The organism is Hyphomonas johnsonii MHS-2 (assembly GCF_000685275.1).
Lineage (GTDB): Bacteria > Pseudomonadota > Alphaproteobacteria > Caulobacterales > Hyphomonadaceae > Hyphomonas > Hyphomonas johnsonii.
In genome coordinates this window covers 1-230,686 of record NZ_ARYK01000002.1, presented here as the reverse complement: position 1 = coordinate 230,686, position 230,686 = coordinate 1, and the positions used below count along the sequence as shown (strand labels likewise).

Annotated in this window: 194 protein-coding genes, 2 tRNA genes and 2 pseudogenes (1 of these 198 cut by a window edge); 110 read left to right on the top strand and 88 right to left on the bottom strand. The window is 61.5% G+C overall.

Annotated features, from left to right (window positions below; translation table 11 throughout):
- Nucleotides 1-398: the 5' end (the start) of a glucuronate isomerase gene (gene uxaC / locus HJO_RS06000; protein WP_035614940.1), read on the bottom strand. 1,042 nt of this gene lie to the left of the window's left edge; 398 of the gene's 1,440 nt are visible here — the first part of the coding sequence; its start codon is at nt 396-398; the stop codon falls past the left edge of the window.
- A gap of 267 nt (nt 399-665) precedes the next feature.
- Here uxaC and HJO_RS05995 point away from each other — a divergent pair, with 267 nt between their 5' ends.
- From HJO_RS05995 to HJO_RS05980, 4 genes are read left to right on the top strand one after another with little or no spacing between them, the layout of a single operon-like run.
- Nucleotides 666-1,670: a TRAP transporter substrate-binding protein gene (locus HJO_RS05995; protein WP_241764678.1), complete on the top strand. Its 1,005-nt coding sequence runs from the start codon at nt 666-668 to the stop codon at nt 1,668-1,670.
- Complete coding sequence (locus HJO_RS05990) at nt 1,663-2,145, top strand: TRAP transporter small permease (RefSeq protein ID WP_035614939.1); 483 nt, start codon at nt 1,663-1,665, stop codon at nt 2,143-2,145. The genes HJO_RS05995 and HJO_RS05990 overlap by 8 nt, the downstream gene beginning before the upstream one ends.
- On the top strand, nt 2,129-3,433 hold the full coding sequence (locus HJO_RS05985; RefSeq protein ID WP_241764677.1) for a TRAP transporter large permease: 1,305 nt from the start codon (nt 2,129-2,131) through the stop codon (nt 3,431-3,433). The genes HJO_RS05990 and HJO_RS05985 overlap by 17 nt, the downstream gene beginning before the upstream one ends.
- On the top strand, nt 3,430-4,908 hold the full coding sequence (locus tag HJO_RS05980) for a mannitol dehydrogenase family protein (RefSeq protein ID WP_051618330.1): 1,479 nt from the start codon (nt 3,430-3,432) through the stop codon (nt 4,906-4,908). Before HJO_RS05985 ends, HJO_RS05980 begins: the two co-directional genes overlap by 4 nt.
- A gap of 4 nt (nt 4,909-4,912) precedes the next feature.
- Here HJO_RS05980 and HJO_RS05975 read toward each other — a convergent pair whose 3' ends face one another.
- Genes HJO_RS05975 through HJO_RS05930 form a run of 10 tightly spaced genes read right to left on the bottom strand, consistent with a single transcriptional unit; the run spans nt 4,913 to nt 11,601 of the window.
- Nucleotides 4,913-5,689, bottom strand: a complete 777-nt coding sequence (locus HJO_RS05975; RefSeq protein ID WP_035614937.1) for a sulfite exporter TauE/SafE family protein — start codon at nt 5,687-5,689, stop codon at nt 4,913-4,915.
- Nucleotides 5,689-6,900 (bottom strand): molybdopterin molybdotransferase MoeA, encoded by a 1,212-nt coding sequence (locus HJO_RS05970; RefSeq protein ID WP_035614935.1) that lies wholly within the window; start codon nt 6,898-6,900, stop codon nt 5,689-5,691. The genes HJO_RS05975 and HJO_RS05970 overlap by 1 nt, the downstream gene beginning before the upstream one ends.
- Nucleotides 6,897-7,382: a cyclic pyranopterin monophosphate synthase MoaC gene (moaC, locus tag HJO_RS05965; RefSeq protein ID WP_035614933.1), complete on the bottom strand. Its 486-nt coding sequence runs from the start codon at nt 7,380-7,382 to the stop codon at nt 6,897-6,899. Before moaC ends, HJO_RS05970 begins: the two co-directional genes overlap by 4 nt.
- Before the next feature lie 5 nt (nt 7,383-7,387).
- Complete coding sequence (moaB, locus tag HJO_RS05960; protein WP_035614931.1) at nt 7,388-7,918, bottom strand: molybdenum cofactor biosynthesis protein B; 531 nt, start codon at nt 7,916-7,918, stop codon at nt 7,388-7,390.
- 3 nt (nt 7,919-7,921) lie between these two features.
- Entirely contained in the window at nt 7,922-8,380 is a 459-nt protein-coding gene (locus HJO_RS05955) for a molybdenum cofactor biosynthesis protein MoaE (protein ID WP_035614930.1), read from the bottom strand.
- A gap of 7 nt (nt 8,381-8,387) precedes the next feature.
- The gene (locus HJO_RS05950) at nt 8,388-8,636 is read right to left on the bottom strand and encodes a MoaD/ThiS family protein (RefSeq protein WP_035614928.1); all 249 of its coding nucleotides are present in this window, start codon (nt 8,634-8,636) and stop codon (nt 8,388-8,390) included.
- Between the two features lie 3 nt (nt 8,637-8,639).
- The gene (moaA, locus tag HJO_RS05945) at nt 8,640-9,671 is read right to left on the bottom strand and encodes a GTP 3',8-cyclase MoaA (RefSeq protein ID WP_035614926.1); all 1,032 of its coding nucleotides are present in this window, start codon (nt 9,669-9,671) and stop codon (nt 8,640-8,642) included.
- On the bottom strand, nt 9,664-10,263 hold the full coding sequence (locus HJO_RS05940) for a nucleotidyltransferase family protein (RefSeq protein WP_051618329.1): 600 nt from the start codon (nt 10,261-10,263) through the stop codon (nt 9,664-9,666). The genes moaA and HJO_RS05940 overlap by 8 nt, the downstream gene beginning before the upstream one ends.
- On the bottom strand, nt 10,256-11,212 hold the full coding sequence (locus HJO_RS05935) for an XdhC family protein (protein ID WP_035614924.1): 957 nt from the start codon (nt 11,210-11,212) through the stop codon (nt 10,256-10,258). The genes HJO_RS05940 and HJO_RS05935 overlap by 8 nt, the downstream gene beginning before the upstream one ends.
- 32 nt (nt 11,213-11,244) lie before the next feature.
- The gene (locus HJO_RS05930) at nt 11,245-11,601 is read right to left on the bottom strand and encodes a winged helix-turn-helix domain-containing protein (protein ID WP_035614922.1); all 357 of its coding nucleotides are present in this window, start codon (nt 11,599-11,601) and stop codon (nt 11,245-11,247) included.
- A gap of 245 nt (nt 11,602-11,846) precedes the next feature.
- On the opposite strand from HJO_RS05930, the gene HJO_RS05925 reads away from it, so the two are divergent.
- Nucleotides 11,847-12,248 (top strand): hypothetical protein, encoded by a 402-nt coding sequence (locus HJO_RS05925; RefSeq protein WP_035614919.1) that lies wholly within the window; start codon nt 11,847-11,849, stop codon nt 12,246-12,248.
- Between the two features lie 3 nt (nt 12,249-12,251).
- Here the strand turns inward: HJO_RS05925 and HJO_RS05920 are convergent, their stop codons facing one another.
- The 5 genes from HJO_RS05920 to HJO_RS05900 all read right to left on the bottom strand — a co-directional run bounded on the left by HJO_RS05920 (nt 12,252) and on the right by HJO_RS05900 (nt 20,203).
- On the bottom strand, nt 12,252-13,181 hold the full coding sequence (locus tag HJO_RS05920) for a hypothetical protein (protein WP_156945435.1): 930 nt from the start codon (nt 13,179-13,181) through the stop codon (nt 12,252-12,254).
- Nucleotides 13,178-15,640 carry a fimbria/pilus outer membrane usher protein gene (locus tag HJO_RS05915; RefSeq protein WP_035614914.1) on the bottom strand — a complete coding sequence of 821 codons (2,463 nt, stop codon included), beginning with the start codon at nt 15,638-15,640 and terminating at the stop codon, nt 13,178-13,180. The genes HJO_RS05920 and HJO_RS05915 overlap by 4 nt, the downstream gene beginning before the upstream one ends.
- Nucleotides 15,627-16,346: a fimbrial biogenesis chaperone gene (locus HJO_RS05910; protein WP_035614911.1), complete on the bottom strand. Its 720-nt coding sequence runs from the start codon at nt 16,344-16,346 to the stop codon at nt 15,627-15,629. Before HJO_RS05910 ends, HJO_RS05915 begins: the two co-directional genes overlap by 14 nt.
- Before the next feature lie 172 nt (nt 16,347-16,518).
- Nucleotides 16,519-17,109, bottom strand: a complete 591-nt coding sequence (locus HJO_RS17605; RefSeq protein ID WP_156945434.1) for a hypothetical protein — start codon at nt 17,107-17,109, stop codon at nt 16,519-16,521.
- Nucleotides 17,110-17,497: 388 nt separating this feature from the next.
- Nucleotides 17,498-20,203 carry a glycoside hydrolase family 3 C-terminal domain-containing protein gene (locus HJO_RS05900; protein WP_051618327.1) on the bottom strand — a complete coding sequence of 902 codons (2,706 nt, stop codon included), beginning with the start codon at nt 20,201-20,203 and terminating at the stop codon, nt 17,498-17,500.
- A 370-nt stretch (nt 20,204-20,573) separates the two neighbouring features.
- Here HJO_RS05900 and HJO_RS05895 point away from each other — a divergent pair, with 370 nt between their 5' ends.
- From HJO_RS05895 to HJO_RS05875, 5 genes are all read left to right on the top strand, one after another.
- Nucleotides 20,574-23,663, top strand: a complete 3,090-nt coding sequence (locus HJO_RS05895; protein WP_084141611.1) for a TonB-dependent receptor — start codon at nt 20,574-20,576, stop codon at nt 23,661-23,663.
- A 108-nt stretch (nt 23,664-23,771) separates the two neighbouring features.
- Nucleotides 23,772-24,503, top strand: a complete 732-nt coding sequence (locus HJO_RS05890) for a SapC family protein (protein ID WP_035614903.1) — start codon at nt 23,772-23,774, stop codon at nt 24,501-24,503.
- A 25-nt stretch (nt 24,504-24,528) separates the two neighbouring features.
- Nucleotides 24,529-25,560 carry a cupin-like domain-containing protein gene (locus tag HJO_RS05885; protein ID WP_035614901.1) on the top strand — a complete coding sequence of 344 codons (1,032 nt, stop codon included), beginning with the start codon at nt 24,529-24,531 and terminating at the stop codon, nt 25,558-25,560.
- Nucleotides 25,561-25,582: 22 nt separating this feature from the next.
- Complete coding sequence (locus tag HJO_RS05880; RefSeq protein WP_156945433.1) at nt 25,583-27,076, top strand: tryptophan halogenase family protein; 1,494 nt, start codon at nt 25,583-25,585, stop codon at nt 27,074-27,076.
- A 210-nt stretch (nt 27,077-27,286) separates the two neighbouring features.
- On the top strand, nt 27,287-27,526 hold the full coding sequence (locus tag HJO_RS05875; RefSeq protein ID WP_035614894.1) for a DUF2188 domain-containing protein: 240 nt from the start codon (nt 27,287-27,289) through the stop codon (nt 27,524-27,526).
- A gap of 82 nt (nt 27,527-27,608) precedes the next feature.
- Here HJO_RS05875 and HJO_RS05870 read toward each other — a convergent pair whose 3' ends face one another.
- The 4 genes from HJO_RS05870 to xylB all read right to left on the bottom strand — a co-directional run bounded on the left by HJO_RS05870 (nt 27,609) and on the right by xylB (nt 33,113).
- Nucleotides 27,609-29,543: a sialate O-acetylesterase gene (locus tag HJO_RS05870; protein WP_051618326.1), complete on the bottom strand. Its 1,935-nt coding sequence runs from the start codon at nt 29,541-29,543 to the stop codon at nt 27,609-27,611.
- A gap of 109 nt (nt 29,544-29,652) precedes the next feature.
- Nucleotides 29,653-30,303, bottom strand: coding sequence for a fructose-6-phosphate aldolase (gene fsa, locus HJO_RS05865; protein ID WP_035614892.1), 651 nt, complete (start codon nt 30,301-30,303; stop codon nt 29,653-29,655).
- A gap of 10 nt (nt 30,304-30,313) precedes the next feature.
- Nucleotides 30,314-31,657 (bottom strand): xylose isomerase, encoded by a 1,344-nt coding sequence (gene xylA, locus HJO_RS05860; protein WP_051618325.1) that lies wholly within the window; start codon nt 31,655-31,657, stop codon nt 30,314-30,316.
- Complete coding sequence (gene xylB / locus HJO_RS05855; protein ID WP_035614889.1) at nt 31,650-33,113, bottom strand: xylulokinase; 1,464 nt, start codon at nt 33,111-33,113, stop codon at nt 31,650-31,652. Before xylB ends, xylA begins: the two co-directional genes overlap by 8 nt.
- A gap of 320 nt (nt 33,114-33,433) precedes the next feature.
- Between xylB and HJO_RS05850 the strand changes: the two genes are divergently transcribed.
- Nucleotides 33,434-34,858 (top strand): sugar porter family MFS transporter, encoded by a 1,425-nt coding sequence (locus HJO_RS05850; RefSeq protein ID WP_035614886.1) that lies wholly within the window; start codon nt 33,434-33,436, stop codon nt 34,856-34,858.
- Between the two features lie 161 nt (nt 34,859-35,019).
- On the opposite strand, the gene HJO_RS05845 is transcribed toward HJO_RS05850, so the two are convergent.
- Both HJO_RS05845 and HJO_RS05840 read right to left on the bottom strand, forming a co-directional pair.
- Nucleotides 35,020-36,051 carry a LacI family DNA-binding transcriptional regulator gene (locus HJO_RS05845; RefSeq protein ID WP_051618324.1) on the bottom strand — a complete coding sequence of 344 codons (1,032 nt, stop codon included), beginning with the start codon at nt 36,049-36,051 and terminating at the stop codon, nt 35,020-35,022.
- Nucleotides 36,052-36,186: 135 nt separating this feature from the next.
- Nucleotides 36,187-37,332: an endo-1,4-beta-xylanase gene (locus HJO_RS05840; RefSeq protein ID WP_035614881.1), complete on the bottom strand. Its 1,146-nt coding sequence runs from the start codon at nt 37,330-37,332 to the stop codon at nt 36,187-36,189.
- Nucleotides 37,333-37,486: 154 nt separating this feature from the next.
- Here HJO_RS05840 and HJO_RS05835 point away from each other — a divergent pair, with 154 nt between their 5' ends.
- Nucleotides 37,487-39,244, top strand: a complete 1,758-nt coding sequence (locus tag HJO_RS05835) for a glycoside hydrolase family 43 protein (protein WP_051618322.1) — start codon at nt 37,487-37,489, stop codon at nt 39,242-39,244.
- Between the two features lie 273 nt (nt 39,245-39,517).
- A complete protein-coding gene (locus HJO_RS05830) occupies nt 39,518-40,546 on the top strand; it encodes a glycoside hydrolase family 5 protein (RefSeq protein WP_206741817.1) in 1,029 nt (342 codons plus the stop codon).
- Here HJO_RS05830 and HJO_RS05825 read toward each other — a convergent pair.
- Nucleotides 40,543-43,455: a glycosyl hydrolase 115 family protein gene (locus HJO_RS05825; RefSeq protein WP_162173783.1), complete on the bottom strand. Its 2,913-nt coding sequence runs from the start codon at nt 43,453-43,455 to the stop codon at nt 40,543-40,545. The two genes, HJO_RS05830 and HJO_RS05825, sit on opposite strands and share 4 nt — an antisense overlap.
- Nucleotides 43,456-43,623: 168 nt before the next feature.
- Here HJO_RS05825 and HJO_RS05820 point away from each other — a divergent pair, with 168 nt between their 5' ends.
- The 12 genes from HJO_RS05820 to HJO_RS05765 all read left to right on the top strand — a co-directional run bounded on the left by HJO_RS05820 (nt 43,624) and on the right by HJO_RS05765 (nt 59,301).
- On the top strand, nt 43,624-46,131 hold the full coding sequence (locus tag HJO_RS05820; protein WP_206741816.1) for a glycoside hydrolase family 3 protein: 2,508 nt from the start codon (nt 43,624-43,626) through the stop codon (nt 46,129-46,131).
- Complete coding sequence (locus tag HJO_RS05815) at nt 46,124-47,032, top strand: aldose 1-epimerase (RefSeq protein WP_051618319.1); 909 nt, start codon at nt 46,124-46,126, stop codon at nt 47,030-47,032. The genes HJO_RS05820 and HJO_RS05815 overlap by 8 nt, the downstream gene beginning before the upstream one ends.
- An 82-nt stretch (nt 47,033-47,114) precedes the next feature.
- A complete protein-coding gene (locus HJO_RS05810; protein ID WP_035614877.1) occupies nt 47,115-47,723 on the top strand; it encodes a hypothetical protein in 609 nt (202 codons plus the stop codon).
- Between the two features lie 249 nt (nt 47,724-47,972).
- Entirely contained in the window at nt 47,973-50,057 is a 2,085-nt protein-coding gene (locus tag HJO_RS05805) for a hypothetical protein (RefSeq protein ID WP_035614873.1), read from the top strand.
- A gap of 33 nt (nt 50,058-50,090) precedes the next feature.
- Complete coding sequence (locus tag HJO_RS05800) at nt 50,091-50,714, top strand: hypothetical protein (protein WP_035614871.1); 624 nt, start codon at nt 50,091-50,093, stop codon at nt 50,712-50,714.
- Between the two features lie 62 nt (nt 50,715-50,776).
- Complete coding sequence (locus HJO_RS05795) at nt 50,777-51,268, top strand: tellurite resistance TerB family protein (protein WP_035614869.1); 492 nt, start codon at nt 50,777-50,779, stop codon at nt 51,266-51,268.
- A 128-nt stretch (nt 51,269-51,396) separates the two neighbouring features.
- The gene (locus tag HJO_RS05790; protein WP_035614868.1) at nt 51,397-51,828 is read left to right on the top strand and encodes a hypothetical protein; all 432 of its coding nucleotides are present in this window, start codon (nt 51,397-51,399) and stop codon (nt 51,826-51,828) included.
- A 10-nt stretch (nt 51,829-51,838) separates the two neighbouring features.
- A complete protein-coding gene (locus HJO_RS05785) occupies nt 51,839-53,212 on the top strand; it encodes a hypothetical protein (protein WP_035614865.1) in 1,374 nt (457 codons plus the stop codon).
- Between the two features lie 28 nt (nt 53,213-53,240).
- Nucleotides 53,241-53,714: a Cys-tRNA(Pro) deacylase gene (ybaK, locus tag HJO_RS05780; RefSeq protein ID WP_035614862.1), complete on the top strand. Its 474-nt coding sequence runs from the start codon at nt 53,241-53,243 to the stop codon at nt 53,712-53,714.
- 190 nt (nt 53,715-53,904) lie between these two features.
- Nucleotides 53,905-55,080 carry a thiolase family protein gene (locus HJO_RS05775; RefSeq protein WP_035614860.1) on the top strand — a complete coding sequence of 392 codons (1,176 nt, stop codon included), beginning with the start codon at nt 53,905-53,907 and terminating at the stop codon, nt 55,078-55,080.
- 140 nt (nt 55,081-55,220) lie between these two features.
- Nucleotides 55,221-58,118 (top strand): M16 family metallopeptidase, encoded by a 2,898-nt coding sequence (locus HJO_RS05770; RefSeq protein WP_206741815.1) that lies wholly within the window; start codon nt 55,221-55,223, stop codon nt 58,116-58,118.
- Nucleotides 58,119-58,245: 127 nt separating this feature from the next.
- On the top strand, nt 58,246-59,301 hold the full coding sequence (locus HJO_RS05765) for a serine hydrolase domain-containing protein (protein WP_084141599.1): 1,056 nt from the start codon (nt 58,246-58,248) through the stop codon (nt 59,299-59,301).
- 55 nt (nt 59,302-59,356) lie between these two features.
- On the opposite strand, the gene ychF is transcribed toward HJO_RS05765, so the two are convergent.
- On the bottom strand, nt 59,357-60,454 hold the full coding sequence (gene ychF, locus HJO_RS05760; RefSeq protein WP_035614858.1) for a redox-regulated ATPase YchF: 1,098 nt from the start codon (nt 60,452-60,454) through the stop codon (nt 59,357-59,359).
- Between the two features lie 147 nt (nt 60,455-60,601).
- Here ychF and HJO_RS05755 point away from each other — a divergent pair, with 147 nt between their 5' ends.
- Nucleotides 60,602-61,513, top strand: a complete 912-nt coding sequence (locus tag HJO_RS05755; RefSeq protein ID WP_035614855.1) for a toll/interleukin-1 receptor domain-containing protein — start codon at nt 60,602-60,604, stop codon at nt 61,511-61,513.
- 83 nt (nt 61,514-61,596) lie between these two features.
- Here HJO_RS05755 and HJO_RS05750 read toward each other — a convergent pair whose 3' ends face one another.
- The 9 genes from HJO_RS05750 to HJO_RS05710 all read right to left on the bottom strand — a co-directional run bounded on the left by HJO_RS05750 (nt 61,597) and on the right by HJO_RS05710 (nt 69,978).
- On the bottom strand, nt 61,597-62,187 hold the full coding sequence (locus HJO_RS05750; protein ID WP_051618317.1) for a F0F1 ATP synthase subunit B family protein: 591 nt from the start codon (nt 62,185-62,187) through the stop codon (nt 61,597-61,599).
- A 4-nt stretch (nt 62,188-62,191) separates the two neighbouring features.
- Nucleotides 62,192-62,743 (bottom strand): F0F1 ATP synthase subunit B family protein, encoded by a 552-nt coding sequence (locus HJO_RS05745; protein WP_035614852.1) that lies wholly within the window; start codon nt 62,741-62,743, stop codon nt 62,192-62,194.
- Between the two features lie 79 nt (nt 62,744-62,822).
- Nucleotides 62,823-63,059, bottom strand: a complete 237-nt coding sequence (locus tag HJO_RS05740; RefSeq protein ID WP_034737903.1) for a F0F1 ATP synthase subunit C — start codon at nt 63,057-63,059, stop codon at nt 62,823-62,825.
- Nucleotides 63,060-63,172: 113 nt separating this feature from the next.
- Nucleotides 63,173-63,961, bottom strand: coding sequence for a F0F1 ATP synthase subunit A (locus tag HJO_RS05735; protein ID WP_035614851.1), 789 nt, complete (start codon nt 63,959-63,961; stop codon nt 63,173-63,175).
- A 5-nt stretch (nt 63,962-63,966) separates the two neighbouring features.
- Nucleotides 63,967-64,317 carry an AtpZ/AtpI family protein gene (locus HJO_RS05730; protein WP_035614849.1) on the bottom strand — a complete coding sequence of 117 codons (351 nt, stop codon included), beginning with the start codon at nt 64,315-64,317 and terminating at the stop codon, nt 63,967-63,969.
- A 150-nt stretch (nt 64,318-64,467) separates the two neighbouring features.
- The gene (gene smc, locus HJO_RS05725; protein ID WP_035614847.1) at nt 64,468-67,929 is read right to left on the bottom strand and encodes a chromosome segregation protein SMC; all 3,462 of its coding nucleotides are present in this window, start codon (nt 67,927-67,929) and stop codon (nt 64,468-64,470) included.
- Nucleotides 67,930-67,944: 15 nt separating this feature from the next.
- Nucleotides 67,945-68,604 (bottom strand): DsbA family protein, encoded by a 660-nt coding sequence (locus HJO_RS05720; RefSeq protein ID WP_162173782.1) that lies wholly within the window; start codon nt 68,602-68,604, stop codon nt 67,945-67,947.
- A 101-nt stretch (nt 68,605-68,705) separates the two neighbouring features.
- Nucleotides 68,706-69,374 (bottom strand): DsbA family protein, encoded by a 669-nt coding sequence (locus HJO_RS05715; RefSeq protein ID WP_051618315.1) that lies wholly within the window; start codon nt 69,372-69,374, stop codon nt 68,706-68,708.
- A gap of 43 nt (nt 69,375-69,417) precedes the next feature.
- Nucleotides 69,418-69,978, bottom strand: coding sequence for a DUF721 domain-containing protein (locus tag HJO_RS05710; RefSeq protein ID WP_051618314.1), 561 nt, complete (start codon nt 69,976-69,978; stop codon nt 69,418-69,420).
- 43 nt (nt 69,979-70,021) lie between these two features.
- Here HJO_RS05710 and HJO_RS05705 point away from each other — a divergent pair, with 43 nt between their 5' ends.
- Nucleotides 70,022-71,065 (top strand): A/G-specific adenine glycosylase, encoded by a 1,044-nt coding sequence (locus tag HJO_RS05705; protein ID WP_035614844.1) that lies wholly within the window; start codon nt 70,022-70,024, stop codon nt 71,063-71,065.
- On the opposite strand, the gene HJO_RS05700 is transcribed toward HJO_RS05705, so the two are convergent.
- From HJO_RS05700 to HJO_RS05685, 4 genes are all read right to left on the bottom strand, one after another.
- Nucleotides 71,062-72,144 (bottom strand): site-specific DNA-methyltransferase, encoded by a 1,083-nt coding sequence (locus tag HJO_RS05700; RefSeq protein ID WP_035614842.1) that lies wholly within the window; start codon nt 72,142-72,144, stop codon nt 71,062-71,064. The genes HJO_RS05705 and HJO_RS05700 overlap by 4 nt on opposite strands.
- Before the next feature lie 185 nt (nt 72,145-72,329).
- On the bottom strand, nt 72,330-73,463 hold the full coding sequence (locus HJO_RS05695) for a PA0069 family radical SAM protein (protein ID WP_051618363.1): 1,134 nt from the start codon (nt 73,461-73,463) through the stop codon (nt 72,330-72,332).
- 86 nt (nt 73,464-73,549) lie between these two features.
- Nucleotides 73,550-73,954 (bottom strand): BLUF domain-containing protein, encoded by a 405-nt coding sequence (locus tag HJO_RS17600; protein WP_051618313.1) that lies wholly within the window; start codon nt 73,952-73,954, stop codon nt 73,550-73,552.
- 70 nt (nt 73,955-74,024) lie between these two features.
- Complete coding sequence (locus tag HJO_RS05685) at nt 74,025-74,636, bottom strand: TIGR04282 family arsenosugar biosynthesis glycosyltransferase (RefSeq protein ID WP_035614841.1); 612 nt, start codon at nt 74,634-74,636, stop codon at nt 74,025-74,027.
- A 65-nt stretch (nt 74,637-74,701) separates the two neighbouring features.
- Here HJO_RS05685 and HJO_RS05680 point away from each other — a divergent pair, with 65 nt between their 5' ends.
- Complete coding sequence (locus HJO_RS05680; protein WP_156945432.1) at nt 74,702-75,238, top strand: hypothetical protein; 537 nt, start codon at nt 74,702-74,704, stop codon at nt 75,236-75,238.
- Here HJO_RS05680 and HJO_RS05675 read toward each other — a convergent pair.
- Nucleotides 75,235-75,918 carry a TIGR04283 family arsenosugar biosynthesis glycosyltransferase gene (locus tag HJO_RS05675; RefSeq protein WP_035614838.1) on the bottom strand — a complete coding sequence of 228 codons (684 nt, stop codon included), beginning with the start codon at nt 75,916-75,918 and terminating at the stop codon, nt 75,235-75,237. The genes HJO_RS05680 and HJO_RS05675 overlap by 4 nt on opposite strands.
- Nucleotides 75,919-76,008: 90 nt before the next feature.
- Here HJO_RS05675 and HJO_RS05670 point away from each other — a divergent pair, with 90 nt between their 5' ends.
- Nucleotides 76,009-76,485 carry a hemerythrin domain-containing protein gene (locus tag HJO_RS05670; RefSeq protein ID WP_035615322.1) on the top strand — a complete coding sequence of 159 codons (477 nt, stop codon included), beginning with the start codon at nt 76,009-76,011 and terminating at the stop codon, nt 76,483-76,485.
- Here HJO_RS05670 and HJO_RS05665 read toward each other — a convergent pair whose 3' ends face one another.
- Nucleotides 76,486-77,232: a uracil-DNA glycosylase gene (locus HJO_RS05665; RefSeq protein ID WP_156945454.1), complete on the bottom strand. Its 747-nt coding sequence runs from the start codon at nt 77,230-77,232 to the stop codon at nt 76,486-76,488.
- 149 nt (nt 77,233-77,381) lie between these two features.
- Between HJO_RS05665 and HJO_RS05660 the strand changes: the two genes are divergently transcribed.
- The 5 genes from HJO_RS05660 to HJO_RS05640 all read left to right on the top strand — a co-directional run bounded on the left by HJO_RS05660 (nt 77,382) and on the right by HJO_RS05640 (nt 87,601).
- On the top strand, nt 77,382-79,064 hold the full coding sequence (locus HJO_RS05660; RefSeq protein WP_035614834.1) for an electron transfer flavoprotein-ubiquinone oxidoreductase: 1,683 nt from the start codon (nt 77,382-77,384) through the stop codon (nt 79,062-79,064).
- A gap of 135 nt (nt 79,065-79,199) precedes the next feature.
- A complete protein-coding gene (locus HJO_RS05655) occupies nt 79,200-81,113 on the top strand; it encodes a tetratricopeptide repeat protein (protein WP_035614832.1) in 1,914 nt (637 codons plus the stop codon).
- A gap of 106 nt (nt 81,114-81,219) precedes the next feature.
- Nucleotides 81,220-83,844, top strand: coding sequence for a penicillin-binding protein 1A (locus HJO_RS05650; RefSeq protein WP_084141593.1), 2,625 nt, complete (start codon nt 81,220-81,222; stop codon nt 83,842-83,844).
- A gap of 85 nt (nt 83,845-83,929) precedes the next feature.
- Nucleotides 83,930-85,037, top strand: a protein-coding gene (gene prfB / locus HJO_RS05645) for a peptide chain release factor 2 (protein ID WP_156945430.1) whose coding sequence is annotated in 2 segments (ribosomal slippage) — nt 83,930-83,998 and nt 84,000-85,037 — 1,107 coding nt in all. Because the reading frame shifts where the segments join, the coding sequence is not laid out codon by codon here.
- A 212-nt stretch (nt 85,038-85,249) separates the two neighbouring features.
- Nucleotides 85,250-87,601 (top strand): TonB-dependent receptor, encoded by a 2,352-nt coding sequence (locus HJO_RS05640; protein ID WP_035614830.1) that lies wholly within the window; start codon nt 85,250-85,252, stop codon nt 87,599-87,601.
- Between the two features lie 55 nt (nt 87,602-87,656).
- Here the strand turns inward: HJO_RS05640 and HJO_RS05635 are convergent, their stop codons facing one another.
- The gene (locus HJO_RS05635; RefSeq protein WP_035614828.1) at nt 87,657-88,316 is read right to left on the bottom strand and encodes a TetR/AcrR family transcriptional regulator; all 660 of its coding nucleotides are present in this window, start codon (nt 88,314-88,316) and stop codon (nt 87,657-87,659) included.
- Nucleotides 88,317-88,595: 279 nt separating this feature from the next.
- Here HJO_RS05635 and HJO_RS05630 point away from each other — a divergent pair, with 279 nt between their 5' ends.
- A complete protein-coding gene (locus HJO_RS05630) occupies nt 88,596-89,879 on the top strand; it encodes a spinster family MFS transporter (protein ID WP_051618312.1) in 1,284 nt (427 codons plus the stop codon).
- Here the strand turns inward: HJO_RS05630 and HJO_RS05625 are convergent, their stop codons facing one another.
- From HJO_RS05625 to HJO_RS05615, 3 genes are all read right to left on the bottom strand, one after another.
- Entirely contained in the window at nt 89,880-91,223 is a 1,344-nt protein-coding gene (locus HJO_RS05625; RefSeq protein WP_035614825.1) for a VWA domain-containing protein, read from the bottom strand.
- A gap of 5 nt (nt 91,224-91,228) precedes the next feature.
- Complete coding sequence (locus tag HJO_RS05620) at nt 91,229-92,221, bottom strand: AAA family ATPase (protein ID WP_035614823.1); 993 nt, start codon at nt 92,219-92,221, stop codon at nt 91,229-91,231.
- Nucleotides 92,222-92,432: 211 nt separating this feature from the next.
- Nucleotides 92,433-93,041 (bottom strand): hypothetical protein, encoded by a 609-nt coding sequence (locus HJO_RS05615; RefSeq protein ID WP_035614821.1) that lies wholly within the window; start codon nt 93,039-93,041, stop codon nt 92,433-92,435.
- Nucleotides 93,042-93,210: 169 nt separating this feature from the next.
- On the opposite strand from HJO_RS05615, the gene HJO_RS05610 reads away from it, so the two are divergent.
- From HJO_RS05610 to HJO_RS05580, 7 genes are all read left to right on the top strand, one after another.
- The gene (locus HJO_RS05610; RefSeq protein WP_206741814.1) at nt 93,211-93,795 is read left to right on the top strand and encodes a phage tail protein; all 585 of its coding nucleotides are present in this window, start codon (nt 93,211-93,213) and stop codon (nt 93,793-93,795) included.
- A 103-nt stretch (nt 93,796-93,898) separates the two neighbouring features.
- Entirely contained in the window at nt 93,899-96,067 is a 2,169-nt protein-coding gene (locus HJO_RS05605) for a primosomal protein N' (protein WP_035614819.1), read from the top strand.
- Nucleotides 96,068-96,246: 179 nt separating this feature from the next.
- The gene (gene atpH / locus HJO_RS05600; protein WP_035614818.1) at nt 96,247-96,807 is read left to right on the top strand and encodes an ATP synthase F1 subunit delta; all 561 of its coding nucleotides are present in this window, start codon (nt 96,247-96,249) and stop codon (nt 96,805-96,807) included.
- An 8-nt stretch (nt 96,808-96,815) separates the two neighbouring features.
- Nucleotides 96,816-98,351 (top strand): F0F1 ATP synthase subunit alpha, encoded by a 1,536-nt coding sequence (gene atpA / locus HJO_RS05595; protein WP_035614816.1) that lies wholly within the window; start codon nt 96,816-96,818, stop codon nt 98,349-98,351.
- Nucleotides 98,352-98,395: 44 nt separating this feature from the next.
- A complete protein-coding gene (locus HJO_RS05590; RefSeq protein WP_035614814.1) occupies nt 98,396-99,274 on the top strand; it encodes a F0F1 ATP synthase subunit gamma in 879 nt (292 codons plus the stop codon).
- Between the two features lie 327 nt (nt 99,275-99,601).
- The gene (atpD, locus tag HJO_RS05585; RefSeq protein WP_035615306.1) at nt 99,602-101,029 is read left to right on the top strand and encodes a F0F1 ATP synthase subunit beta; all 1,428 of its coding nucleotides are present in this window, start codon (nt 99,602-99,604) and stop codon (nt 101,027-101,029) included.
- A 17-nt stretch (nt 101,030-101,046) separates the two neighbouring features.
- The gene (locus HJO_RS05580) at nt 101,047-101,454 is read left to right on the top strand and encodes a F0F1 ATP synthase subunit epsilon (RefSeq protein WP_035614812.1); all 408 of its coding nucleotides are present in this window, start codon (nt 101,047-101,049) and stop codon (nt 101,452-101,454) included.
- A gap of 15 nt (nt 101,455-101,469) precedes the next feature.
- Here the strand turns inward: HJO_RS05580 and HJO_RS05575 are convergent, their stop codons facing one another.
- Genes HJO_RS05575 through HJO_RS05565 form a run of 3 tightly spaced genes read right to left on the bottom strand, consistent with a single transcriptional unit; the run spans nt 101,470 to nt 103,849 of the window.
- Nucleotides 101,470-102,261 carry a thioesterase family protein gene (locus tag HJO_RS05575; RefSeq protein ID WP_035614809.1) on the bottom strand — a complete coding sequence of 264 codons (792 nt, stop codon included), beginning with the start codon at nt 102,259-102,261 and terminating at the stop codon, nt 101,470-101,472.
- Nucleotides 102,262-102,264: 3 nt separating this feature from the next.
- Nucleotides 102,265-102,585, bottom strand: a complete 321-nt coding sequence (locus HJO_RS05570) for a 2Fe-2S iron-sulfur cluster-binding protein (RefSeq protein ID WP_035614806.1) — start codon at nt 102,583-102,585, stop codon at nt 102,265-102,267.
- 16 nt (nt 102,586-102,601) lie between these two features.
- Nucleotides 102,602-103,849 (bottom strand): NAD(P)/FAD-dependent oxidoreductase, encoded by a 1,248-nt coding sequence (locus HJO_RS05565; protein ID WP_035614803.1) that lies wholly within the window; start codon nt 103,847-103,849, stop codon nt 102,602-102,604.
- 166 nt (nt 103,850-104,015) lie between these two features.
- Here HJO_RS05565 and tsaE point away from each other — a divergent pair, with 166 nt between their 5' ends.
- Genes tsaE through trxA form a run of 6 tightly spaced genes read left to right on the top strand, consistent with a single transcriptional unit; the run spans nt 104,016 to nt 113,220 of the window.
- Nucleotides 104,016-104,471: a tRNA (adenosine(37)-N6)-threonylcarbamoyltransferase complex ATPase subunit type 1 TsaE gene (gene tsaE / locus HJO_RS05560; RefSeq protein ID WP_035614800.1), complete on the top strand. Its 456-nt coding sequence runs from the start codon at nt 104,016-104,018 to the stop codon at nt 104,469-104,471.
- Nucleotides 104,455-105,549 (top strand): aminoglycoside phosphotransferase family protein, encoded by a 1,095-nt coding sequence (locus HJO_RS05555; RefSeq protein ID WP_035614797.1) that lies wholly within the window; start codon nt 104,455-104,457, stop codon nt 105,547-105,549. The genes tsaE and HJO_RS05555 overlap by 17 nt, the downstream gene beginning before the upstream one ends.
- Nucleotides 105,546-106,271, top strand: a complete 726-nt coding sequence (locus tag HJO_RS05550; RefSeq protein WP_035614794.1) for a nucleotidyltransferase family protein — start codon at nt 105,546-105,548, stop codon at nt 106,269-106,271. The genes HJO_RS05555 and HJO_RS05550 overlap by 4 nt, the downstream gene beginning before the upstream one ends.
- On the top strand, nt 106,261-109,320 hold the full coding sequence (addB, locus tag HJO_RS05545) for a double-strand break repair protein AddB (RefSeq protein WP_051618311.1): 3,060 nt from the start codon (nt 106,261-106,263) through the stop codon (nt 109,318-109,320). The genes HJO_RS05550 and addB overlap by 11 nt, the downstream gene beginning before the upstream one ends.
- Nucleotides 109,313-112,846 (top strand): double-strand break repair helicase AddA, encoded by a 3,534-nt coding sequence (gene addA, locus HJO_RS05540; protein WP_162173780.1) that lies wholly within the window; start codon nt 109,313-109,315, stop codon nt 112,844-112,846. The genes addB and addA overlap by 8 nt, the downstream gene beginning before the upstream one ends.
- A 53-nt stretch (nt 112,847-112,899) precedes the next feature.
- Nucleotides 112,900-113,220: a thioredoxin gene (gene trxA, locus HJO_RS05535; protein ID WP_035614791.1), complete on the top strand. Its 321-nt coding sequence runs from the start codon at nt 112,900-112,902 to the stop codon at nt 113,218-113,220.
- Here trxA and HJO_RS05530 read toward each other — a convergent pair.
- Nucleotides 113,217-114,176 (bottom strand): ABC transporter ATP-binding protein, encoded by a 960-nt coding sequence (locus HJO_RS05530; RefSeq protein WP_035614787.1) that lies wholly within the window; start codon nt 114,174-114,176, stop codon nt 113,217-113,219. The genes trxA and HJO_RS05530 overlap by 4 nt on opposite strands.
- 117 nt (nt 114,177-114,293) lie before the next feature.
- Between HJO_RS05530 and HJO_RS05525 the strand changes: the two genes are divergently transcribed.
- Genes HJO_RS05525 through HJO_RS05515 form a run of 3 tightly spaced genes read left to right on the top strand, consistent with a single transcriptional unit; the run spans nt 114,294 to nt 117,146 of the window.
- A complete protein-coding gene (locus HJO_RS05525; RefSeq protein ID WP_035614784.1) occupies nt 114,294-114,497 on the top strand; it encodes a zinc-finger domain-containing protein in 204 nt (67 codons plus the stop codon).
- A gap of 12 nt (nt 114,498-114,509) precedes the next feature.
- Entirely contained in the window at nt 114,510-115,715 is a 1,206-nt protein-coding gene (locus tag HJO_RS05520) for an FAD-dependent monooxygenase (RefSeq protein WP_035614781.1), read from the top strand.
- Between the two features lie 54 nt (nt 115,716-115,769).
- A complete protein-coding gene (locus HJO_RS05515; RefSeq protein ID WP_035614779.1) occupies nt 115,770-117,146 on the top strand; it encodes an L-serine ammonia-lyase in 1,377 nt (458 codons plus the stop codon).
- A gap of 3 nt (nt 117,147-117,149) precedes the next feature.
- Here the strand turns inward: HJO_RS05515 and mprF are convergent, their stop codons facing one another.
- From mprF to HJO_RS05490, 5 genes are all read right to left on the bottom strand, one after another.
- Complete coding sequence (gene mprF / locus HJO_RS05510; protein ID WP_051618309.1) at nt 117,150-119,753, bottom strand: bifunctional lysylphosphatidylglycerol flippase/synthetase MprF; 2,604 nt, start codon at nt 119,751-119,753, stop codon at nt 117,150-117,152.
- Nucleotides 119,746-120,315 (bottom strand): DUF1003 domain-containing protein, encoded by a 570-nt coding sequence (locus HJO_RS05505; RefSeq protein WP_035614776.1) that lies wholly within the window; start codon nt 120,313-120,315, stop codon nt 119,746-119,748. Before HJO_RS05505 ends, mprF begins: the two co-directional genes overlap by 8 nt.
- A gap of 31 nt (nt 120,316-120,346) precedes the next feature.
- Nucleotides 120,347-121,249 carry an alpha/beta fold hydrolase gene (locus HJO_RS17595; protein ID WP_051618308.1) on the bottom strand — a complete coding sequence of 301 codons (903 nt, stop codon included), beginning with the start codon at nt 121,247-121,249 and terminating at the stop codon, nt 120,347-120,349.
- A 154-nt stretch (nt 121,250-121,403) separates the two neighbouring features.
- Nucleotides 121,404-121,479: transfer RNA gene (locus HJO_RS05495), tRNA-Asn, on the bottom strand.
- Nucleotides 121,480-121,742: 263 nt separating this feature from the next.
- Nucleotides 121,743-121,816: transfer RNA gene (locus HJO_RS05490), tRNA-Cys, on the bottom strand.
- A gap of 146 nt (nt 121,817-121,962) precedes the next feature.
- On the opposite strand from HJO_RS05490, the gene HJO_RS05485 reads away from it, so the two are divergent.
- The 8 genes from HJO_RS05485 to HJO_RS05450 all read left to right on the top strand — a co-directional run bounded on the left by HJO_RS05485 (nt 121,963) and on the right by HJO_RS05450 (nt 132,596).
- Nucleotides 121,963-122,616, top strand: coding sequence for a protein-L-isoaspartate O-methyltransferase family protein (locus HJO_RS05485; RefSeq protein ID WP_035614774.1), 654 nt, complete (start codon nt 121,963-121,965; stop codon nt 122,614-122,616).
- 115 nt (nt 122,617-122,731) lie between these two features.
- A complete protein-coding gene (locus HJO_RS05480) occupies nt 122,732-124,039 on the top strand; it encodes a TolC family outer membrane protein (RefSeq protein WP_084141581.1) in 1,308 nt (435 codons plus the stop codon).
- Between the two features lie 86 nt (nt 124,040-124,125).
- Nucleotides 124,126-124,806 (top strand): DUF2497 domain-containing protein, encoded by a 681-nt coding sequence (locus HJO_RS05475; RefSeq protein WP_035614771.1) that lies wholly within the window; start codon nt 124,126-124,128, stop codon nt 124,804-124,806.
- 93 nt (nt 124,807-124,899) lie between these two features.
- The gene (locus HJO_RS05470) at nt 124,900-127,641 is read left to right on the top strand and encodes a valine--tRNA ligase (protein ID WP_035614768.1); all 2,742 of its coding nucleotides are present in this window, start codon (nt 124,900-124,902) and stop codon (nt 127,639-127,641) included.
- Between the two features lie 40 nt (nt 127,642-127,681).
- Nucleotides 127,682-128,701, top strand: a complete 1,020-nt coding sequence (locus HJO_RS18365) for an isoaspartyl peptidase/L-asparaginase family protein (protein ID WP_241764676.1) — start codon at nt 127,682-127,684, stop codon at nt 128,699-128,701.
- Entirely contained in the window at nt 128,702-129,637 is a 936-nt protein-coding gene (locus HJO_RS18360; RefSeq protein ID WP_035614765.1) for an aldo/keto reductase, read from the top strand.
- A 132-nt stretch (nt 129,638-129,769) separates the two neighbouring features.
- The gene (ilvD, locus tag HJO_RS05455) at nt 129,770-131,497 is read left to right on the top strand and encodes a dihydroxy-acid dehydratase (protein WP_035614762.1); all 1,728 of its coding nucleotides are present in this window, start codon (nt 129,770-129,772) and stop codon (nt 131,495-131,497) included.
- A gap of 64 nt (nt 131,498-131,561) precedes the next feature.
- The gene (locus tag HJO_RS05450) at nt 131,562-132,596 is read left to right on the top strand and encodes a DUF3137 domain-containing protein (RefSeq protein WP_051618306.1); all 1,035 of its coding nucleotides are present in this window, start codon (nt 131,562-131,564) and stop codon (nt 132,594-132,596) included.
- A gap of 13 nt (nt 132,597-132,609) precedes the next feature.
- Here HJO_RS05450 and HJO_RS05445 read toward each other — a convergent pair whose 3' ends face one another.
- A complete protein-coding gene (locus HJO_RS05445) occupies nt 132,610-132,813 on the bottom strand; it encodes a hypothetical protein (protein WP_035614761.1) in 204 nt (67 codons plus the stop codon).
- 220 nt (nt 132,814-133,033) lie between these two features.
- Here HJO_RS05445 and HJO_RS05440 point away from each other — a divergent pair, with 220 nt between their 5' ends.
- The gene (locus HJO_RS05440) at nt 133,034-133,411 is read left to right on the top strand and encodes a hypothetical protein (RefSeq protein ID WP_035614759.1); all 378 of its coding nucleotides are present in this window, start codon (nt 133,034-133,036) and stop codon (nt 133,409-133,411) included.
- 3 nt (nt 133,412-133,414) lie between these two features.
- Here the strand turns inward: HJO_RS05440 and HJO_RS05435 are convergent, their stop codons facing one another.
- Nucleotides 133,415-134,191 (bottom strand): exodeoxyribonuclease III, encoded by a 777-nt coding sequence (locus HJO_RS05435; RefSeq protein ID WP_035615286.1) that lies wholly within the window; start codon nt 134,189-134,191, stop codon nt 133,415-133,417.
- Between the two features lie 87 nt (nt 134,192-134,278).
- Here HJO_RS05435 and HJO_RS05430 point away from each other — a divergent pair, with 87 nt between their 5' ends.
- The 10 genes and pseudogenes from HJO_RS05430 (at nt 134,279) to secF (ending at nt 142,814) form a co-directional block, all read left to right on the top strand.
- Nucleotides 134,279-134,497 (top strand): twin-arginine translocase TatA/TatE family subunit, encoded by a 219-nt coding sequence (locus HJO_RS05430; protein WP_035615283.1) that lies wholly within the window; start codon nt 134,279-134,281, stop codon nt 134,495-134,497.
- Between the two features lie 22 nt (nt 134,498-134,519).
- Nucleotides 134,520-134,718: pseudogene (tatB, locus tag HJO_RS18895) on the top strand (Sec-independent protein translocase protein TatB); the annotation flags it as partial.
- A 172-nt stretch (nt 134,719-134,890) separates the two neighbouring features.
- Entirely contained in the window at nt 134,891-135,715 is an 825-nt protein-coding gene (gene tatC, locus HJO_RS05420) for a twin-arginine translocase subunit TatC (RefSeq protein WP_199285753.1), read from the top strand.
- Nucleotides 135,716-135,801: 86 nt separating this feature from the next.
- A complete protein-coding gene (locus tag HJO_RS05415) occupies nt 135,802-136,770 on the top strand; it encodes an NYN domain-containing protein (protein ID WP_035614757.1) in 969 nt (322 codons plus the stop codon).
- A gap of 111 nt (nt 136,771-136,881) precedes the next feature.
- A complete protein-coding gene (gene serS, locus HJO_RS05410) occupies nt 136,882-138,267 on the top strand; it encodes a serine--tRNA ligase (protein ID WP_035614755.1) in 1,386 nt (461 codons plus the stop codon).
- Nucleotides 138,264-139,025, top strand: a complete 762-nt coding sequence (surE, locus tag HJO_RS05405; RefSeq protein ID WP_035614753.1) for a 5'/3'-nucleotidase SurE — start codon at nt 138,264-138,266, stop codon at nt 139,023-139,025. The genes serS and surE overlap by 4 nt, the downstream gene beginning before the upstream one ends.
- Complete coding sequence (locus HJO_RS05400; protein WP_035614749.1) at nt 139,013-139,666, top strand: protein-L-isoaspartate O-methyltransferase family protein; 654 nt, start codon at nt 139,013-139,015, stop codon at nt 139,664-139,666. The genes surE and HJO_RS05400 overlap by 13 nt, the downstream gene beginning before the upstream one ends.
- 126 nt (nt 139,667-139,792) lie before the next feature.
- Nucleotides 139,793-140,164 (top strand): preprotein translocase subunit YajC, encoded by a 372-nt coding sequence (yajC, locus tag HJO_RS05395; RefSeq protein WP_084141574.1) that lies wholly within the window; start codon nt 139,793-139,795, stop codon nt 140,162-140,164.
- Nucleotides 140,165-140,194: 30 nt separating this feature from the next.
- Entirely contained in the window at nt 140,195-141,802 is a 1,608-nt protein-coding gene (gene secD, locus HJO_RS05390; RefSeq protein ID WP_035614747.1) for a protein translocase subunit SecD, read from the top strand.
- 19 nt (nt 141,803-141,821) lie between these two features.
- Nucleotides 141,822-142,814: a protein translocase subunit SecF gene (gene secF / locus HJO_RS05385; protein ID WP_035614745.1), complete on the top strand. Its 993-nt coding sequence runs from the start codon at nt 141,822-141,824 to the stop codon at nt 142,812-142,814.
- On the opposite strand, the gene HJO_RS05380 is transcribed toward secF, so the two are convergent.
- Nucleotides 142,804-143,367, bottom strand: coding sequence for an LOG family protein (locus HJO_RS05380; RefSeq protein WP_035615272.1), 564 nt, complete (start codon nt 143,365-143,367; stop codon nt 142,804-142,806). The two genes, secF and HJO_RS05380, sit on opposite strands and share 11 nt — an antisense overlap.
- A gap of 133 nt (nt 143,368-143,500) precedes the next feature.
- On the opposite strand from HJO_RS05380, the gene HJO_RS05375 reads away from it, so the two are divergent.
- Nucleotides 143,501-145,339, top strand: coding sequence for an ABCB family ABC transporter ATP-binding protein/permease (locus HJO_RS05375; RefSeq protein WP_241764675.1), 1,839 nt, complete (start codon nt 143,501-143,503; stop codon nt 145,337-145,339).
- Nucleotides 145,340-145,366: 27 nt separating this feature from the next.
- A complete protein-coding gene (locus HJO_RS05370; protein WP_035614739.1) occupies nt 145,367-146,239 on the top strand; it encodes a phosphatidylserine decarboxylase in 873 nt (290 codons plus the stop codon).
- Nucleotides 146,240-146,296: 57 nt separating this feature from the next.
- On the opposite strand, the gene HJO_RS05365 is transcribed toward HJO_RS05370, so the two are convergent.
- The gene (locus HJO_RS05365; RefSeq protein WP_051618304.1) at nt 146,297-147,340 is read right to left on the bottom strand and encodes an aspartyl/asparaginyl beta-hydroxylase domain-containing protein; all 1,044 of its coding nucleotides are present in this window, start codon (nt 147,338-147,340) and stop codon (nt 146,297-146,299) included.
- Nucleotides 147,341-147,482: 142 nt separating this feature from the next.
- Here HJO_RS05365 and HJO_RS05360 point away from each other — a divergent pair, with 142 nt between their 5' ends.
- Entirely contained in the window at nt 147,483-148,100 is a 618-nt protein-coding gene (locus HJO_RS05360) for a M15 family metallopeptidase (RefSeq protein WP_035614736.1), read from the top strand.
- A 70-nt stretch (nt 148,101-148,170) separates the two neighbouring features.
- On the top strand, nt 148,171-149,733 hold the full coding sequence (gene guaA, locus HJO_RS05355) for a glutamine-hydrolyzing GMP synthase (RefSeq protein ID WP_035614734.1): 1,563 nt from the start codon (nt 148,171-148,173) through the stop codon (nt 149,731-149,733).
- An 8-nt stretch (nt 149,734-149,741) separates the two neighbouring features.
- Here guaA and HJO_RS17590 read toward each other — a convergent pair whose 3' ends face one another.
- Nucleotides 149,742-150,074 (bottom strand): DUF4286 family protein, encoded by a 333-nt coding sequence (locus tag HJO_RS17590; protein WP_051618301.1) that lies wholly within the window; start codon nt 150,072-150,074, stop codon nt 149,742-149,744.
- Nucleotides 150,075-150,517: 443 nt separating this feature from the next.
- Here HJO_RS17590 and HJO_RS05345 point away from each other — a divergent pair, with 443 nt between their 5' ends.
- The 6 genes from HJO_RS05345 to HJO_RS05320 all read left to right on the top strand — a co-directional run bounded on the left by HJO_RS05345 (nt 150,518) and on the right by HJO_RS05320 (nt 159,596).
- On the top strand, nt 150,518-152,854 hold the full coding sequence (locus HJO_RS05345; protein WP_035614731.1) for a TonB-dependent receptor: 2,337 nt from the start codon (nt 150,518-150,520) through the stop codon (nt 152,852-152,854).
- Nucleotides 152,855-153,063: 209 nt separating this feature from the next.
- Nucleotides 153,064-154,476: an MFS transporter gene (locus HJO_RS05340; protein ID WP_035614728.1), complete on the top strand. Its 1,413-nt coding sequence runs from the start codon at nt 153,064-153,066 to the stop codon at nt 154,474-154,476.
- 158 nt (nt 154,477-154,634) lie between these two features.
- Nucleotides 154,635-155,933 carry an amidohydrolase family protein gene (locus HJO_RS05335; RefSeq protein ID WP_035614726.1) on the top strand — a complete coding sequence of 433 codons (1,299 nt, stop codon included), beginning with the start codon at nt 154,635-154,637 and terminating at the stop codon, nt 155,931-155,933.
- A 181-nt stretch (nt 155,934-156,114) separates the two neighbouring features.
- Nucleotides 156,115-157,692, top strand: a complete 1,578-nt coding sequence (locus HJO_RS05330; RefSeq protein WP_206741812.1) for an AMP-binding protein — start codon at nt 156,115-156,117, stop codon at nt 157,690-157,692.
- Nucleotides 157,692-158,786: a zinc-dependent alcohol dehydrogenase gene (locus HJO_RS05325; protein ID WP_035614723.1), complete on the top strand. Its 1,095-nt coding sequence runs from the start codon at nt 157,692-157,694 to the stop codon at nt 158,784-158,786. The genes HJO_RS05330 and HJO_RS05325 overlap by 1 nt, the downstream gene beginning before the upstream one ends.
- Before the next feature lie 9 nt (nt 158,787-158,795).
- Nucleotides 158,796-159,596 (top strand): SDR family oxidoreductase, encoded by an 801-nt coding sequence (locus HJO_RS05320; protein WP_035614720.1) that lies wholly within the window; start codon nt 158,796-158,798, stop codon nt 159,594-159,596.
- Nucleotides 159,597-159,611: 15 nt separating this feature from the next.
- On the opposite strand, the gene HJO_RS05315 is transcribed toward HJO_RS05320, so the two are convergent.
- On the bottom strand, nt 159,612-160,487 hold the full coding sequence (locus HJO_RS05315; protein ID WP_035614718.1) for an SDR family NAD(P)-dependent oxidoreductase: 876 nt from the start codon (nt 160,485-160,487) through the stop codon (nt 159,612-159,614).
- Nucleotides 160,488-160,720: 233 nt separating this feature from the next.
- On the opposite strand from HJO_RS05315, the gene HJO_RS05310 reads away from it, so the two are divergent.
- Both HJO_RS05310 and HJO_RS05305 read left to right on the top strand, forming a co-directional pair.
- Nucleotides 160,721-161,881 carry an acyl-CoA dehydrogenase family protein gene (locus HJO_RS05310; protein ID WP_035615261.1) on the top strand — a complete coding sequence of 387 codons (1,161 nt, stop codon included), beginning with the start codon at nt 160,721-160,723 and terminating at the stop codon, nt 161,879-161,881.
- 10 nt (nt 161,882-161,891) lie between these two features.
- Nucleotides 161,892-162,914, top strand: a complete 1,023-nt coding sequence (locus tag HJO_RS05305; protein ID WP_051618293.1) for an acyl-CoA dehydrogenase family protein — start codon at nt 161,892-161,894, stop codon at nt 162,912-162,914.
- Nucleotides 162,915-163,095: 181 nt separating this feature from the next.
- Here the strand turns inward: HJO_RS05305 and HJO_RS05300 are convergent, their stop codons facing one another.
- On the bottom strand, nt 163,096-163,938 hold the full coding sequence (locus HJO_RS05300) for an NAD(P)-dependent oxidoreductase (protein WP_035614717.1): 843 nt from the start codon (nt 163,936-163,938) through the stop codon (nt 163,096-163,098).
- Nucleotides 163,935-164,792 carry an SDR family NAD(P)-dependent oxidoreductase gene (locus HJO_RS05295; protein ID WP_162173779.1) on the bottom strand — a complete coding sequence of 286 codons (858 nt, stop codon included), beginning with the start codon at nt 164,790-164,792 and terminating at the stop codon, nt 163,935-163,937. Before HJO_RS05295 ends, HJO_RS05300 begins: the two co-directional genes overlap by 4 nt.
- Nucleotides 164,793-164,981: 189 nt before the next feature.
- Between HJO_RS05295 and HJO_RS17580 the strand changes: the two genes are divergently transcribed.
- Nucleotides 164,982-165,455, top strand: a complete 474-nt coding sequence (locus HJO_RS17580; RefSeq protein WP_162173778.1) for a nuclear transport factor 2 family protein — start codon at nt 164,982-164,984, stop codon at nt 165,453-165,455.
- The gene (locus tag HJO_RS05285; protein ID WP_156945428.1) at nt 165,452-166,345 is read left to right on the top strand and encodes an SDR family NAD(P)-dependent oxidoreductase; all 894 of its coding nucleotides are present in this window, start codon (nt 165,452-165,454) and stop codon (nt 166,343-166,345) included. Before HJO_RS17580 ends, HJO_RS05285 begins: the two co-directional genes overlap by 4 nt.
- An 18-nt stretch (nt 166,346-166,363) precedes the next feature.
- Here the strand turns inward: HJO_RS05285 and HJO_RS05280 are convergent, their stop codons facing one another.
- Nucleotides 166,364-167,494, bottom strand: coding sequence for a sulfotransferase family protein (locus tag HJO_RS05280; RefSeq protein WP_051618289.1), 1,131 nt, complete (start codon nt 167,492-167,494; stop codon nt 166,364-166,366).
- Nucleotides 167,495-167,531: 37 nt separating this feature from the next.
- Entirely contained in the window at nt 167,532-168,455 is a 924-nt protein-coding gene (locus tag HJO_RS05275) for an NAD-dependent epimerase/dehydratase family protein (RefSeq protein ID WP_035614712.1), read from the bottom strand.
- Nucleotides 168,456-168,779: 324 nt separating this feature from the next.
- On the opposite strand from HJO_RS05275, the gene HJO_RS05270 reads away from it, so the two are divergent.
- Nucleotides 168,780-170,087 carry a spinster family MFS transporter gene (locus HJO_RS05270; protein ID WP_035614711.1) on the top strand — a complete coding sequence of 436 codons (1,308 nt, stop codon included), beginning with the start codon at nt 168,780-168,782 and terminating at the stop codon, nt 170,085-170,087.
- Between the two features lie 31 nt (nt 170,088-170,118).
- On the opposite strand, the gene HJO_RS05265 is transcribed toward HJO_RS05270, so the two are convergent.
- Entirely contained in the window at nt 170,119-171,228 is a 1,110-nt protein-coding gene (locus HJO_RS05265) for an acyl-CoA dehydrogenase family protein (protein WP_035614709.1), read from the bottom strand.
- A gap of 188 nt (nt 171,229-171,416) precedes the next feature.
- On the opposite strand from HJO_RS05265, the gene HJO_RS05260 reads away from it, so the two are divergent.
- Both HJO_RS05260 and HJO_RS05255 read left to right on the top strand, forming a co-directional pair.
- The gene (locus tag HJO_RS05260) at nt 171,417-172,634 is read left to right on the top strand and encodes an acyl-CoA dehydrogenase family protein (protein WP_035614705.1); all 1,218 of its coding nucleotides are present in this window, start codon (nt 171,417-171,419) and stop codon (nt 172,632-172,634) included.
- On the top strand, nt 172,631-173,407 hold the full coding sequence (locus HJO_RS05255; protein WP_051618287.1) for an enoyl-CoA hydratase-related protein: 777 nt from the start codon (nt 172,631-172,633) through the stop codon (nt 173,405-173,407). Before HJO_RS05260 ends, HJO_RS05255 begins: the two co-directional genes overlap by 4 nt.
- Nucleotides 173,408-173,439: 32 nt before the next feature.
- Here the strand turns inward: HJO_RS05255 and HJO_RS05250 are convergent, their stop codons facing one another.
- Complete coding sequence (locus HJO_RS05250; RefSeq protein WP_035614703.1) at nt 173,440-174,237, bottom strand: enoyl-CoA hydratase/isomerase family protein; 798 nt, start codon at nt 174,235-174,237, stop codon at nt 173,440-173,442.
- Nucleotides 174,238-174,294: 57 nt separating this feature from the next.
- Between HJO_RS05250 and HJO_RS05245 the strand changes: the two genes are divergently transcribed.
- The gene (locus HJO_RS05245; protein ID WP_084141556.1) at nt 174,295-175,395 is read left to right on the top strand and encodes a LysR family transcriptional regulator; all 1,101 of its coding nucleotides are present in this window, start codon (nt 174,295-174,297) and stop codon (nt 175,393-175,395) included.
- Nucleotides 175,396-175,462: 67 nt separating this feature from the next.
- Here HJO_RS05245 and HJO_RS05240 read toward each other — a convergent pair whose 3' ends face one another.
- Nucleotides 175,463-176,317 (bottom strand): MaoC/PaaZ C-terminal domain-containing protein, encoded by an 855-nt coding sequence (locus HJO_RS05240; protein WP_035614700.1) that lies wholly within the window; start codon nt 176,315-176,317, stop codon nt 175,463-175,465.
- Between the two features lie 42 nt (nt 176,318-176,359).
- Complete coding sequence (locus tag HJO_RS05235) at nt 176,360-176,770, bottom strand: Zn-ribbon domain-containing OB-fold protein (RefSeq protein WP_035614699.1); 411 nt, start codon at nt 176,768-176,770, stop codon at nt 176,360-176,362.
- 71 nt (nt 176,771-176,841) lie between these two features.
- Between HJO_RS05235 and HJO_RS05230 the strand changes: the two genes are divergently transcribed.
- From HJO_RS05230 to HJO_RS05215, 4 genes are all read left to right on the top strand, one after another.
- Entirely contained in the window at nt 176,842-179,118 is a 2,277-nt protein-coding gene (locus tag HJO_RS05230) for a CoA transferase (RefSeq protein WP_051618285.1), read from the top strand.
- A gap of 33 nt (nt 179,119-179,151) precedes the next feature.
- Entirely contained in the window at nt 179,152-179,856 is a 705-nt protein-coding gene (locus HJO_RS17575) for a TetR/AcrR family transcriptional regulator (RefSeq protein ID WP_084141553.1), read from the top strand.
- Between the two features lie 79 nt (nt 179,857-179,935).
- Nucleotides 179,936-181,039 (top strand): thiolase family protein, encoded by a 1,104-nt coding sequence (locus HJO_RS05220; RefSeq protein ID WP_206741810.1) that lies wholly within the window; start codon nt 179,936-179,938, stop codon nt 181,037-181,039.
- 8 nt (nt 181,040-181,047) lie between these two features.
- Entirely contained in the window at nt 181,048-181,854 is an 807-nt protein-coding gene (locus HJO_RS05215) for an enoyl-CoA hydratase/isomerase family protein (RefSeq protein WP_035614695.1), read from the top strand.
- 97 nt (nt 181,855-181,951) lie between these two features.
- On the opposite strand, the gene HJO_RS05210 is transcribed toward HJO_RS05215, so the two are convergent.
- From HJO_RS05210 to HJO_RS17570, 3 genes are all read right to left on the bottom strand, one after another.
- Nucleotides 181,952-183,085, bottom strand: a complete 1,134-nt coding sequence (locus HJO_RS05210) for a thiolase family protein (protein WP_035614693.1) — start codon at nt 183,083-183,085, stop codon at nt 181,952-181,954.
- Nucleotides 183,086-183,096: 11 nt separating this feature from the next.
- The gene (locus tag HJO_RS05205) at nt 183,097-183,537 is read right to left on the bottom strand and encodes a Zn-ribbon domain-containing OB-fold protein (RefSeq protein WP_035614691.1); all 441 of its coding nucleotides are present in this window, start codon (nt 183,535-183,537) and stop codon (nt 183,097-183,099) included.
- A 64-nt stretch (nt 183,538-183,601) separates the two neighbouring features.
- Nucleotides 183,602-185,902, bottom strand: a complete 2,301-nt coding sequence (locus tag HJO_RS17570) for an acyl-CoA dehydrogenase family protein (protein ID WP_162173777.1) — start codon at nt 185,900-185,902, stop codon at nt 183,602-183,604.
- A gap of 221 nt (nt 185,903-186,123) precedes the next feature.
- On the opposite strand from HJO_RS17570, the gene HJO_RS05195 reads away from it, so the two are divergent.
- From HJO_RS05195 to HJO_RS05145, 11 genes are all read left to right on the top strand, one after another.
- Nucleotides 186,124-187,302, top strand: coding sequence for an acyl-CoA dehydrogenase family protein (locus HJO_RS05195; RefSeq protein WP_035614689.1), 1,179 nt, complete (start codon nt 186,124-186,126; stop codon nt 187,300-187,302).
- Nucleotides 187,299-188,330, top strand: coding sequence for an acyl-CoA dehydrogenase family protein (locus tag HJO_RS17565; protein ID WP_051618279.1), 1,032 nt, complete (start codon nt 187,299-187,301; stop codon nt 188,328-188,330). The genes HJO_RS05195 and HJO_RS17565 overlap by 4 nt, the downstream gene beginning before the upstream one ends.
- A 98-nt stretch (nt 188,331-188,428) precedes the next feature.
- Nucleotides 188,429-189,955, top strand: a complete 1,527-nt coding sequence (locus HJO_RS05185; RefSeq protein WP_051618277.1) for a class I adenylate-forming enzyme family protein — start codon at nt 188,429-188,431, stop codon at nt 189,953-189,955.
- A 21-nt stretch (nt 189,956-189,976) separates the two neighbouring features.
- Entirely contained in the window at nt 189,977-191,257 is a 1,281-nt protein-coding gene (locus HJO_RS05180) for a hotdog family protein (RefSeq protein ID WP_035614687.1), read from the top strand.
- Nucleotides 191,254-192,159 (top strand): SDR family NAD(P)-dependent oxidoreductase, encoded by a 906-nt coding sequence (locus tag HJO_RS05175; RefSeq protein ID WP_035614685.1) that lies wholly within the window; start codon nt 191,254-191,256, stop codon nt 192,157-192,159. The genes HJO_RS05180 and HJO_RS05175 overlap by 4 nt, the downstream gene beginning before the upstream one ends.
- Nucleotides 192,160-192,170: 11 nt before the next feature.
- A complete protein-coding gene (locus tag HJO_RS05170; RefSeq protein ID WP_156945425.1) occupies nt 192,171-192,968 on the top strand; it encodes an enoyl-CoA hydratase/isomerase family protein in 798 nt (265 codons plus the stop codon).
- A gap of 1 nt (nt 192,969) precedes the next feature.
- Nucleotides 192,970-193,827, top strand: coding sequence for an SDR family oxidoreductase (locus tag HJO_RS05165; protein WP_035614683.1), 858 nt, complete (start codon nt 192,970-192,972; stop codon nt 193,825-193,827).
- Between the two features lie 19 nt (nt 193,828-193,846).
- Entirely contained in the window at nt 193,847-194,179 is a 333-nt protein-coding gene (locus HJO_RS05160) for an SDR family oxidoreductase (RefSeq protein WP_162173776.1), read from the top strand.
- Between the two features lie 250 nt (nt 194,180-194,429).
- Complete coding sequence (locus tag HJO_RS05155; RefSeq protein WP_338390241.1) at nt 194,430-194,972, top strand: hypothetical protein; 543 nt, start codon at nt 194,430-194,432, stop codon at nt 194,970-194,972.
- A gap of 87 nt (nt 194,973-195,059) precedes the next feature.
- A complete protein-coding gene (locus HJO_RS05150; protein ID WP_084141548.1) occupies nt 195,060-196,712 on the top strand; it encodes a class I adenylate-forming enzyme family protein in 1,653 nt (550 codons plus the stop codon).
- On the top strand, nt 196,709-197,929 hold the full coding sequence (locus tag HJO_RS05145; RefSeq protein WP_051618270.1) for an MFS transporter: 1,221 nt from the start codon (nt 196,709-196,711) through the stop codon (nt 197,927-197,929). The genes HJO_RS05150 and HJO_RS05145 overlap by 4 nt, the downstream gene beginning before the upstream one ends.
- Before the next feature lie 23 nt (nt 197,930-197,952).
- Here the strand turns inward: HJO_RS05145 and HJO_RS05140 are convergent, their stop codons facing one another.
- The 5 genes from HJO_RS05140 to HJO_RS05120 form a co-directional block, all read right to left on the bottom strand.
- Entirely contained in the window at nt 197,953-199,263 is a 1,311-nt protein-coding gene (locus HJO_RS05140; protein WP_422120069.1) for an acyl-CoA dehydrogenase family protein, read from the bottom strand.
- 178 nt (nt 199,264-199,441) lie between these two features.
- The gene (locus HJO_RS05135; RefSeq protein ID WP_162173775.1) at nt 199,442-201,838 is read right to left on the bottom strand and encodes a TonB-dependent receptor; all 2,397 of its coding nucleotides are present in this window, start codon (nt 201,836-201,838) and stop codon (nt 199,442-199,444) included.
- Nucleotides 201,839-202,164: 326 nt separating this feature from the next.
- Nucleotides 202,165-203,697 carry an AMP-binding protein gene (locus HJO_RS05130; protein ID WP_051618268.1) on the bottom strand — a complete coding sequence of 511 codons (1,533 nt, stop codon included), beginning with the start codon at nt 203,695-203,697 and terminating at the stop codon, nt 202,165-202,167.
- A 60-nt stretch (nt 203,698-203,757) separates the two neighbouring features.
- The gene (locus tag HJO_RS05125; RefSeq protein ID WP_035614674.1) at nt 203,758-205,251 is read right to left on the bottom strand and encodes an aldehyde dehydrogenase family protein; all 1,494 of its coding nucleotides are present in this window, start codon (nt 205,249-205,251) and stop codon (nt 203,758-203,760) included.
- 228 nt (nt 205,252-205,479) lie between these two features.
- On the bottom strand, nt 205,480-206,397 hold the full coding sequence (locus HJO_RS05120; protein ID WP_035614673.1) for an NAD-dependent epimerase/dehydratase family protein: 918 nt from the start codon (nt 206,395-206,397) through the stop codon (nt 205,480-205,482).
- Nucleotides 206,398-206,619: 222 nt separating this feature from the next.
- On the opposite strand from HJO_RS05120, the gene HJO_RS05115 reads away from it, so the two are divergent.
- On the top strand, nt 206,620-208,014 hold the full coding sequence (locus HJO_RS05115) for a spinster family MFS transporter (protein WP_156945424.1): 1,395 nt from the start codon (nt 206,620-206,622) through the stop codon (nt 208,012-208,014).
- A gap of 161 nt (nt 208,015-208,175) precedes the next feature.
- Nucleotides 208,176-210,257: a PQQ-dependent dehydrogenase, methanol/ethanol family gene (locus HJO_RS05110; RefSeq protein WP_051618265.1), complete on the top strand. Its 2,082-nt coding sequence runs from the start codon at nt 208,176-208,178 to the stop codon at nt 210,255-210,257.
- Between the two features lie 47 nt (nt 210,258-210,304).
- On the opposite strand, the gene HJO_RS05105 is transcribed toward HJO_RS05110, so the two are convergent.
- Nucleotides 210,305-211,525: a cytochrome P450 gene (locus HJO_RS05105; RefSeq protein WP_035614669.1), complete on the bottom strand. Its 1,221-nt coding sequence runs from the start codon at nt 211,523-211,525 to the stop codon at nt 210,305-210,307.
- A 114-nt stretch (nt 211,526-211,639) separates the two neighbouring features.
- On the opposite strand from HJO_RS05105, the gene HJO_RS05100 reads away from it, so the two are divergent.
- Nucleotides 211,640-213,295, top strand: a complete 1,656-nt coding sequence (locus HJO_RS05100; RefSeq protein ID WP_206741809.1) for an aldehyde dehydrogenase family protein — start codon at nt 211,640-211,642, stop codon at nt 213,293-213,295.
- Between the two features lie 160 nt (nt 213,296-213,455).
- Here the strand turns inward: HJO_RS05100 and HJO_RS18890 are convergent.
- Nucleotides 213,456-213,578: pseudogene (locus HJO_RS18890) on the bottom strand (SDR family NAD(P)-dependent oxidoreductase); the annotation flags it as partial.
- 189 nt (nt 213,579-213,767) lie between these two features.
- Between HJO_RS18890 and HJO_RS05090 the strand changes: the two are divergent.
- Nucleotides 213,768-213,965 carry a ferredoxin gene (locus tag HJO_RS05090; protein WP_035614663.1) on the top strand — a complete coding sequence of 66 codons (198 nt, stop codon included), beginning with the start codon at nt 213,768-213,770 and terminating at the stop codon, nt 213,963-213,965.
- Nucleotides 213,966-214,023: 58 nt separating this feature from the next.
- Here the strand turns inward: HJO_RS05090 and HJO_RS05085 are convergent, their stop codons facing one another.
- The 3 genes from HJO_RS05085 to HJO_RS05075 form a co-directional block, all read right to left on the bottom strand.
- Nucleotides 214,024-214,773, bottom strand: coding sequence for an SDR family oxidoreductase (locus HJO_RS05085; protein WP_035614660.1), 750 nt, complete (start codon nt 214,771-214,773; stop codon nt 214,024-214,026).
- Nucleotides 214,774-214,926: 153 nt separating this feature from the next.
- Complete coding sequence (locus tag HJO_RS05080) at nt 214,927-216,111, bottom strand: thiolase family protein (RefSeq protein WP_035614657.1); 1,185 nt, start codon at nt 216,109-216,111, stop codon at nt 214,927-214,929.
- Nucleotides 216,108-216,539, bottom strand: a complete 432-nt coding sequence (locus HJO_RS05075) for a Zn-ribbon domain-containing OB-fold protein (RefSeq protein ID WP_035614655.1) — start codon at nt 216,537-216,539, stop codon at nt 216,108-216,110. Before HJO_RS05075 ends, HJO_RS05080 begins: the two co-directional genes overlap by 4 nt.
- Before the next feature lie 491 nt (nt 216,540-217,030).
- Here HJO_RS05075 and HJO_RS05070 point away from each other — a divergent pair, with 491 nt between their 5' ends.
- Nucleotides 217,031-217,828: a crotonase/enoyl-CoA hydratase family protein gene (locus HJO_RS05070; protein WP_035614653.1), complete on the top strand. Its 798-nt coding sequence runs from the start codon at nt 217,031-217,033 to the stop codon at nt 217,826-217,828.
- Here the strand turns inward: HJO_RS05070 and mmsB are convergent.
- The 9 genes from mmsB to HJO_RS05025 form a co-directional block, all read right to left on the bottom strand.
- Entirely contained in the window at nt 217,825-218,715 is an 891-nt protein-coding gene (gene mmsB, locus HJO_RS05065) for a 3-hydroxyisobutyrate dehydrogenase (RefSeq protein ID WP_035614647.1), read from the bottom strand. The genes HJO_RS05070 and mmsB overlap by 4 nt on opposite strands.
- 9 nt (nt 218,716-218,724) lie before the next feature.
- Nucleotides 218,725-219,501, bottom strand: coding sequence for an enoyl-CoA hydratase-related protein (locus tag HJO_RS05060; protein ID WP_035614644.1), 777 nt, complete (start codon nt 219,499-219,501; stop codon nt 218,725-218,727).
- A gap of 5 nt (nt 219,502-219,506) precedes the next feature.
- Nucleotides 219,507-221,006, bottom strand: a complete 1,500-nt coding sequence (locus HJO_RS05055; protein WP_035614642.1) for a CoA-acylating methylmalonate-semialdehyde dehydrogenase — start codon at nt 221,004-221,006, stop codon at nt 219,507-219,509.
- A gap of 75 nt (nt 221,007-221,081) precedes the next feature.
- A complete protein-coding gene (locus HJO_RS05050) occupies nt 221,082-222,281 on the bottom strand; it encodes a CaiB/BaiF CoA transferase family protein (RefSeq protein ID WP_035614641.1) in 1,200 nt (399 codons plus the stop codon).
- A gap of 85 nt (nt 222,282-222,366) precedes the next feature.
- Nucleotides 222,367-223,098 carry a proteasome-type protease gene (locus tag HJO_RS05045; RefSeq protein ID WP_035614640.1) on the bottom strand — a complete coding sequence of 244 codons (732 nt, stop codon included), beginning with the start codon at nt 223,096-223,098 and terminating at the stop codon, nt 222,367-222,369.
- Between the two features lie 37 nt (nt 223,099-223,135).
- Nucleotides 223,136-223,933, bottom strand: a complete 798-nt coding sequence (locus HJO_RS05040; RefSeq protein ID WP_035614638.1) for a transglutaminase family protein — start codon at nt 223,931-223,933, stop codon at nt 223,136-223,138.
- Nucleotides 223,934-223,936: 3 nt separating this feature from the next.
- Nucleotides 223,937-224,878, bottom strand: coding sequence for an alpha-E domain-containing protein (locus HJO_RS05035; protein WP_035614632.1), 942 nt, complete (start codon nt 224,876-224,878; stop codon nt 223,937-223,939).
- 4 nt (nt 224,879-224,882) lie between these two features.
- A complete protein-coding gene (locus HJO_RS05030; RefSeq protein ID WP_241764674.1) occupies nt 224,883-226,280 on the bottom strand; it encodes a circularly permuted type 2 ATP-grasp protein in 1,398 nt (465 codons plus the stop codon).
- A 235-nt stretch (nt 226,281-226,515) separates the two neighbouring features.
- On the bottom strand, nt 226,516-227,223 hold the full coding sequence (locus HJO_RS05025) for an arylesterase (RefSeq protein WP_206741808.1): 708 nt from the start codon (nt 227,221-227,223) through the stop codon (nt 226,516-226,518).
- A gap of 77 nt (nt 227,224-227,300) precedes the next feature.
- Between HJO_RS05025 and HJO_RS05020 the strand changes: the two genes are divergently transcribed.
- Together HJO_RS05020 and HJO_RS05015 are read left to right on the top strand one after the other, a co-directional pair.
- On the top strand, nt 227,301-227,966 hold the full coding sequence (locus HJO_RS05020; protein WP_035614628.1) for an ABC transporter ATP-binding protein: 666 nt from the start codon (nt 227,301-227,303) through the stop codon (nt 227,964-227,966).
- A complete protein-coding gene (locus HJO_RS05015) occupies nt 227,963-230,494 on the top strand; it encodes an ABC transporter permease (protein ID WP_035614626.1) in 2,532 nt (843 codons plus the stop codon). The genes HJO_RS05020 and HJO_RS05015 overlap by 4 nt, the downstream gene beginning before the upstream one ends.
- Nucleotides 230,495-230,686 lie beyond the last annotated feature (192 nt).

Sequence of the window (230,686 nt, the reverse complement as noted above, 5' to 3'; positions counted from 1 at the left end):
TCGAGTTGGTAGTCAAACCCGAAAACCTCAGAAAAGACGTGATCGAACCAGGCGCGCGTCGGTGTGCCGCGAAAGAGGTGGAAATGCTTGGCGAACAAGCGCCAGGCGGCCCGCGTGTCGGTCGATGTCGTACCGTCGCGCCGTGGCACGCACAAGTCCTCCAGTCGGACGCCCTGACTGTAAAGCATTCTCAATACATAGTGATCCGGGACCACGAGCAGCGAGGCGGCATCCGAAAACGGTGCATTGCTGGCGAACCATGCAGGGTCCGTGTGGCCGTGCGGACTGATGATCGGCAAGTCCGAGACAGTTGCATAAAGTTCGCGAGCGATGGTGCGCACCCTGTCCTCGGGCGGAAAGAACCTGTCCGGATCGAGGTTCAGGGGCCGCTTGGTCATGGGTGAGGTTCTCTGAAGGTATCGTCACGCGTTTGGCGGGAACAAAAGGTTTTCAATTGGCCGAATGTCATTTTGCGCTGCCCGTTTCCACCGTTCAAACTTCCTCTGTCCTGCGCCAGGCATCCAGCCATTTCCCGCGACGACGACCAGACGAAATTCGGATTCCGCTTGAAAGCCGGGACTTGGTCCGCCACTAATACTGTTAGCGCTATCTGCGTACTAAAGTCGGCGGGCAACGCCGCGTCAAGTCCGGAGGGAATTCACCCGATGAGCATTCCGATGACGCGCCGGACAGTTCTGGGCGCTGCAGCTGCGACAGCGCTGCCGTGTTTGGCGGCCTGTTCGGACGAGACGCGCCAGATGATTGCGACCGACGCCCAGCCGGCGGGTTACCCGACAGTGCAGGCCCTTCAGTTCTTTTCGGACACTTTGGCCGAACGCTCTGGCGGACGGATTCGGTTCCATGTCTATGCAGGCGCACAGCTCGGCAGCGAGAACGACACGATCGAACTCGCCCAGTTCGGCGGTGTCGATATTATCCGGGTCAACTCGACGCCAATGAATGTGATCGTCGCGGAGACGCTGGTGCCGGCATTGCCGTTCCTGTTTCGGGATATTGACCACATGCGCCGCGCCATGGACGGCGCACCTGGTCAGGCAATCCTGGATGCGCTGGCGCCGAAGGGGCTGATCGGTCTGTGCTTCTACGATTCAGGTGCGCGGTCCTTCTATACTGCCTCGCGGCTGATCCATCAGCCCAAGGACCTCGCCGGGTTGAAGATACGCGTACAATCATCCGATCTCCTGGTGTCCATGGTTGAAGCGTTGGGGGGTGACGCGACGCCAATGTCATATGGCGAAGTGTATCAAGGCATGATGCAGGGCGTGATTGATGGCGCCGAGAACAACTGGCCTTCCTATGAGAGCTCACGCCATTATGAAGTAGCGCCCTTCTACAGCGAGACGCGTCATGTAATGGCGCCCGAAATCCTCGCCATGTCGCGACGCGCATGGGAACGACTCACGGCACCGGATCAGGAACTCGTCCTGACGTGCGCCCGGGAATCGGTGCCCTTCATGCGGGATATCTGGGACGCGCGGGTCCGGACGGCCGAAGCTGCTGTCCTTGCCGCAGGCGTGACAGTGACTGACGATATCGACCATACGGCATTCGCCAGACGCGTGGAGCCTGTATGGGCGAAGTATCTCAAGTCTCCCGCCCTGAAGCGACTCGCCGAAGACGTGCAGGCGGTGGGTGCGACCGATGCCTGACACGCATTCCCCGCTCGACAGGGTCAACAAGTCCACCCTCGTGTTCGGCGGCGTCGGGCTTGTCCTGATGACGCTGATACTGTTCTGGCAAGTCTTCGCCCGGTATGTGTTGAATTCCAGCCCCGCCTGGACAGAACAGGTCGCGATGGTCCTGACGATCTGGTTTGTCTTTCTCGGTGCAGCGTCCGGCGTGCATGAAAGCTTCCATATTCGGATCGCCGAAGGGGTCGACAGCATGTCCCCCGCCTGGGAACGGCGGGTGCGCCTGCTTGCGAATGCCATAACGATTGCCTTTGGCTTCAGTCTCGTCGTCTGGGGCAGCGCACTGGTAATGCGCACCTGGGGTAATGCGGTTCCGGCGCTGCCGATAACCCGTGGAATGGTCTACCTGGTCATTCCAGTCAGCGGACTCCTCATGTCCGCTTTTGCGATTGGTCATGTGCGTCAAGCACCGCCCGATGAGTGCGAGGTCTGACAGCGTGGAACTGATCATCCTCTTGCTGCTGATCCTTGCGGCACTGCTATACTTCGGTGTCCCCGTCGCGATCGCCCTTGCTATGTCTGCCAGCGCAATCCTTGTTGTGCTCGACATTCCGATGATTGTCGCAGTGCAGCGCATGGCATCCGGACTCGATGTTTTCGTCTTGCTCGCCATCCCGTTGTTCATCTTTGCGGGCGACCTCATGAATCAATCCGGCATTGCGCGCCGGTTGTTGCGTCTGGCTGATGCCATCGTGGGCAAGGCGCCCGGCGGTTTGGGGCAGGTGACGATCCTGGCGTCGATGTTGTTCGGCGCCGTGTCCGGTTCTGCCGTCGCCAGCGCGTCTGCACTCGGTTCGACTCTGGGGCCTGAAATGAAGGAAAAGGGTTACGATGCCGACTTCGCGGTCAATGTGACAACGACAGCATCGATCACCGGATTGCTGATCCCGCCATCGCACAACATGATCATCTACGCGGCCGCCGCTGGCGCCGGCGTGTCGGTCGGCGACCTGTTCCTGGGCGGTATTCTTCCGGGCGTTGTAACCGGCGTCATCCTGATGGGCGTAGCCGCCGTGGTCGCGACGCGCCGGGGGTATCCGCCCGGCAGCTTTCCGGGCTGGCGCGCGCTCCTCGTTTCGGCGCTCGTCGCGGTCCCCGGCATTCTGACGGCTGTGATTGTCGTCGGTGGAATCCTGGCCGGCATATTCACGCCAACCGAGTCAGCCGCGATCGCCACGGTCTACACGTTCATCATAGCAATCATTGTCTACCGTTCGCTGTCCTGGACGGCATTCGTCACGGCCGTGACCAATGCCGTCAAGACCACGTCCATGGTCATGTTCGTGATCGCGGCCGCGGGATTATTCGGATGGGTTCTGGCGGTATTGCGCGCACCTGAACGGCTCGCGCTTCTGATGGATCCAGTACTCGGAAACTTCATCGCGACAATGCTGATCATCAACCTGATCTTGCTGGTCCTCGGAACCTTCATGGACATGGCTCCCCTGATCCTTATCTCGACGCCCATCTTCCTTCCGATCGCGATGGCTGCCGGCATGGACCCTGTCCAGTTCGGCGTGATGCTCATGCTCAATCTCGGCATCGGGTTGGTGACACCGCCCGTCGGCGCGGTCCTGTTCGTTGGGTGCGCGATCCAGAACATTCCCGTCGGGCGGGTCTTGCGGACGATCTGGCCTTTCTACCTCGCCCTCGTCGCGGCGTTGATGGTCATCACGTTCCTGCCCGGCGTCACGCTGTACCTGCCGAGCCTGTTCAAATGACCCGTCGCCTTGCCTCGGACAGTCTGGGCGTCATTCCGGATAACGTGGCCCGCCCGGAATATGACCGGGCACAGCACGGATCCGGCATTGTCCATCTTGGTGTCGGCGCGTTCCACAAGGCCCATCAGGCTGTCTACACTGACACCGCGATGGCGCTGTCGGGGGGCAATTGGCGTATCGACGGCGTCAGCCTGCGTTCGCCGGCCGCGCGGGACGCGCTCGTGCCGCAGGACGGTTTGTACACCGTGTGCCAGTTGCAGGACGGACAGCAGGATATGCGCATCGTCGGTGCGTTGCGGGATGTGCATGTCGCGCCGGAAAATCCGGAGCGGGTGATCGCACTGTTGGCGCGTCCGTCCATTCATATCGTCACAACGACGATCACCGAAAAAGGCTATTGCCTGACGCCGGGAACGGGCACGCTTGACCTGGCGCATCCGGACATCTCGGCCGACCTCTCCAATCCGGCGGTTCCGGTCAGCGCGATCGGCTATGTCGGTGCGGCGATCACGCGCCGCCATGCCGTTAATGCACCGGTCACGATCGTGTCCTGCGATAACCTGTCCGGGAATGGCCGGAAGTTTCAGGACGCTGTCCTGCAATACCTGGAACTCACGGCACCCACATCTGTGTCCTGGTGCCAGGCGAATGTCCGCTTTCCCTGCACCATGGTCGACCGCATTGTCCCGGGCGCGACGCTTGACCTGCGCCAGCGCGTGGCAGGGGCCCTCGGGGTCGATGACGAGGCCTGCGTTGCCGCTGAGCCGTTTTCCCAATGGGTCATCGAAGATATTGCCAGCGGACCGTTACCGGACTGGGCCGGCGCCGGAGCGGTGTTCAGCCGCGAAGTCGAACGCTATGAGCTGATGAAACTGCGACTGCTCAATGCCGCCCATTCCGCGATTGCCTATCTCGGTGTGATCGGCGGTGTCGCGCATGTGTCGGATGCGATGGCGAACCCGGGCTTTCGATCCATGATAAGGCATATGATGGTCGCTGAAATTGCGCCAATCCTTCGAAGCCCGAAGGGGTTCGATGTGCAGCGCTATATTGACGCCCTCATCGACCGGTTCTCGAATGCGGCCCTTCTTCATCGTACAGAGCAGATCGCCATGGATGGATCGCAAAAGCTGCCTCAGCGGATCTTGCCGACGTTGCGTGAACGGGCAAGTCAGGGACTCGAGTCACCGGCCCTCGCGCTCGCTGTTGCAGGCTGGATCCGGTTTGCCTCCGGGCTGACTCTGGAACACCGTCCCATCGACGTCCTCGATCCGTTACGGCCCGATCTGAGGCGCGCTTCATCGGTTTCCGGGAATCGTCGTGACCGCGTTGCGGAATTTTTCTCAATTGCGCCTATCTTCGGGGCGGACATTCATGCCTGGGCTGCCGTCATCGATGAGGTTGCCAGCGCGCTGCGACGTCTGGAGTGCGAGGGACTGGACGGCGCGATCACGGCGGTCATTGCCCGCAAATAGCGCCCTAGCCAATCAGGCCTGTCAGGCCGCCCCACCGGATCAGGAGCCGGACTGCAACATAGAGGATCAGCAAGGCCGTCAATTTCTTGACTACCGAAGGCTGCAGACGCTTCGATCCGAGCCACGAGCCAATCTGGCCGCCGACGAGTACGCTCAGGAGCAGCGGCCAGTAGGGCAAGGTGAGAGTCAGAACCTGCGCGTCCTGCAGCTTCATGGCTTGCCCGGCCAGGCCCGACAGCGAGTTGGCGAGGATGAAAAAGCTGCAAGCCGCCGCGATCTGACGAGGGTGTCCCCATTTCAGGAAATACAACACGGGTGCCAGGAATATGCCGCCACCGATCCCGACCATTCCTGACAGGAGGCCGATACTGCCGCCAACGCCGAGGCCGACAAGCGGGGCAGGTCGTTGCTGCACCGCATTTGTGCCGGTCTTGGGGGCACTTCGAAAGGCCAGGTGCAGGCCTGAGATCAGCAGCGTGCCGCCGAGTATGCCGGTGAATAATGATTCGGATACGGGAATCCGTCCACCGAGCCATGCTGCCGGGATTGATGCCACCAGGAAGGGCGCAAGACGCCTGAGCGCCAGGTGACCCGCGCGCCAGAACCGGATCACGCCCCCGGTGACCACGATGATGTTGCACGCAAGCGCGATGGACGGAAGAATACGGTAGTCCGTACCGTTCAGGATGAGCAGCGCATTGTACGTGGAGCCGCCACCGAATCCGACAGCGGCATAAAGCATTGCGGTAATGAAGAACAGGATCGCCAGGACGATCGGCATTATACCAGCCCCGGCACCAGTGGGCCGATCGGCAGGATATCGACGAGTTCGCCCGCAGCAACGGACGAGGCCTCAGCGGGCCTGCGGATCAGCGCATTGGAGAGCAGGAACGGGCGGATCAGCGAACTGTCCTGATTGGGCGCCGCTTTGACCTGAAGCATTCCATCCGGGCTGACCTGCACTGTCGCGCGCAGATAGGTCTCCCGCCGCCCGGGAGCAGGCAGGGGGCTCACGGTCCGGGCTTTGATCAGTGCGTGCTGTCCGGCTCCGGTCAACAGGGGTTTCAGGAACAGATGAGCGCATACGAATGCGGATGCCGGGTTGCCCGGCAGTCCGACGACCCGTTGTCCGTCGCGCGTTGAGAACCAGGTCGGTTTGCCGGGCTTGACGGCGATCTTTTCAAAGACGGGCGTGAACCCGGCACCCGCGAATGCTGGCCGCATCAGGTCATGGTCGCCGACAGATGCCCCGCCGATCGGCAGGAAAATGTCGATGTCGCTGGCTGCATCAATTCTTTCGCGGATCGCCATAAGCGTATCTTGGGCCACCCCGAGATCGACGGGCTCACCGCCCCATTGCCGTATCAGGGCACCGAGACCTGCAGGGTTGGAATTGACGATCTGCCCCGGCGCGAGTGCTGACCCTGGTGCGCGCAGTTCGTCGCCATTGGCAAGGATGCCGACGCGGGGCCGCCGGTAGATGTCGAGTTTGCCGTGGTTTCCTGCCGCTGCCACCGATAGCGCCGCGGCCGTGACAAACTCACCTTCGGCGAGCAGCTCGTCTCCCTCCGCAAAGTCGATCCCTGTCTTTCGCACGTGTTCCGTAGACGAATATGCGTCGCGGCAGACCAGGGCGTCATTGTCGCGGTCTGCGTCTTCCTGGATCACGACATGATCGGCGCCATCGGGAATGACAGAACCGGTAAAGATGCGGACCGCTTCGCCTTTTCCAACAGCACCCTTGAAAGGCCGTCCCGCGGGCGCGTCTCCTGTCACCCGCAAGCGCGCACCGACTGTCCGCACGTCTGCGAGCCGGACAGCATAACCGTCCATGGCAGATACAGAGGCAGGCGGGCGTGAGACGCGCGCCATCACCGGCGCGGCCAGCCGTGTCCCGAGTGCGTTGTCGAGCGCCACCGTCTCCGCCTGCAGGGAAAGTGCATTTTTTGCCAGCAAGGCCAGCGCCTCATCGACGCTGATCAGGCCGCTCATCGTGGCGCCTTCCGGTAGTCGCCCGACTTGCCACCAGTCTTCTCAATGAGTTCAACGCTGCTGATCACCATCGCCTTGTCCACGGCTTTCAGCATGTCATAGAGCGTGAGGCAGGCGACAGAGACGGCGGTCAGGGCTTCCATCTCGACACCGGTCTTGCCGGTCGTCTTCGCCGTGGCTGTCACGCGCAGCGCATTATCGGCCTCGCCGTCGCGCTCGATCGAAACGGTCACGCTGGTCAGCGGCAGCGGATGGCAGAGCGGGATGAGGTCGGAGGTGCGCTTGGCACCCATGATGCCGGCAAGTTCGGCAATGGCAATCGGATCACCTTTCTTGGTGTCGCGGCCAAGCGCGCGTTGCAGCGTGGCGGGGGCCATCTGCACGATACCGGTCGCCACGGCAGTTCGTTCGGTATCCGCCTTGGCGCCGACATCGACCATCCGCGCGCGGCCATCGGGACCGATATGAGTGAGGTCGTCCATCTCGCTTACGACTCCTGCAGCCGCGGCATGAGTTCAACCAGGTTGCAGGGCTTGTGGCGGCTGTCGAGCTGGTAGGAGATCACCTTGTCCCAGCCATCCTTGACTGCACCATTCGAGCCCGGAAGGCAGAAGATGAACGTGCCGTTCGCTAGACCGGCGACTGCGCGGGATTGCAGCGTCGACAGTCCCACGCTCTGGAAGCTCACCTGGTGGAAGATCACCGAGAAGCCGTCGATGGTCTTTTCGAACAGGGGCGTGACCGCCTCTGGCGTCACATCGCGGCCGGTCAGGCCCGTTCCGCCGCTCGATATGATCACATCCACCTGCGGGTCTGCGATCCATTCGGTGACGGCATCGCGGATCGCCCCGACATCGTCCCGCACGATCCGGCGGACGGCGACTGTGTGTCCGGCTGCCTCGATCCTTTTCACCAACACGGCGCCGGACGTGTCAGTCTCGATCGTGCGCGTATCGCTGACGATCAGAACGGCGATCCGGACCGGGATGAATTCGAGCGAGTCATTGATGCCATGCATTGTTCAGCTTCCTGTTTTCGACCAGCGGTCACGATCTGAATAGTCTTCGTTGCGCGGTTCGATCCAGTGGTCGCCCGACGCGGTTGTCTCCTTCTTCCAGAAAACCGCTTCGGTCTTCAGGTAGTCCATCAGGAAGTCGGCGGCCTCGAAAGCAGCACGTCTGTGCGCTGAGGCCGTCGCAACAAACACAATGGGTTCTGCCGGCGCCATGTCGCCGATGCGGTGAATCACCGACGTTGCGGTGAGGGGCCAGCGCGCCTCCGCTTCGGCGACGGCGGCAGCAATGCCGCGCTCGGTCAACGGGGAATAGGCCTGAAGGTGCAGCGTCATCACTTCTCCGAATTTGCCCGTGTCGCGCACCAGGCCCGTAAAGCTCACGATTGCGCCCGCTCCGGCCGCTCGCTTTTCAAAAGCGCGCAGGGCGTCAGTGGCATCAAAGGCGTGGTCCAGCAGGGAAACCATGGATGCCTCAGCCTCCCCCGACGGGCGGCAGGAACGCGATCTCGTCTGTATCGGATATCGCGCAGGGTTCTGATACGATGACATCATTGATCGCAAGGCGAACGGTTGGTTCGGTGAGGATGCCGCCCAACTGGCGTTCCGCATCCAGCCAGGTGCGCAGCGCCGCTGTATCGTTGACGCCCGGCGGTATTGCGAGTGTCTCCGTGCCGGTGCCCAGAGCATCCATGAGGCGGCCCAAATAGAACAGCGTCGCCATGGATCAGCCCCCCGTCATCGACATGTGCCGGGGCAGGGCAGGGGCTGTGCCGCGCCGCTTGATCTCGAAATCATGTTTCTCGGGTTTGGCCAACAGCGCCCGGTCGAGGGCCGCATCCAGCGCAGCGACGGGGTCGGGCATATCGCGCAGCGCCGCTCTTAGATCAACATGGTCGTCCTGGCCGAGACACATGTAGACACGGCCCGTGCAGGTTACCCGCACGCGATTGCACCCGGCACAGAAATTATTGGTCAGCGGCGTGATGAAACCCAGTCGACCGCCAGTTTCCTGCACGCGCGCATACCGCGATGGCCCGGCGTTTGGGCTGATATGGGGCTCGTCGACGAGCGACCAGCGGGCTTCCAGCCTGTCCCGGATCATTGGCAACGGAATGTACTGGTCGACGCGGTCTTCACCAGTTTCACCCAGTGGCATCACCTCGATCAGGGTCATGTCCATGCCGCGCCCGTGTGCCCATTCCACCATGCTGGGGATTTCGTCGGCGTTCTGGTGCTTCAGGGCCACCGTGTTGATCTTGACTTTCAGGCCGGCGTCCAGCGCAGCGTCGATTCCGGCGAGCACTTTCGCCAGCTGACCGCGCCGCGTGATTTCGGCGAACCGGTCCGGGGCCAGCGAATCGAGCGACACGTTGATTCTGCGAACGCCGGCCCGCACCAGTCCGTCGGCATGTCCCTCCAGAAGCGTCCCGTTCGTGGTCAGCGTCAATTCTTCCAGGCCGGCCCCCAGATGGCGGCCGAGGCGCGCCACCAGGTCAGCGAAATCCTTTCGGACAAGCGGTTCGCCACCAGTCAGTCGCAGTTTCGTTACGCCCCGGCGCACGAACGCCGTGGCGACCTGGTCCAGTTCATCGAATGAGAGGAGTTCGGCCTTCGGCAGGAAGGTCATCTTCTCGGACATGCAATACGAGCAGCGCAGGTCACAGCGGTCGGTCACCGACATGCGCAAGTATGTCACCTGTCGCCCGTAGCGGTCGACCAGGGGCAGGGTGTTCATCGTGGGCGTGCCGTCAGCCATTCAGGATATCCTCTGCGAAAGTCAGGTCTTCGACACGATCAATGTCAAGCAACACGCCGCGATCGGCGATGACCGTCCGCGTGGCGTGCAGGCGTTCGAACAGCTTCCGGGCACCCGAGTCCCCGGTGATCCGGCCCAGATCATCAAAGTGCTGGCGACGGAACGCGGCCGGCGGCAACAGGACACCGTCCGTCTCCGACATGACGGCCGTGGCGCCCGCATCAAGCCCCTGCATCAGAGCTGAGACGTGTGTACCAGTGACAAACGGCATGTCGCCAAGAAGGACCAGCACCGCGTCCGCGTCCGTATGGTCCCGGACATGGCGGATACCGATCGAAAGAGAGTTGCCCTGGCCCGCCTCCGGGGTCGGGTTTGGCACGACATGATACCCGAGCGCCTTAAGCACCCGCGTCCTGTCGTCCTGGTCTTCGCCGACGACGGCGAATCGGGCTCCCGCATGATGCGGCGGCACCGCCTGTGCCGCTCGCGCCAGAACGGATTGCCTGCCGAGTATTGCGAGCAGTTTGTCACCATCCCCGAACCGCTGGGACAGTCCGCTCGCCAGCAGCAGAATCGCGATCTGGTCAGGCATCGGCCAATGCCTCTTGATGATATGCGCCAATAATTTCGGCGAGCGTCGAGACGGCAAGCATCGAGGCATCGCGCATTGACGGGACCAGTCCGACCGGCCCGCTCACGCGGTCAATGTCGCGCTGTGTGACGCCGGCCTGCCTCAGCGCTTCACAGCGGCGTGCGTGGGCGTTCCGGCTGCCTACCGCGCCGATGTAGAAAGCAGGGCCGCCAAGAGCCTGCCGGACAAGCCTGGTTTCCCAATCGAGATCGTGGAACATCAATACGAATGCGGTTGCCGCATCGTCCCGATTGGCCGGAAGGGCAGCTGGCGAGGTCAGCTGCTGGATGGTAGCGATGCCTGTCGGTCGGGCGGCGGCAATATCCGCGTCGTCTATCAGCTGCAATGTCACGTCAAATCCGCTTGCCGCGCTCAGTCTGGCCAAGGCAAGGCAATCGGCACCGCGGCCTGCGATTCGCAAGGCGAGATTCGGACGATAGACCGTGCGAAATTGCAGGTCTGGCCGGCCTGTGCGCCCCGTTACCAGCTCTCCGGATTCCGACACACCAAGGTGGAGCATGTCGCGCCGCATCAGCACGCCCGCCAGGGTTTCAAGCGCGGTCCGTGGAACATTCGGAACGATCAGGATATCGAGTCCTCCGCCGCAGGGCAGCCGGATGTCAACAAACGGCGATCCCTCGCCGTAACGAAGGCGGCGCAGCTGGCCGTCCTGCAGGGCCTCGGTCGCATTGAGGGCCACGTCGGCGTCGATACACCCACCGGACAGGTAGCCGGCGGTCTGGCCGGCGGACGAGACGGCCATTATCGCCCCGGCAGCGCGCACGGCGCCGCCCTGGGTGCCGGTCAGAAAGACCAGCGCAATGGCCTCGCCCTGTTCGCTGAGGCGGAGGGCCGCTTCAACGACGTCGAGCGGATGCTCACATGTCAGCGCAGGTGCGAACGAAGTCATTTTGTCGTTCTAAAGCACAATTGATATCGGGGCTAGTCACCCTGGTTCGTCAGCAGGGCCCGGAATGTCTTGAACGACTCCTCGGTGGCGTCCTGCGCCTGCGCGCAAAGGGCACGGTAGGCAGTCAGGACGCGGTGACCGGTATCCGTCAGATGCGAGCCTCCGCGCTCGATCCCGCCATGCTGCTTGATCAGCAGGGGTGACGGGAACTGCGCATTCATCTGTTCGATGAGTTTCAGCGCACGGGGATAGGACATGCCGAGCAGCTGGGCAGCCGCGGAAATTGACCCCGTCTTGTCTATCGCCTCCAGAACGGACGCCTTGCCCGGGCCAAATCGCCCGCCCCCCGGAAAGTCGACCCGAATGCTGAGATTGATGTCACCGGGCATGCTGCGCTCACAGGCTGATGGGGTCGGCGGGATAGGCCGATCAGGAAAACGACCATCAGACAATTTCACTTGGCGGTCGCTGTCAAACTTTTCGACTGTATTGAGCGAACCTGCAGGTTCCGGATCCGGCACTACGGCTGACGAGGGCCCCAGGCCCTACCGCGACACAAACAACCTGTTTGGACCAACCAAATCTTAAGTGTTCGCCCTCATTATCAGGGCTCCGGACGTTTTGGAGGGCCAATATGCGGACCGCGCTGATCTTGCTTATGGCGGTCCTTGCCGCCCCCCACATGAACCCGGCCAGGGCTGCATCCCTCGCCCTGCAGGGGGTTGTCGCCCCGGTCTGCGAAGCGCGTACCGGATTCGGGCAGGGCAATATGGCGAACGGTCAGGCTTTTTCGGTCGATGTATTCTGCAATGATACGGTCGGGTCCGTCCTGGCTTTGCGCATTGATGCCGATGTCGATGCTGCGTACAGCGCAGTCTTGCCCGGCAGGATCGTGCCCCTGGTTTCCGGCGAGTTCACGGAACTTTCTCGCTATGCGTCGGCAGTCAAGACTAGTGAAATAATCGAGATTCGACAGGACGGCGGCGCGATGACGAGCGCCGTGAACGTCGTCTTCGAACTCCGCCCGATGGACTGAATCCTAGTCGGGAAGTACCGAGATCGTGATCAGGTCTTCGTACCGCCCTGCGCGGGCGGTGCCGACCTTGCCGATCCGGACCCTGAAATTCATGACCGAACCGGAGATCGCTGTCGGCCCCTTGCCTGCGATCCGTATGTCTCCGCCTGACAGGTGCAGCGCATGCCGGTCCAGGAATGCCGAATAGGCGATCCGTTGGTCCGCACCGAAGACGTCGTGCACGAGGTAGCCCGCATTGTGCGAATTGACGATCACATCAAAGCCGTCATTTGATTGAACCAGCAGATTGACGGACGCTTCGTCGCCTTCCTCCAGGTTGCCGAGATCGACGATCCTGTGCTGTGATCCGCCGCTCGTGATGGCGCCGCGCGCGAGTGGGCCATCATAGACCAGGATCGACGCCTGCGGGCGGACATTTGCGGCCAGCAGGGCAGTGGTTTCAGCGACCGATTCATTGGTCTCATCGTCGAAGAGACGGACAAGCACGGCCTCGGTATACACGCCGGACGGACGCAACTGGCGAGGTGGAATCGACAGGGAAAACGATCTCGATGCCCGCTGGTTTGGGCCGAGGAAGATGGGGATCGCATTCGCGGGCGCGGTATTGTTCGTTTCGATGTCGAGCACGCTCGTGCGGCTGTTCGACTGGCTGAGGCTGTAGGCCAGTTCGTTGCCGTCCAGTTCAAGGCCAGCTTGTCCGGTCGGGTGCTGGAATGACAGCCGCCCCCTGCAGGGACCGTCAGACTTGTTTGTCAGCTGTACGGAAAACCGGGTTTCGAAACGGGTGGAATCAAGGCCGTCATACCCATTCGACTCCCCTGAAAACCAGACCTGCGATGGCGCTGACAGGTCGACATCGCATTCGGCAATGGCCGTACCGGCCAGTAGTGCGCCCGCCGCCATCATGACGCTCAATCGTGTCAAAAGTCTCATTGCGGTTTCCCCTTCAGCGTTCCAACGTCCACATACCCTTCGACATCTTCCGGGATGACGATCTCCAACGCGATTCCCACTTCCGAGAATACCACATCATAGGTGTTTCCGGGCACCATCTTGAGGACACCAAAACGGCCGGCCCGGTTGGTGAAGATGGTCTGCGGCTCGAACCCCTTGTCGGTCTTTGACGTCGCCGTGCCGACGCCGTAGCTGAGCGGTGTTCCATCAGGCATTTCGACGAAGCCGATCGACGACGCGCGCCGGTTGCTGCCCACAGTCAGGTCGTAACCGCCGCGATGGGGCGGAAACACTTCGAACAGGCCTGCCCCGAGGTCGTATCCAGGTGGAATGCCGGGCACATCATAGGTCATTCGAGACAGGGAATAGGAACCAAGATCGCCGACCAATGCCGGCCCGAGGCTGCCGGACCGGGCGCGGTCACCGACGTCGCCGGTACCGGGGCTCACGATGACGGTCTTGCCCTTCAGGGATTCGTGTGGCCCGATGATCGCGAACGCGTCCCGTACCGGCCGACCGATCGCGACATCCGAACCGGCAAAGGCAATCGCGGTGGACACGCCGGCGCGCAGGCGGCCAACCTCGGACGCGCTTTCGCCACTGAAATTGTGCGTATAGCCGGCGTTCACGTCAAACCGGTTGGCAATGTAGTCCACCGACGTGGACAGCGTTTCAGGCTCGAGGTCTGACCGGCTGGCTACGACATTGGCACCCAGCGTCCCGATCCCGCCATATTGCGACCGGTAATCATACTCGGCAATCGTGCGGTTGTTGCGCGTGTCATGGGTGCCGCGGGCCCGGTTCCTCCGCCCGAGCGTTTTCGTCAGTGCCAGGCGCAGCGCCGCCTCGTCCTGCCCGCCAAAGCTCCTGCGATAGCTCGGTGTTGCCCTCAGCGTCAGGTCATCGGTCAGACGGTAGCCGATGCCGAGGGACGCATCGATGCTCTCGCCCTCGATTCCGTACACCGATGTGTAGGCCACGGTGGCCGAGATGGGCATTTTTCCGTCGAACAGGAAGCGATTGTAGCGCAGGCCCGCCCGCATTTTCCGATTGAACCGGTCCTGTTCGGAAATGGCGAAGTCTCGCGTGGCGTATTCGAAGAAGGCATCAACGGACTGGCCGGCCTTTTGCCAACTGTCCGGAAGGCGGGGCTGGACGCTGAAATTGACCGCCATGCCGGACGTGTTGTTCGCATAACTTGCGGCGATATCTGCCGAAATGTTCGCCACGGCGGTTGCGGTAATCACCTGGCCGCCCAGGTTCGAACTCGAATCCGTCACGCGGGTCGTGACGCCAAGAGTCATGGTATTGGAAATGCCACGCCGGTACGTGGCGGTCGCAACCGGCCTGTCATTGGCGTAGCGAATTCCGGAATCGGTGCGCTCCGCCTCGATCCCCAGATTGACCTCCCACTGGCTGACACCCTTTGCTAGCAGATCAGAGTCAAAGAAATTGGTGAAATCCAGGACCTGGACCTCACCGGTGTCGCTGCGCACTTCGATGCGCACATCGTTTGCGCCATCGACCAGCGGGAAATTGCTCAGATCATAATTGCCTGCAGCAAGGCGGCTCTGCTGCAGGAGGGCGCCGTTCACATAGATTTCGACATCCGACGCTTGCGAGATGGTGAAGGACTGGGATCCTGTCGGGCGGGTTAGAACGAATGGATTGAAGACGTCGACATTCTTGAACGCCGAAAAGCCGAGAATGTCCTCTGATTCATTGAATCCGAACGGGCTCGAAAAGACATCCCCGACCGACACGCGAATGCCGTGGTCTGCGAAGTCCCGGGTGAGGCGTGTGCCCTGCCGGGCGATGCGGTCGACATCAGACGAACCGAACTCGTAAAGTGCCGCGTTTTCCAGGACGAATCCCGCGATCGAGACGGAACTGTCCAGCGTACCAAAGGCACGTGTTTCCTCGCCGATGCGGTTGGCGTCATTCTCGATATTGAAATTGACATTGAGATAGCCGCTGGCTGCTTCAGGCTCCTGGCGGTAGCTGGACGGCTCAGGCGCGGTGCCAGGCTTGGAGATTTCCAGCGCGATCCTGTCGCGGTTCTCCACCGGCAGGTCGAGGACGAAGACAACGCGCTGGCTGTCGAAGCGCATCGCGAGGCCGAACTCGCTCACCGATTGGGACGTCAGTTCTGCGACGGGATCGAGGCGGGCTTCGAGCTTGGCGAGTTCTTCCTTCGAATACACGGCCCCGATGACCGAAAGCAGGGACTTCGAAGGCACCTTGTACTGGCCATCTGCCGCAACCTGCGCATCGAGGACGCCGATGGGTATATCGCCGTCGAGGACCGGAACGGTGAGCTGCGAATAGCGTGTGCCGAACTCGGCTTGGGCGACTGCAGTCCTGGCAGGCGCGAGTACAGCAAAGGTTGCTGCCGTTAGATAAAGTGTTTGCTTTAGCGTGAAACTAGAGCGCGCCACGATACACGAGGTCCGCTGTTAGATCGTCGGGGATCTCTCCTTCGTGCGGAATGAAGAAGACCCGCTCCTGACCCGGCAGCAAGAAGCCCGTACCGATGGTTTCGCGAACTTCTTCGCGGGACAGGTCGATGCCTGATCCGATACGGATGTCATGTTCCGACAACCGCGCGTATTTGGTGCCATTGTTTCGAACCGTGAGTTCAAAGCCCTGAACGCCGTCCTTGGCGACCGGGACAAGCGACACGGCCTGCAGGTCTGCACTCACTCCCCTCGGCGTCACATGGACCGATATGCCGAACTGGTAGCTGATGCGAACGCCGCTCTTGCCGGGATCGAGTTCGGCCGGAATCTGCGTGACGCGGACATAGAAGGATTCGGACATGCCTGAGACATTTGTGCCCAGCCACTGCAGGCGTAGCACCTGGGTTTCGCCAGCCGGCAGGATCAACTGGGGCGGAAAGATCACAAAGTCGTCGTCGGCCGGGACATCGACTTCTGCGCTATCGACCACGGTGCGCTGGACCACACTGATCTCGAGCGGGATATCCTTGTCGGTGACGTTCGTGATTTCAACGACAGAAGACGTATTCTGTGAATCGGGGCTGAGTTCGATGATCAGCGGATTGACCCGCAAACTGGCATGCGCTGCACAACCGAACACAAGGAACGTCGCAGTCAGAGCAAATGCTGCAATCAAGGTGCGCATTGGCGATTAACCCCACTCTACTTCACTCGCCCTTTCCCGGAAGGGCTTGGTGTCTCCAACAGTACACCCGGGGGTCTGCCAGCGAAAAGCGCTACGCCAATCGCGTGTCCGGTCCCAGGACGAAAAAGAGCGCGCATTGTTTCTGCGCGCTCTTCCTCAATGCGAAATCAGATCAGGTGTCTGCAGCAAACGTCAGTGTCACCGTCTCTGCGTAGTCACCAGCGATTGGAGGAGTCGTGCTCGGGACCACGTTGAAGTCGATTTGCGAGCGGCCAATGAATGCGGGGCTCGCATAGATCTTGTCGCCGGAAGCCGCGCTGCCACCGATAGATCCTTGACCGCCGGTACCGATCTGCTTGATGGTGACGTTGAAGCCGAGATTGTTCGTGAAGCCGGCAGGGGCCGGTTCAGTGTTCAACATGCCGCCATTGGTGAAAGACGTCGTCCACGTAAAGTTGTCGTTGCAGAACGTGTCGAATGCGATGCTGAAGAATGCCTGACTGGTCTGGCCGATCGTTGCAAGGCCCGGATCGTCCGTGTTGTTGATAAGGAAATCCCAGTCGAATGTCACTGTGTCGCCGGACACCGTGTACGTGCGGTTTGCCGCGCCACCATTCGCGCCTGCCACGCCGGTCCACGGAATAACGGTGCAAATCTGCTCGACATTGCCCGCGAGATTGATCGTCGCCTCGTCCGTCGACTCGGCTGATGCGAAAAGCGGCGCCATGAGGAGAGCCGCTGATACCAAGAGTACCTTTTTCATGTTCTGTCCCTTGCTGTTCAGCATTCGCTGAAACTCATCAAACTTCTGTTTTAGAGCACTTCCAAGTTGAAACCCACGTCGCGATCAATTGACACGACCGATGCCCTTAACGAGAAGTTAACCCCAATAATTGCGGTGAAGCAATAGGTAATTCGGGCTAAGGTTGTTCCCCCGACAGGTTCTGTGACATTTCGTCCACATCGCCTTCAGGGAGAGTATTGCTGCGGCTGTGCCGACTACTGCACGTTGGCGCACTCGGGCAAACCTAGCCGATGGTTTTTATGCGGACATAATAATTTTGGACACGCACATATTTGTTCGCGCCGGTCTGGGCGGGTCTGACGGAAGCGGTTCGCTTGGGAATCGCCTCTTCCGTGCCCCGATCCGGTCAGTCCGCGCTGAATGTCACCTTCGCCGAAGCTGCGCCATCCTCCGTGGCAAAGCCTGGCTGGCCGCCACCGAGCGACACCGTCGCGGTCATGCCCGCAGGTGCCACAAGCTCGCCTTGGTCATTGAAATAGCCGAGCCGCTCCGGCGAAAGGTCGAATGCCACGACGTTGCTTTCACCGGGCGCCAGATCGACCACGTCGAATGCCACCAGTTCAATCCGCGGTGTCGAAGGATTCGGCCGCTCGCCCAGCTGGATGTAGGCCTGCACGACTTCGCGGCCGGCCCGCTTGCCTGTATTGGTCACCTTCACGGAGACGGGCATCGGCTGGGTGCTGTCGTGAACGTCCGGGACCGCAATGTCCGAATAGGCGAACGAGGTGTAGCTCAGCCCGTAACCGAAGGGGTAGAGCGGCGTCCCTTCGTAATACTTGTACGTGCGATTGCGCATCGAATAGTCGTCAAAATCGGGCATGCCGTCGAGCGAGGCGTAAAACGTCACGGGCAGGCGGCCGGATGGGCTGAACTCGCCCCACAGTAGGTCCGCGATGGCCGTGCCCGCTTTTTCGCCCGGATAGAATGCCTGCACGATGGCCGGCAGGTTCTCCGCCTCCCAGTTGAGCGCCACGGCGCTGCCCGAGAAGTTCACCAGGACGACCGGCTTGCCGGTGGCGTCGAGCTTTTTCAGCAGGTCTTCCTGCACCTGTGGCAGTTTCAGGTTCGTGCGGTCGCCGCCGAGGAAGCCGCCAATCTTCACGCTCATCTCCTCGCCTTCGAGATCGGCATCGATGCCGCCGAAGAACAGCACGACATCGGCGTCCTTGGCGACATCCAGCGCCTTGCCAGCCCAGTCGCGGGATGTATTCACCCATGACAGTTTTGCGGTCGGTTCGATCGTGTTGACCGGCCAAGCCCGCACGGCGTTCAGCGTATATTCGACAGGGTAGGCCTTGCCTGCCTTCATCTCGATCGGGCCATCGGTGATCTTCTTGCCGTCAACCGTGGCCTCGGACATTCTCGGAACCCCAAAGCTGTAGGCGCCATCGGTTTCCGGAACGATGAAGCCTGTCCAGACAATCACAAATTCATCGGCGGTCTCGCCGTTGATCGGCGAGGTTTTCCAGTGGTGATCGATCTGTGCGTCGACCGTGACAGATACCGGATCGCCGTCACGCGAAGCATTGTCCCAGCTTGTCATCGTCAGGCCGGGCTGCAAGTCGCCATTCTCGTCAGCGTGCTTGAAAACGCTGGCCTCGACGGGCTTCTTGTTGCCGAATACGTTGCCTGCCAGCGCCGCGCCGGGCGCATAGACGACGTTTTCAGCGCCTGCCTTTGCGATCACGCCCTCAAGCGCCGTAACGGGTGCGGTCGGGTAGCCGAAATAGTTCGCCACAAGCGTCAGCTCATTGTCGGCGTTCGGGCCGATGACCGCGACCTTCGTGCCTTCGGCCAGCGGCAGGACGCCGTCATTCTTCAGCAGCACGAGCGAGTCGCGGGCCGCTTCGGCGGAGAGGGCGAGGTTCTGCTCGCTGGCCACCACACTGTAGGGGATGTCGGCGTAAGGCACGTCTTGGTCGAACTCGCCGAGGCGGAACCGGGCCGTGAACAGCCGCGTCACGGCTCTGTCGATAGTCGCCTCGTCGATCAGGCCCAGCGCGACGGCTTCGGGAAGGGCATCCATCTTGTTGCCTTCGCCGTCGCCGCAATTGATGTCGGTGCCCATCTTCACGGAGAGCGCCGCAGCCTCGGCCCGAGTGTCGACGTATTTGTGGGCATAGTCGTAGTAGAAATCACCGATCGCGCCGCAATCGGAAACGACGTAGCCGTCAAAGCCCAGTTCGCCCCGCAACAGGTCGACCATCAGCTCTTCGCTACCGCAGGCCGGCGCGCCACGGAACGCGTTATAGGCGCACATCACCGATGCCACCTCAGTATTGTCGAAGGCTGCCTTGAAGGCACCAAGATAGGTTTCGTGCAGGTCGGCCTCGGTCGGATTGTAATCATCCGAATGACGTGTCGGCTCAGGGCCGGAATGGACCGCGAAGTGCTTCACGGTCGCGATGGCCTTGAGATACTTGTCATCATCGCCCTGGATGCCGTTAACGAAATTCGTCGCCATACGGCCCGTGAGGAACGGATCCTCGCCATAGGTTTCCTGCCCGCGCCCCCAGCGCGGGTCGCGGAAGATGTTGATGTTCGGCGACCAGTAGGTGAGGTCTGTATACATCTCGTAGACACCCTGGCGGGCGAAATTGTTGTGCTTGGCACGGCCTTCGTCAGAGATTGCCGTCGAGACCCGCAGCATGAGGTCTTCGTCCCACGTTGCAGCCAGACCGATCGCCTGCGGGAAAACCGTTGCCTCGCCCGCCCGCGCGACGCCGTGCAATGCCTCGTTCCACCAGTTGTGCTTGCGGATTCCAAGGCGTTCAATCGAAGCGGCCTTGTCATACATCTGTGCCGCTTTTTCCTCGAGGGTCAGCCGGCCGACAAGGTCAGCGGCACGGTCGGCCGGGTTGAGTGATGGGTCCTGGAACGGGTAGGTGTAGACCGGGGCAGGGGGGATTTCGGTGGCAAGGTCGGCGGCCTGCGACGAATCAGCCGACGATGCGTTGGGAGCGCCGGAGCAGGCGGTTATTCCGGCCGCCAGGGCCGCGATGGCAACCGTTTCCCAATAGCGTCTGATGGATGTTCTGAATGTTGCGCTCATGCGTCCCTCCTGGAGTGGCTGGGAGCCATCACGAAAGGTGCAGCCCCACTTCATTGGCCTCTTTGTTGCACGCTAACATTGTTGCCGCCAAGCTCTTTTCGATTCCGTGTGTAGGATGCGGTCGCGCGCAACGCGGTGTGTCGGTTAGCGCTGCTAAATGGTGTCGAGTGTTGCCCAATAAACACACTCTGGCGCTATCACCAACATTTCGACCGCGAACGCTAACATTTTTGTGAGACGCCCATTGATAGCGCAAACATTTCGTGCTCGCATAGGTTTCGGGTAGTCAGGATGAGCAATGTTCCTGTCGCCAGAAGAGCCAACAAGTTCGGTGCATACGGATGACACCGACGATCAAGGGAGAGAGTCGATGACCTTATACAAGGATGAACTTGGTGTGCGCGGCAAGCGATCGCCAAAATGGGCTGCGCTGCTCTGTGGCGTATCAGCTGTGTCGCTTCTGAGCGCCATGACGGCGGTGGCGCAGGAGGGCGTCGACGATGAGGCTCGCCAGGAAGTCATTGTCGTTCAAGGCATTCGCGGATCGCTCGAGCGGGCCATGGATCTCAAGCGTGAATCAAATGGTGTCCTGGACGCGATTTCCGCCGAAGACATCGGCAAGTTCCCAGACACCAACCTCGCCGAATCGCTCCAGCGCATCACGGGTGTGTCGATCGACCGGTCGAACGGCGAAGGCTCGAAAATCACGGTTCGCGGCTTCGGGCCCGACTTCAACCTCGTCACGCTCAACGGTCGCACGCTTCCAACTGCCGACATCGGCGTGATCGGCGAACGTGGCAACTACGGCGCAGGTGGCGACCGCTCCTTCGACTTCTCGAACCTTGCCTCTGAAGGCGTCAGCAGCCTTGAAGTCTACAAGACCGGTCAGGCGATCCTGCCCTCGGGCGGTATCGGTGCAACCGTCAATATCCGCACCCGGCGTCCGCTGGACAATCCCGGCTTCCAGGCGTCTGCCGGCGTCAAGATCATGAATGACACGAGTGTTGAAGCCGGCGATGACTACACGCCAGAGCTGACAGGACTTGCCAGCTGGACCGACAATACCGAGCGCTTTGGCGTCGGCGTGTTCGGTTCTTACTCGAAGCGCGATTCCGGTGCACCGACTCAACAGGTAAACGACTGGCTCGTCTTCGACCCGGCGGTCGACGGCATCTTCGCAGACAGCGGCTATGTGCGCGGCGATGGCTCGACGCAGGTCACAAATGCTCCGGCGGACGACCAGCTCTGGGCGGTTCCGCAGGACAGCCGCTACGACTTCTCAGATCTCTCGCGCGAACGTCTGAATGGCCAGTTGGTGCTTCAGTTCCGTCCGATGGACAACCTGACCCTGACCGGCGACGTAACCTACGCCAGCAACGAGTCCGACGAGGACCGGTATGAACAGACCAACTGGTTCGCCACACCGTTTGACCAGGTCGTTTTCGACAATGACGGTCCGGTCGCGACGGCTGTTTTCCTTCAGGAGAACAATAACGGCACCAAGGACATCGGTTTTGAACAGACAAACCGGGCGACCAAGGACGAATTGACCTCGATTGGCTTCAACGCCGATTGGGAACTGAATGACCGTGCCAGGGTGATCCTTGACGCGCATACGTCCGAGGCCACGTCCGGCGGCAACAACCCGCTTGGCCACTCGGCAACTTTCGTCGCCATCGGCGCGCCGGTGAACCTCCAGCACTCGGTCGATTTCCGGAGCGGTTACCCGATCCAGAGCTTCACGACCGACGACAGTGCCAGCGGCAACAATAACGGCATGTTGGATGTCGGCGACCTTGCCACTCAGGTGGCGCGTTCAGCGGCCTCAAACATGAAGCACGAGGTCGATGAAATCGATCTGCGCTTCGTCTGGGAGTTCGACTCCAGCAGCCTGACCGTCGGCGGCAACTATCGAGACACCACGATGGAACGCAGCACACGGACAACCCAGCAGGACCTCGGCAGCTGGGGCTTCAGCAATCCGCGCGATGTTGAGCAGTTCGCCCCAGGCGTCATGGAGGCTTACTGCCTCAGCTGCTTGTTCGATGACATTCCGGTCGGTCAGGCAGATACCGCATTCCGCGGCAGTGCGACAGACCTCTTTACCGCGCTGACAGCCGCCTATGCCGGCAACAGCGACAACCTGTCAGAGACCCATGACATCGTTGGTGAAGAGATTACGTCCCTGTTCGCCCAGTTCGAAATGGAAAGCGAACTGCTCAATCGTCCGGCACGCGTCAGCGCCGGTATACGGTACGAAGACACGAAAGTGACGTCGGTTACCCAGCAGTCGATACCGTCTGGTGTTCTCTGGATCTCGGATAACGATTTCCTCGTTCAGCAATCGGGCGCCAAGGAAGATCTGTCCGGTGAAGGCAGCTATGATCACCTGCTGCCGAACATCGACTTCCAGATTGATGTCACGGACAATATCGTCGCCCGTGCGTCCTATTCCAAGACGATCGGCCGCGTCGCCTACAGCAGCCTGTTCGCGTCGACCACGGCCGCTGCGCCGAACAGGCCGACCGCCCTTGGCGGCCAGGTCACCGGCAGTTCGCAGAACCCGGCACTGCTGCCACTGGAATCGGACAACTTCGACGTGTCCCTCGAATGGTATTATGGAGACACGAGCTACGTCTCTGTCGGCTATTTCGACAAGCGCGTGAAGAACTTCGTCGGGAACGGTGTCGTCGATCGCAACCTGTTTGGCCTTCGTGACCCTGCCTCCGGCGTTGCCGGAACACGGTCTGGCGATGCGCTGGACGTGATCGATGCGCTCGGTGTCGACCGGTCTGAAGCAAACATGTTCACCATGGTTGCCCTGATCGACGCGAATAATGGCAACGTCGCTGCGGCCCAGGCCGAGTTCCAGGCGAACCTCGTCAATGGTGCCCTGCCGCAAACCTATGTGGACACCATCCTCGGTCTCTATGATGTGAGTGCGGATGCCAATGATCCGCTCCTCAGCTTCGCGGTATCGCAGCCGATCAATAACAAGGAAGGCAACATCGACGGTATCGAATTTGCCTGGCAGCACTTCTTCGGTGACACCGGACTTGGCTTTGCGGCCAACTACACGATGGTCAACGGGGATGTGGAACTCGACCCGGCTTCGCCGCCGAGCGAGAACCAGTTTGCCCTTGTCGGCCTGTCTGACTCCGCGAACATCACCGCGATCTACGAGAACTACGGCTTCTCGGCCCGTCTGGCCTATAACTGGCGTGACACGTTCCTGCAGCAGACAAACCAGACCGGCGACCGCAGCGGCATTTATGTCGAGGACTTCGGCCAGTTCGACCTGAACGTCAGCTACGACATCAACGAGAATGTCGCGGTCTCGTTCGAGGCGATCAACATCACCGGCGAAGACCAGCGCGTCTACCACCGTGTGCCGGAGCAGTTCTACTACTCCTACGAACTGTCCCCACGCTACCTGCTCGGCGCCCGCTACAAGTTCTAGCCGTCGACAGGCAAGGCTTGATAACGATAAACTGGAAAAGGCCGCTCATCGCAGCGGCCTTTTTCGACACGGCCGCCCCGCCGGAACGCCAGGACCGAAAGGCGCAGAATGACCAATACGGTACTCCTCAACAATATTGACCACCAGGACCTGAAAGTCCTCACCGGCCATGGCACAGACTATGGCGACCAGCTCAACCAGACGGTGGTGTTTCCGACGGAATACGCAGAAGTGCAGCGCGAATACCCCATCCTCTTCCGCAAGGATGATGCTGGCGCCTTCTATTCGGTTGCCCTGCTGGGGCTCGACAAGGGCGAAAACCTGTTCCTCGACGAAAGCGGCTGGCAGGGCCGGTACGTGCCGGCTATCCACCAGCGCGGCCCATTCATCATCGGTTTCCAGGACCAGGAAATCGACGGCGAAACCCGCCGCGAACCCGTCATCTATGTCGACCTCGACAATCCCCGCGTCAGCCGGACCCAGGGCCAGCCCCTGTTCCTGAAGCATGGCGGCAACACACCCTATCTCCAGCATGTCAGCCATGTGCTGCGCGTCATCAACAAGGGCGCCGAAATCGCCGCGCCGATGTTTGCGGCGTTCGAGCAGGCAGACCTGATCGAACCTGCCTCGCTGGACATCCGGCTCGATGAACACACCGTCTACACGGTGCCTGACGTCTATTCTATCAATGAAGACAAGCTTGCCGCGCTCGAGGGCCCTGCGCTGACCAGCCTGCACAGGGCCGGTTACCTGCGTGCCGCCTATCTCGTTCTTGCATCCCTGCCGAATGTCAGCAGGCTGATAGCGCTCAAGAACGCCAGACGCGCGACAGGCGCGTAGCTTTCGCAGGGAACGTCATCAGCTCATGGTCGAAGTGCAACGAAAGACACGAGTGATCGAAGGCCTCGCGCCCGATGCCATTCCCTATGGCGACCTGATGCGCGCAGAAGTGCCAACGATCCTGAAGGGCGTCGCAAGGGACTGGCCGCTCGTGCGGGAAGGTCGCGTCTCGCCGCAGGCAGCAATGGCCCATCTCGCATCCTTCTATCAGGGACGCCCGGTTGTCGGTTATACATGCGCGCCCGAGATACAGGGCCGCTACTTCTACAATGAAGACGGCACGGGCCTGAATTTCGAGCGGGGCAGGGTCCAGCTCACCGATTATCTTGACCGGATCCGCGAACATCTCGGCGATCCTGCTGCGCCTTCCTATTATATCGGCTCAACAGACGCAGACCTCTACCTGCCGGGCTTTCGTGCGCAGAACGACCTCGTGCTGAACGACGACATGTTCGCGCGCAACCCGCCGGTCGTCGGTGTCTGGATCGGCAACCGGACCACCGCCACCGCGCATTATGACATGTCGAACAATATCGCCTGCTGCCTTGTCGGACAGCGGCGGTTCACCCTGTTTCCGCCCGAGCAGGTGGCCAACCTCTATCCTGGTCCGCTCGAGCCGACACCCGGCGGGCAGGTCGTCAGCATGGTCAACTTCCGGGATCCGGACCTTGAGCGCCATCCGCGGTTCCGCGACGCGCTCGAGACTGCCGAAGTCGCGGACCTCGAACCCGGCGACGCGCTCTTCTATCCGGCGCTCTGGTGGCACCATGTCGAAGCGCTCAGCGATTTCAACACGATGATGAATTACTGGTGGAATACCTCGCCAGCCTATATCGACACGCCCCAGAATACACTGCTGCACGGCCTTCTCAGCCTGCGCGACCGGCCTGAACAGGAAAAGCGCGCCTGGAAGGCCCTGTTCGATTATTACGTCTTCGGCCCGGCAGGGCAGGCAGGCGCGCATCTGCCAGACCACATGCAGGGCGATCTTGCGCCCATGGACGAGCAGCGCGCCCGGCGCCTGCGCGCGAAACTGCTGCAGCGCCTCAATCGGTAACAAGATGGAAAAGGAGCCCGCCGTGAATGATCAGGTTGTGAAGAAGGTCGTTATTGCCGGCGGAGGCACGGCGGGCTGGATCGTCGCGGCGGCGCTTTCCCGCCAGCTCGGTCCCCTCATCGACATCACGCTTGTGGAGTCGGATGATATCGGCACCGTCGGCGTCGGCGAGTCGACGATCCCGACGCATCGCACCTTTCATCACCTGCTTGGCATTGACGAGCGTGAATTCATGCGCGCCACGCAGGCAACGTTCAAGCTCGGGATATCCTTCGAAGGCTGGGGCGAGATCGGCGATCACTATTTCCACTCCTTCGGCATGGTCGGGAAATCGACATGGATGGCTGACTTCCACCATATCTGGCTTCAGGCCCGCGAGATGGGGCTGGCTGGCGAACTTGGCGACTATTGCCTGGAACTGAAGGCTGCACAGGCCGGCAAATTCGCCACGTCGGAAAAATCTCAGATCAATTTCGCCTATCATCTCGATGCCGGCGTCTATGCCGGATTCCTCCGCAAATTGGCCGAAGCCTATGGCACGAAGCGTATCGAGGGCCTGATCGAAACGGTCGAGCAGGACGGCGAGACCGGCAACATCACGACGCTTGTCCTGCGGTCGGGCGAGCGGATTGACGGCGATCTGTTCATTGATTGCACGGGATTCCGCGCCATGCTCATCGGAAAGACGCTGAACACGGGCTTCGAGGACTGGACTCAGTGGCTGCCAACCGACCGCGCCCTTGCGGTGCAGACTGAATCAACCGGCCCCGCGTTGCCCTATACCCGTGCCATCGCGCATGATGCCGGCTGGCGCTGGCGCATTCCGCTGCAACACCGCGTCGGGAATGGGCTCGTCTATTGTGGGGAAAACCTGTCCGACGACGAGGCGCGTGCGCGCCTGTTGGCCGAACTGGACAGCGAGCCACTTACCGAGCCGCGCCTGATCCGCTACCGGACCGGGCGCCGCGACAACATCTGGGTCAAGAACTGCGTATCGATCGGGCTGTCGAGCGGGTTTGTCGAACCCCTGGAATCTACCTCGATCCACCTGATCCAGATCCACGCCATGCGCCTTGTCCAGATGTTCCCGTTCCATGGCATCAGCGAAGCGCTCTCGCGGCGCTACAACCATCTCGCGCGCATCGAACTTGAGCAGATCCGCGATTTCATCGTGCTGCACTACAAGTTGACGGAACGCACCGACAGCGTGTTCTGGCGTGACCGTGCGGCGATGCCCATTCCGGATTCGCTACGCAACCGGATCGAACTCTTCCGTGATACCGGCCTGATCCACCAGGAAAAATCAGAGCTCTTCCAGGTCGATTCATGGTTACAGGTGATGATGGGCCAACGGCTTCAGCCGCAGGGACGCCACCATCTCGGTCGCCTCATGTCGACCGAACAGATGCAGATCGCCCTGAACGGCCTGCGCGCCAATGTCGCAAGAGGCGTTGATCGCATGCCGCTGCACCAGGATTTCCTGAACAGCTACCTGGGCGAGCCTGTAGGGGCGTGAGGTGCCCGCCGCCGGCCATGTCAGGGCCTGCGGATTCCCAGACCGTTCACGCCGTGCGCTGATCTGCCTCCAGCGCTGCGCCCTTGTAGGCAATGGTGCACGGCCCAATATGCAACCCACGACGCATGCAAACACGTACCCGGCCCCGGGTGTCCGACGAGGATCCCTGGCGTGACGTATCAATACCAAATCGCAGGGAAGAGAAGCACCATGGAAAAGATCGTCTATCATGTCGTCCGTCATGGAGATGGCTGGGTCTACAAGCTCGGAGACACCCTGTCGGAAGAGTTCAGGACTCATGATGCAGCGCGTGCAGCAGCCCTGTCCGCGGCGCGCCGGCAGAACCTTCCCGGCAAGGATGCGCACATCACCTGGGAGGATGAAGCGGGCAAATGGCACACAGAATATGCCCATGGCGAAGACCGGCCCCAGACCGACGTGGACGGCTAGGCCTCTCTTCCCACCCAATCAGGCACTTTTGCCGGACACTGAAAGCAGGCTCCGGGCGGGTGTGCAGGCACTCGCAGACCCGCTAGTCGAGCGCCATGCGGAACGGGCTCACCGGAACATCGTCATTGGAAAAGAGGTTGCAGATCGGGGCGTCGCCCCAGCAATACCGGACATCGGCTGCTGGCACCCCGGCCGGTACGGTGACGGTGATCAGCGCGCCGTCCAGGCTGGCATCTGCCCACGCGCAATCGCCGGACTTGCTGCAGACCTGGAACGCGATCGGCCTGGCGGCCCCGATGACTTTCAACTGATCGTTCGGCATTTCGAGCAGGATGGCGTCGCCATTTCGCTGCGCCCGGACAGGCGCGATGCCGTCAGGAAAGCCCGTGTCCCGGCCGGTCAGAATGGCCAGCACCTTGGTCACACGCTCTGCCACGACCGCTTTGTTCGCCGGGTGGATATCGGTCCGCTCGCCGGCATCCATGGTGACGGCGAGGCCGGTTCTCGGATCATCCGCCGCGACCCGTCGTTGGGCTTCGCGCACGTCCGACCATCCCGATGGCCCGGGCTTGTCCGGCATCGCGCCATAGCCCGGCAACTGCACGATGACGACCGGAAGGTCCGCGCCAAAGTCCTTGCGCCAGCTGGCGATCAGCTGCTCGAGCAAGGGCTGGTATTGGGTGCCGCGATCCGCGTTGCTTTCCCCCTGGTACCAGAGGGCGGCATGAAGCGGATACCCGGCCAGCGGCGAAATCATGGCATTGTGGATCGTGGTATAGCCGCCGACTGTCTCCCAGGGTGGCTGCGGCCCTCCGGCCTTGTCCTCGCTGACAACCCGGTACGTCCAGTCTGATCCCAGCGGAATGGTCTCGGTCGACCCAAGGTGCAGGGCGACTGCATCATTGGGGCCGAGCATCCCGCCCATACCGTAAGTGTTGCGGACATTGACAATGATCGTGTTCTCGCCCCGCTTGAGGAAGCCAGCTGGCACGGCATAGGTTCTCGGATCCGTCCAGCTGGACGTCGAGCCCAGGAAGTGACCATTGATCCAGGTTGCATCTGTATCGTCAAACAGCCCCAGCGACAGGCTTGCGCCGTCCTGCGCCTGCTTCCGGGAGAGTGTGAATGTCTTCCCGAACCACACCCGGCCAAGGTGATCGGCCGTGGTAGGATCGCCATAGGCTTTCCAGTCGGTCATGATGTCCGGCGCCGTCTTCCAGCCCGGCCCGGTCGCCGGGCCGGCCCAGGTCTCGTCGCCGTCATAGGCGCCGCGCCACCAGGTCTGCCACTGCGCTCCATAGGCCCTCATCGCGGCCTTGGGGTCGCTTGCGTAGAGCGCGAGCTGGCTCAACTGGTCTGTGAAAGTGCCCAGGTCCTCAAGGTCGGCCGCCGAAAGCCATGCCTCGATCTGCGAGCCGCCCCAGGAGGAATCGATCAGCCCCACGGGAACACCGCTCGCCTCCTGAACCGCGAGCCCGGTGGCCAGGCAGACAGCCGAAAAGTCCCTGATGGGGTCGGCCTCGGCCTTTGTCCAAACCGCGCCTGTCGGCAGCTGGCGCTGCTCGCTGATGCTGGAGACGTGAGGGATCGTCAACAAACGAAGGGCTGGATTGATCGATTCTGAAATGATCCGGTCTGGGTTCAGTGCCCGATAGACCGGAAACTCCATGTTCGATTGGCCTGAACACAGGATGACATCACCAACAAGAATGTCGTGAAGGACCAGCCCACCATCTGAATCGCTGATCGCCAGGTCGTAGGGCCCTCCCGCCGGAAGCGGCGCAAGCCCGGCCTGCCAGGCGCCTGAGGCATCTGCTGTCGTGGAGATTTCGGTATCCCCGAACGTCACCGATACCGGCGACCCCGCAGTCGCCGTTCCCGCCAGCGGGATTTCAGATCCGCGCTGCAGGACGGCGAAATCCGTAACCGGCCCGTCCAGCTGCGGAATGGCAAGCGCAGACGGCATCAGGGTCATCACTGCAGCGAAAAGCACGGACAGTCGGATATCGAACTTCATCTCGGTAGTCTTCCGTTTTCAAAATGCGCCACCCGGCAAGTGGGCCGGGTGGCCAAGTTCGCTGCGGCCCAGGAGGTACGGGATATGCAGCTGGTACACCGGGGTTCTCCTAGATCGTGATGCCTGCTGATTTTGCGTCAGCCAGGAAGGTCTTGAGGCCGTTGTCTGTCAGGACATGATTGGCAAGCGCGCTGATGACCGGTGGCGGAGCTGTAATGACGTCGGCGCCGATGAGCGCGCAGTCCTTTACATGCAGCGGGCTGCGGATCGACGCCGCGAGGATCTTCGTTTCGAACTGGTAATTGTCATAGATCGTTCGGATGTTGCTTATCAGATCGACGCCGTCGATATGAATGTCATCAAGCCGGCCGATGAACGGCGAAATATAGGTCGCGCCCGCCTTGGCGGCGAGCAAGGCCTGGTTGGCTGAAAAGCAGAGCGTGACGTTGGTCGCAATGCCCTCGCCGGACAGGGTCTTGCAGACCTGCAGACCAGCCAGTGTCAGGGGCAGTTTGACGACCACATTCGGGGCAATCCCCGCCAGCGTCCGGCCTTGTTGCAGCATGCCTTCGGCATCGACCGAGATGACCTCGGCGCTCACCGGGCCATCAACCAGGGCGCAGATCTCGGCGATCAGCTCCTTGAAATCACGGCCCACTTTCTTGACCAGGCTTGGATTGGTCGTGACGCCGTCCACCAGGCCCAGCGCATTCAGCTCCGCAATGGCTTCGAGGTCAGCCGTATCAACAAAGAATTCCATCGCCTGCGTCCTATTTCAAGCTGCGGGCGACGAGGTTTTCGAGATATTCCTGGTGCCCTGAACTGTGCGTCCCGTTCAATCCGGCTGTCGCTGCCTGATCCGCGATCGAGGCCAGCGACGCCTGGTCTGACGTCATATTCTGGCCGAGGGGACCGTCCCATCCGGCATAGCGCTTCTGTTTCATCTCACTGATCTGGCCACGCTCGACCAGGTCGGCAGCCGCCAGGAGGGCGCGGGCGAGGGCATCCGCGCCGCCGATGTGACCGTAGAACAGGTCGACCGGTTCGCTGCTCTGGCGCCGGACCTTGGCGTCGAAATTGAAACCGCCTGTATCAAGCCCGCCAGACGGCAGCAATTCGAGCAGCGCCAGTGTGATATCCCGACTGTCGAGATTGAACTGGTCAGTGTCCCAGCCGTTCTGGTAGTTGCCGCTATTGATGTCGATCGACCCCATCATGCCGAGAGAGACGGCCGTGGCAACTTCATGCGCGAAGCTGTGTCCCGACAAGGTCGCGTGGTTCGGTTCGATATTGACGTGCACTTCACCCAGCAGGTCGAACCGCGAGAGGAAGCCGTAGATCGTCGCAGTGTCGAAATCATACTGGTGGTACATTGGTTCGTGCGGCTTCGGCTCGATCAGGATCTTCCCGGTGAACCCGATCTTGTGCTTGTGCTCGACCACCATGGACAGGAAGCGTCCGAAATTCTCAAGCTCGCGATTGAGGTCGGTATTGAGCAAAGTGTCATAGCCTTCGCGGCCTCCCCACAGCACATAGTTCGAACCGCCAAGACGGTGCGTCGCCTCGAGGCAATCCCGGATTTGCCGGATCGCGCAGGCGGCGACTTCCGGGTCGGGATTGGTCAGGCCGCCGGCGGCATAGCGCGGGTGGCTGAAAAGGTTTGCCGTGCCCCACAGCAGCTTGGTGCCGGTTTCTTCCTGGTAGGCGGCGAGATTGTCGCTGGAGCGCTTGAAGTTGTTCGACAGCGCATCGGGCGTGTCGGAGGCTTCCGTCACATCGACATCGTGGAAGCAATAATAGGGGAGGCCAAGCTTGCTGAAGAAATCGAAGGCGGCGGCCATTTTCAGGTCCGCAGCTGCGCGGTCATTGGCACCGCCGTGCCACGGGCGGTCGAACGTGCCTGCGCCGAAAATATCGAACCCGTCCCAGCAGAACGAATGCCAGTAGCAGACAGCCATGCGGAGATGGTCTTCCATCCGCTTTCCAAGGACGATCTGGTCCTTGTTGTAGTAGCGATACGCGAGCTGGTTCTCGGTATCCGGCCCTTCGAATTTGATCGGCGCGATATCTGAAAATATCGAACGTGTACTCAATGATGTATTAGTGTCAGCCATTCGAAGCTCCTGTGAATTCGGGTGAAAGCGCCTTGTAAAGGCGTGAAAATTTCTCGCGTTTGACGTCGAGAAGATCCATGTCGGCGTCGTGCGGTTCGATCACGTTCGTCGTCGCGGGGGCGGCGAATGCGTCTTCAAACGAACCGCCCGCCTGGGAGTAGCGGGCGAGCCGCGCAGCGCCGAGCGCCGGGCCGTTGGCGGCCCCGTCGCGATAGAACAATGGCCGCTTCAGAACAGCGGCCAGAATGCGTCCCCAATAGGCTGATTGTGACCCGCCGCCGATGACGGAGATCGACCGGATGTCGATACCGCCGGCGAGCAGCGCGTCCAGGCCATCGCCCATGCCGAACGCGACTCCCTCAAGGACGGCCTGCGCGATCTGCGCCGTGCCTGTGTCATGACTCAGACCGAACAGGACGCCGCTCGCATAAGGATTGTTATGCGGCGTTCGCTCACCTGACAGGTAGGGGAGGAAGACCTCCTGGCAGGCGAGCGTTCCGTCCCGTTCGGCCTTTTCGATTAGCTGTTCGGCATTCTTCGTGCCGGTTGCGCGGCAGGCCCAGTCCAGGCAGCTCGCTGCGCTGAGCATGACTGACATCAGGTGCCACCGGTCCGGCAGCGCATGACAGAATGCGTGTGCGGCAGAGCCGGGATTTGACCTGAAAGTATTGCCGGCAACAAAAATGACACCCGAGGTTCCGAGCGACAGGAGGGCATCGCCTTCATCAACCACGCCGGCACCGACAGCGCCCGCCGCATTGTCCCCACCGCCTGCGACAACAGGCACGCGGTCCATGCCCCATGCTTCGGCAGCTTCCTGGCGCAGGACGCCTGTCGGCTCCGTGCCTTCGTACAGGGTTGGCATCTGCTCTTCGGACAATCCGCACGCTTGCAGCAGGGGCGCGTGCCAACGCCGGTTTGCGACATCCATCCACAACGTCCCGGCAGAGTCGGACATGTCGGATGCAACATCGCCGGTCATGCGCAAGCGGACATAATCCTTTGGCAGCAGCACCTTGTGGATTTTTGCGAAGATGTCCGGTTCGTGGTGCCGCACCCATTCCAGTTTCGGTGCGGTAAAGCCGGGCATCACAAGATTGCCGCCCTTGCTGACGAATTCCGGCTCGCGTTCCTGCAGTTCGGCACTTTCGGCGACGCTGCGTCCGTCATTCCAGAGAATCGCCGGCCTGAGCGGCGAGAGCGCCTTGTCGAGCAGGGTTGCGCCGTGCATCTGCCCCGAGAGGCCGACGGCCTTGACCCGGTGGCGCTTGTTCACATCGAGACTGGCCACGGCCATGTTGGTCGCGGTCCACCAGTCTGCCGGCTTTTGCTCGGACCAAAGCGGCTTCGGTCGCGAAATTGGGATGTCGGCACTGCTCGTATCGACCACCGCGCCGGCGTCGTCGAGCAGGAGCGCCTTCACACTGGAAGTGCCGATATCGATTCCCAAAAACACTGATCAAATTCCCTTTGAGCGCCGTCGAGGCCGCGCGCAATTTAATTATTGCTTGTTGATACCGCTAACATCTGAGGTATATTCCGACAAGAGTGGAGCGCACGTTTTCTCCCCTGCACGGCTCAAAAAAATTGATCACGCTGGAGTTGTGAATGCGGTACGCGCTGTGAGACGGTCAGATGTTCCACCAAGGCGAAATCGCTTTGAGCTTTGAGTGGGGTAGGTTAGCGTTGCAATGATAGCCCTAACATTTTAGGGTTCGATCTGAAGCAGAGATGATCAGGCGGAGCTAAATCCACCGATCGAAAAGGGGAGGCGAAATGACCGATACCACATCTATGTCCGGCAAGTCCGAAGGGGACTTTGCATTCGTGATACTCATCAGTTGCGTGGCGACGATCGGAGGGTTTCTCTTCGGCTTCGACAGCGGCGTTATCAACGGAACCGTAGACGGCCTGAGGGTTGCCTTCCATTCCGAAGAAATCGGGACCGGGCTGAATGTTGCGTCCATGCTGCTTGGCTGTGCGGTCGGTGCGGCACTTGCGGGACGCCTGTCGGACCTGTTCGGACGGCGCACGATGATGATCGCTGCAGCGTGCTTCTTCATAGTCAGCGCCTGGGGTTCGGGCGTTGCCGGCAGTTCACCGGAATTCATCGTGTACCGTGTCATCGGTGGCCTGGCCGTTGGCGCCGCAAGCGTGATGTCGCCAGCCTATATTTCCGAGATTGCTCCGGCCAAGTATCGCGGCCGCCTTTCGTCGATCCAGCAGGTTGCCATCATCAGCGGCTTGTTCATCGCGTTCCTCAGCAATTATCTCATCGCCGGGGCCGCCGGATCGTCACTCAACGAGTGGCTTTTCGGATTCGAGGCCTGGCGCTGGATGTTCTGGATCGAACTTCTGCCGGCAACATTTTTTCTGGTCGCGCTGTTGTTCATTCCCGAGAGCCCGCGGTTTCTCGTGGTCAAGGGCAGCATGGCAAAAGCCGAGAGCGTGCTGGCGCGCATCAGTGGTAACCGGCGTGCGCAGGAAAAGGTTGGCGAGATCGAACATTCTCTTGCCGCCGATCATCACAAGCCGAAATTGTCGGACGTGCTTGCAAAGGGCACGGTTCTCCGGCCGATTGTCTGGATCGGCATCGGTTTGGCGACCTTTCAGCAACTCGTCGGCATCAACGTCGTGTTCTACTATGGCGCTGTGCTCTGGCAGGCCGTTGGCTTCTCTGAAGGGGACGCCCTGCTGATCAACGTGATTTCCGGCGCGGTATCCATCATCGCGGTGATCATCGCCCTTGCGCTGATCGACCGGATCGGACGCAAGCCGCTCCTGTTTGTCGGTTCGATCGGCATGGCAGTGACCCTGGCCATTCTGGTTTTCTGCTTCTCGCAGGCCCGGGTCGTGGACGAGCATGTGATCCTGCCGGGCAGTATCGGATTGATCGCACTGTTGGCCGCGAATGCCTATGTGGCCTTCTTCAATGGGTCGTGGGGCCCCGTCATGTGGGTGTCGCTGGGCGAAATGTTCCCCAACCAAATCAGGGGATCCGGGCTCGCTGTGGCAGGGTTCTTCCAGTGGATTGCGAACTTCCTGATCACATGGACGTTCCCGATGATGCTCGGCAGCGCCGCGATCGGGTTGGCGGGTGCCTATGGCATCTACGCCGTGTTTGCATTCATCTCGATATTCTTCGTTGTCTGGGCGGTTCGAGAGACGAAGGGCAAGGAACTGGAAGAAATGCTGAACTAGGACGCGTCCGATCGATGCGAAAAGCGGCAGGTGGTTTACCGCCTGCTGCTTTTTTATTCGAAAGATATCGTTGGATATGAAACGAACGATCCCGATGGCGCGTCGTTCTTGCCTCGCGGCCCGCGAGGAAATGACCTGAAACGGCCCGTGTGGCGGCGCGCTCAGCTGCGCTTCACGAGGCTTTCCCGTTCGATGATCTGGATCGTGTCGATGGTCACATGCGCCGGTTCGCCGTCCCACGCACTGCTCGTGATGTCGGAGATCATGTCGACAGCTGTTTGCGCCATTTCGGCGATGGGCTGCTTCACGGTGGTCAGGCGCGGCCAAATCGCCGCCGCGATCGCCGTATCGTCGAAACCGACGATCGACAGTTCGGACGGCACCTTTACGCCGCGTCGCTGGGCCCCGGCGATCACGCCAGCCGCCATGTCATCATTGCTCGCGAAGATGGCAGTTGGAGGCGTCTTGAGTTCCAGCACGTCGTTGGCGAGGTCCATCCCCGATTTGAAGGTGAAATCCCCGTCAAAGATCAGGCTCTTGTCCACTGGAATGTCATGCGCCTTGAGCGCATTTTCATAACCGATCTGGCGCTGGCGGGCGGATGGATGCTCGAGCGGGCCCCGGATGAACCCGATCCGGCTGTGGCCGTTCTCGATCAGCAATTCCGTCATCAGGAAGGCCGCGGCGACGTCGTCAAATGCGACGCTTGAATGGTTGGAACCGGGGTCGCGATAGCTCAGCGCGACGACCGGAATCCCCATGTCTTGCATCAGTTTCAGCAGGGTCCGGTTGTTGCTCAGGGGCGGCGCCAGGATCAGGCCATCCAGCCGGATGGAACTCAGCCGCCCGATGATGACCGAATTGTCGAGGTCGCCCTCGATATCCGACAAGTCTTCGATGACCAGGTGGTGCCCGAGATCACGGCACTGCTTCAATGCACTGACAAGGAGGGCGCTCAGGTAACTCGGGCTGGGGTTGTAGTAGGCGAGACCAATCAGTTTGGATTTTCCGCCGGCCAGGCCGCGTGCCATGAGGTTTGGACGATAATTGAGCGCTGCAATCGCAGCTTCCACACGCAATCGCGTGGATTCCTTGACCAGTTTCTGCTTGTTCAGGACCCGGGAAACGGTCATCTGCGAGACGCCGGCGGCTTCTGCTACTTCCTTGATCGTAATCGGTTGCCGCTTGTTCACTGATATCCCGTCCGCTCACTGGCAATTAATATAGGTTTCAGCGTCTAACTATCCAAAGACAGGGTTGGCAAGGGCGTTCACCCAGCAATTGAGGAACTTTGCCGCCGGTGACCGCAATGGGGGCACGATGCACTACTATGGCGCCATTGGTTGGCGATACGCCGCTGCGTTGAATGCGTCCGCAAGTGCCCGGCGCATGGATTTGGCCTTGTAATCACTGTCGTAGACGGTGGGGCGCTTCTCGACATCGTCGGTTCGCGGAAGGAAGGTCTGTAACCAGTTCTGGTCGTCCACCATGCCCCACACGAGGACTTCCTTGAGTTGCGGATAGGCCAGCATCAGATCGAAATAGTCGCGTGTATAGCTCGCGATCAGCGCATCACGATAAGCAATATCCGGTTTAAGACGGGTATCGTTCACGTCAAACTCCGTGATGTAGATGTCCAGGCCCATTCCGACCACTTCGTCGCAGAAAGCGACCCAGTCGCGCTGTCTGGCTCGCGTGAACTCATTCGGCATTTCATAATTGGAGTGGCTTTGCAGTCCGAGGCCATCAATCGGAACACCACGTGCCTTCAATCGCTCGAGAAATCTCAGCACGCCCGTGCGATGTGCGGCGCTCGTCGATTCCCAGCTCATGAAGTCATTATATGTTAGGGTTGCATCTGGAGCGTGCGCCTTTGCAACGTGGAACGCATGGTCGATCAGTTGCTCGCCCATTTTGGCGCTGAGCGATGTCTGGCGGAATTCACCGGTCTCATCATCGATCGCCTCGTTGACCACGTCCCAAGCGTAGATGGCCGGAGCGTACCGGTCCACGATGAGCGAGATTTTCTGTTCCACGAAATCGGCCGTTTCGGATGCGCTTGAAAACTCCAGTGCATTGACCCATTCCGGAGACCACATCTCCCTGTGCCACAGGAGCGTATGGCCGCGCATCGTCAGGCCGTTCTCGCCAGCGAAGGTAGCGAGCCGGTCTGCCGGCGCAAAATTGACCGTGTCCGGATCAGGAAAGATCGTGTACCATTTGTGCTCGTTCTCGGCGACCATCGTGCCACATTCAAACAGCATGATCTCACGATACTTCGCATCGTCCAGCTGGCCCGACGACATCGCGGATCCGAAGCGGAGGCCTTTTTCGCTGGCGAGCGTGCGCAGCGGAGGTCCGAGCGGCATGTCGCCGTCTGGGGTGGTCGCCGCGTTCACGCAACCGGCCAACCCGAGAGCGGCCGATCCACCTCCTGCAAGCGCAAGGCATTCCCGTCGCGAAAGCTGGTTCATGTTGCTCCTCCCTGTTTTCTAGCCGGGGCTTCTGGCGTTGACCCCGTGCCATGGATTCCGATATGGTAACGCTACCACCATCATGGATCGAGCGTCCATAGGCCTAACGATCGCTCCGGATAAAACTGACGCAATGCAAGCGAGGGAGTAGGCCATGACCCTGAATCGATCCATGGGCAGAATCGTGTTGGCGGTTGCCGCCATGAGCCTGATCGGGTGCGGCGGCCCTGCCGCGCATGACAGTGTTGCGCCAGACGGCCTTGAAACATCCGGACCATCGGTGGCGCAGTTCGACTGGTTCGACTATTCCGGCGACGATCCCGTATTCGCGAATCCGCCGGAGCCGCAGGAAGGATACCTCAACCCGATCCTGACGGGCTTCTATCCCGATCCCAGCATCACGCGGGCGGGCGATGACTTCTACCTTGTCACATCCACGTTTGCCTATTTCCCCGGGATTCCGGTCATGCATAGCCGCGACCTGGTGAACTGGACGCAGGTCGGCAACGTGATCGACCGGCCGGGCATGCTGGATTTTGACGGCCTCGGTTTATCACGCGGTGTATTCGCTCCGACGATCAGCTATCACGGCGGCACATTCTTCGTCGCGAACACGTGCGTCGATTGCGGTGGCAATTTCATCGTCACCGCCACTGACCCCGCTGGCCCCTGGTCTGACCCCGTCTGGCTGCCGGATATCGGCGGCATTGATCCGTCACTCTTCTTTGACGTGGATGGCAAGGTCTATGTCATGAACAATGATGTGCCCCCGGAGGGCTCGCTCTATGAAGGGCACCGGGCGATCTGGATCCGCGAAGTCGACCCGCAAACGTTCCAGTCGATCTCGGAGCCAGTGGTCCTGATCAATGGCGGTGTCCATCCGGAAGACAAGCCGATCTGGATCGAAGGCCCGCATATCTACCGCATCGGGGATTGGTACTATCTCAGCGCAGCGGAAGGCGGCACGGCTGTCGACCATTCGCAGGTGGTTCTGCGCGCGCAGTCGGTCACAGGGCCGTACACGGCATTTGACGGCAATCCGATCCTCACCCAGCGCCATCTTCCTGAAGACCGACCGGATCCGATCACGTCCGTCGGTCACGCTGATCTTGTGCAGGACGGGGCGGGGCGTTGGTGGGCGACATTCCTGGGCGTGCGACCCTATGAAGATGACTTCTACAATACGGGACGCGAAACCTTCCTGATGCCGGTAGACTGGGAGGACGGCTGGCCGATCATCACGCGCGGGGACGACAAGGTTCCCTATGTGATGACCGAGCGGCCCACCGCGCTTTCGGTCGCCACGCCGTCCACTCCGACATCCGGGAATTTTGCAATCCGCGAGGAATTTGACGGCGACACGCTGCCATCCAGCTGGATGACGCTTCGCGTGCCGGAAACCGAATGGTGGTCGCTGGCGGACAGGAAACTCCGTATCAAGGCGCGGCCGGTGCCCCTCGGCGCTGGTGCCCAGCCATCGCTGTGGGGCCGGCGCCAGCAGCACCAGAACGCTGTTGCGACGACATCCCTGACGTTCTCGGCAAAGGGCCCCGACGACGAGGCCGGATTGGCGGCACTGCAGAGCGATGACTATTTCTACGCCCTTGGCCTGACGCGGAACGAGGCCGGTGAATCGCTCATCCGTTTGCGCAAGCGCGCGGGGCCAACGTCACCTGTGGCTGGAGACATGATAGCATCCCGGGCTATCAGCTTGCGGGATGGCCAGCCGATCGAGCTTCGGATCACGGCGCGGGCCGATGCCTATGATTTCAGCTACAGGCTGGAAGGCGATGAGGCCTGGACGAAACTCGCCAGCGACGTCGACGGGAAGCTCCTCAGCACACGGGAAGCGGGCGGCTTCGTCGGCGCCATATTCGGCCTCTACGCCGAATCTGCGTCGGTCTCCGACTGATACCGAAGTTCAAACAGACGCAAGATCGTCGGCGGCGCAATTCTCGGCAATGAACCGGTCATGCATGTCGGGTCGCAGAGGCTCGCTGGTTATGGCCGGAAACCATTAGCGTCGTTGAACAGTTCGCTCCTCCATGCGATCATCAGCCTTCTCGATACACCGGCCTCACGCCAGAACCTCAAGGCCACTTTGGCGACCAGCCTTGCGCGGCAGGCGGGCTTGATTCCGCGAAAGCCCTGATAACCCGCGGCCAGATTGTCCGGAGCACCTGTAATGAAGAAAATCCTGCTTTCAATTGTTGTCGTCATGGCCCTGGCCGGGTGTTCCCGTCTGGGGGCTGGCAATGCGCCGACGCCCGTTGAGGCACACGGCGCCTTGTCCGTGCAGGGAAATCGCATTGTCGGCGAAACAGGCCAGCCCGTATCCTTGGCAGGCGTCAGCTTCTTCTGGAGTACGACTGGAGGCGGGCAGGAGAAATTCTATGCAAGCAAGACAGTCCGGCGGTTCGCAAAGGACTGGAACGCCAGCCTTGTCCGGGCGGCGATATCTGTTGATCCAGAGGGTGGCTATCTCTCTGATCCTGACGCGAATCTCGCACGCGCGGTCGCCGTCATCGACGGTGCGATTGACGAGGGAGTTTACGTCCTGGTGGACTGGCATTCCCACCGGGCAGAGGAGCATCCCGAAGCGGCCGTCGCATTTTTCCAGACCATCGCCCGGCGATATGGAGACCGCCCCAATCTCATCTACGAAATCTATAATGAGCCGCTCGACACTGCGGACTGGTCCGATGTCATCAAGCCCTATGCGCAGACAGTGATCGAAGCCATTCGCGAGATCGATCCGGACAACCTGATCGTGGTCGGAACGCAGAGCTGGTCACAGGATGTCGACAAGGCCGCGGCCGATCCGCTGGTCGGTGCCGGGAACGTTGCCTACGCGCTCCACTTCTATGCAGGCAGCCACAAGGCGGCGCTGCGCGAGAAGGCCCAGGCCGCGCTCGACGCAGGCATCGCCCTGTTCGTGACCGAGTGGGGCGGAGTCAATTATGACGGCGACGGCGCCGTTGATACGGCGTCGGTGCTCGAATGGATGGACTTCATCCGCGAGAACCAACTCTCGCACGCCAATTGGGCGGTCAGCGACAAGGAAGAAGGCGCTTCCCTGTTCAAGCCGGGCACACGTCCGACCGGGCCGTGGCGTGATCGTGATCTCACCGAGTCCGGCCGTCTTGTGCGCAACCTGTTGGCCACCTGGGATCAGGCACCCGGCGACGGGGCCGTGCCGACCCCGGCGCCCTAGCGGCGGGCCTGCGGGCTGGCGGGCGGGCCGAGATAGGCGTCCGGCACCGGTCCGCGCGCCAGCGTGACATGCTCGAACACGACGCCAGGGTCCACCATCCACAATGTCACGTGTTGCAGGCCCGCCTGCTCAATCACGTGTTCGGTACGCTGGACGTTTGCGTAGTCTGCGACTGTCAGGCGCCAGGCTTCCGGCGATGTGTCCCTGTTGATGTTGACGACCTGGGGCGGTGCGTCATTGACGGAGATTGCATATCGCAGGCCGCCCTTGCCGCGGAAGTCGAGGCTTGGCGCAAGTGTCACGTCGGCAGTGTAGGTGCCGGGCTCAGTGACGTAGATATTGTAGTCCAGGCGTGGCGAACCGTCGGCTCCGGGCGTCTGCGATGCCGCCGTAACGGGAAACGGCGTGATGCTGTCGCCTGTGCGCCCGAGATTGGGAATGATTTTCCATTGCACAGTATCGCCATTTCCAAACCGGTGGGCATCGGATGCATCGAAACTGACAATACCCCCGGTCTCGATGAACGGGTGCCCTTCAGCCGGCACTTCGAACGTGTGTACAGGGATTGTCACGGGAATACGGGTCTCGCCGCTGCTGACCCAGACACTGGCCGACGACGTTCCAGCAGGAACCCGTGCCCAGTCGATCGACACCGTGACCGGTATCTCGGTCTTCACGATCATCTCGGGCGCGGACAGGCGCACCCAGTCCGCGTCTGTCGATACCTCGAACGGGAACGGCGTCTGGCCACCATTGAACACGTCGAATGTCTGGACAGGGCGGCCGTAGGGATCGAAGACCGGCATGGTGAGAACAGCGTCGACCGTCATCGAAACGTCTTCCGTGCCCGGTACCGACACACCCGGCAGGGCGGGGGCCGGCACGTCGATGCGCACCACGTCCGGCATGTTGTTCTGTTCGGGCTGCTGCCAGTAGGAGTAGCCGATATGGGTCTGGGACATGAGGTGGTTCCATTTCCCGTCCGAAATGTCCTCATGGTATATCCGGGCCAGTTCCGCATCTTTTGCGAATAATTGCTCGACGCGATCGGCGAGCGCGTTCGTCGACGCGCGGTGCTGTTGCGCATGGAGGTGGTTTTTCGCTGCAGTGACATACAGCTCATTCAGGTTCGCGGCGGCATGGATCGGAAACCAGACGAGTTGCATGTAGGCGTCGTCCTGTGACGCCGGCAGCTCGGCCCGCAGCGCCGTGGCTCGCTCGGCGAGGGCGTTATAGTCCGCCACCACCCGGTCTGCCTCGCGATAGTTCAGCAGGCTGTACGTGCCCGGTTCCAGGAGTTCCGGTTTCCGGCGCGCATTGTATTTCGTGTAGGTGGTGAGGAGCGCGCCGATCTCGGCGGCATGCGCCGGACCGAACTGTTCCGCAGCCCACTCGGCCGGATAGGCCGCGAGGCGGTCGAGGGGAATGTCTGCGGGGTCCCACGCCAAGTCGAGGAAGAAGTCGATGGGAAATTCCATCGGCTTCAGGTCGCCGACATTCACGATCCAGATGTCCTTCGCGCCATAGGCGTCTGCCAGGTTCATCTGTTCCCACACCCGTTCGATCTGTGTGGTGTTGATCCATTTGTAGTTTCTCGGGTCGCCGACATAGTCGAAGTGATAGTACACGCCATACCCGCCATCGCGTTCGACGCCGGGCTCGGGCAGCCGGCGGATGTTGCCCCAGTTGTCGTCGGCGAACAGCAGCGTCACGTCATCCGGCACCTGCATGCCCTGGTCGTAATAGTCCTGCACCTCCTTGTAGAGCGCCCATATCTGGGGTGTCTCGGACGCAGGCTTGCCGGTAACGTCCTCGATAATCTCGCGCTGGTTCCTGACGATGCGCTCCAGCAGGCCGATGGCCGTGCCTTCCGTCATGGCCTCGTCGCCGTCTCCGCGCATGCCGATGGTGACGATCGCCTCGCGGTCACCGATGCGCTCCATGCCATAGCGCCAGAAGGCATCCAGCGTGTCCTTGTTGGTGGCGTAGTTCCAGTCGTCCGTGCCATAGCGCTCCCATTCCACGTGCGCCCGGCCGAGCGGTTCGTGATGCGATGTGCCGATGACGATCCCGTATTCATCGGCCAGCTCTGCGTTCAACGGGTCATCGTCATAGAAGGCCTTGCCCCACATGGCCGGCCACAGGTAATTCGCCTTCAGGCGCAGCAGCAGGTCATAGACATGCTCGTAGAAGCCGTGATTGAACCCGCCGAATTTTTCGTTGACCCAGCCATAGAGGGCCGGGTTCTCGTCATTCAGGAATATGCCGCGATACTTGACCTCCGGCTTCTCCACCCGGCGACCCGGCGCCACATATAGCGCGTCGATCGGCTCGATGGGCACATCGGCCCACCAGGCCCAGGGCGATACACCGGCCCGGTCGAGCAGGTCATAGACACCGTAAATGGTGCCCCGCTTGTCGGCGCCGGTGATGACCAGCGCGCGTTCAACCCCATCGAACGGCCGATCGATCACTTCCTGCGAGAACGCCTCCCATTCGCCGGCAACCCCGTCCGCGCTGATGCGCCCCTGGTCGCGCAGCTGCGATACCCAGCGCGATTTTCCCAGCTCCCCAACAATGATCAGGTTCGCTGTGTCCCCGGGAATCGCCGTGCGTATTTCCGGTCGCGCGCCTCCGCGCTTTTCAAGGTCCGCCTGCAGGTTCCTGACAGCGCGCAACACGCCGGTATCCTCGGCAGGATCGACAAGGATGGCGGTGGCCGCGCCATTGTCGAAGAGCGGGAACGCGCCATCGAACGGATGGGCGACAATGTCAGCGGCAGGCATGTGGACGACCGGACCGGTCTCCACAGGCGTCTGGGCGCAGGCTGGAACCGTGCACAACATCACCAGTGGCAGGAGACGGGCGGCCACGCCGACCAGAATAGCCCCTTTTTTAACGTCTTTCATGGCTGTTGCGCTCCCTTTGGTCCGTTTGCCGTTGAACAGACTCGTGTTTTCGTTTAGCCAAAATGTTAACGCCATCATTTTCTGGCGCAACCCTTATCTGAAGGGCCAGCGACCAGGACCGGCGAAGACAGGACAAAGTCAGAAAAACAAACCCGGGGAGGGAACAGAATGGCAAATCATGGACACAGAGGGGCACTGGCATGCGCCGTTGCACTCATCATGGCGGGCTGCAGCTCGGTCGCGCCTCCCGAAAGTGACGACACAGCAGACGCGCTCGCTCCGGCGCAGGAAACGGCGGCCGCTGCGGCGCCTGACACCGATGTGACGCTCTGGCCGCAGGTGTCGAGCGATCTGAACTCACCCGCCATCGAAGCCCGCATCGACGCGCTCATGGCGAAAATGACGCTCGAACAGAAGGTTGGCCAGGTGATCCAGGCCGACAACGGATCGATCACGCCAGAAGAGGTGAAACAATACCGCATCGGCTCGGTTCTCAGCGGCGGCAATTCCGGCCCGGACGGCAAGCCCTATGGCACCATTGATGAATGGGTCGCGGATGTCGACGCCTACTATGCTGCCTCGGTCGACCCCGAAGGCGTTGAAGTCGCCATCCCGATCATCTGGGGGATCGACGCGGTCCACGGGCACAATAACGTCATCGGCGGAACACTCTTCCCGCACAATATCGGCCTCGGTGCGATGCGTGATCCCGACCTGATGGGCGAAATCGCCCGCGTCACCGCCATCGAACTGCGCACCACAGGGCATGACTGGACCTTCGCGCCCACCGTAGCCGTGCCGCGTGATGACCGTTGGGGCCGCTCCTATGAAGGTTTCGGGGAAGACCCGGAAATCGTCGCGACCTATTCCGGGAAGATCGTCGAGGGCCTGCAAGGCACGTTCGGGTCGGACGAATTCCTCAATGACACGCACATCATTTCCACCGCCAAGCACTTCCTCGGCGATGGCGGCACGACCGGCGGCCAGGACCAGGGCGATACCCAGCTCTCCGAGGCTGATCTCGTGCGCCTGCATGCGGCTGGCTATCCGCCGGCGATCGAGGCCGGCGCCCTGTCGGTCATGGCATCCTTTTCGGAGTGGAACGGTACGAAGATTCATGGCGACCACTACCTCCTGACCGATGTCCTGAAGAACCGCATGGGGTTTGACGGCTTCATCGTCGGGGACTGGAATGCCCACGGCCAGATTGACGGCTGCACGAATGATGATTGCCCGGCCGCCCTGCTTGCCGGTCTCGACATGTACATGGCCCCCGACAGCTGGCGCGGACTCTACAAGAACACGCTCGCTGAAGTGAAATCCGGCGTGATCCCGCAGGAACGGCTCGATGATGCCGTCCGGCGCATCCTGCGTGCCAAGCTCTACTTCGGGATATTCGACCAGCCACGGCCATCCGAGCGCCCCCTTGCCGGAAGGGCCGACCTGCTCGGCACCCCGGAGCACCGGGCGGTCGCGCGCCAGGCTGTGCGGGAATCCCTCGTCCTGCTGAAGAACCAGGGTGGTGTTCTGCCAATCCGTCCTGACGCCAAAGTGCTCGTTGCCGGGGAAGGGGCAGACAATATCGCGAAACAGGCCGGCGGGTGGTCTCTCACCTGGCAAGGCGGCGTGACCGATGCCGCCGCCTTCCCGAATGCCCAATCCATTCTCGATGGAATCCGCGAGGCCGGCAGCAACGTCACCTACAGCCTCGATGGCAGCTACACGGACCGGCCCGATGTTGCGATCGTCGTCTTCGGGGAAGATCCTTATGCGGAATTCCGGGGCGATATCGTGAACGTGGCCTACGACCTTGATGGTACGAGAGAACTCGTGCTCCTGCAGAAATTGAAGGCGGAAGGCATTCCGGTTGTCAGCGTCTTCCTGTCGGGGCGACCGCTCTGGGTCAACCGCGAACTCAACGCCTCCGACGCCTTCGTGGCAGCCTGGCTTCCCGGCAGCGAAGGTGGCGGCGTTGCCGATCTCCTGATCGGTGATGCAGAGGGGGCGCCGCGCTTCGATTTCAGGGGCAGGCTATCCTTCTCCTGGCCAAGGCGCGCAGACCAGACGCCCCTCAATGTGGGGGACGCCGATTACGATCCATTGTTCACCTACGGCTATGGCCTCACCTATGCCGCGCCGGCTGCGGTCGGCGAACTCGATGAGTCGGTCGCGGAGGGGATTGCCACTGCGAATGCCAGCAGCACCTTCTTTGAAAACGGTGATTTCGCTGCCGGCTGGACGGCGATGATCTTTGGCGATGTCACACAGGCGCGTGTCGATCACATGGCGCAGGAAGATGCGCTTCTGTTCCGGTTTGCCGGGACGGGGCAGGGCGATGTCGCATTCAGCGATGGCACCCCGCGCAACTACCTGCGCGAATCCAATGGCGATATCGAACTGGCGATCACGATGAAGTCGGACGTGGACGGACGTGTCGAGATCGGCATGCGCTGCGACAGCGATGACTGTGCCAGCTTCCAGCCGCTGACGGCCACCCAGGCGGCGGCCAATGAGTGGACCGAGGTCAGAGTATCGCTCAGCTGCTTCAGCGATCTGGACCTGACCTCCGTCTTGTCGCCGTTCAGCCTGCGGGTAACGGGGGCTGGTTCGGTGGCCGTGTCTGATGTCCGTTTCCTCGAGGACGCGGATGCGCAGGAAACATGTCTCGGTGAGTAGGCGCGTTCCGGACGACGGGATCGGCCGGCGCGCCGATTCCGTCATCAGCATTTCGTCTCACGGCTATGAGGTGAGGGTTGATCCCGTCCACGGTGGCCGGATTGTGTCGGCAACTTATCTCGGCCTGGATGTCTTGCGCCCGCAGACAGGGGGATCCAATGCCAGTGCCCTGGAATCGGCCTGCTTTCCGCTTGTGCCGTTCTCGAACCGTATCCGGAACGGCACGTTCGAGTATGCGGGACAGCAATACCACCTGGCGGAAAACTGGGATGGCGATGCCCATGTGATCCATGGGGAAGGGTGGCAACGCCCATGGAACGTGACCGCCACTGATGCGGCTTATGCCGGCCTCGCGTTGCACGGGTCGGCCTGGTGGCCGTGGCGGTATGACTGCTACCAGGACATCGCTGTCGGAGAGCACGGCATCGGACTCTCCCTGCGGCTGAGGAATACGGACACGGTGCCGGTGCCGGCTGGGCTCGGCTTTCATCCGTATTTTCCGCGCACGCCACGCACGCGCCTCCAGTTCGATGCGCGAGCTGCCTGGCCGCCAATGGGCAGCGATGATGAAGGCGTATTGGCACTGGACCCGGCCAACGGCTTTGGCGCCATGCGGCCCGTGTCTGACGTGGTGCTGGACCACTGCTACGAAGGCTGGGATGGCACCGCACGGATCATCCAGCCCGATTCCGGCCTTGAGGTGACAGTGGCGGCGCTGACAGGCGCATCCCATTGTGTTGTCTACACCCCTGCCGATGCACCCTACTTCTGCTTCGAGCCGGTCTCGCATCGTACCGGTGCCTTCGAGGCAGCCAGCCCGGAAGATGCAGGCCTGAGGCAACTCGAACCCGGTGAAACTCTGGAACTCGCGATTGTCATCGCGGCGCAAGTGAGCAACTGATCCGTTATCACACGGTCCGGGCATACCTCACTCTCTCCCCACCCTCATCCGACCCCTATGCCGCCCATGCCATACTGCCTGCATGACCGGCAGCAGCGATTTCATCACGCATGGCCTTTCCGAAGCGCGCCTCGCGCTGACGAACATTATCGGCATGACCAATATCCACCTGAAGCCGCAGACGCTGACGCGCAGCCTGAAGCGGCGGGCCATGGCGCGCCTTGTCCAACTCGAGATCATCGTGCGACGGTTGCTGACCCTGATGGCGCTGGCCCTGCAACTGGCACCGGTGCACCCCCGCGCACGGGCCGTGTCCACGCCGCTGCCGGACGGCGTTGAACTCATCAGCTTCCCGGCGCCGCGGCGCTTCGCGCTTTCGGCGAGATTGCAGGCTGCGTTCGATCCGGATGCGTCCGTGCATTTTCCGTGCACTGTCCGTGCCTGTGGGCCTGTTCCTGCCGCGCCTTTCCTCGACCGGGTCTCGTCCCTCTACAGGGTGCTTGCAGCGCCCGAAGTGCATGCCAGGCGCCTCGCGCGCAGCCTTGAGCGCCAGAAAAGGCGCGGCGATCCCCGGCCCTGCGCACTGCCGATGGTCGGCACCTATCGCCTGCGGCCCGAGCTCGGCATTGTCGCCACTGCCTTGCCCGGCATGCTCGCCGCCGCCCTCGAAAGCTGGGACAATACCAGCTGAATCCCCCACTCAATCAGACAGTTTTGCCGGACACTGAAAGCGGGGTCCGGGCAGGTGTGCAGCGCTAGGTATCGCCGGGCGCGCCTGCGTTCCTTCCGCGTCATGTCCCGTGCGGACGGAAATTGGTGCAATTCTTCAAAGGTCTATAACCGACCCCGACTTTGCCATTGACCTTGTGGGCCACTCGGCCATTATGGTTAAAGCGACATTAACCAGTAGAGGGGGGCTCACATGGTCGGTTGCGGACAAATGTTGGGACGAATCAGGACGATCATAGCCATCACGGGACTGACGTCGGCGCTTGCGGCGCCCGCAGCCTTTGCCGATGCGCCCAAGAGTTGCATTGATCTCGGTGCGCCTGCAACGCAGATCAGTACGGCGTGCAAGGAAACTGCGGACAGTCGCAGCGTCCAGGTCTACAAGGCCGGAATCGCAGCGTACAATGCAGCACGAGCCTATCTCCGCCCCTCCGGTTCGACCGCTGATTATGCCGCCGCCGCGCAACTGATCGAGGCATCATTCCGGCAACTTCCCGATGCGGATCTTCTCAGCAACAACAAGGCGACGCTGGGGTTCAGCAAGAACCGGGACTGGAAGAGATGGCAGAAAGCGCCGCGCGTGGAATTCCGTTTTGACCGGGCGCTCGACAATGCAACGGCGCTGGAAGGCCTCGCCACCACCACGCCATTCCGCGCAACGCCCGTTTGCGCGACCAGCGATGCCTGCCTGAACAAGGCGATCGACCGCTTGGCCAATGCGGATATCGTCGCCCCCTTTGCTTCGGCGAATACGTCGGACGGCGGGCGCTACAACGAATTCTACTACCGGCGGGGAACGTTGTTCGCCAGCCGTGGCAACCCTGCCGACCTCGACAGCGCGCTCGACAATTTCCGCAAGGTTCTCGACAGCCAGCGCAGCGAACGCAAGGCGGATGCAGCCGCAGCACTGGAGCGCCTGGCGCTCAAGGCTGCTGACGAGAACCTCGCGCTTGGCGGCACGTCCCTCAACCAGGCGATCCGCTATTATGGCATTGCCCTGGCAGCCAAACCGTCCAGCTGGCGTGCAAACAAGGGCCTTGGCGACACTTACATGAAGCTTTGCCGCGATACGGCTTCCACGCCTGCCCAGCGCGTGCCGAACTGCCTGTCGGCAAGAAGTGCCTTCGATTCTGCCAAGACACAGGCATCCGGCGCGGATCTGTCCGGGGTCTATGTGGGGCTCGGTGAATCACTCGGAATCGCGTCGGCCGAACTGGCCAAGCTCAATCCCAACGATCCGAATGTCGTCCTGTACTCGCAAGCGTCGATTGATGCTTACGGGATGGCGGCAAGCGCGGGTGGCGGAAATGCCGAAGCGCAACTGGCGCTCGCCAAGGCACTGGAAGGATCGCAACCGGCACAGGCCAGCGACGCCTACCGGAACTATGTCGGGCAAAAGCTGGCCTATCCGGAGTGGATTGCCGCCGGATGGCAATTGCCCGTCGCATCGCAGTTCCAGCAGAAGCTGAACATGGTTTCCGCTGGCACCGACAGACGCAACATCGCTGAAGCGATCCTGGCCATCTACCGCCTGCAGAAGGGCTCGCTGAACCACAGCGTCAAACTCAGCCTGCTCGAAGCCGCACGTGCCGCGCAGCCATCAATGAACGATGCATCGATCGAAATCGGCAAGCTCTACCTCAAGCCGCCGGCGAATTACGGGGCCGCCTACAAGGCATTCCACGACGTGATCCTGGCGACTGGCGGAGACAACGGCCCGCCGTCCGCAGGCCAGGAAGCAACGCGCGCTGAAGCCTTCTATCAGCTCAGCCGGGTTGAGGCCGCGAAACTCTCGGTCACGACGGCCCAGACATCGGACAGTGGCGTGGATTATGCGCAGAAGGCGTTCTCGCTGAATGGTGGCGAAGTCCGCTACAAGAAGGCCGCCTGCCTTGCGTACATCACGACATTCAAGGTGACGCGGGACAAACCCGCAACCGCCAGCTGGTGTTCGGGAATCGGCGGGTCGGACGGCCAGCTCCTGCTCGGCATGTACTTCCTGCGGGTTGCGCAGACGGCTCCGATGTCCCAGCGCAACGGCTTGCGTGACGAGGCGCAGACTGCGTTCATCCAGGGCCTTCGCCTCGTGCCTCAGGCCGTGCCGCCAGCAAAGCCCGAGGTCTTCAAGAGCGAATGGCCTGGCGCCGACGATTCCATGCCGATGACGACGCTGCTGGAATACGGTCGCGGCAAATCTATCGCGTGCAATGGCGCATCGCTGAACCTTCCGCTGACACCGGAAGAGATCGGCGAGGCGGAGAAGCAGTTCAAATTCTTCCAGCTGGGGCCGTGCTAGCGGTAGGCATCTTTTTTTCAGGAGTTAACAAAAATGGAAATCGTCAAATCAGAAGGTCTCTCGCACGGCAGTATGCCGACAGTATTCGAGGAACGGACGCTCTTTTCCCCACCACAGCCACCCGTCATTGATGCGCAGTATTCACAAAAACGGGGTGGGTCCGTCCTGCCCGCGATCATCTTCCTTTTCATGCTCGTGCCGTGTGCAGGGCTTGGCTACATGGTCTACCAGAGTTCCGGCCAGGTCGAAGAGATGCGCCAGCAGATCGAAGGCATGAAGACCGATGACACTGCCGGCGAGATCGCTGGCCTGAACGCACAGATCGCCGCGCTCACGACCGAGCGCGACGCCCTCAAGGTTGAAGTCACGACCGTGACCGACAGCCAGTCCATGTTTGACAAGGATATCGGGCGTCTGGTGTCAGAAAGCGCGGCCCTCACAACCGAGATCAACGACCTGCTTGCGGGCCAGCGCAAGGGCGGCCCGGCGATTCCGGTCAGCCTTCGCACTATCCCCGACACGTGGGACGATCAGGCGATTGAAATTCTCCAGAAACATGTCGATGGCCTCAAGGCACACAAGGTGAAGGTGATTGGCAATCGCCCGCTCCCGCCCAAGCCGACAACAGGCACGATTTCGGGCACGCCACGGCCTTAGCAGAACAAGCAGGAAGGATCATTCGAGCAATGACCGAATCGCAACAATCAGGAAATACGAATATGAGCGATGTACAAATCATCTTCACTCCCACGACGACCGAGAAGGCCACGACACCGCTCGACCTGGATGAGATTGCCCGTGACTTCCAGTCGAACACTGACTGGAACATTCCCGAAGCCTACATGTGCCTGATCCTGTCGGCCGCATTCGCCGATGGCGAGCTCGCAGCCGAGGAAAAGCAGGAAATCGCGGCGCTGGTCATGCGGTCCCGTACCATGAAAAGGCTCGACCAGTCCGAACTGGCCAAGGTCAACGCGACCGTGAACGAGCGGCTTCACTCCCGTCCAAACGGGCTGGCAGAAGCCTGCAGCTCGATTCCCGTTGACATGCGGCTGTCCGTCTTCGCGCATTGCGTGGATATTGTTCTGGCTGATGGCGAACTGCGCCAGTCCGAAGCCGATTTCCTCAATCGCATCACGTCAATGCTTCGCCTGGATGCCGACAAGGCCAAGCAGGTGCTGACGGTTGTGATGCTGAAGAACCGGTACTGACGGAGGCGTCGAACAGAACAGGCCGAAACAGGGTAGCGATATTGTGCAGGAGGGGATTGCGGGCATTCCTGCCGCCTCCTGCGAACCGGTAAGGGCAATTGTGTTTCGATCCGATTGGGTGAAGGAAGATGAATTCGAACTCTGCCATCGACAATTCAGCTCAGGAGGACCTTCAGGTTCTCGCTACGATCCTGGAGAACGAGCGCAAGGGGCATTGCCACATCCGGTCGATCTGTTTCGGCATGTTCGTGTTCAGCTTCCTGCTGCTCGTTGGCGCAATGGGAGTGATCGGGTTCTCGTTCATTTCCAGCGTCAGCAGCGGCGGTGAAAAGGCATCGCCGATGATCCTTCAGGTTCTGGCGCCCCTCTCGGCGGCGATGATCGGCTTTTTTGCGAGCTGGTGCGCCGCCCACAATTGCATCAATTCGATAGACCGGTCGCTTTATGCAGCGCAGGCCCGGAAATACCAGTTGTTCGAAGGGTTCGTCCGCGAACTCCAATGCGCGAGCAAGAAAAAGCGCAGCCTTCTCCTGGACATGGTCGGTTCAGTACTAGCTTAGGAAAAGCACCATGTCGGATTCAGCCGAACGGCAACTGATCGAGCTCGTCTCGCGAGAACAGCGTGGTTTGCGGCGCATACTGGTCGTCGGGATCACGACGCTCGTGCTCGTCGTCGCGATGTCTGCGGCATTGGGTTACTATTATTATGTCGTCGCCGAGGACCTGTCGGTAAAATCCAGGACCCTGACCGAAGATTCAGTCCGGCTGGAGAAGGCCGCGTTCAAGATGCGCCGGGATATTGACCAGCAGAAGAACCGGGCTGCCGGGCAGGACCTCGATATCCGGCGGGCATACGAGGAAATCCGCCAGATCTACACAACGGCAGCGGGACGGGAGACGTCAGCGGAGGTTCTTCCGGTGGTTGTCGCCTATCTGCAACGCGGCCGCCATTCACTGGCAGATGAACACCTGATCGAAGCCAGGGCGAAGAAGGCCGGGACCGATCCGCAAGGCCAGCTCGTCAAAGGCACCGCCGGACTGCTCGCCTGGGACCGCAGCGGCAGCGCGATTCAGGACAAGTCCGTGGGCCTTCCGGCATCGCTGCAGGCAGCACAAGAGGCCTTCGTATCCGCGTCGGCTGACCCGGACTTGCGACAGTTGGCGCAGACCGGCCTTGCCTGGATCAGCTTCATCGACGCGGCGTCGACGCGCTCGAGCTACAGCGTGGAAGCCTGCCAGAAAGTCAGCGACCTGGTGGGCAAGATCGGCGACGATGCCGAACTGGGGCTCCAGCCGCTCTACTGGCGCGCCCAATGCAACCGCAAGATGGGCCGGACACGCGACGCATTGAATGACTATTCGCTGGCCCTGAACAAGGTCGATCCGGAAACCGACGATACGCCCGATCGCTCGGAGCAGACCCTGCAGATGAACGCCTTTCACGGCCTGGGAACTGTGCTGATCACGACCGCCGACTTGCCGGCGGATGCGGATGTGGACGCGGCGCGCGCGCTGGCCGAACGGGTGTGCGAAGTACGCGAGACCGGCGAGGGGTCCGCCCTGATGAAGCTGACTCGCGCCTGCCTTGATCAGGCGATTGCGTTGCGGGTCAAGCTGGGTGAAACGGAAAACCAGCAGAGTGGGTCAGGCGAGAACAAGAGTTTCACCTACCTGCGCGATCAGGACTTCCAGGGCGCGTTTGACCATGCCCAGAAGATTGAAAAGACCGGACTGTTTGCATGGAACGAACTTGTCCGGGCCCTGTCCGCTGAAAAAGTGGGAGAGGTAGAGGTTGCCCGCCAGGCGCGCCGGAATGTCTCCATGTTTTCGCCCGAGCAATTCAACATTTGCGAACTGAAGGCCCTTATGATCCCGGAAATCTATGAGAGCGGGCGTGAGATGATTTCAGTCGAGCACGACAATGTCGAAGTCGATTGCAAATAGCCTGATCTTGCTGTGTTGAGACAGGGCCATGTCGAAAGTCACACGCGCCACCCAACTGCTCGCGAAGGCAGGTGTTGCCTTCAGCGTTCACACCTATGCCTACGATCCCACTGCCGAGCGGATCGGGATGCAGGCTGCTGAAGCGCTTGGCGCGGCGCCTGATCGCGTCCTCAAGACCCTTATGGTGCTGGTTGACGGCAAGCCCGCCTGTGCAATCATTCCGTCGGATCACGAAGTCTCGATGAAGCGGCTGGCAGCGGCGCTTGGCAGCAAGGCGGCGCAGATGATGACCCCCGCAGATGCCGAACGGATAACCGGCTACAAGGTTGGTGGCATCAGCCCCTTTGGCCAGAAACGCGCCATTCAGACCGTGATCGAGATGCAGGCCCTGGAGCATGATCTGGTCTACATCAATGGCGGCCAACGCGGGCTGCAGGTCCGGCTGGACCCGGCTGACGCTGTTTCGGTCCTGAACGCAGTCGCTGCACCGCTGGTTGCCTGAGCATTTCTGCTCAGCCACCTGTATGGGGCAAACGCAAATGTGACCTTGATGGCGATCTTGCACTTTGCCGGATACGTTATCATCTCAATCCCATGCGGGATCCGGCAATTACGGCCGGCATCGCTGGAAGACTGGCTTTTCCGGGTACACAATCGCGCCAGGCTGGCGCGGATCATCAGTGGAGAATGGCATGAAGGACGTCGCCGTCATCGGGTATTGTCGTACAGCGATTGCAAAAGCCAAACGCGGCGCGCTCAACCAGACCCACGGTATCCCGCTGGCAGCGCATGTCCTGACTCACGCGCTGGAACGGGCGCAGGTTGATGCCGGCGAGATAGAGGACGTGGTGCTCGGCTGCGGCCTACCGGAAGGTGCGACGGGGCACAATGTCGCCCGCAATGCTGCGCTTGCCGCCGGCCTCGGCGTGGGTGTGCCGGGTGTCACGATCAACCGGTATTGCGGCTCGGGTATCACCGCCGCGTCGATGATCGCCAGCAGGATAGCCACCGGAGAAATTCAGGCCGGAATTGCGGGTGGTGTGGAAAGCATCAGCCTTGTCCAGTTCAACATGAACTTCAACGGGTTCTTCTACGAGCCGCTGCAGCTGAAAATGCCGGCGGTCTGGTGGACGATGAACCAGACAGCCGATTTCGTGTCGCAGAAATACGGAATCACCCGGGAAGCGCAGGACGCCTACGTCGTCGGCAGTCAGCAGCGGGTCGAGGCGGCGTCCCTGGCAGGCAAATTTGCCGAGGAAATTGTCCCGATCACGACAATGAAAAGCGTGACCGACAAGGAGACGAAGCAAACCCGTCTTGAAGAAATCACCCTTGAGCGGGACGAAGGCCCGCGGCCCGGCACCACGCTCGAAGGGCTGGCGTCATTGCCCCCGGTCTACGAGGGCGGTACCACAACGGCCGGTAACGCGTCGCAACTGTCTGATGGCGCTGCCGCGCTGGTAATGATGGACGCAGACCTGGCGGCGCAGCGCGGGCTGCCGATCCTCGGCCTGTTTCGCGGCATGCAGTTGAGTGGTGTGGCGCCCGAGGAAATGAGCATCGCCATTGCTCCGGCTATCCGCAAATTGATGCAGCGCCATGCCCTCACCATGGACGCGATCGACTTGTGGGAACTCCACGAGGCTTACGCTGTCACGACGCTCTACAATCAGGCCGAACTCGAGACTCCCTGGGAGACAACAAACGTCAACGGCGGCGCAATCGCGCTTGGGCATCCCTACGGCATGAGCGGCGTGCGCTATGTCGGATCCACCTTGATGGAACTCGGTCGGCGCGGCGGTGGCAAGGCAATCGTCGGCGTGTGTACGGCTGGCGGTATGGCCACGGCGGCATACCTCGAACGCTAGGTGCGGCAGGTGCTGTGCGCCGCCGGATCCGTCATCGCCGTCGCGGCGGCGAACCGTGACATCGATCGTCAAACTGCTAAACTCGAAACACGTGCTTGAGGCCGGGCGTGCTCTGCCTGGCGGGCGAGGGGGATGAGTTCATGAAACGGTTCGCAATCGCAACACTTGGTGCCGCCATTCTTATGGGCGCGTGTACCAATACCCCACCCACCCCATCCGATACCCTCGCCGCCGAAGCCGCCCCAGCCGAACCGGCGGTGGCCGCAGGTGCGCCAACCCTCGACTACGAGAAATTCACCCTGGACAACGGACTGGACGTCGTTCTGGTCGTTGATCGCTCCGATCCAATCGTTGCCTTCTCGACGGTCGTGCACGTTGGCAGCAACCGGGAGGAACCGGGGCGCACCGGGTTTGCTCATTTCTTCGAACATATGGCGTTCAACGATTCCGAAAACGTGCCGCGCGGCTGGAACCGCAAGGCCATTCCGGATTGGGGCGGAGAGCGAAACGGCGGCACATGGAGCGACGGCACGATCTATTACGAGGTCGTGCCGAAAGACGCGTTCGACAAGATACTCTGGATCGACAGCGACCGGCTTGGTTACATGATCAATACCGTGACGCAGGAAGCGCTTGAGCGCGAGAAGCAGGTGGTAAAGAACGAAAAGCGCCAGCGCGTCGACAATGCCCCCTACGGCTATACGCAGGAAGTAATCCGCAAGGCGCTGTACCCGGAAGGGCATCCCTATAACTGGACCGTGATTGGCCAGCTGCCCGACCTGCAGGCTGCGACTCTCGACGACCTCAAGGCGTTTTACGAACGCTACTACGGCGCCGGCAATGCCACGCTGGCAATCGTGGGTGATATCGACATTGCGCAGACCAGGGCCAGCGTCGAGCAATGGTTCGGTGAGATACGGAAAGGTCCGGAGGTCGAATCACGCACGGCGATGCCGGTGACCCTCGAGGGAGACAGGTCGCTCTTTTTCGAAGACAATTTCGCCACACTGCCGGAGCTGCGTATCACCTTTCCCACCGTCGAGGCCTACAATGCCGATGAGCAGGCATTGAACGTTCTGGCGCGTCTCATCGCCGGCACCAAGAATTCGCCCCTGTATCGTGAAATTGTCGATGAACGGAAACTGGCCCCCGATATCACCAGCTACAATAACAGCATGGAACTGGCGGGCGAGTTCGTTCTCCAGGTGCGGGCGAATGCCGGTACAGACCTCGATGACGTCAAGGCCGCGATAGACGCGGCATTTGTCACTTTCGAACAGGACGGCGTGGACGAAACAGACCTCAAGCGGATCAAGGCCGAGCAGGAGACGACCTTGTACGCCGGCCTGTCGACCGTGCTGGGCAAGGCAAACCAGATTGCGAGTGATAACGAGTTTGCCGGCGACCCGGCCTTCGCGATCAAGTCTGCCGATCTGCTGCGAGCAGTCACGGCGGAAGACGTCATGGCCGTCTATGAGAAATATATCAAAGGCCAACCGTCCATCATGACCAGCTTTGTTCCGGAGGGCGAAGCAGACCTGGCACTGGACGGTGCGGCGCTTGCGACAGTCTGGATCGAAGAGGTCAAGACGGATGTCGCGAGTGAAGAGGTCAGCCAGGGCGCCGAAGCGGTTTATGACAAGACGCCGAGCAAGTACGACCGATCTGAACCTCCCTTTGGCGACCTGCCGCTCATCAAGATGCCGGACATCTGGCAGGCTGAACTCGAAAATGATGTCACACTTCTCGGCATCCAGAATGACGAGTTGCCGCTGGTCAGCTTTGACATCGTCTTTGATGCGGGCGCGTGGCTCGATCCGGATGGCAAAGGCGGTACCGCAAACCTTGTCGCCGGATTGATGAATGAGGGCACCGCGACACGGACGGCTGCCGAACTCGAGCAAGCAATCGGGTTGCTCGGGTCGGGCATCAGGGTGGCGGCAACATCCGACGAGGTAACTATCAGTGCGACCGCGCTTGCCCGTAATTTCGAACCGACCGTCGCGCTGATAAATGAGATGCTCACCCAGCCACGGTGGGATTCGGCAGACTTTGAGCGTGAGAAGGCCGCGGCCTTGACTGAGATCAAGGGGCGCGAGGCAAATCCGAGCGTGATAGCAGGCCTTGCCTTCAGCAAATTGATCTATGGACCGGACCATCCGTCAGGCAGACCGGATGAAGGTACTACCGAGTCGGTGCAGAACATCGGACTGGATGACCTCAAGGCCTATTTCGGCAAGATGCTCGGAACCAATGTGCGGATGCACGTGGCCGGTGACATTTCCAGGGACCGGGCCGTGAGCGCCCTGAGCGGGATTGCCGCGAACCTGTCTCCGGATGCCACGTCGCTGCCATCCTTCGAGGTTCCCGAGCAGGTGAATGCGGGCAAGGCCTTCTTCATCGATGTTCCCGGCAGCAAACAGAGCGTCCTGATCATCGGCCAGTTGGCTGTGTCTGCCACAGACGCCGATTTCAACAAGCTGAGCTTTGCAAACGAGAAGCTGGGCGGTGGAATCAGCGGCGACCTGGCTCAGGTCCTGCGTATTGAAAAGGGTTACACTTATGGCGCCTATTCGAGTGTTGGCGAGGGCAGGGTGCCCCAACCCTTCCGGGCCGCAACCAGCGTGCGCGCCAACGCCACGGGCGCGTCGCTCGACGTCATCCGGGACATCCTGACCAATTACGGGCCGGACTTTGACGACGCCGCCGTTGAGCTGACACGCCAGAAGATCGTGAAGCAGAATACGCTGGCGTTCGAAAGCCTCAGTGAAAAGCTTGGCATCCTGCATTCCATAAGCAAGTTCGGAAGGAGCATGACGTTCGTGGAGGACGATCAGCGGGAACTGCTGGCCATGCCACTCGAAGAGTACAGGCGCATCATCGGCGACTATCTGAGCGAACCCAGCATGACCTATGTGGTCGTCGGTGACGGTGCGACGCAGATCGAGCCGGTCAAGGCGTTTGCTGGGGGGGATGTGACACGTCTGGATATCCACGGCGACGTCATCCAGGAGCAGGCGTCCGAAGGCACACACTGATCCAGCTCGCTTTGCGGCCACCGCCACAGGCGGCGATCGCAATCCACCATTCAGTCCTTGCCTTTCCGGGGCGCATTCGGTCTGTTTGTCTCTGCTGCAACCGAACTGCCGATTGGTCAGGATAAACATGGCGAAGTCTGAAAATCTCCCACCGCTGCCCAGTCAGCCCGCCGGCGTTGGCTGGCCCACGACGCGTTGGCCGGATGGCACACCCGGACCAGGCGTTGCGCGCGACCGGATCGATGACTTGCTCGATCTCGCTTTCGCCGATCCCGCGCCGGATGCGATGGGAGAGACCCACGCATTTCTCGCCGTCCAGGGCGGACGTATCGTCATCGAACGCTATTGGCGTGACTATACCGCAGCGGACACCTTCCCCTCCTGGTCGGAAGCCAAGAGCATCACGCACGCCCTGATCGGAATTCTTGTTCGAGAAGGAAAGATAGATATCCACGCACCGGCGGATGTGCCTGAATGGCAAGGCCAAGACGACCCCCGCCGCCACATTACGCTGGACCAGCTGCTGCGCATGTCGAGTGGGCTGAAATTCGCTGAAGATTATGTCGATGCGGGTAATTCGGACGTCATCGAGATGCTGTTCGCGTCAGGCAAGGAGGACGTGGCCGGGTTCGCGGCGAGCTTGCCGCTTGAGCACGCGCCAGGCACCGCCTGGAGCTATTCCAGCGGCACTACGAACATCGTGGCGCGCTGCGCCGCCCGCGCGCTTGGGAAGACGGGTGAGGACTTCAGGGCCTTCATGTTCCGGGAATTGTTCGAACCGATTGGCATTGCGTCCGCTCAGCCGAAGTTTGATGCCGAGGGCACATTTATCGGATCGTCCTTCTGCTACTGCACGGCCCGTGATTTCGCCCGATTTGGCCTGCTCTACCTGAGAGATGGTTGCTGGAATGGTGGGCGCATCCTCCCGCAAGGCTGGGCGGACTATGCAAGGACGCCGACGGCGACGCCTCCCACCGAAGAACTGGGATATGGGGCGCACTGGTGGCTCGGAATGTGTGGCCCCGGCAGCTTTTCAGCGAACGGCTATCAGGGCCAATACACGGTTCTGGTTCCCGAACTCGACCTGATCCTTGTCCGGCATGGAAACTCGTCGGACGAACGCGGCGACGAGGTTCGCCGCTGGCTGGCGCGCATGGCAGACTGCTTCCGCCCAACTGGATAAGCTGGCGGGGCAGGGGGCGCTCTTGATCGGTCGGTCCGCAGGTGGGAGGTTGGCGTCAGACGTTGAACCGGAAGTGCAGCACGTCACCGTCCTGAACCACATATTCCTTGCCTTCAGCCCGCATCTTCCCGGCCTCCTTGGCACCATTTTCCCCGCCCATCGCCACGAAGTCTTCGAAGGCGATCGTTTCAGCGCGAATGAACCCTTTCTCGAAGTCGCCGTGGATGACGCCTGCAGCTTTCGGGGCAGTCCAGCCACGGCGGATCGTCCAGGCGCGAGCCTCCTTGGGGCCTACCGTAAAATAGGTCTGAAGTTCCAGGAGGTCGTAGCCAGCGTGGATCAGACGCGTGAGGCCCGGCTCTTCGAGGCCGAGTGTTTCGAGATACTCGGCCCGGTCCGCATCATCCAGGAGGGCGAGTTCGCTTTCGATCTGCGCCGAGAATACGACGCAGCCAGCGCCTTCTTCCTGCGCTCTTTGTTCGACACGCGCCGAATGTGCATTCCCTGTCGCGGCATGGTCTTCGTCGACGTTTGCGACGAACAGGACTGGCTTTGACGTCAACAGCTGGAGCATGTTCCAGGCCCGCCGGTCGTCTTTTGCCACGTTGGCTTTCCGGGCTGGGCGGCCTTCGGTCAATTCTGCGAGCGCGATGTCGATCAGGGCAACTTGCGCTTTCGCATCCTTGTCACCGGAATTGGCTTTCTTGATCACACCGGCCTTGCGCCGTTCAAGGCTCTCAAGATCTGCCAGCATCAGTTCGGTTTCGACCACTTCGAAATCCGCAATCGGGTCGACCTTGCCACTCACGTGCGTGATGTCGTCATTTTCGAAGCACCGAAGCACATAGATGATGGCGTCCGTCTCGCGGATGTTTGCAAGGAACTGGTTGCCAAGGCCTTCTCCCTTGGACGCCCCCTCGACCAGGCCGGCGATATCAACGAAGTTCATGCGAGCCGGAATGATATCCTTCGACCCGGCAATCCTAGCGAGTTCGGCGAGGCGGGGTTCCGGCACAGCGACTTCGCCGACATTCGGTTCGATCGTGCAAAATGGATAATTTGCTGCCTGCGCGGCAGCGGTCTGTGTCAGTGCGTTGAAGAGCGTGGATTTCCCCACATTCGGCAAACCGACAATTCCGCATTTGAAGCCCATCCCGGCCTCCTTCCAATTACTGTCTGAGCGGGGCCATAGCGCTATTCTCCCGTGAAAAACAGGCAGTATTGTCGCCTGACAGCGGAATCGGGTGGTCAACGATCGTCTGATGAGTATGCTCGGCACGAATGTTGCAGGAACGACCCCATGGCATATGACGTCTTTCTGGTTTCCGCGATTGAAGACCGCGACCTGGCCAAGCTGGTCGCGCGCAGGCTGCGTGCCCTGAAGTTCAAGGTCTGGTTCGATCAAAAACAGGAAAACGAGACGTTTGACGCGAAAGATGCGCGAAACGCGACGAATTCCGACATGATGCTGGTGCTCTGGTCCGAGCACGCAGTTAAGAGCGATTGGGTGCGCGCAGCTGCATCCGTCGGGCATTCACGTCCAGGCACGCTCGTGCAGGTCGGGCTCGACAAGACCATTCCCTACGAACCATTCCGGACCCAGAAACGCCATTCCATTGTCGGTATGACGTCCCGGAAGACGCCTGAAGGGTTTTACAAGGCGATCGATGCACTTGCCGAATTGGCGGGCCGAACGGACCTCAGGGAATGGATGGGATACGGCTCGAAGGATGAAGACGAGCGCGCCGACTGGCTTGCGGCTCACCCGGATGATCCACTCGCGTTACACGCGAAGGCACAGAGAGAAAAAGACCTTGGCAAGAAGCCGGCCGCTGCCCCGGCGGCTCAGGGCGCCGCCGCATTGGCGGCAGCCTCGATCAAGGGCACGTCCACGCCGAATGGTACGAAGCATGTGGTCGGCGTGTCGATCGCTGCGGCTGCCCGGGGCGCTGCTGCAGCAAAGCCTGAAATGGACGAGGAAAGCGGCCTCGGCTGGGGCACCATCGCGGCTGTTCTCCTGACCATTGCCGCGATGTTCATCCTGGCATGGTTTTTCCGCTCCGAGCCGCTCTCGCCGGTTCTCCGCACCGAGGCTCCGGCGGTTGGTAATGCAGTGACGATGGCTGCTGCCTGCCCAGCGGGGCAGGTGCCGAGATCGATCATGAATGAGGTGCTGACGCCCGGCCCCATCATTGACGACACGAACGACTAAGCAACCATCCTGAAAATCAAAAGCGCCGCCGGAAATGTTTCCGGCGGCGCTTTTGATTTTAATCACGTTTCCTGCCGAGACAATCAGCTCAGCGCGTGATCGATTTCCCGGGCTGCCGCTTCGAACTGGTCGACACCATTGTCTTCTCCGAGAACCCGGCGGGCTGCCGCGATGGCGGCGTCCGCTGCGGCGCGGCGGACATCTTCAGTGGCTTCCACTTCGGCGCGCGAGATGCGTGCTTCAGCGAGGGCTTCCCGGCGTACGAGACGGTTTGCAATGTCCTTGCGGGCTTCAACCATCAGCTGCTTCGCGTCAGCCTTGGCCTGGTCGATCATTGCTTCGGCTTCCTTGTCGGCGTCCTGCTGGCGGCGCTCGGCCAGTGCAAGCGCTTCGGCCGCCCGTTCCCGCAGGCTGCGGGCCGCTTCAAGTTCCGCTGCGATAGCGTCGGACCGATTATCGAGTCCGGTAACGATCGTCTTGAAGGCGCCCATACGTGCTGCAATCAGCAGGAATACGACGAAGGCGCAAAATGCGACCAGCGTGACTGGGTCCGTGAGAGCGTACGCGAGGCCACCCATGAAGCCGCCGCCGTGGCTGTCGGTCGATGCCACAGCCGGAAACGCCGAAAAGGCGAGAACGCCGAAGGTGAAAAGTGCGGGTCTGATCTTCTGCATCTGACTACTCCAGGGCCGCGGATACGGCCTTTTTCAGTTCCGACTTGGATGCGGAAACGCCGAAGCGACCCAGAATGACGTCTGCCGTATCAACCGCAATCTGCTCGACGTTTTTCATCGCATCCGCGCGCAAGCCCGCGATCCGCGCATCGGCTGTATCAAGTTTCTTCTCGATTTCAGCGTCGACACGGGCAGTCTCGGCCGCCATTTCGACGTCCATTTTCTGCCGGGCTTTCTCGGATGTTTCTCGCGCCTTGTTCCGCGCCTGAGCGAGACGCAGTTCGAGCGCTTGCTGGGCCTCGAGAGCCTGGTCGTTGAGGCGGGCTGCCTGATCAATATCGGAGGCGATCCGGTCAGACCGCTTTTCCAGCGTGTCCGACAGTTTCGGCAGGATCACGCGGGACAGGGTAAGGTAAAGTATACTGAACAGGATCGCGAGCCAGAACAGCTGCGACGGCATATGCCAGGTTTCGAATGGTGGGAACGGCGGAGGGGCGTCGTCCGGCAGGTGCTCGGAGACGTGGGCCGCAGATTCGGCAAGCAATGCGATCAGCATCTTTCGTCCTCAGGTTCAGATTCGAGGGCCGGGACCGATGGCGCGGACGCCACCGGTCCCGCAGGCCGTCATCGCCTGACTAGACCACAAACAGGATCAGGATGGCGACGAGGAACGACAGGATGCCGAGTGCTTCGGAAAGCGCCATACCGATGAACAGGTTGCCGGTCTGCTGCGGAGCAGCGGACGGGTTACGCATGGCGGCGTCGAGGAACGAGCCGAAGATGTTGCCCACACCGATCGCGGCACCGATCATGCCGAGTGTTGCGAGGCCTGCGCCAACATATTTGAGGCCGAGGGTGATATCGCCTTCCATGGGGATCTCCTTAAGGGAATGCAGTGGTTCGTCTAAGTGCCGCCCGTGAAGCGTGTTCCGTCTGCGGCGTCAAGCGGTTTGGTGCGACCGGATGGACGCACCGGCGAAGAGTCTCAGTGCGATGGGTGAAGGGCATCGCTCAGGTAAACACAGGTCAGGATGGCAAACACGTATGCCTGCAAGCCGGCAACCAGCAGCTCAAGCGCGTTCAGCGCGACAGCCATGATGAATGAGAGGGGCGTGACCAGGTAGCCAATGCCGCCGACTGCCATGCCGATAACTGCGAAACCTGCGAAGAGTTTCAGCATGATGTGGCCTGCCAGCATGTTGGCAAAGAGGCGAAGCGAAAGCGTCAGCGGGCGCGCGAAAAATGAGATCACCTCGATTGGGATGAGCAGTGAATACAGGCAGATCTTGCCGACAATATGCATGTCGCCGAGCGACGGAGCGAAGAGGCCGAGGAACTTGAGACCGTTCTTGTAGAAGCCGTAGCCGATGACAATGGTCATCACGAGCAGGGCGAGCGCCGCAGTCACGATGATATGGCTCGTCGTTGTAAAGGCGTACGGAACCATGCCAATCATGTTTGCAAAGAAGATGAAGAAGAACAGCGTGAACACGAAGGGGAAGAATTTGAGACCTTCTTCACCGGCGGTTCCGCGCACCATGTCGGCCACGAAGCCGTAGCCAATCTCCGCCATCGATTGGAGACGCGACGGGACCAGGCTGCCTTTTGAGGCCGCGATGCCGAAGAAGGCGATTGTCAGGATGACGCCCAAGGCCATGAAGCCCGACGCATTCGTGAACGACAGGTCGATGCCGCCCGGATGGAATTCAATCCATCGGGTGATCTGGAACTGGTGGATCGGATCCACCGCGACGCTCGGATTCAACAGATTCATCTGCGTTAGTTCCCGTCTTCCGGAGCCTGAGGCTCCTGTGTCTGTTTCAGCGCCTGAGCATTCAGCTCTTTATAGGCGCGCATCATGGCCCGTACCCCTGCTGCGAAGCCAAATGCTCCAAAGGCCAGCAAGGCCCAGGGCTTGGTTCCCGCGAACACATCAATCCAGTAGCCGATCAGGCCGCCGATAAAGATGCTGGCTCCGAACTCGGCGCCATATCGCAGGGCATAGGCCCCAGCCGAGATGCTCCCGTCGTTTGCTTTCGTCGCTTTCTGCTTCGTCGCCTCACGTTCCGCGAGGGTCGCCCTTGCCCTGGCGATTTCGTCACCAAGGTCGTCTGGACCCTCACTGGACATGTTTTCATGCGCTCCGCAGTCGCGAATCCCTGCCGACGAGGAAGTCCCCCGGATTTCGGCGCAAACTATGGGGGGGGCGGATGCAAGTCAACCGCGATTTCAGAAACCTATCTCGTTGTTTTTATTGCATTTAGATGTAGCGCGTGTGCGCTACTCCGCCGCAACGAGCTGTTCGGCCGCTTCAAGGTCTACCGAAACCAGTTTCGAAACGCCTTTTTCGCGCATTGTTACGCCGAAAAGCCGGTCCATCCGGCTCATTGTCACCGGATTGTGGGTGATGACAACGAAACGGGTGTCCGTGCGGCGCCGCATTTCACTCAGCATGTTGCAGAACCGGTCCACGTTGGCGTCATCGAGCGGTGCGTCGACCTCATCAAGCACGCAGATCGGTGCCGGGCGTGACAGGAACACGGCAAAGATCAGCGCCGCAGCGGTAAGGGCCTGTTCGCCACCGGACATGAGCGCCAGCGTGCCGAGCTTCTTGCCGGGCGGCTGGGCAAAGATTTCCAGACCGGCGTTCAGCGGGTCTTCGGCGTCCACCAGGCGGAGTTCTGCTTGCCCCCCCTGGAACAGGGCCGTGAACAGGGCCTTGAAGTGCTCGTTGACCGTTTCGAAGGCCGCCAGAAGGCGCTCGCGCCCTTCATTGTTCAGCGTGTTCACACCCTCTCGCAGTTTCGCGATGGCCGCGACCAGGTCTTCCTTCTCGGTCACCTGGCTGCCGAGGCGCGCTTCAAGGTCTTCGGCCTCTTCTTCGGCGTTCATGTTGACGCCGCCCAGTTGGTCGCGTTCCCGGCGCAGGTCGTCGAGGCGGCTCTCAGCATCGCGCGGCGTGAAATCACCCATTGTGTTCTCGTCGAGTCCGGCCTCGGCAATCGCGAGAAGACCCTCAGGCGTGCGCTGGAACTGGTTGCGGGCGATTTCCACGCTTTCCGCGAGGCGCCCCTCTGCGGTTTCCAGTTTCACGTTCCAGCCGGCCAGTTGCTCCCTTGCCTCGGACGCGGCAATTGCTGCGCGCCGTGCTGCAGATTCCGCCTCACGCGCTGCTGCCTCTTTCTCGGCCAGGGAATCGGCGATGCGCTTGCGATCGGATTCCAGCTGCTCGACTTCGGCCGCGCGCGTTTCAATTTCGGCAGACAGCACTTCCGGCCGTGCCTTTGCCGCTGCAGCCTCGGTCGCCGCCGATGACCGGCGCTGGACAAGTTGTTCGACGCGGTCAGCCGCAGCCACGGCGCGCGTTGTCCAGGTTTGCAGGTCCCGTTCAAGGCCAGCTCGGCGGGCGGCGGCCTGTTCACGGCCGCGCGTGATGTCGGTCAGCTGGCCGCGCGATTCGATTTCGGCATCGCGTGCCTCGGTGACGCGGATACGGGCTTGTGTCAGCTCGGCTTCGAGCGCCGATTCCTCGGTGGCTGACGACTGGGGTGAGATCAGGGACAACGCCTCGTGGACGACCGCGAGGTCTGCCTTGGCGCGCACCAGGGCCTCTCCGGCGTTGTCGCGTTTCATCGCAGCGCGCTCCGAAGCCTGCGCTGCCTCGGAAACCTGGCTGCGCGCCTGGCTCAGTGCCCGTTGGGCCGGTGCGATCTGGGTGCGCAGTTCGCGGAGGTTGTCTTCCGCCGCAACCCGGGCCTGCTTGGCCTCTGCGAGCGCCGTGTTGAACTGCTCAAGACGTGCGCGCAGGGGGTCGATTTCTTTCAGTGCCGCGTCCAGCCGGGCCTGCTGTTCCAGTCGTGCAGCGGCGCTCACCGGTGCCCCGGGGGTTCGCGTGAACCCGTCCCAGCGCCAGAGGTGGCCCTCGCGCGACACCAGGCGCTGGCCTGGCTTGAGTTCGGCCATGAGGCGCTCACCGGATTCGGCACTGACGACACCACATTGTGACAGGCGCGCTCCAAGTTCTGCAGGCGCTTCGACAAAATCGGAGAGCGGTTGGGCCGTGGCTGGCAATACCTGTGGTGTGGCTACCGCACCACTCCAATACAGGGGTGCACTCTGGTCGGTCGAGGCCTCGATATCGTCACCAAGCGCAGCGGCGACCGCTTTTTCGTAACCGTCGCGCGTGCGGATACGCTCGATAACCGGTGGCGCAGTCGGCCCTTCAGCCTTGCGCAGCAATTTCTGCAGGCCTGAGATCTCGGCTTCGAGGGATCGCACATCCTTGTCGGCGCTGTCGCGAGGTGGCTGTGCAGCCGCTTCGGCGTCGCGCGTTTCCGAAAGTGTGCGTTCAGCGCTCTCGACCGCCCGTTCGGCATCGTGGAGCGCAAGTTCGGCAGCTTCCTCGGCGGCCTTCGCCGCTTTGAGCTGCTGAACCAGAGTCACAACGTCCTCGAGGCCGGCCATATCGCGGTTCAGGCGGTCAATGTCTGCCTGCAACTGATCGCGGCGCCGGGTCTGGGCACCGATATTTTCTTCTGATGCCTGCCGGCGCGCCCGGACTTCCGACAGGCGCGTCTGGGCAGCGTCGGCGGCCGCCTCAGCATCAGCCAGGCGGTTGCGGGCATTTTCCAGTGCAGCCCGGATGCCGGCTTCGATCTCGTCATTGCGCGCTTCGTCCAGCACCGGCAGCGCCGACAATTCGTGGCGGGCATTTTCGGTAGCGGCTTCTGCCTCTGCCTTCGCGGACTGTTCGCGCTCGAGGTCCTGAACCAGGCGCAGCGCTTCAGCTTCGAGGCGACTATGGGCGTCAGCGGCGACTTTCCGTTCGGTTTCCAGACGGGCGAGCGCGATGCGGGCCTGCCCGAGTTTGGCTGATGCGACGCTTTCAGCTTCCCGCAGCGGACCAAGGCCTTCACCCGCTTCGATGCGCTCGCGTTCCCGAACGGCATCTTCCCGGGTCAGTTCCTCGACCCGGCGGCGCGTTTCGTCGAGATTTGCACGGGCCGTGTCGCAGGCGAGCTTGGCTTCGCTCCATCGCAGGTGCGCGACCAATGCGTCCAGCGCATGGATTTCGTCAGACAGGCGGCGATACTTGCGCGCCTTGCCCGCCTGCCGTTTGAGGCTGGCCAGCTGGCGCTCCACTTCGGCAGACACTTCCGTAAGCCGTTCAAGGTTCGTTTCCGCGCCATTCAGCTTGAGCTCCGCCTCGTGGCGCCGGGTATTGAGTCCCGAGATGCCGGCGGCTTCCTCAAGGATGCGACGACGGTTCTGGGGCTTGGAACCGATGAGTTCCGATATCTGGCCCTGGCGCACGAGGGCAGGGGAGTTGGCCCCGGTCGACGCGTCGGCAAACAGCAGCTGGATATCCTTGCCCCGGACGGTCCGGCCATTCAGCTTGTAGGACGTACCGGCGCCGCGGCGCAGCTTGCGCACGATTTCCAGCGTGTCAGACGAATTGAATTCAGCCGGTGCTGTCCGCTGGGAATTGTCCAGGACGAGTGTGACTTCCGCGGTCTCGCGCGCGGGCCGCCCCTGCGCACCGGAGAAGATGAGGTCGTCCATTTCGCCGCCGCGCATGGCCTTGGCCGAGCTTGCGCCCATGGCCCAGCGAAGGGCTTCGAGCAAATTCGACTTGCCGCAACCGTTTGGACCCACGATCCCCGTGAGGCCCGGTTCGACGGGGACGGTTTGCGGGTCGACGAACGACTTGAAGCCGGCGATGCGGAGTTCGGTTATCTGCATGCCAGCCTCATGTCTTTATTGTCCTGCAGCGTTGGCAAGGAGTTCGTCGAGCTTGGCGGAAAACCCCTCGACTGACCGGATGTCGCCTTCAAAACGGTGAATTTGGCCGTCGAACATGAATGTCGGCGTGCTGTCGATGCCGTCTTTTTCGGCGACAGCATATGTGTCGGCGAGCCGCGTGCGAATGTCCTTGTCCGCCATGCAGGCGTCGAACTGATCCTTGCCCGTGATGCCGTGCCGTTCGCCGACTGCCATCAACGCCGACTGCAGCACACCATTGCGCGCCGCATCCGTGATGCCCGACTGGTGCTCAAACAGGTCGTCCATGACGGGAAAGAACTTGTCCTCGCCCGCGCACAGCGCGAGCGCGTAGGCCGGAACGTCGATGTCGTGGACCGGGTATTCACGGTACACGAAGCGAACCTTGCCCGTGGAAATATAGTTTTCCTGGATCTCGGGAAGCACCGTGTCGTGAAAGTATTTGCACGCAGGGCAGGTCGGGGATGCGTATTCTATGATTGTGACAGGCGCGTCGCTCGAGCCGATCACATGGCCAATCGCGGCGGGGTCTCCCGTGGCAGACGTCGTCGCAGCAGCGCCGCCGTCATTGCCACAGGCAACAAGCGCTACCGCTGAAATGGCGGCGAGTGCGTAACCTCGAGACGTGCGTTCCATCATCATAACCTTCGCGTTAAGAATTGAGTCGTGTTGGTTGCCAAATCGTTAATTCGGCCTGGCGCTGAGCAGGCGAGGGCGGCCCGCCAGACTTGAAGGGGCTATTTGGAAATGTTTTCCAACTGGCCGTTCAGATAGGCTTCAAAGGCTTCGCCCGTCGAAACGTCGACATCGGCGGGTTTGACCTTGCCGTTGACGATAAAGGTCGGGGTCGCGCGTACACCGAACTCTTCACCTGACAACATCGTGTCGGCAATTGTCTGGCGGATCGTGCGATCGGCGATGCAGGCGTCCAGGGCGGTTTCGTCAGCAATGCCGTGGCGCGCAGCGATCTCCAGGAACAATTTCTTGAGCGCGCCATCCTTGGACGAGGCGAACACGTCTTCCTGGTGCGCGAACAGGTCGTCCAGCACGTCGAAGAATTTGTCCTCGCCCGCGCAGTTGGCGATCGAATAGCCGATGACATCGACGTCGTTGAGCGGGAACTCGCGGAAAATGAACCGCACTTTGCCCGTCGCGATGAATTTCTCTTCAACGGTCGGCATGACATCGTCGTAGAAGTGCTTGCAGTGGGAACACGTTGGAGAGGCATATTCGATCACCGTCAGCGGCGCTGTTTCGCTGCCTTTCGCATGACCGATCAGGTCCGAAGCCGTCGCGGCTGTTGCGGGTGTTGGTGCGGATGCGTCATCACCCTTGGCATTGCCACAGGCGACAACAGCGAGCGCAATCATCGAAGTGAATGCTGCGGAACGGAAAAACGTGGCCATGTGCAAGTACCTTCATGGATAATCAGGGGGGCGGATCTGCCCCTCAGGTGAGGTCAGTGTCGGTCGACGGGATGCCGGCGGTTAGCACAGCTGTGCCCAATGCAACAATCGCGGCGCGCAGGCCTGCATCTTCAATACGGGCTGATTCGGCCTCGAGGGCCTTGCGTTCAGCGGCAGTCAGGCTGCGGGCCTTGCGCCTGGCCGGTGCGGGCTGTGACGATGTCAGCGCACCCTGGACGAGGCGGATGGACACGATGTCACCGCCAGCCGCGACCGATACGCGCTGGCGAATCGTCTCGACCTGATGCTGAACCATGGGCGCAGCCTGTGGAATTACCTTGAGCGTCAGGACTCGGCCATCCTTGCCGCCCGTGATCTTTTCGGGCCGGCAGAACTGGTAGAGCTTGTCCCCGGCGATCTCGCGCCAGCGCCGCTGCAGAACCTGTACGGCTGGCAACTTCTTGGCTCCGGCCTTGCGGCCAAGGCGTTCCGCGGCGAGGCCGATCTGCGGCATGCCAGGGTGCACCTTTCGGGCACGCATATACCGCAGGCGCACACGGGCGCGGGCTTCTTCGATGGGGTCGAGGCTTGATCTTGTCACCATTCACCAAGAGAAAGCACGGCTTCACGGCAAGGAAAAGGCGAGAGTGGCCCGTCCGAAAGATCTTGATACGCTGCCGGACCGGTTACTGGCCTGGTACGACCGCCATGCGCGCGACCTGCCGTGGCGCGTGTCACCGGCAAGCCGGGCCGACGGGAATCGCCCGGATCCCTACAGGATATGGCTTTCGGAAATCATCCTGCAGCAAACCACAATTCCACACGGAACGCCGTATTTCCAGGCGTTCACGGACCGCTGGCCGACGGTGGAGGCGCTTGCACAATCGCGTGATGAGGACGTCATGACGGCCTGGGCCGGGCTTGGCTATTATGCGCGGGCGCGCAACCTGCTGAAATGCGCACGGGACGTGGTGGCATTGGGCGCGTTTCCGGAGACCGAAGCAGAGTTGCAGAAGTTGCCTGGAATCGGCCCGTATACAGCCGGTGCGATTGCCGCGATCGCGTTCGGCCAGCGGGCGGCCGCTGTAGACGGCAATGTGGATCGCGTGTTTGCGCGCTTGCTGGCACTGAAGGGCGACTGGGCCGCCGAAAAGAAGGTCATCGCCGCGTCTGTTCGTGCACTCGTGCCAGAGGAAAGACCGGGGGAGTTCGCCGAGGCGCTGATGGACCTTGGCGCGACGGTATGCACCCCGACCCGGCCGAATTGCCCGGCATGCCCGGTGGCAGACATGTGCCGGGCGCGGGCGGAAGGGGTGCCGGAACGGTATCCGATCAAGCCCGCCAAGGGGGTGGCAAGGGTGCGGCAGGGGGTGGTGTACGTGCTGGTGGAGGGCGATGAGATCATGCTGGTGCGCCGTCCCGACAAGGGCCTGCTCGGTGGCATGCTGGCCCTGCCGACAACCGACTGGCCAAAGATGGGCGTACCGGACGCGGCCCCTCCGGCGTCGGCCCGTTGGAAGACCGTCGGCGAAGTGCGTCACGTGTTCACGCATTTTACGCTGACGCTGACCGTGCAGCGCGGCACGCTCAAGGGAAAACGCCCGGACGGGCTGTGGACACCCATCCGGGACGTTGAGGGATTGCCGACCGTGTTTGCGAAAGCCTTCAGGCTCGCGACTTCCGGGGCCTAGTTGAGACCCATTTCGTCGCGGTAGCGGCGGCGCAGGAGGTCGATCGGCGCGAGGTCGCGCTTGTCGGTCTCGTAGTGCCAGTAGGTCCAGCCATTGCAGGCCGGTGCCTGCTGCACATGCGCGCCGAGGCGGTGGATCGAGCCGGACACGGCGCCGGTGGTCAGCGAGCCGTCGACGCGGATGCGCGCCTGGTAGCGCCGCTGCGGCGAGAACAGGCGGTCGCCCGGCTTCAGCCAGCCATTGTCGATCAGCGCGCCGAAGGGCACGCGGGGCAGGGACTTCTTGCTGCGCTCGGTTTCAAGCATCTCGCCCTCGATCGGCGTGATGGCAGCCAGGCGGGCGCGGGAGAGGCGGGCATAGTCAGGGTCACGCTCGATGCCGACATAGTCGCGTCCGAGACGCTTTGCGGCTGCCGCCGTGGTGCCTGTGCCGGAGAAGGGGTCGAGCACGACGTCGCCGGGATTGGTGGTGGCGAGCAGGACGCGCGACAGCAGGCTTTCGGGCTTCTGCGTGGGGTGGGCCTTCTTGCCGGCTTCATCCTTCAGCCGTTCGCCGCCCGTACAGAGCGGAATCATCCAGTCGGAGCGCATCTGCTTGTCTTCGTTGAAGGCCTTCAGCGCATCATAGTTGAACGTGACGCGCGATTCCTCGGACTTGCCAGCCCAGATCAGGGTTTCGTGGGCATTCTGGAACCGTGTGCCCTTGAAGTTCGGCATGGGGTTCGCTTTCAGCCAGATCACGTCATTCTGGATCCAGAAGCCCTGGTCCTGCAGGACCGTGCCGACGCGGAAAATGTTGTGGTAGGAGCCAATAACCCAGATTGCGCCGTCATCCTTCAGGACCCGGCGGCACTCTTCCATCCACTGGTGCGTGAACAGGTCATAGGCATCGAAACTGTCAAACTTGTCCCAGTCGTCATCGACACCATCGACGACGGATTGGTCCGGGCGTGTCAGGCCACCACCGAGCTGCAGGTTGTAGGGCGGGTCTGCGAAGACGAGATCGACGGATTTGTCAGGCAGGCGGCTGAGGATGTCGATGCAGTCGCCTTGCAGAATTGTGTTGCGCTTCAGTTCCATGTGGTCAGCCCCGTGTAATCTACGCGTGTTTCGTCAGGCACGAATCACTGGACGGCGCCGGTTTCTATAAAGTTACCCGCCCGCATTCAGCGCACCTCGTATTCGTTTCGGATACGAAACTAACCGATTCGTTCGCCTGTGGATAACCCTGTGGACAAATATATGAAGATCGCGTGGATTTCCTGTCAGAAGCCGAGTGAAAGCTGTTGATCGGGCCGCACGGGTGGACAAAACAGGTCTGTCCTCAGGGCCAGCCGCGGCGCGTCGATGCCCAGCCGTCTTCTCTCGCGCAGGAATCGCTGGCGGATCAGTTGAGCGATTGGCCCATGTCCGCTGCCCCGCTCGAACCAGCGCGCGTCATAGTCCTTCCCGCCGCGCATTTCGCGGAGCGTGTTGATCACCCTGGCGGCCCGGTCGGGCACATGCTGGGCAAGCCATTCGTGGAACAGGTCCTTGATCTCGAAAGGCAGGCGCAGAACGACATAGCCGGCCCCGGTGGCGCCGTGCGCGGCGGCGGCTTCAAGCAGCGACTCGATTTCGTGATCGGTCAGCGCGGGGATGATCGGCGCCATCATCACCGTTACCGGTATGCCGGCGTCGGACAGCGACCGGATGGTATCAAGCCGCCGCGATGGCGTAGCGGCACGGGGTTCCATCTTGCGCGCGAGTGACCTGTCGAGTGTCGTGATCGAAACGCCGACCCTGACGAGGCCCTTTGCTGCCATGGGGGCGATCAGGTCGATATCGCGCAGGATAAGGGTGGATTTGGTCAACAGGCTGACCGGATGCTGGTGCTCGGCCAGGATTTTCAGCAGTTCACGCGTGAGGCCGGTCTCCCGCTCGACGGGCTGGAAGGCGTCGGTATTCATCCCCAGGGCGATGGGCCGTGGCCGGTATCCTGGCTTTGACAATTCCCGTTTCAGCAGGTCTGGCGCGTTCGGCTTGAAGAAGAGCCTGCTTTCGAAATCGAGCCCCGCCGACAGGCCGCCATAGGCATGGCTGGGCCGGGCAAAGCAGTAGATACAACCATGCTCGCACCCCCGGTAGGGATTGATCGACCTGTCAAAGGAAATGTCAGGCGACTTGTTGAAGGTGATGATCGTGCGGGCGGTTTCCCGGGTCAGGGTTGTGTCGATCCGGTCGGCCGGCGCCTCGATACTGTCCCATCCATCGTCGAATTCATGGCGGGTTTCCGGCTCGAACCGTCCGGTCTGGTTCGAGATGGCGCCGCGGCCACGTTGCTCTGCCCGTTCGGCTGCGGCCCGTGCCTCGATCAGGGTGACCCGCCCCTTGGGCTTCAGTTTCTGTCCTGTCCTCATGCCGGGCAATGTGCCCATAAGGAAAAGAACAAAACAAGAACAATATTGAGGTTTGCGACCGCAAACTGTGGATGACTTTCCCGGCGTCAGCCTTTCAGCGTGTGAAAATTGCCCAGGATCAGACGAATGTGTTCCGGCATGTCGAGGGACAGGAATTCGCTGAAATCGCTCGCCCGCGCATCCGCGCTGACCCGGGCCGCGCTGGCGACCTTGAGGCACATGGACCATTGCCCGAAAATGCGCGCGTCTGCGGCTTCGGAGACGACCGGGACAACTGACACATGACGCTGGTCGGCACGAATATTGGAAAACAGGCGGTCGACCCTGTCCTGGGCACCTTCAAGGACCTGCAGGAAGTTCAGGCCATTGTAGATCAGAAGTCCGGTAATATCGTTTTCGGCATTCCGGGCATTCGCCACGGTCATGATATCCACGATGTCCGTGGCGAGCATCGATTCTGCGGCTGCGCTGATGTAAATTAGGCGATGCATGACTGTCCCCCGAGGTGAAATTGAACACGCGTGTTCGACTGCGTTTCAGGTATACGTGCGATAACATAGATCAGATCGCGAAAGACCGGTCAGCGCACCAGTCGCGCCAGTCATCAGCTTCGTCGACATCGATCAATTCGCGAAGGGTCGCGACGCGCGCCTGCCGAGGCAGGCGGTTGCGAACGTCATTCATCGCGTGCGGTCCCGACCAGCGAACCCCTCGGAAAGGAGACCGCGTTTGGGCCCCCTTGTTCAGGCCGAACAGCCAGAAGCCACCATCCCGCGCCGGTCCGAAGACAGCGTCGTGCCGCCGGAGCGCGACGACGGCGGCGCGCAGCAGGCCGGTGCTGAGGTCCGGCGCGTCGGCGCCAATGAACAGGACCGGGCCAGGCGCGGCTTCGCGCAATCCCCGCTCAAGCCGTTCGGTCAGCCCGCCCTGGCCCTGGCTGCGGCGTTCCAGGCTGGGTGGCCAAAGGCCGCCGAGCGTGCCCGTGAGCGCCGTGTCCGGGGCGGCATAAAGCCGGACGTGCCAGGGGCCGCGCAGCGCGGCGCGCATGGTGCGCGACAGGGTGAAGTGAGCGATACGCCGGGCTTCGGTGGGGCCCAGTCCGCGGGCGAGGCGGGTCTTGGCAAGCCCCATCCGGGGCGGCTTGGCGTAGATGAGGACGGTGGGTTTCGTCATCCCTTGGCCTTACTTTTGTCCTCAAGCTGAGGAAAGCTGCTGATCAAACACGGGAGAGGCATATCATGAGACCGCATCGACTTGTCGCCGCTGTGCTGGGCTTGGTGTCCCTGACAGCCTGCTTCTACAGCGAAGTGCCGCTGATCCCGCCCAGCGCGCAAGTCACATTGCCTCACGCCAGCGTCATCTTGTGTCTCGAGGACGATTGCCGGACCGTGCAGGCGGACGCGGATGGCGTGTACGAGATATCGCCACCCGAGGGCGAGGACGATGAAAAGCCGATGAATGTGCGTTTCCAGCGTCTCGTGGCGGACGGACCCAATCCGGTCTACCTCGCAGAAGCCGAAAACCTGGACGAGCCGGACGTCACCTACAACTACCTTGTCGCGCACGTGCGGATGACCGCCGGCGGCGACATTCCCACCTATGAATTCGCCATGCCGGATTGCGCCGAGGCGTCCGACGAGACGCTGGAGCAGTACGCTTTGGTGCGGGTCGACAAATACGCGTGCCGCGTGACGGATCTGGACGCCTTCAAGGCCTATCTCGTTGCGCAACATGGTGACGATTTTGAAACGGCGGAATTCTGGCAAGACAACTAGGTATAGTCCTTGGCCAGCTTTTCCGGACTCGTGCCGAGCAGGAAGCGGGCGAGAATCCAGCCATTCTTCCAGGCTCGCTTGCGCCAGCCGTCGCGCTCATACTTGGCGGCGGATGTGCGCGCGTCAGCGTCGAGGAATGCAAGGCGCTGCTTCCCGATGGCGCGGACGATCATCACGTCTTCCATGAGGCGCACGTCAGCAAAGCCGCCGACCTCATCATATAACGTGCGTGACATCAGCAGCCCCTGGTCGCCATAGGGCAGGCCGAGCCATTGCGCGCGGCGGTTGGCACGGCTTTCGAGCCACCGGGCACCTTTGGCGTCCGAGCGGTATTTCAGGCGGAACACGCCGGCCTTGCCGGGGCGGTCGCGGATGTGGTCTGCGACCCGCTCGGCCCATTCCCGCGACAGTGCGGTGTCGGCATGCAGGAACAGCAACCAGTCGCCGCGTGCGGCTTCGGCACCGGCAATCAGCTGGCGGCCCCGGCCCTTGGCGGCAGTGATGACAGTCGCGCCCGCCGCCTCGGCAATCTCGCCTGTCCTGTCGTCCGAATAGCCGTCGGACACGACGACCTCGCGGATCAGGCCGGATTCGAGGCCCGGCATCAGGCTTTCGAGGCAGAGCGGCAGCTCGTGCGCGGCGTTCAATGTGGGAATGATGATCGACAGGGGGGCAGGCATGAAAATTTCCTAGCAGGCGCGTGTGGTCTCAGGAACTCCCGCCGGGCATCCGCGTTCCGGATTCAGGCTCAATGAACAAGGAAGATGCACATGACCACGATCTACGACCGCCTGAAATCCGACCATGACCGCCAGCGCGACCTGCTCGCCCGCCTCGCTGAAACGTCCGGCGACAGCGATATGCGGCGGGAGCTCTGGACGACATTCTATTACGATATCGGTGCGCACGCGGCGGCCGAGGAAGAGGCTTTCTACGCGCCCCTGATGGAGAACTCCAAGGGCCAGCCCAAGGCCCGCCACTCGGTTTCGGAGCACCACGAAGTCGACGAGATGATCCAGGACATCGAAGGCATGGACTTCAGTTCGCCGGGCTGGCTGGCTCGGTTCAAGACGATGCGCGACCGCTACGAGCACCATATCGACGAAGAAGAGAACGAGATTTTCGAAACGGCGCGCAAGGTTCTGGGGGCGGATTCGTCGGGCGAGATCGCCGCGACGTTCGACACGCGCAAGAAAAAGGAACGCAGTCTGGTTGACGCCAAGGCCGAAGCCGAACTGGAGGAATAGTCAGCCGAGTTCGTTCAGCCGCTGCTCCACCAGCAGCAAGTCACGCCACGCCCTGCTTTTGTCCTGGGGGCGGCGCAGCAGGTAGGCCGGGTGAAGGATCGGGATCAGCGGGATGCTGGTTCCGTCCTGCGCTTCGAAAACATGTTCGGTACCGCGCAGTTTCATGATTCCCGCACTTGTGCCGAGCAATGCCTTGGCGGGGACACCGCCCGCGGCGATGATGAGCTTTGGCTTTCCGAGAACGATCATGCGTTCGACAAACGGCCGGCAGACATCGAGCTCTTCAGCGTCCGGGTTCCGGTTACTCGGCGTACGCCAGTAGTTCACATTGGTGATGAAGGTGTTCTCGGTGCGCGAGCGATTGATCGCGGCGAGCATGCGGTCCAGAAGCTGCCCGGCCTTGCCGACAAAGGGCAGGCCGCGCCGGTCCTCTTCGGCGCCCGGGCCTTCGCCGATGACCATCAGGTCGGCGCCCTGAACGCCGTCGAAAACGACAGAGTGTTCGCATGAGGCTTTCAGCGGGCAGCCTTCGAACGCCTCGATGGCCGTCTTGAGTGCCTCAAGCGATTCGCTGGCGGCTGCGGCTTTCCTGGCTTCTTCGGTCCAGTCGACTGGAGCCCGTCCGCGCCGTTGAGGGGGCCGGGGCGTCGATTTGGCAGGGTCGCTTCGATTGTCCGGCGCCTTGCGGGACGCGGCTTCCGCCCGCATCACCGCGTCGACACGGGCTGAATCGACTTCCACACCCATATCCTGCCACCACTCTGTCAGGGCCTGAAGGGCTTGGCTTGACGTGGGGGCGGGCATTGAGACGCTCTGGACCTTCCTGAAACAGGCTGTATTTGCTTAATGTTTGAAACGTACGGCGGTATCCTACACGCCAGAATGAGGAGTTACCAATGGCTGATGACGCCCCGCAGCGCGAGTCGATGGAATATGACCTGGTCATTGTCGGCGGCGGCCCCGCTGGCTTGTCAGCCGCGATCCGGTTCAAGCAGGCGGCCAACGCGGCCGGTGAAGACCTGTCTGTCGTCGTGCTGGAAAAAGGCGGCGAGATCGGTGCGCACATCCTGTCGGGCATCGTGCTCGATCCCAAGGCGCTGAACGAGCTGCTGCCGGACTGGAAGTCGAACAGCGATTGCCCCCTGAAGACCGAGGTCAAGGTCGACCGTTACAAGCTGCTCGGCGAAAGCGGGTCTGCCGAGCTTGGCTGGCTGCCGTTTCCACCGCTGATGAGCAATCATGGCTGCTATACCGGTTCGCTGGCGAATGTCTGCCGCTGGCTCGGCCGTGAAGCCGAGGCGCTTGGCGTGGAAATCTATCCGGGCTTTGCCGCGTCGGACGTCGTTTATGGCGAGAAGGGCGAAGTGCGCGGCGTCGTCGCCGGCGTCATGGGGATTGGCGCGGATGGCGAGAAGAAGCCGGACTATGAACCCGGCATGGAGCTGATCGGAAAATATGTCCTGTTCGCGGAAGGTGCGCGGGGATCGCTGACCAAGCAGGTGATGAAGCGGTTTGACCTGGAGGCAGATTGCGACCCGCAGAAGTTCGGCATCGGCCTGAAAGAAGTCTGGTCCGTGCCCGAGGAAATTTTCGTCGAAGGCCTGGTGCAGCACTCGTTCGGCTGGCCGGTCAACGACAAGCACGGCAATGGTGGCGGCTTTCTCTACCATTTCCGCGACAATGGCGAACCGTTCGTGTCAGTCGGCTATGTTGTTCACCTGAACTACAAGAACCCGTACCTGGCACCCTACGAGGAATTCCAGCGCTACAAGCACCACCCCGATATCAAGCGATATCTCGAAGGCGGCAAGCGCGTCGCCTATGGCGCGCGGGCGATCACGTCTGGCGGCCTGCAGTCCATCCCGAAACTCAGCTTCCCGGGCGGGGCCTTGATCGGCTGCTGCGCCGGGTTCGTGAACCTGCCGCGCATCAAGGGCACCCATAATGCCATGAAGACGGGCATGCTGGGCGCGGAAGCCGCGTTCGAAGCCATCAGGGCCGGGCGCTCGGGCGACGAAATGACCGAATACGACACCGCCATGCACGCGAGCTGGGTGCAGAAGGACCTGGCAACCGTGCGCAACATGAAGCCCCTGATGTCGCGCTTCGGCACCATGATCGGCGCCATGATCGGCGTGCCCGACATGTGGATGCGTTCGCTCGTCGGCTTCAGCTTCCTGCCGACATTGAAGCACGGCAAGACCGATGCGGCGTCCCTGCAACCGGCCAAGAACTTCAAGCCGATTGCCTACCCCAAGCCGGACGGCAAGCTCAGCTTCGACAAGCTTACAAACGTTTCATTCACCAACACTTTCCACGGTGAAGACCAGCCGGTGCACCTCAAGGTCCTGGATATGGCGCTTCAGAAATCCTCGGAACACGATGTCTTTGACGGCCCGTCGGCACGGTATTGCCCGGCTGGCGTCTACGAATGGATCACGGAAGGCGACCAGTTGAAGTTCCAGATCAACGCGCAGAACTGCATTCACTGCAAGACGTGCGATATCAAGGATCCGAACCAGAACATCAACTGGACTGTGCCGGAAGGCGGCGGCGGCCCGGCATATACCAATATGTAAGGCAGGCACTGCAGTGGCTGCAGACGGCGCGGGCAGGGGCAACCTGTCCGCGCTTTCTGCATCTGGCGGCCTTGCTCCTGCCGCAAGGGGCTGCTTCACTCCGGCGAAACGATGGACCGGAGAGCCCCAAAACCCATGCGCTTCAAATCTGCCCTTGCCGCCTCTGCCGCCGTGCTCGCGGTCTTGCTCAGCGGATGCACATCTACCGCGCCCGCAACGATCGTGGACCGCACGCAATCGTCCCTTGATGGGGCGGTGCTGTCGCCGGCAGCCCGGTCAACCGCCGTCCTGGGGGCCGATGGCCAGCCGGTCGGCGTCGGCGCCTATCCGGCACCGATCGACGCCGTAAAGGCCGGCGACATGGCCGCGTTCCTGACGATGACGCAGGAACTCGATACCGAAGACCGCAACTCCAACCCGTTTTTCAATGCCTTCCTGGCGCTCGACCGGGCCGCAGCCGGTGATACGGCTGGCGCCCGGATGATCCTGGACATCAATGATGACGGGGATGCCGAAAGCAGCCAGTCCAGCCTCTACGCCTATCTCGATTCATGGCTCCTGGCGCTCGACGGTCAGCCGGACGAAGCGATCGAACGGCATCGCACTGCCGCCGGCGACATGCCGGGTTTGACGGGAGACCTGTCGCTTGCGGCGATGCTGGAAGCGCTGGGCCGCCCGGAACAGGCGCTCGCGGTCTATGAAGCCATGACGCCGACCAATATCGAGGCGCCTGAACACGAGTTCGATCCCAAGGCCTTGCTGTATTCCCACGTCAAGACGGTGATCTCGCGTCATGCCCTGCTGTTGCAGCGCCTGGGCCGCATCGAGGAGGCCAAGGCGACCTATCAGCGGCTTGCCGATGCGGAACCGGAGGAAGTGATCAGCTATGCCGCCGCGCTCGACAGTCTCGAGACGGGCAAGAACCTGAACAACAAGGCGCTCAATGTTCGGTCGGCCTTTACCCAGTCGCTGGCAGACGTGTCGCGGGCGATGCAGGAGCAACGCATCATCCGCAAGATCATGATGGGCGGGCGGCCTGACGGGTTTGATGACCAGCGGTCTGCGCTCGACCAGGTCGCCTTGCTGATCAATCCCGAGGACGAAGGCCTGCGGACTTCGATCGCCGACGATTTCTACGAAAATGCCCTCTACGCTGCTGCTGCGCATGTCGCGCTGTCCGGACCGAAACCGACGGCATCACTGGAAATAGCCGGCGGGCAGGCCTTGATCATGGCCGGTCAGGAAGACGCAGCTCGCAGCGCGATCGACCGGGCGCTCGCGCTCGCCGACACCGACAACAAGCTGCAGACCCTGTATGGCGCGCTGCAGTTGCGGACGCTCCTTGATGATGAGGCAGCCGCGACCGACCTCGTCGAGGAACTGCTCGCAATTGCCGACAACCCGGCTGAACAGGCCGCCGCACATGGCCTTGCAGCCCAAATCTACAGCCAGTTCGGGAATGTCGGGGAGGCAGCAGAGAATGCGGCCGAGGCGCGGAGCCTGGACGATACGCATGACAGGCGCCTGGCGCTTGCCGACGCCCTTGGCAGGGCAGGGAAGATCAATGAAGGGCTCGTGATCCTCCGGACCGAGCAGCTTGCCCGGCCAAACGATCCTTATACCCTGAATTCACTTGGCTATTTTCTCGTCATCTATACCGACAAGCACGAGGAAGGCTACAGGATCCTGGCGCGGGCGCGGGCCCTGGCCGAGCGCGATCCCTATATCGCGGACTCGTTCGGCTGGGCGCTGTACCAGTTGGGCGACCTTAACGGCGCACGCCGGCAGATCGAAGCGTCTCGCCGCGAACTGGCGCCTCACCGCCACTGGGAAATCGAAAACCACCTTGGCGATATCTACTGGCATCTCGACCGCAAGGACGAAGCCCGGGAGGCGTGGCAGTTCGCGCTGGACAACCGTCCACCGGCGATCGACCGCCGCAAGCTGGAGGCCAAGCTGGCCGACGGCCTTGAAGGGCCACCACCCGAGAAGCGGCCGCTGCCGGATGTTTCCCTGACGGATGGCGAAGTTGGCCGGCAGGACATCTGACACTGGCCCCTTTCAAGGGCCGCCGACGCGCCTTACTATCGCCGGAAACAGGTGCGATTCCGGCGCCGGATGCCAGGTTGGACTGGCCGAGTGACAGGACAAGCAAATGGCTGATGCCTACGAGAAACCCCGCATTCCAGCCTGGGTATGGCCTTGGACGCGGCGCCTTTTCATCGCCGGCACTGTCCTGGCGATCATCGGGTTCATCGCGCTGTGGATGTATTTCGCGGCGCTTGGCCGGCAGGTGCCGTCAATTGCCAAGCTGAAGCAGTACGAGCCGCCGATCACCTCGCGTGTCCACGCTGGCGACGGGACGCTGATTGCGGAATTCGCGGACCAGCACCGGGTGTTCGTGCCCTATGAGTCAATTCCCAAGCACGTCATCGACGCCTTCGTGGCCGCCGAGGACAAGAATTTCTTCACCCATGACGGGCTCGACTATGTCGGCATCACGCGCGGCGCGCTGAATACGGCCAAGAACAAGCTGACGGGCAGTGGTGGCATGCAGGGCGGGTCCACGATCACCCAGCAGGTCGCCAAGAACATGCTGCTGACGCGCGACCAGAACTTGAAGCGCAAGGCCAAGGAAGCGATCGTTGCCCAGCGCATGGAGAAAGAGTTCACCAAGGGTGAGATCCTCGAGCTCTATCTCAATGAAATCTATCTCGGCGGGCGCGCCTATGGCGTCGGTTCCGCGGCGCTCAACTATTTCAACAAGTCCCTGCCGGAGCTCAACCTGTCGGAGGCGGCAATCCTGGCGTCGCTGGCCAAGGCGCCATCCGAAGTGAACCCGTACACGAACCCCGACAGGCTCATCAACCGCCGGAACTACGTGCTCGGCCGGATGGTCGAGGACGGGTATATCACCAAGGAAGAAGCGGACACCGCGAAAGCCATGCCGTTGGCGACCACGAAACGCCTGCGCGGCCCGGAATATGCCGCGGCGACCTATTTCGTCCAGGAACTGCGCCGGGACCTGATCAAGACCTATGGCGAAGAGACGCTTGAGCAGGGCGGCCTGTCGATCCGCTCGACGATCGACACCCGCATGCAGCTCGCCGCCCAGCAGGCGGTCCAGGACGGCCTCGTCGCCTATGACCGGCGCCATGGCTACAGAGGGCCCGTCACGAAACTCGATACGGGGAATGGCGCGCTAGAAGCCCTGAACGCTGTCACCCTGCCGGGTGGCTATGGCACATGGGAGGCTGGTCTCGTCACCTCGATTGGCAGCAAGGGTGCCGAACTCCTGCTCACGGATGGCGCCAAGATCAGGCTGCCGGCTGAAGAACTGGAATGGGCAAAGACCTACAAGCCGAAAGACGGCAAGCCGGGCCTTCAGGTCGGCGACGTTGTCCTGGCAGAACTTGAGCGCAGGTTGCTCAACGCAGCCGAGACCGGCGCACCGCCACCGGACGAGCCTGAACTCGACGAAGAAGGCAACCCGATCGCCCGGCCCGCCGCGCAATCCATGCTGGTTCCGGTCGGCAATGCAACCCTGCGGCAGGTGCCTGATGTTGACGGCTCCCTGGTCGCGCTTGATCCGCATACGGGTCGCATCCTGGCCATGCAGGGCGGCTATTCCTTCTTCAAATCGAGCTACAACCGGGTCACCCAGTCAAAGCGCCAGCCCGGCTCCAGTTTCAAGCCGTTCGTCTACGCTGCCGCGCTGGAAAAAGGCTATACGCCAGCGACGCGGATGCTCGACGCGCCCTTCGTCTCGTTTGATGTCTCAACCGGCGACTACTGGCGCCCTGCCAACTATACCGAAGGCCGCTCCTACGGCATGGTGACCTTGCGCATTGCGCTCGAGAAGTCGCTGAACCAGGTGACGGCGCGTGTCGCGCAGGATATCGGCATGGAGGCGGTGTCCGCGTTTGCCGAGCGCGCCGGCGTCTATGACAAACTTCCGCCCTACGCGGCGATGTCGCTGGGGGCTGGAGACGCCTATCTCATCGACCTGGCGCGCGGATACGCAACATTCGTGAACGGCGGCAAGAAGGTCACGCCAACCCTGCTCGACAGGGTTCAGGACCGCCACGGACGCACCCTGTTCCGGCACGATGAACGCCCGTGCGAGGGGTGTCAGGCTGAAGAGTGGAACGGCCAGCCGCCGCCGGAATTGCCGGACGACCGTGAACAGGTTCTCGACCCGATCATCGCGTACCAGATCACCCACATGCTTGAAGGCGTTGTCGAGCGCGGCACGGGTCGCAGGGCCCTTCGCGTTGGCAAGCCGCTTGCCGGCAAGACAGGTACGACGGATGACTACCGCGATGCCGTGTTCCTGGGCTTCTCGCCAGACCTGGTGGTCGGCGTGCGCGTCGGGTTTGATGACAACCGGTCACTCGGCGAAGGCGAGGCGGGCGGCTCGGTCGCTGCGCCAATCTTTACCGACTTCATGGAAAAGGCACTGGAAGGCACGCCCGGCATTCCGTTCCGGATTCCTCCCGGTGTCCGCCTGGTGAAAGTGGATGCCCGCACCGGCGAATTGCCCGGACCGAATACGTCGGTGATCATCGACGAGGCCTTCCGGCCGGGAACCGAACCGGGCATGGCCGCCTTCAACAGCTCGGACGATTGCCTGTCTATCTCCGGTGCGTGCGGCACGTCGAGTTCGTCGAACTACGGCACCTTTGACCCGCGTACGGGTGAGCAGCCGGTTCCGGAAGACGGCAAGACGTCGACACCGCCGGAAACAACGGCCGACGACAATCTCGACGACATTTACTGAACCCGCTTTTGACCGAATGGCTCGGCTCGGCTATTCCGGCCGGGCATCGCCAATTCAACAAATCTGCCCAACAAGGCCTGACCCCATGTCCGCTGAAATCAAATCCATGATCGATCAGATCCGCCAGTCATCCGAATTGCTCCGGAGGCGTCTTTGACTGGGATACAGCGACCAAGCGCCTTGATGAACTGACCAGCCTGTCGGAGCGCCCCGACTTCTGGGACGATCCACAAGCCGCGCAGGCCATGATGCGCGAACGCCAGCGCCTTGCGGACGGTATTGCGACTGTCAACGCGCTGCAGCGGGAAGCCAGCGATGCCGAGGAACTCCTCGAACTCGCCGATGGCGACGCCTCGATGGTCGGCGACATCGAACGTGCGCTGGCAAAGGCCGCAGCCCGTGCCGACAAGGCCGAACTGGCAGCGTTGTTGTCAGGCGAAGTCGACGGCAATGACGCCTTCCTTCAGATCAACGCCGGCGAAGGCGGAACGGAGAGCCAGGACTGGGCGAACATTCTGCGCCGCATGTACATGCGATGGGCCGATGCCCACGGCATGCAGGTGGAAGAACTCGACGAGCGCGAGGGCGAGGAAGCCGGCATCAAGTCGGCAACGATCCAGATCAAGGGCGAGAATGCCTATGGCTGGCTGAAGTCGGAGCAGGGGGTTCACCGCCTTGTTCGGATTTCGCCGTTCGACAGTTCGGCGCGGCGCCATACGAGCTTTGCGTCTGTCAGTGTCTCGCCGGTGATCGATGACACGATCGAGATCGAGATCAATCCGTCCGATGTGCGCACCGACACCTATCGCGCGTCCGGCGCCGGCGGCCAGCACATCAACAAGACTGACAGTGCCGTGCGCTTGACCCACGCGCCCAGCGGCATCGTCGTGTCGTGCCAGGTATCGCGGTCCCAGCACCAGAACCGTGACCAGGCCTGGCGCATGCTGCGCTCGAAATTGTACGAGCAGGAACTGCAGAAGCGCCGGGACGCGGCGTCTGATGCCAATGCGGCCAAGAGCGCGATCGGCTTTGGCCACCAGATCCGCTCCTACGTCCTGCAGCCCTACCAGATGGTCAAGGACCTGCGAACGGAGGTCGAGACGTCCGACACGCAGGGCGTGCTGGATGGCGACATTGACCGGTTCCTGAGCGCGGCGCTGGCCGCCGCAGTGGAGCAGGGGACGCAGGCCTAGGCGCGCGTCCCCATATGGCGGCTAGGCACTGCGCTCTGCCGGAATCCCCAAAAATCCCACCAGATACAGCCTTTTGCCGGGCTGGGCAGAATTACCACAGCAGGGGATCAATCTCTCACCCTGAAGAATGTCTCGATTGACACTTTCCCGAAATCTGATCATGTTTCAACAAGTGTTGAAATTACTCACAAGAAAATCCCAGGGAGAAGAGAATGACCAGATCCTACAATCGAATAGCCTATGCGGCGCTCGCGGCGACAGCTCTGACGTCCATGATGCCTGTGTTCGCTCAAGACGCGGACGCGCCGACCGAGGCCAACGCGGAACGCCGGTTCGGGCCGGTCGTGGTGACGGCGCAGCGCCGTGAACAGAACCTGATCGACGTCCCTCTGTCGGTTTCGGCGTTCGACGGGAACCTGCTTGCAGAACTCGGCGTGTCCGACATTACCGAAGTGGCGAAGATTGCGCCGAACGTGACGCTCGAAGTGTCGCGTGGCACCAACTCGACGCTGACCGCCTTCATCCGCGGCGTCGGCCAGCAGGATCCGGTTGCCGGCTTCGAAGCTGGTGTCGGCATCTATGTCGATGATGTATACCTCAACCGTCCCCAGTCTGCTGTTCTCGACGTCTTTGATGTCGAGCGCATCGAAGTCCTGCGCGGCCCGCAAGGCACGCTCTACGGACGCAACACGATCGGCGGCGCGGTGAAATATGTCACGCGCTCGCTCGCCGACGTGCCGACCCTGAACGCCCGCGCCGCACTTGGCACTTATGGTCAACGTGAGGTCGTCGTGTCGGGCAGCATGCCACTGACGGACACGTTCCGCGTTGGCGCCGCAGTCGCTGCTCTGTATCGCGAAGGTTACGGCGAAAACATCATCACCGGCCAGGACAACTACAACAAGGACGTCGGCTCGGCCCGCCTGTCGGCTGAGTGGGACGTCACGCCTGACTTCCAGCTGCGCTTTGCTGGCGACTTCACCCGCGACGAATCGAATGCGCGGCAGGGCCATCGCCTGATCCCTGACCAGTTCGCGCCGTTCACCTACCCGGTCCTCGAAGACGAGTATGATACACGCGCCGGCCTGAATGTCGTTGGCCAGGAATCGGAAGCCTGGGGTGGGTCGATCACGGCCGAATATACCGTTTCCGACACGATCACGCTGAAGAACATCCTCGCCTACCGCGAAGACGACAGCACCTCGCCGATCGACTTCGACAGCCTTCCGGAAGCCGATCTCGACGTTCCGGCGAACTATGCCAACGACCAGTTCTCGGAAGAATTCCAGATCCTGTATTCCGGCGACCGCCTGAACGGCATCGTTGGCGCCTACTATCTCGACGCCAATGCCTCGACCGTGTTCGACGTTCTCCTTGCCACGACGGGCGACCTGCTCTTGCTGCCAGGCCTGAACGCGCAGACGTTCGGCGATGTCGGCACCAAGACCTGGTCGATCTTCGGCGACTTCACCTACGACCTGACCGACAAGTTCAGCATCGCTGTCGGCGCGCGTTACACTGAAGACGAGCGTACGTCGCAAGTCCTGCGCCGCACCTACATCTTCGGTTTCTCCGAATATTTCGGCGGCAACCCGACGCTTATCGCGACAACGTCGGATTTCAACGGCTCAGCCACGTTTGATGATTTCAGCCCACGCGTGTCGCTCAGCTACAAGCCGACGGATTCCAGCAACGTCTATGCAACCTACTCGCAGGGCTTCAAAGGCGGGTCATTCGACCCACGTGGCCAGACGACGGCGGCACCGGACCTCGACCTCAACGGCACCGTGTCTGAAGACGAGATCTTTGACTTCATGCAGTTCGACCCGGAAGAAGTCGACAGCTACGAGATCGGCTACAAGGGCAGCCAGTATGGCGGCGATCTTTCCTACAGCATTGCGGCATTCTACTCTGACTACAAAGACGTCCAGGTGCCGGGCTCTGTTGGTATTGATACAGACAATGATGGCGTCAACGACACGTTCACGGGCGTGACGACCAATGCCGGCGCAGCAACCATCTGGGGTGTCGAATTCGAAGGCAACGCGACGCTCGCCGAGCAGGTGTTCAACGAATCCGATCTCTTCAACCTCGGTTGGTCGGTCGGCTATGTCGACGCGCAATATGACGAATACATCGATGCCTTCGGCAATGATGTGGCGAACCAGCGCGTCATCCAGAACACGCCTGACTGGACCGCAAGTGGCCGCCTGTCCTATGACACGCCACTGACGATCCTCGACAATAATGGTCGCCTCCTGGTAAACACGCTTGTCTCTTACCGCGGTGACTCCAGCCAGTTCGAAGCACCCAACCCGTACCTCGACCAGGAAGCCTACACGGTGATTGATGCCGGCCTGCGCTGGGAAACCGAAGGCGGTCGCTGGGGCTTCAGCCTGAACGGCAAGAACCTGACCGACGAACGCTACATCGTGGCGGGCTATAACTTCGTCACGATCAACCCGAACGGCACGTTCACACCGACGCTCGGCCTTGAGGGCACGCTGACGGCCTTCTACGGCGATCCGCGTACGGTCACTTTCGGGATTGACTACAAGTACTAGGAAGTCCGGCTCTTCGGATTATCTTTCGGGGCGGCGCTGGAAAACCGGCGCCGCCCTATTTTTTTGCCCGGGGCGCGAGAATGCGTTCGAAGCCTGCCGTGATGAAGTCCACCAGTTCCGGATAGCCGCCTTCCAGGTCAGTCGACCGGACCTTGCCACCGGACAATTCGTCAAGACGGCCGGTTTGCGCGAAGGCCAGGGTGAGCGCGCCGGACAGGCAATGATATCCCCAATAGATCGCGTGCTCGCTCGCGTCCGGACGCACCGCGCGCAGGGCGTCGATGAACTTGTCGATCGCCGGGTTGAAATATTGCGACATCAGCTTGCCGCCCCATTCCGTCGAGTTGTTCACATAGGCAACCAGGGCGTAGTAATGGCGCCAGCGCGGGTCGGTCAGGTGATCGCCCGTCATCAAGGGGCGCAGATAGGCATCGATGATCTCGTAAATGCTTGCGGGTCCGGGCGCTGCGGCATCGGTGGCCTGCTTCAGGGCTTCGAGGCGCCAGGCGTTCAGGATCTCGGCGCGCCGCATGAAGGTCTCTTCGAACACCGCGGTCTTGCGGCCGAAATAATAGTTTGCCAGCGCCACATCGACGCCCGCTTCCTTGGCAATCGCGCGCAGCGTGACACCGTCAAATCCGTGCTCCGAAAAAAGCTTCTCGGCGGCGTCCAGAATCGCCGTTCGTCGCCCACCAACTGTAACACCGTCTGCCATTGCCGTTTGTCTCCTCACCCATTCTCTTTGCCAACAATGGTAACGAAATCAGGGCAGGTCGCAACAACTGCTTGCCCGATCGCAGGGTTTCGCTACTGTTTCAACAAATGATGAAAAAGTCGCGGAGAAAAAGATGATCGCCTGGAAAATTCTTCCGCAAAATGCTGCTGGCAGGTCGCGACCGAGCCACCCGAGCCCTGCCGCCGAAACCCGCTTGCACGGCGAACCTGGTCTGGTTGGCGCGATGCCGGCAGGCGCGTTTTCTCCGGAGGTCCGCGCGTGACCCATTCGACCAGCTCGCCGGCGCGGCCCATCAACCGGTCATGGGTTCTGGCAGTCTTGACGCTCGTCTACACGTTCAATCATGTCGACCGGCAGATCCTCGTAACGCTCCTCGAACCGATCAAGGCCGATCTCGGCCTGCTGGACAGCCAGCTTGGCCTCCTGACGGGCCTGGCCTTCGCGGCCTTCTATGCCACGCTCGGCATACCTGTCGCGATGTGGGCGGACCGGGGGAACCGGCGGAACATTATCGTGCTGGCGCTGACGATCTGGTCGGGCATGACGGCGATTTCCGGACTGGCTGGCAATTTCTGGCACCTGCTGCTTGCCCGTATGGGTGTGGGGGTTGGCGAAGCCGGGGGCACGCCGCCGGCGACCAGCATGATCGCGGATCTCTATCCGCCGCAGCAGCGCGCCTTTGCGCTCGGCATCTACACGACCGGCATCGGGCTGGGCATCATGATCGGCTATATCCTGGGCGCTTTCGTGTATGCGCATTTCGGCTGGCGGGCCGCTTTCTTCGTGGCCGGTATTCCCGGCCTGATCCTGGCATTGTTGCTGCGGCTGACTGTGCGCGAACCGATTCGTGGCCAGTCCGAGTCCCGCGCAGATGACCTGCCGGCGCCGCCCGTGCTGGAAACCCTGAAATTCATCCTCAGCCAGTCCTCATTTCTCTGGCTGCTGCTCGGATGCCTGTCGATCTGCATATCGGCCAACGCCTTTGTTGCGTTCACGTCCAGCCACCTTCAGCGTCTCTACGTGCTGACGCCGGCGGACGTTTCCATTCCGCTCGGCTTGCTGATCGGCGGTGTTGGTGGTGCAGGCGCAATCATCCTCGGGCGGGTCTGCGACCGCTTGTCCCGGAATGACCTGCGCTGGCGCCCGTGGATGATCGCGATCTGTTCAGCCGTCGCGCTGCCGTTTGCCTGGATGTTCCTTCAGGCACCAACGGTCGGGCAAGCCTATCTGTGGAACGTGGTGCCGAGCTTTGTCGGGCTGATCTATGCGAGCATCGCCTACACCGCCGCGCAGGAACTGGTGAAGCTGCGGATGCGCGCGTTTGCCTCGGCGTTCACATTGTTCTGCCTGACACTTGTCGGGATCGGAGGCGGGCCCTGGATCGCCGGCAGCCTCAGCGACATGTTCAGCGCGCAGGGCGTTGCGGTGCCACTCGGGCATGCGCTGGAATTCATGCTGGTGTTCAACGGGCTCAGCATTGTCTGCCTGCTGATGTCGGCGCGCACTTACCGGGCCGACGCGATCCGCGCGGCGCAGGCCTGATCAGCCATAGGCGCTGAGGACTTCATCCACGGCCCGTTCCAGGTCCTTCAGGGTGGCGACGTGGCTCATCTGGGTGCAGTAAGGCAGGTAGCGCGGAATCGCGCTGTCGCCCGTTCCCCAGAGCGGGCGGGCTTCCGGGTTCAGCCAGATAACCTGCTTGGCCCGCTGTGCGAATTGCTGGAACAGGTCGTTGCGCGGGTCGCCATAGTTCGAGCGGCCATCGCCCAGGACGATGATCGTGGTGCGACGGTCGATGATGCTCTCATGGTCGACCTTGAGGTCGGACCAGGCCTGGCCGTAATCGGTTGATCCCATGCCGAGGTCGCGGATGATCTTCGTCATCGCCGCTTCGAACTCGTTATTGTCGAGAATGTCGTCGACCGCGCGCAGCCGGTTCGAGAAGGCAAAGGCGTGAAGGTCGGGCACGACATCGGCGAGGGAATAAAGGAGAAGCAGGAGGAAGCGCACATACCGCGCTACCGATCCCGAGACATCGCAAATGGCGACGATCTTCGGTCGGTCGCGCTTTTTCTGGCGCCAGATGACGTTGAACGGCACCCCATCGAGCCCCGCATTGGCGCGCATTGTGCGGCGGACATCCAGTTGGCCGCGATTGCGCTTCCGGCGGCGGCGGGAATGTTTGACCGCGAGGCGCTTGGCGACCTTGGCGATCAGGATCTTCATGCGCTCCATGTCATACTGGTCGAGCGCTGAAAGCCGCTTTTCGGCGGCGAAATCATTGCGGAACTGGTCGGTTTCGCCGGCGCCGAACACATCGAAGGCGCGCTCGGCCCGGTCGCGGGCGCGCATGGTCAGGTCGCGGCGCATGTCGATCAGTTCCTGCGCGCGTGTTTCGTTTTCCTCGCCGCGACCCTGGAGGGCTTCCAGCAGGCGTTCCTGGAGTCCGTCTCCGCCCATCTGCTTGACCATCTGCTGGGCGAAATAGGCGACCTGCGTGGAGAAGCGGATATTGTCGATGCCCGCTGCCTCGGCGGCGCGTTCCATGGCGAGGGATATGGCTGTGTCGTCACCGGATTCCATGAGCGCGATGAGGTCTTCGGGCGAGGCCGGGGCTTCGCCATCGGTGCTTTCCGTTTCGGACGAGGATTCACTCCCGCCGCGCTGGGAATCGGAATGGGCGAAGTAGAGATCGAACAGGCGGTCGTGGACCTGTTTTTCCGTCTCGGACTTGGCGAGGACGCAGCCGAGGGAATCCTTCAGCAGGGACCGGTCCTGATAGCCGATCAGGGCCACGGCCCGGGTGGCGTCGAGCGCTTCACCTGTGGAGACCCGCACATCTGACGAGCGCAGCGCGCGGATGAAGTTGGTGAGCGTGCGCTCCATCTCCGCTACCCGAGTTCGGGATAGCCGGAGGCCGTGCGGCCGCTTCTGTCCGGCCCGGCCGCCTCGCGCACCAGGCGGGGGATTTCCTTGGAGACTGCGGCGATATCGCTCTCGTGTTTCAGGAGGACATTGAGCGTGGATCGCACGAAGGCCTCGTCGAGGGCGCTTGCGTGCATCAGGAGAAGTGTCCTTGCCCAGTCGACGGTTTCCGAGATTGACGGCCGCTTCTTGATATCGGTGTCGCGCACGCCCTGGACGAAGCTGACGAGCTGCTTCAGCAACACGTCCGATACATCCGGCACGCGGGCCTGAACGATGCGGCGTTCGCGGGCGGCGTCGGGGAAACCGATATGCAGGTGGAGGCAGCGCCGTTTCAGGGCATCGCCAAGCTCGCGGACATTGTTGGAAGTCAGGATCACCAGCGGCGGGACCTGGGCGCGGATCGTGCCGATCTCCGGCACGGTGACCTGGTAGTCAGACAGGACTTCCAGCAGGAACGCCTCGAATTCCTCGTCCGACTTGTCGATCTCGTCGATCAGCAGGACCGAACCGGACGGCTGCTGCATGGCGGTCAGCAGCGGGCGGGATTCGAGGAACTGCTCGGAGAAGAACAGGTCTTCGAAAGAGGCCAGCTTGCCGAGGGATTGCGAGAGATTGTCGGCAGCGCCGATCAGCTCGTTCAGTTTCTCCTTGAGAATCTGGGTGTAGAGCAGCTGCTTGCCGTATTTCCATTCATACAGCGCCTTGCCCTCGTCGAGGCCTTCATAGCATTGCAGCCGCAGGATCGGCGCTTCGAGCCAGCCGGCGAGGGACTGGGCCAGATCGGTCTTGCCGACGCCGGCAGGCCCTTCGATCAGGATCGGCTTGCGCAGGCCGTGGGCCAGGAAGACGGCGGTGGAGATTTCGCGGGTCGAAATATAGCCGACCGATGCGAGCCCTTCGGTGACCGCTTCGATGGAACTCAGCGGCTCGTAGCCGGTGGGGATGTCTTTTGCCATGCTGAAAGGGGTAGGGGGCGGGCGAAAGGCTGGCAAGGCATAACGCTGGGGGAGCCTCTGTTACCCGTTTTCGCGGCAAACGCCGGGGGCGCGTGCTGTTCGTCCTGTTCGGCATTGCCTGGTGTCCCGGCCTTGGCCGGGAATCGGCCTGCAGCCGTAACCGGAACCACCCTTCGGCGCCCGGCAGGACCTGTCTGACAGGCTGTCGGATTCAGCTTGAATTGTCCCAGCTTTCCAGCGCCGTACGGATGAGGCCCGGCAGGGCAGTCGCGATCATGCCGAGTTCCGGCACCATCCGATGGGTGCGGGGCATGGGCAGGGCGACGGGCCGGGCTTCGCCGCGGTCCCGCTGGCGCTGGAGCGCGCGGGCGAGACGCCTTGCATGCGCGTCCGGGGCGGCGAGCACCTGCTGCAACGCCGCGAGGCGGGCCAGGATCGGCGCGGCCGGCACCGGGCCGGATGCACGGACAGTGCACGGAAAAAGCCCGGACGTGTCCGGACCGAACCCAGAGAGCAGCTTCCCGGTCAAGGCAAAGCCCGGCACGGCCTTGCGGCACACGGGGTCTGCGAGCCGATCCCCGGAACCAGGCGCCGCCGGGCTGCGCGGTTTGACCGGGGCGAGGGTCAGCGACAGGGCCAGCAAGGTCAGCAGGCGGCGGACGATCACCTCGAGCTGCGCGAGTTGCGCCGCCGCCTTCTGCGCGAGGGTGCGGGCGAGGGTGGCCGGGTTGAGATGCGCCTGCGTCATCCCGGCCACGTGCGCGAGGGCACGCTGCGCCTGCTGGAAGCCCTGGATGAGGAAGGCGGACGGATCTGTCATGGCGGCCAGTATAGGCCGGGCGGGACCAGGGTTGGATTGGGTGGGGGAGAGAGGCACTGCAGTGAGACGGATTGCCGTGCAAGGACGGGCCGGATCCGTGCTGGCATTCGCCGAAACTTCGGCTAAGCTTTTCCGCAAGCTTGAATATGTGGAGGGAATACAGATGAACATGACCAGGATGATTGCAGCGGCCGGCCTGGCCACAAGCATGGCAATGCTGGCTCAACCAGCCCAGGCGCAGGAAAAGATGATGGGCGAAATCTTCATGACCGGCGCGAATTTCTGTCCGCGCGGCAGCCTGAACGCGGATGGCCGGTTGCTGCCCATTTCGGAGTACAGCGCCATGTTCTCCCTGTTCGGGACGATGTATGGCGGCGACGGGCGGACGACTTTTGCCCTTCCTGACTTGCGCGGGCGGGTGCCGGTGAATGCCGGTCATGGTCCCGGCCTTTCGCCACGCTCAATGGGCCAACGGGTCGGCTCTGAGTCGCATACGCTGACCACTGCGCAGATGCCTGCGCACACGCACATGCTGGACGGATCGGCCACGGACGGCGACGCAGCCGAATCACCTGAAGGCGACGTTTTCGTCGTCGAATCGCGGGACGCTGACGCCGAAGGCACGGGCACTGTGCCATCTGCTGCGGTTGCAACGGGCAAGACCGGCGGGAGCCAGGCATTCTCGAAGCTCAATCCGTCGCTGGCGATAAATTTCTGCGTGGCGATGTATGGGACCTACCCGTCACGGGACTAGGGATTGACGCTCCGCGTGGCGGCAATTTGCGGGTGCCTTGCCTGTTCCCGAGTGTGCCCTGAAGGGTTCGACAGGAGTCAGGTGAGGCGCTAGGGATTTGGCCATGCCCGTCGCCCGGATTCTCTTTGTCCTGCCGCTGCCCGAACCGTTTGATTATGCGGTGCCGGAGGGGATGGACGTCAGCGTTGGCAGCTATGTCACCGCGCCGCTGGGGCAGACCGAGCGGCTGGGCGTCGTGTGGGACATGCTGGACGACGCGGCGGCGGCGGGGCGGACGCTGAAGCCGGTCATCTCTGTCTATCCGGCGCCGCCGATGCCAGCGGCGATGCGCGAATTCATTTCATGGGCGGCGAAATACACCGTGTCGCATCCGGGCCATGTGCTGGGCATGGCGCTGAGGGCGCGGGGTGGGCTGACGCCTTCGCCGACCGAGACCGTGTTCCACCTGACCGGCGAGGAACCGAAGAAACTGACCGATACGCGCCGGCGCGTGCTGGATGCGGCCGAGGAAGTGGGCGCGGCGAACGCGGCGACGCTGGCTGCGGCGGCAGGGGTGTCGAGCGGGGTGGTGAAGGGGCTGGTGAGTGCCGGGGCCCTGCGCGCCGAGGAGATGGCGGCGGATGCGCCATTTGCCGTGCCGCAGCCGGACCTGCCGGGGGCGGTGCTGACGGGCGAGCAGGGGGAGGCCGCTGACGCGCTGAAGGCCGCGATGCGGACGGGGGGCTTTGCCGCCTTCCTGCTGGATGGCGTGACGGGGTCCGGCAAGACGGAAGTGTATTTCGAGGCGATTGCCGAGGCGTTGCGGGTGGACCCTGACGCGCAGGTTCTGGTCATGCTGCCGGAGATCGCGCTGACGCAGGCGATCCTGTCGCGGTTCGAGGCGCGATTCGGGGCCGCACCGGCGCCGTGGCATTCGGGCCTGTCGGACAAGGACAGGCGCCGGACCTGGCGCGAGGCGGTGCATGGCCGGGCGCGGATCGTGATCGGGGCGCGTTCGGCGCTGTTCCTGCCATTCGCCAACCTGAAGCTGGTCATCGTCGATGAAGAACATGACGGCAGCTACAAGCAGGAAGACGGCGTGACCTATCATGCCCGCGACATGGCGGTGATGCGGGCGAAGCTGGAGGGGGCAGGCGTGGTTCTGGCCTCGGCGACGCCAGCGCTGGAGACCGTGGTGAATGCCGAGGCGGGCCGCTACACGCGGCTGATGCTGGCGGCGCGGCCGGGCGCGGCGCGGCTGCCGGACGTCGAACTGGTGGACCTGCGCCGGGCGCCGCCGGCAAAGAATCAGTGGCTGTCGCCGCATCTTGTGCATGCCATGCAGGAGACCCTGGCGGCGGGCGAGCAGACTTTGCTGTTCCTCAACCGGCGGGGCTATGCGCCGCTGGTGCTGTGCAAGGCGTGCGGCGAGCGGCTGAAGACGCCGGGCACCGAGAACTGGCTGACCGAGCACAGGTATTCCGGGCGACTGGTCTGCCATGTGACGGGGTATTCGATCCCGAAGCCCAGCGTGTGCCCTGCCTGCGGGGCGAAGGATTCGCTGATGGGGGTAGGCCCGGGGGTGGAACGGGTGGCCGAGGAGGTGCGCGTGCTGATGCCGGAGGCCCGGATCGAGATATTCTCGTCGGACACGGCGATGGGCGGCGACGCAACGCGCGGAATCATCGACCGCATGGAAACCGGTGAGATCGACGTGCTGATCGGCACCCAGATTGTCGCCAAGGGGCACAATTTCCCGAATCTGACCCTTGTGGGTGTGGTCGACGCCGATTCGGGCATGAAGGGCGGCGACCTGAGGGCCGGAGAGCGGACCTACCAGCTTTTGAGCCAGGTGGCGGGCCGGGCCGGACGGGCCGAGCGGCCGGGGCGGGCGCTGGTACAGACCTATGCGCCCGACAATCCGGCCATGCTGGCGCTGGCGGACGGCGACCGCGACGGCTTCCTGCAGATCGAGCGGGATGTGCGGGCGGAACTGGGCCTGCCACCGTTCGGGCGGCTGGCCGCGATGATCATTTCGGCGCCGAGTGCGGAAATGGTGGATGAAACCTGCCGCGAGATATCGCTGGCGGCGCCGAATGCGGCGGGAATCGAGCTGTTTGGGCCGGCTCCGGCGCCGATAACGGTGCTGCGCGGACGCCATCGGCGCAGGTTTCTGGTAAAAGCGCCCAGAAACATTGATCTTTCGGCTTATATGGCGGCCTGGCTGGCGCGCCTGAAACCGCCGCGGCCTGTACGGGTATCTGTGGATATCGACCCTTACTCGTTCCTGTAACGCCGGTTCTCTGCTCTACGTGCCATTCCGCCGCATAAATTGGCGCTTTGGCCATGTTGTCAGGGTGATTTTCTGGTGCTAAGCGGCGCACAGTTCTATAGGGAGCGCGTGTCGGGCACGCTGCCTCTTTTCACAATTCCGGGCGTTACCCGCCCCGACAAGCAACGGACCCTGGACCCTTGACCGCATCGACGACGACACATGCGAGTGAAGCTGCCCGGCGCTATGCGCGGGCGCTGTTCGAGCTTGCACAGGACAAAGGCCAGCTGGCCGAAGTGCATAAAGATCTCAAAGCCTTTGTCGAAATGGAGAAAGGGTCCAACGACCTGACCATCCTGCTCGATTCGCCGGTCTTCTCGCGTGGCGAGAAAGTCGCTGCGCTGGCCGAGGTGATGGCCAAGTCCGGGCTCGGCACGATGCTGGCCAATTTCGTTGGCGTGATGGCCACGAACGGCCGTGCCAGCGACATCCGGCAAGCCCAGGTCGCATTTGACGAACTTTACGCCAAGCAGCGCGGCATCCAGCGGGCTGTGGTGCGGACTGCAAAGCACATGACCGGCGCCGAGCGCGGCCGGATCGAATCTATCCTCGCCAAGGCCGTTGGCGGCGAGGTTGAATTGACCAGCGAGGTTGATCCCTCGCTCATCGGCGGCATCCAGCTGCGCATCGGATCGAAACTGGTCGATGCGAGCATTGCCGCCAAACTTGAACGCATGAACACCGCCATGAAGGGAGCATAGTCAGCTCGATGGATATCAGCGCAGCAGAAATTTCGGGCATCCTGAAGTCGCAAATCGAAAACTTCGGCGTCGATGCTGAAGTCTCCGATGTCGGCCAGGTGCTGTCGGTCGGCGACGGCATTGCCCGTATCTATGGTCTCGACAGCGTGCAGGCCGGTGAACTCGTCGAGTTCGACGGCGGCATCAAGGGCATGGCCCTGAACCTTGAAAGCGACAATGTCGGCGTCGTGATCTTCGGCAGCGACAGCGCCATCAAGGAAGGCGACACCGTCAAGCGTTCGGGCGAGATCGTGTCCGCACCGGTCGGCATGGGCCTGCTGGGCCGCGTGGTCGACCCGCTGGGCGAGCCGATCGACGGCAAGGGCCCGCTGAAGAATGTTGCCGAACGCGCCCGTGTGGACGTGAAGGCACCCGGCATCATCCCGCGCAAAGGCGTGCATGAGCCGATGATGACCGGCATCAAGGCCATTGATGCGATGATCCCGGTTGGCCGTGGCCAGCGCGAGCTGGTCATCGGTGACCGCCAGACCGGCAAGACCGCTGTCTGCATCGATACGATCCTGAACCAGAAACAGACGAATGACGCGGCCAAGTCCGACAAGGACAAGCTGTTCTGCGTCTATGTCGCCATCGGCCAGAAGCGCTCGACGGTTGCGCAGGTCGTGAAGACGCTGGAAGAGCGCGGCGCGCTTGACTACACGATCGTCGTTTCCGCAACGGCGTCCGAGCCGGCCCCGCTGCAATATCTTGCGCCGTTCACCGGCTGCACGATTGGCGAATGGTTCCGCGATAACGGCATGCATGCCCTGATCATCTATGATGACCTCTCCAAGCAGGCTGTCGCGTATCGCCAGATGTCGCTGCTTCTGCGCCGTCCGCCAGGCCGCGAAGCCTATCCGGGCGACGTGTTCTACCTCCACTCGCGCCTGCTTGAGCGCGCCGCGAAGATGGGAGATGCAGCCGGCGCAGGTTCGCTGACCGCCCTGCCGATCATCGAAACCCAGGCCAACGACGTGTCGGCCTATATTCCGACGAACGTGATCTCGATCACCGACGGCCAGATATTCCTTGAAACCGACCTGTTCTACCAGGGTATCCGCCCGGCCGTGAACGTTGGTCTCTCGGTGTCGCGTGTGGGCTCTGCCGCCCAGACCAAGGCGATGAAGAAGGTTGCCGGCTCGATGAAGGGCGAACTCGCCCAGTATCGCGAGATGGCTGCCTTCGCGAAATTCGGTTCCGACCTTGATGTTGCCACCCAGCGCCTGTTGAACCGTGGTGCCCGCCTGACCGAACTGCTGAAGCAGCCGCAATACTCGCCGCTGCTGATGGAAGAGCAGGTCTGCGTGATCTATGCCGGTACGCGTGGTTACATCGACAAGGTGCCCGTCAGTGACGTGTCCCGTTATGAAAAGGAACTCCTGATCCACCTGCGTGGTGCCAAGAAGTCCCTGCTCGCGACGATCCGTGACGAGAAAGCCGTGTCGGACAAGACCGAAGAAGAGCTGAAATCCACCCTCGACGCCTTTACGTCGAAATTCGCCTGAGACACGCGTCCTGACGCTTTGATTGAATAACCAGAAGGCCTGACATGCCCAGCTTGAAGGACCTCAAGAACCGGATCGCCAGCGTGAAATCCACGCGGAAGATCACGAAGGCCATGCAAATGGTTGCAGCGGCGAAGCTGAAGCGCGCGCAGGATGCCGCGACAGCGGCACGTCCGTATGCATCGCGTATGGCATCCGTGTTGGCGAACCTGTCGGCTTCGGCCGGTGCGGGCGGCCCGAAATTGCTGGCCGGAACCGGGCAGGATGAGACCCACCTGGTCATCGTCATTACCGCCGAACGCGGCCTGGCGGGCGGTTTCAACTCGTATGTCGTGAAGTTGGCCAAGCAGAAGATCGGCGAGCTGCGGGCTGAAGGCAAGACAGTCAAGATCCTGACCGTCGGCAAGAAGGGCCGTGAGCAGCTGTCGCGCGACTATGGCGACATGTTCATTTCCCATGTTGACCTGGGCGACGTCAAAGGCGGCAACTACACGGAATCCGCCATCGGCCTCGGCCAATCGCTGACTGCGATGTTTGACGAGGGCGAGTTCGACGTCGCGACCCTGATCTATTCGCAGTTCAAGAACGTGCTGACCCAGGTGCCGACGGCGCAACAGATCATCCCGGCATCCGCGCCGGCCGATGCCGAGACGGTCGATCTCACGGGCGCCATCTATCGCTACGAACCTTCGGAGACGGAGATTCTCGAAACACTGCTGCCGCGTTACATCAACACGCAGATCCTGTCGGCCATCCTGGAAAGCGCAGCCGGTGAGCAGGCCAGCCGGATGACCGCGATGGACAATGCCACGCGCAATGCCGGCGACATGATCGACAGCCTGTCGCTGCAATACAACCGCGCCCGTCAGGCGCAGATCACCAAGGAGCTGATCGAGATCATCTCCGGTGCAGAGGCGTTGTAGGAAAAACCGATGAGCTTCTGGATCTACGAAAACTTTGGCACCAAGCGGGCACGTATCCACGCGTCCGACTGCCGCTATTGCAACAATGGCGCAGGTGTCGGTGGCGACCCCACCAATGACGACGACAAGTGGCATGGGCCATTTGCGACGTTCGCCGAAGCCGATGCTGCCGCCAAGGCGCTCGGCCAGAAAGACACCCGTGCTTGCGGCGTGTGCAAGCCTGCAAACGCCAAGACATCCCCTTCACCCGCTGCGGCGCCGACCCCGGCTGCTGCTGCCCCCGTTTCACCACCCAAGACGACATCCGCTCCAAAGGAGACGACCCGCATGAGCACTCCCGCAAACGCAAAAGGCCGCGTATCTCAGGTCATCGGCGCCGTGGTCGATGTCGAGTTCGACGGCGAGCTTCCGAGCATCCTCAACGCACTTGAGACCTTCAACAATGGCAACCGCCTCGTCCTGGAGGTTGCCCAGCACCTCGGCGAGAATACGGTCCGCACGATCGCGATGGACTCCACCGAGGGCCTCGTTCGCGGCAATCCGGTGGCTGACCTTGGTCGCCCGATCACGGTGCCGGTTGGCCCGGGCACGCTTGGCCGCATCATGAACGTCATCGGCGAGCCGATCGACGAGCGTGGCCCGATCGATTCCGACATGGAACGCCCGATCCACGCGGACGCGCCGGCGTTCACCGACCAGTCAACCGAGTCCGAAGTGCTGGTGACCGGTATCAAGGTTATCGACCTGCTCTGCCCCTATGTGAAGGGCGGAAAGATCGGCCTGTTCGGCGGTGCCGGTGTGGGCAAGACGGTTCTGATCATGGAACTGATCAACAATATCGCGAAACTGTTCGGCGGTTACTCGGTGTTTGCCGGTGTTGGCGAGCGGACACGTGAAGGGAACGATCTCTACCACGAGATGATCGAATCCAAGGTTATCAACCTGGAAGGCGAAAGCCGCATCGCGCTGGTCTACGGCCAGATGAACGAGCCTCCGGGCGCACGTGCCCGTGTCGCCCTGACCGGCCTGGCACAGGCCGAATACTTCCGCGACGAAGAAGGCAAGGACGTGCTGTTCTTCGTCGACAACATCTTCCGCTTCACGCAAGCGGGCGCCGAAGTGTCGGCCCTGCTCGGCCGTATTCCGTCGGCTGTGGGCTATCAGCCGACACTGGCCACCGACATGGGCCAGCTGCAGGAGCGCATCACGTCGACCAACAAGGGCTCGATCACATCGGTGCAGGCCGTGTACGTGCCTGCGGATGACTTGACCGACCCGGCGCCAGCCACGTCGTTTGCCCACCTTGACGCAACCACGGTGCTTAACCGTGCCATCGCTGAAAAGGGCATCTACCCGGCGGTTGACCCGCTCGACTCCTCGAGCCGTATTCTCGACCCGCGCATCGTGGGCGAAGAGCACTACAACATCGCGCGTGGCGTGCAGGAAATCCTTCAGAAATACAAGGAACTGCAGGACATCATCGCCATTCTCGGCATGGACGAGCTGTCGGAAGAAGACAAACTGGCCGTGGCCCGTGCCCGCAAGGTCGAGCGCTTCCTGTCGCAACCATTCGACGTGGCTGAAATCTTCACCGGTTCGCCCGGCGTGCAGGTGAAACTCGAAGACACGATCAAGGGCTTCACCGGCCTGATCGCCGGCGAGTTCGATCACCTGCCGGAACAGGCCTTCTACATGGTCGGCAATATCGACGAGGCGAAAGCCAAAGCCGCCAAGATGATGGCAGACGCCGCTTAAGACACAGGATCAGCCTTATGGCCGACAAACTGCACTTCTCTCTCGTGTCGCCCGCCAGGGAGCTTTTCTCTGGCGAGGTCGACCATGTGATCGCGCCCGGCACCGAGGGGGAGTTCGGTGTGCTGGCAAACCATGCGCCGTTCATGACGACGCTGAAGAACGGTATCGTGCGCGTGCTGGAAGGCGACAGCGTGACGATGCGGATCTTCGTGCGCGGCGGCTTTGCCGACGTGACGCCGGACGGCCTGACGATCCTTGCGGAAGAAGCCCGCGACCTGGACGGCATCAAGACGGAAGAGATCACGTCCGAGCTTGAAGCGACGCTGCTGAAGATGCAGGCCCTGGACAAGGATGACACCAGCCGGGCGACGCTGCAGGCGCATTACGACTATCTCGAAAGCCTGCGCGCCGCGCTGGCCCACTAGGGACAGGCGTCCGGCCTAGCCGAATATTGCAATCGTCTGGCGACCGATCATCATCGGTTCGCCCTGCCTGTTCCACAGGGTCATCGCCTGGCTGGAATAGCCGTCACGCGCGGTTTCGGCGACGTGGCGGGCGAGGAACCAGCCGTCCTGCGTGGTGATGTCGTCAGTCAGGAATTCCGCCATCCAGGTCATCGAGCTGATGCGGGCGGGTTCGGTGAACATGGCCATGGCGGCCGGCGGCGGGGCGTCCGCAATGGCCAGCAGGGCGACCGCGTCGACAGGCGCCGCCGGGTCGACGTGGCGCATCCAGATTGACACGTCCGCTTCACTGGCACCCGAGACCGGGCGCGAGCCTGCGGCGATGCGGATGTTGAAGTTCCGGGTGAAGGCGGGCCGCATCGGACTGCTGCCGAAATAGCTCGGGGTTTCGTCCGGGAAGGTCACGGCGGGAGCGGGCAGGTGAGCGAACGCCAGGGCAGACGTGCGGGCCTTGCCGAAAGCGAAGATCGCTTCGGCGGCCACACCGTCGGTGCCCATCATCCGGACGGAGATGAACGCCGTGTTCTTGCCCTGCCGCAGCAGCGTCGGCGTGCATGTGACCGCGCCGCCAACCGGCCCGACAAAGGCGATCTGTGCGGACCGGACAGGCATGCCGGACGCAAGCGGCATGGCCGCGTCGAGGCACAGGGCCGCTGTGAGCCCGCCATAGGTGGTGCGACCCTGCATCCAGGCGTCAGGTATCGTCACCGTCGCGGCGTGATCTTCACTTCGGGTGATGCTGGCCAGCAGGTCCGTATAGGCAGCCAAGGCCTAGTGCTGGCTTTCCGGCGTGGTGACGACCAGGCCGTCCAGCGCGTCGGACACGGTGATCTGGCAGGACAGGCGCGAGTTCGGCTGGACGTTCTCTGCGAAATCGAGCATCGAGCGCTCCATTTCCTGCTGCTCGCCGATCTTGTCCATGAAGGCTTCGTCGACATAGACGTGGCATGTTGCGCAGGCGCAGGCACCCCCGCAATCAGCATCAATTCCGGCCACGGAATTCTTGACAGCGGCCTCCATGACGGATTCGCCATTGGTGGCTTCGACAACATCTTCCGTGCCATCGTGGTGCTTGTAGGTAATCTTTGCCATGTGCGGGGTTTCTCCTTCAGGCGGCAAGGGCTGCCGCGGCAATGTCTTTCATCGGGGTTGATGTATCGCTAAGGGCGTCAGGTGCAAGCTTCGCGCCTGACATGATCAGTTTCTTTGACGCAACGAATTCGGCAGGGCTGTTGATTGCATCGACGGCGATCAGGGTTCCGGCGCGCAGGTAGAAGACCGCGAACTTCCGGTCTGCCGGGTCTCCACGCACGACCAGTTCGTCATAGTCCTGGCTGAGGCCGGCGATCTGCAGCTTCAGGTCGTACTGGTCGGACCAGAACCACGGGCAGTCTTCCGTCGGGCGCGGCTTGCCGAGGATGGCGGCCGCGGCGAGCTTGCCCTGTTCGATGGCGTTGTGGACGCTTTCGAGGCGGCCTGAGCGGCCGTAATGCACCAGCGGGCGGCTTGCGCAGTCACCCGCGGCGAAGATGCGTGGGTCTGACGTGCGGGCGTCACGGTCGACAAGGATGCCATTATTGCAGGCGATGCCGGCATCCTTGGCCAGTTCCTCGTTCGGCAGGATGCCGATTCCCACGAGGGCGATATCGGCCTCGATGCGGGTGCCGTCGGCCAGGACGGCTGCAGCGAGCTGGCCGTCCGCGCCATCGAGATGGTCGAGCCTGGCGCCGGTCAGGATGTGGACGCCCTGGGCGCGGTGTTCATGTTCAAAGAATTCGCTCATCACCGGGCTGGTGACACGGGCCAGCACGCGCGGCGCCATTTCCAGGACGGTGACATCGAGGCCCATCTGGCGGGCCACTGCGGCGGCCTCGAGCCCGATATAGCCGGCGCCGACAATCACCATCCTGTTACCGGAAATCATGTTGGGGCGGATGCGTTCGACGTCTGACAGGTCGCGCAGGTCGTGGACGCCCTTCAGGTCTGCACCCTTGGCCGGCAGGGTGCGCGGGCGCGAACCGGTGGCGATGATCAGGGCGTCATAGTCCAGCTGGCCGCCATGGGCGAGTGTGACCTTGCAATTGGCGCGGTCGATGGCTGTGGCGCGCGTCGAGAGAATGACGTCGATATTCTGGTCCTGGTACCAGGATTCCGGGCGAAAATAGAGACGTTCTTCCGTGAACTCACCCTTCATGTAGGCCTTGGACAGAGGGGGGCGCTGGTAGGGAAGGGCCGCCTCGTCACCGACGAGCGTCAGCGCGCCGGCATAGCCGCCCTGCCGCAACGATTGCAGCGCCTGGGCGCCAGCCTGTCCGCCGCCGATAATCACGATACGCGTTGCGCCGGAAAGATCCAAAGTTCCGCTCCCTGTTGGTATGCTTGATTTATGACGCCTGCGTCATTTTTTGCAATACTTCTGCTGTGGGGAGTTCCAGCCACTGCGCGGGTTGTCAAGAACCTCGTCAAGGTGCCAGGCAGCCATTCTTCGTGGCGGATACACGGCAATCGCCTATATTGCCGCGATGACACTGACCTTTGACCTGGCCGATGATGCCGCGACGCAAGCCCTGGGGGCGGCCCTTGGCGGGGTGCTGGCGCGCGGCGATGTCGTCGCGCTGCGCGGCGACCTTGGAGCGGGCAAGACGACACTCGTTCGGGGGCTGATACGGGCCCTCACAACGCCGGAGGAGGAGGTTCCGAGCCCCACCTATACACTCGTGCAGAGCTATGACGGGCCTGACTTTGCCTTCTGGCATTTCGATCTTTACCGCCTCAACGCGCCGGACGAACTGCATGAACTGGGGTGGGACGAGACGCAGGAGGGGGTGGCGCTGATCGAGTGGCCTGACCGGGCAGGCAGGCACCTGCCGGCGTACCGGCTGGAAATCGATCTCGAAATCCTTGGGGAGCAGCGCCGGGCAAGGCTGGAACCGTTCGGCGAAGACTGGCAGAAGCGGCTGGATGAATTTCGATTCTAGCCAGCGCACAGTCGAAATAGACGCCTTCCTGGCCCGGGCCGGGTGGGGCGATGCCGCCCGGTATCCGATGGGCGAGGATGCCTCGACGCGCCGCTATATCCGGCTGGTGCGGCCAGATGCCGCGCAGGCGCTGTTGATGGATGCACCGCGGATCGAGGCTGACCCGTGCCCGCCGGACGCCGACGATGCCACCCGCAATGCGATGGGGTGGAACGCGCTGACCCGGCTGGCGGCGTCGCGGGTGGATGCGTTCGTGCTGCTTGCGGAGTTCCTGACCGGCTACGGATTCCGCCCGCCGCGCATCTTTGCGCACGATACCGCGTCGGGATTTGCCCTGATCGAGGACTTTGGTGACGGCCGCGAACTCGCCCGCCAGATCGAACGCGGGCTGGTTGACGAGACGCAGGCCTATGTCGCCGCCGCTGACGTGCTGAGCAAATTGCATGACCTGCCCGTTCCGGAGCGTCTTGAGTCGCAGGGGGAAGTCTGGCCGATCCTCGATTTCGACCGGCTGGCGCTGGCCACCAATGCGGACCTCTATGCCGACTGGTTGCCGCAATTTTCGGGCGGCAGCGCCCTTGAGGGCAAAGCAAGGACGCGTTGGGAGGCCGAGCGGGACGCACTGATCGAACAGGCCATGACGTTCCCGCGGACCTTCACGATGCGCGATTTCCACGCGGAAAACCTGTTATGGCTGCCGGACGGCCAGATCGGACTGCTCGATTTCCAGGACGCCGTGCGCGGGTGGGACGCCTGGGACATGGCGATGCTGACGCAGGACGCCCGGCGCGAGGTGTCGCCTGCGGCGGCGGAGGCCGCGATCCGGCAATACCTGGACAACATGGGCAAGTCGCGCGCCGAATTCGACGAGCGCCTGGCCGTGATCGGGACATTGAATGCGCTGCGGATTGCCGGCATTTTTGCCCGGCTGGTGATCCGCGACGGCAAGCCGCGCTATCGGGACTTCCAGCCGCGCCAGCTGGCGATCCTTGCCCGCAACCTGTCGCACCCGGCACTGGCAGGCATGAAGGCCTTTGTGCAGGACACGACGCCATTCGTCTTCGAGGCCACCACATGAGCGTACCGGTTCCGCATACGGCGATGGTGCTTGCGGCGGGCCTGGGCACGCGGATGCGGCCCCTGACGGATACGACGCCGAAGCCGTTGATTGATGTCGCGGGTAAACGGCTGATCGACCGCATGCTGGACCCGCTGGCGGCGGCCGGCGTGAAGCGCGTTGTCGTCAATGTGCACTACCTTGCCGAGCAGATGGAGGCACACCTCGCGGCGCGGACTGACCTGGAGGTCGTGATTTCCGACGAACGGGGCGACGTACTCGAGACCGGCGGCGCACTGGCCAAGGCACGCGGGCTGCTCGGAGACGACCCGATCTATGTCGTCAACACGGATGCCTTCTGGGCGCCGGAATCGCCTGCGCCATTGCTGGACCTCGCGGATGCATTCGACCCGGACGCAGCGGACGCCCTGCTGGTCGTGGCCGATACGGGCCGGTGCCTCGGGTTTGGCGGGGCTGGCGACTTCTTCCTCGGAGAGGATGGGCGGCTGGCCCGCCGGGGCGACGCGGTGTCTGCGCCGTGGGCCTATGCGGGGGTGCGGATCATCCGGCCGCAACTGTATGATGGCGTGGCGGTCGAGCGCTTTTCGGCGCTGCGGGTATGGGATGACCTGATCGTGAAGGGCCGCCTGAAGGGGATGCCGCTGGACCGGTTCTGGCTGCATGTCGGTGATCCCGGCGCGCTGAAGGATGCCGAAATGTGGCTGCGCAGCCATGGCGAATGACCCCCGGATATTCGGGGCGGACAGCCCGAAGGTCTGGACCATCCCGCCGGGCGCGGATTTCCTGCGCGCGCTTGCGGGCACGCTTGCGGCCGAGACCGGCCTCGCAGGCCAGCCTGACGCGCTCAGCGATGCGATCATCTACCTTCCGAACCGCCGGTCGGCCCGGGCGCTGACACTGGCGCTGTATGACGCGGCAGGCGAGACGCCGATCCTGCCGCCGGATGTACGTGCCATGGGCGACCTGGAGAGCGACGAAGCGCCGCCGAGCGCCGAGACCGCGCTGATCGCCCTGCCTGCGGCCCTGTCACCGGCCAAGCGGCTTGGCGCGCTCGCCGCGATGGTGCGGCAGTATTATGCCGCGAACTACAGGACCGACCTGCCACCGGCGTCTGCCCTGGCGGCGGCGCGCGAATTGTCCCGGTTGCTGGACCAGGCCGCGCTCAGTGAACAGGCCGACTGGTCGAAATTGTCGGATCTCGTGGAGTCTGCGGATCTCGCGGGACACTGGCACGGATCGGTCAAGTTCCTGAAGATCATTACCGAGGCGTGGCCTGATTTCCTGGCGGGCGAGCATGCCATGGACCCGTTCGTGCGCCGCCTTGCGGCGGCCGAGGCACTCGCGGCGGAATGGGCGGCGAACCCGCCGCACACACCGGTCGTGATTGCAGGCTCGACCGGTGCGACACCGGCGGGGCGTGTCCTGATGAAAGCCGCGCTGGGCCTGCCGAAAGGACTGGTCGTGCTGCCGGGCCTCGACACGTTCGCAGATGGTGAGGCCTGGACCGCGATCCGCCAGTCGGTCAGCCATCCGCAGAACTCCCTGATCGACACGCTGGACCGCCTGGGCATTGCGCCGGGCGATGTTGCGACCTGGCCGGGCATTCCCGACACGGACAGGCGGGCGGCGCGGCGCAGGCTGATCCACGAGGCGCTGGCGCCTGCCGATGCGACGGCGGACTGGCGGGCGACACTGAAGACGCTGGCCAGTGCGAGCGGGTCGACGGTTGAAGATTTTGCGCTCGACGCGCTGGACGGGCTGACCTTGATCGAGGCCCCGGACGAGGCGGCCGAGGCGGAGGCGGCAGCCCTGCTGATGCGGCAGGCAGTCGAGACGCCGGACGAAACAGCGGCGCTCGTGACGCCGGATGCCGGGCTGGCGCGGCGGGTGTCTTCACTGCTGAAGCGCTGGGGGCTGGATGTTCCGCCTTCAGCGGGTGTTCCGCTGGGGCGCACGCCCGCGGGCAGCCTGATCGGGTTGTGCGCGAACTGGGCCCTCGACCCGTCCGAGCCGGTCGCCCTGGTGGCGGCGCTGAAGCATGGCTTCGTGAAGGACCGGGACGGGCTGGCGACACTGGAACGGCATTTCCTGCGCGGACCGAGGCGCTGGCGCACCCTGAAGGGCCTGCGGGACAGTGTCCTGACGCGCCACGAGATCGAGCCGTATCCCCGCTTTGATGGTGACGACCAGGCAGAGGCGGCGGCCCTGGTCGACCGGTTGATTGCGGTCTTCGACCGGACCGGCGCCGACGTGTCGGGCACCGACCGTGTCGACGGGAAGGCGGCCGCCGAAGTGATCGCCGCGCTCGCCGGGGAAATCAGCGAGGCGCCGTTGCCGTGGGCCGGTGAGGATGGACGCGGGGCGACTGTCCTGCTGGAAAGCATCGCAGAACTGTCCGACTACCTTGGCCCGATGAGTCCGCGCGCGCTGGTGGACATCATCCATTCCCAGAGCGCGCAGCTGACCATCAGTGCCGGGATGGAGGAACATCCGCGCCTGTCCATCCGGGGGCCGCTGGAAGCGCGCCTGCAGTCTGCCAGCCGTGTCATCCTTGCCGGTCTCAACGAGGATGTCTGGCCCCAGCGCCCGGCGCCGGATGCATTCCTGCCCCGCAGGTTCCGCGCGGACCTGGGGCTGAACGACCCGGAAGACCGGTTGGGCCTGTCAGCGCATGACTTCGCGCAGCTGGCATGCGCGGCGAATGTGGTGTTGCTGCACGCCGCCCGCCGGGACGATTCACCCGCCGTCGCATCGCGCTGGGTGTGGCGCCTGAAGACCCTTGCCGAGGGCGCGCTGGACGATCGGGGTGCCGAAGTGCTCGCGCCGGGTGACGGCGATCCGCTGGCCTGGGTTGGCGTGATGCAGGCGCGGGGCCGGGGAAGCCTGTCAACGGAATTTCCGGTCGAGCCGAAGCCTGTCCGCAAGCCGGAGGGCTGGCCGAAGCGGCTGTCGGTGACGCGGGTCGACCTGTTGCAGCGCGACCCCTATGCGAGTTGGGCGGAAAGCGTCCTGGGCCTGTCGTCGATCGAGCCGATGAATGCGCCCCTCGGGCCTGCGCCGCGCGGTACGGCCATCCACCATGCGCTGGAGCGGCTGGAAACGGAGAATGGGCCGAAGACAGCGGCGCACCTGCTGTCGCTGCTGGAATATGAATTGGCCCGGGTTGGCGAACCGCTGGAGGACTGGGCGGCGCGGCGGGCCGTCTGGGCCAGGACGGTTGACTGGTATCTCGGGTGGCGGTCTGCGCGGCAGGCCTCCGGCAAGGACGTGAAACTCGAGGTCAGGGGCAAGCTGGACTATGAGATTGCCGGCCAGCCCTTCACGCTGTCGGCCACCGCTGACCGCGTCGAGCGCCTGCCGGATGGTGCTCTGGTGATCATTGATTTCAAGACCGGCAACCCGCCATCGGACAAGGAAATTGCGGCCGAGCTGAGCCAGCAAATGCCGTTACAGGCGCTGATTGCCCGGAAGGGTGGATACGAGGCAATTCCGGCAGCGCCGGTCGCCGCGCTGGAATACGTGGCGTTCAAGGCCAAGCCGGATGCCCGGATTGTCGGCACGTCGAGCCGGCTGACGGCGACACCGGGCGAACTGGCCGATACGGCGGAAGCAGGCCTGAAGCGCCTGATTGCCAATTATCGTGACCAGGGCGCCGCCTTCCTGTCGGCGCCGCGTGTGCAGTTCGTGAAGTATGACAATGGTTTCAATCGCCTGGCGCGCCGGGCTGAGTGGGCCGGAGATACCGAAGAGGGGGAAGGCGGCGATGCCTGATCCGAACCTGCCGGTGTATGAGCGCGATGAAGCGGCCGACTATGTCAAAGCGACCGACGTGCAGGCGCGCGTGGCCGATCCGGCCGTGCCGGCGTTCGTGTCGGCCAATGCGGGCAGCGGCAAGACGAAGGTGCTGATCGACCGCGTGGCGCGCCTGTTGCTGCGGCGGGAGGATGGCCGGCCGGGCGCGGCACCGGACAGCATCCTCTGCATCACCTACACCAAGGCGGCGGCAAGCGAGATGCTGTCGCGCCTGTTCAAGACCCTCGGCCGCTGGTCGGTGATGGAAGATGACCGGCTGCGCCGGGAACTGGCCAAGCTGGAGGGCCGCGAGGGCGAGGCGTACACGCCGGATGACCTGAAGGCGGCGCGGGCCCTGTTCGCGCGGGCGCTGGAGTCGCCGGGCGGCCTGCGCATCGAAACCATCCACGCGTTCTGTTCGCGCATCCTGCGGCGGTTCCCGCTGGAGGCGGGCGTGTTGCCGGGCTTCACTGAAATCGAGGAAGATGAGGCGGCAAGGCTGTGGAACACTGCGCGCGCCGACGCCGTGCTGGCAGCGAAGGCGACGGCACCCGGCTTGCTGGACCTGTTGTCGCTGGAAGGCGGCCATGACGGTGCAATGTCGGGGCTCGACACCTTGCGCTGGTCGCAGGGAGCCGTGCTGGATTTCGCCGAGGCGCATGATTTCGATTTCGACGCGATGGATATAGCCCTGCGCGAAGGCCTGAACGCGCCCGAGGCGAGCGCTGCCGAGATCATTGCGCTTGCGATGGGCGAGGCGCTGCCAACGGGTGATCTGCGTGCCGCGGTCGCCTTGCTGCAGGGCGGTGGCAAGAGCGATGAAAAGACCGCGGACGCCCTGGTCGCTGTGCTGGCTGAAACTGATCCGGCAGCCCGGTGGGAGACCTATCTCGGCATCTTCACCACGGCCGCCGGCGATTTCAGGAAGTCCAATCCCTATACGGCCGGTGTAGCGAAGCAGTCGCCGCTGGTGGCTGACCTGTTCCAGATGAAGGATGGTGAAGGGCGTGAGACGGCCCGCGTGCGGGACACGCTGGACCATCTGTCGCGTGCGCTGGCGTTCGAGCGCACATCAGCGCTTCTGCGTGTCGGCCTGCCTGCCTTGCTGGCTTACCAGAAAGCGAAGGCGGCGCGGGCGGCACTCGATTTTGACGACCTCATCCACAAGACACGCCTCCTGCTGACACAGAGCGGCATGGCGGACTGGGTTCTGTACAAGCTGGACGGCGGCCTGAGCCATGTCCTGCTGGACGAGGCGCAGGATACCAGCCCGGCGCAGTGGCAACTGGTCACCGCGCTGACCGAGGAATTCTTTGCCGGCAAGGGACAGGAACGCCAGCAGGACCCGCGCACGCTGTTCGTGGTGGGCGACGAAAAGCAGTCGATCTATTCCTTCCAGGGGGCAGACCCGTCGAAGTTCCGTGAAAAGGCGCAGGAATTCAGTCTCAAGTCCGCGAGCCTGTTGCTGGAATCGATGGACATGTCGTTCCGGTCGGCACCCGAGGTTCTGGCATTTGTCGATACGGTCTGGAACGGTGCGCCGGTGATTGATGCGCCGGAGGCGGGCGATGCCCCGATGGTGGCAGATAAAGTGGTGCACACGGCGCGCCGGGCGAGCCAGCCGGGCAGTGTGGAACTGTGGCCGATCGCGCCCAAGGCGGAAGACCCCGATGCGGATGCCTGGGACCGCCCGGTGAATGCGATGCGGGAATCCTCGCCCAAGGCAAAACTGGCCAAGGCGCTGGCGACGCAGCTGAAGACGATGGTCGACCGGGGTGACACGGTCTGGGTCGAATTGCCGGATCATGGCTGGGTGCGCCGTCCGATCGAGCCGCAGGACATTCTCGTGCTGGTGCGGGGCCGGACCGGCGGCCTGTTCGATGCCATGATCGGGGCGCTGAAATCGGCCGGCCTGCCGGTGGCGGGCGCGGACCGGCTGAAACTGCTGGATCATATCGGGGTGCAGGATTGCCTGAACCTGCTGCGCTTTGTCGTGCTGCCGGAAGATGACCTGACGCTGGCTGAAATCATCCGCGGCCCGTTCCTGGGCCTCGTCGATGATGACCGGTATCTTTATGAACTGGCCCAGGGGCGGGCGAAGAAGGAATCGCTCTGGCAGCGTGTTGAGGCCAGTGCCGATCCCGACGTGATGGCGGCGGCGGACTTCCTGCGGAGCCTGCAGGCGCGGGCGCATATGGCGCCGTACGAGTTCCTGTCGTCGGTCATGGACCAGGCTGGCGCTGACGGGATGACCGGCTGGGAGAAGATCAACGCACGCCTCGGCGCGCCTGCGCGCGACCCGGTCGAGGCGCTGATGGCGCGGGCGCTGCAGCATGACGCCGCCGATCCGGCCTCGCTGCAGGGGTTCCTTGTGGCCATGGAGGCACACGACACCGAGATCAAACGGGATCTTGCTGCGCCGGAGCGCGAAGTGCGGGTGATGACCGTGCACGGGGCCAAAGGCCTGCAGGCCCCTGTCGTGGTGCTGCCTGACACGACTGCCGGCCCCAAGGGCGGGTCAGCGAAAGTGTTCGACCTCGATGGCGTGCCCGTCTGGTCGCCGCGCAAGGACACGGACACGCCCCAACTGGCGGCTGCCCGCGCGATTGCCGATGCCAAGGCGGAAGAAGAACATCGTCGGCTGTTGTATGTGGCGCTGACACGGGCACAGGACCGCCTGATCATCGCCGGACATTGGCATGGGCGGGGCGAGGACGGCTGCCACAAGGGGTCGTGGTATGCCTTGTGCGCGGCTGCGATGGACGCGCTGGCGCCCGGAGGAGATGCTGACGCGGTACGCCGGTATGGCGCGCCGGCGACGCAGATGGGTAGCGAGGACGCAGCTGGCACCCGCGACGAGCAGCTGCCGGACTGGGCGCTCCAACGCGCGCCGACAGACAGTCCGGCCCGCAAGCTGAGCGCGCCGACGAGCCTGCTGTCGCGCAAGACGCCGCTGCTGGCCCCCTTCGGGTCGCGCAGGGAGGCCCAGCTGCGGCGCGGCCGGCTGATCCACGCGCTGCTGCAATACCTTCCGGAACTTCCGCAGGATGAGCGTGAAGCGGCGGGCCGGGCCTACCTGGCGCGGGAAGGCGACCTTGAAGACGGCCAGCGTGACGAGATGCTGCGTGCGGCGATGGGGGTGCTGACCGACCCGGCGATGGCGGGTGTGTTTGCGCCGGGCGGTCGGGCCGAAGCGGCGATCATCGGGACGGCGGATGCCTTGCCCAAGGGCACGATCATCAATGGCCGCGTCGACCGCCTGGTCGTGACGCCCGAGCGGGTGCTGGTGATCGATTTCAAGACCGACCAGCCGGCGCCGGACAGTGTCGACGGGGTGGCGGAGACCTATATGGCCCAGATGGCGGCCTATTGGGCGGTGCTGAAGCGTGCCTATCCCGGGCGGGACGTGGTGGCCGCCCTGTGCTGGACGGACGGCCCGAAACTGATGGTGCTGCCCGAGGCGGACCTGTTAGCCTCGCTAAATCGTGCGCAGAGCGAGGTTTGACTTGCGTCCGGAGTCCCTATGTATCTGCCTGAACCAGATTTAAGGAGCTGATCATGGCTGCAGTGAATGTGACCGACGACGAATTCGACAATGTCATTGCGACATCCGACGTGCCGGTCGTGGTGGATTTCTGGGCGGAATGGTGCGGCCCCTGCAAGCAGATGGCCCCGCACCTTGAAGCCGTTTCGGTCGACATGGCCGGAAAGGTGAAAGTCGCCAAGATCAATGTCGACGAAAACCCGATGGTCGCGTCGAAATACGGCGTGCGCGGCATGCCGACCCTGATGGTGTTCAAGGACGGCAAGGTTGCTGCCACGCACCTCGGTGCGATGAGCAAGCAGGCCATTACTGACTGGATCAAGCAGAGCGTCTAGGCGGCTTCCGGCTCGCTTGTCAGCGACAGGAACACGTCTTCCAGGTCGGGGGCTTCGGTAACGAGGTCCCCGATGCCGACTCCGGCGGCACGCACCTGCTCGAGCAGGCGACCGATCCCGGTCTCGCTGGTGCGGAAGGTGATGGCGAGCGCACCGGTATCCCGGATTACGGAATCGAGGCCCGCCAGGCTGTCCGGCACGGCCGTCAGCGCCTCCTTCGGTGTGATCACGAGAGTCTTGTAGTCGAGGCGTGACAGGAGCTTGGGCGTCGGCTCGCAGGCGACGATTTCACCGTGATTGACGATGGCGATGGAGTCGCAGAGCTCCTCGGCTTCCTCGAGGTAGTGTGTCGTGAGGATGATCGTCGTGCCGCGGTCGTGCAGTTCGCGCACATAGGTCCACAGCGACCGGCGCAATTCCACGTCGACGCCGGCAGTCGGCTCGTCGAGAATCAGGACCGGCGGGTTGTGGACCAGGGCCTTGGCGACCATGAGGCGGCGCTTCATGCCGCCGGACAGTTGGCGCACATAAGCGTCTTTCTTGTCGTCGAGGCCGACAGCGGTGAGGATTTCGAGGCTGCGGCGTTCGGATTTCGGGACGCCGTAGAAGCCGGCCATGAGTTCCAGCATTTCCATCGGCGTGAAGAAGGGATCGGCGACGATCTCCTGGTTCACGACGCCAATGGCCGCGCGGCTTTGGCGCGGGTGCTGGTCGATATCGAGGCCCCAGATACGTGCCGTGCCGGATGTCTTGTTCACGAGCCCGGCGAGAATGTTGATGAATGTCGATTTTCCCGCGCCGTTCGGGCCAAGCAGGCCGAAGATCGATCCGCGCGGAATGTTGAGGCTGATGTTCTTCAGGGCGTGCTTTTCCGGCATCTTGCCGGAGGCGCGGTAGATTTTCTGGAGATTGTTGACTTCAATCGCATAGTCGGGTGCGGCGGTCGCGTCAGTCATTCATGCCTCTTGCAGTTGCAGGGCGATCTTGCGCGGCGCAGCCCTGCGGACTAGTTAGGTCGGTCAGGAGGCGCGAACAAGGACTTGCGCCCGAAACTGCACGGAAAGCCACAGGCCATGAGCAACAAGCGTGACGTTTTTACCCCGCCGGAAATGGTGATGGTCACAAGCCGCAAGGTGTCCTGCAATGGCAGCGGCGGCGTACTGGGGCACCCCAAGGTCTGGTACGAAATGGGCGATGAGGATTTCGTCGAGTGCAAGTATTGCGACCGGCGGTTCATCTTGCTTGGCGGCCGGGAAGACCCTTCAAGACCCCGATAGGGGCTTGTTTCCATGAAGATTATCGTTGCGGGCGGCGGTATAGGCGGATTGACGGCCGCGCTGGCACTGATTCAGTTCGGACACGATGTGACCGTGCTCGAACAAGCCGACGCGATCGGTGAAATCGGCGCGGGCCTGCAGGTCAGCCCCAACGGGATGCGCGTGATCGAAGCGCTTGGCCTGTCGGATCGCCTGACGGCGGTCGCGTTCCAGCCGGAGGGCATCGAACTGCGGATGGGGCGAAGCGGCCGCGTCGTTTTCGATGTCCCGCTTGGCCTGGCCGCAGAGGAACGCTGGGGCGCGCCCTATCTCCATGTGCATCGCGCTGACCTGATCGCGGTTCTGAGTGATTCGCTCCAGGCCCGCGCGCCGGGGTGTATCCGGCTGGGGGCACGGGTTGAGGCCTATTCCCAGGATGCGCATGGCGTCACCGTCGCGCTCGCCGATGGCACGGACGTGTCGGGAGACGTCCTGGTCGGCGCAGATGGCATCCATTCCCGTGTCCGCGAACTGATGCTGGGGCCGGATGAGCCGCGATTTACCGGAACCGTCGCGTGGCGCGCGGTGGTGCCGGTCGACCAGCTGGGCGCGCACCTGCCACCGCCCACTGCCTGCGTCTGGGTCGGCAGGCAGCGCCATGCCGTGACCTATCGCCTGCGTGGTGGCGCGCTGGCCAATTTTGTCGGTGTCGTCGAACAGAGTGACTGGCGCGGCGAGTCGTGGAGCGACGAGGGCACAAAGGCGGAGGCACTGGACCATTTCCGCGGCTGGCATCCCGTGATCGAGACCCTGATTCGCAATGCCGGCACGCTGAACCGCTGGGCCCTGTACGACCGGCCGCCGCTGCCGCGCTGGACGGATGGACGTGTCGCGCTGCTGGGCGATGCCTGCCACCCGATGCTGCCATTCCTGGCGCAGGGCGCCGTGATGGCGATGGAGGATGCCTGGGTGCTGGCGGCGCGCCTGTCGGAGTCCGGGGCGGTCATCGGTGCGCTGGCCGCCTACCAGATGGACCGCCACGCCAGGACCACGGCGGTGCAGGCGGGTGCGCGGGCGAATACGCACATTTTCCACCGGCGCAATCTGCTGACCCAACTGGCGACATATGGCCCGATGTGGGTGGCGGGGCGGATGGTGCCGGCACTGGTCCAGGCCCGCAATGACTGGATCTACGCGCACGACGCGACGGCCACGCCGCAAGCGAAGCCCTTGCCATAAGGCGCGGCGAGGGGCACGCATTGGAGTGCGTCGCACCAGCCAGCAGGCCGTATCATGCTCTCGATTCTCGATCTCTTCCGTGTCGGTATCGGACCGTCCAGTTCCCACACAGTCGGACCCATCCGGATTGCCAACCGGTTTGGCGTCGCCCTCGGTGAAGCGGGGGTGCGCGACAAGGTGGTGCGGATCGTGGTGGAGCTGCAGGGGTCGCTGGCGCTGACCGGGGCAGGGCACGCCACCCCGAAGGCCGTGGTGCTCGGCCTGTTGGGGCTGGAGCCGGAGACGCTGGACCCGAATCTTGCCGACGCACAGGTGGCGGCGGTTTATACGGCCAGGCGCCTGTTGCTGCCGGACGGGCCGGAGATCGGTTTCGACCCGGAAACCGATATTGTCTTTGCCTATGACGTACTGCCCGACCTGCATCCGAACGGGATGAAGCTGACCGCCTACGGGCAGGACGAGGCCGTGCTGCTCGAGGAAACGTTCTATTCGACCGGCGGTGGCTTCATCGCCACGGCGCGGCAGCTGAGCACGCCGCCGGCTGACGATATCGTCCAGGTCGGCAAAGCGGTGCCGTTTCCGTTTGCCTCCGCCAAGGACTTGCTGGCCAACTGTGCCGAGCGAGGCGTGCCGATCCACGAGATCATCCTGGCCAATGAAGACGCGATGCGCCCGCGCGCGGAGACCGAAATGGCCCTCGACCGGATCGCGGCGGTGATGCTGGCCTGTATTGCGCGGGGACTGGTGCACGAAGGGGTGCTGCCGGGTGGCCTGAAGGTGCGGCGGCGGGCGCCGGAAATCTGGAAGAAGCTGCAGGATTCGCCACAGACCAACGAGCGCGAGCAGATATTCGACTGGCTGAATGCCTATGCGATGGCGGTCAACGAAGAGAATGCCAGCGGGGGGCAGGTGGTGACGGCGCCGACGAATGGCGCGGCCGGCATCATTCCATCCGTGATCAAGCATTATTGCACGGACGTGGAAGACCGGACCGTGCGGCTTCGCAAGTTCCTGCTGACCGCAGGAGGCGTCGGGCTGCTCTACAAGCAGCGTGCGTCGATCTCGGGTGCCGAGATGGGCTGCCAGGGGGAAGTGGGCGTGGCCTGTTCGATGGCGGCGGCCGGTTTGGCGGCGGTGTGGGGCGGCACGGCGCAGCAGTGTGCCAATGCGGCCGAGATCGGCATGGAGCACAACCTGGGCCTGACCTGCGATCCGGTCGGCGGGCTGGTGCAGATCCCGTGCATCGAGCGCAATGCGATCGGCGCGGTGAAGGCGGTGAACGCGGCGCGGCTGGCGCTTCACTCGGTGGAGCCGACCAAGGTCTCGCTCGACCAGGTGATCGAGACGATGCGGCAGACCGGGCTCGACATGTCGTCCAAGTACAAGGAGACGAGCCAGGGCGGGCTGGCGGTCAACGTCATCGAGTGTTGAGGCTCAGCCCTTCGAGAACATGCCCTTGAGGCCGCCGCTGGTGAGCATCGCGACATCGCCGAGTGCGATGGGCAGGGAGAGGCCTGCCGGGGCGACCAGGTAGAGCGGCTCCCAGTCGGGATCGAATTTCTTCTTGTAGTTCCTCAGCCCCTCAAAGCCGTAGATCTTGTTGGCGTGCTCGTAGACGAAGGCACCGAGCTTGGATGTCAGCGTCGCGAGGCGGTGGTCTTCCAGGCCGGACAGCGGCGCCATGCCGAGGTCGAAGGTCTGGACACCCTGTGCCTTGCCCCAGAGCATCAATTCGATGAACAGGAAATCCATCACGCCCTTGGGCGCTGCGTGGCCATAGCGCATCAGGTCGATCGCCATTTCGCGTCCGTCCGCGGTCGACATCAGGTTTGCGAAGGCGACGATGTTGCCCTCCAGCCGGGCGACCGCAATCGGGAAATGGCGCAGGTAGTCCGGGTCGAACCGGCCAAGCGAAAAGCTTTTCTCGGCGCCCCCGTGAATGGCGAGCCATTCATCGGAAATCGTGCGCAGCGTGGGCAGATCGTCTTCGCAGCCGCCCTGCGCGATAACGTCGAACGACAGGCCGTCACGCAGGGCGCGCTTGTGGCTGGCCCGCAGGCCGGACCGGGCCGGCCCTTCGAGCGAGAAGGCCTGCAGAGGCACGAGCGCCGTCTCGCCGATCTTTTGCGCCGTGAGACCAAGGTCCAGCGCGAGCGGCAGGAAGCCCTTCCGGACCGAGTAGAACACCGGCACAGCGCCGTAGACATCAGCCTGCTCACGATAGGCCCATACGAGCGGGCTGATCTCGTCGCGCTTGCCGACCGGCTCGCTCATCGCAATCCAGTGGCGCCCGCGCACGCCGTACATGATGAAGGATTGCCCGCTCGGGCTCATCAGGAACTGCTTGTCGCCCAGCAGGGCCAGGCCGCCATCGGAATAGCCGAATTCCGCCGTGTCGAGGATTTGCTTCAGGACGGCCGGGTCGACAGGGCCTGGCGTCCCGCTTTTTGTGATCGCCGGCTGGAGCCAGCGCCACAGCGAAGCCAGCAGGAGCACAATGGGAAGCGCTGCAATCACGCGCAGGAACCGGGATGTCTGCCCATTGACCGAGAAGCTCCACCAGAGTTCGTCGCGGTAGGCGACATGCTCGTAGGAAAAGAAGCCGAGCCAGACGGCTGCGCTGATCGCGCCCAGGATGGCCAGTATCCAGGGCAGGGTGAGCCGCGCCTGGCTGAGGGGCGTCTTGCGATAGAAGGCTTTCCGCGAGGTGGCGAGGAGTGCGAGCGACACGACGAGGATGATGGCCTCGTGCGGATCGGCGCCCTTGAGCAGGGTCAGGCCTGCCCCGAGCATGAGCAGGATCATGCCGATGGTCCAGGCGTGATCGAGTTTCTGGCGCAGGCCCAGCGCCACGATGAGCAGCAGCACGCCGATAATCGAGGCGAGGAAGTGGGACAGTTCGATCACCGGCAGCGGCAGGATGTCAGCGGCGGCCTCGAGCGGGCCTGCCAGGGTCGGTGTCGTTGCCGAAATCAACATGAATGCGCCGGAGATGAACGCGATCAGGGAGAAAACCTGGGGTGCGAAAATCTCCGTGATGTCCTGCGCGCGGGTCGCTGCGCCTTTGAGCTGCTTGCCGGCATTGGGCACCTGGTGAGCGGCCAGCAGAACCGCCGCGACCCCCAGTGGAATCAGGTAGTAGAGAACACGGTACGCAATGAGGCTGGCGGCAAGGGCCTCGTTGCTTTCGGTTGGCACCATCAGCAGGATCACGGCTTCGAAGACGCCGACGCCGCCCGGCAGGCCGCTGATGCCGCCAAGGAAGCAGGCGGCGACGAAGACGGGCAGGAAGGTGAGGTAGGAGAGCCCCGTGTCGGGGGGCAGGACGGCGAAGAGGACCAGGCTTGCGCCTGCCCAGTCAGCCATGCTGATGACGAGTTGCCCGGTGGCGACCGGCAGGCCGGGTGTCGTAAACTCCACTGACCGGACTCGTCTTGTCCGTCCCGGCTGTCCTGCAAGGAACAGGAAGGCGCATACGGCAGCGAGGCAGATTGCGCCAAGCGCATAGGCCAGCGCGGCAGGGATGTGAAACACGGTTTCGAACCGCGCAGCCTCGAGGATCAACCCGGCACCCCCGATCGCGAGTGCGCCGATATACAGCGTTATGCCTGTCACGATTGCCAGGACGCTGATCTGTTTGGCCGTCAGCCCCCAGACCGAATAGAGACGATAGCGAACGGCGCCGCCGGTCAGCAGCGGCAGGCCCAACGTGTTGGAGAGCGCGTAGGAGGTGAACGAGGCGAAGGCGGTCATGCCATAGGCCAGGCGCTTGCGGGCGTATCGAAGGGCCAGCGTGTCGTAGCCGGTGATCGCAACATAGCTGACAAGGACTCCCGCCAGGGCCAAGAGGATCTGGCTGGCCGACAATGCGCGCAGTTCGGCATAGATCTTGTGGACTGAAAGGTGGCGGATTTCGGCGTGGATCGCGGCGATTGCCAGAATGAACACGAGCGCAACGACAGCCAGTCCGAGCCAGCGCTTCCATGGCGCCAGACCCAGCGCGGGGGCGTCGTCCAGGACTGGTGCGGGCTCAGCCATTCGGGGGCGGACCGGCTTGCGGCCTGGCCACGAGCTTTTCCAGCAAGGCGAGTTGTGTGGCCTGAGATGCCAGCAGGCTGGTCAGTTGGGTCTGGCGCATCTCGTCGAGTTTTTCGTGCAGCTGCAGGATTTCGAGTTCGGCCTTGAGGTTCACTTCATAGTCATAGTTGGCCGCAGCGCGATCCTTCGCCGCCTGCCGGTTCTGGGACATCATGATGACGGGCGCCTGGATTGCGGCCAGCATGGACAGGATGAGATTGAGGAAAATGAACGGATAGGGATCAAACGGGTGGGCCCTGCCGACCAGGAGGACCGTGTTGCCACCAATCCAGAGCGCCAGCACGATCCCGAACAGGGAGATGAACGCCCACGACCCGCCAAACTTGGCGACCTTGTCAGCGAGCCTGTCGCCGAACGTCGAACTCGTCTCGAGCATCCGGCCGACATTGCGGGATATCCTGCGGCGTTCGACAAAGCGCTCGAGGACGCGGCGCTCCCGGTCTGTCAGGTCTTCGAGGCGTGACTGCATCAGGTCACGTGCGAGGGTCGAGATATCCTTCATTTCCGGTCTCCCTGGAATGATACCTCTGGCACTATACCTCGATTTCCGGCTGGTCACGCATGGATGTGGGTCCAGGGGCCGGCGGGGCTGGCGGTACCATCGTGCGCGTCATGTAGCGCACCTCGCGGGCGATACGGGCAGCATGGGGCGGGTTGAGCAGGGATGTGTGGGTTTCGCCCGCAAGCCCGAACATGCGTCCGTACCCACCCTGGTTCGAAACAGACCTGACGAGGCCCGCATTCTCGCCGCCATCCGCGTCGCGTGAAAAGACCGCGACCGGAGAGTTGACCGTGATCGCCGGATCAAAATACGCCGCGGCGGGCTCGACTGCGGTCACTTCCCCCAGCGCCGCTGTCCAGTGATCCGGTTTGCTGAACAGGAAGCGCTTCTCGGCCCGCCGCTCCCGGGGCAGGGCGATATCGTCGCCCACGAACGGTGCGACGAGACGCAGCAGGCCGGTTTTTGCGAACACGTCACCGATCCGCAATGCCCGGCCGAAGGATTCCAGCGAGCGCATGCCATTCTTCTTGCGCAGGTATTTGGGGTTCATTGCGTCGACGAAGACGCGGCCTGCCAGCTCGTCCGGGTGCAGGTTCGCCATCGCGTGCAGGCGCAGTCCTGCCATCGAGTGCCCGACAATCACGTAAGGCGGGCGGGCGCCGAGCGCGGCCAGCAGGCGGCGCAGGTCGGCGATATGGAATTCAGCGGTCAGCGGCGTGTCCGCTGGTGCCGGATCACTCCAGTCCATGCCGGCGCGGCCGTAGAGGACGACGCGGTGGTCGGCCTTCAGCGCCTCCTTCACCCACCATCCGTCTGCATAGGTGCCGAAGGCGCCGTGGTCGAACACGACCCAGGGCGCATTTTCCGGCCCTTCGACCAGAACATGCAGGCGGCGGCCGGGTTCGACTTCCACGAGATCAAATGGAGCATGCATGGGAACGCATTTCGTTTGGCGCAGGCCGTTGCAGGGGAGGCGGCGGCGATGATTCCCGGAAGATATAGAGGCGCTCGCAGGCCGCTGGAACACGCCATGCGAGTGGCAGCTGCTATTTTGCGGCTCCCGTGGACGGCGCTCTGGATGGGGAAAGTGGCTCCGCGAGTAGGACTCGAACCTACGACCGGGCGATTAACAGTCGCCTGCTCTACCAACTGAGCTATCGCGGATCAGCCGAGAGCGGGTGAATAGCAGACCGCTGGACGGGTTCAAGCCCCAACATGCTGCTTGTCTCCGAAAACTTGGCTTCAGGCAAAAAAAATGGCGGGAGACAAAATCTCCCGCCGAGGCGTTGGGTGATGGTGGGTGTCTCCAAGAGAAGACAACTGCAGAATCGGGGGAAATGGTTAATGCGGCGTAAATGAAACGTCAGAAAAGCCGGGCAAGATGCGCAAGACCCGGTTAAGATTGTCACATTTCGGCAGAAATTGTCTGGAGGCTCCACCCGGAATCGAACCGGGGTGCACGGATTTGCAATCCGCTGCGTAACCACTCCGCCATAGAGCCTGACCAGAGCGGGGTAAGTAGCAAGCAAACCTGTGCCTTTCAATCTGCCTTTTCACTGCCCGTGCGTTTATCGCGCATTGCACCGTTCGTGGCCCATGCTAAAGGGCGGACGAAGAAGTGTTTGACTGGAAGGAAGGCGTGCGCGCATGAATTTTGACGCAGCCCGTGAAATCATGGTGGACAGTCAGGTTCGCCCCAATGACGTGGCGGACGCGCCGATCGTGTCGGCCTTCCTGCGCACGCCCCGCGAAGCTTTTGTGCCCAATTCCCGCAAGTCGGTGGCCTATTCGGAACTCGAGATCGCGACCTCCGAAGGCCGCGCGCTGTGGATCCCGCGCGATACGGCCAAACTGATCAAGCTGGCCGATATCAAGCCCACCGACATCGTACTGGTTGTGGGTGCTGGCGCCGGATACGAGGCCGCCCTGATCAGCCACCTCTCGGAAACCGTCATCGCGCTGGAAGAGTCGACCCAGCTGGTCGATGCGATGGCAGAGCGGTTCGCAGCGCTCAACCTCGACCGGGCGGTTGCCGTCGAAGGCAAACTGGCAGCCGGCTTGCCGGACCAGGCGCCGTTCGACGTGATTTATGTGTGCGGCATGGTCGAATCAGTCCCGGCCGCCTGGACGGCGCAGCTAGGCGATGGTGGCCGCTTGGTGGCCGTGGTGCAGGACCAGGAAGGCACGGGTCGCGGTACGGTGTTCACGCGGGCAGGCGAGTCGATTGCGGCACGTGATGCGTTCGATGCCTGGCCGCCGAAGTTCGAGCAATTCAATCGCAAACGGGCGTTTGTATTCTAGCGCGCGCGACAATCTGCCGACGGAAATTAAGATTCGAGAAAAGTGAACAGTGTTCACTAGTGCTGATTCAGGGCTTATACGGAGCCCTGAACTGTGAGTCATCAAGGAGCTCAGGATGAGTGTCAGGTTTCGTTGCCTCATGGGTGCTGCCGTTTTGGCCCTGCTGCCGGGGGCGCCCGCTGTCGCCGATACGCTTGAGGATGCGATCGCATCTGCATTTGCAACAAACCCGCAGATCGACCTGGAGCGTTCGGAGACGGACCTGGCCCGAGAGGGCCTCGAGCAGGCCCGGTCGCGGGGCCGACCGACGGTCAACCTGAACGGCAGTGCGGGCTATGAGTATATCGATACGACGTCGCCGTTTGCCTTCAATCTGGGAGACCGGTCGCTGGCCACCGCGCAGGTGCAGGCTGTCCAGCCAATCTATACCGGCGGCGGGGTGAGCGCCGGCATTCGTCAGGCCAAAGCCGGAATAAATGCTGCAGATTCGCAGTATGAGGCAGTCCAGCAGGATCTCGTCCTCAGCGTCGTGACGGCCTATGTCGACGTCCGCAAGGATCGCGAAACGGTGGCAATCCGCAAGAATAATGTCGACGTGAACGCCGAACAGGTCCGCGCCGCGAACGACCGGTTTGACGTCGGCGTGGTGACGCGGACCGATGTCGCGCTTGCCAATGCCCGGCAGGAAGGCGCCAAGGCCGCTCTCGCGGGTGCGGAAGCCACCCTGGAGGGCAGCGAAGCCAATTACGAACTGCTGATCGGGAAGGCGCCCGGCGATCTTGTACCTCCGCCACCGATTCCGCCGTTGCCAGCATCGTTTGACGAGGCGGTGCTCATCGCGCTCGACAACAATCCCGACATCAAGGCCGCCCGTCATGGCGAGCGCGCCGCGAATGAAGCGATCAAGGTGGCCCGGGCGCAATACAGGCCCCAGCTGAGTATTGTCGGCAGTGCCGGCGTTCAGGAAACCTATGGGTCGGACTCCGACCAGCGCGACACGAGCGTTTCCGCGGTCGCCCAGGGGACCATCCCGTTACTGTCCGGCGGCCTGATCAAGAGCCAGGTCAGCTCCGCACGCCTGCAACGCGACCAGGCCCGCAACCGGGTTGACCTGCTGGAACGGCAGGTTCGCGCCCAGGTGGCGCAGGCCTGGTACGGCTATTCGGCGTCGCTCCGGTCGATCGAGGCGTCGCGCCGTCAGGTCGATGCGGCCGAGATTGCCTATGCCGGGGCGCAGGAAGAGCTGGCCGTGGGCGTGCGCACGACGCTGGATGTGCTGGACCAGGAACAGCAATTGTTCGAAGCGCGGCTGGCGCTCGTCCAGTCCGAGCGCGACGCTTACGTTGCGGCGTATCGTCTCCTGCGCGCGGCCGGACAGCTTGATAAGCACGTCGCGCCGGCCTTTGCGTCGGATTATGAATAGGGTTAATGTCATCAAGCGGTTGTTAACCGCTACGCCTTAGCCATAATTCATAACGATTCTACTGGGTTTGAGAGCAAGGGGCTGAAATGGCCAATGAAGCGCATAAAGAACCGACGATGGAGGAAATCCTCGCGTCGATTCGCAAGATCATCTCTGAAGATGACGCTGCGACGGCCAAGCGACCTGGTGCGCCAACGCCTGTCGTGCAGGACGATCCTGTTGATACTTTGGCCGACAATGATGACGTTGATGACCTGAGCTTCGAGACTGCCGAAGAAGAGATCGACCAGGCGATGTTTGAAGAGGAGTCGGACAACGACTTCGTGATCGAAGAGGCTGAGCCCGTCGAGGAGAGCAGCTTTGATGTTGACGATTCGTCGGCTGGTGCCTCGTTCGAGGACGTGTTGGGCGCGGTTCGTGAAATCACGGACGCGCACGACGCCATGCCTGTCCACGTGTCGGTGCCCGAACCTGAACCCGAACCCACGCCGGAACCTTACACCCCCCCTCCCATGGAGACTAAAATGCCCGCATCCGCGCGTTACCAGGAAACCGTCCTGACGAACGACCAGACGGCTGATGCCGCTGCCGGTTCGCTTGGCAAGTTGATATCCAGGATGGAACTTGGAGACGAGAACACCATCGGCGGCCTGGTCCGCGAACTGCTGAAGCCGATGATCAAGGAATGGCTCGATGCCAACCTGGCTTCTATCGTCGAGGAAAAGGTCGAAGCAGAGGTACAGCGCATCGCCCGCATGGCGCGCTAGCCTCACCCGACAAATTCGTTATAGGGAAGGGCGCGCCGTAACAGGCGCGCCCTTTTCTTTTTACCCATACCCACACCGGAACCACACGCTGTCATGCTCGACCAAAGATTCGACCCCGCCGAAGCCGAAGCCCGCCTGTACAAGGCCTGGGAGGAAGCCGGCTGCTTCAAACCCTCCGGCGATACCAGCGCGCAGGCCTATTCCATCGTCATCCCGCCGCCGAACGTCACCGGCGTGCTGCACATGGGCCATGCGCTGAACAATACGCTGCAGGATGTGCTGGTCCGGTTCGAGCGGATGCGCGGCAAGAACGTTTTGTGGCAGCCGGGAACGGACCATGCCGGCATTGCGACGCAGATGGTGGTTGAGCGCCAGATGGCCGCGGAAGGCAAGAATGAAAGCCGCGCCAGCCTGGGCCGCGACGCATTCGTTGACCGCGTCTGGGCATGGAAGGAAGAATCCGGCGGCGCAATTGTGGGCCAGCTGAAGCGCCTCGGCGCATCGTGCGACTGGTCGCGCGAAGCCTTCACGATGGGCGACCGCAACGACCCGGACAACAACATGATGCGCGCCGTGACCAAGGTGTTCGTTGAACTCTTCGACAAGGGCCTGATCTACCGCGACAAGCGCCTTGTGAACTGGGACCCGCATTTCCAGACAGCAATCTCGGATCTCGAAGTCGACCAGCGCGAAGTGGCGGGCCATTACTGGCACCTGCGCTATCCGTTGGCGGACGGTGTGACGTACCTGCATCCGATCAAGGATGAAGACGGCAATGTCGTGGAGTCGGAAATGCGCGACTATATCGTTGTCGCCACGTCACGGCCCGAGACCATGCTTGGCGATACCGGCGTCGCCGTGCACCCGGAAGACTCGCGCTATGCCGGCCTTGTCGGCAAGTTCGTGGAGTTGCCGATTGTCGGGCGCCGGGTGCCGATCATTGCGGACGACTATGCTGATCCGACGAAGGGCTCGGGCGCGGTGAAGATCACGCCGGCACACGATTTCAACGACTTCGAAGTCGGCAAGCGGGCAGGGCACACGCCGCTCAACATTCTCGATGCCACGGCGCATATCGTCGATGGCGAGGACGCGGATGCGGCCGGCATCCCGTCAGCCTATCGCGGGCAGGACCGGTTCGATGCGCGCAAGAAGGTTGTTGCGGCATTTGAGGCAGCGGGCCTGTTGCAGGAAATCGAAAACCTCAAGATCGAGCAGCCCTTTGGCGATCGCTCGAACGTGGTCATCGAACCCTGGATGACCGACCAGTGGTATGTCGATGCCAAGACCATGGCCCAGCCTGCCATCGCGGCGGTGAAAGAAGGCAAGACCCGGTTCGTGCCCGAGACATGGGAGAAGACCTATTACAACTGGATGGACAACATCCAGCCCTGGTGCATCAGCCGCCAGCTCTGGTGGGGGCACAGGATTCCGGCGTGGTTCGCGGACGATGGCACAATCTACGTCGCGCATTCCGAAGAAGAGGCGCAGGCACAGGCCGGCAAGGGCGTGACGCTGAAGCAGGACGACGACGTCCTCGACACATGGTTTTCCTCTGCGCTCTGGCCGTTCTCGACGATGGGCTGGCCTGACAAGACGCCGGAACTGGAAACCTTCTACCCGACCGCCACCTTGGTCACGGCGTTCGACATCATCTTCTTCTGGGTCGCCCGGATGATGATGATGGGGATCGAGTTTACAGGTGAAGTTCCGTTCAAGGACGTTTACATCCACGCCCTCGTCCTCGACGAGAAGGGCCAGAAAATGTCGAAGTCCAAGGGCAATGCCATGGACCCGCTGGAACTGGTCGATGAATACGGCGCCGACGCGTTGCGCTTCTTCATGGGCCGCATGGCCGGGCAGGGGCGCAATATTCGTCTCTCGAAACAGGCGGTCGAAAGCACCCGTAACTTTGCCACCAAATTGTGGAATGCTGCGCGCTTTGCCGAAATGAACGAATGCGGTGCGCCCGGCGAGGTCGACTTCGCCAGCGTGACGAGCCCGGTGAACCGGTGGATTCTCGGCGAGTTGGCGGCCTGCGAGGCAGAGGCGACGAAAGCTATCGCGGAATACCGTTTCAATGACGCTGCCGCGGCGCTCTACCGGTTCATCTGGCACATACTCTGCGACTGGTATCTCGAACTGATCAAGCCGCTGCTGATGGGCATGGATGATGGCGCCAAGCAGGAGACGCGCGATGTTTGCGGCTATGTGATCGACGAGACATTGAAATTGCTCCACCCGTTCATGCCGTTCGTGACCGAAGAACTGTGGGAACGCCGTGCGCCAGGCCGTGTAGAGGCGCAGGGCTTCCTGATGCACCAGTCCTGGCCGGACTATGACATCAAGCGGGATTCCGGGGCCGATACCGAAATACAGTGGGTGCTGGACCTGATCTCGGAAATTCGCTCGCTGCGCAGCGACCTTGGTGTGCCCGCCGGATCCAAGATTCCGATCTCGCTGGTCAGTGCCGGGCCTGTCATCGAAGACCGCGCCATCCGGCACGAGGACATCCTGAAGCGCCTGGCGCGGCTTGAACTTATCGCGGTCACCGACACCCTGCCGACTGGTGCCGTGTCGACCGTGGTGGGAGAGACAGTGGTCGCGCTGGTCATCGCCGACCAGATCGATGTCGCCGAAGCGCGCAAGCGGCTCGACAAGGAAGTCGCCCAGCTCGACAAGGACATCATGGCGACCGAGAAAAAGCTCGGCAATGAAGCCTTCGTGTCGAAAGCGCCGGTCGAGATCGTCGAGGAGAACCGCGAACGCATCGTCGAATGGTCGGGGCGCCGCGAGAAACTGAAGGCGGCGCGGAAAAGCCTTGAAGGGCTCTAGATAATGGGTCCATCCTGTTTCCAGAAAACTGGAGACAATGATGACGCTGAAAACCCTTGCTATTGTCGCGGCAACAGCCGCCGTTCTGGGCGCCTGCGCGACGCATGTTGCTGTCGCGGAGCCAGAGTCCGCGCCGCAGGAATGGCACCTCGCGATACATGGCGGAGCAGGGGTGATCCTGCGTGAAAACCTGTCGGCTGAACAGGAAGCCGCTTATGTGGCCGGCCTGAATGAGGCGATGGCGGCAGGGGCAGCCGTGCTGCGCGACGGCGGCAGTGCAGTGGATGCGGTGCAGGCCGCCGTCCTGCCGATGGAAAACAGTCCCCTGTTCAATGCCGGCTATGGCGCTGTCTTTGCAGCCAATGGCACGCATGAACTCGATGCCTCGATCATGGACGGACGTGACCGCAATGCCGGGTCCGTTGCCGGCGTGATGCACGTGAAGAACCCGATCCTCGCCGCGCGGGCCGTGATGGACCGGTCAGAGCATGTGATGTTCGCGGGGCCGGGTGCGGACGCTTTTGCAGAAGCGCAGGGCCTCGAGATGGTGGAGAACAGCCATTTCGACACCGAGCGGCGGCGGAAATCGCTGGAACACGTGCTGAAAGAGCGCACGCGGACGGCAGCTGAGCGTCACGGTACGGTCGGCGCTGTCGCGATTGACAGCCATGGCAACCTGGCCGCTGCCACCACAACCGGCGGCATGACAGCCAAGACCCCGGGCCGGGTTGGCGATGCGCCCCTCGTCGGCGCCGCCACCTATGCCGAGAATGGCGTCTGCGCTGTCTCTGCGACCGGCCACGGCGAGTATTTCATCCGCGTCGGCGTTGCCAAGACGATCTGCGACCGGGTCAAGCTGGCCGGCGATTCCGTGGGCGAGGCGGCACAGGTTGCATTGGATGAAGTGGCGGCGCTCGGCGGGGACGGCGGCGTCATCGTCATGGACGGCGAGGGCAATGTGGACTTCGTCTTCAATTCTGCGGGCATGTATCGCGGAGAGATCAGCGCGAAGGGCGCAAGCACCGCGATCTTCCGGGCCGAGCCGGAAGGAGACGAATAGATGCAGATGCGAGACTTGGGAAAGTCCGGCCTGAAGACGGCGCCGCTGGTGCTCGGCGGGAACGTGTTCGGGTGGACGGCCGACAGGCAGACATCGTTCGACATCCTCGATGCGCTGATCGATGCCGGTTTCAATGCGGTTGATACCGCCAATGTGTATTCGCGCTGGGTGCCCGGCCATTCGGGGGGCGAGTCTGAGACGGTGATCGGCGAATGGTTTGCCGCGCATGGCAAGCGCGACAGGACGCTGCTGATCACGAAGGTCGGCATGGACATGGGCGAGGGCGGCAAGGGCCTGAGGGCCGATTATATCGTGGAGGCGTGCGAGGCCTCGTTGAAGCGCCTGCAGACGGATCATATCGACCTCTACCTGTCGCACGCCCCCGACCCGGACACGCCGATTGACGAGACGCTGGAGGCGCACCAGCGCCTGATCGATGCAGGCAAGGTGCGCGCCGTGGGCGGTTCGAACTATGACGGGGCGGGCCTCAAGGCGGCGCTCGGCGCGGCCGGCGACGGCAAGGCGCGCTACGAGGTGCTGCAGCCGCACTACAACCTGCTTGTCCGCGACCAGTACGAAGGCGCGCTGGAAGATGTGTGTGTTGCAGGAGGGCTTGGCGTGATCCCCTATTTCTCGCTGGCGAGCGGGTTTCTCACCGGCAAGTACCGAACTGAAGCGGACCTGAAGAAAAGCCCGCGTGGTGGCCAGATGAAGCCCCTCCTGGAAGGGCGCGGTCCCAAGGTGCTTGCAGCGCTGGATACGGTCGCCGCGCGGCATGGCGCGACACCGGCACAGGTTGCCCTCGCATGGCTGATGGCACGGCCGTCGATAACCGCCCCCATTGCCAGCGCGACGTCGGTCGACCAGTTGACGGACATCCTGCGTTCGGCTGCGCTCAGCCTGTCGACGGATGACATGACAGCGCTCGACGTTTGAGAAAATGAAGCAAGCCTTGGACGAGAAACGGTAAAGCCGAGGCAGAAATTACCAGCAGGGGTGACGATTAGCCCCTTTTCCGCATTAGCTTTGCGCGCTAGTGCGATGACCTGATTTCACGAAAGACCTGACATGACCAAGACCTGGGACAAATCCAAGCTGCCGTCGCGCCATGTGACCGAAGGGCCCGAGCGCGCGCCGCACCGTTCATACTATTACGCGATGGGCCTCTCGACCAAGGATATCAGGAAGCCTTTCGTCGGCGTGGCGTCGTGCTGGAACGAGGCGGCGCCCTGCAATACGGCGCTGATGCGCCAGGCGCATGCTGCCAGCAAGGGCGTCAAGGCCGCTGACGGGACGCCACGTGAGTTCTGCACGATCACCGTCACGGACGGCATCGCGATGGGGCATGAAGGCATGCGGTCGTCGCTGGTCAGCCGCGAAGTGATCGCCGACTCCGTCGAGCTGACCATTCGCGGACACTCGTATGATGCGCTGGTCGGTGTTGCCGGGTGCGACAAGTCCCTTCCGGGCATGATGATGGCGATGCTGCGCCTCAACGTGCCGTCGGTGTTCATCTATGGCGGGTCGATCCTGCCCGGCCGTTTCGAAGGCAAGGATGTCACGGTGATGGATGTGTTCGAGGCCGTTGGCGCCAATGCCGCCGGTTCGAACGACATGACGGAAGAAAAGCTGCACGCCCTCGAAAAGCTTGCCTGTCCCGGTGACGGCGCGTGTGGTGGCCAGTTCACGGCCAACACGATGGCCTGCGTGTCGGAAGCCATCGGCCTCGCCTTGCCGCTCTCCTCGGCCCTGCCGGCGCCGTATCTTGAGCGCGATGAATACTGCGCCGAAAGCGGCAAGGCGGTGATGCACCTGATTGAAAAGAACATCCGTCCGCGCGACATCTGTACGCGCAAGGCCTTCGAGAATGCCGCCGTGGTGGTTGCCGCAACCGGCGGGTCGACGAATGCCGGCCTGCACCTGCCGGCGATGGCGCATGAGTGTGGCGTCCAGTTCGACCTGAAGGACGTTGCCGAAATCTTCGCCAAGACGCCGTATATTGCCAGCCTCAAGCCGGGAGGCGAATTTGTCGCCAAGGATTTTGGCGAGGCCGGCGGCGTGCCGATGCTGATGAAGACGCTCTATGACGCGGGACTCATCCACGGCGACTGCATGACGGTCACGGGCAAGACGGTTGCCGAAAACCTGAAGGACGTGGTGTTCAACAAGGACCAGAAAGTGATCCGCGAGGCGTCTGACCCGATTTCGCCGAATGGCGGTGTCGTGGGGCTCTGGGGATCGTTGGCGCCGAACGGTGCCATCGTGAAGGTTGCCGGGCTCGAGAACCTCAAGTTCACCGGCCCGGCCCGTGTGTTCGATGGCGAGGCTGCCTGTTTCAAGGCCGTGACCGAGCGCGACTACAAGGAAGGCGACGTCCTCGTCATCCGCTATGAAGGCCCCAAAGGCGGCCCTGGCATGCGTGAGATGCTGTCGACCACGGCGGCGCTCTACGGGCAGGGCATGGGCGACAAGGTGGCCCTGATCACGGACGGCCGCTTCAGTGGTGCCACGCGCGGCTTCTGCGTCGGCCATGTCGGCCCCGAAGCCGCTGACGGCGGCCCGATCGGCCTGGTCCAGGATGGCGACATCATTGTCCTGGATGCCATTGCAGGCACGATCGACGTTCGCCTGACGCCAGCAGAACTGGAAGATCGCAAGCGCAACTGGAAGCCCCGCAAGACGATGTATGGCTCCGGTGCGCTGCAGAAATTCGCGAAACTGGTCGGCCCCGCACACGAGGGTGCGGTGACGCATCCGGGCTTCGATGGCGAACGCCACGTCTACGCCGATATTTGAGGCCTTTCAGCGCCGGTCCGGGTCAGTCTAGTATCCGGGCTTTGCCATTGGAGGCCCGCGCCGCATGACTGACCACACGCCCGACCTGCCCGGCGGGAACCCCGACCCGGTCGAACCGGAGATCGTCAATGCCCTGTCCGGTTTGCCGGAGGGGTTCGGTCATTTCGCCCGGGTGTTCCAGGACGAGATACGGCCGGCCCTGCAGGCGCGTGAGGGCGACCGGATTGCTGCCGTCGCAAAGGCCAGGCAGGCCCGCTATGTCGGGGGCGCCGTCGGTGTTCTCGGCGTCCTGCTCGGTCTGTTCGTGGCCAAGATGCCGTTTCTGGCCTTCGTTGGGGCGATCGTCGGATTCAGCTTTGTCTGGTGGGGCGGGAGGGACCTTGCCCACCTTGGCAAGGAGGCGAAGGCCCTGCTGGTCACGCCGGTCGCTCGCCAGTTCGAGCTGGGTTTCAACGCGGAACCGGGCCAGGTCGATTCGATTCACAAGCTTCGCGAGATCGGCATCGTGCCTGCCTGGGATCGCGACAGCTATGAAGACCTCGTGACCGGCCAGCGCAAAGGCGTCGATTTTGAACTGTTCGAGGCCCACCTGGAAGAGCGCCGCCAATCGACTGACGCCAAGGGCCGGACGCGGACGCACTGGGTGACGGTGTTCCGGGGCCAGTGCCTGCGCTTTGCCTTCGACAAGACGTTCTATGGGCGCACACTGGTCACGCGCGACGCCGGCTTTTTCAACCGCTTTGGCGGCGGGAAAGGCATGCAGAAAGCCGCGCTGGAGGATCCGGAATTCGAGAAGATCTTCGAGGTCTACACGACCGACCAGGTCGAAAGCCGCTTCCTGCTGACGCCGGACCTGATGCAGAAACTGGTCGACATGGAAAAGGCCTTTCATGGCGGCAAGCTGAAATGCTGCTTTGACGAGGGAGAGCTGTTCATCACGCTTCAGGGCAGCGACCTGTTCGAGCCCGGCAGCATGTTCAAACGCCTGGATGATCCCGAGCGCGTGCGTGAACTGCTGAAGGACTTCGCCGCCGTCTTCAATATCATCGACGCCGTCATGGCCAATCGCCGTGAACGGGATCAGGGCATGGGCGCCTGATCCCGCCAGGATGTCAGGCGGCCTGTGTCGGGGCGGGCGCGGGAAGGGCGTTTCCATCAAGAGGAAGCGCCGGAACGGTGAACGCAGCCAGCATTGCGATTGGCAGGACGAGGGTCCATTTCGGGGCCCAGCGGGCGTGGCAGAGCTCTGCAGGGATTTCCAGGGGCGCGACAAGCTGGTCGAGCGTCACAGGGGAGTCGAGGTTGAGTGCAGTCATGGCATGTCTCCGTGAAAACGCCGATAGTGAGCGAATAATCACAAATGGCCATCGAATCATGGCTGAAATACGGCGAAGTGAGCATTTGATCATGAATTTTCGGAACTCGTGTGCGGCCCCCCCAAACGTCAATTAGGGCCGGGATGTGGCGGGTCCATTCAGGTTTGCTTCAGCAAGGATGCCGCATTAAGCAGGCAAGTCAGAAGAAGAGGCCCACTGCATGATCCGCATTTTCCTTGCATCCGCCGCGTTGCTTGTCGCACTGCCAGCGATGGCCGATACGGTGCCGGCCCAGCAGATGCAGCGCTGCCAGGCGATGAAGGCGACTCTTGCGCCGAAACAGGCCGAGATTGATGCGGCCGCGAAACAGCGTGATGCATTGGCCGAGGCGGCGGAGGCCGAGGGCGAGGCGTATGAGGACGCGCAGGTGCTGCGCCTGGCGTCTGCGGCGAATGCGCAGGCCGCTGACGCGGCCAAGGCCAGGTTCGATGCGGCGCGTCGCGCGTTTGCGCAGGCCGAATTTGCCCTGCACGCCAATGTTCGCCAGTTCAACCAGGACGTTGCCGACTACAACCGGTCGTGCACGCCAGCGAAATAGACGTCAGTCCTCGAAGATTCCGATGACAGGCACGTGGTCCGACGGTTTGTCGAGCGTACGGGCCTTTCGGAAAATCTCGACACCGGACAGCCGATCGGCCGCCTGCGGGGAGCAGAGGATGTGGTCGATGCGGATGCCGTGGTCCTTCTGGAAGGCGCCGCCCTGATAATCCCAGAACGTGTACTGGTGCGCTCGCCCGTCGCATGTGTCGAACACGTCCGTCAGGCCGAGATTCCGGAGGCGCCGGAACGCCTGGCGCGATTCGGGAAGGGCGAGGGCATCGGCAGCCCAGACCGTCTCGTCCCAGCTGTCATTGACGCCGGGGATGACATTGTAGTCACCGCACAGCACGAACGCCTCTTCCTGCCGGAGCAGGTCGCGCGCGTGCCCTTCCAGTGCTTCCATCCATTCGAGCTTGTAATCGTATTTCTGGCCGGGTGCCGGGTTACCGTTGGGAAGGTACAGCCCGCCGACCCGAATCGGGCTGTCGGCCATGACCAGCGCTTCAATATAGCGTGACTGGTCGTCTTCCATCGTCGACAGGCCCTTGCGGATGTCGTCGAGCGGGTATTTCGACAGGAGGGCGACGCCATTGTAGGATTTCTGGCCGTGGACCGCGCAGGTCCAGCCCAGTTCCTCAAGCTCCATATAGGGAAATGCGTCGGTCTCGCATTTCAGTTCCTGCAGGCAGACGACGTCGCAATCTATCGCACCGAGCACTTCCAGCACGGTGGATAGGCGAGCCTTGATCGAGTTGACATTCCATGTGGCGATACGCATCTGCATTCCTTTAACAGCTTCGCCCCATTGTTCCAGCCGGAACGCATGGCTATGTTGCACGGCGAAACCAGCATTCAGGAGGCCCCCATGGGCTCAGTCGGACCGCTTCAGATCGTCCTCGTCATTGTGGTGGCATTGCTGCTGTTCGGTGGGCGCGGCCGAATCTCTTCCATCATGGGCGATATGGCCAAGGGCGTGAAGTCGTTCCGCAAGGGCCTCGCGGATGATGACGAGCCCAAGGCCGTCGACAAGGAAGACCTCGTCGACGTGACCCCGAAGAAAGACGAGTCGAAAGTCTCGTCATAGTGTTTCTGGTGGAGGGCGCATAATGCTGCCCGGCGTCGGTTTTTCCGAACTCCTCATTCTGGCCCTGGCGGCGCTCATCATTGTGGGCCCGAAGGACCTGCCGATGATGATGCGCAAGCTTGGCCAGTTTGTTGGCAAGGCGCGCGGCATGGCGCGTGAATTCCAGGCCGCCTTCGAGGACATTGCCCGCCAGAGCGAGCTGGAAGACCTGCGCAAGGAAATCGAAGACCTGAAGCGCAGCAATGCCATGACCGACGCCCAGGCGGACCTCGCCAATATGGAAGGCGAGATCAATTCCGCCGTCATGAAAAAATCCGGACAGGCCGCGCCCGACCCGGAACCGGCACCAGCCCCTGAGGCTGACGCGCAGCCCAAGTCCAAGGACGACGCTGCGTGAATACGACCCCACCCAAGGATGAACAGCCCGAAATTCTCGACGAAGTGGAAGCCAGCCGGGCGCCCCTGCTGGAGCACCTGACGGAGCTGCGTTCGCGCCTCATCCTGTCACTCGCAGTCCTGGGTGTTGCGTCGCTCGGCTGCTTTTTTGTCGCCCAGCCCATCTATGACTTCCTGCTCGCGCCATTCGCCGCCAAGGCAGAAGCGCTGCGCGGTGCACCGCTGGAACTCATCTTCACCGCGCCGATGGAATTTTTCTTCGCCAAGGTGAAACTGGCCCTGTTCGCGGGCATTTTCGTTTCGTTCCCGGTGATTGCCTGGCAGGCTTACGCCTTTGTTGCGCCGGGCCTGTACAAGCAGGAGCGCGGCGCTTTCTGGCCGTTCCTCGTCATCGCACCAATCCTGTTCACGCTGGGCGCCGCGTTCGTTTACGTGCTGATGCTGCCCATGCTGGCGCGGTTCTCGATCTCGCAGGAGCAGATCAACAGCGGCGTTGCAACGATCAAGCTGTTGCCCAAGGTGTCGGAATACCTGTCGCTGGTGATGGCCCTGATGCTGGCCTTCGGGATTTCCTTCCAGTTGCCGGTGATCCTGACCTTGCTGGGCAAGATCGGCATCGTGTCGGCGCAGACGCTGATCTCCGGCCGGAAGTATGCGATCGTCGTGATCCTGGCTTTCTCCGCGATTTTCACGCCACCGGACATTATTTCCCAGCTTCTGCTGACCGGTCCGGTCTACCTGCTTTATGAAATCTCGATCTTCAGCGTGAAGCTGATCGAGAAGAAGGAAGCCGAGCGGGAATCCACAGACGCAGCGGAATAGGTGGAATTCTGCGTCGCGCTGTTGCAAACCAACGCTGGATGTAGAAGATTCGGGATTCGCCCCAGCAGCGAATAAAGGAGAATCCTTTGCCACGCGTCAACAGCGTTCTCCTTGTCGATTTCGACAATATTTACGCTGCGACCGGGCCCGGATTCAGCGAGAATATCGACAATTGGGTGCTCTGGTTGGCCGACGGTGCGTTGTCTGAACGGCACAGGCGGCGCAAGTTCCTGACCAAGCGCGTCTACTGGAACCTGCAACACGATATACACAGGCCTGCTTTCGAGGCGGCCGGATTCGAAGTCTTCAACTGCCGGGCGTTTGCCAAGAGCAAGATTTCGGCGGGAAAGAGTTCTGCCGACATCGTGCTGACGATGGATGCAATCACGCTGTCCCTCCAGGAAAAGGATCTTGAAGAGATCATCGTTCTGACGACTGATTCGGATTTCGTGCCTGTGGTGAATCGGATTCAGGCCCCCGGCCTGCGCGTCGTGACCGCCGGCAAGGAGACGGACCCGACTTACGAGCTGTATTCCCAGCACGCCGACGCGGTTGTGCACATGTCTGCCCTGAAGGCGGCGTGTGACTATGAACGCACCAAGCGCAAATGGTATCGGTTGCGCAGCCCGGCCCCGGTGGTCGCCGCGCCCCGCCTGGTGCAGGAGCGCCGGTCGCCGCTGATGATGAAGGTGCGCGAAGCGGTGATGGACCAGATGGATGTGGAGAGCGGCGCGTCTGACGACACGCATCCTCACCTCACCCGCGCCGCAGAGATCGTGATGAACCTGGGCGCCCGTACGCCCGACCAGCCGATTTCGCGCGAAAAGATCATCAAGGCCCTGTCGGCCATCCCGGACTTCACGACGGTGCCGCGCAAGGGCGTGGCGGCCTGGTTCGGCCTGCGAAATTATGCGGTGCTGATGATGCGTCTGAGCACGATCGAACCGTGCATTGATGTGCGTCCGCAAAAGCGCAAGGGCGCGCAGGTGATCTGCCGGATGCCGGTGAAGGCGGAGCAGCCTGTGCCAACCGTTCAGGCGACCGGCCAGGCCTAGGCCCGCACGCGGGACATCCACCCTGAAACGCGCCTTCGGGCACCGCGGCCAGTGGACGGGGCCCGCGTGGGGCATTAGACGCAGGTGCAAACCCACATTCAGGACTGCCCCATGTTCGATATCCGCGCCATCCGAGACAATCCGGACGCTTTCCGCGCCGCCTGGAACCGCCGCAAGCCGGGACTGGGCGATATTGTCGACCAGATCCACGCGCATGACGCCGCCCTGCGCAAAGCGGTGACCGACAAGCAGGACGCCGAAAAGGTCCGCAACGAGAATTCCAAGCTGATCGGACGGGCGAAGGCGGAAAAGAACGAGGAAGAGGCCGCGCGTCTCATGGCCCTCGTCGCCGAAGCCAAGGACACGATCGAGGCTGCGGGTGAACAGGAGGCCGCCGCCAGGGCGCTGTTGGACGACATCCTGATGGGCCTGCCCAACCTGCCACTGGCCGACGTGCCGGAAGGCGAGGACGAAGAGAGCAATGTCGAGCAAGGCCGCTGGGGCGAGCCGAAACGAATCAATAATCCGAAAGACCATGCCGATCTCGGCGAGGCGCTGAAAAGCGATGCCGGTTTCCCGCAGATGGATTTCGATTCTGCCGTGAAGATGAGCGGTGCCCGCTTCGTCGCCCTGCGTGGGCCTCTCGCCCGCATGGAACGCGCGCTGGCCGCCTTCATGCTGGACCTGCAGACAGGTGAGCACGGCTATGAAGAAGTGAGCCCGCCGCTATTGGTGAAAGACCAAGCTTTGATTGGGACTGGCCAGCTGCCGAAGTTCGAAGAAGATCTGTTTACGGTCACCGGCATCGACGCAAAGACGATGAACTATCTCATCGACAGGTATGGTGCAGACCACGCCAAGATTTTGGCTGAAATTGAAGAACTAGAATCGAAACACTTTCTGATCCCCACCGCCGAAGTCCCGCTCACGAACCTTGTCCGCGAGCAGATCCTCGACGCCTCGCGTCTCCCGCTCCGCTTCACTGCGCACACGCCTTGCTTCCGTTCGGAAGCCGGTAGCGCGGGGCGCGATACGAAGGGCATGATCCGGCTGCACCAGTTCAACAAGGTCGAACTCGTCTCCATCGTGGAGAATGAGGAAGCCGGCCTCGCCGAACTCGAGCGCATGACAGGCTGCGCCGAGGAAGTCCTGAAACGCCTCGACCTGCCGTTCCGTCGCATGCTGCTCTGCACCGGCGACATGGGGGCAGGGGCGCGCAAGACATATGACCTCGAAGTCTGGCTGCCGAGCCAGAACACCTATCGAGAGATCAGTTCGTGCTCCTATTGCGGCGACTTCCAGGCCCGCCGCATGGATGCGCGCTTCCGCAAGGAGGCCGGCGCCAAGCCGGAATTCGTCCACACGCTGAACGGCTCCGGCCTCGCCGTCGGCCGCACGCTGGTCGCTGTCATCGAGAACTACCAGAACGAGGACGGCTCCATCACCGTGCCTGAAGTGCTGCGCCCATACATGGGCGGACTGGAGACCATCGCGTGAGAATTCTCCTCACCAATGATGACGGGATCAACGCGCCGGGCCTGTCGGTGCTGGAAGACATCGCCAAGGAACTCAGTGACGATATCTGGATCGCCGCGCCGGAAGAGGAACAGTCCGGCAAGGGGCGCGCCATCTCGCTGACCCAGCCGGTGCGCACCCGCAAGGTTGGCGCCAAGGCCTGGGCGATTGCCGGCACGCCGTCGGACAGTGTCCTTCTGGCCATGCAGGACCTGATGCCGGATGCGCCGGACCTGGTGCTGTCCGGGGTCAACCGGGGCCAGAACCTTGCCGAGGATACCAGTTTTTCCGGCACTGTTGCGGCGGCCATGTTCGGCATGCAGCTGGGCATTCCCTCGATCGCCCTCAGCCAGGCGCAGAGTTTTCGTGAGCGTGGCTCGCTGCCATGGGATACCGCCCGGGCCTGGGGCGCACGCACGCTGAAGCCGCTGATTGATCTCGGCTGGCCCAAGGACGTGGTGATCAACGTGAATTTCCCCGACCTTGAACCGGAAGATGTCCGGGGGATCCAGATCACGCGGCAAGGGGCCCGCGACGAGACGATCATCCATACCGACCGGCGCGAAGACCTGCGCGGCAACGATTATTACTGGATCGGGTACAAGGGAAAGCTGTCGAAGCCCGACGCGGGGACCGACTTGCGGGCGATCTATGACGGCTTTGTTTCTGTCACGCCCCTGCATGTGGACTTGACGCATGAGGCGTTCCTGAAAAAGCTCCGCGAGTCATGGCAGAGCTGATCGCAGACCCTTTTCGCGCCGCGCGGCTTGTCCTGCATCTCCGGCAGGAAGGGATTACTGACGACGGCGTCCTGAAAGCGATGGAGACGATCGACCGCGCCGCCTTTGTGGATGGCGATGCGCTGGCACGGTTGGCGTTCGAGGATTGCGTCTTGCCGATACCGTGCGGGCAGATCATTCCGCGCCCCGCAGTCACCGGGCAGTTGCTGCAGGCCCTTGAGATCCGGCAGGTGAGGGAAGCGCGCATCCTGCTGGTGGGCATGGGCAGCGGCTATACGGCAGCGCTTGCCGCGCAGCTGGGCGCTGATGTCTTCGCAATGGACCGGTTCCGGCGCCTGTGCGACGCCGCGCGGATGCGCATGCTGGACCTCGGACTGGGCAATGTCGCGGTCCGGTGCGGCGACGGATTGAACGGCTGGCCGGAGCGCGGACCCTATGACCGGATCCTGCTGACAGGGTCTGTGCCGGACGTGCCGGACCTGCTGCTTGGCCAGCTGGCAAAGGGAGGCGCCCTCATTGCGCCGGTCTCGACGGGCGCTACGCAGCATCTGTTGCGGATACAGGCCGACGGGTCACGACAGAGGCTGGCGATCGCTCACCCGCTTCCTGCATTGGTCGAAGGGACGTCCAAGGCGCTTTGAACGTCGATTCGCGCCGCTGCAGGGCTTGTTTGCCAAGGTTCGCGGCCACAGCTATAGGGGCATGACTTTCGCGCGATAGCCCTCCGGGTCCGTACCGCGTACCATGATTAAAGGGAGAGGATCACCATGCCGAAGAGAATCGCCGCCATGTCTGTCGTTTTTGCGGCCCTGGCGTTGCCAGCGATCGCGCAGGAGGGCCCACCAGCGGCCGGACCAGGCGTGATGACGCAGGTCCTGTTCTTCCTGCCGCTTGTCCTGATCTTCTATTTCCTGCTTATCCGCCCGCAACAGCAGCGCGCCAAGAAGCACCGGCAGATGGTTGAAGCCGTGAAGCGTGGCGACACGGTGGTGACGTCCGGCGGCCTGATCGGCAAGGTTGCCAAGGTTGGCGAAACAGAAGTGACAGTCGACCTTGCTGAAAACGTGCGGGTTCGCGTCATCAAGGCCATGGTCGTTGAAGTGCGCGGCAAGAACGAGCCTGTCGCCGCGAACGACTAGCCGTTGCCAGCGTAATTTTAGGACGAATTCATGCTTCAGTTTCCACCGTGGAAGATCAGCCTCATCCTTGGCGTCATGCTGTGGGGGACGCTGATGGCGCTCCCGAACCTCGTCAACATGTCCGGCGCACCGGGATTCCTTCCGAAGAATGGCGTCAATCTTGGCCTCGACCTTCAGGGTGGGGTCTACCTGATGATGGAAATCAATCCGGACGAGGTTGTTGCCAACCGGCTGGAAGTGTTCGCCATCGATGTGCGCAATGCGCTCAGCAACAAGGACGGCAAGCCCCTGATCGGCCACTTGTCGGAAGTTGATGGCCGCACACTCAATGTCCGCCTGACCCGTCCCGATGCCGATGGCAATTATCCGATTGATGACGCGGTGACCCGGATCCGAAAGCTGAATGGCAGCGTCGAGGGCGCGATCGGCGGCGCCAAGACCTATGAAATCGAAGCGGCAAGTCCGCAATTGATCAAGGTCTCGGTGCCGGCGACAGCCGAAGAGGCCCTGATGAAAGGCGCCCTGGCCAAGACGATGACCATCGTCCGGCGCCGGGTCGACCCGGAAGGCGTCAGCGAAATCTCGATCACGCCGCAGGGAAATGACCGCATCATCCTTGAAGCGCCTGGTGAGCCGGATGCGACACGCCTGAAAAACCTGCTCAGCCGCGACGGACGAATGACTTTCAACCTGGTCGATAGCAGTCCGTCCTCGATTGCTGCAGCCGAAGCCGGCGTTGTCAAACCCGGCTATCACCTGCTGACCGGGCCTGAGACCGGCCCGCTGCTGGTACGTGACATTCCGGAAGTTGTGGGATCTGACATCGCGACCGCAAGCCAGGGCTATGACGACGGCAACCGGCCGCAGATCAATTTCCGCCTCAACGGAAACGGTGCCTCGAAATTCTACCAGACGACGCGCCTGAACTCCGGCAAGCTGTTCGCCATCGTCCTTGACGGTACGATCATGTCGGCCCCGCGCATCAATGAACCAATCCCCGGCGGCAGCGTCCGCATTACCGGCAGTTTCACGCTCGAAGAGGCCCAGGACCTGGCTGCAATCATCGAGGCCGGTGAAATGCCGGCGAAGGTCCAGTTCCTGGACCAGCGGACTGTCAGTGCCACGCTTGGCCGGGATTCGATCCGCGCCGGTATTCGCGCATCCCTGATCGGCCTCGGCCTGGTCGCCCTGTTCATGATCATCGCTTACGGCCTGATGGGCTGTTTTGCCGTTGCGTCGCTGTCGGCGAACATTGTCCTGATCGTCGGCGGACTGTCGGGCCTCGGCGCGACGCTGACGCTTCCCGGTATTGCGGGGATCATCCTGACGATTGGTATGGCAGTTGATGCCAACGTGCTGGTCTTCGAGCGGATCAGGGAGGAGCACCGGGCCGGCCGGTCGCCCTTGACCGCCGTCCAGGCTGGCTACGAACGGGCGCTGTCGACAATCCTGGACGCAAATATCACCACCTTCATCGCCGCGACGATCCTCTACCTGCTCGGTTCGGGGCCGGTGAAGGGATTCGCCGTGACACTGGCCATCGGTATCGTCACGTCGGTGTTCACGGCCTTTGTCATCACACGGTGGCTCACGGTCATGTGGCTCAAGGGCTTCCGTCCGCGCAAGCTCGCCGTCTAGGCCATCAGGAGAAGAGACAATGCTACTCAAGTACTGGCCTGCAACCACGAACCTGAAGTTCATGAGCCTGCGCATCGGTGGCGCACTCCTGTCCGTTCTGATGATCACGGCTTCCATCTATTTCCTTGCCACACGTGGACTGAACCTCGGCGTCGACTTTGCCGGTGGCACCGTCATGGAGCTGCAGCAGACCGATACTGTCACGGTGGAGTCCGTGCGCGCCGCCATGCCATTTCCCGCCGAAGTCAACAGCGCCGTTGGCACCGACGCGCGGTCAATTGTCGTGGTGAAATTCGGTGCGGCTGATCCGTCGAAGCTGGGCGACGAATTTGCAAGCCTCGCCCCGGCGGCGCAGGCCGAACGGGCCCAGCAGGTCACGAATGACATTGTTGCAGAGACACTGAAGGACAAGCTGGGACTGACGGACGAAGACTTCCTGCGGGACGATTCGGTCGGCCCGAAAGTATCCGGAGAGCTGTTTAGATCGGGCATCATGGCGCTGGTTGCCGCGCTGGTGCTGATGCTGGCCTATATCTGGTTCCGGTTCGAGTGGCAGTTCTCCATCGGGGCCGTTGCCGCGCTTGCGCACGATGTCATCATAACGCTTGGCGTCTTCGCGCTGCTGCAACTGGAATTCAACCTGACGACCATCGCGGCGTTGCTGACGATCATTGGTTATTCCATGAACGATACGGTCGTCGTGTTTGACCGCGTCCGCGAGGAGCGCCGAAAATACAAGAAGATGGCCGACCGGCAGGTGATCGATCAGTCGCTGAACCTGACCTTGTCACGCACGCTGTTGACGTCCGGTACGACGCTCCTGGCCCTGTTCGCGATCTTCTTCCTCGGTGGCCCCGTCCTGCGCGGCATGAGCTTCGCGCTGATCTGGGGTATATTTATCGGGACGTATTCCTCGATTTTCATCGCATCAGCGATTGTCCTGTCGCTGGGAATGGACCTCAACAAGAAACCTGCCGAGGATGTCCAGGGCTTCCAGGGTGTCAGTCGCTGATCACGACGGTGCGGTCTTCCAGGGCCGCGATCGCTGTCTCCGGCGAGTCCGAATGAACCAGTAGCGACCTGAAGCTGCCCGGCGTGAAACCGCCATCGATGATCTTCTCCATGAGGTCGAAGAAGGGTTCCCAGAAGCCATCCTCGTCCAGGAACGCCATTGGCTTGGCGTGCAGCCCGAGTCGCGCCCATGACAGGATCTCGACGGCTTCTTCCAGCGTGCCGATACCACCGGGCAGGACGATGAAGGCGTCTGATTCGTCGAACATCATCTGCTTGCGCGTGTGCATGTCCTCGACGATCCTGTGCTCGACATCCTCGTAAACGCGCTCTTTCTGCAGCAGGAAGCGTGGCATGACGCCCAGCACGTCGCCGGCTGATTCATGCGCCGCCCGTGCGCAGGCGCCCATCAGGCCGACGCCACCACCGCCATAGACGAGGCGAATGTCGCGCTTTGCCAGCTCGCGGCCGAGTTCCTCGGCAAGGGCGATATAGCCCGGGCCGACGGCATCGGAGGCCCCGCAATAGACGCAAATTGATTTCAGCTTCTTCATGGCATTTCCGGCTTTCAAAACGACGCGCAGAGATAACGACTGCCACGCCGGAATGCCAGTTCCAATGGCTGTTGGATTTCCCCGACCGCAATTGCCGTTTTGTCTTCACCCGATTCCGTCCCATATGGCCGGAATGACAGAAACGACAGACACACCCAGCAATCACGACAAGATCGATAGCGCTGATGGCGGCATTGGCGTCTCGGTCCTGCGGATTCTCAAGCTGCTGGCGCGGCCCGAACTTGCCAAATGGCGTCCCGTCATGGCGATTGCCGTATTACTGACACTTGGCGCGTCCGTCCTGGAAGTCGTGTCGCCGCTGGTGCTTGGGCACGCGATCAACCAGGCTGCGCCTGAACCGGGCGAGCCGGCTGCCTTCGCTGCTGCGGCGATGTGGCTGGCGATCGGAATCGGTGTGCGCTTCCTGGCGGCGGCCATGCCCCAGATGCGTGACTATTTCTTCGCCCCCGTCAGCCAGGATGCCCAGCGGCTTGCGAGCGTGGATGCGTTCGGGCACGCCCAGTTGCTGTCCCTGAATTTCCATCAGACCCGGCGTACAGGTGCGTTGAACCGGGTCATTGAGCGCGGCGCCGGAGCGATCGACTACCTGATTCGTTTCCTGGCCTTCAATATCGGGCCGACCTTCATCCGCCTGTTCCTCGCCTCGATCGCGCTGGGTATCGCGTATGACTACCGGCTTGCGTTGATCGCGATCGGAACGATCATAATCTATGTCGTCGCCACCGTGATCATCACCGAATGGCGGGTGCGCCAGCGGCGGCGCATGAACGAGGCCGACACGCACTTCCGGGCGATGGCGGTTGATATCCTGACCAATTTCGAGACCGTGAAGGCGTTTGCAGCCGAGCGCCGCGAGACAGGCCGTTTCGACACCGCGATGGGCACCTATAACGACCGCTACGTTGAAACCGTCCGCAGCATGTACATCCTGAATGCTGTGCAGGCGCTGGTCATGAACTTTGGCCTTTTGGCCGTGATGGTCCTGTCGGCCTGGAACGTCATCGGCGGCAAGATGCAGATCGGCGACCTGACGGCTGTCATGCTCATGCTGTTGTCGCTGTACGCACCGCTGAACATCCTTGGCTGGGCGTGGCGAGAGATCAAGCAGGGAGCGGTCGACCTCGAGAAGCTGTTCGGGCTCCTGTCGATGAAGGCGGACATTTCCGATGCGCCGGACGCTGTGGATATCGTGTCGCCGCGCGGTGAAGTTGCCTTCGAGAACGTGGCTTTTTCGCATGAGGGCCGGGCCGTGGGCGTCAGCGATGTCAGTTTCCACCTCGCTCCCGGACGCAAGATCGCGTTCGTTGGCACGTCCGGCGCCGGCAAGTCCACGCTGCTGAAGCTGTTGTTCCGATTCTATGACGTCGATTCCGGGCGTGTCCTGGTCGACGGCAAGGATGTTCGCACCCTGACGCAGGAATCGCTCCGCAAGACGCTGGGGCTCGTGCCGCAGGACGTCGTCCTGTTCAATGATACGATCCGTTACAATATCGGCTATGCGCGGCCAGACGCTTCCGAGGCGGAACTGCGCGATGCCGCCCGCCGGGCACAACTGCTCGAATTCATCGATAGCCTGCCCGATGGCTGGGATACGCGGGTCGGTGAACGCGGACTGAAACTGTCTGGCGGCGAAAAGCAGCGCGTGGGGATTGCTCGTGTGATCCTGTCAGACCCGGCGATCCTCGTGCTGGACGAAGCAACATCTGCCCTGGACAGTGCCACCGAGGCCGCCGTCCAGGACGCCCTGGAGGAGGCCGCCGAGGGACGCACGACCCTGATGGTGGCCCACCGCTTGTCGACCGTGAAGTCCGCCGACGAGATTCTCGTCCTGGAAGCGGGCAGGGTGATTGAACGCGGGAACCATGCGAGCCTGCTGGCAAAAGACGGCAAATATGCTGATATGTGGGACCGGCAGGCCAAAAATGCCGATCTGGCGCTGGTCGCCGAGTAATTCTTGCCCGGGGAAGGGGCCACTGGAATGCCTGAAGACATTGATCGCAAAAGCATGCCCTGGATGACCGCCGGGATAGATTGGGAGGGCGTCGCAGCTGCACTGGGCGCCTTGCTGGTGGCGCTGCTGCTCGGAGCAATATGGGGGCCGCTGTTCTGGATCGGCTTTGCCGGTGTCATCCTGGCGATCTTTGCTGCGCGCTGGTCCCATCGAACGCCGCCAGACATGGCCAGCGGCGTGGTCGCGCCATGCGATGGCGTGATTGTGTCCATTGAAAGCGTCGAGCCACCTTCCGAATTGCGCCTGAACGAAACCCGTGCGACGCGCATTCGCATTGCATCAGCACCAACAGCAACCAACAAGCTCTACACCCCGATTGCAGGCAGCCTGGAGTCGCTGATCGTGCAAGCGGGAGAAGCTGGCGTCCTGTTCGCCATGCGGCCGGACGATGACGGACTGTCGATCGCGTACCTGACGTTCGAAAGCCGCGGGCAACAGGTGGGCGTCAGGCTGGCAACGGGCGGATTCGGCCCGCGCATGGAATTGACGACGGAAGCAGGCGACATTGTACGCCTCGGCCGTCCCTTTGGCACGCGCAGGCTTGGCGGATGGTGCGATGTCTATGTACCCGCGAGCGTCGGGCGCCTGGTCTGGCCCGGGCAGACCGTGGTCGGTGGTGAAACCGTATTCGGCCGCCTGAAGACACAAGGCGACACAGAACTGCCAAGCGACAGCCCGGAAGCCGAAGATGACGTGGCCGAAACGGACGAGCCGTTGGCGATCGAGGCCGAGCCGGAAGACGACGACGATTATCCTTCGCCGGAGGACGTGTCCGTGCCGGATGACCCGGCGGAGATATTCGCCCGGCTGCGTGAAGCGGCGCGCAAGCACGAAGAATAGGGATGGTGTGCCGTCGGGTAGCGATTCAGGGCCCCGGGAATGCGGGCTGTCCCGTCGTCACCCCGAATAGGCTGAAATTGCCCCCAGCAGTTTGGTGACTTCCTCGCGCTCCTGCATCGACAGTTCCGGACGCCATATATCGAAGAGCAGCACCACACGGGTCTGGTCTGCCTCGTTCTTCGCTTCATGCTCGATACTGTCGTCGAAAGCGAGCAGCTCGCCTTCCTTCCAGTGACGCGTCTCGTTGCCAACCCGCAGCCAGGCCGGACCGGGCACAAGCACAGGGAGATGACAGATCAGGCGCGTGTTGATGAGGCCGTGATGAGGCGGGATGTGGGCGCCCGGCTTCAACAGCGAGAACAGGACCGAGGGCGCCTGGCCAGGCAGGTAGTCGAGGGGCAATTCATCAAATGCTGCCGCCGTGACGGGGCACCGGGCGCAGTTTTCTTCGACGCGAGCGCCGTCTTTCCACAGGTAGAACGCGCTCCAGTCGTCATTTCCAACCAGGTCATGGCTTTTGACATGCGGTCGGCTTTCGTCCCGTTCCAAGTAGGGGCGGAACGCCGCATGGTCAGCGAGGACATTCCGCAATTCCTGCTGGATTGCCGGTGTCTTGGCTTCAAGACCGTCAGCCCATGCGAACGCCGTTCGGTCGTAGAACTGGATCTGCGGCAGGGCCGGAAAATAGTACTTGGTGGGTTGCTGCAGGTATATCTGGGACTTGCCGAGCAGGATTCTGACCGATTGGTCGAAGCGGGCAGAGCGCGCGGCTGTCGGCAGGCGGGACTCGATGAATGCCTCGTACTGGCCGGCATATTCGCCGAGACGGGTCGAGGCGCGCTGCAAGCCTGCCTGGAACCCGTCGGGCACAGGACCTTCATGCAATTGCACGGCCTGCAGGGCGCTGCCATAGGCCCGGCTGGCATCCTGGGTTTTGTCGCTGGCGTGGAGGACGTCACCAAGCAGGAGAAGCGCGCCGATATCCCGCGGGGCCTCTCGCAGGACGGACTGCAGGTCGGCCGCCGCGTCGGCGAGGCGGCCGGCGCGGGCATGTTCGAAGGCGGATCGCTTGCGGGCGTCGAGAGTTGCGGCAGGGGTCATGCCCCGACATGGCCGAATGCGGCAGGCAAGGTCAATATCCACCGGACGTGAGAAGCGACCGAGACGCGTGCAACCTGGCAGAGAGTCGTGTATCCTGAAGAGGTGACCGAGCGGGACCGGCCAGCCTGCTGAGGGGACCAGGATGAGCTTTCAATTGACGAAAAAGGAGGTGCTGTTCCGGCAGCGACTGCTGAAGGCTTCGGGGTTTGATCCGAACGGGCTGGATGGGATTTGGGGCCGGAACACTGAGGCGGCAGATCAGGCCTTCATGGCGGCAAGCGCAGCCCTGCAGACGGAGCTTGGGGTGTTTGACGAGCGATCGGAGCGCAATATCGCGGGTCTGCACATTCGGGCGCAACACTTCGCGCGCACCTTTCTTTCCAACGCTGCCGCGTTTCCCTTCACAGTCCGGATAATCTCCGGAACCCGCACCTATGCTGAACAGGATGATCTTTACGCCCGGGGGCGATGGGGAAGGGCGGGGCCGAAAGTCACGAATGCCAAGGGTGGCCAGAGCAACCACAATTTCGGAATTGCCTGGGATGTCGCCCTGTTCGAAGGTGGCCGCTACATGGACGGCAGCGCCACACATGATGCCCAGGCCTACCGGGACCTTGCCGGACATGCGCTGGTTGATGGCCTGGAATGGGGTGGAGCATGGCGGACCTATCGGGATCCACCGCATTACCAGGTGGCAAGCCCGTATAACCGCATATCGGATATCCGGGACCGGTTCGAGGCGGGTGAATCCTATGTCTGACCTGCAGTTTCCGACGAGTCGGACGGCATTCAGGCTTGCCCGGTAGCGCAGGACTCAGCTAAACGGCGCCATGACAGAGCAAAGACACGAACGCGCCCTTATCGTCGATTTCGGCAGCCAGGTGACGCAACTTATCGCCCGGCGCCTGCGTGAGAGCGGCGTCTATTGCGAAATCCATCCGTTCAACAAGGTCGACAAGGCGTTCCTCGAGGCCTACGCGCCGCAGGCCGTCATCCTCTCGGGTGGTCCGTCGAGCGTATACTGGGACAATGCCCCGATGGCCGACAAGGCCATATTCGAGGCGGGCATTCCGGTTCTGGGCATCTGCTACGGCCAACAGGTGATGATGCACCAGCTGGGCGGCACGGTCGAAGGTGGGACGAGCCGGGAGTTCGGCCGCGCCTTCATCGAGAAAGTCGTCGATGACCCCTTCCTTGAAGGCCTGTTGGAAAGCGGAGAACAGGAGCAGGTCTGGATGAGCCACGGCGACCATGTGGCCGAGATGGCACCGGGCTTCGGTGTCATCGCTAAGTCGCCGGGTGCGCCCTATGCGATCATTGCCGACCCCGAGCGGCGCTTCTACGGCACCCAGTTCCATCCGGAAGTCGTGCATACGACACATGGGCGCGAGATCCTGCGCAACTTCACGCACGGCGTGGCCGGCATGAAGGGCGACTGGACGATGGCTGCCTACCGCGCTGAGGCGATCGAGAAGATCCGCGCGCAAGTGGGCAAGGGCAAGGTGATCTGCGGCCTGTCGGGCGGCGTGGATTCCTCCGTCGCGGCCGTGCTGATCCATGAAGCCATCGGCGAGCAGCTGACATGCGTCTATGTTGATCATGGTCTGATGCGGGCGAACGAGAGCGAAGAGGTCGTGAGCCTGTTCCGCGAGCATTACAATATCCCGCTGGTGCATGTGGACGCGTCGGACCTGTTCCTCGGCAAGCTGGACGGCGTGTCGGACCCGGAGACGAAGCGCAAGATCATCGGCGGCCTGTTCATCGATGTGTTCGAGGCCGAAGCGAAGAAGATCGGTGGGGCGGATTTCCTGGCGCAGGGCACGCTGTATCCTGACGTGATCGAAAGCGTTTCAGCGCTCGGCGGGCCATCCGTCACGATCAAGAGTCACCACAATGTGGGCGGCCTGCCAGAGCGCATGAACATGAAACTGGTCGAGCCGCTGCGTGAATTGTTCAAGGACGAAGTGCGCGCGCTGGGGCGTGAACTCGGCCTGCCGGAGGCGTTCGTCGGGCGCCATCCGTTCCCCGGGCCGGGCCTCGCGATCCGCATTCCGGGTGTGATCACGCGCGAAAAGGCGGATACGCTGCGCAAGGCTGACCTGATCTATATCGACGAGATCAAGAAGGCGGGACTGTATGACGAGATATGGCAGGCTTTCAGCGTGCTCCTGCCTGTCAACACGGTGGGCGTGATGGGAGACGTGCGGACCTATGAAGCCGTGCTCGCATTGCGGGCCGTAACGTCGACCGATGGCATGACGGCAGACTACTACCCGTTCGAGCACGCCTTCCTCGGCCGCGTCGCAACGCGCATCATCAACGAAGTGCAAGGCGTGAACCGGGTTGTCTATGACGTGACCAGCAAGCCACCCGGAACCATCGAGTGGGAATAGCGGCGGGGCTAGGGCGCGCTGGTTAATAAGGGCGTAACCGCACGACCCACCAGGCGATTGATGGTCTGTTGGCCAGCGCCCTTTATGAGTGGCATGAGGTTCGTCCCGGCCCTTTGACGCAGTTCTTTCATCACAGCATCCAGATCATCGGTGTCGATTTCGAACAGGGTCAGGTATTGGCGCATGTTCTCGTGCGCCTTCTGGAGCCGGAAGCGCTGGGCTGAAACAAAGCCAGGCACGTCCAGGACATCAGGCATGTGTTGGCATTCGTACCATTCTCGATATTCGTCGTCTTCTTCGTCCGGTCCCACCGTGATGATGATAAAACAGTAGCGTTCCATCAGAGTCCTCCCTCTTTATATTTTGTGACGATGATTTTGTCTGGGTGTTCGTCGGGAATCCTAGGTGTAAGCGTCAACAATGGCCTCCGATCCAGCATAACACTTCCCGCCCGGCTCTCACTGACTGGCCCGCTCTTGCGCGCATGTCGAGTCCCGTTGAGTTCATGTAAGTATATGATGTTTATAATAAAAATATTCTCTTCGGCATGTTTGTGCCGGTTCGCCCAGTCCTGACTTCCGGCTCTTGGGTCTTATCGGGATGGGGGGCAGGGAAAAACACATCAATTCACAGGCTTTCATCCTCAATTGCTGACCTGCATACTCGTTGTTATGAGGGATCATCACTTTTACGACTTAGTCCTTCTTGCCGAGTAGCTTGTGACCTGACGTCTGAGTAAGGCAAATCAAAAGCAGATACCAAAAAGGTACTAAGGGGAGGAATTATGAAACAGGTTTCAATAATCATTGCGGCTTTGACCGCGGTTTCGGTGACGGCGATCTCCGCAGGTATGCCGGCCAATGCGCAGGAGGCGGTGGCGGTTGCAGGCGATACCGTCGGAGAAGATGCGTCGAGGAAGCTCGGGACGGTCACCGTCACGGCGCGCCGCGTCGATGAAAGTGTGCAGGACGTGCCTTTGGCCATTACGGTCATTGATGAGTCCGTTCTCGCAGATTCGGCGATCTCGAATATTCGTGACCTTCAAGGATTTGCCCCCTCCCTCTACCTCGCGAGCGGACCGGGTGGACCGAGCGCTGCGAATGTCGGCATCCGCGGCCAGACCCAGGCTGACACGCTTCTCACGACTGATCCTTCCGTCGCTGTCTATGTCGACGAAATCAGCCGGCCACGGCAAATCGGCCTGCGGGCAGCATTGTTTGATGTCGGACGGATCGAAGTGCTGAAGGGCCCACAGGGCACACTGTTCGGCAAGAATACGACGGGCGGCGCTTTGCTGGTCTATTCAAAGCGTCCCGATTTTGATGGTCTGAGCGGCTATGTCGACTCCGTGGCAGGCAATCTGAATACGGTTGAAGTGTCCGGCGCCGTCACCCTGCCGATCATCGCTGACAAGATGGCTATCCGCCTTGCCGGCAAATCGTCCCAGAATGACGGCATCGGCCAGAACGCCCTTGGCCAGAACCTTGGCGAGACGAATGACAAGGCGGCCAGGGCCTCGCTGCTCTGGGAACCGACCAGTAATATCGAATGGCTCGCGACGGCCGACTGGACGGAATCGGAGACGACCGGATCTGTCATCAAGGTCGTTCATGTCAATGACCTCGTCATCGATCCCAACACGCTGCGCGTGGGCAATGCCCTGAACTCGGTTGTGACGGCGGCGCGCGTCGAACTCGGCCTGCCAGCAACGGTCGAGGGGATTACAGCGGCCTACAATGCGTTTTCGGATTCCGCATTGAATACCGGCGGGTTCTACGAGACCAATGGCGCAACACCGGTGTCCGGACACTTGGAGCTGTGGGGTGGATCGTCTGACCTCAAGGTCGATATTGGCTCTGTCATGCTGCGGTCGATTACCGGTTACCGCGACACCAGCCGCAACGACATCCAGGATTATGCCCAGACTCAGTTTGACCTGCTGCGTCCAAACAATTTTACCTATTCCAGCAGCTTCACGCAGGAATTCCACATCGTTGACAACATTGATGACCGCCTGTTCTGGATCGTCGGCGCCTTCTACAATTACGAAGACGGTCGCGAGGGCAGCACCACGCCGCAGCTGACGGCGATTAATCCCAACAGCCCGAGCATGACGGCCTATTCTGCGACGAATGAGAATATCTCGGTGTTCGCACAGGCCGAATATGAGTTGACCGACACACTCAGGCTCACGGGCGGTGTTCGCTATTCCGAAACCCAACAGGAAGTGATCAGCCGCAATGCGAATGGTGGGGGCTGCACTTTGCCACCGGAGCTTTTGGATACGCCGGGAGTGTGTGCAGCGACTTTCAATACGGATGCGGCCCAACCGTCCTACCTCGCCAGCCTTGACTGGAAGCCGAACGAAGATCTGTTGATATACGTGAAGGCTGCCAGCAGCTTTCGGGCTGGCGGCAACAATGTGCGGGGCAGCAGCGATCCGATCACCTTTTCACCTTTCGAGCCTGAAGAAGCGACGGAATACGAAGTTGGTTTCAAGAGCGATCTGGCTGATGGTCGGCTGCGGCTGAATGCGGCGACGTTTTACACCGAGTACAAGAACATCCAGCGCAGCACGACGGTCAGCCGCAACAACAATCTCGCGACCTTCGTCACCAATGCCGCCGAAGGGCGTGTCTATGGCGGTGAAATCGAGGCGTGGGTGGTCCCGACCGACAATCTCGAGTTCAGCGGCTCGCTCAGCTATGTCGATGCCGCTTATGAAGAGTGGCAGGATGCGATCTTGGGTGATCGGACAGACGAGAAGTTCGCCATACCTGAGCTTCAGTATTCGCTGACGGCAAAATACACGGTGCCGTTGGGCGGCAATGATCTCAGCATCTTCGGTGCATGGCGGTGGCGCGACGATGTCGAGTTCCGGTCAGAGGCCATCAATACCAACACCGTCACCCAGAAAGGTTTCGGCCTACTTGAGGCCCGCATATCCTACCACCTCTCCGACTATAATCTGGATATTTCGGCCTTCGGTAAAAACATCCTAGACGAGAAGTACTATACTGGCTTCCTCGCTTTCGACACCAACCTTGGATACAATATCGGTTATGTCGGGGACCCGGCGACCTTCGGTGTAGAGGCCCGTTACCGCTTCGGCGCACAATAAGGCCGGCACTGTTATGTGCCCGTCCAAACATTCCTGAGAAAATCGCGCTGGCACCTAGGTCGTGTTGATGACTTTTTGGTGTCGGCGCGTTCTCAATTGTCCTTTCACGAGCGCCGCGCGCTCTGATGCAATCCCGGAGATTTCCGAAGCGCCAACCCCGAGCCAGGGAAGGGCGTGAGTTCATTCTCAACACTGGAGAGGAAACGCCGATGTCTGAAGTGGCCGCACCTGACAAGAGCACCCAATCTGGGTCACGCACGGAGCGGTTGAAAACACCGATTTCCGCTGTTGCGATCGTGACCCTCAGCGTTCTCATCGTTTTTTACCTCATGTCGTTCGCCGACAAGCAGATGTTCTCGCTGCTGGTCGACCCGATCGGCGCGAATCTGGGTTTGAGCGATGTCCAGCTCGGTGTGCTGAACGGCATCGCATTTTCGTCGATGTACATCACCGGCGTGCTTGTCGCCGGCTGGTGCGTCGACCGGTTCGAAATCAAGACCGTCCTCTTTTTTGCCGTCGCTTTCTGGTCGTTTTCAGCGGCCTTTTCAGGGTTGGCGAATGATTTCACCACCTTGTTTGTCGCGCGGGGCGGGGTCGGCCTTGGCGAGGCTTTCCTGCCGCCAGCGGCCTATGCGCTTCTGGCGGCGACCTTTCCGCGGGACCGGTTGGCCTTCGCGAATGGTGTCTATCATGCCGGCGCGAATATCGGCGCAGTCTTGACCCTGATTTTCGGGGGGATGTTGATTGGTGCCCTGACCCGTCTCGGTACGATTGATCTGCCCTTCGTCGGGGAAATCCAGGGCTGGCAGGGCGCGTTCATCGCAACGGGGCTGCCGGGTATCGCACTCGCCTTTCTCGCATTCTTCCTGCCCCGCATTCGCAAGCACCGGACGGTCGAGCAGATGGCTGCCGCGGCCGCGAAGGCCAAGGCTGCAAAAGAGGTCAGCTTTTCCGGATTTGTCATGCAGAATCCCGGACTGGTTGCGGCGCATGTTCTCGCCGTCGCGCTCCTTGCGGTTCTTGCCTATTCGCTGATTACCTGGAGCCCGGCCTATCTCGGGCGCACCTTCGGCTGGTCGCATGAGCGCATCGGCTGGACACTCGCTGCCGGGTCCGCCGCTGGCGGCGTTGGCAATATCTTCTGGGGTTATGTCTGCGACCGGTATTACCGGAAGGGATACAATGATGCCGCTTACCGTGTGTTCAGTTTCGCAACAGTGATCGGCATTCCGTTCATCGTCGCCGCGTTTCTGATGAAGAGCGAACAGTGGTTCATCCTGTTCTACGCCGTCGCATGGTTTACCGCGAGCAGCTTCGGCCCGCTGGTGACGGCGGTGCAACTCTTCGCGCCGTCAGCTCTGCACGGGCGGTTGGTCGCGCTACAGACCTGCTTTGTCGGCCTCTTCGCAATTGGCGGCGCGCCGCTCATCGTGGCGATTCTCGCGGATGTTTACGGTGGCGAAGCCTATCTCGGCGAGGGCATCGCCACGACGGCAGCCGTCGTTGGCGGCGGAGGCGTCCTGTTGCTGGTGTTGGCGACAAAGCCGCTGCGCAAGGCAGTCGTCCTTCAGAATTCCGTTCACGATGCCGCTCAAAAATTGAGCGAGGCTTCGACAGATTGATGCGAAGCCAGACATTTCGGGTGGGGGAATAGCATCGCCCCAGCGCGCAAAATGCCAACGAAATGATTTCGGTGCGTGGGCAAGAACGTGCCAGCATGATAAATGAAGGTGCGTCACAAAACTGCATCGAGAGATGAGGGCCAAGGGAGATAGAACCGATGGAAATGAATGACATGATTTTGGTGAGCGTGGATGACCACGTTTGCGAACCTGCCGACATGTTCGACCGGCACATGCCCAAGAAGTTCAAGGACCGCGCCCCGCGCGTCGTGAATACCGAGCACGGGCAGGCTTGGGTCATCGAAGACAAGAAGGTCACCGGGCTTGGCCTCAATGCCGTCGTTGGGCGTCCCAAGACCGAGTACGGTTACGAGCCGATGTCGTTCGATCATCTCCGCAAGGGCTGTTTCGATATTCACGCTCGCATTGATGACATGAATGCGAACGGCGTCCTTGGCTCGCTGAACTTCGCACAGTTTCCCGGCTTCTCGGGTGTTCGCTTTATGCGCCAGGACGACAAGGCGCTCGCCCTTGCGACGATCCAGGCTTATAATGACTGGCACATGCACGACTGGGCTGGCCCTTATCCGGACCGGATCATCCCGCTTGCGCTGTTGCCGCTTTGGGACATCAAACTGACGCTTGCAGAGCTCGACCGGATGGTGAAGCTCGGCGTTCACGCCATCAGCTTTACCGACAATCCGGCATTGATCGGCCTGCCCAGCCTGCACGACCCGTACTGGGAGCCGCTCTGGTCAGCTTGCGAAGAAGCTAACGTCGTAATCTGCGCCCATATCGGCACGGGCGCGTCGGCAGACCACGCTTCGGACCTCTCGCCCATTAGCGCGTGGATTACGTCCATGCCAATATCCATTGCAAATTCGGCGGCTGACTGGCTCTTCGCTTCGTTCTGGAAAGATCATCCGAAGCTGAAAATCGCGCTGTCTGAAGGCAGCATTGGCTGGGTGCCATATTTCCTCGAACGTGCAGAGTGCACGGTACGCCAGCATGGCCAGTGGACGAACCTGAATATGGGCGGCCACAGTCCGACCGAGATCTTCCGTCGGCACTTCATAACTTGCTTCATCGAGGATGATTTCGGCCTCAAGAACCGCCATGAAATCGGCATCGATAACATTACGTGGGAATGCGACTATCCTCACTCGGACACCCAGTGGCCGCGTGCGCCGGAGATGCTTTGGAAAGCGGTCAAGCACATTCCGAAGGAAGAGATCGACAAGATCACGCACATCAACGCCAATCGCGATTTCTCCTTCTCTCCCTTTGAAGGCATGGGCGGGCGCAAGAACTGCACGGTCGGCGCCTTGCGCAAACTTGCCCGTGAGAAGGGCGTCGATGTCGAAGAACGCGCCGGCATGGGCGGACTGGCCCCTCGGCTTGAGAAGGGCAAACCTGTCACGTCCGGGGACGTGAAGAAGATGCTGTCCACCACCTGAGCCAGGGCGCATGGAAGCCCGGCTTCAACGACTTTCCCGAGGCTTGCTCCGATCGACGGAGCTTGCCCGGGTTTGTTCCACGGCTTGAGCCTCAACCCCGCCCGACTGGACAAACGACATCCGACCCAAGGAATTCAAAGTGTTGCACAGACCCGATAAAGTTAAACCAATTCATCAAACCGTGACCAACGTCCTCGCTGAGGCCGTGGAAAATCATGCCCAGCGGACCTTCCTCGATTTCTCGGGTGTCATCTACAGCTATGAAGACATCGACACTGCCTCCACGCGGATGGCGAACGGGCTGAAAGCGCTCGGTGTGAAGCGCGGCGACCGTGTCGGCTTGCTGATGGACACCTGCGTCGAGACCGTCGTGATCTGGTTCGCGGTCAACAAGCTCGGCGCGATCTTCGTCCCGGTCAATGCGGCCTATAAGGGCGAGTATCTGCGCCATCAATATGGCGATGCGGGCGTAGAGGTCGTGTTTGTCGAGCCGCACTATCTCGACCGGATCGAACTTATTGCGGGCGAGCTGCCGAGCCTTCGTGTTGTGGTTCAACGCGGCGAGGAAACACCCCAATCCGACAAGTTGGACGTCCGCCGTTATGATGATGTGATGGGGGCAAATACGAAGCTCGCTGACGAGAACAAGTTCAGCGACGTCTCGATGCTGATCTATACAGGTGGCACGACCGGGCCGTCCAAGGGCTGCATAATCAGCCATAATTTCATCTGCAATCTGGCGCGCCAATCAGTCGAGAATGGCAACCGTACAAGCAATGACGTCAACTGGTCGCCTTTGCCGTTGTTCCATCTGAACGCCTTGGCGTCGACCGTGCTCGCTTCCGCGATGGTCGGCGCGCGCGCCTCTCTCTTTCCGCGCTTTTCAGTCAGCAAGTTCTGGGACGAGATCGAGCGCAGCGGCGCGACGCTGGTCAACCTCCTTGGCTCGATGTTGTCCTTCATTGCCGACCATCCTGACACCGAAGCGAGCAAGCGGTGCTACGGACAGCTCCGCGCTATTCGCGGCTCACCTTTTTCGGCAGAACTCCAGGAGAAGTGGAAGACGCGGTTCGGTGTCAAAGTCGCCGGCTCGAATGTCTACGGACTGACAGAAGCTTGCGTCGTCACCAGCCTGCACGATGACGAGTATGCCAAGCCCGGATCGTCCGGCAAGCGCAATGATGATTTCGAGGTCAGGATTGTTGACGAGAATGATGAGGAGCTTCCGCCCGGTGTTGCGGGGGAGATCGTCGTTCGTCCGAACCGGCCGCACATCATGTTCGAGGGCTATTGGGGTCGACCTGAAGATACGCTCAAGGTCCTGAAGAACCTCTGGCTGCATACCGGTGATATCGGCATGTTCGATGAGGATGGGTATTTCTTCTTCGTCGATCGCAAGAAGGATTACTTGCGGCGCCGCGGCGAGAATATCTCCAGCTTCGAACTGGAAAAGACGTTCCGCCAGCACGAGGCCGTCTCGGACGTCGCTATTCATGCGGTGTTTTCGGAAACGGCCGAGGATGAAGTGAAGGCGACGCTTGTGATGCGGGAGGACGCCGATCCGGTGTCGGAAGCCGAGCTTTGCCAATGGTGCGCCGACCGCGTCCCGTATTTTGCGGTCCCTCGATACATCGAATTCAGGTCTGACTTGCCGCGCAATCCGGTTGGCCGCGTGCTGAAATACGTGCTGCGCGACGAAGGCTGCACGGCAGCGACCTGGGATCGGGAAGAGGCCGGCTTCAAGATCGAGAAGCGGTGATGAGGGCGACTGCTGCGGTCCTAGTTGCCGACCGGACGTTCGATTTTCGCGAGCTGGCGGTGCCGAACGCGCCACCTGCGGGCGGCGCCATCCTTCAGGTCGAAGGTTGCGGCATGTGCGGCAGCGATATCGAGCAGTACAAGGGCGGCACGGCCAAGGCCGGTATCGGGGCGTTTCCGGTCATTCCCGGTCATGAAATCCTGGGACGGATCCACAGTCTTGATGCAGACGGCGCCCGGCGCTGGGGCGTCGCGGAAGGTGACCGTGTGGCGGTGCATGGTGTGGCCCCTTGCGGGGTCTGCCCATCCTGCATGAACGGTTCCAAATGCGTCGATGCCTTCTATTACGGCTTTCGCTCGCTGAATGACCGGTCCGGTCTTTGGGGCGGCTATGGCAGCTATATGGAAGTCGAACCTCGCACCCGGCTCTACCCTATTGCGGAGGATTTGTCGGTTGAGGACGCCTTGCTGTTCAACCCGTTCGCGGCCGGCTTTGACTGGGTTATCCGCCTCGGCAAGTTGCAGGTTGGCGAAACTGTCCTGATCCTTGGTGGCGGACAACGCGGCCTGGCGAGTGTGCTGGCGGCGAAAGATGCCGGCGCGTCGCAGATCATCGTCACGGGCCTGCAGCGCGATGCGTTCAAACTGGAGATCGCCCTCCAGTTCGGCGCGACCCATACGTTGATCGCCGAAGAGACGGACGTCGCTGAAGCCATCGCGGACCTGACTTCTGGCCGGGGCGTCGACCTTGTCATCGACACGACGCCAAACGCGTTTCAGCCCGTCACCGACGCGATCAAGGCCGTGCGCAATGGTGGGCGTATCGTGCTGGGCGGCATCAAGGGTCACAAGGACATGCCGCAGTTTCCGATCGATGAACTGCTGATGAAGCAGATCGAGATGATCGGGGCGCTTTCGTCCAGCCATTGGGGCGTTCAGCAAGCCATCCGTCTCGTCGAGGAAAAGCGCTATCCGGTCCACCTGATGCACACGCACAGCGTGCCGATCGAAGGTGTTGAACGGGCGATCCAGACATTGGCAGGCGAGGTGCCGGGCGATCCGGCGCTTCACATTTCGATTATCCACAAGCACTAGGAGCGGCCCATGGATCTAGGCGTCAGAGACAGGCTCTACATCATATTCGGCGGATCGCGCGGCATGGGGCTCGAAGCCGCCAAGGTGCTGGCGGCGGACGGTGCGAAACTGGCGCTCGTCAGCCGGTCTCGCGCCGATATTGATGCGGCGGCGGCCGGGCTGGCTGAGACCTACGGGGTCACCGCATCGGGCTATGTGGCCGATGGTGGAAAGCCGGGAGAAATCGAAGCGGTTATCAGCAAGATCGCCGAAACCATGGGCACCCCGCGCGGCCTGCTGGTCACCACGGGCCTGACCGGCCGCAATGGCACCATCGAAGACGTCGACGATGATGACTGGGAGGCAAACTTTCAGGACGTCCTGATGGGGCATGTCCGCGCCATCCGGGCGACTGCGCCGCTGATGATCAAGAGCGGGGGCGGAACGGTGGTGACCACCGCGGCCTATTCTGCGCGCGCGGCCAAGAGCTTCCTGTTTCCCTATGCGTCGATGAAGGCGGCCGTCATTAATCTGACCAAGAACGTCGCGAAGACATATGGGCTGGACGGAATCCGCGCGAACTGCGTCTGTCCCGGGGCTTTCGATACGGTCAGGGTCGCCGGCCGCATCTCAGAGATCGAGACCAGTCAGGCCGTATCGAGGCAAGAGGCCACTCGCATCCTGATGCACGACGTGTTCAAGATGCCGGTCGCGCTCGGTCGTCCGGGGCAGGCTTCCGAGGCCGGAGAGCTGATGGCCTTCCTGCTCTCCGAACGCGCTGCCTATCTTACCGGTGCGATCATCAACATTGATGGCGGCACGGACTTCTGATCTCTCGCCTGGCGGTCAGTCGATTGCCATGAGGCTCTTGGCTTGGCGGGTTGGCAGCATGACCTTACCGGACTCAACAGCCTCTGCGAGATCATGGGCGGAGAAATCTGGCGTAGGGACGTAGCCCGGGCCGTTTTCCAGTCTCACTTCTCGGACAATGCCGCCGCCGGCCACAATCGTCTTGCCGGTCTGCGGCGCTGACAGGTCACTGACCATGTAGAGCACGACTTCGGCGACCTTGTCCGGCGTGTAGACGGCCTTGTAGTCTTCATTGGTCACGGCTGCCGTGAGGCGGGTATCGGCAGCGGGGGCAAGCGTCCACACGCGGATACCGTAACGCTCGCCTTCAAGGGTGAGCGTATTGGAGAACCCCCAGACGCCGCCCTTGGCTGCGCCGTAATTACCTTGTCCGAATTTACCCTGAAGGCCCGATGTCGAGCTTGTGTTGACGATCACGCCGCCTCTGGCCTGAGCCTTCATCTGGGTGAAGACCGGACGGGTGACGCAGAACGTGCCCTTCAGGTGCACATGCATGACGTCGTCCCAATCCTTCTCGTCCATCTTGGCAAGCGTGCGGTCGCGCAGGATACCGGCATTGTTGATGAGGATGTCGACGCCGCCAAACGCCTCCATGGCCGATTGAAGAATCGAGGCGCCGCCTTCTACCGTGCCGACATCGGCGGCATTGGCGACGGCTTCACCGCCTGCGGCGCGGATCTCTTCAACCACCTTGTCTGCGGACGTGGAAATAGGCGCGCCGCCGTCCGAGGCGACGCCGTAATCGTTGACGACAATCTTTGCGCCTTCACGCGCGAATGCATGGGCGTAGGCCCGACCGAGGCCGCCGCCGCCGCCGGTTATGATTGCTACCTTGCCGTTCAGAATACCCATTGCCTGTTCCTCAGTTTTTCCGCGGGCAGCTATTCGCTGCGGTTGTCGCGAGTCTGAAACGAGTGGGGATGAAAGTCAGTGGGTTTATGCGGCATCTTTTAAGGGAAGTCGGCATGGGCCGTGACGGAGTTCGCATGAGCGCATCGGGTGACATGTCTTCAGGGTACAGTTTCAATATTCATGGCCCGCCAGCCTGGGCGGCAAATTTTTGCGGCTGTATGGAGACGAACCTCATGAACCTAGATTTCAGCCCGGAAGACGAAGCTTTCCGCGCCGAGGCGCGCGACTGGCTGCACGACAATGTGCCACGCGAGGAGCGTCCGCCGTCCGATGACGGTATGCGGGCATTCGACCTCGCCTGGCAGAAGCTTCAATATGATGGCGGATGGGCCGGTGTGTCCTGGCCGGAAGAGTATGGCGGTCGCGGCCTTGGCCTGACCCGCCAGCTGATCTGGTATGAGGAATATGCCAGAGCCGGGGCCCCCAACGCGGAGCTCCTGTTTGTCGGTTGCAATCATGCGGCGCCGACCATCATGACCTGGGGCACTGATGAGCAGAAGCAGTATCACCTTCCTCGCATTTTGAAGGGTGAAGTGGCTTGGTGCCAGGGCTTCTCAGAGCCGAATAACGGGTCCGATCTTGGCGGCCTGCGTTGCCGCGCGATCGTCGATGGCGATCATCTCGTCGTCAATGGCTCAAAGATCTGGACGAGTTCGGCGCATCTGGCCGACTGGCAGGAACTGCTTGTGCGCACCGATACGGTTGCTCCCAAACACAAGGGGATCAGCTGGGTCATTTGCGACATGAACACGCCGGGCATTGAGCTTCGCCCGATCCTGATCATGACCGCGCCCGGCCATCATCATTTTAATCAGGTCTTCTATAACAATGTCCGCATTCCGCTGAGCAATGTCGTCGGCCCGCTGAATGAGGGCTGGAAAGTTGCCATGTCGACCCTTGGCTTCGAGCGAGGCACGGCGAGCATGTCTGAGCAGATCCGGTATAATGTCGTGGTCGAAAAACTGGTTGAAATGGCGCGCGAACGATTTGGCGCGTCCGCGCTTGAGCATGACGAAATCGGCGCCCGGCTTGCGCAATTGCGCGCCGAGTCCGCTGCTGTTCGCGCGATGACCTATTCGATTGCGTCCCGCGCGGCCGGTGGCCGGCCTCCAGGCTCGGAAGCGTCCCTGATGCGGGCCTTCTTCAGCCAGTTGCAACAGCGCATCAGGCGAATCGCGCTCGACGTCATCGGTGAAGATGCGCTTGAGCTTCCCGATACGAATGACCCCTGGGTCCGGCCCTATCTGCGGTCTTACAGCAACACAATTGCGGCCGGTACGTCCGAGATCCAGCGCAACATCATCGGCGAGCGTGTGCTCGGCCTGCCACGGTAAGGGGCGTCACATGTATTTGCTGCCAACAGACGAACAGGTCCAGATCGTTGATACGGTCGCGGCCTTCCTGTCGAACCTCGCACCGGTCGAACGGCTTCGGCCTGACAAGCACGGCCAGATTGGCAATCCGGATGTCAGCCTGTGGCCACAGTTGGGAGAGCTTGGATTTCTCGGTCTTGGTCTGGCTGAAGACGATGGCGGGATCGGGCTTGGGGCTGTCGAGGAAGCGCTGGTCTTCCGCGAATATGGCCGGAACCTCGTCTCGACAGAGATTTTCGGGATTACGCTCGGCGCGCATCTGGCGGCAGAGTCGAATTTGAATAGGGCGAGCGAGATCGTCGCCGGCAATATCCGAGTTGGTCTTGCCAACCCTCGCGGGGCAATAACTTCCGAAAATGGTCTGAGCGGCAGCTTCCATCTCATGGAAGCCGGCGAGGCTGAGCTGATCGTCGTGCTGGCGCCGGACGGTCCCTATCTTCTGCCTGCGTCTGCCTTTGAGGATGGTGAATCTTGCCCCGGAATGGACAGTCACAATCTTCTGCGCCGCGCGACCCTGCGCAATGCACAGCCTCTGTCCAGTGTCGCCTCATCCAATGCCCATAGACCCAGAGCGCTTCTGCTGTCGGCCGCCTATGCGTCCGGTCTTTCAAAGGCGGCGCTCGACATGGCCGTCGATTACGCAAAGATGCGCGAACAGTTCGGAAAGCTGATCGGCTCGTTCCAGGCGGTCAAGCACAAGTGCGCCGACATGGCGATTGCGGCCGAGGTCGCGTCCTGCCAGGTCGATTTTGCCTCTGTGGTTGTTGCGGAAAACAGGTCCGATGCGCTCTACCACGCGACGGCGGCCAAGCTTGTCGCGGTGGATGCTGCGCTGAAGAATGGCGCGACAAACATCCAAGTACACGGCGCTATCGGTTTTACGGCTGAAACAGACGCCCACGTCTATCTCAAGCGCGCGCACACGATCGATGTTCTCGGCGGGGATTTGAGGAAAACGCGCGCTTCAATGATTGGTCAGGCGGCGCCCGCCTGAACCGAAAGAGTACCTCCGTTAGTTACGCATTCATGCGCGTGCGTAACTCGAACCCTGACAGCGTCCTCCGGGCAGTTGCGAAATTGGACCGGAGGCGCTGTCGTTTTTGAGGTCTTCTGGACAAGACAAATCGGGCTGTTTAGCCGACCGGGCAGGAATGGCTGATCAGCGAGTCACGGCCTTAGAAATCCTTGCGGAATTTTGCATACTCGTTGAGCAGGTCCGGTGTCGCTGCAGCGATGTCGAGAAGGGCTTTCTCGCTGACCTGTTGCTGGTCTGCAAATTCGGCGAGGTGGTGAATATCCTTGCGAAGATTGCTGGAGGCGCCGGTGACCTTTCTGAATTGTTGATTGTTCATGATGAGCCGTAGGCCGGTGCTCGCCCCGGAGGAAGCCGCAAAGACCCGGGCTGCAACCTGCTGGTCGATGCCGAATTCCCGTGCGAGCAGCAGGGCGTGCACGGCCGTGGCGGTGTTGGCAAAGCAGAGATTGTTGTTGAGGAGTTTGGCGGCCTGGCCTGTTCCGGTGGCACCCATATGGAAGATGTTCGAACCGAAGGAGGCGAGAACCTCGCGTGCCGCTTCGAGGGTCTCGATGTCGCCGCCGACCAGAATGGACATTGTGCCGGATTCTGCGCCGTCAGGGCCGCCGCTCACGGGGGCGTCCAGCAGCTTCAGCTTTCGCGCCTTGGCTTCCTTGTCGAGCTCGACCATCGTGCCGGGAAGGACGGTTGAATGAATGCAGATGATCGTGCCAGGCGCCGCCCCGGCAAACACGCCGTCGCTTCGCATCAACACGTCGCGGACATCGTCATCATTGACGACACAAATGCCAATAATGGCGCACTGGCTGGCGAGGTCTGCGGGGCTGGATGCAACCGCGCAGCCGCCGTCGCGATAGACTACCGTGCTGGCTTCGCGCCGCGCCCACACTGAAAGCGGGCGTATTCTGGCAATGCGCCAGGCAATCGGGGCGCCCTGATTGCCGAGGCCGATGAAGCCGACGCGGCCGCTATTACCGGTCATGCTTTTGCCGCCGCCGGGTTACGATGACGGTTATCCTTGTCAGGCGTGAAACTCGACGTCAGGTCGTTGGATGAACAATGCAGGTTCCGCCCGCCATCAACGGGGACCACGCAACCGGTCGTGAAGGAGCTGAGATCACTGGCGAGGAACATCGCGCTCTGGGAAATCTCCGCGACAAGGCCGTGGCGCTTCATCGGCAGTCGGCTTTCGAACCGCTCGAGTACGGCAGGGTCCTTGAACAGGGCTTCAGCGCCGCTGGATTTGATCAGGGCAGGGGAGATGATGTTGAACCGGATATTGTCGCGCCCGAACTCTGCCGCGAAATTCTTCATCATCTGGACTTCGGCGGCGCGCGCGCAGGAATAGACCGAGCGTTCTGTCGTGGATTCGAAGGCCGACCCCGACCCGATATAGACGACGGAACCGCCGCCCGCCTTGTGCATGTGCGGAATGCACATCGCGGAAATCCAGAAGCGACTCTTGAAAATGTAGAGAAACTGTTCGTCGATCTCTTCATCCGTCGTCTCGATGGACGGACCGAAGAAGGGTCGGATGGTCGGTGAAATCACCAGCGTTGTGATCTGGCCGAATTCACTGATCGCGGTGTTGACGATGGCCTGAAGGTCAGATTTGATTGACAGGTCACCTGCCTTGCCGACCGCGATGGATTTACCCTTCGCGTACTTTGCGTTCAGCTCTTCTGCCTTGGCGTCCGAGGCGGCCTGGGACCGGCTGGTGATGATGACCTGGCCGCCACTGGCGGCAATGTCTTCGGCGATCTGGGCACCCATGCCCTGCGTCGCACCGATGATGATGGCTGTCTTTCCGGACATATCAAAGCTGTTTTCAGGCATGAGGGCAGGTCTCCAAATCCGGGTCAGGGGCTCCAGACAGGAGAGCGCTTCGGCGGCAGCGTGGGAATTGCGCATTGACCTGCGGCCACTCCGTTTTCGCCTAAATGCGGGGGTGGATAGAGACCGGCGGACTGCGCAGAATGATCGTAATGGCCCGAAATGGGCGAACCAGACTGGAGTCTTGCAAGCATGCATCTACAATCAGACGAAATGGCGATACGCAGCCTCGCCGCCGCCTATACGGACGCGGCGAACCGTCGGGACGGTGCTGGCATGGCCGCAGTCTACGCGCCGGACGGAGAGCTCGAGGCGCCATCGGCAGGCGAACCGGTGGTCGGGCGGGACAAGCTCGAAAAGCGGTTCAGGCGACTGGTCGAAAAAGAACGGGATTTCCTGTTCCAGATGACGCATTCCGGCGTCGTCGAAGTGAATGGTGACACGGCCATGGCGCGGTGGTGGTTTACCGAGCTCAAACAGCCGACCGGACAGCCTGTTGAATGGGTGTGTGGTGTTTACCAGGATGAGTGCGTGCGCCTCGACATTGGCTGGCGTTTCGCCCGGCGGGTGGTGTCTTCGCCTTTCAGGTGGGTGCTTCCGGAAGGACAGGCGATCAATGGGGCCCTGCCGTCTTTCCTGCCGCTTTCCGGTTTGCCGACACCATGACAGCCCGTTCGCAAACAGGCGGGAAAGTGGATCCGTTCGACCGGCTGCGCTTTGGCGGAAAGGTGGCGCTGGTCACTGGTGGTGGCGGTGGCATCGGCCGGGCGATTGCCCTCAGGCTTGCCGAACTGGGCGCGGACATTGCGGTCGCCGAAATCATTCCTGAACGCGCTGAGGAAACCGCTGAACGCGCGCGTGAATTCGGACGCAAGGCGATTGCCCTGCCAACGGACGTCATGGACACTGACCAGATCAGGGCAGCGGTCGAAAAGACTGACGAGGCGTTCGGGCGGATTGACGTTCTGGTCAACAATGCTGGCGGGGTGGCGGGCAAGGCCTTTCTCGAGCAGAGCGAAAGAAGCTGGCGGCGTCATATCGACATAAATTTTGTGAGCATGCTGGCGGCCACATCAGCGGCCGTGCCGATCATGGTTCGCGGCGGACGGGGTGGCAGCATTATCAATGTCACCAGCATTGAGGGGATGCGTGCGGCGCCGGGCTACGCGGTCTATGCCGCCTGCAAGGCGGCGATGATCAACTTTACCGAGTCCATGGCGCTGGAATTTTCCCGCGACGGCATCCGGGTCAATGCAATCGCACCGGATCACACGATTACGCCAGGCGGGCGCGGCAACCGGACCGGGCCGGTCGATCCGTCGACCTGGCTCAAGCGGTCTGACGACGCCGAAGATGCCATGAACCGGCTCATTCCGCTCGGCCGGGAAGGCCTCGACACAGAATGTGGTGATGTAGCCGCTTTCCTCGCCTCGCCGATGGCGAGCTATATGACCGGCGTGACGCTCCCGGTCGATGGCGGGACGATGGCGGCAGGCGGATGGCACCGGGACAGGGAAGGCCGCTGGACACAGATCGAAGGGCAGGGGCGAAGCTAGGTTCGCCAGCCGTCCGTCTCAGTGATAGCGGTCGATATAGTCTTTGAATACGGACCGGATTTCCGGCGCCTCCAGACCGAATTCGTCCCGCGTATAAGTATGCGCGCCGTGCTTGCCTTTGGGGCGGGCCTTCAGGCGCGATTGCAGGCGCGCCTTGTAAATATCTGTGAAGTCCAGGCCGACCGCGTCATACAGGGCCTGCAAGGTGGCGATTGGGTTTTCGTCCAGATCCTTCTGGCAGACATCGACAAATGTACGGTCGCTGAGCTGGTCACGCGCCTGCATGGCCGCTTTGACGCCTGCGGACTGGAATTCAAGCTGCATCCGGCCCAGCGCCAGTTTGTCGACGGATTCGCCACTGGCTTCCCTTATGGTCGAGACGAGGCTGCAGACCGACGGGACACTCAAGGTAGGGTCGCGATGAGCCCAGACAAAGCGGGCATCCGGAAAGACCGATGCGATCGCATCAAGTGAGAAGATGTCGGGCGGGTTCTTGAGGTTCCAGCAGGGTGCCGGCGTTTTCCACTGCAACAGCTTCAGAACCTTGGCAAAATAGGCATAGGCCGGCCGCTTATCGGCGTCCTGCAGCCACTTCGTGTAGCTGGGGGTTGGCCACAAGCTTGGAAGCTGGAGGTTGCGAAAAGTCAGGCCGAGTTGGACGCCGTGTTCGGAAGGGTCCCACGGCTCAACGGCCAGCATCGTCTTCAGGGCCGGCAGGGCGGCGTCGCGAGCAGCGAATGCGCGGGTCGTTTCGGCAATTCGGGGGTCTTGCGTCTCGCTCGCATTGGGCGGCGGTGTCACTTGCGCCGACTCCCAGCGCCGGATCGACCGCATCTGTGGATCTTCCGACAGGAATTGTGACAGCGCGGTCGTGCCGCTGCGGGGCAAGCCGACGACAAAGACGGGCGCTTCAATCCGCTCGTCGAGGATGGACGGATGTTGCTTCAGGCAGGCTTCGATGCGCAGCCGCTCGCTGAGGGTTGCGATGATGCTTGCCTCGGCCTGTTTCAGCCGCGCTTGCGACAGGCCGGATTCGGTTCGCAAGGAGTCGCAAAAGACGGCGAGGCCGTCCTCCATGGGTTCGTCGCCGAACTCGTCCAGACCGGTCTGATCGACGGCCTTCTGCTTCAGCACGCTGGGATCCAACATAATTCAGCCTTTCTGTTCTAGTGGGTTTGATGATGGGTCAAGAGACGAGGGCGTCGGGGCGGCGTGCTTCAACCATCCGGCGCATGCCCTCTTGCCATTTCACCTGCCATTCCATGCCGAGCGAGGACCCATAGTCGGGATCCGTGATACGACCCCAGAGCGTCTTGCCTTGACCATATTCGAAGATCGGTTCGCGTCCGACCAGCTCTCCGATGTACCGGCACCAGTCTTCAACCAGCACGCCTTCAGGGCCGCCCCAGTTCACAAGGGTCGCTGGTGACCTGGCCGCGCGGGCGAAGACGGCGAGATGGCGTACCATGTCGTCTTCGTGGATGGGTGAATGAAGGCAGGGCCGCCCTTTCGGAAGCAGGATAGGTCGCCCGTCGATGATTGAATCCAGGTGGTGGCCGGGAAGGCCTCCGTCATCATAGGGCCCGCCATATGACACATCGAGCCGGGCGATCGTCGTGGGTGTTCCGTTGATCCGCGAAAGCGTCCTGACAACGCCTTCGGCGGCAAGTTTCGTCGGTCCGTAATTTGGGGCGAAGGGCGTGGTGCCGCCGACATCGTCCGTTTCCTTGTAGCGGTGATGAGGGTCGGGATCATCGAGATAGCAGCCACTTGCCGAGACGAAAATGAAGGCGTTGACGTGCCGGTATTTCTGCATCAGCAGGCCGGTGCCTTCCGCATTCTGGAGCATGCCGTTTTCCGCACTTCCCGGCTTCGTATTGGCGGCGACATGGACGACGATATCAATGTCGTCCGGTGCTTCATCGAGTTCGCCCTTTGCAAAATCACCGGAGACGGTCTTTACGCCGGCTTGCTCGGCTCGTTCGCGCGATCCCGGGCTTGAGTAACGCGCCAGGCCCCACACGGTGTTGTGCGGCGCCAGCTGGTCAGCGAACGCGCCGCCGACCTGTCCGGTCAGTCCAGTCAGCAGTATTTTCTTGCCTTTGAGCACGGTACTCTCCCTTTGTCTGGGCAATTCACCGAAGACGACTGAGCGGTCTTGAACCTTCTCCCAATGGACCGGAAGAGCGTGCAGACCCTGGGTTCGATGCGCCAGATTTTATTTATGAGACGGACCATAGCGGCCGCTCCCGGGTCCGTATTATGTGATCGCGGAGTTCACTTATTGGAGAGTCCCATTAGCGATGTTCAGGGTCGGCGCGTACGGTGGCGTCGGCCAAGTACGTCGGCACCAAGACTGGCCCAAACCTGTTGTGGTCTGGGCGGGAGTGTAGAAGTTCGCGGGCGTCGATGATCCTGAAAAAGAGGAATGCGCATGGATGACGAAGTGAAGTCGGACACCTCGAAGCGGCTTAAGCAGGCGGACAGTGCCCTCAATTCGGTTCCCACGCGAGGCGCGTATCGCTGGTATGTCCTGTTCGTGCTCACAGCGATCTTCACCGTACATTACATTGACCGGACGGTGATGTCGGTCGTGATCGAGCCGATCAAGGAAGAGTTCGGCCTGTCGGACTCGGCGCTTGGCCTGTTGTCCGGCCTCGCACATTCGGGCGCCTTGTCCCTTTTCGCGCTTCCCATGGGTTGGCTCACCGACCGCACGAACCGGGTCCGCATGGTCTCCAGTGTCGTGATGATCTGGAGTGGCATTACGGCTCTCGGCGCCCTCGCAACCGGCTACTGGTCACTGCTGCTGATGCGGATGGGTGTCGGGGCTGCTGAAGCCGGGGGGCCGCCCGCTAGCGTGTCGATTATCGGCGACCTCTTCGAGCGCCGCGAACTACCTACGGCGATGGGCGTGTACTATCTTGCCATGGGGCTTGGAACCGGACTGATCTTCCTCGTCGGCGGATATGTTGCCGAGTTCTTTGGCTGGCGCGCAGTTTTCCTGATCGCGGGTATTCCCGGTTTCCTCCTCGGCATGCTGCTCCTGTTCACCGTGCGTGAACCGCGCAGACGCTCCACCGGAGACGGGACGAAGAAGGCGCCGGACCTCAGGGAGGTTGTGAAAGCCCTTTCCACGAACAAGGGCCTGCTGTTCATTATTCTGGCGGGCACATCCGCATCCCTCGCCCAGGCCGCCTTGCTGACCTGGATGGGGCCATTCATGATCAGGGTGCGTGACCTCAGCCTCGGCGAAGCGGGCCTTGTGATGGCGGTCGCAGCGGCCGGCGGGAAAACGCTGGGATCGCTGCTCGCTGGCGTGATGACGCGGGTCATGGCGCGCGACCGGGTCCGACAGTTCTTCCGCTTTCCAGCGCTGATGCTGCTTTTGTCGCTACCAGCCTGCTGGCTCATGGTCGGCGTCGACAGCGTCGCGCTGAGCATCCTGTTCGCGATCCTGCTGAGTGTCATTCTGGGCTGCTGGTCAGGGCAGGTCACGGCGATCGTGATGACGGCCAGCCCGTCATCCATGCGCGGCACGGCAACCAGCACTTACTGGTTGATGGCCAATCTGGTCGGCGTGGGCCTTGGTCCGCTGGTGATCGGTATTATCAGTGATCTGGCGGGCTCGCTGGGCGCGGCCATGGCGATTGCGACGGTCATCAACGTGTTTGCTGCCCTGTTCTTCTACCTGGCCTGCCGGAATCTCAGCGAAGAGGAGGATGTGGCTCCTGTGGCCTGAGCTGCATGGTGGGCCCTGTGCGCAGGACGCGTCAGGCCGCTATTTCCAGCTCGATGGCGGTGGCCAGCAGCTCTTTCCACTCGCGTGCCGAGCCGCCCACCAGCGCGAGATGACGGGCGCGCCGGAAGTAGAGGTGGCAGTCCGCTTCCCATGTGAAGCCCATGCCTCCATGGGTCTGGATGTTCTCTTTCGATGCGAACCAGTAGGCGTCACAGGCCGCTACGCGGGCAGCGGCAGCGGCGAGCGGCAGCTCTGCCTTGTCGCCCGCCAGCGCCCATGCGCCGTAATAGGCATGCGCGCGCGCCAGCGTATTCTTCACATACATGTCGGCGAGCTTGTGCTTGATGGCCTGAAACCCGGCAATCGGCCGGCCGAACGCGAAGCGTTGCAGTGCAAAATCGCGGGCCATGTCGAGACAACGCTCTGCGCCGCCTAGCTGTTCGAACGCCGTAAATACGGCGACGCCTTGCAGGACGCGGCGCAAAAGGTCTTCGCCTGACCTGCCGGTGCAAAGCGGTTCAGCCGGTGCTCCGTCAAAGACCAGACGGGCAACGCCGCGGCTCTGATCGATGCTCTCGAGAGGCTGGGCCTCGACGCCATTGAGCGACGCAACGAACAGGCCGATCTTTCCGTCATGGCGGGCGAGCACAATCGCCGCATTGGCGATTGCGCCATCGGTGACCGGTGCCTTTGTTCCCGTCAGTTTGCCGTTTTCATAAGTGGTTTCGATGGCTTCGAAATTGAGCGGACCGGGTTGTTCGGATAGGGCGAGGCAGCCGATCAAATTACCGGCGGCTACCTTGGTCAACCAGTCCTGAGATTGCTCGGGGGAGCCGCCGCACTGAACGGCCTCGGCGAATCCGAAGACGGTGGAGTTGAACGGGATCGGGGCGCAAGCCCGGCCGAGTTCCTCGGCAATGGCGCAAACATCAACGCGGCCGAGACCGAGACCACCGAACTCTTCCGGCAGTCCAGCCGCGACCCAGCCCATGTCGATGATTTTGTGCCAGAGATCGGCATCGAAGGCCCCTGCATTCTTTTCCAGGCTCTTGCGGACGCGGTCAGGCGGGCATTCTGCATCAAGGAACTTACGCGCCTCTGTTTTCAGGAATTGCTGGTCCTCTGAGAAGTCGAAATTCATGCGCTGATCACCCCGTGCCGCTCGATTAATAGACGCGTCACCGTAGCGGCAGATCGGTTTGGTAGGTTAGGCCAAAACATTCCGGTCACTTCCGATTTACGCATCTGTCGAGGGCTGGGGTTTTGCTGCGCCTGCGATACGCTGAAGGTCGTGAAATTGACGCAGCAGATATGAGCAGAGGGCCTCTCTTGGATTTCGACGATACAGACGAAGAAGCCGCATTCCGCAAGACCGCCCGCGATTGGCTGGAGGCCAACGGCCCAGCCAAGGGCTGGTTTGCGAGCCTGCCGACCGATGAGGGCAAACTGCAGGCCGCGCGCGACTGGCAGCGGACCAAGTTCGAGGGTGGATTTGCCTGCATCACCTGGCCAAAAGAGGTCGGCGGCGGCGGCGGGACGTCCATCCAGCAGGTTATCTACAACCAGGAAGAAGCGAAATACGACGTCCCGCGTGGCTATTTCGATGTGACATTCGGCATGTGTCTTCCAACCTTGATGAAGGTGCTCGGTGCCGAGGCGACCAAACGCTTCATTGGTCCGGCACTTCTGGGTGAAGAGGCCTGGTGCCAGCTCTTTTCTGAACCCAGTGCGGGGTCTGACCTTGCAGGCCTCCGGATGCGTGCCGTCCGGAACGGCGACAAGTGGACGGTCAACGGCCAAAAAGTATGGACGTCCGGCGCGCATTTTGCCGATTACGGCCTGCTGCTGGTGCGTACCAGCCCGGACAAGCCCAAACACAAGGGCCTGACCATGTTCTGGATCGACATGCGCTCGCCCGGCATCAAGGTGCAGCCGATCAAACAGATGTCCGGCCGCTCAATGTTCAACGAGGTGTGGTTTGACGACGTGGAGGTTGATGACAGCCAGCGCATCGGAGAGGTTGATGATGGCTGGAGAATGTCGCTCGTCACATTGATGAATGAGCGGCTGTCGATTGGCGGGGGGAGTGGCCCGACGTATCGCGACGCCATGAAAACCGCAGCGGGCGTCACCGGTCTGGATGGCCAGCCCGCTTCGAAGGATCGCGCATTCCGGGAGAAGATCGCCGAGTGGTATGTTGCGTCGAAGGGGGTCGATCTGACCGGGTTCCGAACGCTGACAGCCCTGTCGCGCGGCGAAACGCCCGGACCTGAGTCCTCGATCAGCAAGCTCGTTTCGGCCAACACGGCGCAGGCTGTGGCGCTGGAGATGATGGATGTTCAGGGGGAATGGGGCGGCGTGCGCGACGCTGAAGAATCCATCGCAAGCGCTGTCTACCAGATGTCCATGATGATGAGCCCGGGCGGACGGCTCGCGGGTGGCACTGATGAGGTGCTTAGGAATATCGTGGCAGAACGCGTTCTGGGGCTGCCGGGCGATATTCGCGTCGACAAGACCGTGCCCTTTAACAAGATCCCGACCTCATGACCGCAGGGCAATCAATAGCCACAGGCGCTGAACCTGTCCTGAGCGAACTGGTCGATGGGGTGCAATGGCTGACGCTGAACCGGCCCGACAGGCTGAACACCGTCACGCCGGAACTCTATGACGTGCTGAAAGCGCGCGTGGTCGAAGCGGCGTCAGACCGGCGCGTGAAATGCGTCGTGCTGACAGGTGCAGGAAAAGGGTTTTGCGCTGGCAAGGACCTCAAGGCCGCCGCCTCAGAGCAGTCGGAGACAGCCGGCGAATGGCTGGAGGCCCGGATCGAGTATCTTCGGGCGTCTTCACAGATATCGAAAATGCTCCATGATATGGAGAAGCCGACGATCGCGATGGTCAATGGCGCGGCGGCCGGGGCGGGCTTGAGCCTCGCGGCCGCGTGCGACTTTCGGATTGCGGGAGAGGCTGCGATTCTCACATCTGCGTTCGTGAAGGTCGGCCTGCCCGGTGACATGGGCGGCACGTGGTTCTGGACCAGGATATTGGGGGCTGCCAAGGCCAAGCGGCTGTACCTGCGGAGCGAACGCTTTGACGCTCAGGCCGCATTGGCCTTCGGCCTTGTCGATGAAGTCGTCAGCGATGATGGGCTGAAGGCGCACGTTTCTGTGCTCGCTGCGCAGTTCGCTTCGAGCTCTGTAACGGCGCTGCGCTTTGCCAAGGCGGCGCTCAATGCCGCGCCGACTTGCAGTCTTGATGAAATGCTTGAGATCGAAGCCGTGAATACAGCGCTAGCGGGCGTTGATGCAGCGATGCAGGCCTGACCGGTCCCGTTGCCGGCCAGGCCGCGCCGGTGCTATCTGATCTGGTATTTCTGTTTCTGACCGAGCTTTCGCTCCGTTCCGGCCATCGCGATCGGATTGCCAATCTGGGTGTACATCAGGGCATTTTCCATGGCTTCCCGATGCGGAAGGCTGAGCGCTTCCCAGATTGCACGGACAGAGCCTTCAATCGCGACGGGGTGCTTGTTGGCGATCGATGTCGCCAACGCCCCTGCGCGGTCCCAAAGGTCATCGCGGGTGGTGATCTCAGTCACGAGGCTGATGCGAAGCGCGGTCTCTGCCGACATGCGTTCTTCATTGCCGAGCAGCACCATTCGCTGGATTTCCGACAGGGGTATTCTTGCAAGCGCGCCAACCGGCTCGCAGGCCGATACCATGTTGAAGCTCACATGAGGGTCGAAGAAGGTTGAATCGTCCGAACAGATGATGATGTCAGCTTCGTTCAAGAAGTAGAAGGCGCCGCCTGCGCAAATGCCTGAGACGGCGACGATCATCGGCTTCCAGACCTTGTTGGATTTTGGCCCGAGCGATTCTGCGGGGTCATCCATCTGCCACGGTTTCTGGCGCGACTCCGGCAGCCGATAGGGTGTGATCCCGGGGCCGCCCTTCACATCTGCGCCAGAGCAGAATGCCGGGCATGGCGCGGCCCGCAAAACGATCACCCGGACGGCATCGTCGTCGCGGACACGGCTCCACACGTCGGCGAACTCGTTCGCCATGTCCCGGGTGAAGCTATTATAGGCCTCCGGCCGATTGAGCGTGATCGTTGCAATGCCGTCCGACACGTCAAAAAGAATAGTGCTGTAGCCCATGAGTTTTCTCTCCATTGTCATGTTTGAGCCCGCTTCGGGGGGCGATTTTTCAGCGAAATGAAATCGAATTATGAAGCATCGTCACTGATTATTCGAATTTTTTTCAAGTTTGCTTATGTGTATTTTCTCAAGACCATTGCAAATTCAGTGCGTTTGAGACAGGCTATCCTTCAGGAAAACAACAGAAAAAGTATAATCTGCAATCCTTGGGAGGAAATGATGTCGGAGATAGACAGACTTATTCGTTTTGCCGCCGTTGCTGAAGAACTGTCATTTAGTAAGGCCGCGAGACGCTTGCATGTGGATCAGCCCTGGCTTTCAAGACAGATCCAGCAATTGGAGATGCGGCTTGGGTTTCCGCTCTTCGTTCGCAGCACGCGGTCCGTCCGTCTCACCACTGAAGGTGAGATGCTCTATGAAGAGGCCTATCTCCTGAAAGTCGCCAGTGACGAGTGTCTCGACAAGGCGAAGCACATGATGAAGAGCCACAGTCAGGTTATCCAGGTTGGCGTTAATCCGTTTACCTACTGGGTGCCTGAGCGCCGTGAGCTCTTCACCCAGTTTGAAGAGCGCCACGACCGTGTCAGCGTCGAGATTACGAGCAACTATACGTCGAGACTGATCTCGAAATTGCGCAAGCGCCTGATCGACTTTGCGCTCATTCCGCTGTTCAGCGAATTGTCGGACCTTGAGTCCCTGATCATCCATTCGAGCCGGGTGAGCCTGCTGGTTCCTAAAGAGGATGAGCTGGCGAGCCTCGATAGTGTTTCACTTGATGATCTGAAGGGGCGGAAGATTCCGGTTACCAATCCCCGCATCAATCAGGAATTCTACGACTGCATCTACGCGCCGATCATCGGCCGGGGCGTCGAGGCCATCATCGTGCCGGAAGGCGCGCAGGCGATCGCTCATCTGGCGCATGAGCAGCGGCTACCGTTTATCAGCTTCAGCTATCCGCACAGCGATCCTGGTGTGGACGCGTCCTTCGTGCACGTCCCTCTGAAGGGCCGCACACCGATCGTGGAATATGCGCTGGTTCGCCGAAATGAGCCGCCACGCGCGACGGTATCGCACTTCTGGAAGACGGCAGAAGCGCTAGCGCCGAAGGCGAAGCGCGCAAAAGCTTCGACCAGCGTGCCTCAGGAAGAGGCGGCATAAGAGAGACGAATTCGGGCCGGCTTGTTGACCGGCCCGACATCCCATTTCAAGACGGTTTGATCGGCGATTAGCCTGCTATTACGGCGCGGCCGTTCTTGAGTACGGTCACATTCCGCTCCTTCACGTGCGCCGTGAAGGATATTTCCGTTCCTGATTTCCATAGTTCGAAAGTAATTGTGTCGCCGGGAAAGACCGGAGCAGAAAAGCGCGCTTTCAGTTCCTTGAGCGTCTCCGGCTTGAAGTTGCCATAAGCCTCAAGGATGGCCCGCGCTGCCAGCCCATAAGTACACAGACCGTGGAGGATCGGGCGATCGAAGCCGGCGGCTTTCGCTGCGGCTGGATCGGCGTGCAGTGGATTGTAGTCGCCGCTCAACCGGTAGAGCAGGGCCTGGTCGGGCCTTGTCGTAATGGAGCTGGTCTTGTCGGGGGCCCTTTCCGGCATCGGATGGGGCGCCGGTGCGCCGTCCCTCGGGGCGCCGCAATTTCCATCGCCTCGCGCGAAGGATGTGACCCTGACGGTCGCGAGAGGTGCATCGGTTTCAGCGTCGATCAGGATGGTTTCAGTGTTGACCACGGCGCCCTTGTCGCCTTTGTCGAAGACAGAAAGGACGCGTCCTTCACCCCGGATTCGGCCGTGTGCCGGCATCGGCGTGTGCCAGATGATGGATTGTTCGCCGTGAACGGAGAGCCGGTAGTCGATGCCAAGTGCGTCGACTGTGACACCAAGGCCGCGGACGAGAATGGCCGCGATGGTCGGCATCGTCTTCTGGTCCTTTTCGTAGACGAAAGGCAGTTCGTGCGCGTCAAGCGGGTCTGAGGCCAGGCCAAGACCGAGTGCGTAGAGCATCGAATCCTGACGGGTCCATTCCTTGATTTGCCCTGAGGATTTGAGGTCCAGGATTTCTGGGTACTTGATTGGCATGGGTGTCTCCGAGTTTGATGGGGCGGCAGACGAGCGGTGCAATTACGCGCGCGCTGGCGAAGGTTCGAACAGGGGAAGCCAGACATCCTCAACCTGTTCGAACACGACGGTGACGGGCATACCGATACGGACGTCCGCAGGGTCGCAATTCACGATATTGGTCGTCAGGTTCAGACCATCCTGTTCCTCGAGCGTCACGATGGCGACGGTGTAGGGCGTCTCGAGGCCCGGCTCCCAGACCTGGTGGTTAATCGTGTAGGTTGAGATGACGCCACGGCCAGACAGGGCGGCGGGCGCCAGGTCGCGTGAGTAGCAGCGTCTGCAAATGTCAGAGTGTGGATGAATATAGAGGCTACAATTCTGACATTGCGTTATGATTATCCTGCCAGACGCACCGCCTGTCCAGAATTCAAAATTATCTTTATCTATAACGGGTAGGTGGTTTCTAAGCATGCTGGTTTCAATCGCAAAATAATGTGATAGTTCTTCACTAATGATGATGCATTGCGGGAGCAACAGCCGAAATGTCCAAGCCTGAAGGCGTTCTGAGCAAGATCAGGGTTGTGGAGTGGTCTCAAGGCCACGCTGCTGCGTTTGCAGGTCTGCTATTGGCTGAATCGGGCGCAGATGTCGTTCTGATTGATGGGGATCGGACAGGACGGCGGCAAAAACTGGCATCATTCGCTGTCTGGGATCGCAGCAAGCGGAGACTGGAGCGAAATTGCGGTGCGCCAGAAGACGTGCAGGCGTTGCAGGATCTCCTGTCCGAAGCAGATATTCTGCTCACCGATATGACGCCGCATGACCGGGAGAAGCTCGGGCTCGGTTCCCGCGCCATCAAGGACAGGCATCCTCATCTGATCATTACCGAGATTGGTAGTTGGCCGGCCGGCCACAAGCTTGAGAACCGACCGGTCGATGATACGCTGGTTCTTGCCGAGGCGGGACTCATGGATGAGCAGGCTGGTGTTCGGGATGGCCCTATCTATCTGAGGTTTCCGCTCGGCAGTTGGGGGAGCGCCTATCTTGCCGCCATCGGTACGCTGGCCCGTCTCATACAGAAGCGGCGCGGAAGAGGTGTTGGCGGCGTCTCAACGAGCCTCGTTCAGGGCGCACTCGCGCCGAGCGCGATGTTGTGGCGCAAGGCGGAACGGGCGACGCCGGAATTTACCAATTCAATGGGGAAATCCATTCGGTCCCCGCAGTTCGAATGTTCGGACGGGGTGTGGATCCACGTCAAGTCCACGCCGGACCACGCGCCATTGATGAGCGCGGCCCTGCAGGAACTTGGAGCCGATCGGATCGCGGACCTCAATGCAGGGGAAAAAGGCGATCACATCTGTCCGAACTGGGGCGCCAACAAATTCATCTTCAAGTCCCGGCCAAGCGACGTTTGGCTCGCGGATCTCTGGTCCGCCGACGTGGCCGTGCAGCCCGATGTGCCGATGGGGCATATCTATGGCGACGAACAAGCCATCCTGAATGGCTATGTCATCGACGTCGAGGACCCGGTCTTTGGCAAGACGCGGCAACCGGGCGCTCCGGTCTCCATCGAACCGCCAATGCGCGCCTTCCGTCCCGCTGCATTCGCCTCGCCATGGCGCGATGGCGACTGGTCGAGCGAAAGAGCGGGAAGTTGCATTTCCAGCTCGCGAGGCGCGGCCGAGGAATTGCCGTTGAACGGCGTGAAAGTGGCCGACTTTGGGGCTTTCCTTGCCGGGCCGTTCGCAACGATGATGTTGTCCGACCTCGGCGCAGATGTGGTGAAGGTTGAAGGTCTCACGGGCGACCCGCTGCGACGCAATGATGGCGCCTTCTTTGGCTGCCAAAGAGGCAAGCGATCGCTCGCCGTCGACCTGAAGCACGAAACGGCGGCCGACATCATTGCCAGCCTCGCGGAATGGGCCGACATCGTCCACCACAATATCCGGCTTCCTGCGGCGCATCGGCTCGGCATCGATTACGAGACGCTGTCAGCCATCAATCCTGAACTCATCTACTGTCATGTCAGCGCGTACGGACCCAAGGGCCCCCGGAAGGACTGGCCGGGCTATGACCAGTTGTTCCAGGCCCAGACAGGCTGGGAATTTGAGGGCGCGGGCGAAGGCAACCAGCCGATGTGGCATCGCTTCGGCATGATGGATCATCAATGCGCGCTCGCCAGCCTCTTTGTCACGCTGCTCGGCCTTTATCACAGGGACAATGGGCATGGAGGCCAGGCGGTCGGCGCCTCGCTTCTCGGCGCTGGCCTGATGACAGTGAGTGAAACCATCGTGCTCGAAGACGGGTCACTGACGCCCTATCCGGGGTTGGACCAGCAGCAAATGGGCGTATCTTCGACCCGACGCCTCTATCGGTGCATGGACGGCTGGGTCGCTTTCGCCAGCGATGTACCCGACACATGCAGCAGCCTGCAGCAGCATAGCAGACAAACGAGTGTCAGCGGCGTTGAAGACTACATGGCCGGTTTGACCGTCGCCGAAGCTCTTGGCCTCGCCGACGATTGCGGAATTGCGGCGACCGAAGCCAGGACGGACAATCGGGACAGGTTTTTCGGAGATCCCGCCAATCTGGACAAAGGCCTGGTCGCGCGGTTCAATCAATCGAAGTTCGGAATGGTCGACATGGTCGGCACGTTCTGGCTCTTCGACGGGCAGCCCGCTTTGCCGCAGAGTGGTGTACCGGACCTCGGGGAGCACACAGCGCAGTGTCTGGAGGAGCTGGGTTTCAGTCCGGTAGAGATCCGAGATTTTTGCCGAAACAAAATAGTCGCAGGTTTGCGAAATGAGGTAGCCGAATGACCATTCACATCAACAAAGCGAACGGGGCCAATCATGTCTGATTCCGAGGGCTCTGCACCGACAGGGAAGCAGGCCGTTGAGCGCAAGGTAAAAAGCGTTCCTGTTCGTGGCCGCGAAAACCGGCCGCGATCAAGACGGGAAAAATCTGTCCTCACGCGTAAGCGGCTGTGCGACGCGACTAACCGGCTGCTTGAAAGCCGCTCTCTGCGCGCCGTGACCGTTTCGGACATCACGAACATGGCGTCTGTCTCGCCAGCGACGTTCTACATCTATTTTGCCGATGTCGAAGAGGCCGTGCTGGCCGTGCTGGAAGATCTGAATGGACAGCTCCCAGACTTTCCAAGCCTCGTTCATGCCATCGACACAGCGGCGCCGGAGCCCGGTGTGCGCGCCTTGGTAAAGGCGTACCTTTCGTTCTGGGACAAGCACTATGCCGTCTTGAGAATTCGCAATCTGGCAGCCGATGAAGGAGAGCCGCGTTTTCGCGAGGCCCGTGCCACCATGCTGAGGCCGATGATGACAGCGCTCGAGGAAAAATTCAAATCGGGTCACGGCCCGATGCTCGGCTTTCCGGAAGCGCCGGTCCTTGCCGTTGTCACCGTGCTGATGGGGATGCTCGAACGGCTCGCCGCGGTCATTCGCCTGCGGCCACCTGGCCGCGATATCACAAGAGGCCGGCTCATCGATGGCGCCGTGATGGTGATTTCCACGATCATGAAGACGAAAGAGGCAGGTTAGAATGGCAAATGGCTTCAGAGGGGCGGCGATTACCGGCGTGGGATTGGCGGCGCCCGGCCGAAAGGCGACACGGCCCATCATGGATTTGATGTTGGAGGCGTCATTTCAGGCGCTCGATGATGCGGGCCTTACGCCGGCAGATATCGATGGTATCGCAACCTGGCCCAGCAAGTCTCCGTCTCCGGGCATGTCCCCGATCGGCGTGATTGAGCTGAAAGAGGCGCTGGGCTGTGACCTTAGCTGGTATTGCGGCCTGATCGAAGGGCCGGGCCAGCTGAGCTCTGTGATCAATGCGGTGGGTGCAATTGCGACAGGGCAGGCGCGCCATGTGCTCTGCTATCGGACGCTGAATGAGTATTCGGTCCGCAAATCGAAATCCACTGAGCCTGAGCGGGGCGCCGCCGCGAACCGCATCGTGGGCCCTTACGCCTGGCAGCGGCCCTTCAACGCGCTCTCGCCGGTCAATTCGCAAGCGATGATGGCGCGTCGGCACATGCATGATTTCGGGACGACGAAGGAACAGCTTGGCTGGGTCGCGGTCAATGCTCGGCGTAATGCGATGCTGAACCCCTATGCAGCCTACCGCGATCCGATGAGCCATGACGACTATATGAACGCGCGCATGATCTCCGATCCGCTTGGTCTTTATGATTGCGATGCACCGACGGATGCTGCGACTGTCGTGATCGTGTCGTCGATGGAAGCCGCCAAAGATCTGAAAAAGCCGCCGCTTCGGATCGAGTCGATGGGCGCTGCCGCGTTTGGCCGCAATAGCTGGGATCAGTACGAGCCGCTTTCAGGTATGCCGGCGCTGGATGCCGGGCGGTTGATGTGGACGCACACCGATCTGAAACCGACCGATGTCGACGTAGCCAATGTCTATGATGGTTTCAGCATTCATACGCTGTTGTGGCTTGAAGCACTTGGGTTCTGCAAACGCGGCGAAAGCGGCCCGTTCGTCGAAGGCGGCGAGCGTATTGCGCGCGACGGCCAACTTCCCTTGAACACGGGTGGTGGCCAATTGTCGGGCGGACGCCTGCATGGCTTTGGCCTGTTGTGGGAAACCTGCATCCAGCTCTGGGGCGAAGGGGCAGACCGGCAGGTTCCCGGCAATCCAGAAGTGGGTGTCGCGGCAGCAGGCGGAGGCCCGCTTGCCGGTTGCCTCCTTCTGAGCCGGCACTGAGACGCGCCATGACAGCTGAGATTTCAAGCCAGGACGTCCTTATCACTGAACGCATCGGTGGTACCGCGCTGCTCAAACTCAATCGGCCCGAGCGCCTGAATGCTTTGTCTCCGCAATTGCATGAAGCGCTCCAGGCCGCGGTCCGCGAAGCGGCGGAAGACAAAGACGTCAGGGTTGTGGTGATCACGGGGGAAGGTCGGGCGTTCTGTTCAGGCGGTGATACGAGCGGCGCGCGAGGGCAGGGCGGCCCGGTTTCCCAGGAGCAGCGAACTGACGAGATGGTTGCTCGCTCCGCCACCAACAAGCTCCTTCACGAGATGCCCAAACCGACGCTTGCCTTGGTCAATGGCGTGGCAGCAGGGTCGGGCCTCGCGCTGGCGCTCGCCTGCGACATGCGGATCGGCTCTGTTGATGCCTCGATGGTGCCGGCCTATGCCAGGCTCGCCCTGTCGGGTGACTATGGGGTGACCTATTTCCTGACCCAGATCTCGGGCCCAGCAAAGGCGTGCGAGCTGATGTTCCTGAACCAGAAGCTCGACGCGGCCGAGGCCAAGGCGTGCGGATTGCTGAACCAGATCGTTAGCGCCAATAGTCTGATGGTCGAAGGGTTGCGGGTGGCCGAGCAGCTTTGCGCCGCGCCGCCGGTCGCGCTTCGCTATATGAAACGCTGCATTCGGGCGTCCGTTGACCATAGCCTCGGCGATGTCATCGCGCTCGAGGCGTCGGCGATGATCCGCTGTTCAAAGACGGAAGACGCCAAGGAAGCCATGCTCGCGCTGAAGGAAAAGCGCGCGCCGGTCTTCAAGGGCTACTGATTTTCACGCGCAGCACGCGGCTTTGAAACGCACGTCGAGCGCTGACGCGGAACCGGCCAATCCTGTGAAGGACTAGCCGGTCCGGTCGCGAGCGCCGCTATGCTTTTTCCAGGATGTGCACAGCGCTGCACGTTCCGAGGCCGACAACATGCGCGAGACCGATCTTGGCACCGGGTTGCTGGCGTTGGCCTGCTTCGCCCCGCAGATGGGTGCAGACTTCATAGAGATTGGCGATGCCCGTCGCGGCGATCGGATGCCCCTTTGACAGGAGCCCCCCCGACAGGTTGACCGGAATGCGACCGCCAATCGCTGTCTCTCCATCTTCCAGCAGGCGAACGGCTTCACCCTCGCCGCACAGCTGCAGGTTCTCATAGTGGAGCAGTTCGGCCGTCGCAAAGCAGTCGTGGAGTTCGACTAGGTCGAGATCGGAAGGGTCGATGCCCGACATTTCATAAGCTTGCTGGGCTGACAGGCGCGTTGCCGAATTGATGTCCGGCATTTGCGGGTTCCGCTCCTGCCACGGATCGGAAGCAAGCGCGGATGCCCGGATGCGGACCGCGCGCCCCAGCCCGAGCTCTTTTGCCTTGCGTTCCGAGACGAGAATGGCCGCAGCGGCCCCGTCGACATTGATCGAACACATGAATTTGGTGTTTGGGTAGGCGATCATTTCGGCGCCCATGACCATTTCCAGCGGCGTTTCCTTCTGAAGCATCGCCTTTGGATTGAAGGTCGAGTGGTGATGGTTCTTGACCGCCACGCTGGCAAAGTTCTCGAAGGTGGCGCCATACTTGGCGGCATATTCCATCCCGGCTTCTGCAAAGGTTGCAGGCATTGAGGCCGATCCCATAAGGCCTTCAGTCGAAATCGCACTCGCGCGAGGACCACCCAGCATGCCCATGCCGGTCATCTGCTCGACGCCGACCGCCAGCACGACATCATAGTCGCCCGAGCGTATCGCCATCCATGCGTCCCGGACCGCTGTCGCGCCCGTTGCGCACGCGTTGCTGAGATTGGTTACGGGAATGCCGAAAGCGCCTACCTGCTGCAGGATCTTCTGACCGTTCATGGAGTTGAAGACACAACCCGAATAGACGGCCTGGACGTCCTTGATGGTCAGACCGGCATCGTCCAACGCGCCGAGAACGGCTTCAGCGCCCAAGAGGGCGGGCGTCTTGTCGGGGTACCGGCCGAATTTGATCATATCGATGCCGGCGATGTAAACGTCGCTCATATCTCTAGCTCCTACTTCGCCGCAATCGGCTCAAAAAAGTGGCACACATAACTGTTGCCCTGATCATCCTTGCGGTTCAGGGCGTCATCGAGCACGACGTTGACCGCCATACCGAGCGAAATGCTTTCCGGGTCCTGCGCGATGCCTCGCAGATTGCCTTTGAGGCTGGGGCCGTTGTCCATGTCGACAATCGCTGAAACGAACGGCACCGCGACGCCAGGGAAGCTGCGATGCACGATCGAGTAAGAGTGCAAGGTGCCTGTTGTCGTTTCGGGCTGGTGGGCAACGAAACTGCCGCGTGCGCCACACTTGCCGCAGGCGATGCGATTTGTTTCGAGCGAGAACGCGCCGCACGCCGTGCATTTCTGAAACTCGAGACGTGCCACACCGTTCGGCTCAACCTTGATGAAAGGCATTGCTGGCAGGGGCAGCGCGGGGTCTGTGTCGGTCATTGCTTACTCCAATTGTTTGAAAGTGATGCGGTCTGGTCGTTTGAGGCATGGTGAGTGCCGCTAATCATTCTGCGGCTTGCGCGATGTCGACTTCCTCGTCGGCCCAAAGATCGCGGGGCATGCCCAATACGCGCTCGGCGAGCTTGTTGCGGTGAATTTCACTGGTGCCGCCGCCGATGGTCGAGGCACGGGTCGACAAATAGGCCGAGGTCCAGATGCTCTCTTCAAGGCCAGCGCTCCCCATCACATCGATGAGGAATTCGAACATCGCCTTTTCGTTTTCCTGGCCGACAATCTTGGTGATTGAGCTCTCGCTGCCGACGTCAGCGCCGCTGGTGAACCGGGCGACGTTGCGCAAGCCATGCAGGTGTATGATCTGGGTCGTCGACCAGAGCGTGTTGAAGCGCTGGCGCAGCCCGACATCAAGGCCGCTTTCTGCCTCTCGCTGTTGTAGCATGCCGGCGATGCGCCGGATGGTCCGCGCCTGGCTGGCATGGGCGCCGAGGAAATTGGTGAGATGCTCGCCCTGCATGGTCGTCCGGTTGACCGACCAGCCGGCATTCTTCGGGCCGATCAGGCTGCTGAGCGGGATCGTTACATCGTTGAAGAACACTTCGTTGAAATGATAGTCGCCATTATTGCGGCGGATGGGCCTGACTTCCACGCCGGGCGCATCCATCGGGAAGACGACGACACTGATGCCGTCGCGCTTGGGGTGCTGCGGCCCGGTTCTGACAAGGGCGTACATCCAGTCGGCATACTGGGCTTGCGACGTCCAGATCTTGTGGCCGTTGATGACCAACTTCTCGTCGTCCACGACCGCTCTGGTGCTAAGTGAAGCGAGGTCAGACCCTGCGCCCCGCTCGGAAAAGCCGCCGGCCCACAGGATGTCGGCGCGCCGCGTCGGCTCGAGGAGTTTCTTCTGTTCGTCGGTGCCGTGCGTGAAAAGCGTCGGGCCGACCAGCATCAGCCCGCGGTTCCCCGGGAGTGGCGGCACGCCTCTCTTTGTGAGCTCGGCATAGTAGAGGACTTGCTGGGTGAAACTCGCAGCCCGGCCGCCATATTCCACGGGCCAGTGAATGCCGGCCCAATTGCCTTCAGCCATCTCTGCCTGCCAGGCGCGGCGACCGGCGAGATCGGCGCGGCGTAGCTGTGATATCTTTTCGGGCGGGGCGTGTTCGTCGAGCCAGGTCTGGAACTCGATGAGGAAATCGGCGTCGGCCTGACTGGGGACGAAGCCAATATCCTGCTCGGGCTTGTTGCTCGAGCCAGATTTGCGTCGCTTTGCGCCATACAGTTCGAGGGCCTTCTCTCCGAGGCGCTGCAAGTGGGAGGAGGGCGAACCAAAGCTGATTTCACAATGCTTGCTGCGTCGCATCAGCAGGTGAAGGTCATGCTCCCATGTGCAGCCGATCGCGCCATGCATCTGAACAGACTCGGAGGCAGCAAAAGACGCTGCTTCGGTGGCGGCGGCCTTGGCGAGATGAGAGGCGGCACCGTCCGGAACACCATCGGCCACTGACCGGAGCGCGCCCCACAGGCTGGATCGGCCGGATTCGAGTTTAAGCAGGCAGTTGGCCAGGTTCTGCTTGATCGCCTGGAACCGGCCGATCGGCTGGCCAAACTGTTCTCGCTGCAACGCATATTCGGTGATGAGGTTAAGCGCGCCCTGAGCGACGCCCACTGCTTCTGCCGCAATCAGGCATTGGGCGATCTTCTGGAGGTCGCCCGGAGGGAAGCAGCCGATCCGTTTGGCCGGGGCCTCGACGAGTTTGACCCTTGCCATCGGACGCGTGGTGTCGAGGCTTTTCAGGTCGCTTCGTTCGACCCCCGGTCCATGCGCATCGACCACCCACCAGGCGTCATCGGCATGAACCAGAAAGCTCGTCAGACTCGTGCCCTCAAACGCAAACGGCACATCCGATGACAGGTGCGTAGCGCATTCAATGCCGGGCGTGACCAGGGCATTGGGAAAGCTGCCATCCGCATTGATGAGCGGGCCGGCTACGGTCTGGCCGCTTGCGAGCGCTGCCGCGACGTCGGTTGCGTCCGGGCAGGCAGAAAGTATGTGGCAGGCGAGGTAGATCGACACGATCGGAACAGGCGCGACCTGCTCGCCGAGCGCCTCGACGACGATACACTCTTCTGCCAGACCGAGTTCGGAACCGTCCATGTCCGAGGGGAGAGAAATGCCGAGAAGGCCGAGCGCCCCCAGCTGTGACAGCAATTCAGGATCGGTCCCGGACACGTTCTCCGCCGCCTTGCGCGCGGCGCTCCGATCGGACACCAGACGGCGCACCGTGCGGTCGAGCTGTTCTTGTTCATCGGAGCGCATAATCGAATAACTCAGCATGTTGAATGACAAGGCGCATCGTCCTCAGCCACCCGTTGCAAGTCTATGTGGATTATTTTGCGGATCGGTCGTGGAAACGCATAAGACGCTCGGTTCGTGCGATGCTGTACTGGTGTCAGACAGGGAAGTGCGCCCGCAGAACCGTCGCGGTGCTGTCGAGGCAACCAGAGCGTTGCCAAGGCGGCTGCCAAAACAGAATCCATGCGCACCAAGCAGGCAAAGTGGTTTGATCGTTGAAGATTGAAGTAACACCAGAAGAAACAGCGTTCCGGGCCGAAGTCCGCGAGTGGCTGAAGAGCAATGTTCCCAAGACAGCCCGCCCATTTGCGGGAGAAGGAGTGCGCGGCTTCGATCTCGACTGGCAGCGGCGGCAATATGAAGCCGGATGGGCCGGCATTGCGTGGCCAGAGGCGTTTGGAGGCCGCGGCGCCAGCCTGATGGAGCAGCTTATCTGGCATGAGGAATATGCACTCGCCGGGGCGCCAAGGTCGGGGTGCTGCTTTGTTGGCCTCAGCCATGCCGGACCAACGTTGATCGCGTGCGGTACGCAGGAGCAAAGACAGCATCATCTCCCCAGAATCCTGAAGGGGGAGGCGGTCTGGTGTCAGGGGTTTTCGGAGCCCAATTCCGGGTCGGACCTTTCCAGCCTCTCGACCAAGGCAGTCGTTGATGGCGACAGTCTGGTGGTCAATGGATCCAAGATCTGGACGAGCTATGCCCAGCATGCCGATTACCAGGAGCTGTTGCTGCGCACTGAGCCCGGGTCTGAACGTCATCGCGGGCTGAGCTGGGTCATCTGCGACATGAGCACGCCCGGAATTGAGCTCCGCCCGATCCGCACGATGACCTCGGCGGAAGATTACCATTTCTGCCAGGTTTTCTACAATGATGTGCGGATACCATTGTCGAATGTTGTCGGCGAGCTCGGCGACGGGTGGGCAACCGCAAACGCGACGCTTGGCTTTGAGCGGGGCACAGGTTTCATCGCCGACCAGATCCAGAACAGTGAGCTGATCGAGATGCTGATCGACATGGCCCGAAGCCGTCCCGGGGCCGACGGAACTGGTTCGATGATCGATAATCCGAGCATCGCCGCCGGCCTGGCTGCGCTCCGGGCGGACGCAGCCGCCATCAGATCAATGACCTATGCGACGATCTCGCGAGCCGGTCAAAATAATCCGGGACCGGAAGGGTCTATCGTGAAGCTGATCTATTCGGAAGTTGCCCAGCGGGCGCGCAAGCTGAGTATGGATATACTAGGCGGTGACGGTCTGGAGACGACGCTCGCGGAGGGCCTCGTCTTCTTTTACCTGCGCTCCTTCGCGGGCACGATCGGCGGCGGAACGTCGGACATCCAGCGCAATCTGATCGGGGAACGCGTTCTCGGTCTGCCGAGGGGGCCAAGACTGTGATTGATCTTCAGCCATCTGACGAACAGCAACAGATCATCGACAGCGTGTCGTCGTATCTCGCCGACAATGCGCCGATCGAACGGCTCACGGCGCCGGGCGAGGTGGTGGTGAGCCAGGACGGGGCTATGCGCCACGCACTTGCCGGGCTTGGTGTGTTCGGCATCGGCGTCGCTGAAGAATTTGGCGGTGTCGGATATGGGATTGCCGAAGAAGCGCTGGTGGCCCGCGAATTTGGTCGCGTGCTTCTCTCGCCTTCTCTCCTGATGGGGATGGTCGCGCCGCATGTGGCGCTGACATCGGGAAATCTGTCACTGGCTGGCGACATCATGAGCGGCGAGACGGCGGTCGGGGCCGGAGCCTGTATCACTGCAGCCGCCGAAAGCCTCCACGGAGATTGGCATCTCATTGATTCCCGGGACGCGGCATTGATGCTATTGTGCCGGGGGGACCGCATTGGACTTTTTGCCGCCAATGACCTCACGGTGCGGCGAGACGTGCTGAGTATGGACTGGACGCTTGACCTCGAACGGGCTGAGTTCGCTGAGGGGTGTGTCGGCGTGGATTCTGCGTCGCTGTGCCGGCGTGTGAATTTGCTTGTTGCAGCATATATGGTCGGAGCGGCGGAGGCGGCAACGCAAATGTCGGTCGACTATGCGTGCGTCAGGCACCAGTTCAACCAGCCCATCGGCTCATTTCAGGCAGTGAAGCACCGCTGCGCCGACATGCTCGCGGCTTCCGTTTCGGCGTGGAGTCAGACGGCGTTCGCGGTGCTGGCCCATGCAGACCAGGCCGCTGATGCAGCCTATCAGGCTCATGCGGCCTGCATGACCAGCAAGAATGCCCTGTTCAACAATGGCGCCGCGAACATTCAAAACCATGGCGGAATTGGCTTCACAGGTGAGCATACGCCGCATCTTTTTGTGAAGCGTGGTCATTTTATGGACCGAATTGGCGATACGGACCTTACTCACCGGTTGGCTTTGCTGGAGAAGTTTCCGTCAGGATCACACTCAGTTGTGAATTTTTAACTCGGCGATGCGGGATTCACAATAACCGTTCGGATGACACTCGCTTATGTTGCAAGACAGGTAAATTGTGAATAAGCGTCAGAAATGGAAGTGCGATTGTGACCGAGATCAAACCAGCAGAACAGATTGCGGCCCATTTCGCTTCACTGGCGAAACTGGATCCGGAAAGCGAAGCGGTGCGCTTCAATGGCAAGGGCTATTCGTGGGGTGAGCTGGGCGCTATCGCGGACGGCCTTGCCCAAAAGTTTGAGGCCCTGGGCCTGCCGGAATTCGCCTGCGTCGGATGGCTCGCGCGAAACGAACCGTCGCTCGTTGGCGCGCTGATTGGCCTTATCCAGTCGCGTCATTGTATTTCCCCGCTCAATCCGCATCAGCCTGCCGAGAAAACTGCTGAACAGCAGCGCCAGCTCAATATGGGCGTCGTGGTCGGCGTCGCGCAGGATTTTACGCCCGAACTCAAGACGGCGATGAAGGATGTCGGCGCGGTCGGTCTGGTGCTCGAAATTGGCGCGGACGATCCGGTACGGTTTGTGCCCGGCTTCGAAGCGCTCGGCAAAGGACCGTTCCGGTCGCTAGGACAGGATGTTGTCGCAGAGCGTCTGACCAGTGGCACAACTGGTGAGCCAAAGCGGATCCCTGTCCCGGCCGTGACTTTCGCGAAAGCCATGCAGCTTGGCGCCCGGTCGGAAAAGAATAAGGCTGCTGAACCCCTCAAGGTGAAACGGTCGCCAGCGATCCTGCAGACCACCTTCTCGCATTCCGGCGGGATGTGGGGCGCGCTCCTGTCGCTCAACCAGGCGAGACCGATCGACCTGCACGACAAGTTTACGCCGGAAGCGTGGGCTGATGCCGTCGAGCGCACGAAGACGCGGGTGAGCAGCCTGGTACCGTCGATGATTACCATGGTGCTTGAGGCAGATGTTCCGCCGGAAAAGCTTGCCAGTCTGATGGCAATACGGTGCGGGACGGCTGCGTTAGATCCGGAGACGCAAAAGCGCTTCGAAGACCATTTCAACGTTCCGGTTCTGGTCGAATATGGCGCGTCGGAATTCATGGGCGGCATCGCTGGTTGGTCGCTGGCTGATCACAAAGCCCATGGTCAAACCAAGCGTGGCTCCGTGGGCCGGATGCGACCGGACATGGAAGTCCGGATTACCGATTCGGAAACCAATAAAGATCTTCCGGCTGGCGAGATTGGTATCCTTAATCTCAAAACGCCGCGCGCGGGCCCGGATTGGATTCGCACAACCGACCTCGCCTCAATCGATGCGGAGGGTTTCCTATACCTGCACGGCCGGGTCGATGAGGCGATTAATCGCGGTGGTTTCAAGGTTCTGCCTGACAAGGTTGCAGAGGTTCTGAGGCTGCATCCGAGCGTGCGCGAGGTCGGCATTCTGGCTGCCAAGCATGCGCGTCTCGGGCAAGTGCCGATCGCGATCATCGAGCCGTCGTCAGATGCGCCGAAGCCGACCAGCGAGGAGCTGAATGCTTTCGGACGCGAGCAGATGGCCGCGTACATGGTGCCGGTCGCGTTCGAATTCGTTGAAAGCCTTCCGCGCACCCTTTCGATGAAGGTGGACCGGCCTGCGCTTCGAAAGATGTTCCAAGACAAATACGACCTCTGATCAAGATACAAAGGGTTCAACATGGCAGATATAGCGGCGCCTGCAGCGCGAGACATAGATGGCACGATCACGGACGAAGATATTGAGCGCGCCCGCAAGCAAATCGGGATTCCACAACGCCGGTTTGTACCGACATTCAATGTGCGGGCATCGCAAGACACGATGCGTCATTTTGCGTTTGGCCTAGTCGGAGACGACAATCCACTCTGGCACGATCCGGTCTACGCGGCCAAGTCGCGCTGGCGTGGCCCTGTCGCTCATCCGCTCTTTATCCAGACGATGGGGGAGAATGAGACGCCACCGTATCCGGAAGATATCAAGCCGCTGTTCAAAGGTCTTTTCAGGGGCGTCGGCAAGTATCTCGCGTCGACCACATGGTCTTTCTACAAGCCGGTTTTCGAGGGCGATATTGCCTATGAAGAGTACACCACCTCGGACATCCAGGTGAAGGAATCCAGCTTTTCGGGCGGGCGGAGCGTCATCGATTCCTATCGGTCGCTTTATGTCGATCGGTCCGGAGCCCCAATCGCGACGCGCGAGCATTCCTGCGTCAATGCCGAACGCCGCGGATCGAAGGAAAAGGGCAAGTATGCTGACCGCGAAAAGCACGTCTACACGCCGGACGATATTGCGCGGATCGATGAGGTCTATGCGGCTGAAATGCGTCGCGGGTCCGAACGCCGGTATCATGAAGACGTCGAGGTTGGCGAAGCGCTGACGCCTGTTGCCAAGGGCCCGCTGTCGATGGTCGAGGTCATCAGCCGCCATATCGCGACAGGCATGGCCGACGGATACAATATCGGGCCACTGAGATATGGCTGGAAGGCGCGCCAGAAGATTGCTGCGTTCTACACACCGGACGACTGGGGTGTTCCGCAACCCCAACAGCGTGTCCACTGGGATGATCGCCGGGCGCAGGACCTCGGCCTGCCGGGCGGTTATGACTATGCGATCATGCGGTTTGCGTGGTTGTCCCACGTCGTGACCAACTGGATGGGGGATGATGGCTGGCTTGCGGAGCTGAGTGTCGATCTGCGGCAGTTCAACTTCGTCGGAGATTTTCACATCATCTCCGGGGAAGTGACAGGGAAGAGTATCGAGAACGGTCAGCCAGTTGTCGAGATTGCCCTCAAGGGCGTGAACCAGCGTGGCGACGAGACGACCAGGGGCTTTGCCAAAGTGATGTTGCCCTCACACGCATTCGGGGCGGTGACGATGCCGACCCCGCCCGCCGAGCTTTCGCGCCGCGGTGCCGCGATGATGCAGGCCGCAGCAGAATATTCTGGCAAGGCAAAATCATGACGCCGCTGAATTTTGACGGAGACGTCGTCATCGTCACCGGCGCGGGCGGCGGACTCGGGCGCTCCTATGCGCTCGACTTGGCCCGGCGCGGCGCCCGTGTCGTCGTCAACGACCTTGGCGGTTCGGCCGCCGGGGACGGCGCCGATGCAAGCCCGGCGGCCCAAGTAGTCGACGTTATCAGGGCTGAAGGCGGCGAGGCTGTCGCAAATTTCGACAGCGTCGCAACACAAGAAGGCGGTAAGGCGATTGTACAAGCAGCCCTTGATGCGTGGGGACGTGTCGATGGCGTCATCTGCAATGCGGGCATCCTGCGCGACCGTAGTTTTGCTAAGCTCGATTTCAACGATGCACGGGCCGTTGTCGACGTCCATCTATGGGGCGGCATCAACGTGTCGCAGCCAGCTTTCGTCGCCATGAAGGACAACCCGAATGGCGGACGTATTGTTCTGACGACGTCAGCATCCGGATTGCTCGGAAATTTCGGCCAGACGGCCTATGGCGCAGCGAAGATGGGGCTGGTCGGCCTGATGAGATCGCTGCGGATCGAAGGCGAGCGTTCAGGTATCAAGGTCAACGCACTCGCGCCGATTGCGGGCACCCGATTGACCAACAATGTTTCCGACGATCCCAGCGCCCCGAAAGCGCCAGACAAGGTGGCGCCGATCGCGACCCTGCTTGCGCACCGCGACTGCCCGGCAAATGGCGATATCTTCATGGCCGGAGCGGGCTGGTTCTCGAGGTGCTTCATTGGCCTGACAGAAGGTTGGTCGATGCCCGACAATGTGACGGCGGAATCCCTGCTCGCCAATTGGGACAAGGTCACCGACGAGACAGGCTTCCAACAACCGACTAGCGTGATTGAGGTAAGTGAGATCCTCAACCGGCTTCTGGAGCCCAGGTGAGCCGGCACGAAGTGAAAGGTATATCAGAGAGTATGGACGGCATCCGTTACGAAACGAAGGGCTGGGTCGCGGTTATCAGCCTGAACCGGCCTGAAAAGCACAATGCGATGGATTCAGAAATGAGTGCCGCGTTTGCCAATGCCATTGTCAGAGCTCAGGACGATCGTAGAATCCGGTCCATCCTTCTGCGCGGCGAAGGCAAGTCCTTCTGCAGCGGCCGGGATACGGCAGCGCTGGGGGTCCGCCCTGCGGGCGTGAGCGACTTTGAACATGTTAGCAAAAGCCAGAGCCGGAAATTCAACCTCATCGACAGCCAGAAGCCCGTGATCGCGGCGTTGCGCGGTCATGCGGTTGGCGGCGGGTTCGAGATCGCGTTGCATTGCGACATGCGGGTCGCGTCGGAAACCGCTCGGATGTCGCTGCCTGAAATCGATCACGGCATCATCACCGATGGCGGCGGGTCGGTCATCACGGCAGCGCTCGCAGGCGCATCGAGAGCGAAATACATGCTGATGACTTGCGAAGCCGTCGGCGCGCAACAAGCCCTGCAATGGGGCCTCGTCGACTTCGTCGTGCCCGATGAGGAGCTTGACGCATTTGCACTCGACCTTGCGACGAAGGTTGCCGCGCGACCACCGATCCATGTTGCGATGGCCAAGATGCTCATCGACGGGCTGCAGGGCGAGTCCATTCGGAGAGGGATTCGGGAAGAGCTCATCGCCATCACGGCGCTCTACAAGACGGACGATCGCCAGGAGGCGAAGGCCGCACGGGCTGAAAAACGCAAACCAGAATTCAAAGGAAGCTGACATGTCTCTCCCGGAGCCGTTTCCCGAAAACCATGCCTTCCTGCCGCCTGACACGTTCAAGGATGACGTTATCCTGGTCACCGGTGGCGGGACAGGGCTGGGCAAGGCCATGGCAAAAGGGTTCGCCCGCCTTGGTGGCCGGATTGCGATCGCGAGCCGGAGTACCGAACACCGCGATGCCGGCGTCGCTGCGATCGAGGCGTTGGGCGGGCAGGCGATCGGCGTTGCGCTCGACATTCGCGATCCAGAGAATGTCGCCGCTGCGTTCGACGAGATCGAGAGCAAGCTTGGCCCGGTTACGGTGCTGGTGAACAATGCCGCTGGCCGGTTCATGGCGCCAGCCGAAGACATAACGCCGAATGGTTGGCGCGCTGTGACGCAGATTGTCATGGATGGCACATTCTTCTGCGCGCAGGAGTTTCACAAACGTCGGCTGGCCGCAGATGGCCAAGGCGCCATTCTCAATATCGGCGCGACATTCGCTTGGACCGGCGGGCCGGGCTCAGCGCATTCCGCCGCCGCCAAGGCCGCTGTAAACAGCCTCACCCAGACGCTCGCTGTTGAATGGGCTGTGGACCAGATTCGCATCAACACGATCGCACCTGGCGTGTTTCCTCACGAGGACACGGTCGCCCACATGAAGGGAAGCTGGTCGACTGACCGTGGTCGTCAAATCCCTGCGGGCCGGGTTGGACGGCTTCAGGAGCTGGCATGGGCGGCATGTTTCCTCTGTTCGCCCTTTGCGTCCTACATCACGGGCCACACGCTCGTCGTCGATGGCGCCAACTGGCTGCGCCACCGGGCATCAGCCGCGCCCGATTTTATTCCGGTGCGCGAGTGGGCCCGTCAAAAGAAGTAGTCTCTGGAAGGGGGCGATGATGGCCGATCACACGAAACAGGGTTTGACGATTGTCACTGGCGCAGCGGGCGCAGCGAAGGCCGATCTAGGCATGAGGCCTTATGCGGCCAGCAAGCCTGCGGTGAAGAAACTGACCGAGACGCTGTCGAAGGAGATCAGGCCATCCGGAGGCTGGGCCAATGCCATTCTGCCAAGTATTATCAACACGCCAGCCAATCACGATGGTATGCCCGGCTCGGACACCTTAGACTGGATACCTCCCGGTGATATCGCACACCTTGTCGGTTTCCTGCTTTCAGACTCGGCGCACCGTATCAATGGCGCGCTCATTCCAATCACGTGCGGCGCTTGAGGCGGGGCGCTCTCACAGAAACAGGTCATGACCAGTAATGGGCGTTTTGCGTAGACGAACTGCAGTAGCGATACGGAAGATCGCTGCGGGGGCATCCGAAGCCCGGGCTGTTGTCGAGGACGACTTCCACCATTTCCGCGTTACCGTCCTGTCGCGCGATGGCCATGTGGAGCGGACGACGACCCAGTCCCTTCGAACGCCCACAATGATTTGCGGGCAGGCCAGTCAAAGGCTGACGGAGCTTGAGGGAATGGCGCTCGATCCTGCTTCTGCCAGCGTGTTGAAGCATACGGACGCGCGCCTCCAATGCACACACATGATCGATCTCGCGGGCTTGGCGGTCGCCGCCTTGTCGCAAGGCACGCCGTTCCGCCAGTACGACGCAGAAGTTGATGACAAGACACCGGACAAGACCCGCCGCGCAAGGCTGAGGCGCGATGGTGTCCTGGTGCTTGAATGGGAGCTGGACGGCTACGCCGTGAAGGGACCGCCGCCATATTCCGGACTATCCCTCGGCGCCGGCTTCACCGGTTGGACGCAGGACACACTGCCGAAGGATGAAGCTGAAGCCGCGCTGGTTCTACGCCGTGCGATCTTTATCTCAAACGGACGCACAGTGGATCTCGACGCGCTTGGCCGGCGAACCGGACCGTTCGGCGGGTGCTGGGCCTGGCAGCCTGAGCGGGCTGACAAGGCGCTGAGAAACGTTGGATCCACTCAAGACTTCACAGAGTGTCCAGATGCGTTGCTTGGGCAGGATCAAGCCTGGTTGGCATTTGAGCAGACGGAGTGAGCCGGGCTCGGCGCCCTGCGCCACGGAGCGGACTGAACTTAAATACGCCTGCGACCATTCAAGCTTTGATTGGTGTGATTCCGATGCATGACAGCGGAGAATATCGCATCGAAACACCAGCCTCCTGTCCCTTACCAAGAGCGCAAAGCGCGTTTAACCTCGCAGCAGAAATTCCTGAATTTGGCGGCAGAAGCCGTCAGCCTTTCAGGCGCGTCCGGAGGTAGCCCCATGTCCAACCGAGTTTCAGAAAGCATCGCCGAGACATTTGAGAACCTGTCGGATCTGGACGGGGTCGAAGTTGATGGATGCTGGCTGAAATGGAGCGCGCTGGCCGCGCTGGCTTCGCGTCTCGACCTCTTGATCGAGGAGACGGGCGCACCGGCCCAAGCCAGGATCGGACTTGTCGCGCGCAATCATCCGGAATCTGTCGCAGCCTTTCTCGGCCTCCTAAAAGGTGGTTATTGTGTGGTGCTGATCAATCCGTTCCAGACGGAACAAGCCATCGCGGAAGACGTGGCGCAGCTCGGCCTGAGCCTGATGATGGCTGAGCCGGAGGACTTCGATGGTCTCGGCTTGGCCCGTTCGGCCAAGGAAAACAATTTTCCACTAATCAATCTTGGCGCCCTGGAAGGGCGCGCGCCGCATCTGGTGCAGCACTGCACCGCGCAGGCGAAACCTGAATCGGAAGATTGTGCGCTGCTGATCGGCACGAGCGGGACCAGTGGCAAGCCAAAACGTATCCCGATCCGATATGACACGCTGTTCGCCTCAGTCGTCGAGACAGACACGATCAATCGGGAGTTCGGTGAAGAACGTAGGCCCGGCCTGAAACCGTCACCTCTGATCCAGTATTCTCCGCTCGCGCATATCACGGGCGCGCTGACGATCGCGCGCGTCGGTATCACCGGACGGCGGCTGATCCTGCTGAAGAAGTTTGATCCCAAAAAGTGGATTCAGGCTATCAGTACCTACAAGCACCAAATCGCCGGCTTGCCGCCCGCGATGATGAAGATGGTGCTCGATGAAGCGCCGGGTGCAGACGAGCTCCAGAGTTTGCGGGCCGTCTGGACGGGTTCAGCGCCACCTGACCCGGCTGTCGTTCTGGAGTTCGAGAAGCGCTATAGCGTCCACGTTCTGGGCAATTACGGCGCGACCGAATATTGCGGCGCGATTGCCAATGAGCGACTTGTTGACAGGATCGAGTATGGCCGGGCAAAAAACGGGGCCGTAGGGCGCGTGCGCCGCCACGTCGCCGACTTCCGCATTGTCGATCCGGATACAGGAAGCGAAAAAGCGGGGGAAGGCGTTCTTGAAGTCCGTGTTCACCGGGTTGGTCCGGAGTGGATCCGCACCTCAGATCTTGCCTCGATTGATGACGATGATTGCCTGTTCATTCACGGCCGAGCCGATGATGCTATCAACAGAGGTGGGTTCAAGATCGTGCCGACGATTATTACCGACGCTCTCAAGCAACATGACGCCGTGGATGAGGCCTTTGCCCTTGGGCTGGCAGATGCGCGGCTTGGCCAGGTGCCTGTTGCAATTGTCCAGTTGCACAGTGGCGCTGAGGCGACTGCAGAGATTCTGCTTGCCCATCTTCGCAACAAGCTCGTCGCGTATCAGGTGCCCATAGCGATCAAGATCGTTGCGACACTCCCGCGGACGCCGTCGATGAAATTCGACAAGCCCGGGATGCGCGCTCTGTTTGACGACGACCACCCGATCAAGTCCGCCGGATGATATCGACCCTGAAGCCGCTGCAATATCCGGTCTTCCGCAATATGTGGTTTGCCAATCTTGCCGCGCACTTTGGCACCATGATCCAGGCTGTCGGGGCAGCCTGGCTGATGACATTGCTCACGGATTCGGCGCAGATGGTCGCGCTCGTGCAATCGTCGACGACCATTCCGATCATGCTGCTGGCCTTATTTGCGGGCGCGGCGGCTGACACATTTGACAGGCGTCTGGTGATGCTGTCAGCCCAGTGCCTGATGCTTGTGGTCAGCGCGATCCTGACCGTGCTCTCGGCGTTTGGCCACATCACGCCGTTTTCCCTGTTAGGCCTTACCTTCCTGATCGGGGCAGGCACGGCCGTCAATTCGCCGACCTGGCAGGCCTCTCTGCGGGACCAGGTTCCGGTCGCCCTGTTGTCCTCGGCGATTGCGCTGAATTCGATCGGATTCAACCTCGCGCGCAGCCTCGGGCCCGCCATAGGCGGATTGGTCATGGCAGCCATTGGGCCTACCGGAAATTTCTTCCTGAACACCGTGTCCTACACCGCGCTCATCTTCGTGTTGCTCAACTGGCGACCCGTTTTCAAACGCGACGAAACAGTGCGGGGCATCCGACATTCGATCGCGCTCGGCGTTGACTATGCGTGGCGCGAGCCGGCGATCCGCCGGACATTGATCCGTTCAAGTCTTTTTGGCCTGATGTCGTCATCGATCTGGGCGCTGGCGCCACTGGTGGCTAAAGACGTCCTGCACGGCGGACAGCTTACATTCGGCTTGTTGCTTGGGGCCCTCGGTGTCGGGTCGATTGCCGGCGCGATCATCGCGGACCAGGCACGCAGGCGAATGAGTATGCAGAAGGTCTTCACGATTGGCAGTTTCGGTTTCGCCATCGGAATGGCCGGGATTATATCGTCCAACGTCTTGTGGCTGGCCTTGCCCTTCGCCGTGCTAGCCGGCGCGTGCTGGGTTGGCTCATTGTCGACGATCAACATCGCGATCCAGAGTTATGTGCCTCAGCGGCTCGTGGGACGGTGCATTGCGACCTACTACATGTTTGCATTCGGCGGAGTGTCGCTCGGCAGCTATATCTGGGGTCTTGTCGCAGACATGTCGGGGCTAACGACAAGCGTATATATCTCGGCGATGATGCTGGTCGTGGTGACGGTGCTGGGACTGAAATTCCCGGTCCCGAACCCATCAGAGGATCCTGCTGTCAGCGACTGACGCGAGACAGCGGGGGCGGCGCTTCAATCGGCCCGTTCATAGGGACTTGGCCACAGGCCTTCGCGGTCATTGCGTATCACCTCTTTGAGCGACAGTACGCTCGCGTCTCCCCCTGTGAAGGCGGGGTCAGTCTTTTCGTGGCGGCGCAGTTCAAGTTTCGCAATCTGGTTTCGGTGGACCTCGTCAGGCCCATCAGCCAGCCGGAGCAGCCGGGCAGTTGCAAGGGCTGCAGAGAGAAGGTGATCGTTATTCGTGCCACCGCCGCCGAAGAGCTGAATGGCCCAGTCGACGACTTGCTGCGCCATGTTGGGGCCCGCGACCTTGATCATCGCGATCTCCTGCCTGGCGGCCTTGTTGCCGACGCTGTCCATCTTCTGAGCCGCATTGAGGGTCAGCAAGCGGGCCTGATCAATCAGGATGCGCGATTCAGCAATACGTTCGAGCGTGACGGTCTGCTCTGCCAGTGTTCGGCCAAATGGACGGCGTTCGGCGGCGCGCCTGCACATACGCTCCAGCACGCGTTCTGACAGACCGATAAGCCGCATGCAGTGATGGATTCTCCCGGGGCCCAAACGCCCCTGGGCAATTTCAAAGCCGCGGCCTTCTCCCAGTAACATGTTCTCTACAGGCACGCGGACATTCTCGAATACGACTTCGGCGGCGCGGTCGGGAACGCCGTAAAACCCCAACACCGGAATGGCACGAACGACCCGAACGCCCGGGTGATCGCGCGGAACGAGAATCATCGACTGCCGCGTATAGGGATTTTCATCCTCGGGCGCACTCTTGCCCATAAAAATGATGATCTTGCAGCGCGGGTCGGTGGCGCCGGTCGTATACCACTTCCGGCCATTGATAACATAGCTGTCGCCGTCGCGAACGATCGAGCTGGCGATGTTGGTCGCATCTGAGGAGGCCACTTCGGGCTCGGTCATTGCGAAGGACGAGCGGATTTCGCCTGCGAGTAGAGGCTTTAACCAGGTCTGTTTTTGCGCGTCAGTTCCATACCGTAGGATTGTCTCCATATTGCCGGTATCGGGCGCTGAACAGTTGAAGACTTCAGGCGCAAACAGGCTTCTTCCCATGATTTCACAGAGAGGGGCGTACTGTGCATTGGTGAGGCCACTTTCTGATTCAGATGCGGGTAGAAAAAGATTCCACAATCCTTCTGCACGGGCTACCGCCTTCAGCTCTTCGACGACCGGATACTCTTTCCAGGGGCCAAGGCGCTCAGCCTCCAGATAGTACCGACGCTCATTGGGGTAGATATGCTGCGCCATGAATGCAGAAATCCGCTCTGAAAGCTGAACGGTGTCTCTGGTGCCGTTGTCGATATTCAAGATTCAAGTTCCCTTTGCTGGTCAGGCCTGCGAACGCAGCTGCGCGATCAGAGTATTGCGACCGCCTAAAAAGTCGGCGGCACGAGGCCGCCGAAGGTAAGCGTGGTCTTGCCAGACCACTGCCGGAGGAGGGTGCAGCCGGTTACGCTCAACCGGCTGCGGTCGCGGGACTTCAGAATTCCCAGCGTCCTTCGACGCCATAGGTCTTCGGAGCGCCTGGATTGTTCATGAAATAGCCGAGCCCTGCGCTTGCGAGATCAAGCTGGAATACTGTGTATTCCTCGTCGGTGAGATTCTTGCCGTATGCGGCAATCGAGAAGCCGCTGTCGCCGAACTTGTACTGAACCCGAGCGTTCAGAAGGCCATACCCTTTCTGGCTAATGTACTGGACATAGTCCGGCGTGAGGGTCTGCGTGACACCGACATCGTAGATATCATCCTGGTAGTAGTAGTCGCTATGGAGCGTCAGGAGTCCGCTCGAGAACTGTTTCGAGTACGTGATGCCGACGCCGGCAGTGAAGGGCGGCGTTCTCTCGAACTTCTCGGCCGAACGGTCGAAGGTCCCGTTGACGCAGGGAACGACCGCTGTGGTCGGATAAGGCGTTGGACATTGCGACGTGAACTCGGTGTATTCCGCCTCGGTGATACCGACCGATGCATTGATTTCAAGCTCGTCCGTGAGAAGGGCCGTGGCCTCGATTTCCATGCCATAAATTTCGGCGGCGGCTGCGTTGATAGTGGTTGTGGCCACACCCCCGACGCCGTTCGGAACGAGGACGCTGCGCTGGATATCGGTGTAGTCTGAATAGAAGGCCGCGGCGTTGAGCCGGAACCGGTTGTTGAACATCTGCGACTTCAGACCCAATTCGTAGTCGATAACCTCCTCCGGCGCGAAACCGCCATAGGTGAAGGGGGTCGTTCCACGAAGGTTGAACCCGCCCGCTCGGTATCCTTTCGACGTCTTGACGTAAGTCATGAAGTCGGAGGTCCAGTCGTATTCCAGGCTGAGCAGATAATTGACCGCATCGTCGGTTCTCGACTGCGAGACAACGCAATCATCTGTCGGAGACAACCGGACGGGAGGTTCGCCGACACTCAGCGAACAAACACCTGCCGACCGGCTCTTGAGGTCGAGGGATTTTGTGTCTTCAGAATACCGGATGCCGACGGTTGCTGACAGCGCTTCGGTCAGTTCCACCGAGCTTTGAGCAAATACCGCCCAGCTCTCGCCCTCAAGGTCGCCGAGCGTCTGCGTCGGATTGTTGGGATTGAGCATTGGGAGCGCGATCGTGTCGTTGCCGTCCACACCTTCCTCCTCGAAGTAGAAGGCCCCGAGCGTGTAGTCGACCCGCCCATCGGACAACTGCCCATTCAACTGAAGCTCGTGCGTTCGTTGATCTGTGGCCGCAAATTGTTGTGGGTGAAGAATGGTGAACGGTGTGCCGTCATAGTCAAAGCGGCCGGTGTCGGACTCCATCGAGCGGTAAGCGCCGATATATTTCAGGTCCGCGAAGCCGAGATCATAGGTCACTGTCGCAGAAATTGTCTCCGTATTGACGGTCTGATTGTCATCGACATTGAGCGCGGAGTTATACAGGCCATCATTGGCATACTGACCGAATGTCTGCGAACCCGGAACGAAGGGTGCGGGACATGTCGGATCGAAGCCCTGCAGGCAACCGCCCGTCGACAATGCCGCGATGATCTCCGGGGCAGCGGGAAACGGCAGCGCGAATTCGAGATTGGACAGCGCGCCCGCCTGATCCAGATCGAAGTACTCGTACGACAGGAGAACTGACAGCTTGTCCGTCGGGTCGACTCGCAGTTTCGCTCGGAAGCTGGACGTGTTCTCTTCGCCGAGTTCGGTATTGAAATTGGTGTTGTCGAAATAGCCGTCATGTTTGGCGAAGGCCCCGGCCAGTCTGAGCGCGACGGTGTCGTTGACGAGCGGGAAATTGCCGACGAACTCTACATCGCGCTCATTGTAGTTGCCGAGCCGGGCCTGAGCATGACCGCTGATCCCATCATAGTTCGGATCGCCCGTCGAGATGCTGATGGCGCCGCCGGTCGTATTGCGTCCGAACAGGGTCCCCTGCGGTCCCTTCAGGACTTCAATACGGGAAATATCGAGCAGGTTGGCGTTCAGGCCATGCGATCGAGCCCAGTAAATTCCGTCGACGTACACACCGACCGAAGGGTCGAGCGTTGTCAGAACGTCGTTCTGGAACTGTCCACGAATGCCGAATGCAAGGGCGCCTGGTGAAGCCCCACCTTGCCCGATGTACACATTGGGCGCGGTGCTCTGCAGGTCCTTAACGTTGAAGACGGATTGTTCGAGAAGATCATCTTCCGATAAGACCGTTATTGAGATCGGCACATTCTGCGCTGACTCTTCGCGGCGTCGGGCCGTCACCAAGACAGTGTTCAAGGACCGCGTCCCATCTTCGGTTTGTTGTGGCGGGACCGTGTCGACATCAGAGTCCTGAGCAAAAGCGGGTGCGCTCAAGCTTGAGAAAGCAAGCGCACTGACCGATACACATCCGAATAAAATAGTTCTCATTTGACCCATTCCTCCTATTGGGGGCCTCTCCCTGAGCTGTTTTCCAGTCATTGGGCTTGAGGTCACCGCACCGTCAACTTGGACGGAATGCTGTTGCTTAGGAAGGCGCAAAGGCCTTAGCATTTATGCGGTTTATCTGGTTCGAAACGGCATTTTGGCAGGAAAGCGACGTCCGGCGCTCAGTCTGCAGGGCGACGGCTCAGATGTGCTTGGGTTCGAAGCAAAATGGGCCGGTCATCACTGAAGGGTTGCTGCAGGGAGGGCTCAACTGGTGAGCATGTTCACGCGAGCGTTCTGCGTCTCGTGCAGCTTGAAAAACCCTGGACGAAGGATAGTTATCGAGGTGCCCGGCAGGTCTGAAACTGTTGGCCCTGAATAAGGCGTGTCTCGCAGTTTTCGCGTAAGGCACTTCGCCTCATCTTGCCCGAAGGATCCTTCAGCGGAGCGGCGCTGAATTCAAACGTATACGGCAGTTTGTATCGCACTAGGCGCGCTGTCAAATGAGTTTCAATTTCGTGCGACGACGGCTTTTCTGCGCCGGGCACTAACTCGATGATGGCGTGTGGTACGCGGCCAAAATCAGCATGCGGAAGTCCGACGACTGCGCTGGACAGAACCGCTGGATGGGATTCCAGCGCAGCTTCAATCTCAGCCGGGTAGATATTGACCCCTCCACTGACAATCATGTCCGTGCGACGGTCGGCGATGTAGAGATATCCATCCTCGTCGAGATATCCCATGTCGCCGAGGGTTTCCCAATCATCGATTTTTCGCGCCATAGCGCCGATATAGCGATAGGATGCGGCCCTGCCTGCGGGCATCCGGAAGTAAACCTCGCCGATTTCGCCCTGAGGCAGGACCGCCTGATCTTCATTGACGATGCGGACGTCCTGGGCGGGTTTTCCGACCGAGCCGCGATGGTCGAGCCACTCCGTGCCGGTAATCAGCGTTGCGACGATACCTTCGGATCCGGAGTAGACCTCGAATATCTTCTCTGGCCCGAGCCAGTTGATCCACGACGCCTTCAGCCAGTCCGGGCATGGCGATGCCATATGGATCACGACTTCAAGTGACGAGATATCGTACCGGCTTCGAATACTGTCGGGCAGGTTCCAGATCCGGCTCATCATGGTGGGCACCAAATATGCCCAGCGAACCTTGTGTTTTTCGACTAGCTGCAACCAGTCTTCGGCTTCAAATTTCTCCATACAGATGACGTGTGCACCCCAGCAAACTCCCCAGTTCATCTGCATGAATCCGGCGCTGTGATAGGGCGGCGCGGGATGCAGCATGACGTCATTGAGCCTGATTTGGAGGAACGGGCTGGGTTCGTCCGGCAGCTGTGTGGACGGTCTGCCATCAACGATGATCTTCGGGCGACCGGTGCTGCCTCCGCTCGTGATCGCCTTGACGCTTGAGGCGATCGCTTCGGGCAGGGAGGCGTCAGACAGCGCCGGGTCGGGAATGAAGTCTCCGGGCAGCACGGCCAGTCCGGCCAGGACGCCGCGATCGCCGCCAATCAGGAGAACGGGAGCGGCAAGCTTGAGGATTTCCCGCAATTCATTGTCGGGCAATCTTGGAGAGAGCGGCATTGGCGTGGCGCCGATTTTCCAGATGGCAAAGGCGAAGACGTGATGTGCCGCGCTGTTGGGTAAACAGATCGCAACGAGGTCATTCTTCTTCACACCCCGGACCATCAGCGCCCTGGCCATGCGGTTGGCCTGCGATTCAAGCGCGCGCCGCGTCAGCGTCGTGTCGCCAATCGTGTAGCAGGGCCGATCGGGATCGAGCTCGGCACGATAGCTCAGTATCCACCCCAGCCCACGCGGGATTGTGGTAGCTTCTCCTGATTGTGTTGCGGCGGTCATTGGCAAATACCCTGACGATGTGTCGAACTAGGTGGAGGTGCCTCCCGATGGACCAGAAGGTCAGAGCTTCAGGAAGACCGATTTCGTTTGCAGGTACGCATCGAGACCTTCAAGTCCGTGCTCCTTGCCGAGACCTGATTGTTTGAAACCGCCTGAGGGGATTGAAAGGTCCGAGGCAAGTTGGCAATTCAACCAGATCTGACCCGCCCTCATCTGGCGTGCCATGGTGTGCGCGGTGGTAACGTTCTGCGTCCAGATCGCTGCGGCCAGGCCATAATGGGTGTCATTGGCCCAGCTCGTCACTTCGTCGATGTCATCGAAGGGCGTCACCGCCACAACCGGTCCGAAAATTTCTTCCCGCATGACCCGCGACGTCGCGGGTGCGTTGGCGAGCACGGTGGGCTGGACGAAGAAACCCTCATCTCCCCATCGCTTGCCACCGGTTACGATTTCGGCGCCCTGGGGCTCTGCGCTCTCGAGCAGGTTGGATACGTGTTTCAGCTGCTTGGCCGACACTAGAGGGCCGAGATGGACGGATGGGTCGAAGCCGCTGCCAAGTTTCAGGCTCCGGGCATGCTCGCTCAATCCCTCGACGACTTCATCGTAGACCTTGCGGTGAGCGTACACGCGCGAGCCAGCCACGCACATTTGTCCTGAGCCCTGAAAGACGCCTTGTGCCGCACCGGCGAGCGCGTTTTCGATATTTGCATCATCAAAGATAATAACCGGTGATTTCCCGCCAAGTTCGAGCGTGAGATGCTTCAGCGTCTCGGCCGACGAGCGGACAATCTTCTTGCCGACAGCGGTCGATCCTGTGAAGCCGATCTTGTCGACATCAGGATGGTCGACGAGCGTTTCGCCTGCGACGTCTCCCAAGCCCTGTACGATATTGACAACGCCAGCGGGCACGCCGGCCTCGATCAAAATTTCGCCCAGCATCACGGCAGTCAAAGGTGTCTCTTCTGAGGGCTTCAACACGCAGCTGCAGCCCGCGGCGAGGGCCACGGCAAGTTTAGCGCAGGCAAAGTAGAACGGTCCATTCCACGGAACGATCAAGGCGGCGACGCCCATCGGTTCGCGGATGGTGTAGGCGTGGAAATTTCGGGTCGGCGTATCAAGATTGGTGGTGATGCCCTGAATCTTGGAGGCCCACCCCGCGTAATAGCGGAACACATTCGCTGACATGCCAAGCGTCCATTGAGCGACATAGACGGGCATGCCTTGGTTCAGAACTTCTATTTCGATGATGTCGGCGGCACGGCTGTCGATTATATCGGCAATTTTCCAGAGAATCTTTGCGCGGTCTGTCGGGTCGATGTCCAACCAGACGCGGGTGTCAAATGTGCGGCGCGCGGCGGCCACGGCTTTGTTCACATCGTCGGCTGAGGCGTCTGCGCTCTCGGCGACCTGCTTGCCCGATGCAGGATCGAAGACGGCCAGGGTTTTAGACCCGCTGCCGAGTGTCCATTCTCCATCAATCAGCAAGGGCTGCGTCCGCTTCAAAAAGCTCGCTGCTTTTTCGGAGATGGGCGAGGGGCTTAGGATCTGTTGCATGGTGTCCTCACAGGTTTACGTCTTGTTGCTGCGGCGGGTGAGTTGCGCTTGCCCGGACCGACAATCCGGAAGCGACGGAAAAAGCAAGTTGTCCACGTATACTTGGCCGTAGTTCAGGCCCGTTGAAACCCCGGCATTCATGCCATTTTTATTGTGGCTGAAAAGCGATGCGCATGGTCTCGAAATTGCGATGGTTTCGGTTCTGGACGTCGCCTTTATCTGGGTTGGTTATGGTCTTTCGCTGCTGCCGATCTCGTCGATCAAAGTGGCGAATCCTTCAGCGAATGACGTTTTGCAAGGGCCTGTTATGCTGCGCCGAAGCGCCGAATCTGCAGCATTGCCCTGTGGCACTCCGTCTTTGGTTTCTGACCGGTAGCGGGCCGGTCGACCATATGCCACTCCGATCTGATCCAGCGAATCCTGCGACGAAACGGTATCATCTCCGCACCAGTTTACGGTCAATGCGGGAATGGTGGCGGCTTCGAGAAGCGGTTCGATTTGCGCGATCATGTCGTCTGTGTGGATAGGTGAGTGAAGGTTCGGATTGCCCGGCAAGACGGTTTCTACGCCGTTCATGACGTTTCGGCACAAATGACCGTGATAGGCGGTAACCGGACCCAGAACCGTGTTCAGCCTTGCTATTGTAACTGGCAAATTGAAGGCGCGCGCGCAAAATCGGGAGACGGCTTCGAGGCCAAGCTTGGTCACCGGGCTAGTCGCAGCATAGGCTGAACTGGCCCGGCCCACTGCATCGCTTTCCTTGAACCTGTGGTGAGGGTCATCGTGCGCGGAATATATGCCCATGGAGGACGCAATCAGAGCGGCTTTGGCACTGGCGCAATGTTGCAGAAGCAGGCCCGCCCCGACGACATTGACCGCGATCGCCTTGTCGAGCTCATCAAGGCCGGCTCGCATCCAGGCGAAGTGAAGGATGAAATCGGGATCCTTGGGAACGTTTGAGAAGTCACCTGTTTCGAAATCGGCCGCGCAGGAGGTGATACCGGCCGCCGAGATCCGGTCGCGGTCGCGGCGGTCGGCGAAGCGCGCGACGCCGTACACCTCATTGTCGCTAGCCAATGCGCGCGCGATCGGTTCGACGGCCTTCCCGGTCACGCCGGTAATAACGATCTTCTTGCCTGTGAGCATGTGTGGTTCCGGACCCTCCTTGCGTCAGTCCTCCGGTGAGAACTGACTAGTCGTAACGAGCCCTCGGCGAGGGATTTACCGGGAAACGCGATTGGGCGCTGCGGTCCAGCCTCATTGTCCGGCACTAGGACTTTAAGCTTCGATCGGGCTTGGCGTTAATGCCATGATGTCCATCGATTGTTTCTGATCCACATTAGCCGACTGTCAGGCGCACGTCCTAGGGTGACCAACCAATTGCTTCGTGATTGGCGTCCGGTCGCGAGCAACGCTCCCCCGGTCTCCAACAATCGGATCTCCGTACCGCGGGTTTGCGAAAGGGCGAACGAAATGCAGACCAGACAAGGTCCCTATCGTTGGTATGTCCTATTCGTCCTGACTGCGATCTTTACGACCCATTACATTGACCGGGCGGTAATTTCTGTCCTGATCGAGCCCATAAAGCAGGAGTTCGGTCTTTCGGATTCTGCGCTCGGTTTGCTGTCGGGACTGGCGCATTCGGGCGCGCTTGCTCTGGTCGCGCTGCCAATGGGGTGGCTCACTGATCGCACCAACCGTGTGCGGCTGATCGCGGTTGTGGTGACGGTGTGGAGTGGTCTGACCGCATTGGGAGCGCTGTCGACCGGATTCGTATCGCTTTTACTGATGCGCATTGGCGTTGGTGCAGCCGAAGCGGGCGGTCCACCAGCGAGTGTTTCGATTATCGGAGACCTTTTCGAGCGCAAGGAACTGCCCACGGCCATGGGGATCTTCTACCTGGCCATGGGCCTGGGAACCGGGCTCATTTTTCTGGTCGGCGGCTTTGTTGCGCAGTATTATGGCTGGCGCGCTGTCTTTCTCATCGCCGGGATTCCCGGCTTCGTTTTCGGCGTGCTGGTCTTGACGACGATCAAGGAGCCGACACGGCGCGCGGCTGCAAATGTCGGCGCTACGAAACCATCGTTCGGCGCGGTTGTCCGTGAGATGTCGCGGAACAGGGCGCTGCTGTTCACTGTGATTGCCGGAACTTGCGCGTCTCTTGCGCACGCGTCTCTTATTACGTGGATGGGCCCGTTCCTGATCCGGGTGCGCGAGTTCAGCCTTGGCGAGACCGGGATCGTCATGGCTTTGGCAACCATTGGTGGCAACACAGTCGGCTCTCTGGTCGCTGGGTTTGCGACACCTGCGTTGGCGCGCGACAAAATCTCTCGAACCTACCGTTTTCCCGCTCTCCTATTATGTTTGTCCCTGCCGGTGTGCTGGCTTCTTGCATCGGTGCCCGGACAGCCAGCAGCGATCGGCTTTGTCATCCTGCTCAGCGTCATCCTGGGGGGCTGGGCTGGTCAGGTAACCGCTGTGGTCCTCGCATCCTCGCCCACAAGCATGCACGGCACGGTCAGCAGTACATACTGGATGCTCGCCAATCTTGTCGGTGTGGGCGTCGGGCCGGCCGCGATTGGTCTGATGAGCGATGTGGCGGGGTCGCTTGGCGTTGCCATGACGATTGGCGCGTCTATCAACGTTGTGGCAGCCTTGTTTCTCTTCCTGGCTTGCCGGTACCTGAAAGCGGAGAATGAGCCCGGCGATGTTCCTGATGTCGAGGGCCTCATTCCGAGCGGAAATGAGCCGAGCAATCGCTGACTGCGCACCGAAGCTCGCAGTGCATTTATGTCTCTCTGACGCAGGGAGGTGCAAGATCAGCATTTCAGGGCGGGGGGTGCCAATGCTCTCTAATGCGGAGGCTTGCCGCCGGAAGGCGTCGGCCGCTCGGTCCACCATGTAGCCCCGGGGCACCATTTTACATGACCCATATCGCTCGCCATATTTCCCTTCTCTGCTTCGCCGGTTGCGTCCTCTTTGGTGTATCCAGTTGTTCGCCAGATGCGGGGCCGGCGGTCGGGGAACAGGCATCAGGGCTCGCGGAAGTTATTGATTGGCCGGGCTATGGTGGCCCATCGGGCGAACAGCATTTCAGCCCGGCAGGTGAGATCAATCTCGACACCGCAAACCGGCTCGGACTTTTATGGTCGTATGACCTCGACAGGGAAAATTCCGTTTCGCAACCACTCGCGGTCAACGGGATCCTGTACGTCACAACGGGTCGAAGTAAAATCACAGCATTTGATGGGGCGTCGGGCGATCTTATCTGGCAGTTTGATCCGCAGATCCTGGAGACAGCCGGCCGCGCTCTCAGGAGCAGTTGGGGCAGCCGCGGCATCACCTACTGGCAAGGCAAGCTCTATACGGCCACCGTCGATGGCGACTTGATCTGCGTCGATGCGCAGTCCGGCAAGCAGCTATGGTCGGTTGCCACGCTGGATCCGGAAACCGGGCTTTATATCACGGGTGCGCCGCGCATGCTGGATGGCGCGGTGATCATCGGCAATGGCGGCGCAGATGTCAGCGATGCCCGTGGATATGTCACAGCCTATGACGGCAACACCGGCGAACAGCTCTGGCGGTTCTATACAGTGCCGGGAAATCCCGCTGACGGTTTTGAAAGCGACGCGATGGAAATGGCTGCTGGAACCTGGAACGGCGAATGGTGGCGCTATGGCGGCGGCGGCACTGTCTGGAATGCTATCACCTATGATGAGAATCATACGACGGTCTATCTCGGCGTCGGAAATGGTGCGCCGTGGAACCACAAGATTCGCAGCGCGGGCGAAGGTGACAACCTCTTCCTCGCCTCAATCGTGGCCCTGGACGCGGAGACTGGCACCTACAAATGGCATTACCAGGTCAATCCGGGCGAGACGTGGGATTATAACGCGTCAATGGACATCGCCCTGGCATCGCTCACGATCGATGGTGAAGCGCGCGATGTCCTCCTGCATGCGCCAAAAAACGGCTTCGTCTATGTCATCGACCGAACGAATGGCGATTTCATTTCGGCAAAACCGTTCGTGAAGACGACTTGGGCTTCGATGATCGATCCAGAGTCGGGACGACCGGTCGAAGACCCAGCAGCCCGATATCCGGATGGCGAAAGTTTTGATCTTTTCCCTGGCACCTTTGGCGCGCATAGCTGGATGCCGATGGCGTTCAGCCCGCAAACCGAGCTGGTCTACATTCCGACCAGTTTCATAGGATCGCGCGTCTCAAGCGGCGGCATCGAAACAGAACATTGGGAGCGCTATCCGGGGTTTGGAGCTGACGGAGGCATGTCGGCTGCGCCGGTCTGGGACGAGACAAATCCGTCGAGAAGTGCACTGACGGCCTGGGACCCGGTTCACCAGTCTCTCGCGTGGCAAGTGCCGACGACCGGTGTCACGGGCGGAGGCGTGATGGCGACCGCAGGTGACCTTGTCTTCCAAGGCGAAATCAACGGGACCTTCAATGCGTATGATGCATCGACAGGCGACCTTGTCTGGTCATTCGACGCAAAGGCACCGATCCTTGCGCCGCCCGTTTCGTTTTCCGCCGCGGGACGGGATTTCATCGCCGTCCAGACGGGCAGCAGTACCGGAGCAGCCGCCCTCGGAACGTTCTTCGAAGACATCGATATTGACTACCGGAACATGTCCCGCCGCGTGCTTGTTTTCGCGCTTGATGGTACTGCCAACCTGCCTGACCGGCAGCCGATCTCGCTGAATGCGATCACAGACCCGGACTTTGACATCGGAGCCCGTCCATTGATGGCTGGCGCTATCGCTTACGGTCGCCGATGCGCACACTGCCACGGTCTCGGCGGCGTCGCAGCCGGTTCAGCGCCAGATTTGCGTGCCTCGAGCACGATACTGGACGACGAGGCATTTGCGGCAATTGTGCGTGAAGGTGCGCTGCTTGGGAATGGAATGCCACAATTTGGCGAGCTCGATGACGAGACCTTGCTCGACATGCGGCACTATCTGAGATTCGAATCAAGTCAGATGCGGCAATGACCGCCGGGCCTTTCACCAACAAGGACGAGCAGGCCGTTCCATCGGTATCAGATGAATTCAAGCGGGAGCGACTCCAGCGCGATAACGCCAGAGCCTGAGCTTCGCGGTTCCGCGCCATCCTTCAGGCGAAACACCGGAAGGCGCGTGGTCCAGGCGGTGAGCGCGGCCGTCAGTTCGCGTCGAGCCAGATGCGACCCGATGCAACGGTGAGGCCCGAACCCAAACGCGCTGTGACGAGCGCTCTCGCGATCAAGATCGACCTTCGCAGCGTGCGGGCATTCCCTCGGGTCGCGGGAGGCGAGAGACGTTGGCAGGGCCAGCATGTCCCCTTCGCGGATTTGGACGCCGGCGATTTCGACGTCGCGCGTGGCCCGGCGGCCCGTCGTCACGACATTGTAAACGCGCAGTAATTCTTCGATTGCGCCAGGAATGAGTGATGGGTCGTTCCGCAGGCGCTGCTGTTCTTCAGCGTGTCTGGCGAGATGCATGAAATGGTAGCCAAGTGTGCTGGTGACCGTATCCAGGCCTCCGATGAACATCATGAAACAGATTCCCATCACCTCGTCGTTCGTGAGCGAACTGCCAGCAACCTCGGAGTAAACAGCGAAGCTGATCAGGTCGTCACCGCGGTTACGGCGCCTGTCTTCGATCTGGCCGAACAGATAGTCCCGCAATTGCCGGATCGCCGCAATCTGGGCGTCGCCGGAATTGTGCAGGATATTCTCTTCAATCTCGATGAAGTGATCCATTTCGTCGAGAGGTAGGCCGAGCAGTTCGAGGAAAATGCTGACGGGGTAGGGGCGCGCAAATTCCGTGATGAATTCGACGCTTTGTTGGCTGGCGAGAGCCGCCGCCATTTCATCGGCCCGCTCAAGAATGACCGCTTCCATGCTCTTCATCGACTTCGGCGAAAAGGTTGGATTAAGCAGCGTGCGGAACTGGCTGTGAAGCGGGGGATCGAGGTCCACCGGGATGAGCGTCCAGTCCTCACCGATCGCTTTCGCGAAAGGTCTCAGGCCGCCGCTGGCAAATGTCTGGGGATCCTGCAGGACAGCGCGAATGTCGTCGGCGCGCGTAAACACCCAGACGCCTTGACCGCCCATGCCCCGTGGAAAAGGTGTGAAGAAGGCGCGATGATCTGTCCGAAGCGAGTCCAGCCGGTTGTGCGGATCCCTGGAAAATTCCTCATCGGAGCGAAAGTCAAACGGGACGATCAGTTCGGCCGGAATGTGAGGCGGTGCTTGCGGAATCGTGGGTTCGGTCTGCATGGTGTCTGCTCACATTTCTGATAGTTGAACAATAGAATTGGCAAACTTCACGCGACTAGTGCGGAAGTGCGGCTGTTTACGGGAAATTCGCCTAGCTGATTGCAAGCTTCGACATTGTCATCGGGCAAGGATCGGTCTTCGTTAGGATCAACGTTTGTTTGTACAGACCACAAGCGATTCAAGGTCTCGAAGCCGGGCGCCGACAGAAGATCTGCCCGTCATTCATCGAACCACCCGCAAGTGATCGGTTGGTCAACGTCGCGCGTGTTCGCAGGTCGCAAGGAGAAGATAGTGAGTTTGAAGCTTGAGGATCGCCTTTTCATCAACGGGGAATATCTGTCGTCGGCGTCGGGGGGACGGGAAGCCGTCATCAATCCGGCGACTGAAGAAGTGATCGGAGAAGCCTGCGTCGGTGGCCCGGAAGAACTCGATGCAGCCCTTACGGCTGCGAAGGAATCGTTTCGGTCCGGTGTCTGGCGCAAGCTTTCGCTGACGTCGCGCATCGAGACGATGGTGCGCTTTTACGATGCATTGGAGCGACGGCGTGAGGACATTGTTGCGCTTCTGATTGCCGAAGCCGGTTCGACGGTCGGGCTCGCGAATTTCGGGCAGTATGGCCTGCCGATGAAGCATTTTCGGTACTATCTGGAGGCCGCGTCGCGCGACTTCACCTGGATGACTGCGCCAGAACTGACACCAACGGCGGACGGTCGCACTGTGCTCGGCACGGGCATCGTTAAATACGACCCGGTCGGCGTCGTGGCGGCAATCACCCCTTACAACTACCCGTTCATGCTGAATGTCGTGAAAATTGTCCCCGCCTTGCTGATGGGCAATTCCGTTGTCCTGAAACCGTCGCCCTTCACGCCCTTTTCGGCGCTGTTGCTGGGCGAGATCGCGCGTGAAGCTGGACTACCGCCTGGCGTGCTGAACATCGTGACAGGGGGGCTTGATGTGAGCCGCGATCTCACCACTGATCCGCGCGTCGATCTCATCACCTTCACCGGATCAGATCAGGTGGGAGCCTCCATCATGGCCCAGGCCGCACCGACGCTGAAGCGGGTCATTATGGAATTGGGCGGCAAGTCCGCCTTCATCGTCCGGGCCGATGCGGACATCAACAGGGCCGCGGCGATCGGCGTCGGCAGCTTCACGGGCCATTGCGGGCAGGGCTGCGCAATCCTGACCCGCCACATCGTGCACAATTCTGTCCGCAAGGCTTATGTCGCAAGGGTAAAGGAGATCGTGGAATCGATCACAATTGGCGACCCGTCAGACCCGAAGACAATGATGGGCCCGCTGATCCGCGAATCCCAGCGTAGACGGGTTGAAACTTATTTCGATCTGGGGCGCGAGTCCGGGGCTCGCCTCGTTACTGGAGGCGGTCGACCGGAAGGCCTCAAGCGCGGCTTCTTCGTACAACCGACCGTTTTTGACAACGTCGACAATCGCTCGCGCCTCGCACAAGAGGAAGTGTTCGGGCCTATCGCTGCGGTCATGGGATTCGATGATGATGATGAAGCGGTCAACCTCGCAAACGATAGTCAGTTCGGCCTCGCGGGGGCGGTGATTTCAGCTGATGCCGGCAAGGCTTATGAGATGTCTCTGGAAATGAGAACAGGTGGCGTGGCGATCAATGGAGGCGCCGGCACAATGCTTTCCGACGCCCCCTTTGGCGGCATCGGGCGATCAGGATTTGGGCGCGAGAACAGTGCTGAAGGGCTGAAAGAGTTCACCTACGCCAAGAGCATCCTCATACACGCTGGCTGAAGCCAGGGCCCGGCTTATTCATTCAAGGACATCTGCTTGGGAGTCAGGAGATCGAGGTGAGGTTGCCGCAGTCGGCGCGCCAGGTTGCGCCGCTTGTGGCCTCGAATATGCCAGCCGAAACCAGCCGTTGCATCTCGTCAGTCGAGGCAAGCACCGCCGCTTCGGTTCGACCGTTGATGATGGTGCAGGCCCCGCCTTTGGCGAGGCGCCTCGCGATGGCGTGGCCGATACCTCTCGTCGAGCCTGTCACCAGCGCCCGTTTGCCCGATAGATCAACTTGCATGGCGTATCCTCGCGATCATTCTGCCGAATGCTCGAGGGGAATCGTATTTTCGCTGCTCGCTTTGGTCTATGGCGGTTCTGCGGCGCTGAACAAAGTATTCGCCTTAGTCGCGGCGGGCGATCCTGAGTCAGTTTGAGGCCCTCAACGGGTGCCTCCCTGTCAGGTGCCGACAGAGCAGGAGATCATGACATGAAAATCAAGGCGAAGATCGAAAGCTGTGCGGGCCATGCCCGATGCGCTGCGGTCGCTCCGGAGCTATTCGAATTGAATGACGAGGGTTATCTTGAAACGCCTGAGATTAATGTGGCAGCGGGCCGGGAAGTCCTCGCCAAACGTGCCGTGCGGGCCTGTCCGGAGCGCATCTTGTCTATCGACGAGGATGAATAGGGCTCTCGTACGTACATCCGGCGCTGCGTGTTGTTGAAAGCTCTGAAAGCTCGGCAGGCTAAGGCCGAAGCACCTGGCCACCATCGACACACCAGGTTTGGCCGGTCACCCATGACGCATCCTCCGACAGGAGGAAGAGCGCTGTATTGATGATGTCCTGTGTGTTGCCGATGCGGGACAGCGGCATCTGGGCGAGAAGCATTTTCAGGACTTCCGGCGGAACATTGTTCTGTGTCGCTTCAGTGTCCGTCGGGCCCGGTGCAATACCGTTGACCCGGATGTTCCTCGCACCAAGTTCCTTCGCGAGCGCTATTGTCAGTCCGTTTACGCCGAGCTTTGCCAACCCGTAATATCCCCCTGCAGACCAGGCTGCCGTGGAGGACTGGTTGAGGATGACGCCGCCGCCACGGTTTTCCATCGACTTGTGAACAGCCCGGGTCATCAGGAGGATGCCGTTCATGTTCACGTCCATGAATTTCTTGTAGTAGTCGAGATCGACATCCATCCACGTCGCACGCTTCATGTTCGCGAAGATCGCAGCATTGTTGACCAGAATGTCGATGCCGCCGAATGCCTTGCAAGCCGCCTCAGCGGCCGCAATGGTCGAGATTTCAGAACTCACATCGGTTTCGACAAACAGCGCCTTTCCACCAGCAGCAGCAATCGAGTCCACGGCCTTCTGGCCTGTTTCGGCGTTGATTTCTGCAACAATCACGGCTGCGCCTTCTTCGGCGAGCGCGCGGGCATAATGCGCGCCAATGCCCTGACCCGCGCCGGTGACAATTGCTACTTTATCCTTGAATCGCATGGTTGCTCCGCTTTCAATCTGCCTAGCCTCAAGTCTGATCTATTGGTCAGTGGATTGGAAAGTACCAATTCCGGTTTGCGCTGTGCGGCGCCGAGAGCGCATAAATCGTCGAGGGCGTGGATGGTGCATTGCTCATCTTATGCGTCTGACGGACTAGTCGTCGCGGACGAGAAGGAAGCATCCGGCCAGAGGACCACCTGCTGTTGATAGGGCTGCCACACGAGGATCGCCAGCGACCTGTCGTCTTTCGCCGCGTCCCCATAGCTGCACACACGCCTCATGGACCTGGCCATAAGCGTGCATCCGGCCCGCCGAAAGCGCACCGCCATTCGTGTTGATCGGTAATTCCCCGTCCAGTGCTATTCGAGATCCGCCGTCTATAAAAGCCCCCGCTTCAAATTTCGGGCAGAACCCCAGGGCCTCCAGCGAATTGATCGTATGGAAGGAAAATCCATCATAGAGTTCGGCCACATCGACATCGGCAGGGGATAGATCGGTGCGCCCCCACATCATCTCGGCAACGCCGGGAAGGGCCTGGGTGGCGGGATCGTCAAGTTGCGTCCAACTGTTGCGATACTGCATGCTCGATCCGATTGCCTCAATCCGAGTGAGGGGATTGCGCGTGTCGCGTGCGCAGTCGACCCGGGACAAGATGATCGCGGTCGAGCCGTCGATGGGCACGTCACAATCGAACAGCTTCAGCGGCGAAGAAATGATCGGCGCATCGAAATAGTCGTCGAGCGTAATAGGCGTGCGATAGATCGCGGCGGGATTGAGTGAGGCATTCTGCCTACTGATCAGTGCAATCTGAGCGACCTGCTCCGGCTTGATGCCAGATTCATGGACGTAGCGCGAGAAGTACAAGGCTTGCTGCGATGCTGCAGCATAGGCGTGGTAGGGGGCAAACCAGTCATATGGCCAGAACGCGCGCCCCCCCGGCTGGAAGCTGGCGTTGGCGAAGCTCGTTTTCCTGGCGGTTGCCTGGTACATCGTCCGGAAAATCAGGACATGGCGACACAGATTGGCGCTTATAGCGGCGATCGCATTGAAGATCGCGCCGAACTGGCCTGCGGTCTCCCGGCAATTGGAGTACCAGCCGAGTTTGAGCCGAAGCGCATCCTGCAGAGCGGGAATGCCAACCGGTGCCATTCCGCTCGCATCCTGATAGTCGCCCGGCCAGCAGGACATGCCATCAATATCCGACCGTTCCAGACCTGCATCGGCAATCGCTTCTAGTACAGCATCGAGCGTCAGGCTAAGCGGGGAAAAGCCCGCATCCCGGCTGATGCGGGACTGGCCAATGCCGGTAATGGCGACGTTTTTCTCCGGGTACTTCATGACAGATCGCCGACGGGCGCAAACAGGGGCACCCAGATGTCGGACGCCTGCTCGAACCGGACTTTGACGCGCTGACCGATACGGACGTCATCGGGGTTGCAGTCGACAATGTTTGAAACCAGACGGATGTCGTCCTGTTCCTCAAGAACCACGAAGGCAATGATGTAAGGGACATCAAGACCAGGAAACCACTTCTTGTAGTTCATTGTAAAGCTGAAAATTGTACCGAAGCCGGAAACGGGCTGAGCGCCTACGTCCCTGCTTTCGCATCGTGGGCAGAATGTAGTTGGTGGGTGCACATAGTAGGCGCAGCTGTTGCACCGATAGATCAGCAGACGATTATTTGCGCCGCCTGTCCAGAAGTCCCTGTTGTCCAAAGTCAGAAATGGCAACGACCGGGCGGCGTGTGTTTTGTCGGTTTCATCCATGAAACTACTCGCGAAAACTTAGTTCGCAGTATCACCTCGTAAAAATGCCAAAACCAATGTGTATTCGGCGAGACTTCAGTTGTGTTCCCCATTGTCAGGACAACAGTTCAAGCCTTGTCTGGTGGTCAGGGGCCTCGCTGGAATGAAGGATCAGTCATGTTTCCGGTATGTGGCAAAGTCTTTTCGATCTTACACAGTACGTAGGCTACAGGATTGAAACCCCATCCAAATTTGTTCTCGGGCCCGCTGAAGGTAAAAAATATCCACAGCATTTTGAGATCCACAGTATTTGCTAAAGGATGCATCGCTTGTTCATCATCGAGTGGGAATGATGGCTGGCTGAGCCGGCGCAGGGCTAGAGTCTCGCAGGATCGCGACGGTGGTGAAATGTGCGCAATTGCGTCGGCCCCGAGATTTGGCCAGTACGGTGGACAAACAGGGTGGTGCCTGCCAGCACTGCGAACAAATCAACTAATGCAGGGAAAATAAGCATGTCGATCCTCCTCCTCGAAAAACGCGGACCCATAGCGCTCCTCACGCTGAACCGGCCGGACATGATGAACGCGTTGGGGCAGGCGGGTGATGGCCCGGCCGTCGCCGCCGTGTGCGCGGAAGTCGTGGCGGACAAATCGATCCGGTGCGCGGTGCTGACCGGGGCAGGGCGCGCCTTTTCGGCTGGCGGCGATGTGAAGGCGATGAAGGAGCGGTCCGGCGCGTTTGGCGGCACGCCTTACGACATAAGGGGCGGGTATCGGGACAATATCCACGTCATCGTGCGATCGCTCTACAATCTGGAAGTGCCGCTGATTTCGGCGATCAACGGCCCGGCGATCGGTCTTGGGTGTGATGTCGCGTGCATGGCGGATATCCGATTGGCCGCAGACCATGCCAAGCTTGGCGTGACTTTCCTGAAGCTCGGCCTGATTCCGGGGGACGGCGGCGCCTGGTTGCTGCCGCGCCTGATCGGCGCTTCACGGGCGGCGCAGCTGCTGTTCACCGGAGACGTGATTGATGCGGCGACGGCGAAAGAGTGGGGGCTCGTGTCCGAGATCTATCCGGCTGACCAGTTGATGGACGAGGCGATGAAACTGGCCGACCGGATCGCGCAGCAACCGCCGCAGGCGCTGCGGCTTTCCAAGACACTGATGCGGCAGGCGAACACCGCGTCCTATGACACGATCATGGAAATGTCGGCGGCAGCCCAAGCGCTGATGCACGAGACCGAGGACCATATTGAAGGGGTCAACGCGATCCTCGAGAAGCGCAAGCCGGAGTTCAAGGGGCGCTAGATTTCGCCGCGCACATCCTTGATGACGCCTGAAAAATCGAGATTGCCGAAGCCCTTCTCGTCGAGTTGGGTGTAGATCGCTTCAGCGAGTTCCCCGAGGCGGATGTCTGCGCCGGCCCCCTTTGCCGCACTGGCAGCGAGGTGGAGGTCCTTCAGCATCATGGCGACGGCGAATCCTGGCTTGTAGTCGCGGTTGGCGGGGGAGGCCGGGACAGGCCCTGGAACGGGGCAATAGGAGGTCATCGACCAGCACTGGCCCGACGAGGCGGACGAGATGTCGAAAAAGGTCTGCGCGTCGAGGCCGAGCTTTTCGGCGAGGTTGAAGGCCTCGGCCGTACCGATCATCGAAATGCCAAGCAGCATGTTGTTGGCGATCTTGGCGGCCTGTCCGTTTCCGCTGCCGCCGGCATGGAAGATGTTCTTGCCCATCGCCTCGAGCAGCGGTTTCGCGCGCGCAAACCCGTCATCCGGCCCGCCGACCATGAAGGTCAGCGTGCCGGCGTCAGCGCCGGCCGTGCCGCCGGAGACGGGGGCATCCATCATGGCGAAACCGGCTGCTTTAGCCCGCCTGGCCGCTTCACGCGCGTCTTCCACAGCGATGGTGGAGCAATCAAGGAAGAGTGTCTCCTTCGGCGCATGGGCCGCGACGCCGTCGGAATCGAAATAGACGCTGAGAACATGCTTGCCGGCCGGCAGCATCGACACGACGACTTCGGCATCGCCGACGGCCTCCGCGACGCTGGCTGCGCCTTTGGCGCCAGAATTTTCTGCGTTGGCGATGGCGGCCTTGTTGAGATCAAAGGCGCGGACGGCGTGGCCGGCCCTGGCCAGGTTGGCGCACATGCCGGCGCCCATGTTGCCGAGACCGATAAAAGCGATGCGTGTCATAAGACTCTCCTAGCGGTCCTTGAATACAGGTGCGCGTTTTTCGGTGAAGGCAGCCATGCCTTCCTTCTGGTCTTCGGTTCCGAACAGGCCTTGGAACAGGCGGCGTTCGAACCGGACGCCTTCGGTTGTGGGCAGTTCGAGGGCGCGCCCGACCATCTCCTTGGCGGCCATCAGGGACGGCAGGGAGTAGGACGCGATTTCCTTCGCGGCTTTCATAGCTTCTTCCATCAGCGTGTCATGCGGGACGACGCGGGAGACAAGCCCGATACGATCAGCCTCTGTGCCATCGATCATGCGGCCGGTGAGGACCATGTCCATGGCCTTGGCCTTGCCAACGGCCTTGGTGAGGCGGATTGAGCCGCCCATGCCGGGCGTGACGCCGAGCTTGATTTCCGGTTGGCCGAACTTCGCCTTGTCCGACGCGATGATCAGGTCGCACATCAAAGCGAGTTCGCAGCCGCCGCCAAGGGCGAAGCCATTGACGGCCGCGATGACCGGCTTGCGGCTGGCAGCGAACCGGTCCCAGCCAGCGAAATAATCCTCGACATACATGTCCGAGAAGCCCTGCGGGGCCATTTCCTTGATGTCGGCCCCGGCGGCGAACGCGCGGCCTTCACCCGTCAGGACACTGACGGCAATGTCCTTGTTCCGGTCGATCTCCGCGAAGACATGCGCAACTTCGCTCATGACTTCCTGGTTCAGCGCATTCAGGCTGTCGGGTCTGTTCAGCGTGACAAGGGCGACGCGGTTGCCATGCTCGAAGGTGATCGTGGTGTAGTTTGCCATATTGCTTAACCCATTGTCGGAATGATGAAGGCCTGGTCGCCGATCTCGTCGCCTTCGGGCCAGCGCTGGGTGACGGTCTTGATCTTGGTCCAGAACCGGACGCCTTCCGGCCCGTGCTGGTTCGTATCGCCGAAGGCCGAGCGCTTCCAGCCGCCGAACGTGTGATAGGACACCGGCACCGGGATCGGCACGTTGACGCCGACCATGCCGACATTGACCTGCGCGGCGAACTCGCGCGCGGCCCGGCCATTCGAGGTGAAGATGGCGCAGCCATTGCCGTACTGGTGGTCGGATGCGAGCCCGGCAGCTTCCTTCAGCGTTTCGGCGCGTACGACCTGCAGCACCGGGCCGAAGATCTCGTCCTTGTAGGACTGCATGTGCGGTTTCACATTGTCGAACAAGGACGGGCCGATGAAGAAGCCGTTCTCGTGGCCCTGCAATGTGTGACCGCGTCCATCCATCACCAGGTCGGCGCCTTCATCAACACCCATCTGGATATAGGATTCGATCTTCGCCTTGTGGGCAGCCGACACGACCGGGCCGTAATGCGCCTCGGTATCGGTCGAGATGCCGACCTTCAGGCCGCGGGCCGCGTCCAGCATGCGCTCGACAAACTCGTCGCCGGTCTTCTTGCCGACGGTGACGGCCACCGGCAGCGCCATGCAGCGCTCGCCGGCCGAGCCATAGGCCGCGCCGACAATGTCCTTCACCGCCTGCTCCATGTTGCAGTCGGGCATGATGATGCCGTGGTTCTTGGCCCCGCCCATGGCCTGGACGCGCTTGCCGTGGGCCGTTCCGGTTGCATAGACGTACTGGGCGATGTCGGACGAGCCGACGAAGCTGACAGCCTTGATGTCAGGGTGGGTGAGGATCGCATCGACCGAGACCTTGTCGCCCTGCACGCAGTTCAGCACGCCCTCAGGGGCACCGGCTTCCATGAAGAGTTCCGCCAGGCGCAACGGAACCGACGGATCCTTCTCGGACGGCTTCAGGATGAATGTGTTGCCGCAGGCAATCGCCACGGCCGACATCCAGCAGGGGATCATGGCGGGGAAGTTGAACGGCGTGATGCCGGCGACAACGCCGAGCGGCTGGCGCATCGAATAGACGTCGATGCCGGGACCGGCGCCTTCGGTATATTCACCCTTCTGCAGGTGCGGGATGCCGCAGGCGAACTCGACCACATCGATGCCGCGCTGCACGTCGCCTTTGGAATCTGCCACGACCTTGCCATGCTCGGATGACAGGAGTTCGGCCAGTTCATTGATGTTCGCCTCGAGCACACGCTTGAACTCGAACAGGACGCGGGCGCGGCGCTGGGGGTTCATCATCGACCAGGCCGGGAACGCCGCTTTCGCGCTCTCAACGGCCGCGCCAAGCTCGGCCTCGCTCGCCAGCTGGACCCGCGCCTGAACCTCACCCGTATTCGGATTGTAGATGTCGCCAAAGCGGCCGGACGTACCGGCGACCTGCTTGCCATTGATGAAATGATGGACGTCGCGCATTCGCGTGTCTCCTCTGTTTAGAGTCTGGTTCTATCAATTGCCGGACGAGGCGCAAGCGACGGCCGGGAGGCTGGGTCAGGCGACGATGGCAGCATCGAGCATGGCCTGGATGCGCGTCTCATCGATGCCGAGGCTGGCGAGGACCTCTCGCGTATGTTGGCCGGGCAGGGGTGATGGGCCTTTCGGGCCGTCGTCAGCGCCCGGAAACCGCACTGGTGACGCAGGGGCCGAATAGGTCGTGCCGTCGCCCTTCGCGCTGGGGGTCTGGACAATGGCGCCAGCTGCGAAGGCTTGTGGGTCCTTGGCGACTTCCGCGAGTGTCTGGACGGGCGCCCAGGCCAGCTTGTTGGCGTCCAGGCGGGCCGCCATTTCGTCTCTCGTGAATTTGGCGAACCCCTCGTCGATGATGGCGATGACCTCCGCCATATGCTGGCGACGTCCCTTTGCCTTCACGAAGCGCGGATCATCCGCAAGGTCTTCGCGGTCGATTGCCTTGCACATCGGAACCCAGTCGACATCGCCCTGCCGGGCGACGGTGCAGATCCAGTGATCGTCTTTCGTCTTGTAGAAGTTCGAGATCGGCACGATCTGCTCGGTCCGGCCCTTGGTTGAGCCAATGCGTCCGAAGAACAGCTGGATCGCGAAATCGGATCCCATGGCATAGAGACCGGCGCGGAACAGGGATGCCTCGACGAGCCGGCCCTTGCCGGTACGTTGGGCCTCCACGAGCGCCGCGCAGATGCCTGCAGCAGCCGCCATGGAGGTTGTGTGGTCACCGAACGCGGTGCGCAGGGGGAAGGGAGCCTCGCCCTTTGGAATGGTAAGCCGTGCGACGCCCGTGCGGCTCCAGAAACTGGCAATGTCGAATCCGGGGCGGTCGGCGTCGGGACCGTCGAGGCCGTAGCCGGTCAAGGAACAATAGACGAGTTTCGGGTTGAGGCTGCGGAGGCTTTCATGGTCCATCCCGGACCGGGTGAGCCCTCCGGGGCGAACGTTGGTGAGGAAGACATCGGCGTCAGACGCCAACTTGCGGACGATTTCCTGGCCTTCCGCCGTAGTGGTGTCGACGATGATCGACTTCTTGCCGCGATTGTCGAAATCGAAAACGGGGTTGTCCTGGAGGTCTGTGCCAATCGAGCGGAAGAAGGCGCGGATCGGGTCTCCACCGGGCGGCTCGATCTTGATGACGTCGGCGCCCCAGTCCGCCAGGATGCAGCCCGCGCCGGGCGCTGCCATGTAGGTGGCATATTCAATAACTTTCAGACCTTCGAGCATTCGTGACCTCTGATTACCTGTTTTGATGTCGCCCCAAGGGCTTGCACGCTCCGAGATCAAAAGTGAAGCGTCGGGACAGGCAATGTCAGAAGGTGAAGTCCGGCAGCTGCATGAAGGCGGCCCGCAGCGCCTCACCCCAGCCGGTCGAAATCGACTGGAAATAGGGATCATCCTGCGGAATCCGGCGCTGCATCCCGGTTTCGAACGTATCGGCCTCGTAGGCATGCATATCGAGTGGCATGCCGACCGCCAGGTTCGCTTTCAGGGTGGAATCGAACGAGACGTAGAGCAGCTTTATGGCCTCTTCGAAGCTCATCGCGGGATCGAAGGCGCGAAGAATGATCGGGCGGCCATACTTCGTCTCGCCAGCCTGGAAGAAGGGTGTTTCATCACTCGCTTCGATGAAGTTGCCTTCGGGGTAGATGAGGAAGAGGCGCGGATCCATCCCCTTGATCTGGCCGCCCACGATCATGGTGGCGCCGAAGGTGCTCTCGGCGTTCTGGCCGTCCTCGGCCTGCGAGTGGATGATTTCCTTCAACGTGTCACCGACGAGCCGTGCGACCTGGAACATGGTTGGCGCGGCGAGCAGGGTCTGCTTGCGGTCTGCCGGGACGACTGAACGCTCGTTGAGCAGGCTGATCACGGCCTGGGTGGTTGCGAGGTTGCCGGCCGTCATGATGGTGATCACGCGGTCACCCTCGACTGACCAGGTGAACATCTTGCGGAATGTGGACACGTTATCGACGCCCGCATTGGTGCGCGTGTCGGACATGAACAGCAGGCCCTGATCGAGGCGCAACGCAACGCAATACGTCATGTGAGTCCCATACGATCCATCATTCTGGTCCCGAGCGTTACTGCTGGACCTGGAGGGATACAAGCAGTGATTCAGCGCCGTCGCCGAACACGACACCTGACACCGGGGCCGCCTCGTCATAGTCGAGACCGATGGCGATCCGGACATATCTTTCATCCGGGGATATGACGTTCGAGACGTCGAATCCGATCCAGCCGACGTCGGGCACGAATGCTTCCGCCCAGGCGTGGCTCGCTTCCTGAAGAATGCGGTCGTTCATCATCAGGTAGCCGCTGACATAACGTGCGGGAAAACCGAGGATCCGGGCGACGCTGACGAAGGTGTGTGCATGGTCCTGGCAGACGCCATGGCCACTTTTCAACGCGTCTTCGGCGGTCGTGCCACTGTCCGTCCGGTCCGTTTCATAGGTCATTTCTTCCCGGATGGTCGCGGACAGACCGTGCAGGCGGGCGATACTGTCGTTATTGTCGGCCAGGTCTGCGGCGAGCTTGCGGATCAGCTTGCCGGGGTGTGTCAGCGGGGTCTGGCGCTTGTAGTACCAAAGGGGGGCAAAGCCTGTGTGGGGGCCGACCACTCCCGCTGTCGGGTGCGTTTCGACTTCTCCTGAGCAGACAATGGAAATCTGCTGCGCGTCCTCATCCAGGCTGATGAGCTGCACCCGGTTGCCATGCTGGTCATCGAAGGCGACTTCTTCCCGTCCGCCTTCGATATCGACCCGCCAGTCGAGAATGCTCTGGCTGGCGCAGGCCTTCGGCGTAAGCCGGGCCTGTTGCAGCCCGTACGGAACGGGTTGGTCGTAGGAATACTGCGTCGAGTGGCGGATCTTGAGGAGCATGACTTATTTGTAGAACCTGTAATCGCTTTCGATTTGCGCCGCCAAAGCGGCATTCGCGCGGAGAAAATCGCGGATGAATTCGTGAAGGCCGTTGTCGATGATGTCGTCGATCGTGAAGTTGGTGAGCCTGGCTTCGAGTTTTTCGGCTAGAGCGTGGCAACTGCGCGTGTCGCCATAGTCCTTGGACAGGCATCGCAGGCAGGTGATGAGTTCGTCATAGCAGAATGCCAGTGACCGCGGCATCCGTTCATCGAGGATGAGAAATTCTGCAATCGCCTTCGGACTCGCATTGCCCGGGTTCAGCCAATGGAACGAGCGTTCAGCCGACGCGGACCGGAGGATCATCTCCCACTGGACATTGTCGAGCGAAGAACCAACCGGCGCACCGGTTGGTAGGAGAACGTAATATTTGACGTCGAGGATACGGGCTGTGTTGTCGGCACGTTCGATAAGCGCGCCCATCCGCGAAAAGCTGAAAATATCGTTCCGCAGCATCGTGCCCTGCAGGGCGCCGCGAACAAGCGCGCTCTGCTGGCGTACACTGGCCAGTACCGCCGGCAGTTCAGTCTGTGAAATCGGTCGTTTGAGCATGTCCTTGAGAAGCATCCAGCCGTCATTCACAGCCTCCCAAACTTCACGTGTCAGGGCGGTGCGCGTCGCACGAGCGTTGTCGCGTGCCATCCGCATCACCGAATACACAGACATCGAGTTCGTCTTGTCACGCAGCAAATAGTCAAATGCGGTGTTCGGCGTGATTGTCTCGTGTTTGGCAAGATACGCATCGAGGCAGCCGACCGTTGTCATGACCGATCCCCACTCATCCTCGCCAGCAGCGGCGCGTGTCAGGGCCATGCGGAAGCCAGCCTCGACGAGCCGGGCCGTGTTTTCGCTGCGCTCGAGATAACGGGAGAGCCAGAACAGGCCGCCTGCGGTCTTGCCTAGCATGCGGTCATTCCTCCAGCACCCACGTATCCTTGGTGCCTCCGCCCTGGCTGGAATTGACGACCAGAGAACCGGCTTTCATCGCGACACGTGTCAGGCCGCCTGGCGTTATGTCGATACTGTCCGGCGAGACCAGGACGTAGGGACGAAGGTCGACATGGCGGGGCGCCAGACCGGCGCGGGTGAGGACGGGCACGGTGGAGAGCGCCAACGTCGGTTGCGCGATATAGTTGGAGGGCCTTGCTGTCAGTTTCGCGCGGAATTCGGTGATCTCACGCTTGCTGGCGGCCGGGCCGACGAGCATGCCGTATCCACCAGAGCCATGCACCTCCTTCACCACAAGTTCTTCGAGGTTCTCCAGGACGTATTTCAGCGTGTCCGGTTCGGAGCAGCGATAGGTAGGCACGTTCTTCAAGATGGAAGCCTGACCGGTATAGAATTCCACGATATCGGGCATGTACGAATAAATCGCCTTGTCATCGGCGATGCCGGTTCCAGGGGCGTTGGCCAGCGTGATCCCCCCGGCGCGATAGACGTCCATGATGCCCGGCACGCCGAGCATTGAGTCGCGATTGAAATTCAGTGGATCAATGAATTCATCATCGATCCGGCGATAAAGGACATCGACCGGGAAATACCCTTGGGTCGTGCGCATGGCGACGCGCCCGTCCACGACGCGCAAGTCGTGCCCTTCGACCAGTTCTGCGCCCATCTGGTCAGCGAGGAAGGCATGTTCGAAGTAGGCTGAGTTGTGGAGTCCCGGGGTGAGGACGGCGACAGTTGGCTGTCCGGTGGACCTGGCAGGTGCGCATTTTCCGAGTGAGCGCCGCAGGAGCGCCGGGTAGTTGCTGATTGGCTGAACCTTGATGCGGGAAAACAGTTCCGGGAACATTTTCAGCATCGTTTCCCGGTTTTCGAGCATGTACGAGACGCCCGACGGCGTGCGCGCATTGTCTTCGAGAACGAAAAATTCATCCGCACCTGTTCGCACGAGATCCACCCCGACGATGTGCGTGTAGACCCCGCCAGGAGGCGTAACGCCGATCATTTCCGGAAGGAACGCGGCGTTTTGGGAGATGAGGTGTTCGGGGATGCGCCCAGCACGCAGGATTTCCTGACGGTGATAGATATCGTGCAGGAAGGCGTTGATCGCCTTCACGCGTTGCTCGATGCCCTTGACCAGCTGGCGCCATTCCCTGGCGTCGATAATGCGCGGAACGAGGTCAAAAGGTATCAGCCGTTCGTCGGCGTCCTTTTGGCCATACACATTGAAGGTGATGCCGGTGCGCCGGAAAAAGGTCTCAGCCTCGCGCGACTTTTTCTGGAGGTCGTTGATCCTGACCGTTTCGAGCCAGTCGCAATAGTCGGAATAGGGGGGCCGGGCCGACGCGTCCGCCTGTCGCATTTCGTCAAAAAATTCTGGTTTGCCTCCCATACTGGATAGAACGCACGATAAACGAATGAGTTGCAACTGCCGCCAGCGGAGACGCAACACCGTGGGCGGCATTGAGTGCATTTGTAGCATTCCGGCCCATTGCCAGCCTTGGAAGCGAGCATTTGAGTCAAACAGGAGGGCGTCTCTCTATTGCCTGCTACGGGAACTCAGCCTGGCATGGTGCCGGATAGCGGGAGTGTGCGGCTCAATCGTACGCCCGGACGATCGGGTCCAGGAACGCGGCCAGCCGGGTGGCCATTATCTTTACGCCCTGTTCGGTTGGGTGCAGACCATCCGCCTGAAGCAGCTCTGGCTGGTTTTCGACATCGCTCATCAGTGACGGATAAAGCTGCATCCCGAATGCTGTCGCAATGTCGGGATAGATCGCGGCGAATGCCGCATCGCGACTGCCGTCTTCCACGGCGCTGCGGGGCTGAAGGCCTACCAGAACGCAGGCGATGCCGTCGTCCACGGCCTTCTGCACGATTGCGGTCAGGTTCCTGCGCGTGATTTCGGGATCGATCCCCATCAGGTAGTCATTGGCGCCGAGAGCCACCACCACGACATCGGCGTCGGCATTCGCCACGCTCCAGTCAAACCGGGCAAGCCCGTTGGCCGTCGTGTCGCCGGATACGCCGGCATTCACGACCTTTGCCTTTACGCCGTCGGCCTTGAATATGGCCGCGATCTGTTCGGGCAGGGCTTCATCGGCAGCAAGGCCAAATCCGGCGACAAGGCTGTCGCCGAGAAAGACTACGACGGGCCCGTCGGTTGGCGCTTCGGCTACGGGCGCTGGAACCGTCTGGGAGGCATGTTCCGGGCTGGGCCCTGGATCGCAGGATGCCAGAAGCACCGCGCCAGCCAGCATGGAAACGAGCCGTCGCCAGTGCGAGCCTTGTTTTCTGGGCGCCACGAAAGACATCATACTTATCGATAGACAGGCCGCCAGCATCTGACAATGTCGCGCGCCAAGACGAAAGGCCGGATTGAATGACGCATGCGCTGGAGCTGAAAGACGTTTGGCTGACGTTCCCGACCGCTGAAGGGCCGCTCGACGTCCTCAAAGGTGTCAGCCTTGCGGTAGAGCCGGGTGGCAGTGTCGCGATCGTCGGGCCATCCGGCTCCGGGAAATCGTCCCTTATCTCGGTTGCCGCCGGACTGGAGAAGCCAAGCAGGGGAGAGGTTTCACTTCTCGGCGAAAGGATTGAGTCACTGGGCGAGGACCAGCTGGCGCGGCTGCGTCGCGGGCGTGTCAGCATGGTGTTCCAGTCGTTTCACCTGCTCGAAACCATGACGGCGTTCGACAATGTGCGCACGCCGCTGGAGATTGCAGGGCTCGACCGGGTCAGCGCGCGGGCGAATGACTGGCTGGACCGGGTGGGGCTTTCACGTCGGCGCCTGCACTATCCCGGACAATTGTCGGGTGGCGAGCGCCAACGCGTGGCGGTCGCACGCGCGCTATCGAGCGATCCGGCGCTTGTGTTTGCCGACGAGCCGACGGGTAATCTCGATGCTGAATCGGGACGCGGCGTTGCCGACCTCCTGTTCGATCTCACGAATGAGGGTTCCACCACGCTGGTGATCGTGACGCACGATGACGAATTGGCAGCCAGGGCTGCGCGCATTGTCCATATGCGTGACGGGCGCATCGTATGAACTGGGTCGCGGGAAAGCTCGCAGTTCGCGAACTGTCGGGCGGATTGCGCGGATTCTGGATCTATCTCGCCTGTCTCGCGATTGGCACAGCTGCGATCGCCTCTGCCGGCTCGGTGACGGAGGTCTTCACGCGCGGCCTCAACGCAGAGTCCCGGACATTGCTCGGCGCTGACGCCATCTTCACGACGTCCCAGCGCCGCGCCACGCCCGAAGAGCGCGCCTTTGTCAACGCACTCGGCCCGGTATCCGAAACAGTCGCGCTCGATGTGATGGGAACGGCCAATAATATTCGGCGGCAGGTCGATGTCAGCGGTGTCGATGACAATTATCCGCTATTGGGGGCTGCTGGACTGTCGGGCGGAGCTGAAACGCTTGGCGCAGCACTGCTCAGGCAGGATGGCGGGTGGGGCATCGCAGTCAGCCAGTCTTTCCTCGATGAATTCCAGGTCGCAGTGGGAGACCAGGTTCGCCTGGGCCCGGTCGACGCCGTGGTGACAGCCAGACTCGACAGCCTGCCCGATGGTATCGGCACGCCGGGGACCTTCGGACCGGAAGCCATTGTCAGCCTGCAGGCTCTCGTCGAGGTCGAACGCCTCACGCCCGGCCAACTGTTCCGGTCGGGCTTGCGTGTCCTCCTCACCAAGGGCGACACGCTGGCCGAGGTCCAGGCGCGCTTTGAAGACGAGTTTGGCACCGGAACGGCGCGCATTCGCGGCCCGGAAGACTCCGTTGATGGTTTGAAATCCCTGCTGAAAACCCTGAACAGCTTTCTCGCCGTGATCGGTATCGCCGCACTGATCGCGGGCGGGGTCGGGGTCGCGCAGGCGACGAGTTCATTCCTGGAGACGCGGATTTCGTCGATCGCTGCGCTCAAGGTCTTTGGCGCCGACGCGTCGACCTTGCGCGCAGCCTATATGCTGCAACTCGGCATCCTGGCCCTGGTCGGCGCGTCGGCCGGCATGGTCCTGGGTGCGATGGCACCCTACCTGCTATCGTGGTTCGCAGGAAGCTCGATTCCCCTTCCTCAGGCGCTGGGGATGTACCCGGCGCCTTTGCTGAAGGCGCTGCTTCTTGGCTTGCTGGCGGCGACCATGTTTGCGCTGCCCGCCATCGGGCGCGCCCGTGCGACACGTCCGTCCGCCCTGTTCCGGCGCGTTACGGATACCGAACGCAGCGCCGTGCCATGGACAGAACGGATCGCAACCGTGAGTGCCGGAGCCTTGCTCTGTGTCCTGGCGGTGGTTTCAAGCTATCGGCCTGGCCTGACAGCACTCATTCTCGGCGGCGCGGCCGTGACGCTTGCAATCCTGGTCGGCACGGCCATCGTGGTGAAGAAGATCTCACGGTTTGCGGCGAGAACAGCATCAGGCATGTGGCGGCTGTCTCTCGCCAACCTGGGCGGTCCGGGTTCACTCGCTCCGACTGTTGTGCCGGCGCTGGGGCTTGGACTTGCCCTGCTGACCCTTGTTGCGGCCGTGCAGGCGAACCTGCTCCGCCAGATCAGCGAGACTGCCCCGTCCAATGCGCCGTCGGTCGTTTTTTCCCAGATACCGGCTGATCGTATCGACACGTTTGATTCGCTCATTGCGGAACAAGGTATTGATACGGATGATGCGAACGTCTTCAGGCAAGCGCCCTTTATCCTGGCGCGCGTGACAATGCTGAAAGGCGCACCGGTGATCGAGGAGGAGGTTGCCGAATCCGAGCGTTGGGTGGTGCGGGGAGAAACCACGATCACCTACCTTTCGGCCAAGCCACCGGAAACGCTCCTGACGGCCGGCGACTGGTGGCCCACAGACCATGCCGGCCCGTTGCTCGTGTCAGTCGAGGAGGATGCTGCGAAAGGGCTTGGGATCGGTGTCGGCGACCAGATCGGCTTTCGTGTGTTCGGGCGCGACGTGACGGCGACGGTCGCATCCTTGCGCAAGGTGGAGTGGGGCACATTCAGCATCGGCTCCAACATCGCCTTTGTCCTGTCGCCGGGTACGCTGGAAGCAGCCAATCCCTCTTACGTCGCCATCGCGAAGACGACACCTGGTGTTGAAGCGGACATCGTGGCGGCGCTCGGCAAGACCATGCCCGAAGTCGTCGTGTTCCAGACCCGGCGGGCATTGGAGACGGCCGCGCGCCTGTTCGCACAAATTGCGGTGGCGGTGAATGCGGCTGCGGGCATTGTGACATTATCCGGCCTGTTGGTCCTGTTCGGGACTTTTGCAGCCATGGCACGAAAGCGGCGGACGGAGGCGGCGTTGCTGAAAGTGTTCGGGGCCGGACGGTCACAGATACTGGGCCTGTATGCAACAGAGTTCGCGCTGGCGTCGGCTGCGGCGGCGCTGATCGGATCAGCCATCGGAATCGGCGCGGCCTATCCCATTGTCATCTATGCATTTGAAGCGACGTGGACAGTCCCCTGGTTGGAAACAGGGCGCATCCTGGCCGCGACGGTCATCATATCCGCATGTGGAGGTGCCGGTGTGGGACTGGCCACACTGTCCCGGTCTCCGGCCGAGGTCCTGCGCATGCCATGAGCGCGATCGTGTCGCGAATGATGGCGGAGGAGGGGGGGCCTGCAATCGAGTTTCGTAAATGTTCGCCAAAGCCAAAGAACAGTTCCAAACGGCTCACACGCAGCCCGGTCGAGACGCGCAAATCTGGCCGCGGCCGCACCTTCGGTTCGAATACCCGTCTCGCGAAAAAATCTGCCCCTGTGAGGTGGCTCA

Bases quoted from the DNA above. Each gene is read 5' to 3' on its own strand.
- HJO_RS05995 (WP_241764678.1), top strand. From the start codon at position 666: ATGAGCATTCCGATGACGCGCCGGACAGTTCTGGGCGCTGCAGCTGCG.
- HJO_RS05990 (WP_035614939.1), top strand. From the start codon at position 1,663: ATGCCTGACACGCATTCCCCGCTCGACAGGGTCAACAAGTCCACCCTC.
- HJO_RS05985 (WP_241764677.1), top strand. From the start codon at position 2,129: ATGAGTGCGAGGTCTGACAGCGTGGAACTGATCATCCTCTTGCTGCTG.
- HJO_RS05980 (WP_051618330.1), top strand. From the start codon at position 3,430: ATGACCCGTCGCCTTGCCTCGGACAGTCTGGGCGTCATTCCGGATAAC.
- HJO_RS05975 (WP_035614937.1), bottom strand. From the start codon at position 5,689: ATGCCGATCGTCCTGGCGATCCTGTTCTTCATTACCGCAATGCTTTAT.
- HJO_RS05970 (WP_035614935.1), bottom strand. From the start codon at position 6,900: ATGAGCGGCCTGATCAGCGTCGATGAGGCGCTGGCCTTGCTGGCAAAA.
- moaC (WP_035614933.1), bottom strand. From the start codon at position 7,382: ATGGACGACCTCACTCATATCGGTCCCGATGGCCGCGCGCGGATGGTC.
- moaB (WP_035614931.1), bottom strand. From the start codon at position 7,918: ATGCATGGCATCAATGACTCGCTCGAATTCATCCCGGTCCGGATCGCC.
- HJO_RS05955 (WP_035614930.1), bottom strand. From the start codon at position 8,380: ATGGTTTCCCTGCTGGACCACGCCTTTGATGCCACTGACGCCCTGCGC.
- HJO_RS05950 (WP_035614928.1), bottom strand. From the start codon at position 8,636: ATGGCGACGCTGTTCTATTTGGGCCGCCTCATGGATGCTCTGGGCACC.
- moaA (WP_035614926.1), bottom strand. From the start codon at position 9,671: ATGGCTGACGGCACGCCCACGATGAACACCCTGCCCCTGGTCGACCGC.
- HJO_RS05940 (WP_051618329.1), bottom strand. From the start codon at position 10,263: ATGCCTGACCAGATCGCGATTCTGCTGCTGGCGAGCGGACTGTCCCAG.
- HJO_RS05935 (WP_035614924.1), bottom strand. From the start codon at position 11,212: ATGACTTCGTTCGCACCTGCGCTGACATGTGAGCATCCGCTCGACGTC.
- HJO_RS05930 (WP_035614922.1), bottom strand. From the start codon at position 11,601: ATGCCCGGTGACATCAATCTCAGCATTCGGGTCGACTTTCCGGGGGGC.
- HJO_RS05925 (WP_035614919.1), top strand. From the start codon at position 11,847: ATGCGGACCGCGCTGATCTTGCTTATGGCGGTCCTTGCCGCCCCCCAC.
- HJO_RS05920 (WP_156945435.1), bottom strand. From the start codon at position 13,181: ATGAGACTTTTGACACGATTGAGCGTCATGATGGCGGCGGGCGCACTA.
- HJO_RS05910 (WP_035614911.1), bottom strand. From the start codon at position 16,346: ATGCGCACCTTGATTGCAGCATTTGCTCTGACTGCGACGTTCCTTGTG.
- HJO_RS17605 (WP_156945434.1), bottom strand. From the start codon at position 17,109: ATGAAAAAGGTACTCTTGGTATCAGCGGCTCTCCTCATGGCGCCGCTT.
- HJO_RS05900 (WP_051618327.1), bottom strand. From the start codon at position 20,203: ATGAGCGCAACATTCAGAACATCCATCAGACGCTATTGGGAAACGGTT.
- HJO_RS05895 (WP_084141611.1), top strand. From the start codon at position 20,574: ATGACCTTATACAAGGATGAACTTGGTGTGCGCGGCAAGCGATCGCCA.
- HJO_RS05890 (WP_035614903.1), top strand. From the start codon at position 23,772: ATGACCAATACGGTACTCCTCAACAATATTGACCACCAGGACCTGAAA.
- HJO_RS05885 (WP_035614901.1), top strand. From the start codon at position 24,529: ATGGTCGAAGTGCAACGAAAGACACGAGTGATCGAAGGCCTCGCGCCC.
- HJO_RS05875 (WP_035614894.1), top strand. From the start codon at position 27,287: ATGGAAAAGATCGTCTATCATGTCGTCCGTCATGGAGATGGCTGGGTC.
- HJO_RS05870 (WP_051618326.1), bottom strand. From the start codon at position 29,543: ATGAAGTTCGATATCCGACTGTCCGTGCTTTTCGCTGCAGTGATGACC.
- fsa (WP_035614892.1), bottom strand. From the start codon at position 30,303: ATGGAATTCTTTGTTGATACGGCTGACCTCGAAGCCATTGCGGAGCTG.
- xylA (WP_051618325.1), bottom strand. From the start codon at position 31,657: ATGGCTGACACTAATACATCATTGAGTACACGTTCGATATTTTCAGAT.
- HJO_RS05850 (WP_035614886.1), top strand. From the start codon at position 33,434: ATGACCGATACCACATCTATGTCCGGCAAGTCCGAAGGGGACTTTGCA.
- HJO_RS05840 (WP_035614881.1), bottom strand. From the start codon at position 37,332: ATGAACCAGCTTTCGCGACGGGAATGCCTTGCGCTTGCAGGAGGTGGA.
- HJO_RS05835 (WP_051618322.1), top strand. From the start codon at position 37,487: ATGACCCTGAATCGATCCATGGGCAGAATCGTGTTGGCGGTTGCCGCC.
- HJO_RS05830 (WP_206741817.1), top strand. From the start codon at position 39,518: ATGAAGAAAATCCTGCTTTCAATTGTTGTCGTCATGGCCCTGGCCGGG.
- HJO_RS05825 (WP_162173783.1), bottom strand. From the start codon at position 43,455: ATGAAAGACGTTAAAAAAGGGGCTATTCTGGTCGGCGTGGCCGCCCGT.
- HJO_RS05820 (WP_206741816.1), top strand. From the start codon at position 43,624: ATGGCAAATCATGGACACAGAGGGGCACTGGCATGCGCCGTTGCACTC.
- HJO_RS05810 (WP_035614877.1), top strand. From the start codon at position 47,115: ATGACCGGCAGCAGCGATTTCATCACGCATGGCCTTTCCGAAGCGCGC.
- HJO_RS05805 (WP_035614873.1), top strand. From the start codon at position 47,973: ATGTTGGGACGAATCAGGACGATCATAGCCATCACGGGACTGACGTCG.
- HJO_RS05800 (WP_035614871.1), top strand. From the start codon at position 50,091: ATGGAAATCGTCAAATCAGAAGGTCTCTCGCACGGCAGTATGCCGACA.
- HJO_RS05795 (WP_035614869.1), top strand. From the start codon at position 50,777: ATGAGCGATGTACAAATCATCTTCACTCCCACGACGACCGAGAAGGCC.
- HJO_RS05790 (WP_035614868.1), top strand. From the start codon at position 51,397: ATGAATTCGAACTCTGCCATCGACAATTCAGCTCAGGAGGACCTTCAG.
- HJO_RS05785 (WP_035614865.1), top strand. From the start codon at position 51,839: ATGTCGGATTCAGCCGAACGGCAACTGATCGAGCTCGTCTCGCGAGAA.
- ybaK (WP_035614862.1), top strand. From the start codon at position 53,241: ATGTCGAAAGTCACACGCGCCACCCAACTGCTCGCGAAGGCAGGTGTT.
- HJO_RS05775 (WP_035614860.1), top strand. From the start codon at position 53,905: ATGAAGGACGTCGCCGTCATCGGGTATTGTCGTACAGCGATTGCAAAA.
- HJO_RS05770 (WP_206741815.1), top strand. From the start codon at position 55,221: ATGAAACGGTTCGCAATCGCAACACTTGGTGCCGCCATTCTTATGGGC.
- HJO_RS05765 (WP_084141599.1), top strand. From the start codon at position 58,246: ATGGCGAAGTCTGAAAATCTCCCACCGCTGCCCAGTCAGCCCGCCGGC.
- ychF (WP_035614858.1), bottom strand. From the start codon at position 60,454: ATGGGCTTCAAATGCGGAATTGTCGGTTTGCCGAATGTGGGGAAATCC.
- HJO_RS05755 (WP_035614855.1), top strand. From the start codon at position 60,602: ATGGCATATGACGTCTTTCTGGTTTCCGCGATTGAAGACCGCGACCTG.
- HJO_RS05750 (WP_051618317.1), bottom strand. From the start codon at position 62,187: ATGCAGAAGATCAGACCCGCACTTTTCACCTTCGGCGTTCTCGCCTTT.
- HJO_RS05745 (WP_035614852.1), bottom strand. From the start codon at position 62,743: ATGCTGATCGCATTGCTTGCCGAATCTGCGGCCCACGTCTCCGAGCAC.
- HJO_RS05740 (WP_034737903.1), bottom strand. From the start codon at position 63,059: ATGGAAGGCGATATCACCCTCGGCCTCAAATATGTTGGCGCAGGCCTC.
- HJO_RS05735 (WP_035614851.1), bottom strand. From the start codon at position 63,961: ATGAATCTGTTGAATCCGAGCGTCGCGGTGGATCCGATCCACCAGTTC.
- HJO_RS05730 (WP_035614849.1), bottom strand. From the start codon at position 64,317: ATGTCCAGTGAGGGTCCAGACGACCTTGGTGACGAAATCGCCAGGGCA.
- smc (WP_035614847.1), bottom strand. From the start codon at position 67,929: ATGCAGATAACCGAACTCCGCATCGCCGGCTTCAAGTCGTTCGTCGAC.
- HJO_RS05720 (WP_162173782.1), bottom strand. From the start codon at position 68,604: ATGGAACGCACGTCTCGAGGTTACGCACTCGCCGCCATTTCAGCGGTA.
- HJO_RS05715 (WP_051618315.1), bottom strand. From the start codon at position 69,374: ATGGCCACGTTTTTCCGTTCCGCAGCATTCACTTCGATGATTGCGCTC.
- HJO_RS05710 (WP_051618314.1), bottom strand. From the start codon at position 69,978: ATGGTGACAAGATCAAGCCTCGACCCCATCGAAGAAGCCCGCGCCCGT.
- HJO_RS05700 (WP_035614842.1), bottom strand. From the start codon at position 72,144: ATGGAACTGAAGCGCAACACAATTCTGCAAGGCGACTGCATCGACATC.
- HJO_RS05695 (WP_051618363.1), bottom strand. From the start codon at position 73,463: ATGAGGACAGGACAGAAACTGAAGCCCAAGGGGCGGGTCACCCTGATC.
- HJO_RS17600 (WP_051618313.1), bottom strand. From the start codon at position 73,954: ATGCATCGCCTAATTTACATCAGCGCAGCCGCAGAATCGATGCTCGCC.
- HJO_RS05685 (WP_035614841.1), bottom strand. From the start codon at position 74,636: ATGACGAAACCCACCGTCCTCATCTACGCCAAGCCGCCCCGGATGGGG.
- HJO_RS05680 (WP_156945432.1), top strand. From the start codon at position 74,702: ATGAGACCGCATCGACTTGTCGCCGCTGTGCTGGGCTTGGTGTCCCTG.
- HJO_RS05675 (WP_035614838.1), bottom strand. From the start codon at position 75,918: ATGCCTGCCCCCCTGTCGATCATCATTCCCACATTGAACGCCGCGCAC.
- HJO_RS05670 (WP_035615322.1), top strand. From the start codon at position 76,009: ATGACCACGATCTACGACCGCCTGAAATCCGACCATGACCGCCAGCGC.
- HJO_RS05665 (WP_156945454.1), bottom strand. From the start codon at position 77,232: ATGGGTGTGGAAGTCGATTCAGCCCGTGTCGACGCGGTGATGCGGGCG.
- HJO_RS05660 (WP_035614834.1), top strand. From the start codon at position 77,382: ATGGCTGATGACGCCCCGCAGCGCGAGTCGATGGAATATGACCTGGTC.
- HJO_RS05655 (WP_035614832.1), top strand. From the start codon at position 79,200: ATGCGCTTCAAATCTGCCCTTGCCGCCTCTGCCGCCGTGCTCGCGGTC.
- HJO_RS05650 (WP_084141593.1), top strand. From the start codon at position 81,220: ATGGCTGATGCCTACGAGAAACCCCGCATTCCAGCCTGGGTATGGCCT.
- HJO_RS05640 (WP_035614830.1), top strand. From the start codon at position 85,250: ATGACCAGATCCTACAATCGAATAGCCTATGCGGCGCTCGCGGCGACA.
- HJO_RS05635 (WP_035614828.1), bottom strand. From the start codon at position 88,316: ATGGCAGACGGTGTTACAGTTGGTGGGCGACGAACGGCGATTCTGGAC.
- HJO_RS05625 (WP_035614825.1), bottom strand. From the start codon at position 91,223: ATGGAGCGCACGCTCACCAACTTCATCCGCGCGCTGCGCTCGTCAGAT.
- HJO_RS05620 (WP_035614823.1), bottom strand. From the start codon at position 92,221: ATGGCAAAAGACATCCCCACCGGCTACGAGCCGCTGAGTTCCATCGAA.
- HJO_RS05615 (WP_035614821.1), bottom strand. From the start codon at position 93,041: ATGACAGATCCGTCCGCCTTCCTCATCCAGGGCTTCCAGCAGGCGCAG.
- HJO_RS05610 (WP_206741814.1), top strand. From the start codon at position 93,211: ATGACCAGGATGATTGCAGCGGCCGGCCTGGCCACAAGCATGGCAATG.
- HJO_RS05605 (WP_035614819.1), top strand. From the start codon at position 93,899: ATGCCCGTCGCCCGGATTCTCTTTGTCCTGCCGCTGCCCGAACCGTTT.
- atpA (WP_035614816.1), top strand. From the start codon at position 96,816: ATGGATATCAGCGCAGCAGAAATTTCGGGCATCCTGAAGTCGCAAATC.
- HJO_RS05590 (WP_035614814.1), top strand. From the start codon at position 98,396: ATGCCCAGCTTGAAGGACCTCAAGAACCGGATCGCCAGCGTGAAATCC.
- atpD (WP_035615306.1), top strand. From the start codon at position 99,602: ATGAGCACTCCCGCAAACGCAAAAGGCCGCGTATCTCAGGTCATCGGC.
- HJO_RS05580 (WP_035614812.1), top strand. From the start codon at position 101,047: ATGGCCGACAAACTGCACTTCTCTCTCGTGTCGCCCGCCAGGGAGCTT.
- HJO_RS05570 (WP_035614806.1), bottom strand. From the start codon at position 102,585: ATGGCAAAGATTACCTACAAGCACCACGATGGCACGGAAGATGTTGTC.
- tsaE (WP_035614800.1), top strand. From the start codon at position 104,016: ATGACACTGACCTTTGACCTGGCCGATGATGCCGCGACGCAAGCCCTG.
- HJO_RS05555 (WP_035614797.1), top strand. From the start codon at position 104,455: ATGAATTTCGATTCTAGCCAGCGCACAGTCGAAATAGACGCCTTCCTG.
- HJO_RS05550 (WP_035614794.1), top strand. From the start codon at position 105,546: ATGAGCGTACCGGTTCCGCATACGGCGATGGTGCTTGCGGCGGGCCTG.
- addB (WP_051618311.1), top strand. From the start codon at position 106,261: ATGGCGAATGACCCCCGGATATTCGGGGCGGACAGCCCGAAGGTCTGG.
- addA (WP_162173780.1), top strand. From the start codon at position 109,313: ATGCCTGATCCGAACCTGCCGGTGTATGAGCGCGATGAAGCGGCCGAC.
- trxA (WP_035614791.1), top strand. From the start codon at position 112,900: ATGGCTGCAGTGAATGTGACCGACGACGAATTCGACAATGTCATTGCG.
- HJO_RS05530 (WP_035614787.1), bottom strand. From the start codon at position 114,176: ATGACTGACGCGACCGCCGCACCCGACTATGCGATTGAAGTCAACAAT.
- HJO_RS05525 (WP_035614784.1), top strand. From the start codon at position 114,294: ATGAGCAACAAGCGTGACGTTTTTACCCCGCCGGAAATGGTGATGGTC.
- HJO_RS05520 (WP_035614781.1), top strand. From the start codon at position 114,510: ATGAAGATTATCGTTGCGGGCGGCGGTATAGGCGGATTGACGGCCGCG.
- HJO_RS05515 (WP_035614779.1), top strand. From the start codon at position 115,770: ATGCTCTCGATTCTCGATCTCTTCCGTGTCGGTATCGGACCGTCCAGT.
- mprF (WP_051618309.1), bottom strand. From the start codon at position 119,753: ATGGCTGAGCCCGCACCAGTCCTGGACGACGCCCCCGCGCTGGGTCTG.
- HJO_RS05505 (WP_035614776.1), bottom strand. From the start codon at position 120,315: ATGAAGGATATCTCGACCCTCGCACGTGACCTGATGCAGTCACGCCTC.
- HJO_RS17595 (WP_051618308.1), bottom strand. From the start codon at position 121,249: ATGCATGCTCCATTTGATCTCGTGGAAGTCGAACCCGGCCGCCGCCTG.
- HJO_RS05485 (WP_035614774.1), top strand. From the start codon at position 121,963: ATGAATTTTGACGCAGCCCGTGAAATCATGGTGGACAGTCAGGTTCGC.
- HJO_RS05480 (WP_084141581.1), top strand. From the start codon at position 122,732: ATGAGTGTCAGGTTTCGTTGCCTCATGGGTGCTGCCGTTTTGGCCCTG.
- HJO_RS05475 (WP_035614771.1), top strand. From the start codon at position 124,126: ATGGCCAATGAAGCGCATAAAGAACCGACGATGGAGGAAATCCTCGCG.
- HJO_RS05470 (WP_035614768.1), top strand. From the start codon at position 124,900: ATGCTCGACCAAAGATTCGACCCCGCCGAAGCCGAAGCCCGCCTGTAC.
- HJO_RS18365 (WP_241764676.1), top strand. From the start codon at position 127,682: ATGACGCTGAAAACCCTTGCTATTGTCGCGGCAACAGCCGCCGTTCTG.
- HJO_RS18360 (WP_035614765.1), top strand. From the start codon at position 128,702: ATGCAGATGCGAGACTTGGGAAAGTCCGGCCTGAAGACGGCGCCGCTG.
- ilvD (WP_035614762.1), top strand. From the start codon at position 129,770: ATGACCAAGACCTGGGACAAATCCAAGCTGCCGTCGCGCCATGTGACC.
- HJO_RS05450 (WP_051618306.1), top strand. From the start codon at position 131,562: ATGACTGACCACACGCCCGACCTGCCCGGCGGGAACCCCGACCCGGTC.
- HJO_RS05445 (WP_035614761.1), bottom strand. From the start codon at position 132,813: ATGACTGCACTCAACCTCGACTCCCCTGTGACGCTCGACCAGCTTGTC.
- HJO_RS05440 (WP_035614759.1), top strand. From the start codon at position 133,034: ATGATCCGCATTTTCCTTGCATCCGCCGCGTTGCTTGTCGCACTGCCA.
- HJO_RS05435 (WP_035615286.1), bottom strand. From the start codon at position 134,191: ATGCGTATCGCCACATGGAATGTCAACTCGATCAAGGCTCGCCTATCC.
- HJO_RS05430 (WP_035615283.1), top strand. From the start codon at position 134,279: ATGGGCTCAGTCGGACCGCTTCAGATCGTCCTCGTCATTGTGGTGGCA.
- serS (WP_035614755.1), top strand. From the start codon at position 136,882: ATGTTCGATATCCGCGCCATCCGAGACAATCCGGACGCTTTCCGCGCC.
- HJO_RS05400 (WP_035614749.1), top strand. From the start codon at position 139,013: ATGGCAGAGCTGATCGCAGACCCTTTTCGCGCCGCGCGGCTTGTCCTG.
- yajC (WP_084141574.1), top strand. From the start codon at position 139,793: ATGCCGAAGAGAATCGCCGCCATGTCTGTCGTTTTTGCGGCCCTGGCG.
- secD (WP_035614747.1), top strand. From the start codon at position 140,195: ATGCTTCAGTTTCCACCGTGGAAGATCAGCCTCATCCTTGGCGTCATG.
- secF (WP_035614745.1), top strand. From the start codon at position 141,822: ATGCTACTCAAGTACTGGCCTGCAACCACGAACCTGAAGTTCATGAGC.
- HJO_RS05380 (WP_035615272.1), bottom strand. From the start codon at position 143,367: ATGAAGAAGCTGAAATCAATTTGCGTCTATTGCGGGGCCTCCGATGCC.
- HJO_RS05375 (WP_241764675.1), top strand. From the start codon at position 143,501: ATGACAGAAACGACAGACACACCCAGCAATCACGACAAGATCGATAGC.
- HJO_RS05370 (WP_035614739.1), top strand. From the start codon at position 145,367: ATGCCTGAAGACATTGATCGCAAAAGCATGCCCTGGATGACCGCCGGG.
- HJO_RS05365 (WP_051618304.1), bottom strand. From the start codon at position 147,340: ATGACCCCTGCCGCAACTCTCGACGCCCGCAAGCGATCCGCCTTCGAA.
- HJO_RS05360 (WP_035614736.1), top strand. From the start codon at position 147,483: ATGAGCTTTCAATTGACGAAAAAGGAGGTGCTGTTCCGGCAGCGACTG.
- guaA (WP_035614734.1), top strand. From the start codon at position 148,171: ATGACAGAGCAAAGACACGAACGCGCCCTTATCGTCGATTTCGGCAGC.
- HJO_RS17590 (WP_051618301.1), bottom strand. From the start codon at position 150,074: ATGGAACGCTACTGTTTTATCATCATCACGGTGGGACCGGACGAAGAA.
- HJO_RS05345 (WP_035614731.1), top strand. From the start codon at position 150,518: ATGAAACAGGTTTCAATAATCATTGCGGCTTTGACCGCGGTTTCGGTG.
- HJO_RS05340 (WP_035614728.1), top strand. From the start codon at position 153,064: ATGTCTGAAGTGGCCGCACCTGACAAGAGCACCCAATCTGGGTCACGC.
- HJO_RS05335 (WP_035614726.1), top strand. From the start codon at position 154,635: ATGGAAATGAATGACATGATTTTGGTGAGCGTGGATGACCACGTTTGC.
- HJO_RS05325 (WP_035614723.1), top strand. From the start codon at position 157,692: ATGAGGGCGACTGCTGCGGTCCTAGTTGCCGACCGGACGTTCGATTTT.
- HJO_RS05320 (WP_035614720.1), top strand. From the start codon at position 158,796: ATGGATCTAGGCGTCAGAGACAGGCTCTACATCATATTCGGCGGATCG.
- HJO_RS05315 (WP_035614718.1), bottom strand. From the start codon at position 160,487: ATGGGTATTCTGAACGGCAAGGTAGCAATCATAACCGGCGGCGGCGGC.
- HJO_RS05310 (WP_035615261.1), top strand. From the start codon at position 160,721: ATGAACCTAGATTTCAGCCCGGAAGACGAAGCTTTCCGCGCCGAGGCG.
- HJO_RS05305 (WP_051618293.1), top strand. From the start codon at position 161,892: ATGTATTTGCTGCCAACAGACGAACAGGTCCAGATCGTTGATACGGTC.
- HJO_RS05300 (WP_035614717.1), bottom strand. From the start codon at position 163,938: ATGACCGGTAATAGCGGCCGCGTCGGCTTCATCGGCCTCGGCAATCAG.
- HJO_RS05295 (WP_162173779.1), bottom strand. From the start codon at position 164,792: ATGCCTGAAAACAGCTTTGATATGTCCGGAAAGACAGCCATCATCATC.
- HJO_RS17580 (WP_162173778.1), top strand. From the start codon at position 164,982: ATGCATCTACAATCAGACGAAATGGCGATACGCAGCCTCGCCGCCGCC.
- HJO_RS05285 (WP_156945428.1), top strand. From the start codon at position 165,452: ATGACAGCCCGTTCGCAAACAGGCGGGAAAGTGGATCCGTTCGACCGG.
- HJO_RS05280 (WP_051618289.1), bottom strand. From the start codon at position 167,494: ATGTTGGATCCCAGCGTGCTGAAGCAGAAGGCCGTCGATCAGACCGGT.
- HJO_RS05270 (WP_035614711.1), top strand. From the start codon at position 168,780: ATGGATGACGAAGTGAAGTCGGACACCTCGAAGCGGCTTAAGCAGGCG.
- HJO_RS05265 (WP_035614709.1), bottom strand. From the start codon at position 171,228: ATGAATTTCGACTTCTCAGAGGACCAGCAATTCCTGAAAACAGAGGCG.
- HJO_RS05255 (WP_051618287.1), top strand. From the start codon at position 172,631: ATGACCGCAGGGCAATCAATAGCCACAGGCGCTGAACCTGTCCTGAGC.
- HJO_RS05250 (WP_035614703.1), bottom strand. From the start codon at position 174,237: ATGGGCTACAGCACTATTCTTTTTGACGTGTCGGACGGCATTGCAACG.
- HJO_RS05245 (WP_084141556.1), top strand. From the start codon at position 174,295: ATGAAATCGAATTATGAAGCATCGTCACTGATTATTCGAATTTTTTTC.
- HJO_RS05240 (WP_035614700.1), bottom strand. From the start codon at position 176,317: ATGCCAATCAAGTACCCAGAAATCCTGGACCTCAAATCCTCAGGGCAA.
- HJO_RS05235 (WP_035614699.1), bottom strand. From the start codon at position 176,770: ATGCTTAGAAACCACCTACCCGTTATAGATAAAGATAATTTTGAATTC.
- HJO_RS05230 (WP_051618285.1), top strand. From the start codon at position 176,842: ATGTCCAAGCCTGAAGGCGTTCTGAGCAAGATCAGGGTTGTGGAGTGG.
- HJO_RS17575 (WP_084141553.1), top strand. From the start codon at position 179,152: ATGTCTGATTCCGAGGGCTCTGCACCGACAGGGAAGCAGGCCGTTGAG.
- HJO_RS05220 (WP_206741810.1), top strand. From the start codon at position 179,936: ATGGATTTGATGTTGGAGGCGTCATTTCAGGCGCTCGATGATGCGGGC.
- HJO_RS05215 (WP_035614695.1), top strand. From the start codon at position 181,048: ATGACAGCTGAGATTTCAAGCCAGGACGTCCTTATCACTGAACGCATC.
- HJO_RS05210 (WP_035614693.1), bottom strand. From the start codon at position 183,085: ATGAGCGACGTTTACATCGCCGGCATCGATATGATCAAATTCGGCCGG.
- HJO_RS05205 (WP_035614691.1), bottom strand. From the start codon at position 183,537: ATGACCGACACAGACCCCGCGCTGCCCCTGCCAGCAATGCCTTTCATC.
- HJO_RS05180 (WP_035614687.1), top strand. From the start codon at position 189,977: ATGGCAGATATAGCGGCGCCTGCAGCGCGAGACATAGATGGCACGATC.
- HJO_RS05175 (WP_035614685.1), top strand. From the start codon at position 191,254: ATGACGCCGCTGAATTTTGACGGAGACGTCGTCATCGTCACCGGCGCG.
- HJO_RS05165 (WP_035614683.1), top strand. From the start codon at position 192,970: ATGTCTCTCCCGGAGCCGTTTCCCGAAAACCATGCCTTCCTGCCGCCT.
- HJO_RS05160 (WP_162173776.1), top strand. From the start codon at position 193,847: ATGGCCGATCACACGAAACAGGGTTTGACGATTGTCACTGGCGCAGCG.
- HJO_RS05155 (WP_338390241.1), top strand. From the start codon at position 194,430: ATGGCGCTCGATCCTGCTTCTGCCAGCGTGTTGAAGCATACGGACGCG.
- HJO_RS05150 (WP_084141548.1), top strand. From the start codon at position 195,060: ATGACAGCGGAGAATATCGCATCGAAACACCAGCCTCCTGTCCCTTAC.
- HJO_RS05145 (WP_051618270.1), top strand. From the start codon at position 196,709: ATGATATCGACCCTGAAGCCGCTGCAATATCCGGTCTTCCGCAATATG.
- HJO_RS05135 (WP_162173775.1), bottom strand. From the start codon at position 201,838: ATGGGTCAAATGAGAACTATTTTATTCGGATGTGTATCGGTCAGTGCG.
- HJO_RS05130 (WP_051618268.1), bottom strand. From the start codon at position 203,697: ATGACCGCCGCAACACAATCAGGAGAAGCTACCACAATCCCGCGTGGG.
- HJO_RS05125 (WP_035614674.1), bottom strand. From the start codon at position 205,251: ATGCAACAGATCCTAAGCCCCTCGCCCATCTCCGAAAAAGCAGCGAGC.
- HJO_RS05120 (WP_035614673.1), bottom strand. From the start codon at position 206,397: ATGCTCACAGGCAAGAAGATCGTTATTACCGGCGTGACCGGGAAGGCC.
- HJO_RS05110 (WP_051618265.1), top strand. From the start codon at position 208,176: ATGACCCATATCGCTCGCCATATTTCCCTTCTCTGCTTCGCCGGTTGC.
- HJO_RS05105 (WP_035614669.1), bottom strand. From the start codon at position 211,525: ATGCAGACCGAACCCACGATTCCGCAAGCACCGCCTCACATTCCGGCC.
- HJO_RS05090 (WP_035614663.1), top strand. From the start codon at position 213,768: ATGAAAATCAAGGCGAAGATCGAAAGCTGTGCGGGCCATGCCCGATGC.
- HJO_RS05085 (WP_035614660.1), bottom strand. From the start codon at position 214,773: ATGCGATTCAAGGATAAAGTAGCAATTGTCACCGGCGCGGGTCAGGGC.
- HJO_RS05080 (WP_035614657.1), bottom strand. From the start codon at position 216,111: ATGAAGTACCCGGAGAAAAACGTCGCCATTACCGGCATTGGCCAGTCC.
- HJO_RS05075 (WP_035614655.1), bottom strand. From the start codon at position 216,539: ATGGATGAAACCGACAAAACACACGCCGCCCGGTCGTTGCCATTTCTG.
- HJO_RS05070 (WP_035614653.1), top strand. From the start codon at position 217,031: ATGTCGATCCTCCTCCTCGAAAAACGCGGACCCATAGCGCTCCTCACG.
- mmsB (WP_035614647.1), bottom strand. From the start codon at position 218,715: ATGACACGCATCGCTTTTATCGGTCTCGGCAACATGGGCGCCGGCATG.
- HJO_RS05060 (WP_035614644.1), bottom strand. From the start codon at position 219,501: ATGGCAAACTACACCACGATCACCTTCGAGCATGGCAACCGCGTCGCC.
- HJO_RS05055 (WP_035614642.1), bottom strand. From the start codon at position 221,006: ATGCGCGACGTCCATCATTTCATCAATGGCAAGCAGGTCGCCGGTACG.
- HJO_RS05050 (WP_035614641.1), bottom strand. From the start codon at position 222,281: ATGCTCGAAGGTCTGAAAGTTATTGAATATGCCACCTACATGGCAGCG.
- HJO_RS05045 (WP_035614640.1), bottom strand. From the start codon at position 223,098: ATGACGTATTGCGTTGCGTTGCGCCTCGATCAGGGCCTGCTGTTCATG.
- HJO_RS05040 (WP_035614638.1), bottom strand. From the start codon at position 223,933: ATGCTCCTCAAGATCCGCCACTCGACGCAGTATTCCTACGACCAACCC.
- HJO_RS05035 (WP_035614632.1), bottom strand. From the start codon at position 224,878: ATGCTAGGCAAGACCGCAGGCGGCCTGTTCTGGCTCTCCCGTTATCTC.
- HJO_RS05030 (WP_241764674.1), bottom strand. From the start codon at position 226,280: ATGCGACAGGCGGACGCGTCGGCCCGGCCCCCCTATTCCGACTATTGC.
- HJO_RS05020 (WP_035614628.1), top strand. From the start codon at position 227,301: ATGACGCATGCGCTGGAGCTGAAAGACGTTTGGCTGACGTTCCCGACC.
- HJO_RS05015 (WP_035614626.1), top strand. From the start codon at position 227,963: ATGAACTGGGTCGCGGGAAAGCTCGCAGTTCGCGAACTGTCGGGCGGA.